General features: G+C 71.2%; 226 protein-coding genes and 1 tRNA gene (1 of these 227 running past the window's edge). 142 read left to right on the forward strand and 85 right to left on the reverse strand.

All coding sequences use genetic code 11. The features are described 5' to 3' along the window. The first annotated feature begins 61 nt into the window (after window positions 1-61). The 14 genes from ACGFMK_RS06190 (at window position 62) to aroA (ending at window position 12,134) form a co-directional block, all read left to right on the forward strand. Window positions 62-712: an L-threonylcarbamoyladenylate synthase gene (locus ACGFMK_RS06190; protein WP_392758895.1), complete on the forward strand. Its 651-nt coding sequence runs from the start codon at window positions 62-64 to the stop codon at window positions 710-712. Between the two features lie 74 nt (window positions 713-786). Beyond that, the gene (locus ACGFMK_RS06195) at window positions 787-1,944 is read left to right on the forward strand and encodes a glycosyltransferase family 4 protein (RefSeq protein ID WP_392758897.1); all 1,158 of its coding nucleotides are present in this window, start codon (window positions 787-789) and stop codon (window positions 1,942-1,944) included. 48 nt (window positions 1,945-1,992) lie between these two features. Next, window positions 1,993-2,442, forward strand: coding sequence for a hypothetical protein (locus ACGFMK_RS06200; RefSeq protein WP_392758899.1), 450 nt, complete (start codon window positions 1,993-1,995; stop codon window positions 2,440-2,442). A gap of 532 nt (window positions 2,443-2,974) precedes the next feature. Next, a complete protein-coding gene (gene atpB, locus ACGFMK_RS06205; RefSeq protein ID WP_392758900.1) occupies window positions 2,975-3,760 on the forward strand; it encodes a F0F1 ATP synthase subunit A in 786 nt (261 codons plus the stop codon). A 55-nt stretch (window positions 3,761-3,815) separates the two neighbouring features. Continuing rightward, window positions 3,816-4,076 carry an ATP F0F1 synthase subunit C gene (locus ACGFMK_RS06210; protein WP_323322819.1) on the forward strand — a complete coding sequence of 87 codons (261 nt, stop codon included), beginning with the start codon at window positions 3,816-3,818 and terminating at the stop codon, window positions 4,074-4,076. Between the two features lie 29 nt (window positions 4,077-4,105). After that, window positions 4,106-4,666 carry a F0F1 ATP synthase subunit B gene (locus ACGFMK_RS06215; protein WP_392758901.1) on the forward strand — a complete coding sequence of 187 codons (561 nt, stop codon included), beginning with the start codon at window positions 4,106-4,108 and terminating at the stop codon, window positions 4,664-4,666. A gap of 6 nt (window positions 4,667-4,672) precedes the next feature. Next, entirely contained in the window at window positions 4,673-5,497 is an 825-nt protein-coding gene (locus ACGFMK_RS06220; RefSeq protein WP_392758902.1) for a F0F1 ATP synthase subunit delta, read from the forward strand. 56 nt (window positions 5,498-5,553) lie between these two features. Then, window positions 5,554-7,194 (forward strand): F0F1 ATP synthase subunit alpha, encoded by a 1,641-nt coding sequence (gene atpA / locus ACGFMK_RS06225; protein ID WP_392758903.1) that lies wholly within the window; start codon window positions 5,554-5,556, stop codon window positions 7,192-7,194. Window positions 7,195-7,205: 11 nt separating this feature from the next. Beyond that, window positions 7,206-8,144: a F0F1 ATP synthase subunit gamma gene (locus ACGFMK_RS06230; RefSeq protein WP_392758905.1), complete on the forward strand. Its 939-nt coding sequence runs from the start codon at window positions 7,206-7,208 to the stop codon at window positions 8,142-8,144. Further along, window positions 8,144-9,571 (forward strand): F0F1 ATP synthase subunit beta, encoded by a 1,428-nt coding sequence (gene atpD / locus ACGFMK_RS06235; protein WP_323322809.1) that lies wholly within the window; start codon window positions 8,144-8,146, stop codon window positions 9,569-9,571. The genes ACGFMK_RS06230 and atpD overlap by 1 nt, the downstream gene beginning before the upstream one ends. Before the next feature lie 114 nt (window positions 9,572-9,685). Next, window positions 9,686-10,051, forward strand: a complete 366-nt coding sequence (locus ACGFMK_RS06240; RefSeq protein WP_003102658.1) for a F0F1 ATP synthase subunit epsilon — start codon at window positions 9,686-9,688, stop codon at window positions 10,049-10,051. A 25-nt stretch (window positions 10,052-10,076) separates the two neighbouring features. Continuing rightward, complete coding sequence (locus tag ACGFMK_RS06245; RefSeq protein WP_392758906.1) at window positions 10,077-10,511, forward strand: DUF2550 domain-containing protein; 435 nt, start codon at window positions 10,077-10,079, stop codon at window positions 10,509-10,511. 53 nt (window positions 10,512-10,564) lie between these two features. Continuing rightward, window positions 10,565-10,885, forward strand: coding sequence for a putative quinol monooxygenase (locus tag ACGFMK_RS06250; RefSeq protein WP_392758908.1), 321 nt, complete (start codon window positions 10,565-10,567; stop codon window positions 10,883-10,885). A gap of 10 nt (window positions 10,886-10,895) precedes the next feature. Then, on the forward strand, window positions 10,896-12,134 hold the full coding sequence (aroA, locus tag ACGFMK_RS06255; protein WP_392758910.1) for a 3-phosphoshikimate 1-carboxyvinyltransferase: 1,239 nt from the start codon (window positions 10,896-10,898) through the stop codon (window positions 12,132-12,134). Here the strand turns inward: aroA and ACGFMK_RS06260 are convergent. After that, window positions 12,131-12,706 (reverse strand): cob(I)yrinic acid a,c-diamide adenosyltransferase, encoded by a 576-nt coding sequence (locus ACGFMK_RS06260; RefSeq protein WP_392758912.1) that lies wholly within the window; start codon window positions 12,704-12,706, stop codon window positions 12,131-12,133. The genes aroA and ACGFMK_RS06260 overlap by 4 nt on opposite strands. 61 nt (window positions 12,707-12,767) lie before the next feature. On the opposite strand from ACGFMK_RS06260, the gene murA reads away from it, so the two are divergent. Beyond that, complete coding sequence (gene murA, locus ACGFMK_RS06265) at window positions 12,768-14,042, forward strand: UDP-N-acetylglucosamine 1-carboxyvinyltransferase (protein ID WP_392758914.1); 1,275 nt, start codon at window positions 12,768-12,770, stop codon at window positions 14,040-14,042. A 56-nt stretch (window positions 14,043-14,098) separates the two neighbouring features. Here the strand turns inward: murA and ACGFMK_RS06270 are convergent, their stop codons facing one another. Next, window positions 14,099-14,692, reverse strand: coding sequence for a TetR/AcrR family transcriptional regulator (locus ACGFMK_RS06270; RefSeq protein WP_392758916.1), 594 nt, complete (start codon window positions 14,690-14,692; stop codon window positions 14,099-14,101). Window positions 14,693-14,786: 94 nt separating this feature from the next. Here ACGFMK_RS06270 and ACGFMK_RS06275 point away from each other — a divergent pair, with 94 nt between their 5' ends. The 5 genes from ACGFMK_RS06275 to ACGFMK_RS06295 all read left to right on the forward strand — a co-directional run bounded on the left by ACGFMK_RS06275 (window position 14,787) and on the right by ACGFMK_RS06295 (window position 18,196). Then, window positions 14,787-15,224 carry a nuclear transport factor 2 family protein gene (locus ACGFMK_RS06275; RefSeq protein WP_392758918.1) on the forward strand — a complete coding sequence of 146 codons (438 nt, stop codon included), beginning with the start codon at window positions 14,787-14,789 and terminating at the stop codon, window positions 15,222-15,224. Further along, window positions 15,217-16,035 (forward strand): NAD-dependent epimerase/dehydratase family protein, encoded by an 819-nt coding sequence (locus tag ACGFMK_RS06280; RefSeq protein WP_392758920.1) that lies wholly within the window; start codon window positions 15,217-15,219, stop codon window positions 16,033-16,035. The genes ACGFMK_RS06275 and ACGFMK_RS06280 overlap by 8 nt, the downstream gene beginning before the upstream one ends. Next, on the forward strand, window positions 16,032-17,222 hold the full coding sequence (locus ACGFMK_RS06285) for an alpha/beta hydrolase family protein (RefSeq protein WP_392758922.1): 1,191 nt from the start codon (window positions 16,032-16,034) through the stop codon (window positions 17,220-17,222). Before ACGFMK_RS06280 ends, ACGFMK_RS06285 begins: the two co-directional genes overlap by 4 nt. A gap of 120 nt (window positions 17,223-17,342) precedes the next feature. Then, window positions 17,343-17,852, forward strand: a complete 510-nt coding sequence (locus ACGFMK_RS06290) for a DUF6232 family protein (RefSeq protein ID WP_392758924.1) — start codon at window positions 17,343-17,345, stop codon at window positions 17,850-17,852. Next, entirely contained in the window at window positions 17,849-18,196 is a 348-nt protein-coding gene (locus ACGFMK_RS06295) for a hypothetical protein (RefSeq protein WP_392758926.1), read from the forward strand. The genes ACGFMK_RS06290 and ACGFMK_RS06295 overlap by 4 nt, the downstream gene beginning before the upstream one ends. A gap of 35 nt (window positions 18,197-18,231) precedes the next feature. Here ACGFMK_RS06295 and ACGFMK_RS06300 read toward each other — a convergent pair whose 3' ends face one another. Both ACGFMK_RS06300 and ACGFMK_RS06305 read right to left on the reverse strand, forming a co-directional pair. Continuing rightward, on the reverse strand, window positions 18,232-18,855 hold the full coding sequence (locus ACGFMK_RS06300; protein WP_392758928.1) for a LysE family translocator: 624 nt from the start codon (window positions 18,853-18,855) through the stop codon (window positions 18,232-18,234). Beyond that, entirely contained in the window at window positions 18,855-19,484 is a 630-nt protein-coding gene (locus ACGFMK_RS06305; protein WP_392758930.1) for a LysE family translocator, read from the reverse strand. The genes ACGFMK_RS06300 and ACGFMK_RS06305 overlap by 1 nt, the downstream gene beginning before the upstream one ends. 150 nt (window positions 19,485-19,634) lie before the next feature. Here ACGFMK_RS06305 and ACGFMK_RS06310 point away from each other — a divergent pair, with 150 nt between their 5' ends. From ACGFMK_RS06310 to ACGFMK_RS06320, 3 genes are all read left to right on the forward strand, one after another. Then, window positions 19,635-20,165, forward strand: a complete 531-nt coding sequence (locus ACGFMK_RS06310) for a PH domain-containing protein (protein WP_392758932.1) — start codon at window positions 19,635-19,637, stop codon at window positions 20,163-20,165. Window positions 20,166-20,224: 59 nt separating this feature from the next. Continuing rightward, window positions 20,225-20,716 carry a hypothetical protein gene (locus ACGFMK_RS06315; protein ID WP_392758933.1) on the forward strand — a complete coding sequence of 164 codons (492 nt, stop codon included), beginning with the start codon at window positions 20,225-20,227 and terminating at the stop codon, window positions 20,714-20,716. Window positions 20,717-20,800: 84 nt separating this feature from the next. Further along, entirely contained in the window at window positions 20,801-22,816 is a 2,016-nt protein-coding gene (locus ACGFMK_RS06320; RefSeq protein WP_392758934.1) for a protein meaA, read from the forward strand. On the opposite strand, the gene ACGFMK_RS06325 is transcribed toward ACGFMK_RS06320, so the two are convergent. Continuing rightward, window positions 22,809-23,351, reverse strand: coding sequence for a cysteine hydrolase family protein (locus tag ACGFMK_RS06325; protein ID WP_392758936.1), 543 nt, complete (start codon window positions 23,349-23,351; stop codon window positions 22,809-22,811). The genes ACGFMK_RS06320 and ACGFMK_RS06325 overlap by 8 nt on opposite strands. Before the next feature lie 71 nt (window positions 23,352-23,422). Here ACGFMK_RS06325 and ACGFMK_RS06330 point away from each other — a divergent pair, with 71 nt between their 5' ends. The 4 genes from ACGFMK_RS06330 (at window position 23,423) to ACGFMK_RS06345 (ending at window position 26,190) form a co-directional block, all read left to right on the forward strand. Next, on the forward strand, window positions 23,423-24,385 hold the full coding sequence (locus tag ACGFMK_RS06330) for a GlxA family transcriptional regulator (protein ID WP_392758938.1): 963 nt from the start codon (window positions 23,423-23,425) through the stop codon (window positions 24,383-24,385). Next, window positions 24,382-25,155: an enoyl-CoA hydratase-related protein gene (locus ACGFMK_RS06335; protein WP_392758939.1), complete on the forward strand. Its 774-nt coding sequence runs from the start codon at window positions 24,382-24,384 to the stop codon at window positions 25,153-25,155. Before ACGFMK_RS06330 ends, ACGFMK_RS06335 begins: the two co-directional genes overlap by 4 nt. Before the next feature lie 64 nt (window positions 25,156-25,219). Beyond that, on the forward strand, window positions 25,220-25,720 hold the full coding sequence (locus ACGFMK_RS06340; protein WP_392758941.1) for a TetR/AcrR family transcriptional regulator: 501 nt from the start codon (window positions 25,220-25,222) through the stop codon (window positions 25,718-25,720). Beyond that, window positions 25,717-26,190 (forward strand): DUF2867 domain-containing protein, encoded by a 474-nt coding sequence (locus tag ACGFMK_RS06345; protein ID WP_392758943.1) that lies wholly within the window; start codon window positions 25,717-25,719, stop codon window positions 26,188-26,190. The genes ACGFMK_RS06340 and ACGFMK_RS06345 overlap by 4 nt, the downstream gene beginning before the upstream one ends. On the opposite strand, the gene ACGFMK_RS06350 is transcribed toward ACGFMK_RS06345, so the two are convergent. After that, window positions 26,162-26,707 (reverse strand): NUDIX domain-containing protein, encoded by a 546-nt coding sequence (locus ACGFMK_RS06350; RefSeq protein WP_392758945.1) that lies wholly within the window; start codon window positions 26,705-26,707, stop codon window positions 26,162-26,164. The two genes, ACGFMK_RS06345 and ACGFMK_RS06350, sit on opposite strands and share 29 nt — an antisense overlap. Before the next feature lie 36 nt (window positions 26,708-26,743). Here ACGFMK_RS06350 and nucS point away from each other — a divergent pair, with 36 nt between their 5' ends. Together nucS and ACGFMK_RS06360 are read left to right on the forward strand one after the other, a co-directional pair. Continuing rightward, window positions 26,744-27,403, forward strand: a complete 660-nt coding sequence (gene nucS, locus ACGFMK_RS06355) for an endonuclease NucS (RefSeq protein ID WP_392758946.1) — start codon at window positions 26,744-26,746, stop codon at window positions 27,401-27,403. Then, the gene (locus tag ACGFMK_RS06360) at window positions 27,404-27,613 is read left to right on the forward strand and encodes a DUF1653 domain-containing protein (protein WP_392758947.1); all 210 of its coding nucleotides are present in this window, start codon (window positions 27,404-27,406) and stop codon (window positions 27,611-27,613) included. Window positions 27,614-27,620: 7 nt separating this feature from the next. Here ACGFMK_RS06360 and ACGFMK_RS06365 read toward each other — a convergent pair whose 3' ends face one another. Next, window positions 27,621-27,857, reverse strand: a complete 237-nt coding sequence (locus ACGFMK_RS06365) for a ribosomal protein L7/L12 (protein WP_392758948.1) — start codon at window positions 27,855-27,857, stop codon at window positions 27,621-27,623. 579 nt (window positions 27,858-28,436) lie between these two features. On the opposite strand from ACGFMK_RS06365, the gene ACGFMK_RS06370 reads away from it, so the two are divergent. The 8 genes from ACGFMK_RS06370 to ACGFMK_RS06405 all read left to right on the forward strand — a co-directional run bounded on the left by ACGFMK_RS06370 (window position 28,437) and on the right by ACGFMK_RS06405 (window position 36,717). Then, window positions 28,437-29,213 carry a hypothetical protein gene (locus ACGFMK_RS06370; RefSeq protein WP_392758949.1) on the forward strand — a complete coding sequence of 259 codons (777 nt, stop codon included), beginning with the start codon at window positions 28,437-28,439 and terminating at the stop codon, window positions 29,211-29,213. 196 nt (window positions 29,214-29,409) lie between these two features. Continuing rightward, window positions 29,410-31,104: a sodium:solute symporter family protein gene (locus ACGFMK_RS06375; protein WP_392758950.1), complete on the forward strand. Its 1,695-nt coding sequence runs from the start codon at window positions 29,410-29,412 to the stop codon at window positions 31,102-31,104. Between the two features lie 10 nt (window positions 31,105-31,114). Next, window positions 31,115-31,408 carry a hypothetical protein gene (locus tag ACGFMK_RS06380; protein WP_392758951.1) on the forward strand — a complete coding sequence of 98 codons (294 nt, stop codon included), beginning with the start codon at window positions 31,115-31,117 and terminating at the stop codon, window positions 31,406-31,408. A gap of 47 nt (window positions 31,409-31,455) precedes the next feature. After that, window positions 31,456-32,460, forward strand: coding sequence for a DUF3558 domain-containing protein (locus ACGFMK_RS06385; RefSeq protein ID WP_392758952.1), 1,005 nt, complete (start codon window positions 31,456-31,458; stop codon window positions 32,458-32,460). A 67-nt stretch (window positions 32,461-32,527) separates the two neighbouring features. Further along, window positions 32,528-33,529 carry a dihydroxyacetone kinase subunit DhaK gene (gene dhaK, locus ACGFMK_RS06390; protein WP_392758953.1) on the forward strand — a complete coding sequence of 334 codons (1,002 nt, stop codon included), beginning with the start codon at window positions 32,528-32,530 and terminating at the stop codon, window positions 33,527-33,529. Then, the gene (gene dhaL, locus ACGFMK_RS06395; protein ID WP_323322745.1) at window positions 33,529-34,158 is read left to right on the forward strand and encodes a dihydroxyacetone kinase subunit DhaL; all 630 of its coding nucleotides are present in this window, start codon (window positions 33,529-33,531) and stop codon (window positions 34,156-34,158) included. Before dhaK ends, dhaL begins: the two co-directional genes overlap by 1 nt. Further along, complete coding sequence (gene dhaM, locus ACGFMK_RS06400; RefSeq protein ID WP_392758954.1) at window positions 34,155-34,829, forward strand: dihydroxyacetone kinase phosphoryl donor subunit DhaM; 675 nt, start codon at window positions 34,155-34,157, stop codon at window positions 34,827-34,829. Before dhaL ends, dhaM begins: the two co-directional genes overlap by 4 nt. A 118-nt stretch (window positions 34,830-34,947) precedes the next feature. Beyond that, on the forward strand, window positions 34,948-36,717 hold the full coding sequence (locus ACGFMK_RS06405; protein WP_392758955.1) for a 3-hydroxyacyl-CoA dehydrogenase family protein: 1,770 nt from the start codon (window positions 34,948-34,950) through the stop codon (window positions 36,715-36,717). A gap of 51 nt (window positions 36,718-36,768) precedes the next feature. Here the strand turns inward: ACGFMK_RS06405 and ACGFMK_RS06410 are convergent, their stop codons facing one another. Continuing rightward, window positions 36,769-37,197 (reverse strand): nucleoside deaminase, encoded by a 429-nt coding sequence (locus ACGFMK_RS06410; protein ID WP_392758956.1) that lies wholly within the window; start codon window positions 37,195-37,197, stop codon window positions 36,769-36,771. Beyond that, window positions 37,194-38,036 carry an LLM class flavin-dependent oxidoreductase gene (locus ACGFMK_RS06415; protein WP_392758957.1) on the reverse strand — a complete coding sequence of 281 codons (843 nt, stop codon included), beginning with the start codon at window positions 38,034-38,036 and terminating at the stop codon, window positions 37,194-37,196. The genes ACGFMK_RS06410 and ACGFMK_RS06415 overlap by 4 nt, the downstream gene beginning before the upstream one ends. A gap of 93 nt (window positions 38,037-38,129) precedes the next feature. On the opposite strand from ACGFMK_RS06415, the gene ACGFMK_RS06420 reads away from it, so the two are divergent. Further along, complete coding sequence (locus ACGFMK_RS06420; RefSeq protein ID WP_392758958.1) at window positions 38,130-38,594, forward strand: Lrp/AsnC family transcriptional regulator; 465 nt, start codon at window positions 38,130-38,132, stop codon at window positions 38,592-38,594. Continuing rightward, complete coding sequence (locus tag ACGFMK_RS06425; RefSeq protein WP_392758960.1) at window positions 38,578-39,102, forward strand: adenylate kinase; 525 nt, start codon at window positions 38,578-38,580, stop codon at window positions 39,100-39,102. The genes ACGFMK_RS06420 and ACGFMK_RS06425 overlap by 17 nt, the downstream gene beginning before the upstream one ends. A 2-nt stretch (window positions 39,103-39,104) precedes the next feature. Here ACGFMK_RS06425 and ACGFMK_RS06430 read toward each other — a convergent pair whose 3' ends face one another. Further along, window positions 39,105-39,581, reverse strand: coding sequence for an Lrp/AsnC family transcriptional regulator (locus ACGFMK_RS06430; RefSeq protein ID WP_392758962.1), 477 nt, complete (start codon window positions 39,579-39,581; stop codon window positions 39,105-39,107). A 58-nt stretch (window positions 39,582-39,639) separates the two neighbouring features. On the opposite strand from ACGFMK_RS06430, the gene ACGFMK_RS06435 reads away from it, so the two are divergent. Then, window positions 39,640-40,758: a trans-sulfuration enzyme family protein gene (locus ACGFMK_RS06435; protein WP_392758964.1), complete on the forward strand. Its 1,119-nt coding sequence runs from the start codon at window positions 39,640-39,642 to the stop codon at window positions 40,756-40,758. Here ACGFMK_RS06435 and ACGFMK_RS06440 read toward each other — a convergent pair. Beyond that, window positions 40,755-40,964 carry a zinc ribbon domain-containing protein gene (locus tag ACGFMK_RS06440; RefSeq protein ID WP_392758966.1) on the reverse strand — a complete coding sequence of 70 codons (210 nt, stop codon included), beginning with the start codon at window positions 40,962-40,964 and terminating at the stop codon, window positions 40,755-40,757. The two genes, ACGFMK_RS06435 and ACGFMK_RS06440, sit on opposite strands and share 4 nt — an antisense overlap. Before the next feature lie 45 nt (window positions 40,965-41,009). On the opposite strand from ACGFMK_RS06440, the gene ACGFMK_RS06445 reads away from it, so the two are divergent. Together ACGFMK_RS06445 and ACGFMK_RS06450 are read left to right on the forward strand one after the other, a co-directional pair. Then, window positions 41,010-42,134: an alkaline phosphatase family protein gene (locus ACGFMK_RS06445; RefSeq protein ID WP_392758968.1), complete on the forward strand. Its 1,125-nt coding sequence runs from the start codon at window positions 41,010-41,012 to the stop codon at window positions 42,132-42,134. Between the two features lie 308 nt (window positions 42,135-42,442). Beyond that, window positions 42,443-42,751 (forward strand): hypothetical protein, encoded by a 309-nt coding sequence (locus ACGFMK_RS06450; protein ID WP_392758970.1) that lies wholly within the window; start codon window positions 42,443-42,445, stop codon window positions 42,749-42,751. Window positions 42,752-42,782: 31 nt separating this feature from the next. Here ACGFMK_RS06450 and ACGFMK_RS06455 read toward each other — a convergent pair whose 3' ends face one another. Continuing rightward, window positions 42,783-43,322 (reverse strand): GNAT family N-acetyltransferase, encoded by a 540-nt coding sequence (locus ACGFMK_RS06455; RefSeq protein WP_392758972.1) that lies wholly within the window; start codon window positions 43,320-43,322, stop codon window positions 42,783-42,785. Here ACGFMK_RS06455 and ACGFMK_RS06460 point away from each other — a divergent pair. Further along, window positions 43,321-44,082, forward strand: coding sequence for an alpha/beta fold hydrolase (locus ACGFMK_RS06460; protein ID WP_392758974.1), 762 nt, complete (start codon window positions 43,321-43,323; stop codon window positions 44,080-44,082). The genes ACGFMK_RS06455 and ACGFMK_RS06460 overlap by 2 nt on opposite strands. On the opposite strand, the gene ACGFMK_RS06465 is transcribed toward ACGFMK_RS06460, so the two are convergent. After that, the gene (locus ACGFMK_RS06465) at window positions 44,070-44,897 is read right to left on the reverse strand and encodes a phosphotransferase (protein WP_392758976.1); all 828 of its coding nucleotides are present in this window, start codon (window positions 44,895-44,897) and stop codon (window positions 44,070-44,072) included. The genes ACGFMK_RS06460 and ACGFMK_RS06465 overlap by 13 nt on opposite strands. A 135-nt stretch (window positions 44,898-45,032) precedes the next feature. Between ACGFMK_RS06465 and ctaD the strand changes: the two genes are divergently transcribed. The 4 genes from ctaD (at window position 45,033) to ACGFMK_RS06485 (ending at window position 49,361) form a co-directional block, all read left to right on the forward strand. Next, complete coding sequence (ctaD, locus tag ACGFMK_RS06470) at window positions 45,033-46,814, forward strand: cytochrome c oxidase subunit I (protein WP_392758978.1); 1,782 nt, start codon at window positions 45,033-45,035, stop codon at window positions 46,812-46,814. A 120-nt stretch (window positions 46,815-46,934) separates the two neighbouring features. Further along, window positions 46,935-48,164 (forward strand): phosphoserine phosphatase SerB, encoded by a 1,230-nt coding sequence (serB, locus tag ACGFMK_RS06475; protein WP_392758980.1) that lies wholly within the window; start codon window positions 46,935-46,937, stop codon window positions 48,162-48,164. After that, complete coding sequence (locus ACGFMK_RS06480; protein WP_392758982.1) at window positions 48,161-48,940, forward strand: peptidyl-tRNA hydrolase; 780 nt, start codon at window positions 48,161-48,163, stop codon at window positions 48,938-48,940. The genes serB and ACGFMK_RS06480 overlap by 4 nt, the downstream gene beginning before the upstream one ends. 16 nt (window positions 48,941-48,956) lie before the next feature. Further along, complete coding sequence (locus tag ACGFMK_RS06485) at window positions 48,957-49,361, forward strand: OsmC family protein (RefSeq protein ID WP_392758985.1); 405 nt, start codon at window positions 48,957-48,959, stop codon at window positions 49,359-49,361. A gap of 4 nt (window positions 49,362-49,365) precedes the next feature. On the opposite strand, the gene ACGFMK_RS06490 is transcribed toward ACGFMK_RS06485, so the two are convergent. The 3 genes from ACGFMK_RS06490 to ACGFMK_RS06500 form a co-directional block, all read right to left on the reverse strand. Beyond that, a complete protein-coding gene (locus ACGFMK_RS06490) occupies window positions 49,366-49,707 on the reverse strand; it encodes a hypothetical protein (RefSeq protein ID WP_392758987.1) in 342 nt (113 codons plus the stop codon). 114 nt (window positions 49,708-49,821) lie between these two features. After that, on the reverse strand, window positions 49,822-51,873 hold the full coding sequence (locus ACGFMK_RS06495; protein WP_392758989.1) for an ATP-dependent DNA helicase: 2,052 nt from the start codon (window positions 51,871-51,873) through the stop codon (window positions 49,822-49,824). Window positions 51,874-51,998: 125 nt separating this feature from the next. Beyond that, on the reverse strand, window positions 51,999-52,586 hold the full coding sequence (locus ACGFMK_RS06500) for a biotin transporter BioY (protein WP_392758991.1): 588 nt from the start codon (window positions 52,584-52,586) through the stop codon (window positions 51,999-52,001). Between the two features lie 250 nt (window positions 52,587-52,836). On the opposite strand from ACGFMK_RS06500, the gene ACGFMK_RS06505 reads away from it, so the two are divergent. Then, a complete protein-coding gene (locus tag ACGFMK_RS06505) occupies window positions 52,837-53,457 on the forward strand; it encodes a choice-of-anchor P family protein (protein ID WP_392759358.1) in 621 nt (206 codons plus the stop codon). Here the strand turns inward: ACGFMK_RS06505 and ACGFMK_RS06510 are convergent, their stop codons facing one another. Genes ACGFMK_RS06510 through ACGFMK_RS06520 form a run of 3 tightly spaced genes read right to left on the reverse strand, consistent with a single transcriptional unit; the run spans window position 53,458 to window position 55,982 of the window. Then, a complete protein-coding gene (locus ACGFMK_RS06510; protein ID WP_392758993.1) occupies window positions 53,458-54,102 on the reverse strand; it encodes a bifunctional 4-hydroxy-2-oxoglutarate aldolase/2-dehydro-3-deoxy-phosphogluconate aldolase in 645 nt (214 codons plus the stop codon). After that, complete coding sequence (locus ACGFMK_RS06515) at window positions 54,099-54,668, reverse strand: isochorismatase family protein (protein WP_392758995.1); 570 nt, start codon at window positions 54,666-54,668, stop codon at window positions 54,099-54,101. Before ACGFMK_RS06515 ends, ACGFMK_RS06510 begins: the two co-directional genes overlap by 4 nt. A gap of 12 nt (window positions 54,669-54,680) precedes the next feature. Continuing rightward, entirely contained in the window at window positions 54,681-55,982 is a 1,302-nt protein-coding gene (locus ACGFMK_RS06520; protein ID WP_392758997.1) for a nicotinate phosphoribosyltransferase, read from the reverse strand. Window positions 55,983-56,056: 74 nt separating this feature from the next. Here ACGFMK_RS06520 and clpS point away from each other — a divergent pair, with 74 nt between their 5' ends. From clpS to ACGFMK_RS06535, 3 genes are read left to right on the forward strand one after another with little or no spacing between them, the layout of a single operon-like run. Then, the gene (clpS, locus tag ACGFMK_RS06525; RefSeq protein ID WP_103348337.1) at window positions 56,057-56,356 is read left to right on the forward strand and encodes an ATP-dependent Clp protease adapter ClpS; all 300 of its coding nucleotides are present in this window, start codon (window positions 56,057-56,059) and stop codon (window positions 56,354-56,356) included. Beyond that, complete coding sequence (locus tag ACGFMK_RS06530) at window positions 56,353-56,910, forward strand: DUF2017 domain-containing protein (protein WP_323322694.1); 558 nt, start codon at window positions 56,353-56,355, stop codon at window positions 56,908-56,910. Before clpS ends, ACGFMK_RS06530 begins: the two co-directional genes overlap by 4 nt. Then, complete coding sequence (locus tag ACGFMK_RS06535; protein WP_392759000.1) at window positions 56,907-57,890, forward strand: P1 family peptidase; 984 nt, start codon at window positions 56,907-56,909, stop codon at window positions 57,888-57,890. The genes ACGFMK_RS06530 and ACGFMK_RS06535 overlap by 4 nt, the downstream gene beginning before the upstream one ends. Here ACGFMK_RS06535 and ACGFMK_RS06540 read toward each other — a convergent pair. Continuing rightward, complete coding sequence (locus tag ACGFMK_RS06540; RefSeq protein ID WP_392759002.1) at window positions 57,887-58,261, reverse strand: hypothetical protein; 375 nt, start codon at window positions 58,259-58,261, stop codon at window positions 57,887-57,889. The two genes, ACGFMK_RS06535 and ACGFMK_RS06540, sit on opposite strands and share 4 nt — an antisense overlap. Before the next feature lie 77 nt (window positions 58,262-58,338). Between ACGFMK_RS06540 and ACGFMK_RS06545 the strand changes: the two genes are divergently transcribed. The 3 genes from ACGFMK_RS06545 to ACGFMK_RS06555 all read left to right on the forward strand — a co-directional run bounded on the left by ACGFMK_RS06545 (window position 58,339) and on the right by ACGFMK_RS06555 (window position 60,049). Next, window positions 58,339-58,746, forward strand: coding sequence for a Mov34/MPN/PAD-1 family protein (locus ACGFMK_RS06545; protein WP_392759004.1), 408 nt, complete (start codon window positions 58,339-58,341; stop codon window positions 58,744-58,746). A gap of 76 nt (window positions 58,747-58,822) precedes the next feature. Beyond that, window positions 58,823-59,095, forward strand: coding sequence for a MoaD/ThiS family protein (locus ACGFMK_RS06550; RefSeq protein WP_323322686.1), 273 nt, complete (start codon window positions 58,823-58,825; stop codon window positions 59,093-59,095). A 3-nt stretch (window positions 59,096-59,098) separates the two neighbouring features. After that, the gene (locus ACGFMK_RS06555) at window positions 59,099-60,049 is read left to right on the forward strand and encodes a PLP-dependent cysteine synthase family protein (protein WP_392759006.1); all 951 of its coding nucleotides are present in this window, start codon (window positions 59,099-59,101) and stop codon (window positions 60,047-60,049) included. 219 nt (window positions 60,050-60,268) lie between these two features. Here ACGFMK_RS06555 and ACGFMK_RS06560 read toward each other — a convergent pair whose 3' ends face one another. Continuing rightward, on the reverse strand, window positions 60,269-61,102 hold the full coding sequence (locus tag ACGFMK_RS06560; protein ID WP_392759008.1) for an MBL fold metallo-hydrolase: 834 nt from the start codon (window positions 61,100-61,102) through the stop codon (window positions 60,269-60,271). 9 nt (window positions 61,103-61,111) lie between these two features. Between ACGFMK_RS06560 and ACGFMK_RS06565 the strand changes: the two genes are divergently transcribed. Next, window positions 61,112-61,819, forward strand: a complete 708-nt coding sequence (locus ACGFMK_RS06565) for an aspartate/glutamate racemase family protein (protein ID WP_392759010.1) — start codon at window positions 61,112-61,114, stop codon at window positions 61,817-61,819. A 1-nt stretch (window position 61,820) separates the two neighbouring features. Here ACGFMK_RS06565 and ACGFMK_RS06570 read toward each other — a convergent pair whose 3' ends face one another. Then, the gene (locus ACGFMK_RS06570; RefSeq protein ID WP_392759012.1) at window positions 61,821-62,663 is read right to left on the reverse strand and encodes an arylamine N-acetyltransferase; all 843 of its coding nucleotides are present in this window, start codon (window positions 62,661-62,663) and stop codon (window positions 61,821-61,823) included. Between the two features lie 102 nt (window positions 62,664-62,765). Here ACGFMK_RS06570 and ACGFMK_RS06575 point away from each other — a divergent pair, with 102 nt between their 5' ends. Genes ACGFMK_RS06575 through rdgB form a run of 5 tightly spaced genes read left to right on the forward strand, consistent with a single transcriptional unit; the run spans window position 62,766 to window position 66,426 of the window. After that, window positions 62,766-63,419 carry a rhomboid family intramembrane serine protease gene (locus ACGFMK_RS06575; protein ID WP_392759361.1) on the forward strand — a complete coding sequence of 218 codons (654 nt, stop codon included), beginning with the start codon at window positions 62,766-62,768 and terminating at the stop codon, window positions 63,417-63,419. Further along, a complete protein-coding gene (gene murI, locus ACGFMK_RS06580; protein ID WP_392759014.1) occupies window positions 63,416-64,222 on the forward strand; it encodes a glutamate racemase in 807 nt (268 codons plus the stop codon). Before ACGFMK_RS06575 ends, murI begins: the two co-directional genes overlap by 4 nt. Before the next feature lie 29 nt (window positions 64,223-64,251). Next, window positions 64,252-65,019: an MBL fold metallo-hydrolase gene (locus ACGFMK_RS06585; RefSeq protein ID WP_392759016.1), complete on the forward strand. Its 768-nt coding sequence runs from the start codon at window positions 64,252-64,254 to the stop codon at window positions 65,017-65,019. Window positions 65,020-65,044: 25 nt separating this feature from the next. Further along, window positions 65,045-65,821, forward strand: a complete 777-nt coding sequence (rph, locus tag ACGFMK_RS06590; protein WP_392759018.1) for a ribonuclease PH — start codon at window positions 65,045-65,047, stop codon at window positions 65,819-65,821. After that, window positions 65,818-66,426 (forward strand): RdgB/HAM1 family non-canonical purine NTP pyrophosphatase, encoded by a 609-nt coding sequence (gene rdgB, locus ACGFMK_RS06595; protein ID WP_392759020.1) that lies wholly within the window; start codon window positions 65,818-65,820, stop codon window positions 66,424-66,426. Before rph ends, rdgB begins: the two co-directional genes overlap by 4 nt. A 534-nt stretch (window positions 66,427-66,960) precedes the next feature. Here rdgB and bcp read toward each other — a convergent pair. The 5 genes from bcp to ACGFMK_RS06620 all read right to left on the reverse strand — a co-directional run bounded on the left by bcp (window position 66,961) and on the right by ACGFMK_RS06620 (window position 71,042). Next, window positions 66,961-67,434 carry a thioredoxin-dependent thiol peroxidase gene (gene bcp, locus ACGFMK_RS06600; protein WP_392759022.1) on the reverse strand — a complete coding sequence of 158 codons (474 nt, stop codon included), beginning with the start codon at window positions 67,432-67,434 and terminating at the stop codon, window positions 66,961-66,963. 24 nt (window positions 67,435-67,458) lie between these two features. Continuing rightward, entirely contained in the window at window positions 67,459-67,998 is a 540-nt protein-coding gene (locus tag ACGFMK_RS06605) for a hypothetical protein (protein WP_392759024.1), read from the reverse strand. Between the two features lie 193 nt (window positions 67,999-68,191). After that, complete coding sequence (locus ACGFMK_RS06610) at window positions 68,192-68,374, reverse strand: hypothetical protein (protein WP_323322651.1); 183 nt, start codon at window positions 68,372-68,374, stop codon at window positions 68,192-68,194. Between the two features lie 328 nt (window positions 68,375-68,702). Then, the gene (locus ACGFMK_RS06615) at window positions 68,703-69,590 is read right to left on the reverse strand and encodes a hypothetical protein (RefSeq protein WP_392759026.1); all 888 of its coding nucleotides are present in this window, start codon (window positions 69,588-69,590) and stop codon (window positions 68,703-68,705) included. 564 nt (window positions 69,591-70,154) lie between these two features. Beyond that, complete coding sequence (locus tag ACGFMK_RS06620; RefSeq protein WP_392759028.1) at window positions 70,155-71,042, reverse strand: AraC family transcriptional regulator N-terminal domain-containing protein; 888 nt, start codon at window positions 71,040-71,042, stop codon at window positions 70,155-70,157. Window positions 71,043-71,159: 117 nt separating this feature from the next. Here ACGFMK_RS06620 and ACGFMK_RS06625 point away from each other — a divergent pair, with 117 nt between their 5' ends. Beyond that, on the forward strand, window positions 71,160-72,242 hold the full coding sequence (locus tag ACGFMK_RS06625) for an aldo/keto reductase (RefSeq protein ID WP_392759030.1): 1,083 nt from the start codon (window positions 71,160-71,162) through the stop codon (window positions 72,240-72,242). On the opposite strand, the gene ACGFMK_RS06630 is transcribed toward ACGFMK_RS06625, so the two are convergent. Beyond that, window positions 72,236-73,006 (reverse strand): NAD(P)-binding domain-containing protein, encoded by a 771-nt coding sequence (locus tag ACGFMK_RS06630; RefSeq protein WP_392759032.1) that lies wholly within the window; start codon window positions 73,004-73,006, stop codon window positions 72,236-72,238. The genes ACGFMK_RS06625 and ACGFMK_RS06630 overlap by 7 nt on opposite strands. 8 nt (window positions 73,007-73,014) lie before the next feature. After that, complete coding sequence (locus ACGFMK_RS06635; protein ID WP_392759034.1) at window positions 73,015-73,932, reverse strand: helix-turn-helix domain-containing protein; 918 nt, start codon at window positions 73,930-73,932, stop codon at window positions 73,015-73,017. A 70-nt stretch (window positions 73,933-74,002) separates the two neighbouring features. Here ACGFMK_RS06635 and ACGFMK_RS06640 point away from each other — a divergent pair, with 70 nt between their 5' ends. Then, the gene (locus ACGFMK_RS06640; protein WP_392759036.1) at window positions 74,003-74,947 is read left to right on the forward strand and encodes an NAD(P)H-binding protein; all 945 of its coding nucleotides are present in this window, start codon (window positions 74,003-74,005) and stop codon (window positions 74,945-74,947) included. Here the strand turns inward: ACGFMK_RS06640 and ACGFMK_RS06645 are convergent. The 3 genes from ACGFMK_RS06645 to ACGFMK_RS06655 form a co-directional block, all read right to left on the reverse strand. After that, window positions 74,934-75,710 carry a hypothetical protein gene (locus ACGFMK_RS06645; RefSeq protein ID WP_392759038.1) on the reverse strand — a complete coding sequence of 259 codons (777 nt, stop codon included), beginning with the start codon at window positions 75,708-75,710 and terminating at the stop codon, window positions 74,934-74,936. The genes ACGFMK_RS06640 and ACGFMK_RS06645 overlap by 14 nt on opposite strands. 54 nt (window positions 75,711-75,764) lie before the next feature. After that, a complete protein-coding gene (locus ACGFMK_RS06650) occupies window positions 75,765-76,022 on the reverse strand; it encodes a hypothetical protein (RefSeq protein ID WP_392759040.1) in 258 nt (85 codons plus the stop codon). Between the two features lie 181 nt (window positions 76,023-76,203). Further along, a tRNA-Leu gene (locus tag ACGFMK_RS06655) sits at window positions 76,204-76,277 on the reverse strand. A gap of 121 nt (window positions 76,278-76,398) precedes the next feature. On the opposite strand from ACGFMK_RS06655, the gene ACGFMK_RS06660 reads away from it, so the two are divergent. Beyond that, complete coding sequence (locus tag ACGFMK_RS06660; RefSeq protein WP_392759042.1) at window positions 76,399-76,620, forward strand: DUF3618 domain-containing protein; 222 nt, start codon at window positions 76,399-76,401, stop codon at window positions 76,618-76,620. A gap of 3 nt (window positions 76,621-76,623) precedes the next feature. On the opposite strand, the gene ACGFMK_RS06665 is transcribed toward ACGFMK_RS06660, so the two are convergent. Continuing rightward, window positions 76,624-77,064, reverse strand: a complete 441-nt coding sequence (locus tag ACGFMK_RS06665; RefSeq protein WP_392759363.1) for a hypothetical protein — start codon at window positions 77,062-77,064, stop codon at window positions 76,624-76,626. A 216-nt stretch (window positions 77,065-77,280) separates the two neighbouring features. Next, complete coding sequence (locus tag ACGFMK_RS06670; RefSeq protein ID WP_392759365.1) at window positions 77,281-77,838, reverse strand: TetR/AcrR family transcriptional regulator; 558 nt, start codon at window positions 77,836-77,838, stop codon at window positions 77,281-77,283. A 116-nt stretch (window positions 77,839-77,954) separates the two neighbouring features. Between ACGFMK_RS06670 and ACGFMK_RS06675 the strand changes: the two genes are divergently transcribed. Next, entirely contained in the window at window positions 77,955-79,412 is a 1,458-nt protein-coding gene (locus ACGFMK_RS06675; RefSeq protein ID WP_392759044.1) for a flavin-containing monooxygenase, read from the forward strand. A gap of 52 nt (window positions 79,413-79,464) precedes the next feature. On the opposite strand, the gene ACGFMK_RS06680 is transcribed toward ACGFMK_RS06675, so the two are convergent. The 5 genes from ACGFMK_RS06680 to ACGFMK_RS06700 form a co-directional block, all read right to left on the reverse strand. Then, complete coding sequence (locus tag ACGFMK_RS06680; protein ID WP_323322629.1) at window positions 79,465-79,935, reverse strand: helix-turn-helix domain-containing protein; 471 nt, start codon at window positions 79,933-79,935, stop codon at window positions 79,465-79,467. A gap of 202 nt (window positions 79,936-80,137) precedes the next feature. Further along, the gene (locus ACGFMK_RS06685; protein ID WP_392759047.1) at window positions 80,138-81,790 is read right to left on the reverse strand and encodes an LCP family protein; all 1,653 of its coding nucleotides are present in this window, start codon (window positions 81,788-81,790) and stop codon (window positions 80,138-80,140) included. A gap of 318 nt (window positions 81,791-82,108) precedes the next feature. After that, window positions 82,109-84,262: a phospholipase gene (locus tag ACGFMK_RS06690; protein WP_392759048.1), complete on the reverse strand. Its 2,154-nt coding sequence runs from the start codon at window positions 84,260-84,262 to the stop codon at window positions 82,109-82,111. A gap of 250 nt (window positions 84,263-84,512) precedes the next feature. Beyond that, entirely contained in the window at window positions 84,513-85,910 is a 1,398-nt protein-coding gene (locus ACGFMK_RS06695; protein WP_392759050.1) for a GGDEF domain-containing protein, read from the reverse strand. 365 nt (window positions 85,911-86,275) lie between these two features. Beyond that, a complete protein-coding gene (locus ACGFMK_RS06700; RefSeq protein ID WP_392759052.1) occupies window positions 86,276-87,484 on the reverse strand; it encodes an MFS transporter in 1,209 nt (402 codons plus the stop codon). A 385-nt stretch (window positions 87,485-87,869) separates the two neighbouring features. Here ACGFMK_RS06700 and ACGFMK_RS06705 point away from each other — a divergent pair, with 385 nt between their 5' ends. Then, window positions 87,870-88,769 (forward strand): SDR family NAD(P)-dependent oxidoreductase, encoded by a 900-nt coding sequence (locus ACGFMK_RS06705; RefSeq protein WP_392759054.1) that lies wholly within the window; start codon window positions 87,870-87,872, stop codon window positions 88,767-88,769. Between the two features lie 42 nt (window positions 88,770-88,811). Here the strand turns inward: ACGFMK_RS06705 and ACGFMK_RS06710 are convergent, their stop codons facing one another. Next, the gene (locus ACGFMK_RS06710; RefSeq protein WP_392759056.1) at window positions 88,812-90,668 is read right to left on the reverse strand and encodes an AMP-dependent synthetase/ligase; all 1,857 of its coding nucleotides are present in this window, start codon (window positions 90,666-90,668) and stop codon (window positions 88,812-88,814) included. A gap of 172 nt (window positions 90,669-90,840) precedes the next feature. Between ACGFMK_RS06710 and ACGFMK_RS06715 the strand changes: the two genes are divergently transcribed. The 6 genes from ACGFMK_RS06715 to ACGFMK_RS06740 all read left to right on the forward strand — a co-directional run bounded on the left by ACGFMK_RS06715 (window position 90,841) and on the right by ACGFMK_RS06740 (window position 96,203). Further along, window positions 90,841-91,002, forward strand: coding sequence for a hypothetical protein (locus tag ACGFMK_RS06715; RefSeq protein ID WP_392759058.1), 162 nt, complete (start codon window positions 90,841-90,843; stop codon window positions 91,000-91,002). 270 nt (window positions 91,003-91,272) lie between these two features. Then, complete coding sequence (locus ACGFMK_RS06720; protein WP_392759062.1) at window positions 91,273-91,590, forward strand: hypothetical protein; 318 nt, start codon at window positions 91,273-91,275, stop codon at window positions 91,588-91,590. Between the two features lie 651 nt (window positions 91,591-92,241). Beyond that, window positions 92,242-94,833: a nitrate- and nitrite sensing domain-containing protein gene (locus tag ACGFMK_RS06725; RefSeq protein WP_392759064.1), complete on the forward strand. Its 2,592-nt coding sequence runs from the start codon at window positions 92,242-92,244 to the stop codon at window positions 94,831-94,833. Further along, window positions 94,833-95,252 (forward strand): roadblock/LC7 domain-containing protein, encoded by a 420-nt coding sequence (locus ACGFMK_RS06730; RefSeq protein ID WP_284745731.1) that lies wholly within the window; start codon window positions 94,833-94,835, stop codon window positions 95,250-95,252. The genes ACGFMK_RS06725 and ACGFMK_RS06730 overlap by 1 nt, the downstream gene beginning before the upstream one ends. Continuing rightward, window positions 95,249-95,620, forward strand: coding sequence for a DUF742 domain-containing protein (locus tag ACGFMK_RS06735; protein WP_323322611.1), 372 nt, complete (start codon window positions 95,249-95,251; stop codon window positions 95,618-95,620). The genes ACGFMK_RS06730 and ACGFMK_RS06735 overlap by 4 nt, the downstream gene beginning before the upstream one ends. Then, the gene (locus tag ACGFMK_RS06740; protein ID WP_086674902.1) at window positions 95,601-96,203 is read left to right on the forward strand and encodes an ATP/GTP-binding protein; all 603 of its coding nucleotides are present in this window, start codon (window positions 95,601-95,603) and stop codon (window positions 96,201-96,203) included. Before ACGFMK_RS06735 ends, ACGFMK_RS06740 begins: the two co-directional genes overlap by 20 nt. Before the next feature lie 23 nt (window positions 96,204-96,226). Here ACGFMK_RS06740 and ACGFMK_RS06745 read toward each other — a convergent pair whose 3' ends face one another. Then, a complete protein-coding gene (locus tag ACGFMK_RS06745) occupies window positions 96,227-96,682 on the reverse strand; it encodes a DoxX family protein (RefSeq protein ID WP_392759067.1) in 456 nt (151 codons plus the stop codon). A 133-nt stretch (window positions 96,683-96,815) separates the two neighbouring features. Here ACGFMK_RS06745 and ACGFMK_RS06750 point away from each other — a divergent pair, with 133 nt between their 5' ends. Next, a complete protein-coding gene (locus ACGFMK_RS06750; protein ID WP_392759069.1) occupies window positions 96,816-97,283 on the forward strand; it encodes an NUDIX domain-containing protein in 468 nt (155 codons plus the stop codon). Here the strand turns inward: ACGFMK_RS06750 and ACGFMK_RS06755 are convergent. Continuing rightward, complete coding sequence (locus ACGFMK_RS06755) at window positions 97,273-97,920, reverse strand: HAD family hydrolase (protein WP_392759071.1); 648 nt, start codon at window positions 97,918-97,920, stop codon at window positions 97,273-97,275. The genes ACGFMK_RS06750 and ACGFMK_RS06755 overlap by 11 nt on opposite strands. A gap of 28 nt (window positions 97,921-97,948) precedes the next feature. Further along, window positions 97,949-98,470, reverse strand: a complete 522-nt coding sequence (locus ACGFMK_RS06760; protein WP_392759073.1) for an O-acetyl-ADP-ribose deacetylase — start codon at window positions 98,468-98,470, stop codon at window positions 97,949-97,951. Window positions 98,471-98,527: 57 nt separating this feature from the next. On the opposite strand from ACGFMK_RS06760, the gene ACGFMK_RS06765 reads away from it, so the two are divergent. Next, complete coding sequence (locus ACGFMK_RS06765) at window positions 98,528-98,953, forward strand: hypothetical protein (protein ID WP_392759075.1); 426 nt, start codon at window positions 98,528-98,530, stop codon at window positions 98,951-98,953. Here the strand turns inward: ACGFMK_RS06765 and ACGFMK_RS06770 are convergent. From ACGFMK_RS06770 to ACGFMK_RS06780, 3 genes are all read right to left on the reverse strand, one after another. Then, on the reverse strand, window positions 98,950-99,747 hold the full coding sequence (locus ACGFMK_RS06770) for an alpha/beta fold hydrolase (protein ID WP_392759077.1): 798 nt from the start codon (window positions 99,745-99,747) through the stop codon (window positions 98,950-98,952). The two genes, ACGFMK_RS06765 and ACGFMK_RS06770, sit on opposite strands and share 4 nt — an antisense overlap. A gap of 28 nt (window positions 99,748-99,775) precedes the next feature. After that, a complete protein-coding gene (locus tag ACGFMK_RS06775; RefSeq protein ID WP_392759079.1) occupies window positions 99,776-100,414 on the reverse strand; it encodes a DUF998 domain-containing protein in 639 nt (212 codons plus the stop codon). Window positions 100,415-100,512: 98 nt separating this feature from the next. Continuing rightward, window positions 100,513-101,634: a metallophosphoesterase gene (locus tag ACGFMK_RS06780; protein ID WP_392759081.1), complete on the reverse strand. Its 1,122-nt coding sequence runs from the start codon at window positions 101,632-101,634 to the stop codon at window positions 100,513-100,515. 73 nt (window positions 101,635-101,707) lie between these two features. On the opposite strand from ACGFMK_RS06780, the gene ACGFMK_RS06785 reads away from it, so the two are divergent. Both ACGFMK_RS06785 and ACGFMK_RS06790 read left to right on the forward strand, forming a co-directional pair. Further along, complete coding sequence (locus ACGFMK_RS06785; protein WP_392759083.1) at window positions 101,708-101,980, forward strand: DUF6412 domain-containing protein; 273 nt, start codon at window positions 101,708-101,710, stop codon at window positions 101,978-101,980. Window positions 101,981-102,043: 63 nt separating this feature from the next. Beyond that, complete coding sequence (locus ACGFMK_RS06790; protein WP_392759085.1) at window positions 102,044-102,700, forward strand: YidC/Oxa1 family membrane protein insertase; 657 nt, start codon at window positions 102,044-102,046, stop codon at window positions 102,698-102,700. Here the strand turns inward: ACGFMK_RS06790 and ACGFMK_RS06795 are convergent. Further along, entirely contained in the window at window positions 102,683-103,096 is a 414-nt protein-coding gene (locus ACGFMK_RS06795) for a DnaJ family domain-containing protein (RefSeq protein WP_392759087.1), read from the reverse strand. The two genes, ACGFMK_RS06790 and ACGFMK_RS06795, sit on opposite strands and share 18 nt — an antisense overlap. Window positions 103,097-103,206: 110 nt before the next feature. On the opposite strand from ACGFMK_RS06795, the gene ACGFMK_RS06800 reads away from it, so the two are divergent. Continuing rightward, entirely contained in the window at window positions 103,207-103,983 is a 777-nt protein-coding gene (locus tag ACGFMK_RS06800) for a TetR/AcrR family transcriptional regulator (protein WP_392759089.1), read from the forward strand. A gap of 16 nt (window positions 103,984-103,999) precedes the next feature. Here the strand turns inward: ACGFMK_RS06800 and ACGFMK_RS06805 are convergent, their stop codons facing one another. From ACGFMK_RS06805 to ACGFMK_RS06815, 3 genes are all read right to left on the reverse strand, one after another. Then, the gene (locus ACGFMK_RS06805; RefSeq protein WP_392759093.1) at window positions 104,000-104,266 is read right to left on the reverse strand and encodes a hypothetical protein; all 267 of its coding nucleotides are present in this window, start codon (window positions 104,264-104,266) and stop codon (window positions 104,000-104,002) included. Window positions 104,267-104,271: 5 nt separating this feature from the next. Next, window positions 104,272-105,438, reverse strand: coding sequence for a lytic transglycosylase domain-containing protein (locus tag ACGFMK_RS06810; protein ID WP_392759095.1), 1,167 nt, complete (start codon window positions 105,436-105,438; stop codon window positions 104,272-104,274). 205 nt (window positions 105,439-105,643) lie between these two features. Further along, a complete protein-coding gene (locus tag ACGFMK_RS06815) occupies window positions 105,644-106,546 on the reverse strand; it encodes a LysR family transcriptional regulator (protein WP_392759097.1) in 903 nt (300 codons plus the stop codon). Window positions 106,547-106,648: 102 nt separating this feature from the next. On the opposite strand from ACGFMK_RS06815, the gene ACGFMK_RS06820 reads away from it, so the two are divergent. After that, window positions 106,649-107,344, forward strand: coding sequence for an SDR family oxidoreductase (locus tag ACGFMK_RS06820; protein WP_392759099.1), 696 nt, complete (start codon window positions 106,649-106,651; stop codon window positions 107,342-107,344). Between the two features lie 90 nt (window positions 107,345-107,434). After that, a complete protein-coding gene (locus ACGFMK_RS06825; RefSeq protein WP_392759101.1) occupies window positions 107,435-107,992 on the forward strand; it encodes a hypothetical protein in 558 nt (185 codons plus the stop codon). On the opposite strand, the gene ACGFMK_RS06830 is transcribed toward ACGFMK_RS06825, so the two are convergent. Then, window positions 107,989-108,429 (reverse strand): GNAT family N-acetyltransferase, encoded by a 441-nt coding sequence (locus ACGFMK_RS06830; protein WP_392759103.1) that lies wholly within the window; start codon window positions 108,427-108,429, stop codon window positions 107,989-107,991. The genes ACGFMK_RS06825 and ACGFMK_RS06830 overlap by 4 nt on opposite strands. A gap of 132 nt (window positions 108,430-108,561) precedes the next feature. Between ACGFMK_RS06830 and ACGFMK_RS06835 the strand changes: the two genes are divergently transcribed. The 10 genes from ACGFMK_RS06835 to ACGFMK_RS06880 all read left to right on the forward strand — a co-directional run bounded on the left by ACGFMK_RS06835 (window position 108,562) and on the right by ACGFMK_RS06880 (window position 119,020). Next, entirely contained in the window at window positions 108,562-108,789 is a 228-nt protein-coding gene (locus tag ACGFMK_RS06835) for a hypothetical protein (protein WP_392759105.1), read from the forward strand. Between the two features lie 405 nt (window positions 108,790-109,194). Then, complete coding sequence (locus tag ACGFMK_RS06840) at window positions 109,195-110,076, forward strand: SIS domain-containing protein (protein ID WP_392759107.1); 882 nt, start codon at window positions 109,195-109,197, stop codon at window positions 110,074-110,076. A gap of 7 nt (window positions 110,077-110,083) precedes the next feature. Continuing rightward, window positions 110,084-110,989, forward strand: a complete 906-nt coding sequence (locus ACGFMK_RS06845; RefSeq protein ID WP_392759109.1) for a 1-phosphofructokinase family hexose kinase — start codon at window positions 110,084-110,086, stop codon at window positions 110,987-110,989. A 3-nt stretch (window positions 110,990-110,992) separates the two neighbouring features. Continuing rightward, window positions 110,993-111,847 carry a class II fructose-bisphosphate aldolase gene (locus tag ACGFMK_RS06850; protein ID WP_392759111.1) on the forward strand — a complete coding sequence of 285 codons (855 nt, stop codon included), beginning with the start codon at window positions 110,993-110,995 and terminating at the stop codon, window positions 111,845-111,847. A gap of 125 nt (window positions 111,848-111,972) precedes the next feature. Beyond that, window positions 111,973-113,349, forward strand: a complete 1,377-nt coding sequence (locus tag ACGFMK_RS06855; RefSeq protein WP_392759367.1) for an ABC transporter substrate-binding protein — start codon at window positions 111,973-111,975, stop codon at window positions 113,347-113,349. Next, the gene (locus ACGFMK_RS06860; protein ID WP_392759113.1) at window positions 113,349-114,302 is read left to right on the forward strand and encodes a carbohydrate ABC transporter permease; all 954 of its coding nucleotides are present in this window, start codon (window positions 113,349-113,351) and stop codon (window positions 114,300-114,302) included. The genes ACGFMK_RS06855 and ACGFMK_RS06860 overlap by 1 nt, the downstream gene beginning before the upstream one ends. Window positions 114,303-114,312: 10 nt before the next feature. Next, window positions 114,313-115,242, forward strand: coding sequence for a carbohydrate ABC transporter permease (locus ACGFMK_RS06865; protein ID WP_392759115.1), 930 nt, complete (start codon window positions 114,313-114,315; stop codon window positions 115,240-115,242). A gap of 6 nt (window positions 115,243-115,248) precedes the next feature. Next, complete coding sequence (locus ACGFMK_RS06870) at window positions 115,249-116,310, forward strand: ABC transporter ATP-binding protein (protein WP_392759117.1); 1,062 nt, start codon at window positions 115,249-115,251, stop codon at window positions 116,308-116,310. Then, window positions 116,307-118,127 (forward strand): DUF5107 domain-containing protein, encoded by a 1,821-nt coding sequence (locus tag ACGFMK_RS06875; RefSeq protein WP_392759119.1) that lies wholly within the window; start codon window positions 116,307-116,309, stop codon window positions 118,125-118,127. The genes ACGFMK_RS06870 and ACGFMK_RS06875 overlap by 4 nt, the downstream gene beginning before the upstream one ends. Window positions 118,128-118,234: 107 nt before the next feature. Then, on the forward strand, window positions 118,235-119,020 hold the full coding sequence (locus ACGFMK_RS06880; RefSeq protein WP_392759120.1) for a DeoR/GlpR family DNA-binding transcription regulator: 786 nt from the start codon (window positions 118,235-118,237) through the stop codon (window positions 119,018-119,020). Here ACGFMK_RS06880 and ACGFMK_RS06885 read toward each other — a convergent pair. The 5 genes from ACGFMK_RS06885 to ACGFMK_RS06905 all read right to left on the reverse strand — a co-directional run bounded on the left by ACGFMK_RS06885 (window position 119,017) and on the right by ACGFMK_RS06905 (window position 124,577). Further along, window positions 119,017-119,382 carry a hypothetical protein gene (locus ACGFMK_RS06885; RefSeq protein ID WP_392759385.1) on the reverse strand — a complete coding sequence of 122 codons (366 nt, stop codon included), beginning with the start codon at window positions 119,380-119,382 and terminating at the stop codon, window positions 119,017-119,019. The two genes, ACGFMK_RS06880 and ACGFMK_RS06885, sit on opposite strands and share 4 nt — an antisense overlap. Next, window positions 119,352-119,852: an SGNH/GDSL hydrolase family protein gene (locus ACGFMK_RS06890; RefSeq protein ID WP_392759122.1), complete on the reverse strand. Its 501-nt coding sequence runs from the start codon at window positions 119,850-119,852 to the stop codon at window positions 119,352-119,354. The genes ACGFMK_RS06885 and ACGFMK_RS06890 overlap by 31 nt, the downstream gene beginning before the upstream one ends. 72 nt (window positions 119,853-119,924) lie before the next feature. Continuing rightward, window positions 119,925-121,427, reverse strand: coding sequence for an alpha/beta hydrolase (locus ACGFMK_RS06895; protein ID WP_392759124.1), 1,503 nt, complete (start codon window positions 121,425-121,427; stop codon window positions 119,925-119,927). Continuing rightward, window positions 121,415-122,716, reverse strand: coding sequence for an MFS transporter (locus tag ACGFMK_RS06900; protein WP_392759369.1), 1,302 nt, complete (start codon window positions 122,714-122,716; stop codon window positions 121,415-121,417). The genes ACGFMK_RS06895 and ACGFMK_RS06900 overlap by 13 nt, the downstream gene beginning before the upstream one ends. A gap of 874 nt (window positions 122,717-123,590) precedes the next feature. Then, window positions 123,591-124,577 carry a LacI family DNA-binding transcriptional regulator gene (locus tag ACGFMK_RS06905; RefSeq protein WP_392759126.1) on the reverse strand — a complete coding sequence of 329 codons (987 nt, stop codon included), beginning with the start codon at window positions 124,575-124,577 and terminating at the stop codon, window positions 123,591-123,593. A gap of 95 nt (window positions 124,578-124,672) precedes the next feature. Here ACGFMK_RS06905 and ACGFMK_RS06910 point away from each other — a divergent pair, with 95 nt between their 5' ends. Next, the gene (locus ACGFMK_RS06910) at window positions 124,673-126,163 is read left to right on the forward strand and encodes an FGGY-family carbohydrate kinase (RefSeq protein WP_392759128.1); all 1,491 of its coding nucleotides are present in this window, start codon (window positions 124,673-124,675) and stop codon (window positions 126,161-126,163) included. 32 nt (window positions 126,164-126,195) lie between these two features. On the opposite strand, the gene ACGFMK_RS06915 is transcribed toward ACGFMK_RS06910, so the two are convergent. Together ACGFMK_RS06915 and ACGFMK_RS06920 are read right to left on the reverse strand one after the other, a co-directional pair. After that, window positions 126,196-126,525 carry a hypothetical protein gene (locus tag ACGFMK_RS06915; RefSeq protein WP_392759131.1) on the reverse strand — a complete coding sequence of 110 codons (330 nt, stop codon included), beginning with the start codon at window positions 126,523-126,525 and terminating at the stop codon, window positions 126,196-126,198. Continuing rightward, the gene (locus ACGFMK_RS06920; protein WP_392759133.1) at window positions 126,522-126,779 is read right to left on the reverse strand and encodes a hypothetical protein; all 258 of its coding nucleotides are present in this window, start codon (window positions 126,777-126,779) and stop codon (window positions 126,522-126,524) included. The genes ACGFMK_RS06915 and ACGFMK_RS06920 overlap by 4 nt, the downstream gene beginning before the upstream one ends. Window positions 126,780-127,032: 253 nt before the next feature. Here ACGFMK_RS06920 and ACGFMK_RS06925 point away from each other — a divergent pair, with 253 nt between their 5' ends. Then, window positions 127,033-130,167 (forward strand): TIM-barrel domain-containing protein, encoded by a 3,135-nt coding sequence (locus tag ACGFMK_RS06925; protein ID WP_392759135.1) that lies wholly within the window; start codon window positions 127,033-127,035, stop codon window positions 130,165-130,167. Window positions 130,168-131,154: 987 nt separating this feature from the next. Here ACGFMK_RS06925 and ACGFMK_RS06930 read toward each other — a convergent pair. After that, the gene (locus ACGFMK_RS06930; RefSeq protein WP_392759137.1) at window positions 131,155-131,622 is read right to left on the reverse strand and encodes a GNAT family N-acetyltransferase; all 468 of its coding nucleotides are present in this window, start codon (window positions 131,620-131,622) and stop codon (window positions 131,155-131,157) included. A gap of 70 nt (window positions 131,623-131,692) precedes the next feature. On the opposite strand from ACGFMK_RS06930, the gene ACGFMK_RS06935 reads away from it, so the two are divergent. Beyond that, on the forward strand, window positions 131,693-132,289 hold the full coding sequence (locus ACGFMK_RS06935) for a TetR/AcrR family transcriptional regulator (RefSeq protein WP_392759139.1): 597 nt from the start codon (window positions 131,693-131,695) through the stop codon (window positions 132,287-132,289). A gap of 341 nt (window positions 132,290-132,630) precedes the next feature. Here ACGFMK_RS06935 and ACGFMK_RS06940 read toward each other — a convergent pair whose 3' ends face one another. Then, window positions 132,631-133,596, reverse strand: coding sequence for a helix-turn-helix domain-containing protein (locus tag ACGFMK_RS06940; RefSeq protein WP_392759141.1), 966 nt, complete (start codon window positions 133,594-133,596; stop codon window positions 132,631-132,633). A 51-nt stretch (window positions 133,597-133,647) separates the two neighbouring features. Between ACGFMK_RS06940 and ACGFMK_RS06945 the strand changes: the two genes are divergently transcribed. Next, window positions 133,648-134,031: a cupin domain-containing protein gene (locus ACGFMK_RS06945; protein ID WP_392759143.1), complete on the forward strand. Its 384-nt coding sequence runs from the start codon at window positions 133,648-133,650 to the stop codon at window positions 134,029-134,031. Here ACGFMK_RS06945 and ACGFMK_RS06950 read toward each other — a convergent pair. Then, window positions 134,024-134,914, reverse strand: a complete 891-nt coding sequence (locus tag ACGFMK_RS06950) for a LysR family transcriptional regulator (RefSeq protein ID WP_392759145.1) — start codon at window positions 134,912-134,914, stop codon at window positions 134,024-134,026. The two genes, ACGFMK_RS06945 and ACGFMK_RS06950, sit on opposite strands and share 8 nt — an antisense overlap. 132 nt (window positions 134,915-135,046) lie before the next feature. Here ACGFMK_RS06950 and ACGFMK_RS06955 point away from each other — a divergent pair, with 132 nt between their 5' ends. The 3 genes from ACGFMK_RS06955 to ACGFMK_RS06965 are packed head-to-tail and all read left to right on the forward strand — an operon-like array spanning window position 135,047 to window position 138,392. Continuing rightward, the gene (locus ACGFMK_RS06955; RefSeq protein WP_392759371.1) at window positions 135,047-136,468 is read left to right on the forward strand and encodes an MFS transporter; all 1,422 of its coding nucleotides are present in this window, start codon (window positions 135,047-135,049) and stop codon (window positions 136,466-136,468) included. Window positions 136,469-136,481: 13 nt separating this feature from the next. Next, window positions 136,482-137,369, forward strand: coding sequence for an SDR family oxidoreductase (locus ACGFMK_RS06960; protein WP_392759147.1), 888 nt, complete (start codon window positions 136,482-136,484; stop codon window positions 137,367-137,369). Between the two features lie 27 nt (window positions 137,370-137,396). Further along, entirely contained in the window at window positions 137,397-138,392 is a 996-nt protein-coding gene (locus ACGFMK_RS06965) for a YncE family protein (RefSeq protein WP_392759149.1), read from the forward strand. On the opposite strand, the gene ACGFMK_RS06970 is transcribed toward ACGFMK_RS06965, so the two are convergent. Further along, window positions 138,389-139,138: an SDR family oxidoreductase gene (locus tag ACGFMK_RS06970; RefSeq protein WP_392759151.1), complete on the reverse strand. Its 750-nt coding sequence runs from the start codon at window positions 139,136-139,138 to the stop codon at window positions 138,389-138,391. The two genes, ACGFMK_RS06965 and ACGFMK_RS06970, sit on opposite strands and share 4 nt — an antisense overlap. Before the next feature lie 79 nt (window positions 139,139-139,217). Between ACGFMK_RS06970 and ACGFMK_RS06975 the strand changes: the two genes are divergently transcribed. From ACGFMK_RS06975 to ACGFMK_RS07000, 6 genes are all read left to right on the forward strand, one after another. Then, window positions 139,218-139,763, forward strand: coding sequence for a TetR/AcrR family transcriptional regulator (locus tag ACGFMK_RS06975; protein WP_392759153.1), 546 nt, complete (start codon window positions 139,218-139,220; stop codon window positions 139,761-139,763). A 32-nt stretch (window positions 139,764-139,795) separates the two neighbouring features. Further along, window positions 139,796-140,299: a winged helix-turn-helix transcriptional regulator gene (locus tag ACGFMK_RS06980; protein ID WP_392759154.1), complete on the forward strand. Its 504-nt coding sequence runs from the start codon at window positions 139,796-139,798 to the stop codon at window positions 140,297-140,299. Window positions 140,300-140,368: 69 nt separating this feature from the next. Next, entirely contained in the window at window positions 140,369-140,860 is a 492-nt protein-coding gene (locus ACGFMK_RS06985; protein WP_392759156.1) for an SRPBCC family protein, read from the forward strand. After that, entirely contained in the window at window positions 140,857-141,882 is a 1,026-nt protein-coding gene (locus ACGFMK_RS06990; protein ID WP_392759158.1) for an LLM class flavin-dependent oxidoreductase, read from the forward strand. The genes ACGFMK_RS06985 and ACGFMK_RS06990 overlap by 4 nt, the downstream gene beginning before the upstream one ends. A gap of 11 nt (window positions 141,883-141,893) precedes the next feature. Next, on the forward strand, window positions 141,894-144,203 hold the full coding sequence (locus ACGFMK_RS06995; RefSeq protein WP_392759160.1) for a molybdopterin-dependent oxidoreductase: 2,310 nt from the start codon (window positions 141,894-141,896) through the stop codon (window positions 144,201-144,203). 57 nt (window positions 144,204-144,260) lie between these two features. Next, window positions 144,261-144,797, forward strand: coding sequence for a dihydrofolate reductase family protein (locus ACGFMK_RS07000; protein ID WP_392759161.1), 537 nt, complete (start codon window positions 144,261-144,263; stop codon window positions 144,795-144,797). 138 nt (window positions 144,798-144,935) lie between these two features. Here ACGFMK_RS07000 and ACGFMK_RS07005 read toward each other — a convergent pair whose 3' ends face one another. Further along, the gene (locus ACGFMK_RS07005) at window positions 144,936-146,459 is read right to left on the reverse strand and encodes an AMP-binding protein (protein ID WP_392759162.1); all 1,524 of its coding nucleotides are present in this window, start codon (window positions 146,457-146,459) and stop codon (window positions 144,936-144,938) included. Between the two features lie 82 nt (window positions 146,460-146,541). On the opposite strand from ACGFMK_RS07005, the gene ACGFMK_RS07010 reads away from it, so the two are divergent. Beyond that, a complete protein-coding gene (locus tag ACGFMK_RS07010) occupies window positions 146,542-147,408 on the forward strand; it encodes a hypothetical protein (protein ID WP_392759164.1) in 867 nt (288 codons plus the stop codon). 178 nt (window positions 147,409-147,586) lie between these two features. After that, window positions 147,587-147,907, forward strand: coding sequence for a nitroreductase/quinone reductase family protein (locus tag ACGFMK_RS07015; RefSeq protein WP_392759166.1), 321 nt, complete (start codon window positions 147,587-147,589; stop codon window positions 147,905-147,907). A 41-nt stretch (window positions 147,908-147,948) separates the two neighbouring features. On the opposite strand, the gene ACGFMK_RS07020 is transcribed toward ACGFMK_RS07015, so the two are convergent. The 5 genes from ACGFMK_RS07020 to ACGFMK_RS07040 are packed head-to-tail and all read right to left on the reverse strand — an operon-like array spanning window position 147,949 to window position 152,615. Further along, window positions 147,949-148,797, reverse strand: coding sequence for a TIGR03620 family F420-dependent LLM class oxidoreductase (locus ACGFMK_RS07020; RefSeq protein WP_392759167.1), 849 nt, complete (start codon window positions 148,795-148,797; stop codon window positions 147,949-147,951). 25 nt (window positions 148,798-148,822) lie between these two features. Beyond that, entirely contained in the window at window positions 148,823-149,512 is a 690-nt protein-coding gene (locus ACGFMK_RS07025) for a TetR/AcrR family transcriptional regulator (protein ID WP_392759168.1), read from the reverse strand. A gap of 28 nt (window positions 149,513-149,540) precedes the next feature. After that, the gene (locus ACGFMK_RS07030; RefSeq protein WP_392759170.1) at window positions 149,541-150,485 is read right to left on the reverse strand and encodes a phosphotransferase enzyme family protein; all 945 of its coding nucleotides are present in this window, start codon (window positions 150,483-150,485) and stop codon (window positions 149,541-149,543) included. 11 nt (window positions 150,486-150,496) lie between these two features. Next, on the reverse strand, window positions 150,497-151,687 hold the full coding sequence (locus ACGFMK_RS07035; protein WP_392759172.1) for a pyridoxal phosphate-dependent aminotransferase: 1,191 nt from the start codon (window positions 151,685-151,687) through the stop codon (window positions 150,497-150,499). Between the two features lie 19 nt (window positions 151,688-151,706). Beyond that, window positions 151,707-152,615, reverse strand: a complete 909-nt coding sequence (locus tag ACGFMK_RS07040; RefSeq protein WP_392759173.1) for a hypothetical protein — start codon at window positions 152,613-152,615, stop codon at window positions 151,707-151,709. 201 nt (window positions 152,616-152,816) lie between these two features. Here ACGFMK_RS07040 and ACGFMK_RS07045 point away from each other — a divergent pair, with 201 nt between their 5' ends. Continuing rightward, the gene (locus ACGFMK_RS07045) at window positions 152,817-153,116 is read left to right on the forward strand and encodes a YciI family protein (protein WP_392759174.1); all 300 of its coding nucleotides are present in this window, start codon (window positions 152,817-152,819) and stop codon (window positions 153,114-153,116) included. A 931-nt stretch (window positions 153,117-154,047) separates the two neighbouring features. Here ACGFMK_RS07045 and ACGFMK_RS07050 read toward each other — a convergent pair. The 4 genes from ACGFMK_RS07050 to ACGFMK_RS07065 form a co-directional block, all read right to left on the reverse strand. Continuing rightward, a complete protein-coding gene (locus tag ACGFMK_RS07050; protein WP_392759175.1) occupies window positions 154,048-154,443 on the reverse strand; it encodes an NUDIX domain-containing protein in 396 nt (131 codons plus the stop codon). Window positions 154,444-154,458: 15 nt separating this feature from the next. After that, window positions 154,459-156,129, reverse strand: a complete 1,671-nt coding sequence (locus ACGFMK_RS07055; protein ID WP_392759176.1) for a hypothetical protein — start codon at window positions 156,127-156,129, stop codon at window positions 154,459-154,461. An 81-nt stretch (window positions 156,130-156,210) separates the two neighbouring features. Further along, window positions 156,211-156,573, reverse strand: coding sequence for a VOC family protein (locus ACGFMK_RS07060; RefSeq protein ID WP_392759177.1), 363 nt, complete (start codon window positions 156,571-156,573; stop codon window positions 156,211-156,213). Window positions 156,574-156,609: 36 nt separating this feature from the next. Further along, on the reverse strand, window positions 156,610-157,026 hold the full coding sequence (locus ACGFMK_RS07065) for a hypothetical protein (protein WP_392759179.1): 417 nt from the start codon (window positions 157,024-157,026) through the stop codon (window positions 156,610-156,612). Window positions 157,027-157,129: 103 nt separating this feature from the next. Between ACGFMK_RS07065 and ACGFMK_RS07070 the strand changes: the two genes are divergently transcribed. The 3 genes from ACGFMK_RS07070 to ACGFMK_RS07080 all read left to right on the forward strand — a co-directional run bounded on the left by ACGFMK_RS07070 (window position 157,130) and on the right by ACGFMK_RS07080 (window position 161,520). Further along, a complete protein-coding gene (locus ACGFMK_RS07070) occupies window positions 157,130-158,278 on the forward strand; it encodes a serine hydrolase domain-containing protein (RefSeq protein WP_392759180.1) in 1,149 nt (382 codons plus the stop codon). A 380-nt stretch (window positions 158,279-158,658) separates the two neighbouring features. Then, window positions 158,659-158,820 (forward strand): hypothetical protein, encoded by a 162-nt coding sequence (locus ACGFMK_RS07075; protein WP_392759182.1) that lies wholly within the window; start codon window positions 158,659-158,661, stop codon window positions 158,818-158,820. Window positions 158,821-158,910: 90 nt separating this feature from the next. Then, window positions 158,911-161,520 carry a CHAT domain-containing protein gene (locus ACGFMK_RS07080; protein WP_392759183.1) on the forward strand — a complete coding sequence of 870 codons (2,610 nt, stop codon included), beginning with the start codon at window positions 158,911-158,913 and terminating at the stop codon, window positions 161,518-161,520. Between the two features lie 278 nt (window positions 161,521-161,798). Here the strand turns inward: ACGFMK_RS07080 and ACGFMK_RS07085 are convergent, their stop codons facing one another. Next, window positions 161,799-162,719: an alpha/beta fold hydrolase gene (locus tag ACGFMK_RS07085; protein WP_392759185.1), complete on the reverse strand. Its 921-nt coding sequence runs from the start codon at window positions 162,717-162,719 to the stop codon at window positions 161,799-161,801. Window positions 162,720-163,209: 490 nt separating this feature from the next. Between ACGFMK_RS07085 and ACGFMK_RS07090 the strand changes: the two genes are divergently transcribed. From ACGFMK_RS07090 to ACGFMK_RS07155, 14 genes are all read left to right on the forward strand, one after another. Then, window positions 163,210-163,812, forward strand: coding sequence for a hypothetical protein (locus ACGFMK_RS07090; RefSeq protein WP_392759186.1), 603 nt, complete (start codon window positions 163,210-163,212; stop codon window positions 163,810-163,812). Between the two features lie 267 nt (window positions 163,813-164,079). Further along, window positions 164,080-165,402 carry an MSMEG_0569 family flavin-dependent oxidoreductase gene (locus tag ACGFMK_RS07095; RefSeq protein ID WP_392759188.1) on the forward strand — a complete coding sequence of 441 codons (1,323 nt, stop codon included), beginning with the start codon at window positions 164,080-164,082 and terminating at the stop codon, window positions 165,400-165,402. Further along, a complete protein-coding gene (locus tag ACGFMK_RS07100; RefSeq protein ID WP_392759190.1) occupies window positions 165,402-166,238 on the forward strand; it encodes an amidohydrolase family protein in 837 nt (278 codons plus the stop codon). Before ACGFMK_RS07095 ends, ACGFMK_RS07100 begins: the two co-directional genes overlap by 1 nt. A 4-nt stretch (window positions 166,239-166,242) precedes the next feature. Next, window positions 166,243-166,755: an MSMEG_0572/Sll0783 family nitrogen starvation response protein gene (locus ACGFMK_RS07105; RefSeq protein ID WP_003073383.1), complete on the forward strand. Its 513-nt coding sequence runs from the start codon at window positions 166,243-166,245 to the stop codon at window positions 166,753-166,755. Window positions 166,756-166,763: 8 nt separating this feature from the next. Further along, on the forward strand, window positions 166,764-167,834 hold the full coding sequence (locus ACGFMK_RS07110; RefSeq protein WP_392759192.1) for an MSMEG_0568 family radical SAM protein: 1,071 nt from the start codon (window positions 166,764-166,766) through the stop codon (window positions 167,832-167,834). Window position 167,835: 1 nt separating this feature from the next. Continuing rightward, complete coding sequence (locus tag ACGFMK_RS07115) at window positions 167,836-169,206, forward strand: MSMEG_0567/sll0787 family protein (protein ID WP_392759193.1); 1,371 nt, start codon at window positions 167,836-167,838, stop codon at window positions 169,204-169,206. Beyond that, window positions 169,203-170,033, forward strand: a complete 831-nt coding sequence (locus tag ACGFMK_RS07120; RefSeq protein WP_392759195.1) for a carbon-nitrogen hydrolase family protein — start codon at window positions 169,203-169,205, stop codon at window positions 170,031-170,033. Before ACGFMK_RS07115 ends, ACGFMK_RS07120 begins: the two co-directional genes overlap by 4 nt. Continuing rightward, the gene (locus ACGFMK_RS07125; protein ID WP_392759197.1) at window positions 170,034-170,864 is read left to right on the forward strand and encodes a carbon-nitrogen hydrolase family protein; all 831 of its coding nucleotides are present in this window, start codon (window positions 170,034-170,036) and stop codon (window positions 170,862-170,864) included. Then, window positions 170,864-172,141 carry an MSMEG_0565 family glycosyltransferase gene (locus ACGFMK_RS07130; RefSeq protein WP_392759199.1) on the forward strand — a complete coding sequence of 426 codons (1,278 nt, stop codon included), beginning with the start codon at window positions 170,864-170,866 and terminating at the stop codon, window positions 172,139-172,141. Before ACGFMK_RS07125 ends, ACGFMK_RS07130 begins: the two co-directional genes overlap by 1 nt. Before the next feature lie 401 nt (window positions 172,142-172,542). Next, a complete protein-coding gene (locus tag ACGFMK_RS07135) occupies window positions 172,543-173,742 on the forward strand; it encodes a PP2C family protein-serine/threonine phosphatase (protein WP_392759200.1) in 1,200 nt (399 codons plus the stop codon). After that, window positions 173,739-175,280 (forward strand): ATP-binding protein, encoded by a 1,542-nt coding sequence (locus ACGFMK_RS07140; protein ID WP_392759202.1) that lies wholly within the window; start codon window positions 173,739-173,741, stop codon window positions 175,278-175,280. Before ACGFMK_RS07135 ends, ACGFMK_RS07140 begins: the two co-directional genes overlap by 4 nt. Next, window positions 175,277-175,717, forward strand: coding sequence for a response regulator (locus tag ACGFMK_RS07145; RefSeq protein ID WP_392759204.1), 441 nt, complete (start codon window positions 175,277-175,279; stop codon window positions 175,715-175,717). Before ACGFMK_RS07140 ends, ACGFMK_RS07145 begins: the two co-directional genes overlap by 4 nt. 46 nt (window positions 175,718-175,763) lie before the next feature. After that, window positions 175,764-176,123, forward strand: a complete 360-nt coding sequence (locus tag ACGFMK_RS07150) for an STAS domain-containing protein (RefSeq protein ID WP_392759205.1) — start codon at window positions 175,764-175,766, stop codon at window positions 176,121-176,123. A gap of 32 nt (window positions 176,124-176,155) precedes the next feature. Next, window positions 176,156-176,581, forward strand: a complete 426-nt coding sequence (locus tag ACGFMK_RS07155) for an ATP-binding protein (RefSeq protein WP_392759207.1) — start codon at window positions 176,156-176,158, stop codon at window positions 176,579-176,581. A gap of 61 nt (window positions 176,582-176,642) precedes the next feature. Here the strand turns inward: ACGFMK_RS07155 and ACGFMK_RS07160 are convergent, their stop codons facing one another. From ACGFMK_RS07160 to ACGFMK_RS07175, 4 genes are all read right to left on the reverse strand, one after another. Beyond that, a complete protein-coding gene (locus tag ACGFMK_RS07160) occupies window positions 176,643-178,265 on the reverse strand; it encodes a phospholipase C (protein ID WP_392759209.1) in 1,623 nt (540 codons plus the stop codon). A gap of 37 nt (window positions 178,266-178,302) precedes the next feature. Next, window positions 178,303-179,460, reverse strand: a complete 1,158-nt coding sequence (locus ACGFMK_RS07165) for a Dyp-type peroxidase (protein WP_392759373.1) — start codon at window positions 179,458-179,460, stop codon at window positions 178,303-178,305. Window positions 179,461-179,863: 403 nt separating this feature from the next. After that, window positions 179,864-181,021, reverse strand: a complete 1,158-nt coding sequence (locus ACGFMK_RS07170) for an EfeM/EfeO family lipoprotein (protein ID WP_392759375.1) — start codon at window positions 181,019-181,021, stop codon at window positions 179,864-179,866. A gap of 607 nt (window positions 181,022-181,628) precedes the next feature. Further along, entirely contained in the window at window positions 181,629-182,426 is a 798-nt protein-coding gene (locus ACGFMK_RS07175; protein ID WP_392759210.1) for a hypothetical protein, read from the reverse strand. 183 nt (window positions 182,427-182,609) lie between these two features. Between ACGFMK_RS07175 and ACGFMK_RS07180 the strand changes: the two genes are divergently transcribed. Continuing rightward, entirely contained in the window at window positions 182,610-183,413 is an 804-nt protein-coding gene (locus ACGFMK_RS07180) for a hypothetical protein (protein WP_392759211.1), read from the forward strand. Then, a complete protein-coding gene (locus ACGFMK_RS07185; protein WP_392759213.1) occupies window positions 183,410-185,134 on the forward strand; it encodes a serine/threonine-protein kinase in 1,725 nt (574 codons plus the stop codon). The genes ACGFMK_RS07180 and ACGFMK_RS07185 overlap by 4 nt, the downstream gene beginning before the upstream one ends. Here the strand turns inward: ACGFMK_RS07185 and ACGFMK_RS07190 are convergent. Next, a complete protein-coding gene (locus ACGFMK_RS07190; protein ID WP_392759215.1) occupies window positions 185,112-185,534 on the reverse strand; it encodes a hypothetical protein in 423 nt (140 codons plus the stop codon). The two genes, ACGFMK_RS07185 and ACGFMK_RS07190, sit on opposite strands and share 23 nt — an antisense overlap. A gap of 285 nt (window positions 185,535-185,819) precedes the next feature. On the opposite strand from ACGFMK_RS07190, the gene ACGFMK_RS07195 reads away from it, so the two are divergent. The 9 genes from ACGFMK_RS07195 to ACGFMK_RS07235 all read left to right on the forward strand — a co-directional run bounded on the left by ACGFMK_RS07195 (window position 185,820) and on the right by ACGFMK_RS07235 (window position 196,900). Continuing rightward, on the forward strand, window positions 185,820-186,377 hold the full coding sequence (locus tag ACGFMK_RS07195) for an AAA family ATPase (protein WP_392759217.1): 558 nt from the start codon (window positions 185,820-185,822) through the stop codon (window positions 186,375-186,377). An 841-nt stretch (window positions 186,378-187,218) separates the two neighbouring features. Then, window positions 187,219-188,994 carry a chitinase gene (locus tag ACGFMK_RS07200; RefSeq protein WP_392759219.1) on the forward strand — a complete coding sequence of 592 codons (1,776 nt, stop codon included), beginning with the start codon at window positions 187,219-187,221 and terminating at the stop codon, window positions 188,992-188,994. Between the two features lie 48 nt (window positions 188,995-189,042). Beyond that, window positions 189,043-189,786 (forward strand): IclR family transcriptional regulator, encoded by a 744-nt coding sequence (locus ACGFMK_RS07205; protein WP_392759377.1) that lies wholly within the window; start codon window positions 189,043-189,045, stop codon window positions 189,784-189,786. 72 nt (window positions 189,787-189,858) lie between these two features. After that, complete coding sequence (locus tag ACGFMK_RS07210) at window positions 189,859-191,010, forward strand: 4-hydroxybenzoate 3-monooxygenase (RefSeq protein ID WP_392759221.1); 1,152 nt, start codon at window positions 189,859-189,861, stop codon at window positions 191,008-191,010. A gap of 92 nt (window positions 191,011-191,102) precedes the next feature. After that, window positions 191,103-192,725, forward strand: a complete 1,623-nt coding sequence (locus ACGFMK_RS07215; protein ID WP_392759223.1) for an FAD-dependent oxidoreductase — start codon at window positions 191,103-191,105, stop codon at window positions 192,723-192,725. A 47-nt stretch (window positions 192,726-192,772) separates the two neighbouring features. Continuing rightward, window positions 192,773-193,828, forward strand: a complete 1,056-nt coding sequence (locus tag ACGFMK_RS07220) for a LacI family DNA-binding transcriptional regulator (protein WP_392759224.1) — start codon at window positions 192,773-192,775, stop codon at window positions 193,826-193,828. Between the two features lie 66 nt (window positions 193,829-193,894). Continuing rightward, window positions 193,895-195,202, forward strand: a complete 1,308-nt coding sequence (locus tag ACGFMK_RS07225) for an ABC transporter substrate-binding protein (RefSeq protein ID WP_392759226.1) — start codon at window positions 193,895-193,897, stop codon at window positions 195,200-195,202. Further along, the gene (locus tag ACGFMK_RS07230; protein WP_392759228.1) at window positions 195,199-196,083 is read left to right on the forward strand and encodes a carbohydrate ABC transporter permease; all 885 of its coding nucleotides are present in this window, start codon (window positions 195,199-195,201) and stop codon (window positions 196,081-196,083) included. Before ACGFMK_RS07225 ends, ACGFMK_RS07230 begins: the two co-directional genes overlap by 4 nt. Beyond that, window positions 196,073-196,900 carry a carbohydrate ABC transporter permease gene (locus ACGFMK_RS07235; protein ID WP_392759229.1) on the forward strand — a complete coding sequence of 276 codons (828 nt, stop codon included), beginning with the start codon at window positions 196,073-196,075 and terminating at the stop codon, window positions 196,898-196,900. Before ACGFMK_RS07230 ends, ACGFMK_RS07235 begins: the two co-directional genes overlap by 11 nt. Here the strand turns inward: ACGFMK_RS07235 and ACGFMK_RS07240 are convergent. Continuing rightward, on the reverse strand, window positions 196,890-198,656 hold the full coding sequence (locus ACGFMK_RS07240; protein WP_392759230.1) for a sensor histidine kinase: 1,767 nt from the start codon (window positions 198,654-198,656) through the stop codon (window positions 196,890-196,892). The genes ACGFMK_RS07235 and ACGFMK_RS07240 overlap by 11 nt on opposite strands. After that, window positions 198,649-199,344: a response regulator transcription factor gene (locus ACGFMK_RS07245; RefSeq protein WP_392759232.1), complete on the reverse strand. Its 696-nt coding sequence runs from the start codon at window positions 199,342-199,344 to the stop codon at window positions 198,649-198,651. Before ACGFMK_RS07245 ends, ACGFMK_RS07240 begins: the two co-directional genes overlap by 8 nt. 173 nt (window positions 199,345-199,517) lie before the next feature. On the opposite strand from ACGFMK_RS07245, the gene ACGFMK_RS07250 reads away from it, so the two are divergent. Further along, the gene (locus ACGFMK_RS07250) at window positions 199,518-202,658 is read left to right on the forward strand and encodes a GH92 family glycosyl hydrolase (protein ID WP_392759234.1); all 3,141 of its coding nucleotides are present in this window, start codon (window positions 199,518-199,520) and stop codon (window positions 202,656-202,658) included. A gap of 90 nt (window positions 202,659-202,748) precedes the next feature. Here the strand turns inward: ACGFMK_RS07250 and ACGFMK_RS07255 are convergent, their stop codons facing one another. Beyond that, window positions 202,749-203,615, reverse strand: a complete 867-nt coding sequence (locus tag ACGFMK_RS07255) for an esterase/lipase family protein (protein ID WP_392759235.1) — start codon at window positions 203,613-203,615, stop codon at window positions 202,749-202,751. 116 nt (window positions 203,616-203,731) lie between these two features. Here ACGFMK_RS07255 and ACGFMK_RS07260 point away from each other — a divergent pair, with 116 nt between their 5' ends. From ACGFMK_RS07260 to ACGFMK_RS07270, 3 genes are all read left to right on the forward strand, one after another. Further along, window positions 203,732-204,844 carry a PucR family transcriptional regulator gene (locus ACGFMK_RS07260; protein WP_392759236.1) on the forward strand — a complete coding sequence of 371 codons (1,113 nt, stop codon included), beginning with the start codon at window positions 203,732-203,734 and terminating at the stop codon, window positions 204,842-204,844. 100 nt (window positions 204,845-204,944) lie between these two features. Then, on the forward strand, window positions 204,945-205,427 hold the full coding sequence (locus tag ACGFMK_RS07265; protein WP_392759238.1) for a hypothetical protein: 483 nt from the start codon (window positions 204,945-204,947) through the stop codon (window positions 205,425-205,427). A gap of 8 nt (window positions 205,428-205,435) precedes the next feature. Beyond that, the gene (locus ACGFMK_RS07270; protein ID WP_392759239.1) at window positions 205,436-205,870 is read left to right on the forward strand and encodes a hypothetical protein; all 435 of its coding nucleotides are present in this window, start codon (window positions 205,436-205,438) and stop codon (window positions 205,868-205,870) included. Here the strand turns inward: ACGFMK_RS07270 and ACGFMK_RS07275 are convergent, their stop codons facing one another. Both ACGFMK_RS07275 and ACGFMK_RS07280 read right to left on the reverse strand, forming a co-directional pair. Next, window positions 205,871-207,502, reverse strand: a complete 1,632-nt coding sequence (locus ACGFMK_RS07275) for a DUF885 domain-containing protein (RefSeq protein WP_392759241.1) — start codon at window positions 207,500-207,502, stop codon at window positions 205,871-205,873. Window positions 207,503-207,566: 64 nt separating this feature from the next. After that, on the reverse strand, window positions 207,567-210,164 hold the full coding sequence (locus ACGFMK_RS07280) for an exo 1,3/1,4-beta-D-glucan glucohydrolase (protein ID WP_392759242.1): 2,598 nt from the start codon (window positions 210,162-210,164) through the stop codon (window positions 207,567-207,569). 269 nt (window positions 210,165-210,433) lie between these two features. Here ACGFMK_RS07280 and ACGFMK_RS07285 point away from each other — a divergent pair, with 269 nt between their 5' ends. After that, a complete protein-coding gene (locus ACGFMK_RS07285; protein ID WP_392759244.1) occupies window positions 210,434-210,847 on the forward strand; it encodes a GNAT family N-acetyltransferase in 414 nt (137 codons plus the stop codon). A 135-nt stretch (window positions 210,848-210,982) separates the two neighbouring features. On the opposite strand, the gene ACGFMK_RS07290 is transcribed toward ACGFMK_RS07285, so the two are convergent. Beyond that, the gene (locus ACGFMK_RS07290) at window positions 210,983-211,516 is read right to left on the reverse strand and encodes an Lrp/AsnC family transcriptional regulator (RefSeq protein ID WP_392759246.1); all 534 of its coding nucleotides are present in this window, start codon (window positions 211,514-211,516) and stop codon (window positions 210,983-210,985) included. Between the two features lie 77 nt (window positions 211,517-211,593). Here ACGFMK_RS07290 and pdhA point away from each other — a divergent pair, with 77 nt between their 5' ends. From pdhA to ACGFMK_RS07315, 5 genes are read left to right on the forward strand one after another with little or no spacing between them, the layout of a single operon-like run. Then, window positions 211,594-212,670, forward strand: a complete 1,077-nt coding sequence (pdhA, locus tag ACGFMK_RS07295) for a pyruvate dehydrogenase (acetyl-transferring) E1 component subunit alpha (RefSeq protein ID WP_392759247.1) — start codon at window positions 211,594-211,596, stop codon at window positions 212,668-212,670. Further along, window positions 212,670-213,665, forward strand: coding sequence for an alpha-ketoacid dehydrogenase subunit beta (locus ACGFMK_RS07300; RefSeq protein WP_392759248.1), 996 nt, complete (start codon window positions 212,670-212,672; stop codon window positions 213,663-213,665). Before pdhA ends, ACGFMK_RS07300 begins: the two co-directional genes overlap by 1 nt. Next, on the forward strand, window positions 213,658-214,842 hold the full coding sequence (locus tag ACGFMK_RS07305; RefSeq protein WP_392759250.1) for a dihydrolipoamide acetyltransferase family protein: 1,185 nt from the start codon (window positions 213,658-213,660) through the stop codon (window positions 214,840-214,842). The genes ACGFMK_RS07300 and ACGFMK_RS07305 overlap by 8 nt, the downstream gene beginning before the upstream one ends. Window positions 214,843-214,897: 55 nt before the next feature. Next, window positions 214,898-215,467 carry a hypothetical protein gene (locus ACGFMK_RS07310; RefSeq protein WP_392759252.1) on the forward strand — a complete coding sequence of 190 codons (570 nt, stop codon included), beginning with the start codon at window positions 214,898-214,900 and terminating at the stop codon, window positions 215,465-215,467. Then, the gene (locus tag ACGFMK_RS07315; RefSeq protein ID WP_392759253.1) at window positions 215,464-216,462 is read left to right on the forward strand and encodes a hypothetical protein; all 999 of its coding nucleotides are present in this window, start codon (window positions 215,464-215,466) and stop codon (window positions 216,460-216,462) included. Before ACGFMK_RS07310 ends, ACGFMK_RS07315 begins: the two co-directional genes overlap by 4 nt. 1 nt (window position 216,463) lies before the next feature. Here ACGFMK_RS07315 and ACGFMK_RS07320 read toward each other — a convergent pair whose 3' ends face one another. Continuing rightward, window positions 216,464-220,351 carry the 3' portion of a tetratricopeptide repeat protein gene (locus tag ACGFMK_RS07320; protein WP_392759254.1) on the reverse strand. The gene runs 129 nt beyond the window's last position, so only the last 3,888 of its 4,017 coding nucleotides appear in the window; the start codon falls outside the window, past its right edge; its stop codon occupies window positions 216,464-216,466.

A 220,351-nucleotide genomic window follows, 5' to 3' on the forward strand; every position in this document is an offset into this window, starting at 1 on the left:
CTCGTGAGTGGTGAGGAGGGTTGCGGCCCTCCTCACCACTCACGAGGCTAGGCTTGCCGCCATGAGCGTGGTCTACGACTGCAGCAAGCGCGATTCCCGGGCCGACGGACTGTCCGCGGCGGCCGGCGCGGTCCGGTCGAGCAGGCTGGTCGTGCTGCCGACCGACACGGTCTACGGCATCGGCGCCGACGCGTTCGACGCGGGCGCCGTCCAGGCGCTGCTGCGCGCCAAGAACCGCGGCCCGGACATGCCGGTCGGCGTGCTCGTCGGCTCGTGGTCCACTGTGGACGGTCTGGTGCTCGGCGTGCCGCCGCAGGCGCGCGCGCTCATCGAGGCGTTCTGGCCCGGCGATCTGTCCATTGTGCTCCCGCACGCGCCGAGCCTGCAGTGGAACCTCGGCGACGCGCGCGGCACCGTGATGCTGCGGATGCCGCTGCACCCGGTGGCACTGGAGCTCCTGCGCGACGTCGGCCCGATGGCCGTCTCCAGCGCGAACGTCTCCGGCCGGCCGCCGGCGAGCACCGCGCAGCAGGCGCAGGAGCAGCTCGGCGACTCGGTCGCGGTGTACCTCGACGGCGGCTCCAGCGGCGAGGCCGTCGCGTCGAGCATCGTGGACCTCACCGGCACCGAACCGGTGGTGCTGCGGGAAGGCGCCGTGAGCAAGGACGCCATCGCGGAGGTGCTCGGTGTCCCCGCGGAAACGTTGGCGTGAAGCCGGATCCAGGCGCCGGGCGCGGCACGATAGCGTGTCGCGGGTGACCCCGACCCCGCGAGCGTGACGCACCCGTGCCGCCCACATCCGGTCTTCTCCCGATCCGGGAATACATCCTCGTCGCGCTGACCGCGACGGCCGTGACCTACCTGCTGACCGGCGTCGTGCGCCGGATCGCGATCCGCGTCGGCGCGATCGCGAATCCCCGGGCGCGCGACGTGCACGTCGCGCCCATCCCGCGGATGGGCGGGATCGGCATCCTCCTCGGCGTCGCCGGCGCGATGGGCCTGGCCCACCAGCTGCCCGCGCTCTCGCACGGGTTCGACGCCTCGTTCGACTCGGTCGGCGTGCTGCTCGCCGCCGCCGTCATCTCGCTGATCGGCGCGCTCGACGACCGGTTCGAGCTGGACGCCTGGACGAAGCTGGCCGGCCAGGTCATGTGCGCCGGGATCCTGGTCATCTTCGGCGTGCAGTGGGTGTCGTTCTGGGTGCCGTGGGGCGGCACCGGCGCCTCGTTCGGCTCGGTGCTGGTGCTCGACAAGAACCAGGGCGCGCTGCTCACCGTCGTGATGGTCGTGGTGATGGTCAACGCGATGAACTTCGTCGACGGCCTCGACGGGCTGGCCGGCGGCCTCGGCTTCATCGCGGCGGCGGCCACGTGCGCGTTCTCCCTGGGCCTGCTCGACAGCTCCGGCGGCGACGTCGGCACGTACCCGCCCGCGCTGATCGCGGCCACGCTCGCCGGGGCCTGTCTGGGGTTCCTCCCGTACAACTTCCAGCCCGCCAAGATCTTCATGGGCGACTCCGGGTCGATGATGATCGGCCTGGTGCTCGCGGGCGCGACGACGTCGGCGTCCGGGCGCGTGCCCTACCCCCAGTTCAGCGGCAAGGACGCGATCGCGCTGCTCTCGCCGCTGGTGGTCGTGGCGGCGGTGCTGTTCGTCCCGATGCTGGACCTGATCATGGCGGTCGTGCGCCGCACCCGCCGCGGCGAGAGCCCGTTCGCGGCGGACAAGATGCACCTGCACCACCGGCTGCTGGAGATCGGCCACTCCCAGCGCCGAGCCGTGCTGCTGATCTACTTGTGGGCCGGCATCCTGGCGTTCGGCGCGGTCTCGGTGACCCTGTTCGACGACGCGGCGGCGCTCTGGATCATCGGGGTGGGCCTGGTGTTCGCGGTGGCGGTCTCGATCATCCCGCGGCTGCGTTCGCGCAACCAGCCGGGAGCCTAGGTCGCCGGGGTCTCTACACTCGGGGACGAACCGAGCAGGGAGCCGACCGTGAGCGAGACCGAAACCTCGACCGAAGCGCAGGAGAACCCGCACGCCAAGGTGGTGCTGCAGGCGGCCCGCGCCATGACGAAGGCTTCGCTGCTGGTGACCCCGCCGGCGGTGCTGGTCTGCATCGTGCTCTTCAGCGTCCTCAACGGCATGCCCGGCTTCTGGGGCTCGCTCGTCGGCGGAGCGCTGGCGATGCTGGCCTCGCTGTCGACCCTGGGCATGATGCGCTTCAGCGCCGGCCAGGACCCGATGTTCGTCATGGTGATCGCGCTCGGCGGGTACGTCGTGAAGGTCGTCCTGCTGTTCGGCGCGCTGACACTGCTGAAGGGCGTCACGGCGCTGCACCCGATGTCGCTCGGCATCACCATGATCGTGGCCATCCTGCTGGCCGCCGCGGCCGAGTTCGCCGCCTTCCGCAAGACCAAGATCCCGACGATCATCCCGTCCTGACGGCTGTCCGATTTGCCGGTCAGGTCCGTTACTCAGGGTGAGCCCGGGTGCGGCCGCCCGAGTGTGACCGGGACCACAGTCGTGCGCTTTCGCGCGGCCTCCGGAACGGTCCCGGAGGGCTCGCCTGCGACGTTCCGGACGCGGTCCCGGCCGGTGCCGGACCTGGGTCCCGGGTCGACCCGGGACCTAAGTCCTGGGCTGATCGGTTGGTATGGAGTACGCCTGTACGGCACTGATTGACCTGCTGGTATGGTCCGCGTCAAGGGTGGCGGCCTCGGCCGCACGCTCCCTAAGACGAACCGCGATCAGCAGTGTGGCGACCGTGTAGTTCCGCCTCCTCCGCCGCTGGTCCGAAGTAGACCGTGGGCAGTGTTCACGCGAGACAACCCCGTGTGCAGAACGTGAAGCCGTGTTCATCGCACAGTGGGGCAGCCGCCTCCGGCGTCCCGATGCGTATCGGGTACGTTAAGTCCAGATCGTGACGATTCCCCCGGCGGAGTGAACGCCGGCCGGGAGAACCGGAAGGAGCCCAGTGGGCGCGCTGGTATTGGCCGAGGGTGCTGTGTTCGCACCGCCCGGCGCCGAAAGCTTCGAGTTGCCGGCGTTGTTCGGCGGAGTCACCAAGCCGATGGTGCTCGTCGTGCTCTCGGTGGTCATCATCGCGACGTACTTCCTGCTGGCGACCCGCAAGCTGCAGGTCGTGCCGGGCAAGGGGCAGTTCGTCGCCGAGTCCATCTACGACTTCAGCCGCAACAACATCGCGCGCGAGCAGATCGGCTCGAAGGACTTCAAGCGGTATGTGCCGCTCGTTTTCTCGTTGTTCACCTTCGTACTGGTGAACAACCTCTACGGGATCATCCCGTTCCTCCAGTTCCCGACCATGGCGCGGTTCGGTTTCCCGGTCGCCCTGGCGGTTCTCGTGGTCTACCCGGTTTACCACTACGCGGGCTTCAAGAAGCACGGCTTCGCCGGCTACTTCAAGAAGGAACTCGCGCCGCCGGGTGTCCCCAAGGCGGTCCTGCCGCTCTTCTCGCTGATCGAGTTCGCGGAGAAGTTCTTCCTGAACCCGCTCACGCTCGCCATCCGTGTTTTCGCCGCCATGTTCGCGGGTCACCTGATCCTGGCGGTGTTCACCCTCGGCGGCACCTTCCTGCTGACCGAGACGTCGAGCTGGGCGCTCAAGCCGGTTTCGCTCGTGGCCTGGATCTTCGCCATCGGGATGACCTTCCTCGAGGCCTTCATCCAGGTGCTGCAGGCCTACATCTTCGCCCTGCTTTCGGCGGGGTACATCGGCGCCGCGCTGGCGTCGGAGCACTGAGAACACAAGCCCCCGATTCGCGCGAGCGCGCGGACCGAAGTGAAGGGAAATGCACGTGAGCAACATCGTTCTGGCCCAGGCCGCCGCCGAGCAGGCCGTCAACATCAACCCCGGCCTCGCCGCCATCGGTTACGGCCTCGGCGCGATCGGCCCGGGCATCGGTGTGGGTCTGATCTTCGCCGCCGTCATCAACGGCACGGCGCGTCAGCCGGAGGCCCAGGGCAAGCTGCAGGGCATCGGCTTCTCGACCTTCGTGCTGACCGAGGTCCTGGCGCTGATCGGCATCGTCATTTACTTCATCGCCTCCGCCGCCTGAGTCAGCAGCTCATCGCTTAAGGAGACGCCGTGCTGAAGAGTGCTTTGCTCCTCGCCGCCGAGGAAAAGGCCCACAACCCGATCATCCCCGACATCTCGGAGCTGATCCTCGGCATCGTCGCCTTCCTGATCCTGCTGTTCATCCTCAAGAAGTACGTCGTCCCTCGCTTCGAGGCCGCGTACGAAGAGCGTGCGCAGAAGATCGAGGGTGGCATCGAGAAGGCCGAGAAGGCCCAGGCCGAAGCCGAAGCCGCGCTGGCGCAGTACAAGGCGCAGCTGGCCGAAGCCCGGTCCGAGGCCGCGAAGATCCGCGACGACGCCCGGCTCGAAGCCGAGCAGATCAAGGCGGAACTGCGGGCCGACGCCGAGGCCGAGTCCCAGCGGATCGTCGCCCAGGGGCAGGCCCAGCTGCAGGCCCAGAAGGCGCAGATCATCGCCGAGCTGCGGGCCGACATGGGCCGCAACGCCGTGGAGCTGGCCAGCCGCATCGTCGGTGAGTCGCTCGAAGACGAGGCGCGCCGTCGTGGCACCGTCGACCGGTTCCTCGCGGAGCTGGACACCGCCGGTGCCGCTGGTGGAGCGGGGAAGTAGACCGGAATGACGCTGCATGCTGCGAGCCGTGAAGCGCTCGGCCTCGCCGAGGAACGCCTCGGCGAGGTTCTGGCCGACGCGGGAGCCGACGCGGCCACGGTCGGCGACGAGCTGCTCTCGGTCGTCGACCTGCTGGACCGGGAGATCGGTCTGCGCCGGGCGGTGAGTGACGCCTCGGCGACGCCGGAGTCGCGCACCACGCTGGTGCGCCGGCTGTTCGACGGCAAGCTGTCCGAACCGGCCCTGAAGGTGCTCGACGCCGTGGCGGGCAGCCGCTGGTCCAGCCCTCGTCAGCTGGTCGACGGGCTCGAGTCGCTCGGGCACTCCGCGCTGCTCACCGCCGCCGAGAAGACCGGCAACATCGACGCCGTCGAGACCCAGCTGTTCCAGGTCTCGCGCGTCGTGGCCAACCACCCGGAGCTCGAGACCGCGCTGTCGGACCTCGCCGGTCCCGCCGACGCGAAGCGTTCGCTGGTGCGCGGGCTGTTCGCGGACAAGGTGGACGTGGTCACCGAGACCCTCGTCGAGCAGGTCGTCCGCCGGGCCAAGGGCCGCGGTGTCGGCGCCGGGCTCGACGCGCTGGTCAAGCTGGCCGCGGAACGCCGTCAGCGCTCGGTCGCCTACGTGACCAGCGCGAGCCCCCTGACCGACGAGCAGACCGCCCAGCTGGGCGCGAAGCTCGACACCATCTACGGGCGGTCGATCGCGCTGCACATCGAGGTCGATCCCAGTCTCGGCGGCGGACTCGTCGTCCGCGTCGGCGACGAGATCATCGACGGGAGCGCGGCGGGTCAGCTCGCTGCCCTGCGCAGGCGGCTGGCCCGGGCCTAGCCCAGGTCACACAAGACTTTGCATACTGGCAAGAACGAAGCGAGAGCGGGAAAGACATGGCCGAGCTGACGATCTCCTCGGATGAGATCCGTAGCGCGATCGAGAACTACGTCTCGAGTTACGCCCCGGACGTGAGCCGGGAAGAAGTTGGCGTCGTGATCGACGCGGGTGACGGTATCGCCCACGTCGAGGGCCTCCCCTCGGCCATGGCCAACGAGCTGCTCGAGTTCCCCGGCGGCGTCCTGGGCGTCGCACTGAACCTGGACGCGCGCTCCATCGGTGCCGCGATCCTCGGTGACTTCGAAAGCATCGAAGAGGGCCAGCAGGTCAAGCGCACCGGCCAGGTCCTGTCCGTGCCGGTCGGCGACGGCTACCTCGGCCGGGTCGTCAACCCGCTGGGCGCCCCGATCGACGGTCTCGGCGACATCGAGACCACCGACCGCCGCCCGCTGGAGGTCAAGGCCGCTTCGGTGGTCGAGCGCCAGCCGGTGTCGGAGCCGCTGCAGACCGGCATCACCGCCATCGACGCGATGACCCCGATCGGGCGCGGCCAGCGCCAGCTGATCATCGGTGACCGCAAGACGGGCAAGACCGCCGTCGCCGTGGACACGATCATCAACCAGAAGTCCAACTGGGACACCGGCGACGAGAAGAAGCAGGTCCGCTGCATCTACGTCGCGATCGGCCAGAAGGGCTCCACGATCGCCGCGGTCAAGAAGTCCCTCGAGGACGCGGGCGCGATGGAGTACACCACCATCGTCGCCGCCCCGGCTTCGGACTCGGCCGGCTTCAAGTGGATCGCGCCGTACACCGGCTCGGCCATCGGCCAGCACTGGATGTTCGAGGGCAAGCACGTCCTCATCGTCTTCGACGACCTGACCAAGCAGGCCGACGCCTACCGCGCGATCTCGCTGCTGCTGCGCCGCCCGCCGGGCCGCGAGGCCTTCCCCGGCGACGTCTTCTACTTGCACTCCCGTCTCCTCGAGCGGTGCGCGAAGCTCTCGGACGAGCTGGGCGCCGGCTCGCTGACCGGGCTGCCGATCATCGAGACGAAGGCCAACGACGTGTCGGCCTACATCCCGACGAACGTCATCTCGATCACCGACGGCCAGTGCTTCTTCCAGTCGGACCTGTTCAACGCCGGTCAGCGCCCGGCCATCGACGTGGGTATCTCGGTTTCCCGCGTGGGTGGTGCCGCGCAGGTCAAGGCGATGAAGTCGGTTTCCGGCTCGCTGCGCATCGACCTGTCCCAGTACCGCGAGCTGGAGGCGTTCGCCGCCTTCGCCTCGGACCTCGACGACGCCTCCAAGGCGCAGCTCGAGCGCGGTGCCCGGCTGTACGAGGTGCTCAAGCAGCCGCAGTACTCGCCGATCCCGGTCGAGGAGCAGGTCTGCACGGTGTGGCTGGGCACGAACGGTCACTACGACTCGGTCCCGACCGAGGACGTGCGCCGCTTCAACCACGAGTTCCTCGACTCGGCCCGCCGCAAGCACGACGACGTCCTCGGCGCGATCCGCGACTCGGGCAAGTTCGAGGACGCGACCGCCGACAAGCTGGTCGCCGCGGTGAACGAGTTCAAGAAGGAGTTCACCACCTCTGAGGGCAAGTCCCTGGTCGAGGCGGACGCCGACGCGATGGACTCCGACAAGGTCGGGCAGGAGACCGTCAAGGTCAACAAGCCCGCCCCGAAGAAGTGAGCTGATAGCTCATGGCCGCACAACTCCGGGAACTTCGGTCGCGCATCAAGGCGACCAAGTCGATCGGCAAGATCACCAAGGCGATGGAGCTCATCGCCACCGCGCGCATCACCAAGGCGCGGGCGAAGGTCGCCGCTTCCCGGCCGTACGCGGACGAGATCACCAAGGTGCTCTCGGCGCTGGCCGGTGCGGCGGCCAACCTCGACCACCCCATGCTGGTCGAGCGCCCGAACCCGAAGCGGGCCGCTGTCCTGGTCGTGACCAGTGACAAGGGCCAGTGCGGTGGTTACAACTCCAACGTGCTGCGCGCGACCGAGGAGCTCCTCGCCCTGCTCCGCAAGGAGGGCAAGGAAGCCCAGGTCTACGTGACCGGCAACAAGGGCCTGAACTACTACCGGTTCCGCAACCGCGAGGTCGTGGACGGCTGGACGGGCTTCTCCGACCAGCCGGGCTACACCGACGCGGTCGCGGCCGGCGAGGCCCTGGTGGCGTCGTTCATGGCCGGCGTCGACGACGAGCACGGCAACACCGACGGTGTCGAGGGTGTCGACGAGATCCACATCGTCTACACCGAGTTCGTGTCGATGCTGACCCAGCGGCCGACCGCCAAGCGCGTCGCGCCGCTCGAGGTCGAGTACTCCGAGGGCGAAGAGGAGAAGCCCGCCGGGCTGCTCCCCAGCTACGAGTTCGAGCCGAGTGCCGACAAGCTGCTGGACGCGCTCCTGCCGAAGTACATCAACACGCGGCTCTACGCGGCGTTGCTCGAGTCGGCGGCGTCCGAACTGGCCGCCCGCCGGACGGCCATGAAGGCCGCGTCGGACAACGCGAACGAACTGGTGGGGAACCTGACGCGGGAGATGAACCAGGCCCGCCAGGCGCAGATCACCCAGGAGATCTCCGAAATCGTCGGTGGCGCGAACGCGCTCACCGCAGCAGGAAGTGATGATTGATGACCAGTACTGAAGCCCCGCGCGCCAAGGGGCGCATCGTGTCGGTGACCGGTCCGGTCGTCGACGTCGAGTTCCCGCGCGGTTCCGTGCCCGACCAGTTCAACGCGCTCAAGGTCGAGATCGAGTTCGAGCAGCTCCGCAAGACCGTGACGCTCGAGGTCGCCTCCCACCTGGGTGACAACCTCGTCCGCACCATTTCGCTGCAGCCGCAGGACGGTCTCGTGCGCGGGGCCGAGGTCACCGACACCGGCGGCCCGATCACCGTTCCGGTGGGCGACAAGGTCAAGGGCCACGTCTACAACGCCCTCGGCGAGTGCCTCGACGAGCCCGGCTACGGCGACGACCTCGAGCGCTGGGGCATCCACCGCAACCCGCCGTCCTTCGACCAGCTCGAAGGCAAGACGGAGATGCTGGAGACCGGCCTCAAGGTCGTCGACCTGCTCACCCCGTACGTCCAGGGTGGCAAGATCGGCCTGTTCGGCGGTGCCGGCGTCGGCAAGACGGTGCTCATCAAGGAGATGATCACCCGTGTCGCCCGGAACTTCGGTGGTACGTCGGTGTTCGCCGGGGTCGGCGAGCGCACCCGTGAGGGCAACGACCTCTTCCTGGAGATGAGCGAAGACGGCGTCATCAACGACACCGCCCTCGTGTTCGGCCAGATGGACGAGCCGCCGGGCACGCGTATGCGCGTCGCCCTGTCCGCGCTGACCATGGCGGAGTACTTCCGCGATGTGCAGAACCAGGACGTGCTGCTGTTCATCGACAACATCTTCCGGTTCACCCAGGCCGGTTCCGAGGTGTCGACCCTGCTGGGCCGCATGCCTTCGGCCGTGGGTTACCAGCCGACGCTGGCCGACGAGATGGGCCAGCTGCAGGAGCGGATCACCTCGACCCGAGGCCGGTCGATCACCTCGATGCAGGCGATCTACGTCCCCGCGGACGACTACACCGACCCGGCCCCGGCCGCGACGTTCGCCCACCTGGACGCCACCACCGAGCTTTCGCGTGGTGTCTTCCAGAAGGGCATCTTCCCGGCGGTGGACCCGCTGGCGTCGACGTCGACGATCCTCGACCCGGCCATCGTCGGTGAGGACCACTACCGCGTGGCCTCCGAGGTCATCCGGATCCTGCAGAAGTACAAGGAACTGCAGGACATCATCGCGATCCTCGGGATGGACGAGCTCTCGGAAGAGGACAAGCTCACCGTCCAGCGCGCCCGCCGGATCGAGCGCTTCCTCTCGCAGAACATGCTGGTCGCGGAGGCGTTCACGCAGATCCCGGGCTCGACGGTGCCGCTGTCGGAGACCATCGAGTCGTTCGACCGCATCGCCAAGGGTGACTTCGACCACTACCCGGAGCAGGCGTTCCTGGGTATCGGTGGCCTCGAGGACCTCGAGAAGAAGTACAAGGAAATCACCAAGAAGTGACTTCCCTGAGGCGGCGGGGGCGGTGTCCACTGTGGACTCGAGCCCCCGCCGTTCTCATACCGGGATACGGACCTATTACACTCGGTGGTAACACCCCGAGCGAAGGAGTGCTACGTGGCTGAGATGTCCGTGGAGCTGGTGGCTGTCGAGCGCCGTCTCTGGTCGGGTACCGCCACTTTCGTGGTGGCCCAGACCACCGAAGGCGAAATCGGCATCATGGCCGGTCACGAGCCCGTGCTCGGGCAGCTCGTCGAGGGTGGCGTGGTCAAGGTGACGACCACCGACGGCGAGACGGTGTGCGCGGCCGTGCACGGTGGTTTCCTTTCGGTCACCGGCACCGGGGTGAGCATCCTCGCGGAGAGCGCCGAGCTCTCCGACGAGATCGACGTAGAAGCGGCGAAGGCGGCCCTGACCGGGGACGACGAGACCGAGCGGGCGAGGGCCTCGGCCCAGCTCCGCGCAGCAGGTCAGTCGGCCTGAGCGAGCGACGGGCAGGAGCCGGGCCGTGCAGATCACCGTGGTGGTAGTCGGGCTCCTGATCGTGCTCGTGGTGCTGGTCGGCTGGTACGGCCAGCGGTGGATCCGGATGCGCCGCGGCGGTGGCGTGAGCGTCGCGCTGCGGTGGCGTCCGGACAACGCGCGGGCCAGCTGGCACCTGGGGCTCGGCCGCTACGAGGGTGACGAGTTCGTCTGGTACCGCGTGTGGAGCCTGCGCAGCGGCCCGGACCGCGTCTTCCAGCGCGCGAGCATGCAGATCGCCGACCGCCGTGACCCCTCCGGCAGCGAGGCCTACGCCGTTCCCGAAGGCGCCATCGTGCTGCGCTGCGAGTCCGAGACCCAGGAAGCGATCGAGATCGCCATGGGCCCGGGCGCGCTCACCGGGTTCCTCTCCTGGCTGGAGTCGGCCCCGCCCGGGCGACGCCTGCCACGCGCCTCCTGAGCTGTCTCAAACCGAGACAGCCGGCCCGGCCGTTTTGGCCTACGGTTGAACGCATGATCTTCATCGTGGTCAAGTTCCCGGTCAAGCCGGAGCACGCGGAAGCCTGGCCGGACATCGTGGCGGACTACACCAAGAACACCCGGGCCGAAGCGGGCAACCGGTTCTTCGAGTGGTCCCGCAGTCTCGAGGACAAGAACACCTACGTGCTGGTCGAGGGCTTCGAAGGCCAGGACGCCGCCGTCGCGCACGTCGGCTCCGACCACTTCAAGTGGGCCACCGAAAACCTGGGCGCCTACATCTCGGACAACCCGCAGATCATCAACGTCCAGGACGCCTCCGACTGGGGTCCGATGGCCGAGATCGAGCCCCACTAAACTGGGGGCCGTGACTCTCGTCGAGATCCCCGGCTCCAAGTCCGTCACCGCTCGCGGCCTGTTCCTCGCGGCGGCCGCGCACGGCACCACCGTGCTCGGCCGGCCGCTGCATTCGGACGACACGGAGGGCTTCGCCGAGGGGCTCGTGAAGCTCGGCTACCAGGTGGACCGGCAGCCGGGCGCCTGGACGATCGAGGGCCGTCCTTCCGGGCCGGGTGTGGCGTCCGCCGACGTCTTCTGCCGCGACGGCGCCACCACGGCCCGCTTCCTGCCCGCGCTCGCCGCGGCCGGCACCGGCACGTTCCACTTCGACGCTTCCGACCAGATGCGCCGCCGCCCGCTGGGGCCGCTGACCGACGCGCTGCAGGAACTGGGCGTCGACCTGACCTTCGAGGGCGAGCCGGGGCACCACCCGCTGACCGTCCGCGCGAACGGCGTCAAGGGCGGCGACCTGACCCTGGACGCCGGCCTGTCGTCGCAGTTCCTGACGGCGTTGCTGCTGCTCGGGCCGCTGACCTCGGAGGGGCTGCGGATCACGGTGACCGACCTCGTGTCGGTGCCCTACGTCGAGATCACGCTGGAGATGATGCGGCGCTTCGGCGTGGACGTCCGCCGTGAGGGCAAGACGTTCGTCGTCCCGCCGCGGCCGTACCAGGCCTGCGACTACCCGGTGGAGCCCGACGCGTCGACGGCCAGCTACTTCCTGGCCGCGGCGGCCGTCACCGGCCGCACGGTGACCATCCCCGGCCTGGGTTCGTCGGCGCTGCAGGGGGACGTGCGGTTCGTCGACGTCCTCGAGCAGATGGGCGCCCACGTGCAGCTCGAAGAGGACTCGGTGACCGTCGCGGGCCCGTCGGAAGGCCTGCGCGGCGTCACGGTGAACATGCGCGACATCTCCGACACGGTCCCGACGCTGGCGGCGATCGCGCCGTTCGCGTCCGGGCCGGTGCGGATCGAGGACGTCTACAACACCCGCATCAAGGAGTGCGACCGCCTCGACGCGTGCGAGGAGAACCTGCGCGCTCTCGGGGTGGGCGTCGAGACCGGCCGCGACTGGATCGAGATCCAGCCGGGTGATCCGTCCGGCGCGCTGATCAAGTGCCGCCGCGACCACCGGATCGCGATGGCGTTCAGCATCACGGGCCTGCTGACCGACGGCATCACGCTGGACGACCCGGAGTGCGTGAAGAAGACGTTCCCCAGCTTCCACCAGGCCCTGCGGTCCCTGCGGGACCGCTGGGGGATCTAGGACGGCTGCCCGCCCGGCTGCCACAGCACGTCACCCTCGGGGTTGGCCAGCCGGGCCAGGATGAACAGCAGGTCCGAGAGCCGGTTCAGGTACTTCACCGCGATCGGGTTCGTCGTCTCCGGCTCGGCCTCGTACAGCTCCCACGCCGAACGCTCCGCGCGGCGTGCCACCGTGCGCGCCTGGTGCAGGAACGCCGCGCCCGGCGTGCCGCCCGGCAGGATGAACGACGTCAGCTTGGGCAGGCGGTCGTTGAAGTCGTCGCACCAGCCTTCGAGCCGCTCCACGTACTTCTCCGTGATGCGCAGCGGCGGGTACGGCGGGTCGTCCTGGATCGGCAGGCAGAGGTCGGCGCCGACGTCGAAGAGATCGTTCTGCAGCGCGCGCAGCACGCCGGTGATCTCGTCCGGCAGCGCGCCCAGCGCGACGGCCAGCCCGATGACCGAGTTCGCCTCGTCGGTGTCGGCGTAGGCCCCCAGGCGGGGGGACGTCTTGGACACGCGCGACCCGTCGCCGAGCGCGGTCGTGCCGTTGTCGCCGACCTTGGTGTACACGCGGTTGATGCGAACGACCATGAACTCACCATAGCGGCCCCCGCCCGGGCCGAATCCGGGCGAGAGGGCATGATTGGCGGCCATGAGCGAGCACTTCGACGTGCATGGCGGAGCCCGGCTGGTCGGCGAGGTCGACGTGGTCGGCGCGAAGAACAGCGTGCTGAAACTGATGGCCGCCGCCCTTCTCGCGGAGGGCACCACGACCATCACGAACTGCCCGCAGATCCTCGACGTCCCGCTGATGGGCGACGTGCTGCGGAGCGTCGGCTGCGAGGTCGTCATCGAGGGCGACACCGCCACCATCACGACGCCCGCCGAGCTTTCGCACCGCGCGGACTCGGCGGCGATGGGCAAGCTGCGCGCGTCCGTCTGCGTGCTGGGGCCGCTGGTCGGCCGGCTGAAGCAGGCCGTGGTGGCGCTGCCGGGCGGTGACGCGATCGGCTCGCGGCCGCTGGACATGCACCAGAACGGCCTCCGCAAGCTGGGCGCGACGAGCACCATCGAGCACGGCTGCGTCGTCGCGAAGGCCGACACGCTGGTCGGCGCGCAGATCTGGCTGGACTTCCCGAGCGTCGGCGCGACCGAGAACATCCTGATGGCCGCCGTCCTCGCCGAGGGCACCACGGTGATCGACAACTGCGCGCGCGAGCCCGAGATCGTCGACATCTGCACGATGCTCGTGGAGATGGGCGCCAAGATCGAAGGCGCCGGCACGTCGACGCTGACCGTGCACGGCGTGGAGCAGCTGCACCCGACCCAGCACAGCGTGATCGGCGACCGGATCGTGGGCGCGACGTGGGCCTTCGCGGCGTCGATGACCCGCGGCGACCTGACCGTGCGCGGGGTCAACCCGCACCACCTCGACCTGGTGCTGAACAAGCTCCAGCTGGCCGGCGCCGACGTCACCACGTTCGGCGACAAGGGTTTCCGCATCGTGCAGCCCGAGCGGCCGCAGGCGGTCGACTGGGTCACCCTGCCGTACCCGGGTTTCGCGACCGACCTGCAGCCGTTCGCGGTGGCGCTGTCGGCGGTCTCCGAGGGCACGTCGATGATCACGGAGAACGTCTACGAGGCGCGGTTCCGCTTCATCGAGGAGATGATCCGCCTCTCCGGCGACGCCCGCACGGACGGTCACCACGCGGTGGTCCGCGGCGTCGAGCGGCTGTCGAGCGCACCGGTCTGGGCGTCGGACATCCGGGCGGGCGCCGGGCTGGTGCTGGCCGGCCTGTGCGCGGACGGCGTCACCGAGGTCTGGGACGTCTTCCACATCGACCGCGGCTACCCGCACTTCGTCGAAAACCTGAACCGCCTGGGTGCGAACATCAAGCGCGTCAGCGGCGAGCCGGCCCGCACGTAGTCCGTGAATGGCACATCGAGGGACTCAGAGTCCCTCGATGTGCCATTCACGGCGTTTCAGACCTCGCGGGCGCCCAGTGCGCGCAGGACGTACTCCACCAGCCGGTCCAGGTAGTCCGGCTCCACCGGGGCCCGGCGGACCACCATGCGCCAGTAGATCGGCGCGCCCAGGACGTCCATCGCCATCTCGACGTCCAGGTCCGCCGGGAGCTCGCCCCGGTCCATCGCGCGCCGCAGCATCACCTCCGCGCGGTCGCGCCGGGGGCCGCCGATGCTCGTGCGCGCGCTTTCGGCCATCTCCGGGTTGCGCGCGCCCTCGGCGACGAGGTCCGGCAGGATCCGCGAGAACAGCGGGTGCGTGAGCCAGTCGATCATCGCCTGCAGCGTCACCCGCAGGTCGCCGCGCAGCGAACCGGTGTCCTCGAGCACCGCGCGTGACACGCTGAACTCCGCGACCACCGCGGTGATCATCTCGTGCTTCGACGCCCACCGCCGGTACAGCGCGCTCTTGCCGACGCCGGCTCGTTTCGCCACCGCTTCCATCGACAGCCGCCCGTAACCCTGTTCGGCGAGCTCGTGCAGCACCGCGTCCGTGATGGCCTGGGTGACTTCGGGCTGGAGGACCGCGGCGCCGGTCGGGGTGCGTGCCATGACGCGCAGTCTAGCGGGTGGACGAAACGGTACCGTCCCGTCTATATTGACGTCGGGACGGTACCGTCTCGTCCAAACGTTCAAGGAGGCATCCGTGCGACCGAGCGAACTCGTCGAGCACGCGCTCGACCTGCTGGTGAAGCACGACATGGCCGGGTTCGCCGGGCTGTGGGCCGAGGACGGCGTCCTCGAGTTCCCGTTCGCCGCGGCGGGCTACCCGCCGCGCGTCGAGGGCCGGAATGCCATCGCCGACTACCTGCGGGGCTACCCGGACCTGCTCGACATCCGGGCGATCACGGCGAAGACCGTGCACGAGACCGCCGACCCGGCCGTGGTGGTCGTGGAGATGACCGCGGCCGGTGTTGTCGTCGCGACGCGGAAGCCGTACGAGCTGTCCTACATCGCCGTGCTCACCATCGACGACGGCGAGATCCGGCACTACCGCGACTACTGGAGCCCGCTCGCCGCGGCCGAGCTGATGGGCGGCGTCGACGAGCTGACGTCGGCGTTCGCCGGGAGCGATCGTGGCTGACGTCCTGGTCCTCGGCGGCACCGGCACCACGGGGAGCCGGGTGGTCGCGGGCCTGCGCGAACGCGATGTCACGGCACGGGCCGCCACCCGCAAGGTGCACGAGCCCGGCCAGGTGCGCTTCGACTGGACCGACCGCGGCTCGCAGGTGGCCGCGCTGCGGGACGTCTCCGCGGTGTACCTGCTCGCCCCGATCGGCGAGGCCGAGCCCGCGCGCCTGGTCGAACCCTTCCTGGCCGACGCGCTCGACGCCGGCGTGCGCCGGGTGGTGCTGCTCAGCTCGTCGGCCGTCACCGAAGACTCACCCGGGCTCGGCGAGCTGCAGCGCCTGGCGCGCGCGGCGCCGGAGTGGGCCGTGCTGAAGCCGTCGTGGTTCATGCAGAACTTCACCGGCGAGCACCTGGTCGCCCAGGGCGTGCGGGACGGCGAAATCGTCACCGCCACCGGCGATGCCCGGGTGGCGTTCGTCGACGCCGGTGACATCGCGGCGGTCGCCGTCCGCGCGCTGACCGACGCCGAACCGCACAACACCGAACACGTGCTCACCGGCCCTTCGGCCTTGAGCTACGCCGAGGCGGCCGAGATCGTCGCCGCGCACACCGGACGTCCGGTGCGCCACCGCGCGGTGAGCACCGCCGAATTCGCCGCTTTGGTTGCGGCGTCGGGGATTCCCGCGGAGTTCGCCGCCGTCCTCGCCGCGCTCGACGAGGACGTCCGGCGCGGCACCGAAGACCGCGTCACCCCGGCCGTCGAAGAGGTCACCGGCCGGCCCGCCCGCTCGTTCCGCACCTTCGTGGAGGAGGAAATCCGATGAAGCAGCTCATGTTCACCGAGGACCCGCAGTTCTGGTTCGAAACCCTGCGCCTGTTCGGCCACGCGGCCTACGGCGGCTCGGACTTCGGCGAGGTGCTGGCGGCGGCGTCGACCGTGACGCCGGGGGACTACGACAGCTGGCACGACGCCTACCGCCGCCTGGCCGACCGGCTGTACGCCGAAGCGGCCGACGCGAGCCCGGTCACCGCGCGGGACCTGCTGCTGCGCGCGTCGACGTACTACTTCTCGGCGGACTTCTTCCTGCACGGCGACCCGGCGGACCCGCGGATCGCGGCGGCGTACGACCGCAGCGTCGAATGCTTCCGGCGCGCCGGTGTCGCCGAGCCGGTCGAAATCCCGTACGAGGGAACGGTGTTGCAGGGCTACTTCTACCGCGCGCCCGGCGCCGGGCCGAAGCCGGTCGTGGTGATGCACAGCGGTTTCGACGGCAGCGCCGAGGAACTCCACTTCTTCGGCGCGGCGTCCGGCGCCGAGCGCGGCTACCACGTGCTGACCTTCGACGGCCCCGGTCAGCCCGCCGCGATGCACCGCGAGAAGCTCGTGTTCCGGCCGGACTGGGAGCACGTCGTCACGCCGGTGGTGGACTTCGTGCTCGGGCTCGACGGTGTCGACCCGGGGCGGATCGCCCTGCTGGGCGTGAGCCTGGGCGGCGTGCTCGCCCCGCGCGCGGCGGCGTTCGAGCCGCGGCTGGCGGCGGTGATCGCGGTCGACGGCGTCTACGACGCGGGCTCCGCGGTGACGTCGACGCTGCCCTGGGACCGCGACGAGATCGTCCGCCGCGCCCGGGCGGAGCAGGACGAGGAGTTCGACGCGCTGCTCGCCGCCGGCCGGCAGGCGAACTCGACCCTGCGCTGGGCGTGCGACCACGGCCGCTACGTCCTGGGCGCGGCGACCGACCGCGAGTTCGTCGCGAAGTACCTCGAGTACACCCTCGAGGGCGGCATAGCGGAGAAGATCACGTGCCCGACCCTGATCTGCGAAGCGGCGGACGATCTGTTCTTCGGCGGCGAAACGGAAACCGAGCCACGCCGGCTGTACGCGCACGTGAACGCACCGAAGACGCTGCTGACGTTCACGGCGGAGGAAGGCGCGGACGCCCACTGCCACGTCGGCGCCCAGCGGCTCGCGGTCGGCCGCATCTTCGACTGGCTGGACCGCACGCTCTGACCCGCGGCCGCCGAACGGGTGACGGCCGAATGTCGTAGTAACAAAGAATCAGGGGTGCCGACTATGAGCGGGTATCGAGGCGGTCGCACCAGGCGATCCACGTGATCGGAAAGCACCGAAATGGCAGAGGAAACTGGCGACACCCGTGTCGTGATCAATCACCGAACCCTCCGGATCGGGCGGGAGAACTATGCGCTGAACAACATCGCGCGCGTGCAGGTGATCGGCGTCAAGCCGCCTCCGGACGCCGGCCAAGGAAACGCGAAGCTCGGCTGCATGTCGGCGTTCGGGGTCTTCGTCCTGTTCTCGATCCTGACCGCGAGCACGCAGAGCGGCGCCCTGGCAACGATCGGGTTCGTGGCGGCGATCGCCGTGGGAATTCTGGTTTTCATCAAGTCGAAGAAGGCGTACACGCCGCGCTACGCGCTCATGCTGGAAAGCACGGGAAACCCGAAAGCCGGCCTCATTTCCCCGGATCGGGAGAGCCTGGAGTGGGTTTCCGAGCGGATTGTCGACGCCATCGAGAACCCGCCGGAGACGGAGCAGTCCTACACGGTGAGCAATGTGTTCCTGGGTGATCAGTTCAACCAGTACGGCGACGGCAACATCGGCCGGATGGTGAACCCGTGACGGCGTGGGGCGGCGACCAGATCAACCAGTACGGCAACGGCAACATCGGCAAGATCGACCAGCGTTCGGGCGACGTGCGCAACCAGGTCAGCGTCGCCGAACGGGCTGCCGCCTCCGCCGAGCTGACCGCCTTCATCGCCCACCTGCACGAGGTGGGGCTGCTTTCGCCCGACGGTGATCCGGTGGACACTTCGGCCATCGAGGCGGAGATCGTGAAGAAGGAGTCCACGCTGCGGAAGGTGGTGAACGTGATCGGCCGGGGCGCGAAGGAGGCGTTGGCCAAGGCGGTGAACCACGTCGTCGTCCCGCTGCTGCTGAAACTGGTCGAGCAGCAGCTTCGCTGAGTCCGCCGCGGGGCTGACGCGGCTCTCGTGCCGCGTCAGCCTTCGAGGGCCAGGGCCGCGCCGAAGCCGAGCAGGGCCGTGCCCGTCACGCCGTCCATCGCGCGGCGCACCTTGCGTCGCTGCAGCCAGCCCCGCACCCGGTGCACGAACAACAGCAGCAGCACCTGCCACACCACACCCAGCGCCGCGACCGTGTACGCCAGCAGCAGCGAGTCCCCGAAACCCGACTCGGGGGTCAGGAACTGCGGCAGCACCGACAGGTACAGCACGATCACCTTCGGGTTGGTGATGTTGGACAGGAACCCCTCCCGGAAGCGCCGGCTCCGGGAGGCACGGGCGCGGCGGACGTCGTCCAGCGACTCGTAGTCGCCGCGCCAAGCGCCGCGCAGGGCCTGGATGCCCAGGTACACCAGGTAGGCCGCGCCGAGCCACTTCACCGTCTCGAACACCGGCTGGTAGCGGGTGATCACCGCGCCCAGGCCGAGCGCGGCCGCCGTGCCCTGCAGGAAGTTCGCGACGCTGATCCCGGCGCACGCCCAGCCGCCGCCGCGCGCGCCGCCGGTGAGGGCGTTCTTCAGCACCACCATCGTGTCCGGGCCCGGCATCATCGCCAGCAACGCCATCATCGCCGCGAACCCGGCGTAGGTGCTCCACGTCATCAGGACTCCAGGGCGAGGGCGGCGCCGAAGCCGACCAGTGCGGTGCCGGTGACACCGTCGAGCGTGCGGCGGACCCGCCGCCGCCCGAGCCACGCGCGCACGCGGTGCACGAACACCAGCAGCACCAGCAGCCACAGCCCGCCGATCACCGCGACGGTGTAGGCCAGCGCGAGCGCGTCCCAGGTCGTCGTGCGCACCGGGTCGAGGAACTGCGGTAGCACCGACAGGTACAGCACGAGCACCTTCGGGTTGGTGATGTTGGAAAGGAACCCTTCGCGGAACCTGCGGAAGCCTCCGCCGCGACGTCGTTGCTGCGTCTGCTCGACGACGTCGTAGTTCCCGCGGAACGCGCCGCGCAGCGCCTGGAAGCCGAGGAAGACGAGGTAGGCCGCGCCGACCCACTTGAGGGCGAGGAACACCGGCTGCGACTTCGCGATGAGCACGCCGAGCCCGAGCGCGGCGGCGCTGCCCTGCACGACGTTCCCGCTGACGATGCCGAGCGACGCGAGCAGCCCGCCGCGGAATCCCCCGGAAAGCGCGTTCTTCAGCATCACCATCGTGTCCGGTCCCGGCGCCAGCACGATCAGGACCACGATGACCAGGTAACTCCCGTACGAACTCCACGTCACGGCTGCCCACGCTAACCGACGGCCATCGGCCCGGTCTCGCGGATTTCCGTCACAGCGCCCGCCATGATCGTCCACGCACAGAGGGTGTACGCGCACGTACAGCGTGCTCGGCATTCGGCACCGGACACCTCGGCAGAGTAGTGTTCGGCCATGTCAGCAGGGGAAATCGATCTTCTACCCGGTGAGCGCGTGCTCTGGGCGGGAGAGCCGGTCCAGCGCCCGTTGTACGTCGCCGCCGACGGGGTGATCGCCCCCGCCGGACTCGTCGTCGCCGCGGCCGCGCTGTGGTTCCTCCTCACGCAGGAACCCGCGGGCGCGGGCATGCTCGCCGGAGTGGTGCTGCTCGTGGTCGGCCTGTACGGCGCGATCGGCCGTTCCGCCGTCCGCTACCTCGCGCTCGGCCGGACGACCTACGCCGTGACGGACAGCCGGATCATCGCGCGGTCGGGCCTGTTCCGGCAGAAGGAACTCGCCAGTGAGCTGGCCACCCTGTCGCCGCCGGTCCTCAAGCGCGGCGGCACGGGCACCGGCACGATCAGCTTCGGCGACACCGGATCGGTGACGCTGATCGGCGTCGGCGAGCCCAAGCGGGTTCGCGACCTGCTCACCAAGGCCATCGACGAGGCCAAGGCGCGCCAGGCCCCGCCGGAGGCGGACACTTCCGGCACTTCGGCCGCCTGAGGGCAACCGGTACGGCCTTCTCGAGCGTCAGCCCGGCAAAGAGCGCCGGGGAGGCCGCCGTGGAAGAGCCGATCATCGTGGTGCAGCCGGGTGAGCGGCTGCTGTGGTCGGGGCGGCCGCGACGGGTCGTCCCGGTCGGCTGGGAGTGGTGCCGCCTCGGTGCCGGCTCGTTCCTGGTGGCGGTGATCATCTCCTTCACCGGACTGTACGTGCTTCCCGTGCTCGTGTGGCTCGCGATCGTCTGCGGGCCGGTGGCCTTCCGGCTGCGGACGACGTATCGCGCGGTGTACGCGGTGACCGATCAGCGGGTCGTCGTGGCCGACCGCATCTCGGGTCACACCCGCAGGTGGATGGAGGTGACCACCCCGGTGGTCACCTCGCTCCGCGGCGACGGCGTCGGCACGCTCACCTTCCACCCGCTGTTCGAGACGGTGGACATTCTCGGCTTCGGCTTACCGAAGAAGAACCAACCGCGTCCGATCGCGCTGTTCGCCGTGCCGGACGTCAAGCGGGTCTACGGGCTGATCGTGCGGGCGCTGATCGCGGACTGACCACCCGGACGTGTCCGATTCCACTCCGCCACCCAAGTTACCGGCCGGTACACTCGATGGGTCGTCCAGTGCCGGAGGTGCACAGTGCCGTACCCATCCGACCACGAGCGGGATCGCCCCTGGGTGATGCGCACGTACGCGGGCCACTCCTCCGCCGCCGCGTCGAACGAGCTGTACCGGCGCAACCTGACGAAGGGCCAGACCGGCCTCTCGGTGGCGTTCGACCTCCCGACCCAGACCGGCTACGACCCCGACCACCAGCTCAGCCGCGGTGAGGTCGGCAAGGTCGGGGTGCCGATCTCGCACATCGGCGACATGCGGCGGCTCTTCGACGGCATCCCGCTCGCCGAGGCCAACACGTCGATGACGATCAACGCGCCGGCCATGTGGCTGCTCGCGCTGTACGTCTCCGTGGCGCGCGAGCAGGCCGAAACCGAAGGCCGGGACGTCGACGAGGTCCTCGCGAAGCTCACCGGCACCACGCAGAACGACATCATCAAGGAGTACCTGTCCCGCGGGACCTACATCTTCCCGCCGGGCCCGAGCCTGCGGCTGATCACCGACATGATCGCGTGGACCGTGCACCACGTGCCGAAGTGGAACCCGATCAACATCTGCAGCTACCACCTGCAGGAGGCCGGCGCGACGCCGACGCAGGAGGTCGCGTACGCGCTGTGCACCGCGATCGCCGTGCTCGACGCCGTCCGCGACTCCGGCCAGGTCGACGAAGCCGACATGGGCAAGGTCGTCGCGCGGATCTCGTTCTTCGTCAACGCCGGCGTCCGGTTCGTCGAGGAGATGTCCAAGATGCGCGCGTTCACCGCGCTCTGGGACGAGATCACGCGGGATCGTTACGGCGTAACGGATCCGAAGGCGCGCCGGCTGCGCTACGGCGTCCAGGTCAACTCGCTCGGGCTCACCGAGGCCCAGCCGGAGAACAACGTCCAGCGGATCGTGCTGGAGATGCTCGCGGTGTCGCTCTCCCGCGGCGCGCGGGCCCGCGCGATCCAGCTGCCGGCGTGGAACGAGGCCCTCGGCCTGCCCCGGCCATGGGACCAGCAGTGGGCGCTGCGGATGCAGCAGGTCCTCGCCTTCGAGACGGACCTGCTGGAGTACGAGGACATCTTCGACGGCTCGCACGTCATCCAGGCCAAGGTCGACGAGATCATGGCCGGCGCGCGCGAGGAGATCGCCCGCGTCCAGGACGTCGGCGGCGCGGTCGCCGCGGTCGAGAGCGGCTACATGAAGTCGCAGCTGGTCGGCTCGCTGGCCGAATACCGCCGCGGCATGGAGAACGGCGAACGGGTCCTGGTCGGGGTCAACAAGTTCGCGACGACCGAGCCGTCACCGCTGCAGGCCGAGGGCGCGAAGGCGATCGAGACGATCGACCCGGCCGTCGAGAAGGAAGCCGTTGCGGCGCTGGAGGATTGGCGCGGCCGGCGCGACAACGACGCTGTTGAGCGGTCTCTGGCCACGTTGAAGGAGACCGCGCAGACGTCCACGAACCTCTTCGAGGCCACTGTGGACTGTGCGCGGGCCGGGGTGACCACCGGCGAGTGGGCCGGTGCGCTGCGCGAGGTGTTCGGCGAATACCGGGCGCCCACCGGGGTTTCCGCGGCTGCCGCCGGCGGTGGCGACCCGGGGATCGAGCGGGTCCGGGAACGCGTCCGCGCCACCGAGGCGGAACTGGGCGAGCGGCTGCGGATCCTGGTCGGCAAGCCGGGCCTCGACGGGCACTCCAACGGCGCCGAGCAGGTCGCCGTCCGCGCCCGCGACGTCGGCTTCGAGGTCGTCTACCAGGGCATCCGGCTGACGCCCGAGCAGATCACCGCGGCCGCCGTTCAGGAAGGCGTGCACGTCGTCGGGCTGTCGGTGCTCTCCGGCTCGCACCTGGAGGTCGTGCCGCAGGTCGTCGACGGCCTGCGGGCCGCGGGCGCGGGTGACATCCCGGTGATCGTCGGCGGCATCATCCCGCCCGACGACGCCGCGTTGCTGACCGAACGCGGCATCGCGCGGGTGTTCACGCCCAAGGACTACGAGCTGACCGACATCATGGACGGCATCGTCTCGCTCATCCGGGAGCGCCACGGCCTCAGCTGAGGGCCGCCAGAACGTCCTTTGTGGACTTCACGGTGGCGAACTGGTTGGCCAGGTTCGCCGCCGTGACGCGGTACAGCTCGTCGGCGGTCACCTCCGGGAGGTCGAACGTGAACGTGGCGTCGAGCGCGAAAGTCACGTCGTAGCCGAGGTTCCCGCCCATCCGCGCGGTGGTCTCGCAGCAGAAGTTCGTCTGGATGCCGGCGAGCACGAAGCTCGTGATGCCGCGTTTGCGCAGCCACGCGTCGAGGTCGACGTCGCCGAGGAACGCCGAGTTGACCTGCTTGCCGAACACCAGGTCCGGGCGCGCGCCGTCGAGTTCGGGCTTGAAGTCGTTGCCCGGCTGCCCGGGCCGCAGCGGCGAGTCCGGCTTCACGGAGTCGTGGTGCACGAGCACCACCGGGAGCCGCCGCTCCTGCCACGCGTCGAGCAGTGCCTTCATGTTGGCTTCGGCGCCGGGGTTGTTGCGCGGGCCCCAGAAGCCCGCTTCGTCGAACCCGCGCTGGACGTCGATCAGGATGAGTGCCGTTTCGGTCATGACGTCGAGCCTCCTTGGTTCACGACGTCCAGGGGAGTGGCAGAAGACGCGCGATGCGGTACTTTTCTGCCATGCGCACGATCGGCGTCCTGCTCCTGCCCGGCACCCGGATGTTCGACCTCGCGGTGATCGGCGAGGTCTGGGGCCAGGACCGCACCGACAGCGGGATCGGCCCGTTCACCCTGCGGTTGTGCAGCCCGGGCCGGGTGCGCACGGCCGTCTCACCGTTCGGTGACGTCGCGGCGACGCACGGGCTGGCCGGGCTCGACGGTTGCGACCTCGTCCTGGCGCCGGGCCGCGACGACCCGTTGGCCTCGGTGCCGCCGTCCGCGATCGCGGCGCTGCGGCGGGCCCACCGGTCCGGGGCGACGGTCGCCGGCCTGTGCTCCGGCGCGTTCACGCTGGCCACCGCGGGCCTGCTGGACGGCCGCCCGGCGACGACCCACTGGCGTGACCTCGACGGCCTCGCGCGCGTCGCACCGCGCGCCGACCTGCGGCGCGACGTGCTCTACACCGACGACGGCGGCGTCCTGACCTCCGCGGGTGTGGTGGGCGGCCTCGACCTGTGTCTCTACCTGGTCCGCCGCGACCACGGCGCGGACGTCGCCGCCGCGCTCGCGCGCCGCCTGGTGATGCCGCCGGCGCGCGAAGGCGGGCAGCGCCAGTACGTCGACCATCCCTTGCCACCGTCGACCGCCCAGCCGGGTATGGCGTCCACAATGGACTGGGCGCTGGCCCGGATCGGCGACGACATCGGCGTCGAGGACCTCGTCGGGCACGCGCGCATGAGCGAACGGACGTTCCACCGGGAGTTCGCCGCGGCCACCGGCGTGACACCGGGACGCTGGCTGCGCGTCCAGCGCGTCCGGTACGCGCAGCGGCTGCTGGAGACGACCGAGCTGCCGGTCGAGCGGGTCGCGCAGCGCTCCGGGCTGGGCACGGCGGCGAATCTGCGGCGCCGGATGCGCGCGGAGGTCGGTGTCGGCCCCGACAGTTACCGGCGGACGTTCCGGCGGGTTACCGTCGGGGCATGACCGAGTACGAGCACATCCTGGTCAAGCGCGACGGCGACACCGTCACGATCACCATGAACCGCGCGGCACGGCGCAACTCGCTGTCCGCCGAGCACCTCGCCGAGCTGCTGGCCGCGTTTCGCGAGGCCGGGACGTCCGACGCGACCGGCATCGTCCTGGCGGGTGCCGGGCCGGTGTTCTCGGCCGGGCACGACTTCGGCGACGTCGCCGCGCGCGACCTGATGGACGTGCGCGAGCTGCTGACGTTGTGCACGGACCTGATGCGCACGATGCAGTCGGTTCCGCAGGTCGTCATCGCGCGGGTGCACGGCCTGGCCACCGCCGCGGGCTGCCAGCTGGTGGCGTCGTGCGACCTCGCGATCGCCGCCGAATCCGCGGGCTTCGCGCTCCCGGGCGGCAAGGGTGGCTGGTTCTGCCACACGCCGGCGGTCCCGGTGGCCCGCTCCGTCGGCCGCAAGCGCCTGATGGAGCTGGCCCTGACCGGCGACGTCATCGACGCCCCGACCGCGCTCGACTGGGGCCTGGTCAACCGGGTCGTGCCCGACGAGCAGCTGGACGACGCCGTCGCGGAGCTGCTCGCGCGGGCGACGCGCGGCAGCCGGGCGAGCAAGGCGATGGGCAAGGTGACGTTGTACGCCCAGCTGGATCGGCCCGAGGCCGACGCGTACGCGATCGCGCTGGAGGTCATGGCTTCGGCGTCCCAGCTGCCCGGCGCCCGCGAAGGCATGGCGGCGTTCCTCGAGAAGCGCAAGCCCTCCTGGCCCGACTGAGCCGCCCTGGCTCCGGCCGTGATCTTTCGTGCCCGACGGCCGTACCATACGGTATGGTATGGCCATGGCGAGCAAGCGGGACTGGCTGGACGCGGGGCTGGCGCTGCTGGCGGAGCAGGGCGCGCCGGCGGTGACGATCGAGCGGCTGACCGAGCGGCTCGGCCTGTCGAAGGGCAGCTTCTACCACCACTTCCGCGGCATCGGCGGCTACCGCACAGCGCTGCTGGAGCACTTCGAAGCCGAACGCACCACGCGGTTCATGGACGAGGCCGAGCGCGTGCAGGGTGACCGGCTGCGCACGCTGATGAAGCTCGTCCTCGCGCCTGGGCCGGGCCCCGAGCTGGAGATCGCCGTCCGGGCGTGGGCGCTGCAGGAAGCCGAGGCGCGCGCGGTCCAGGAGCGCGTCGACCGGACCCGCGCCGACTACCTGACCGAGGTCTGCGGCGACGCGGAGCTCGGCCAGGCGCTGTACCTGGTCGTCGTCGGCGCCGGGCAGGTCGTGCCGCCACTGTCGGGCGACCGGCTCAAGAGCGCGCTGGAACTCGTACTGGGGAGACGATCATGACCGACCTCGAGCCCTTCCTCGACGGCGCCGACTACGTCGAGTTCAAGGAGATCGAAAGCGAGAACAGCCTGCGCGAGTTCGTCGCGGGCGTCTTCGGGTGGAGTCCCGGATGGGTGAAGGTCCTCTACGGCGCCCGCTACCCGCTGGCGCGGGCACTGGGCCTGGAGACGGCGCGGGTGCCGCGTCGCCGCCGGTCCGCGGACGTCGGGTTCGAGCCCGGTGACGCGGTGGGGCTCTTCACCGTGCGGGCGGGCGACCCGGAGCGCTACCTGGTCGTCGGCGCGGAGGACCGTCACCTGAGCGGGTACCTGACGGTCGAGGTCGTTCCCGCGGCGCGCCGGCGGTTCCGGGTCGGCACGATCGTGCACTTCCACAACCGCGTCGGGCCGGCCTACTTCGCGCTGATCAGGCCGGTCCACCACCTGGTCGTCCGCGGGATGCTCAGGGCCGGAGCCGCTCGGCCAGCATGAGCTGGGCCCACGCGGCGATCGACTGCGCGTCGGTGATCCCGCCGGTGAGGATCAGCTTCTCGACTTCGTCACGCGAAAACCAGGCGCTGCGCATGTCCTGTTCCTCGAGCTCACGCTCCGGCTCGCCCTCGGTGAGTTCGGTGGCGAGGAACACCCAGCCGCGCTGGCTGCTCATGCCGGGCGCGACGTCGAGCTGGCCGAGCGTGACCATCGAGCCGGCGCGCAGCCCGGTCTCCTCGCGCAGCTCACGGGCCGCGAGCTCCTCGGGCGGCACCTCGGCCAGGTCCGGCGCGGTGCCCTGCGGGAACTCCCAGCGGCGCTCGCCGACGGGGTAGCGGAACTGCTCGACCAGCCGGAACCGGTCGCCGTCCTGGGCGACGACGAGCGCGTACGCCGGTTTGTCGATCACGCCGTAGATGCCGGCCGAGCCGTCGGGACGGCGGATTTCGTCCTCCCGCACGGTCATCCAGTTGTTCCGGTACACCTCGCGGGACGCGACACGCTGAATGGGGTCCACCCGACCAGTATCCCGGACCTGTCCTACCCTCCTCGGGTGCGTCTCGTGATCGCGCGGTGCCAGGTCGACTACGCCGGCCGGCTCACCGCCCACCTGCCGATGGCCACCCGGCTGCTGCTCGTCAAGTCCGACGGCTCGGTGTCGGTGCACTCCGACGACCGCGCGTACAAGCCGTTGAACTGGATGAGCCCGCCCTGCTGGCTGATCGAGGACGGCAAGATCTGGATCGTCGAAAACAAGCAGGGCGAGAAACTGGTGATCTCGATCGAGGAGATCTTCCACGACTACGCGCAGGCGCTGGGCGCGGAACCGGGCCTGCAGAAGGACGGCGTCGAGGCACACCTGCAGGAACTGCTGGCCGAGCACATCAAGACCCTCGGCGACGGCTACACCCTGGTCCGCCGCGAGTTTCCCACCCCGATCGGCCCGGTCGACATCATGGCCCGCGACGCCGACGGCAGGTCGGTGGCGGTGGAGATCAAGCGCCGCGGCGAAATCGACGGCGTCGAGCAGCTGACGCGCTATCTGGAACTGCTCAACCGCGACCCGCTGCTGGCTCCGGTGCAGGGGGTGTTCGCGGCCCAGATCATCAAGCCGCAGGCGCGAACCCTGGCGGAGGACCGCGGAATCCGCTGCCTGACCCTGGACTACGACGAACTGCGCGGCATCGAGTCCGACGAGTTCCGGCTGTTCTGAGTGGTCGAGCCGGGGCGCTACGTCCACTACAAGGGCAACGAGTACGAGGTGCTCGGTGTGGCATCGCACAGCGAGACCGAGGAACAGCTGGTGGTGTACCGGGTTCTCTACGGTTCGCGCGGGCTGTGGGTGCGCCCGGAGGCAATGTTCACGGAGACGGTCGAAACACCGAGCGGTCCGGTGCCGCGGTTTCGCCGCAAGACTTCCTGAGCCGCCTTCACCACAGTTCGACGGTCGCCCCGGCGCTCTCGAGTTCCCGGCGCGCCGCTTCGGCCCGTTCCGCCGGCACCTGCTGAAGCAGGATCGACGGTGTACCGGTGACCAACTCCTTGGCGTTCTTCCGCAAGGAGGCCGCGCGGATGATCGCGGTTTCCGGCCCTTCGATGATCAGCAGGACTTCGCCGTCGTACTCCTTCTTCCTCGCGGCCAGTGCGAGCACGCCGAGGAACAGCACGCGAGGGACGGTCACCCGGTCGTTGCGCCCGTACCGGGTTTCCACGCGGGCGGACAGGCCGTGGAGGGGGTGCCGCAGAACGTTGGATCCGGCGGTTTCGACGAGGACCGAAGCCGTCAGGCGCAAGCCCCGGTGGATCCCGACGACATCATGACGACGACGGCCAGTGGTGGTGACACAGGATTCCTCCGGGCGGTCCGGTGGCGGGAAGACGCACCTGAGTCGCCGCGCTCGTCGCCGCTGTTACGGTGATGCCGAATCGATGCCTTATTCGTGTATCTGATTCGGTTGCCATTACTCCGGTTCGGAAATTGTTGACCTGATAGCGCGCGTGAAGGTGACTGGTTAATTTCTCGCGGTTATCTTAATGCGCTGTTCGGGTGAGGTGCGGATCCATTGCCTCCCGCTCGTGGGATACTCGATTCGAGGGGTTCCGCCGGTGCGTCCGGCGTGGCCGGAGGGTGGTGCGCTCGGCCGTCTTTCTTTGTCGTGCCAACGTTTTCTTTCCGCCTTGAGCTTGGTGTGCGCATGTTCTCCGGTCGGCGTGCGCGCGTTTTCGCCTGCACGGAGGAGGAAGTCATGCGTTATCGCCCGCTCGGTTCCGATCCGCTCGACCCGCGGCTGGGCCGGTTCATTCCGGACGACTGGGAGCACGTCGAACGGTATCCGCTGTCCGCGCTCGCGGACGACGACCGGCCGACGCGGTCGCCCGTGGTCATCGGGGTCAACTGGTACTCCGCGTTCGACACGCCGGAGAAGGACGAGAAGTCCGGCGAGTTCTTCATCGCGAAGGCGGGCGCCGCCGCGCTCGGCCGGGTCCGCGGCGGGCACTGCGTGTGCCTCGAGCCGGGCGGCACCCCGGACACCGACGCCAACTACGCCTTCTACGACCAGGGCGCGGAAGGGGCCTGCGTCGGCTTCGGCTGGTCCCGGTGCATGTCGCTGTTCAACGGCAGCGAGTACACCGCCCGCTGGTTGTGGGACGCGGCCAAGAAGGGCGACGAGTGGCCCGAGACCAACCCCGGTGACGACAACGGCACCTCGGTCCGCGCGGCCGCCGAGGTGCTCAAGGACGCCGGGCACGTTCTCTGGGACGACTCGTACAAGAACGACGACTGGCAGGCGCGCGAGAAGTACGTTCCCGACAGCAAGCAGGGCATCGCGGCCTTCCGCTGGGCCAAGTCGGTCGACGACGTGCACGCCGTTCTCGGCAACCCGCGGGCCGACGAGCTCGGCGCGGTGCCGCTGCTCAACTCGTGGGGCCCGGGCTACCCGCACCGCACCTATCTGCCCGATGCCGTGCTCGCCCGGCTGATCGAAGAGGAGGGCGAGATCGCCGTCCCGACCGATCGATGAGCTGCAACTGAGTCGCTCCCGCGGCGTCGAGGGCGCGTTTCCGCTGGTCGGAGCCCGGGAAACGCGCCCTCTGTGCACAATGGACAGGTCAGCGTGCCGACCCTGAATCCATGCAGTACTGTCCGGATCCGACAGGACAGTGGTGATTCCTGTCGGTTGTTGTCCAGTTTGAAAAGACAGCCGGGAGGTGGGTCGGGTGCTTCTCGCCGATGCGAACCTGCGACTCGACGCCAACGCGATCGACTACATCGAGTTGGCGTTCTACTTCGTCCTGGTGCTCGGCATCGGGTACCTGGCACGACGGCAGGTGTCGAGCAGTCTCGACTTCTTCCTGTCGGGCCGTTCACTACCCGCCTGGGTGACCGGCCTGGCGTTCATCTCCGCGAACCTCGGCGCGGTCGAGGTCATGGGCATGTCCGCCAACGGCGCCCAGTACGGCCTGCCGACGGTGCACTACTTCTGGATCGGCGCGATCCCGGCGATGCTGTTCCTCGGCATCGTGATGATGCCGTTCTACTACGGCTCCAAGGTCCGCAGCGTTCCCGAGTTCATGCGCCGCCGCTTCGGCAAGCCGGCGCACCTGGTCAACGGCATCAGCTTCGCCGCCGCTCAGATCCTGATCGCGGGCGCGAACCTGTTCCTGCTGGCCAGCGTCGTGAACCTGCTGCTGGGCTGGCCGCTGTGGGTGTCGATCATCATCGCCGCCGTGATCGTGCTCTCCTACACCGCGCTCGGCGGGCTCTCCGCCGCGATCTACAACGAGGTCCTGCAGTTCTTCGTGATCGTCATCGCGCTGGTGCCGCTGACCATCATCGGCCTGGTCAAGGTCGGCGGCTGGCAGGGCCTGGTCGACAAGGTCACCAACAGCCCCGGCGGCACCGCTCAGCTGCACTCCTGGCCCGGTGACAACCTCACCGGCTTCGGCAACAACATCCTGTCGATCCTCGGCATCGTGTTCGGCCTGGGCTTCGTGCTCTCGTTCGGGTACTGGACGACGAACTTCGTCGAGGTCCAGCGCGCGATGGCGTCGAAGAGCATGTCCGCCGCGCGGCGCACGCCGATCATCGGCGCGTTCCCGAAGATGCTGGTCCCGTTCATCGTGATCATCCCCGGCATGATCGCCGCGGTCACCGTGTCCGAGTACGTCAAGGACAAGCAGGTCCTGCTCGACGGCGGCAAGGCGGAAAGCGGCGTCACCTTCAACAACGCGCTCCTGCTGCTGATGCGCGACCTGCTGCCCAACGGCATGCTCGGCATCGCGATCGCCGGCCTGCTGGCCTCGTTCATGGCCGGCATGGCCGCGAACCTCAGCTCGTTCAACACGGTCTTCACGTACGACATCTGGCAGACCTACATCAAGAAGGACAAGCCGGACGGCTATTACCTGCGCCTCGGGCGCATCGTGACGTCGGCCGGCACGATCCTCGCCATCGGCACCGCGTTCATCGCGTCGAACTCCGGCAACATCCTGAACTACCTGCAGGACCTGTTCTCGTTCTTCAACGCGCCGCTGTTCGCGACGTTCATCCTGGGCATGTTCTGGAAGCGGATGACCCCGCACGCCGGCTGGAGCGGCCTGGTGCTCGGCACCGCGTCCGCGGTCACCGTCTGGGGCCTGTCCCAGGCCGGGGTGATCGGCCTGAGCGGCCAGGGCACGAGCTTCGTCGCCGCCGGAACCGCGTTCGTCGTCGACATCGTGGTGAGCGTCGTCGTCTCGCTGTTGACCAAGCCGAAGCCGGACGAAGAGCTGGTCGGCCTGGTCTACTCGCTGACCCCGAAGTCGACGCGGCAGCACGACAACAGCGGCGAGAACTCGGGCTGGTACCGCAAGCCGGGCCTGCTCGCCGGCATCGTGCTCATCCTGACCATCGCCCTCAACGCCATCTTCTAGGAGGTCCGTCATGGCTACCGAGTCCGGCGCGCGGCCCAAGAAGGCGGGCGCTTTCGACATCCGGCTGATCATCGCCCTGCTGATCGGCGTCTACGGCGTCATCCTCACGGTGATGGGCGCCTTCTTCACCTCCGCCGCGGAGCGCGAGAAGGCGGCCGGCGTCAACATCAACCTGTGGGCCGGCATCGGCATGCTGGTGGTCGCCGCGTTGTTCCTCGTCTGGGCGCTGGTCCGGCCGCTGGTCGTGCCGGCGGACCCCGAGGCCGCCGAGACGACCGACACCACACCCGCGGCTGGGGAATAGCCGGGTTGTCCGGACAGCGGCACGATCGTGCCGCTACCGTGCATCGCGTGCTCCCTGACGTTCGGCGCCGCCGTCTCCCGAAGCTGTTCCTGCTGGTCACCGCCCTCACGCTGACCCTGACCGCGTGCGGGCCGGACCTCGGCAAGTCCAACTTCGCGCGGACGACGGTGCCCGCCGCGGCGGGCACCGGCCAGGTCTCCGACGGCCCGATCACCGACGCCGCGGTGGCTGCGAACGTGCTGCGCACGGTCAAGCCGTGCCAGTTCCTCACCAAGGACGCCCTCGGCGCGCTGGGCCTCGGCACGGTCGAGGAGGACCCGACGCCGTCGTCGATCGCCTACGACCGCTGCACCAACAAGGTCAAGGACCCCGGCGGCAAGGAGATCCGGCTCGACTTCGAGATCGGCAACACTCTCCTGCCACGGGCGGACAAGACGACCGGGCAGGTCGGCGGCCTGCCGCTGCGCGTCGACAAGACGGACGACGCCGACTGCACGGTCGCGGCGATGACGGCCCTGAACCCGGACACCGCCATCACGCTGACGGTCGCCTACCCGGGTGATCCCTGCCGTCCCGGGCAGACGGTGCTGGACGCCGTCGTGCAGAAGCTGCACAACTCGCCGGAGAAGTACTCCACGCCGCCGGGCACCCTGCTGACCGCCGACCCGTGCGCGATGGCGGACTCCTCAGTGGTCGCCTCGGCCGCCCCGTCGCCGAAGCCGGGGCCGACCGGCCTGCACAGCTGCGACTGGACGGGCAACGCCGCCAACCCGACGGTGTCGGTCGAGTTCCTGCCGGGCCTGCCCCCGCTCGTGGGCGACGGTTTCTCCAAGGTGGACCTCGGCGGCGGGATCACCGGCTTCCAGAAGAAGGGCACCGCGAGCTCGGCGGAGTGCGAGGTGGAATGGCAGCACCGGCCGTGGCAGGGCGACGACGTCGAACTGGCCCAGGTCCGCTACCGGAACTACAACACCCAACCGGACACGGACGACGCGTGCGGCAAGGCCGTCACCGTCGCGAAGAACGTCGTTACGAAGCTCCCGAAACCCTGACCTGGCGTCCGGCCGCGCGGAGATGTAGGAAGAGGGCACCCACCCGCCGATGTTGCCGGAGGTTGCCGTGAAGAAGATCATCAACGATCCGGCGAACGTGGTCGTGGAGTCGCTGCGGGGCCTCGCCGCCGCGCACGCCGACATCCTCCGCGTGCAGGAGGACCCGGACGTCGTGGTCCGGGCCGACGCCCCGGTCGCGGGCAAGGTCGCCGTGATCTCCGGCGGCGGGTCCGGGCACGAGCCGCTGCACGGCGGGTTCGTCGGCCTCGGCATGCTCGCCGCCGCCGTCCCGGGCGCGGTGTTCACCTCGCCCACCCCGGACGCCGTGCAGGCCGCCGTCACCGCGACGACCGGTGACGCCGGTGCCCTGCTGATCGTCAAGAACTACACCGGCGACGTGCTCAACTTCGAGACGGCCGCCGAACTGGCCGCCGCCGAGGGCCTCGAGGTGCGCAGCGTCGTGATCGACGACGACGTCGCGGTCAAGGACTCGACCTACACCGCGGGCCGCCGCGGGGTCGGCGGCACGGTGCTGCTGGAGAAGATCACCGGCGCGGCCGCCGAGCGCGGCGACTCCCTCGACGCCGTGACGGCGCTGGCGCAGAAGGTGATCGGCCAGGTGCGCTCGATCGGCGTCGGGCTGACCGCGCCGACCGTGCCGCACGCCGGCACCCCGAGCTTCGAGCTGGCCGACGACGAGATCGAGTTCGGCATCGGCATCCACGGCGAGCCCGGCCGCGAGCGGATCCCCCTCGAACCGGCCGACGCGCTGGTCGAGCGGATGGTCGAAGCGGTTGTCTCCGACCTGCCGTTCGCCTCCGGGGACAAGGTGCTGCTGTTCACCAACTCGATGGGCGGCACCCCGCTGGTCGAGCTGTACCTGGCACACGGCATCGCTGAGCGGCTGCTGGCCGAGCGTGGGATCGTGGTCGAACGCCGGCTGGTCGGCCCGTACATCACCAGCCTCGAGATGCAGGGGATGAGTCTGACGTTGCTCAAACTGGACGACGAGCTGACCGGGCTCTGGGACGCGCCGGTCAACACCGCGGCCCTGCGGTGGGGGGTCTGATGACCTGCAAGTCCGAGGGGGTCGCGGCGGCCGTGCGCGCCGCCGCGGCGGTCGTCGCCGAGCACCGGGCCGAGCTGGTCGAGCTCGACCGCGCGATCGGCGACGGCGACCACGGCGAGAACCTGAACCGCGGCTTCACGGCCGTCGTCGCGGCCCTCGACGCGGCCGAGCCGGACACCCCGGGAGGTGTCCTGAAGCTCGTCGCGACCACGTTGATCTCCAAGGTCGGCGGCGCGGCGGGCCCGTTGTACGGCACGGCTTTCCTGCGTGCCTCGGCCAAGCTGGGCACGACCGCCGAGCTCGACGTGCCGGCGCTGCTGGACGCGCTGCGCGCCGGGCTCGAAGGCGTCCAGGCCCGCGGGAAGGCCGTGGAAGGCGACGCGACCATGGTCGACGCCCTGATCCCGGCGCTCTCGGCCGCGGAGAAGGCAGCGGAAGACGGTGGGGACGTCGCCGCCGTGCTGACCGCGGCCGCCGACGCGGCCGACCGCGGCGCCGAGTCCACAGTGGAGCTGGTGCCGCGCAAGGGCCGGGCGTCCTACCTGGGCGAGCGGGCGGTGGGCCACATGGACCCGGGCGCGCGGTCGTCGGCGCTGCTGCTGCGGGCGTTCGCGGGAGCGGCCCGGTGAGCGTCGGCATCGTGCTCGTGTCGCACAGCGCGAAGATCGCGGAAGGCCTCGCCGAACTGGCCGCCCAGATGGCCCCGGACGTCACGATCGTGGCGGCCGGTGGCCTGCCCGGCGGTGAGATCGGCACGGACTACGACGAGGTCGTCGCGGCCACCCAGCGCGCCGACTCCGGTGCCGGGGTCGTGCTGCTCTACGACCTGGGCAGCGCCCAGATGACGGCCGAGCTGGCCGTCGAATCGCTGGCCGACCCGTCGGCCGCCGTCGTCGCCGACGGCCCGCTGGTCGAGGGCGCGATCGCCGCGGCCGTCGCGGCGCAGGCCGGGCAGGACCGCAAAGCCGTGGCCGAGGCCGCTGCGGGAGCGGGGTTGCCCGAGGACCTCGTCCCCACGCCACCGGCCACGGGTGGTGCCGAAGAGATCGAGCTGGAGCTGCACAACGAGGTCGGGCTGCACGCGCGGCCGGCCGCGGTGCTGGTGCGCACGCTCAGCGCGTTCGACGCCGAGGTGAAGGTCCGGCTGGGCGAGCAGGAGGCCGACGGGCACAGCGTGCTGGCGCTGATGTCGCTCGGTGCCCGCCAGGGCGACCGGATCCGGCTGCTGGCGAGCGGCCCGCAGGCGGCCGAGGCCCTGGCGAAGGCAAAAGAGCTGGTGGACGGCAATTTCGGCGAGTGAGCCCGCGTCGCCGACCGGGTGACGTGCGCGGTTCTGACTCGATTCCGTCTGGGCTTCAGATGGCGGCGCGTGGCAGTATCGGGGCAATTACCGGCGAGTAACATCACTGGAGGCCTCGATGGCGCGGGACATCTCGACAGTCGGAGTGGTCGGCCTCGGCACGATGGGGGCCGGTATCGCCGAAGTGCTCGCGCGCAGCGGGCTCGACGTCGTCACGGTCGAGCTCGACGAGACGGCGGTCGCCCGGGGCCGCGGGCACCTGGAGCACTCCACCGAACGCGCTCTTTCCGGCGGCAAGCTGGACGAAGCCGGCCGGGAGGCGCTGCTGGGCCGGATCCGGTACAGCACCTCGCTCTCCGATCTGTCCGATGTGGACCTCGTGGTCGAGGCGATCCCGGAGAGCCTGGCGGCCAAGGCCGACGTGTTCGCGGAACTGGACAAGATCACCCGGCCGGAGGTCGTGTTCGCGTCCAACACGTCGTCGCTGTCGATCACCGAGATCGGCGTGCACACCGCCCGCCCCGGCAAGGTCGTCGGCATGCACTTCTTCAACCCGGCGCCGGTGCAGAAGCTGGTCGAGATCGTGAAGACCGTGGTCACCGAGCCGGAGGTGGTCACCGACGCCGTCGCGTTCGCCGAGCGGCTGGGCAAGGTGCCGGTGGTGATCGGCGACCGGGCCGGGTTCATCGCCAACGCGCTGCTGTTCGGCTACCTCAACCACGCGGTGCGGATGTACGAGCAGCGCTACGCCACGCGTGAAGACCTCGACGCCGCCATGCGGTTCGGCTGCGGTTACCCGATGGGCCCGCTCGCGCTGCTCGACCTGATCGGGCTGGACACCGCGAACGAGATCCTCGACACGATGTACCACCAGTCCCGCAACCGGCTCCACGCCCCGGCGCCGCTGCTCAAGCAGATGATCACGGCGGGCCTGCTCGGCCGCAAGACCGGCCGCGGCTTCTACACCTACGACGCGCCGGACTCGCCGAACGTGGTTGCGGACACCGCGGTTACGTCCACTGTGGACGGAGTCTCGCCGAGGCCGGTCGCGAAGGTCGGTGTGGTCGGCACCGGGACGATGGCCACCGGTATCGCGGAGGTCTTCGCCAAGCGCGGCCTCGACGTCGTGCTGCGCGCCCGGAGCCTGGAGAAGGCGCAGGCGTCGGTGGCGAAGGTGAAGAAGTCGCTCGACAAGGCCGTGGTCAAGGGCAAACTGTCCGAAGAGGACGCGGCTCTCGCCTTGGCGCGGATCACGCCGGTCACCGATTTCGAGGCCCTCGCCGACGTCGACCTGGTCGTCGAAGCGGTGGCCGAGGAGCTTTCGGTGAAGCAGGCGGTGTTCGCGGCGCTGGACGAAGTCGTCCGCCCCGGCGCGGTCCTGGCCACGACGACGTCGTCCCTGCCGGTGATCGAGTGCGCGGCGGCGACCTCCCGGCCGTCCGACGTGGTCGGTCTCCACTTCTTCAACCCGGCCCCGGTGATGAAGCTGGTGGAGGTGGTGTCGACGATCGCGACGGCGCCGGACGTGGTCGCCACGGCGAGCGCGGTCTGCCAGGCGGTCGGCAAGCACGCGGTCCACTGTGGAGACCGAGCCGGCTTCATCGTCAACGCGCTGCTTTTCCCGTACCTCAACGACGCGGTGAAGATGCTGGAGGCCCACTACGCCGGAGCCGACGACATCGACACGGCGATGAAGGTCGGCTGCGGACTGCCGATGGGTCCCTTCGAGCTGCTGGACGTCGTCGGCCTCGACGTCTCCCTGGCCATCCAGCGGACGCTGTACAACGAGTTCCGCGAGGAGGGCTTCGCGCCGGCGCCGCTGCTGGAGCACCTGGTCACGGCCGGGCGGCTGGGGCGGAAGACCGGGAAGGGCTTCAAGGACTACTGAGCTCCGGCCCCGGTGGGACACCTCGCCGAGGAACGGGTTTCCCGTCGATCGTTACTGGTAGTAGCCCTCGACCGGGATGCGGGCCTCGTCGAACAGGGCGGGGCCCTCCAGTTTGTGCCCGCCCCAAGTGACCGGTGGGCGCAAGGTGAGGAACTGCTCGGTCGACAGCGCGTACACGACCCGGCCGAGCCCGGACCGCTCGATCGCGCCGGCGCACATGCCGCACGGCTGGGTGCTGGTGAACATCGTGGTCACCGCCGCGACTTCCGGGGCCAGGTTCTGTGCCGCCCAGCGGGCGAGCTTCAGCTCCGGGTGCGCCGTGATGTCGTTGTCGGTGAGCGAGGTGTTGCGATCCTCGACGAGGATCTGGCCGTCGGCGTCCGCCAGCAGCGAGCCGAACGGCGGGTTGCCGTGCACCTCTCGCGCTTCGCTTGCCAGCTCGATCGCCCGCCGCAGCAGGGTTTCTTCGGTGTCCTTCACAGCTTCTCCTTCCAGGACGCGGCAATCGCCGCGAGGTCTCGCCAAGCCGCCTCCGGGCGGAGGGTTTCGGCCGGGTCGCCGTCGAACGGGTCGAGCACGACGGTGTCCGCGCCCATCGCCCGCAGCTGCGTGAGGTCGTCGAGGACCTGGTCGAGCGTGCCCTCGCCGGCGCGCCGGTCCGGCCCGGTCACCGGCGTGTCCGTCAGCCGCAACAGGATCCGCGGCGCGAACGCCGGCACCGGTGCGTCGCCGGCCAGGTTCTTCAAGCGTCCCAGCCCTTCCCGCAGCCCGGACATGGTCAGCCGCAACGGGTGCCACGCGTCGCCGAGGGCGATGGCGCGGCGCAGCCCCGCGTCGCTGTGCCCGCCGAGCCAGATCGGGATCGGGCCCGCGCGGTAGTCGTCGTGCTCCGCCCAGGCCGCGCGGATCGCCCGCAGGTACTCGGTGGTGAGCTTCCCGCGCTTCTCGAACGGGACGTCCAGCGCGTCGAACTCCTGCTTCGCCCAGCCGATCCCGGCGCCGAGCACCAGCCGGCCGCCGCCGCTGAGCTGGTCGAGGTTCGCCGCCATCCGGGCGATCAGCAGCGGGTGGCGGTAGGGCACGACCAGCACCGTGGTGCCCAGGCGCACCCGGTGGGTGACGCCGGCCAGCCACGACAGCGTCGTGAACGGCTCGTAGAACGGCGCCGGGTACTGCGCCGCCACGTCCGGGGTGATCGCGACGTGGTCGGACACCATCAGCAGGTCGTAGCCGAGGCCCTCCACGGTCTGCGCCCACGCGCGCAGTGCGCCGGGATCCGTGCCGGGGCCGAAGTTGGGGACGTTCACGCCGATCTTCACCCGGCAAGGCTATCGAGGCGAAAGCGCTGATCGGAAGGGATCGATCACGGCGTTCGCCGCCTTCGGCCGTGGATCTCGCGGTATATTCGACGAATGACCGAGAGTCTCGATCCGACCGACTGGGCCATCCTGGTCGAGCTCCAGCGTGACGCCCGGCTGCCCCTCACCGAGCTGGGCCGCCGGGTGAACCTCAGCGCGTCCGCCACGACGGAACGCCTCCGCCGGCTCGAATCCACCGGCGTGATCACCGGCTACCGCGCGGACATCGACCTCGGCAAAGTCGGTTACGCGGTGCTCGCCGTCGTCCGGCTCAAGTACCCGGGCAGCCGCCACGAGCCGCTGCACAAGCTGCTGGCCGAGCGCTTCGAGATCCTCGAATGCGTGCGCACCACCGGGGACGACTGCTACACGCTCAAGGTCGCCGCGGCTTCGATGGCCCACCTCGAGCAGACGATGGACGAGCTGGCCCAGTTCGGCAGCACGACCACGAGCATCGTCTACAGCCAGACGCTGCCCTACCGGGGACCGCAGGAGCCCGCCCGTGACCTCGATTCCTGACCGCATCGTCGTTTACGGAGTCACCGGCTCGGGCAAGTCGACGCTCGCCGCGCGGATCGCCGAGCGCACCGGCCTGCCGTACCACTCGGTGGACGACCTGACCTGGCAGCCGGGCTGGGTCGCGGTGCCCGACGAGGAGCAGCGCCGCCGGATCGCCGAGGTATGCGCGGGGGAACGCTGGGTCCTCGACGCCGCGTACGGCAGGTGGAGGGACGTCGTGCTGCCCCGCACCCAGCTCATCGTGGGACTCGACTACCCGCGCTGGCTTTCGCTGGGCCGCCTGGTGCGCCGGACGGCCGTGCGCTCGGTGACCCGCGAGCGGATCTGCAACGGCAACGTCGAGTCGTTCCGCCAGATGTTCTCCAGGGACTCGATCATCCGCTGGCACTTCGTGTCGTTCGCGCGGAAGCGGGCGACCATCCGGGGCTGGGCCGCCGAACCGCCGTGCCCCGCAGTCCTCCGCATGACGTCCCCGCGCCAGGCACGCCGCTGGCTCGCGACGCTCTGACCTCACGCGCCCGGTGGCAGCAGCGGGCCGCCGCTCCAGTGCTGGAACACCAGGTTCGTGTGCACGCGGGCGACCTCGTCGCGGGCGGTCAGCTCGTCGAGCACCAGCCGCTGCAGCTCGCCGGCCGAGCTGGTGGCGACGTGCGCGAGGAAGTCGTCCGGCCCGGTCAGGTGGTAGACCGCGCGCACCTCCGGCAGGGACAGCAGGTGCTCGATGAACGGGTCCACCAGCGGCCGCCGGTGCGGGCGCACCTGGACGAACAGGAACGCCTCCAGCGGCCGCCCGAGCTTCGCCGCGTCGACCGACGCGTGCTGCCCGGTGATCACCCCGGTGTCCCGCAGCCGCGCCACCCGGTCCAGGCACGTCGACGGCGCGATGCCGACCGCGGCCGCGAGGTCCTTGTTGGTGATCCGGGCGTCGTTCTGCAGCCTGCGCAGAATGTCAAGATCAACCGGACTGAGTTCGACGTTCTCGGACATCGGCGAATGATATCCGAGACTGTTGCCTTGGATCCGGTGAAAGATCGAGCATGCTCGTATGACTTCCGCGCTGCGCACCCGAGCTGTCCACGCCGGCCGTGACGATCTCACGGACCTGGGCGTGCACGCCGCTCCGCTCGACCTGTCCACGACCTACCCGTCCCGTGACAGCGCCGGCGAAGCCGCCCGGATCGACGAGTTCGCCGCCGGTGGCGAGCTCGCCGGCCTGCCGATCTACGGCCGGGTGGGCAACCCGACCGTCGACCGGTTCGAGCGGGCGCTGGCCGAGCTCGAAGGCTTCGACCACGGCGTCGCGTTCGCCAGCGGCATGGCGGCGGTGTCCGCCTGCCTGCTTTCCGCGGTGGCGCAGGGGAAACGGCACGTCGTCGCCGTGCGCCCGCTGTACGGCTGCAGTGACCACTTGCTCGAGTCGGGCCTGCTCGGCACCGAGGTCACCTGGGCCGCGCCGGACGCCGTCGCCGCCGCGCTGCGGCCCGACACCGGCCTCGTGTTCGTCGAAACCCCGGCGAACCCCACCCTCGCCGAGGTCGACATCGCGGCGCTCGCCGCCGTCTGCGGCGACGTGCCGTTGTTGGTGGACAACACTTTCGCGACGCCGGTGCTGCAGCGACCCGGCCGCCACGGCGCCCGGATCGTGCTGCACAGCGCGACGAAGTTCCTCGGCGGCCACGGCGACGTGATGGGCGGGGTCGTCGCGTGCGACGCCGAGGAAGCCGCCCGGCTGCGGCAGATCCGCTTCGCCACCGGTGGGGTGCTGCACCCGCTGGCCGGATACCTGTTGCTGCGCGGGCTTTCCACGCTGCCGCTGCGTGTCAACGCGGCGTCGGCGACCGCCGCGACGCTCGCCGAGCGGCTCGCCGACCACCCGGCGGTGACGGCCGTCCACTACCCGCGCGTCGGCGGACCGCTGGTGGCGTTCGAGATCGACGGCGACCCGCACGCCGTGATCGGCGCCGTCCGGCTGATCACGCCGGCCGTCAGCCTGGGCAGCGTCGACACGCTGATCCAGCACCCGGGGTCGATCAGCCACCGGATCGTCGACGCCGGCGACCGTCACGACGCCGGGGTGTCCGACCAGCTCATCCGGCTTTCGGCCGGGCTGGAGGACGTCGAGGATCTCTGGCACGACCTCGACCAGGCGCTGAAGGCGGTCTAGCCGCAGCAGCCGCCGCCACAGCACCCGCCGCCACCGGCCGGGGCCGCAGGACCGCCCGCAGCCCCGGTGAGGGCGACCGTGGTGAGCAGCTTGACGGTGTCGTGGTGGCCCTCCGGGCAGGCGGCCGGCGCGCCGGATTCGCTCATCGGGCGCAGGAGCTCGAAGGTCTCGGTGCACTCACGGCAGCGGTAGGCGTAGGTCGGCATGCGGCGATTATCGCCGGGCCGGGCCCCGGATGGGAAGCTGGGCGCGTGCAGCCCCCTTCGCTCGCCGACGTCGCGCACCTCGGCCAGGTCGTCCCGTCCCTGCTCGCCACCCTCGGCGTCCCCGGCTGCGCGAACACCCTCGCGCTGCCGGAGGCGCGGAGCGCGGCCGTCCTGCTCGTCGACGGGCTCGGCTGGGAGCTCCTGGCCGAGCACGCCGCGGACGCCCCGGTGCTGACGGAGCTCGCCACCCGGACGTTGCGCGTGGGTTTCCCGTCGACCACCGCCGCCGGGGTGGCCGCGATCGGGACCGGCCTCGCGTCCGGTGAGCACGGCATGGTCGGCTACACCTTCGAGATGCCGGGCAACGGCGTCCTGAACGCGTTGCGCTGGCGCAGCCACGAGGACGGCAGCGACCTGCGCGGGGCCCTCCCACCGCGTGAGGTGCAGCCCCTGCCGACGACGTTCGAGCGTGCCGCCGAGGCCGGGATCGACGCCGCGGTGGTGTCTTCTGCGCAGTACGCCGACACGGCGCTGACGCGGGCGACCCAGAGCGGTGCGCGCTACGCCGGGGTGCACGCGCTCGGTGACCTCGCCGCCCGGACGTTGTCGGTGCTCGAAGGGCGGGCGTTCTGCTACGCCTACCACAACGAACTCGACCTGCTGGGGCACGTGTACGGCCCGGGTTCGGCCGCGTGGCGGATGCAGCTGCGGCAGGTCGACCGGCTCGTGGAGTCCCTTGTGGACGGTCTGCCGTCCGGTGCGCTGCTCGCCGTGGTGGCCGACCACGGGATGGTCACCGTCGAGGACAAGCTCGACCTCGAGGACGCGCCGGAGCTGCTGGCGGGCGTCCGGACCTTCGGGGGCGAGGTCCGGGCCCGGCACGTCTACACCGAACCGGGTGCCGCCGCCGACGTCCTCGCGGCTTGGCGCGCGGTGCTGGGCGAGCGGGCGTGGGTGCGCTCGCGGGAGGAGGCCGTCGCCGAGGGGTGGTTCGGCCACACGGTCAGCGACCGGGTGCTGCCGCGGATCGGTGACGTCGTGGCGGCGGCCCGGGACCGGTTCGGGATGGTGCGCGGGCTGGCCGAGGCCGTGGAGACGTCGCTGGTCGGGCAGCACGGTTCGCTGACCACCGCTGAGCAGCTGGTGCCGCTGGCGGTCGCCCGGGGGTGACCGATTGGGGGCCGCGCCGCTCCGCCTCCCGGTCGCCGGTCCGCAAGCGGCGCAGTATCCCGTCGTGGCCGGCACGCAGTGGCCGGTCGGCAGCACTCACCCGAAAGTTCCCGCCGCCTGAGCCTTCGGCGGGTATCGCGCGTGCCTGGGTGGGCATCACGTGACGGGAGGGGCATCACGGGTGATTGGAGGGGCATCACACGTGATTGGGAGGTCGGCTCGCGTGCCTGGAGGGTCGGCTTGGCTGGCCGGGGCGGAGTGGCTGGTCCGTTGGGGTGGGTGGTCCCGGGGGCGGTTAACGTTTGGGGGTGCCTCGACGTAACCGTCCTGGGCCCCGAGCGGGCGGTGGGCCTCCTCCCGAGCGGGAGCTCGGTGCTGCCACCGGGTGGGCGCGGGCCGAAGCCGCGGACGACGGTGAGTGGCTCGTGCGGACCGTGCCGGGGGCGCAGGCCACGAAGTTCTACCGCTGCCCCGGCTGCGACCACGAGATCCGGCCGGGCACGCCGCACCTCGTCGTCTGGCCCGCCGACGAGACCGGGTCCGTCGCCGACCGGCGGCACTGGCACCGGCCCTGCTGGGACGCCCGGGCGCGCCGGCGGCCGAACCGCCGCCGATGATTCGCTCTGGAGTTGTCAAACAACGCCCGGCTCAGCGCCGGTAGTGCCGCGTCAGCGCGCCCTCGTACACCTCCTCCGTGTACTCGGTGAAGCCGAGCCGCTCGGCCACCCGCAGCGACGGCTTGTTGTCCACGTTCACGCTCGCCAGCACCGGCACGGACGCCTGCTCGCGGGCGCACCACTCCAGCACCGCGCTCCCGGCCTCGACCGCGTAGCCCTTGCCCCACGCGGACGGCCGGAACCGGTAGCCGAGGTTGAGCACCTTCTCGCCGTGGAAGTCGCGCGTCCGCACGCCGCACACGCCGATGACCTCGGTGCCGCCCGGTTCGGTCACCGCGAGGTAGCCGAAGCCGTGCTCGGCCCAGTGCGCCAGCCAGGCCGTGAACATCTCCGACGCCCGCCGGACGTCGGGTGGGTCGGGGTGGAAGCGGTTGGTCCGCGGATCCGTGTGGATGTCGACCATCGCCTGCCGGTCCGCCTCGTGGAGCGGACGCAGCAGCAGCCGGCCGGTTTCGATGTCGGTGAACACGTCGGCGAAGCTAGCGCGGGGGTCCGACAAAATGACGCGCATGACCGAACTGCCGCTGGTCCTCCTCCACGCCTTTCCCCTGGACGCCCGCATGTGGAACGCGGTGCGCGAACCCCTCGCTTCACACCTTCGGGTGATAACGCCGGACCAGCGCGGACTCGGCCGCTCGCCGCTGCCGGAGTCCGCTCGGGAACCCAGTCTCGAGGACGCCGCGCGGGACGTGATCGCGCTGCTCGACCGGCTGGACCTGGACCGCGTGGTGCTCGGCGGCTGCTCGATGGGCGGCTACCTCGCGATGGCCGTGCTGCGGCTGGCGCCGGAACGGGTGGGCGGCCTCGTTTTCGTCGACACCAAGGCCACGGCCGACACGCCCGAGGCCGCGCAGAGCCGCCTGGACGTCGCCGTGCGCGTCGAGCGGGAGGGCACCGCGGGCTGGCTGGCCGAGGCGAACCTGCCGAACCTGCTGGCGGAGTCGACGTGGGAGCAGCGGCCGGACGTCGTCGAGACCGTCCGGGAGATCATCGAATCGCAGCCGCCCGCCGGGATCTCGTGGACCGCGCTGGCGCTGCGGACCCGGCCGGACTCCCTCGACCTGCTGCGGGACGCCGGGGTCCCGGCGCTGGTCGTCGTCGGGGAAGAGGACCGGATCACCCCGGTCGAGGCCGCGAGCGCGATGGTCGAGGCCATGCCCGGCGCCACGCTCGTGGTACTGCCCGGCGCCGGCCACCTGACCCCGCTGGAGGACCCCGCGGGGGTCGTCGAAGCCATCCTCTCCTGGTACCCGGAAACTCACGAGAAGTAGGCAGCGAGCGTTTCGCGTGCTTCGGGAAGGCGGTGCGGGAACCGCTTCGCGATGAGGAAGCGCCACGCGACGGCGAAGAGTTCTCGCAGCTGCGTGCACGCTTCGAGCGGGACGTCCGCCGAGCCGGGGTAGGCGGCGAGGTGCTCCGGGCCGCCCTGCCGGGCCAGGATCCCCAGGTCCCAGCCGAGCGGCCCGCACCAGGTGTCCTCGAAGTCGAGCCAGCACGGCCCGGCTTCCGTGGCGATCAGGTTGCCGGGGTGCGCGTCACCGTGCAGCGGCTGCACGGCGACGTCCGGCAGCGCGGCCTCGATCCGGGCGGCTTCGGCGCGCAGCCGGGGTGCCGCGCCGTCCATCGCGCCGCCGTGCCGGTCGAGCATCCGGCCGAGGTCGTCGAGGGGGCCGCGGCGGGGCAGTGCGCCCGGGTACTCCCGCAACGCCGCGTGCAGGTCGGCCAGCGAACCGGCGACGACGTCCGGTGCGTACCGGTGGTCCGGATCGTGCGGCGTGTGGTGCCAGAGCGTGACCGGCAGGCCGTCCGCGAAATGCGGTCCGGCCGGGGGATCCGTGGCGGGTGAGACGACGAGCACACCACGTTCGGTGAGGAACCGCGAGACGGCCACGTCGCGGGCCAGCCAGGCCGCCGGCTCCGGCCGGGCGAGCACCGTCGTCGCCGGCACGCGCGCGACCAGCGGACCCAGTCTCACCAGCACGTTCGACCGTTCGTGCAGGACCTCCGGCGAGTGCTCCGGCAGCCCCAGCCGGGTAGTCACGGCGAGGGCCGCCCGCACCGCCGCCAGGGTGTACTCGTCGGCCATGCGCCGATCTTGCCAGCCGGTGCGCGCGACTGTCGGTAGCGAGGGCTACGATCCCTCTAAGCCGCCGGACCGGGCCTCGCTCGACCCGGTGGCGCGACGATGACCACCACAAGGTTTCAAGTGTTGGAGGCAGGAGTGACGGCCGTAGCCCCCAAGCCGATCGCCACGCGCCCGTACCCCGCGCGCGAGTCGGTTAAGGGTTCGTACCTGCTGCGGTTGTTCCGCACGACGGACCACAAGCAGATCGGGATCATGTACCTGGTCACGTCGTTCGCCTTCTTCATGGCGGGCGGCGCGATGGCCATGCTCATCCGTACCGAGCTGGCGCGACCCGGGCAGCAGTTCCTTTCGCAGGAGCAGTACAACCAGCTCTTCACCATGCACGGCACGGTGATGCTGCTGCTGTACGCGACGCCCATCCTCTTCGGGTTCGCGAACTTCATCCTCCCGCTGCAGATCGGTTCGCCGGACGTCGCGTTCCCGCGGCTCAACGCGTTCTCCTACTGGCTGTACCTCTTCGGCGGCCTGATCGTGCTGTCGGGCTTCCTGACGCCGGGTGGCGCCGCCGACTTCGGCTGGTTCGCCTACACGCCGCTGTCGGACGCGATCCACTCGCCGGGCGTCGGCGCGGACCTGTGGATCTCCGGCCTGGTGGTCTCCGGTCTGGGCACCATCCTCGGCGCGGTCAACATGGTCACCACCGTGGTCTGCCTGCGCGCGCCGGGCATGACGATGTACCGGATGCCGATCTTCACCTGGAACATCCTGGTGACGTCGATCCTGATCCTGCTCGCCTTCCCGATCCTGACCGCGGCCCTGATGGGCCTGCTGGCGGACCGGCATCTGGGCGCGCACGTGTTCGACCCCGAAAACGGCGGGGTGATCCTCTGGCAGCACCTCTTCTGGTTCTTCGGCCATCCAGAGGTCTACATCGTGGCTCTACCGTTCTTCGGGATCGTGTCGGAGATCTTCCCGGTCTTCAGCCGCAAGCCCATGTTCGGCTACAAGAGCCTGGTCTGGGCGACGCTGGCCATCGCGGCCCTGTCGGTCGCGGTGTGGGCGCACCACATGTACGCCACCGGCGCGGTGCTGCTGCCGTTCTTCTCCTTCATGACGTTCCTGATCGCGGTCCCGACCGGCGTGAAGTTCTTCAACTGGATCGGCACGATGTGGAAGGGCCAGCTGTCCTTCGAGACGCCGATGATCTTCTCGATGGGCTTCATCGTCACGTTCCTCTTCGGCGGCCTGACCGGCATCCTGCTGGCCGCGCCGGCGATCGACTTCCACGTGTCGGACAGCTACTTCGTCGTCGCGCACTTCCACTACGTGCTCTACGGCACGATCGTGTTCGCCACCTTCGCCGGCATCTACTTCTGGTTCCCGAAGATCACCGGCCGGATGATGGACGAGAAGCTCGGCAAGTGGCACTTCTGGACCACGTTCATCGGCTTCCACGGCACGTTCCTCGTCCAGCACTGGCTGGGCGCGGAGGGCATGCCGCGGCGGTACGCGGACTACCTGACCAGTGACGGCTTCACGACGCTGAACACGATCTCCACGATCGGCGCGTACATCCTCGGTGCCTCGACGCTGCCGTTCATCTGGAACGTCTTCAAGAGCTACCGGTACGGCGAGATCGTCACGGTGGACGACCCGTGGGGATACGGCAACTCGCTCGAGTGGGCGACGTCCTGCCCGCCGCCGCGGCACAACTTCACCGAGCTGCCCCGGATCCGCTCCGAGCGGCCGGCCTTCGAGCTGCACTACCCGCACATGATCGAGCGCATCCACAAGGAAGGCGAGATCGGGTTCTTCGGCAAGCAGAAGATCAACAGCCACGGCTCGGCGCCGTCGCAGGTGCTCACCCAGAAGCTCATGCCGGGTGACCACAGCAACGACAACTCGGGCGAGCAGTAGAACACCCCGAACGAGTGAGAGCGCGTGCCCGGCTTTTGTGAAGCCGGGCACGCGCTCTACTTATGTCCAAGGCCGGACCGGCAGACTGATCGTGCAGCGTTGCCGAGCGAGGGATGACCAGTGACCCAAACCCCCGTCCTGATCACGACGACCGGCCCCGACAAGCCCGGCGTCTCGTCCGTGCTGTTCGCCGTGCTGACCAGGCACGACGTCGACGTGCTCGACGTCGAGCAGGTCGTCATCCGCGGGCAGCTCGTGCTCGGGGTGCTGGCCGGGGTCTACCGCGACCCGGAGGGGCTGCAGGAGTCCGTCGAGCAGGCGATGGCGTCCGTCGGCATGGACGTCGACGTCAAGATCGGGGCGGCGATCGGCGAGGACCCCTTCGCGCTCGGCCGCCGTGACTCCACGCACGTACTGGTGGTGCTGGGCCGCCCGGTGACCGCCCGGGGCTTTTCCGAGGTCGCGCGGCGGCTCGCGTCGCTCGGGGTCAACATCGACGGCATCCGCAGCGTCGCCGACTACCCGGTGACCGGCCTGGAGCTGTACGTCTCGGTCGACGAGGACACCCCCGCCGCCGACGCCGCGCTGCGGTCGGTGCTCGCCGACGCGGCGGTCGAGGTGGGCGTCGACATCGCGGTGGAGCGGGCCGGGATCACGCGGCGGGCGAAGCGGCTGGTCGTCTTCGACGTCGACTCGACCCTGATCCAGGGCGAGGTCATCGAGATGCTGGGCGCGCACGCCGGGGTCGAGCCGGAGATCCGCGAGATCACCGAAGCCGCGATGCGCGGCGAGCTGAACTTCACCGAGTCGCTGGAGCGGCGCGTCGCGCTGCTGGCCGGGCTGCCGGCGACGGCGATCGACGAGGTCGCCGCGTCGATCGAGCTGACGCCGGGCGCCCGCACGACGATCCGCACGCTCAAGCGGATGGGGTTCCGCACCGGGGTGGTCTCCGGCGGGTTCACGCAGGTCATCGGCAGTCTGGTGCAGAACCTGGGCCTCGACTTCGCGGCGGCGAACGAACTCGAGATCGTCGACGGCAAGCTCACCGGCAAGGTGGTCGGCGAGGTGGTCGACCGCGCGGGCAAGGCGAAGGTGCTTCGCCGCTTCGCCGGCGAGTACGACATCCCGCTGGAGCAGTGCGTCGCGGTCGGCGACGGGGCCAACGACATCGACATGCTGTCCGCGGCCGGGATGGGCGTGGCGTTCAACGCGAAGCCCGCGCTGCGCGAGGTGGCGGACACCGCGCTTTCGCACCCCTACCTCGACGCCGTGCTGTTCATGCTCGGCCTCACCCGCGGCGAGGTCGAAGCGGCCGACGCCGCCGACGGACTCGAGCTGATGCGTCCGTGAGCAGCGTTCTCGACCCCTTGGGTGCCCGCTACGCCTACTGGCTCGGCTTGCCGCCCGAGGACACTTCGGACACCTCCGACGAGCTGCCGGAGGAGGTGCGGGCGATGCCGGTCATCCTGCGCATCGAACGCGCCGAGCCGCCGGGGCGCACGCCGCTGCTGGAGGCCGCGGCGGCGGCCGCGCTCGCGGTCTGCCTGGACAAGCGGGCCGAGCCCGGGGGCGAGTGGGCCGAGCCGATGCACGCGTGGCTCGACAACCGGATCCGCAAGGTCGCGCGGCGGGCGCGGGGCGCGCACTGGGCGGCGGTGCAGGACCTGCCGGGCATCACCGTCGAGGTCGACGGCGCCGAGGCGCGGGCGTTGGTGCCGGGCCTGGTCACCGAGACGCCCAAAGAGGTGGCACGGCTCCAGATCTCGGGCAGCGAGCTGCCACCGGACGAGCCGGGCCCGATCCCGGACGGCGTCCCGCTGCTGCTGCTCAACCCGCAGGTCCCGATGACGGTCGGCAAGGGCGCCGCGCAGGTCGGTCACGCCACGATGATCCTCGCGGCCCTGCTGGACGACGAGCAGCTTGCCGGCTGGGCCGCGCAGGGCTACCGGACGGCGGTGCGCACGCCGAGCGTCGCGCGGTGGAAGGAACTGCACCCGGGTGACGACCCCGAAGGCGCGTGGCGGCGCGACCGCGTCATCGCCGTGCGGGACGCCGGGTTCACGGAAGTCGACCCGGGCACCATCACCGTTCTTGCCCAGTGGGAACCGGAACAAGTGTTGTCCTGACCAGGTTGGAGCCGACATGGGACTCGAAGTACAGCGTGACGGGCAGCATTCCTTCGTCGGGCGCAACGATCGTGGTGCCGAGGTCCGGCTGGGCCGGACCGGCGCCGAAGGGGCGTTCTCGCCCGCCGAGCTGCTGCAGATCGCGGCCGCGGGCTGCAGCGCGGTGACGGCCGAAGAGCTGATCACGCGGCGGGTGGGCGAGGACGCGAAGTTCCGCGTCAACGTCACGGCCGATCGGCGTGAAGGCGCTTCGGAGCTGGACGCCGTGCACGTCGCGTTCGATGTCGACGTGTCGACTTTGGCGGAGGATCAGCGGGAAGCGCTGGCCGGGGCCGTGGACCGCGCGATCGAGCGGCTCTGCACGGTGAGCCGGACGCTCAAGAAGGGAATCCCGGTGACGGAGGAGTTCCCGACGGCGTAAGCGGTCAGTTCTCGCTGGACTCCCAGACCACGTACGCCTGGTCGGCGTCGGTCGTCATGGCTTCGATGAACTTCTCGTTGTCGAAGCCCGGCAACGCCTGCAGGCGCTCGATCAGCGCGTCCGCCGCCGGGTCGCCGCTCGGCACCGCGGTGCCCTTGCCGTCGGAGCCCACCAGCATGAAGAAGACGTCTTCGTTCCACGGGCCGTCAGGGATCACTCTGACCATCACCGAGGACAAGGTGGACCACGTGACGGCCTCTTCGCTGCCATCCGCTAGGCGCCGCCGCACTCCGGTGTCGTCGACACTGACAGTCCGGGACTGTGCGCTGGACGAATCCTGGGTCAACCGGTGCTCCCTTGTTGCTGTGCCGCTCGTACTGATCCGACCGCAGCCACGGCCGAATGTGGTCGGATCAGTACTAGGGTTGCTTCACCGTACCGGTCGGTGTTGTGGACCGCGTCACGCGGGCGCGGCTGCGTCCAGCCGGCGCAGGGCGTCGCGGGCCACCTTCGGGTCCATCGTGGGCCAGAACGGCGGCAGCGACGCACGGAGGAATCCGCCGTAGCGGGCGTTCGCCAGCCGCGAATCCAGTACCGCGACGACCCCGCGGTCGGTCACCGACCGGTGCAGGCGGCCGGTGCCCTGCGCCAGCAGCAGCGCCGCGTGCGTGGCCGCCACGGTGAGGAACCCGTTGCCGCCGCGGGCTTCCACCGCGCGCTGGCGGGCCGAGGACACCGGGTCGTCCGGGCGGGGGAACGGGATCCGGTCGACGACCACGAGCTGCAGTGACGGACCGGGGACGTCCACGCCCTGCCAGAGGCTGAGCGTGCCGAACAGGCAGGTCCGGACGTCCTCGGAGAACTTCTGGACCAGCAGAGACGTCGCGTCTTCGCCCTGGCAGAGGATCGGGAAGTCGAGCCGCTCGCGCATCTCCTCGGCCGCCTGCTTGGCCGCCCGCATCGAGGAGAACAGGCCCAGCGTGCGCCCGCCCGCCGCCTCGATCAGCTCGGCCAGTTCGTCCATTGTGGACGAGGCGAGGCCGTCACGCCCTGGTGGCGGCAGGTGCTTGGCCAGGTAGAGGATCCCGTTGCGCTGGTGGTCGAACGGCGAGCCGACGTCGAGGCCGGTCCACTTCGGGCCGGTGTCGGCGTCCGACGGTGCTTCCTTGTCCGTCGCCGCGCCGGGCGCCTTTTCGACGCGAGCCGCGCCCGGCGGGAGGCCCCACTGGCGGGCCATCGTGTCGAACGTGCCGCCCAGGGTCAGGGTGGCCGAGGTCAGGATCGTGGTGTGCAGGTTGAACACGCGCTCGCGCAGCAGGCCGGCGACGCCCAGCGGCGCCACCTTCAGCGCCGGCGGACGCGGGTTGGACGAGAACTTGTCACCCGCCAGCCACACGACGTCGCGCTGGTGCGCCTGGTCCTCGTCGAACGCTTCCAGCAGCCGGACCGCGGTGTCGTGCACCTCGTCGAGCAGCGTGCGCGCCAGCTTGCGCGCGGTGGCCCCCTCGACGTCCTCCTTGCGGTCCGAACCGAGCGCGGAGATGCACGCGTGCGCGGCGTCGCGGACCGCCGGGATGGCGCCCTTCAACGCCTGCGGCAGCGTGTCCATCCGGCCGGCGGGCAGGTCGTCGACGATCAGGGCCAGCCCGTCACCCGCTTCCAGCAGGCGGTCGGCGACGTCGGCGTCGATCAGCTTGCCGCAGCGGCGGGCGGCGGACGCGCACATCGCGCTGGTCAGCTCGCCGGTGGCGACCGAGGTGACGCGGTCGACCAGGTCGTGGGCCTCGTCGATGATCACGACGTCGTGATCCGGCAGGACCTGGTAGCCCTGCAGCGCGTCGATGGCCAGCAGCGCGTGGTTGGTGATGATGACGTCGGCCCGGCCGGCCTCGGCGCGAGCCTTCTCGGCGAAGCAGTCCGTGCCGATCGGACAGCGGGACGCGCCGAGGCATTCCCGTGCCGTCACCGACACCTGGCGCCACGCCTGGTCCGTGACGCCCGGGACGAGCTCGTCGCGGTCGCCGGTTTCGGTGTCGGACGCCCACTCCCGCAGCCGCGTGACCTCCTTGCCGAGGCGCGACACCGCGAACGGGTCGAAGAGCTGGGCGTCCTCCGGCTCGTCGGGCGCGCCCGAATCCAGGCGGTGCAGGCACATGTAGTTGCGGCGGCCCTTGAGGATCGCGAAGGTCGGTTCGCGGCCGAGGGGCTTCTTCAACGCCTTCGCGAGCCGGGGGAGGTCGCGGTCGACGAGCTGCCGCTGCAGCGCGATCGTGGCTGTCGACACCACGACCGTGGCTTCCTTCTCGACGGCGTGCCGGATCGCGGGCACGAGGTAGGCCAGTGACTTGCCGGTGCCGGTGCCGGCCTGCACGGCCAGGTGCTCGCCGGTGCGGATGGCGCGGCCGACCGCGTCGGCCATCTCGACCTGACCGGGCCGCTCGGCTCCGCCGACCGACTCCACCGCGTGGGTCAGGAGTTCGAGGACGCCGGGGAAGTCAGTTCGAGCGGGCACAGCGACACATTAGCCGCCACGTCCGACAGGATCGGTGATCCGTCGCGAACGGGCCACTCGCGCCGTCGTGTAGACGGCGAAGGGCCCGCCATCGTGCCGGCGGGCCCTTCGCTATCAGGCAGGGGTCAGTCTTCGGAGCGGCGCGAGACCAGCTTCCACGTGAGCGGCAGCAGGCCGGCGGCCACGACGATCTTCAGCGCGTCGCCGATCAGGAACGGCGTGACACCCTTGGCGAACGCCGTCGACAGGTCGAACCCGGTCGAGGCCATCAGCCACGGCACGCCGAAGGCGTAGATGACGACGTTGCCGAGCACCATGGTGCCCGCGGTGCGCAGGGGCGTCCGGTCGCCGCCGCGCCCGGCGAGCGCGCCGACGAGGGCGCCCGCGAACACGAACCCGACGATGTAGCCGGCGCTCGCGCCGGACAGGCCCGCGGTGCCGTTCTGGAACCACGGCACGCCCACGGCGCCGACGAGCAGGTAGACCAGCATCGACGCGGCCCCGCGCGACATGCCGAGCGACGCGCCGACGAGCAGCGCGGCGAACGTCTGGCCGGTCATCGGCACCGGGCTGCCCGGCACCGGGATGACCAGCTGCGCGGCGGCGCCGGTGAGCACGGCACCGCCGGCGACCAGCGCGATGTCGCGGACGAGCGTGCCGGGCACGAGGTCGGCCAGCACGGGCCGCTTGGCGGCGAAGGACAGCGAAGACACAGAACCTCCCGAGTTGGGTCCGAGGCGTGGTCCGGTCGGCCACCCCGGTCCAGCCTCACACGCGATGATCGAGGTTAACGCTGGTTATCTCCCGGAGTACCGCTCGAGTTGCGTTCCTCACCGGCCACACGTCCGGGTGGACCCGCTCGGACGGCCGTGCGCGCCCGCCGATCGGCGAAGAGGCTGACTGCGAACCGTCACGGAACGAGGAGGCCGGTGCATGCGAAACGCCAGGAAGAGGACGATCCGGTTGCTGGCCGTGACGGCGCTGGCCGGCCCGCTCCTGGTCGCCGCGGCGCCGGTGACCTCCACCGGCTGGGCGGCCACCGGCTCGGTCGACGTGCTGCTCGACAACGAGCACGTCGTCACCGGCGACCTGGCCAAGTGCACCGCCGACGGCCCGGCGAGCGCCCGGACCGTCGGGGGCACGACGGGGGACGTCGCGACGTTCGGGATCGGGGAGTCCGGCTGCGGCCGCTCGGGTGACGTGGCCATCGCGCAGGCGTCCGGGCACCGCTTCGAGGCGTCGGTCCTCAAGCGCTACGGCGGCCCGGTGATCACCGTCCGGACGTTCTCGGCGAAGTGCGCGACGTCCGCCACCGGCAGCGGGGGCGAGGTGGCGATCGGCACCGTCACCGGCATCACCGTGCCCGCCCAGATCCCGCCGAACGACCGGATCGTCATCCCCGGCGGCCCGGCGGGCACCGCGCTGGCCACGGTGATCCTCAACGAGACGGTGACGCCGCAGCCGCCGGACGGCAGCCTGGTGACGCACGCGCTGCACATCGTGCTGTTCCCGCAGGGCGGGCCGGCCGGCGGCGACATCTACCTGGGCACGGCCGCCTGCGACCCCTTCGGCAAGAAGAAGTAGCTACGCGGTCTTGAAGCGGCTCGCGGCCGAGACGAACTCGCCCGCCCGGGTCGCCAGGTTCGGGAGGCTGCCGGCCGGCGTCAGGGCGTCGCCCAGCAACGGGGTCGCCGCCGCGACCGCGATCGCGCCCGAGCGCAGGTAGCTCTCGACGTCGGACAGGTGGACGCCGCCGGTCGGGACCAGCGGCACGTCCGGCAGCGGGGCGCGGACCGCGCGCAGGTAGGCGACCCCGCCGACCGCCGCGATCGGGAACACCTTCACCGCGGCCGCGCCGAGGCGCCAGGCCTGGTCGATCTCCGTCGGCGTCAGCGCGCCGCAGATCACCGGCACGCCGAGGGCGTCCGCGCGTTCCAGGACCGCCGGGTTGACCGTCGGCGTGACCAGGTAACGCGCGCCCGCGTCGACCGCGATGTCCACATCGGACGCCTCACGGACGCTGCCCGCCCCGACCAGCGCGTCTTCGCCCAGCGCCAGGCGCAGCGCGTTGATCGCCGCGGGGGCGCCCGGCGTCGTCAGGGTGGCTTCGAGCAGGCGGATCCCCGCCGCGTGCAGGACGACGCCCGCGTCGGCGAAGCGCGACGCCTCCGTTGAACGCAGGATCGCGACGAGCCGGTGTTCGGCCAGGGCGGCCTTCAGGTCCTTCATCCGACGTGCGCCGTCCCTGTGTGCGTGACTCCGGCCTCGTCGAAATCGCGAAGGGTGGCTTCGACCGAAGACTGGGCGATCCCGGCCGTGTGGTCGAGCAGCACGCGGACGCCGAACCCGGCCCGCGCCGCGTCCAGGGCCGTCGCGCGCACGCAGTAGTCGGTGGCGATGCCGACGACGTCGACGTCGGTCACGTCGTGCTCGCGCAGCCAGGCCTCCAGGGACTTCCCGTCCCCGGACGCGCCTTCGAAACCCGAGTAGGCCGCGCTGTACTCGCCCTTCGAGAACACGGCGCCGATCGGGACGACGTCGAGGGTGGGGTGGAAGGACGCGCCGGGCGTGCCCGCCACGCAGTGCGGCGGCCAGCTCGCGACGAAGTCGGGCGTCGCGCTGAAGTGGTCACCCGGGTCGACGTGGTAGTCGCGGGTGGCCACGACGTGCGAGTAGCCGCCGGTCGCGGACAGCGCGGAGATCGTCTCCGCGGCCGCGGCGCCGCCGGTGACCGCGAGCGAGCCGCCTTCGCAGAAGTCGTTCTGCACGTCCACCACGATCAGCGCGGTTGCCATGGTGACCTCCGGTCAGAGGAAGAGGGTCGGGATCGCCGGGTCGCCGTGCGAGAGCTTGAGGCCCTCCCACGGCAGGCTGACCAGGCCGCGGCGCAGCCGCTGCCGCGCGTCGTCGAGCGTAGGCAGATCCGGCTCGACCCGGCCAGCACGGATCAGCGGCAGCTGCAGCGGCCGGTCGTTCGGCTCCGGCTCCGGCGCGGCCCCCGACGTCGTCCAGACGACCTCTTCGACCGCCGTGCCGGTGCCGCGGTGGCGCCGCAGCGCGGACTTGCGCCCGCCACGGGACTCCTTGTGCGCGCTGCGCTTGGCGACCGGCTTGCCGTCCACCTCGACCAGCTTGTAGACCATGCCCGCGGTCGGCGCGCCGGACCCGGTGACCACCGAGGTGCCGACGCCGTACGCGTCCACCGGCTCGGCGCGCAGCGCGGCGATGGCGTGCTCGTCGAGGTCGCCGGAGACGACGATCCGGGTGTCCTTGGCGCCGAGGGCGTCCAGCTGCTCGCGGGCGCGGCGGGCGAGCGGGCCGACGTCGCCGGAGTCGATCCGGATCGCGCCGAGCTCGGGGCCCGCGACGCGGACGGCGGCCTCGATGCCGGCGGTGATGTCGTAGGTGTCGACCAGCAGCGTCGTGTCCGGGCCCATCTTGTCGACCTGGGAGCGGAAGGCCTCCTCCTCGCTGTCGTGCAGCAGCGTGAAGGCGTGCGCGACGGTGCCGCGGGTCGGGATGCCGTAGCGGCGGCCGGCCTCGAGGTTGGACGTCGTCGCGAAACCGGCCAGGTAGGCGGCGCGCGCGGCCGCGACGGCGGCCCACTCGTGCGTGCGGCGCCCGCCCATCTCGATGATCGGGCGGCCGTGCGCGGCGCCCGACATCCGGGCCGCGGCCGAGGCGATCGCGCTGTCGTGGTTGAGGATCGACAGGACCAGCGTCTCCAGCAGCACGCACTCGGCGAACGAGCCGCTGACGGTCAGGATCGGCGAGCCCGGGAAGTACAGCTCACCCTCGGCGTACCCGTCGATGTCGCCGGAGAACTCGTAGTCCGCGAGCCAGGCCAGCGTCGTGTCGTCGACCACCGCGGTGGCCTCGAGCTGCACCAGTTCGGCGTCGGTGAAGCGGAAGTCCGCGATCGCGTCGAGCACCCGGGCGGTGCCCGCGACGACGCCGTAGCGGCGGCCGTCCGGTAACCGGCGGGCGAACGCCTCGAACACACAAGGACGCTCGGCTGTCCCGTCGGCCAGCGCGCTGCCCAGCATGGTCAGCTCGTAGTGGTCGGTGAGCAGCGCGGTGCTGGCCGTGGCCGGCTCGGGTGAACCCATGCCGCCACCCTATTCACCCACATGGCCGGACCTGGCGCGGCGTACCCTCGCGCCCCCGTGACACCATGGGGTGCATGTCCACGCCTGTCGCATCCGAGCAGACGCAGGTCGAACCGGCCGGTGCCGAGGTCGCCGAGTCGGACACACCGTGGCGGACCGTGGTGTGGAACGACCCCGTCAACCTGATGTCGTACGTGACGTACGTCTTCCAGAAGCTGTTCGGGTACAGCCGGGACCACGCCACCAAGCTGATGCTGGACGTGCACCACAAGGGCAAGGCGATCGTGTCGTCGGGCAGCAAGGAAAAGGTGGAGGTGGACGTGGCGAAACTCCACGCGGCGGGCCTCTGGGCCACCATGGAGCAGCCCTCGTGAACGGTTGGCGACGCAAGGGCGCGGTCATCCACGCGGGCTTCGAGCAGCAGGAAGCGGCCGTGCTGCGCGGCCTGGTCAGCCAGCTCGAGGACATGCTCACCGCGCGCGCCGAGGAGGCGCCGCAGGACGAGCTCGCCGAGCTGACCGGCATCCGCACCGGCCCGACCGAGTCCCCGGACGACCCGGTGCTCTCGCGGCTGCTGCCCGACTTCCACCGGCTCGACCCGGACAACCCGACCCGCGAAGACCTCGATTCCGCGTCGGCGATGCGCTCGCTGCACGAGCCGGAGCTGCTGGACATCAAGGTCGGCGTGGCCAAGATCGTGCTCGACACGCTGCCCCGCGACGGCGGCAACGTCCGGTTGACCGAGGAGCAGGCCGACGCCTGGCTGGGTGCGCTCAACGACGTCCGGCTGGCGCTCGGCACCGCCCTCGACGTCACCGAGGACATGCCCGACGAGCTGCCCGAGGACGACCCGCGCGCGCCGCACCTCGGCGTCTACCACTGGCTGACCTGGGTGCAGGAGACGCTGATCCAGGCGCTGACCGGATGATCACCGACGTTCCCGGCGTCCTGGTCGGGCACCACGAGCGGCTCGGGGACGGCTGGGCGACCGGCACGACGGTGGTGCTCGTGCCGGATGGCGCGGTCGGCGCCCTCGACCAGCGCGGTGGCGCGCCCGGGACCCGCGAGACGAACCTGCTGGAGCCGGAGAACCTGGTCCAGCGCGTGAACGCGGTCTGCCTCTCCGGTGGCAGCGCGTACGGGCTGGCCGCGGCCGACGGCGTGATGCGGTGGCTCGGCGAGCGGAACCTCGGCTTCCCGGTGGGCGCGCAGCCGCACGAGGTCGTGCCGATCGTGCCCGCGGCGGTGCTGTTCGACCTGCCGCGCAGTGATTGGGGCAACCGGCCCGACGCGTCCTTCGGCTACGAGGCCTGCTCCGCCGCGTCCGCGGGTCCGGTCACCCAAGGCACGGTCGGGGCCGGCGCCGGTGCGGCCGTCGGGTCCCTGAAGGGCGGCATCGGCACGGCGAGCGAGGTCGTGGGCGAGTTCACGGTCGGGGCGCTGGCGGCGGTCAACGCGGCGGGCGAGGCCGTGGACCTCACGACGGGCCGGGCGTACGCGGCCGACCACGGCGACTTCGGCGTCACGTGGCCGTCGCGGCCCGCCGACCTGCCGTCCCGGCGGACGGACCTGAACACGACGATCGGCGTCGTCGCGGTCGACGCGGCGCTGTCCAAGGCGGAGGCGCGGCGGCTCGCGGTCGCGGCCCAGGACGGGCTGGCCCGCGCGGTCCGCCCGGCCCACACGATGTTCGACGGCGACACGGTGTTCGCGCTGGCCACGGGCGCGCGGGAGCTGCCCGAGGCGAGCGGCCCGTTCGGCGTCGCGGTGCGCGCGGGGGCACTGGACGCGCTGTGTTCGGCGGCGGCACGGGTGTTCGCCAGGGCGATGGTGCACGGCCTGCTGGCCGCGACCACGGCCGGCGGCGTCCCGGCCTACCGCGAGGTGTGGCCCGAGGCGTTCGGCTAGAGGTCCGGGAGCGGGTCTTCGGGCAGGCCGTCACGGCTGCCTTCGAGGTTGGCGGCCCGGACGGCGCTGACGTACTCCTCGTCGATCTCCAGGTGCAGGCCCGCGACGGTGAGGACCGGGCCGAGCGACGGGTGGACCTCGACCGGGCCGATCTCCGTGCGCCGGGGCAGCCGGTCGTAGACGGTCTTAGGCGTGTAGCGGCGGAAGCGGCCGCCGTAGAGCACCGTGATGCCGCGGTCGGTGACCACGACGAAGAACGCGGCCCGGGTGCGGACGCCGTTGACGTACAGGGAGATGCCGGGGATCAGGTACTGGATCCGCTCACCGTTCTCGAGGAACTCTCGACAGCGTTCACGGGCTTTCGAGGACATCGGCATTCCCCGATTGTCCTGGTGAGCGCAATATCTCAGAGTCTGGACAGCTTGTGTCCACCACCTAAGATGGCGGTGTGCTCCGGATCCGCCGTGAACTCGTCGACGAGATCGTCGCCCACGCCCGCCGTGACCACCCCGACGAGGCGTGCGGGGTGATCGCCGGGCCGGAAGGCTCGGATTCACCCGAGCGGTTCATCCCGATGCTCAACGCGGCGCGGTCGCCGACGTTCTACGAGTTCGACTCGGGTGACCTGCTGAAGCTCTACCGCGAGATGGACGCGAACGGCGAAGAGCCGGTGGTCATCTACCACTCGCACACCGCCACCGAGGCGTACCCGTCGCGGACCGACGCCTCGATCGCGGCCGAGCCCGGCGCGCACTACGTGCTCGTGTCGACCCGGGACCCCGAAGTGCACGAATTCCGGTCGTACCGGATCGTGGACGCCGAGATCACCGAGGAGCCGGTCGAGATCGTCGGCTGAGGCCGTCCAGACCAGCTCGGAACAAACCGCGCGCCGCAGGCGTCTGCGTGTAGGAACCCACCGGAGGTAAGAACCCATGGCCGTGACCGTCTCCATCCCGACGATCCTGCGCACCCACACCGGCGGCGAGAAGTCCGTCGAGGCGAAGGGCGCGACCGTGCTCGAGGTCATCGACGACGTCGAGGCCCGGCACGCCGGCCTCAAGGCGCGCCTGGTGAAGGAGGAGAAGCTGCACCGCTTCATCAACGTCTACGTCAACGACGAGGACGTGCGCTTCGCCGGCGGCCTCGAGGCCGAGGTCAAGGACGGCGACACGCTGACCATCCTCCCCGCCGTGGCCGGTGGCTGATCGATGGCTCGCTTCGAGTCCCTGCTCGACGCGCTCGGCGGCACGCCGCTGGTCGGGCTGCCCCGGCTCTCGCCGACGCACGACGTGCGCCTCTGGGCGAAGCTGGAGGACCGCAACCCGACCGGCTCGATCAAGGACCGCCCCGCGCTGGCCATGATCGAAGCCGCCGAGCGTGAGGGCAAGCTGCGGCGCGGCTCCACGATCCTGGAGCCGACGTCGGGCAACACCGGCATCTCGCTGGCCATGGCCGCCAAGCTCAAGGGCTACGGGCTGGTCTGCGTGATGCCGGAGAACACCTCGACCGAGCGCAAGCAGCTGCTGCAGGCCTACGGCGCGCGGATCGTGTTCTCCCCGGCCGCGGGCGGCTCGAACGAGGCCGTCCGGCGGGCGAAGGAGCTGGCGGAGGCGAACCCGGAATGGGTGATGCTCTACCAGTACGGCAACCCGGCCAACGCCGACGCGCACTACCGCGGCACCGGCCCCGAGCTGCTCAAGGACCTGCCGACGCTGACGCACTTCGTCGGCGGCCTGGGCACGACCGGCACGCTCGTCGGCTGCGGGCGCTACCTGCACGAGGCGAAGCCGGACGTCCAGATCATCGCGGCCGAACCGCGCTACGGCGAGCTGGTGTACGGCCTGCGCAACCTCGACGAGGGGTTCGTCCCGGAGCTGTACGACCCCAGCGTGCTCAACGGCCGGTTCTCGGTCGGCGCGTACGATGCACTGCGCCGGACGCGGGAGCTGCTGGAGCACGAAGGCATCTTCGCGGGCATTTCGACGGGCGCGGTACTGCACGCGGCACTGGCTGTCGCGGAGAAGGCCGTGGCCGCGGGTAAGCCTGCCGACGTGGCTTTTGTCGTTGCCGATGCGGGGTGGAAGTACCTGTCGACGGGGGCTTACGCGGGCTCGCTGGACGAGGCCGCCGAGCGGCTCGACGGGCAGCTCTGGGCCTGAGGTGAGGATCGGCTCAGGCCGCCGGCGTCGATGGACGGCTCCGGTCGGCCCGGGCTCACCAGTGGTGGCTGCGACCCGCCCATTTGGCGGCAGAGGTCTCGGCCGGGTCGACTCCCGGACCGCGGCGAATCGCGCCGAATCCAAGCCGGCTGATCCGCCGAAGGCGACCGGGAGCGAGCTGATCGCCGGACCAAGCCGCCGAGCGGCACTGGGCCTGACCTACTCGGTCTTCCAGAGCTCCGGCAGGGCCAGGTCGATCCGGTCCGCGGCGGCGAGCCGCTTGAAGGTGCCCATCGTCGTGTCCAGGTCGTCGAACAGCTTCGGGAGCAGCTTCAACGGCTTGGACAGCGGGCGCCAGAACGCGTCCCAGTGCACCGGGCGGACGGTCCGTGGCCCGAGCGCGCCGACCGTCTCGCGCCAGTACTCCTCGCGCCACTGTTCGGACTGCTTCCCGGCCGCTCCGACGCCCAGGTAGACGACGTCCGCCGAGTAGCCGGCCAGAGCGCCCGGGACGAAGTTCGCCGACGGGTGGACCAGGACGTTCCCGTCGGGGTGCGCGATGTGGAACGAGTAGCAGCGGCCGGTCTTGAACGCATTCGCCTTCGCCGGCACCCGGACCGGTTCGGTGATCTCGCCCGGCACCCGGTCGCCGTCGCTGTGGCGGGCGTCGACGCCGGTCACCGTGAACTCGCCGAACTCCACCGGCTCGCCCGGCACCAGCTCGTGGAACGGCTCGGCGGCGAGGTAGTAGCCCTCCTGGACCCGGCGCGTCGAGGGCGAGCCGCAGAGCGTGGCGCCGGTCAGCTGGGCGACGACCGGCGCGTCCAGGACGTGGTCCACGTGGGAGTGCGACACCAGGACCGCGTCCAGCTTCGTGACCTCGAGCTTCCGCAGGCACTCGTCGATCCGGCTTCGGGACGGCGATACCCGGGTGGCCAGCTTCAGCAGCGACGGCCGCGAGAAGAAGCCGTCGACGAGGATCGCCGACGTCCCGTCGCTGATCAGGACGTTGGACACGCCGGCGAACGTGGTGCGGATCTTCCTTTCGGGCATGCTGACAGCATGAAGGTCATCGGGCTGCTCGGCGGGATGAGCTGGGAATCGTCCAGTGAGTACTACCGGCTGATGAACGAACGGGTGAAAGCCGCGCTCGGGGGCTTCCACTCGGCCCACACGGTGCTGTATTCGGTGGACTTCGCCACGATCGAAGCGATGCAGGCCGAGGGCCGCTGGGACGACGCGGGCACGGAGCTGAACCGCGCCGCTCGCGCGCTGGAGGCGGCCGGTGCCGACTTCGTCGTGCTCTGCACCAACACCATGCACAAGGTCGCCGAGCAGCTGACCGACGGCCTGGGCATTCCGCTGCTGCACCTCGCCGACGCGACGGCGGCCGCCGTCACGGCCGCCGGGATCCGCCGGGTCGGGCTGCTCGGGACCGGGTTCACCATGAGCCAGCCGTTCTACCGCGAACGGCTCGCCGCACACGGCCTCGACGTGCTCGTGCCGGCCGCCGGCGACCGCGACCTGGTGCACCGGATCATCTACGACGAACTGGTGCTCGGCGTCGTCAAGCCGGAGTCGCGCGAGGCCTACCGGGGCGTGATCGCGCGGCTCGTCGAGGCCGGGGCCGAAGGCGTGATCTACGGGTGCACCGAGATCGAGCTGCTGGTGGGTCCCGAAGACAGCGCGGTGCCGACGTTCCCGACGACCCGGCTGCACGCCGAGGCCGCCGTCGACTTCGCCCTCGGCAAGGCCCCGCTGCCCGCTTGAGTCACCCGGCGACCTCCGGCCCGCCGCTCGTGTGCGCCTCGTGCTGGGTGACGACGTTGCGCCACAACCGGTCGCGCTCCTCGGCCGTGAACAACGCCGATGGGATCCCGAAAACGTCACCCGCCGCCGTCCACCAGGCTTCGGGCGACTCGATCAGTTCCTTGGCGCCGTGACGGCTCAAGGTGAGCGCTCGCAGGGTGTCGATGCCCGCCGCGTCCCGCCGCTGGATGACGCAGACCCGCACGAAGCCGGACTCCGGCGCCGTCGACAGCCACGCGTGCTTCTCGGTGAAGTCGGCCATCTCGGCCGGGCCCGGCGCGAAGTCGAAGCCGGTGAAGCTGCCCGACGGGTCGTGGTCGAACCGCCAGCCGCCCGGCACCACCTCCGACGGCCGCAGCCGGTAGGTGTGCGGGCCTTGGGTGTAGGTGCCTTCCCGTAGGGGCAGTGGCTCGTGGATGCCGTCACCCAGCCCGGCGTCCACCAGCCACGTCGCCGACGGGTCCTCCGGCAGGCCGGTGACGGTCAGCGCCAGGTGGTTCCGGTCGACGTTCGGCGCGTCGGACGCGCTGCCCTGCACCCCGCCCAGGTGCCGCGTGACGTCGTAGCCGAGCTCGCGCAGCAGCGCCGAAAAGGCGCCGTTGAGGTGGTAGCAGTAGCCGCCGCGGCCCCGCAGGATCCGCGCCAGCGACGCCGACGGCGCCAGCGGTGTCGGCCGGCCCAGCTGGACCTCGATCGCCTCGTACGGCACGCGCTCGACGTGCGCGGTGTGCAGCCGCCCCAGCGCGGCCAGGCTCGGCGGCTCCGCGTCGAGGCCGAGCCGCTCCAGATATCCGGTGACATCCATGGCTCGAACGCTAGCGGCGACCACCGACAAAAACCCCGGATCAGGGATTTCACCCGAGGCGGGGCCACCGGACCCGGACGTAGCCTCGAAGACGTGAGCACCCTGCCTGTGACCCCGGACCCGGCTTCCGACACCGCGACCGACGCCCGCAAGCGCGTGCTGCCGCCGAAACCGAAGGCGGCCGCGCTCGTCGCGTTGTCCTTCACCCTGCTGCTCTACCTGGTCGAGCTGGCCGACGTGATCCTGCCCGGCGACCTGACCCAGGGCGGCATCCACTCGCGCGAGCTGTCCGGCCTCGACGGTGTGCTGTTCGCCCCCGTGCTGCACGTCGGCTGGTCGCACCTGTTCGCCAACACGGTGCCGGTGCTGCTGTTCTCCTTCCTCGCGATGGCCGCCGGGATCGGCCGGTTCGCGCTGGTCACGGCCATCATCTGGCTCGTGTCCGGGCTCGGCGTGTGGCTGATCGGGCCGGCGAACGCGGTCACCGTCGGCGCGTCCGGGCTGGCCTTCGGCTGGCTCGCCTACCTGCTGGTCCGCGGCATCTTCAACCGCGCGGCCGGGCAGATCCTGGTCGCCGTGGTGCTGCTGGGCATCTGGAGCGGGATGCTGCTGGGCCTGCTGCCGGGCAACACCGGCGTCTCCTGGCAGGGGCACGTCTTCGGCGCGCTGGCCGGGGTCCTGGCGGCCTGGCTGACCAGCCGCACGGGGAAGTCGCGCAAAACCGCTCCCGCGGTCACGGGTAACCTCGAGGTGTGACCCTGCCGCTCGCTGATGCCCCGATCGGTGTGTTCGATTCCGGCGTCGGCGGGCTGACGGTCGCGCGGGCGATCCTCGAGCAGCTGCCCGCCGAGCAGCTCCGCTACGTCGGCGACACGGCGCACAACCCGTACGGCCCGCTCCCGATCGCCACCGCCCGCAGCTACGCGCTCGCGGCGCTCGACGAGATCGTCGAGAGCGGGGTGAAGGCTTTGGTGATCGCCTGCAACACGGCGTCCGCGGCCTGCCTGCGCGACGCGCGCGAGCGCTACGACGTCCCGGTGATCGAGGTCGTCCTGCCGGCCGCGCGCCGCGCCGTCGTCGCGACGCACACCGGGCGCGTCGGCGTGATCGGCACCGAGGGCACCGTCCGGTCGCGGGCCTACGAGGACGCCTTCGCCGCGGCGCCGGGCATCACGCTCACCAGCGTCGCCTGCCCGCGGTTCGTGGACTTCGTCGAGCGCGGCATCACGTCGGGGCGGCAGGTGCTCGGGCTCGCGCAGGGGTACCTGCAGCCGCTGCTGGACGCCGAGGTCGACACGGTCGTGCTCGGCTGCACGCACTACCCGCTGCTGCAGGGGGTGCTGCAGATCGTCATGGGCCAGGAGGTCACCCTGGTGAGCAGCGCCGACGAGACCGCGAAGGACGTCGTCCGCGTGCTGACCGAGCGGGACCTGCTGACGACCAGGGAAACCCCGCCGCGGCACGAGTTCCTGGCCACCGGCTCGGCCGAGCCGTTCACCCGGCTCGCCCAGCGCTTCATGGGCTTCGCCCCGGGTGTCCTCGCTCCCACCACCGCGTGATCACACCTTCCGGCGCTTAGGGTGGCGAAGTGCGACTGACCATCCTCGGGTGCTCCGGCAGCATCCCCGGGCCGAACGCCGCCGCGTCCGGTTACCTGGTCGAGGCCGAGGGCTTCCTGCTCGGCCTCGAACTGGGCAACGGCACGCTGGCGCAACTGCAGGCCGTGGCCGATCCGTTCGACCTCGGCGCGCTCGTGCTCACCCACCTGCATCCCGATCACTGCGCCGACGTCAGCGCACTCACCGTCCTGCGCCGCTACCACCCGGCGCCGCCGTACCCGGCCCGCCCGCGGCTGCTGCCGCTGTACGGGCCCGCCGACGCGCCGGTCCGGCTCGCGAACGCGTACGCGCCCAACGAGACCGAGCGGGCCGGCACGGACCTGTCCGACGTCTACGCCTTCCACCCGCTGCGACCCGAGCCGTTCCGGATCGGGCCGTTCGAGGTGGTCGCGGTCGAGGTGGACCACCCGACCCCGGCGTTCGGCCTGCGCGTCTCCTACGGCGGACGGATCCTCGCCTTCACCGGAGACACCGGCCCGTGCCGGGCGCTGAACGAGCTCGCCGACGGCGTCGACCTGCTGCTCGCCGAAGCGTCCTGGACGGACTCGGCGGAGCGCCCGGCGGGGGTGCACCTGTCCGGCAAGCAGGCGGGTGAGCTGGCGCGCGACGCCGGTGTCGGGCGGCTGCTGCTGACGCACATCGCGCCGTGGACCGATCCGGGAGCGGTGCTGGCCGAGGCCGCGGCCGAGTTCCCGGCGGCCGAGGTCGTCAAGCAGGGTGCCGTCTACGACGTCTGACCGGTGCGGTCCTAGAGTGCTCTTCGTGGCTCGAAAAGATGGCAGGAACGACGACCAGCTCCGCGACATCAAGATCACCCGGGGATTCCAGCAGTGGCCGGCGGGGTCCGTGCTGATCGAATTCGGCAACACGCGGGTCCTGTGCGCCGCGAGTGTCACCGAAGGGGTGCCGCGCTGGCGGGCCGGCTCCGGCCTCGGCTGGGTCACGGCCGAGTACGCGATGCTGCCGTCCGCGACGAACACGCGGAGTGACCGCGAATCGGTCAAGGGCCGCATCGGCGGCCGTACCCACGAGATCTCCCGGCTGATCGGCCGCTCGCTGCGCGCCTGCATCGACCTGGCCGCGCTGGGCGAGAACACGATCGTCATCGACTGCGACGTCATCCAGGCCGACGGCGGCACCCGCACGGCCGCGGTGACCGGCGGTTACGTCGCGCTCGCGGACGCCATCACCTGGCTGTCCGCGGCGAACCGGCTCAACGACCCGCAGCCGCTGTCGTCCTCGGTGGCCGCGGTGAGCGTCGGCGTCGTCGACGGCCGGGTGCGCCTCGACCTGCCGTACGAGGAGGACTCGCGCGCCGAGGTCGACATGAACGTGGTGGCCACCGACGCGGGCACGCTGATCGAGGTCCAGGGCACCGGCGAGGGCGCCACCTTCGCGCGGTCCACTTTGGACAAGATGCTGGACCTGGCCCAGGCCGGCTGCGAGGAGCTGACCCGCCTGCAGAACGAGGCGCTGGCGCTGCCGTACCCGGGTGAGCTGCCGGAACCGCGTCCGGACAAGAAGAAGGGCTCGAAGTGACGAAGCTGCTTCTGGCCACCCGCAACGCGAAGAAGCTCGGCGAGCTTCGGCGGATCCTGCTCGCCGAGGGCATCTCCGGCATCGAGGTCCTCGGGCTGGCGGACGTCCCCTCGTTCCCCGAGGCGCCGGAGACCGCGCCGGACTTCGAGGGCAACGCGGTGGCGAAGGCCCGCGACGCGGTGGCGGCGTGCGGCCTGCCGGCCATCGCCGACGACTCGGGCATCGCGGTGGACGCGCTGAACGGCATGCCGGGCGTGCTGTCGGCCCGCTGGTCGGGCGCCCACGGCGACGACGACGCCAACCTGAACCTGGTGCTGGGGCAGCTTCGTGATGTGCCGGACGAGCGTCGCGGCGCCCAGTTCGTCTGCGCGGCGGCCCTCGTGCTGACCTCCGGTGAGGAAACCGTTGTGCGCGGCGAGTGGCGCGGAACGCTGGAGCGTTCACGTCGGGGCACCAACGGTTTCGGTTACGACCCGATCTTCCGCCCGGACGGGGAGACCCGGACGTCGGCGGAGATGGAGCCGTCCGAAAAGGACGCCGTCTCGCACCGGGGACGGGCGCTGCGGGCGCTGCTGCCGGCGCTGCGGGAGCTGGCGGAGGGCTAGCCGCCGGTCGTTTGTGGACGGTCGTCTTCGCCCGGCGGGCGGACGGTCTTCGGTTGCCACGCCTTGCGGAAGGCGCTGACGGTGAGCCGGGCGTTCACCGGAACAGCTGGCGCACCGAGGTGAGGTGCCGCCTTCGGGGCGGCCGAGTGCGAGGGACCGCGGGCTGAAGCCAGGCCCGAAGACCTCCAGGACCGTGCCCAGGGTTTCGAGGTGGCGGACCAGGTCGCTGGCGAGGACTTCGTCGTACGCGCTTCGTGAGTGAGAAACAGTGTCAGAGCACCGTTTCTCACTCACGACCGGCCCGCCGGTACAGCGGCCTCGTGACCTTTTCGGTGAACTGCGGCACGCCCCACTGGCCGCATGACACCGGCACTTCATCGCTGCGCGGGCCCTCCTTCGGCGCGCCCAAGCAGTGCCCGCAGCGGCGACGAGTGTCGCGGTGCAGCTTTCGTGCGTGCCGGCGGCTGGGGGCGCGAGCGTCGCCGCGGCCGGCACGGCCGCGGCGAGCACCCGGAGCGAGCGGTCAGGCGGTGATCAGGCGGCCAGGCCGAGGTCCCGGATCAGCTTCGCCACGTGGCCGGTCGCGCGGACGTTGTAGAAGGCGTGGGCGATCTTGCCCTCCGGGTCGACGACGAACGTCGAGCGGATCACGCCCATGTACTTCTTGCCGTAGTTCACCTTCTCGCCGTACGCGCCCCACTCGGTGATGACGGTCTTCTCCTGGTCACCCAGCAGCGGGAAGGTCAGCTCTTCCTTCTCGACGAACTTCGCGAGCTTCGCCTGCTTGTCCGGCGAGATGCCGACCACCTGGTAGCCGGCGTCGTTCAGCTCGGCGAGGTTGTCGCGGAAGTCGCAGGCCTGCTTGGTGCAGCCCGGCGTGCTCGCCGCCGGGTAGAAGTAGACGACCACGGACTTGCCGCGGAAGTCGCGCAGGGAGACCTCCTTGCCCTCGCTGTCGGGCAGGGTGAAGTCCGGGGCGTCGTCACCCGGGGAGAGGCGATCGGTCATGCGTCGAGCCTAACGGGCGCCGGCTCAGGCGGTTCCGCAATACGTGACCACGGCTTCTTCGGTCGTGCTCGGCCGGATCCGCAGCCGGAGCTGCGTCTGGTCCTGCGGCATCGCGAAGGCGAAGGTGACGTGCACCGAGCGGCCCGGCAGCACGTCCTTGCCGGCGTCGGCGATGCCGGTGAAGCCCTGCGTCGTGTCGACGACCTGCTTGACGGCCGTGCCCTGCTCGGTGGCCGTGACCGTGAGGCCGGAGAGCTTGTACGTCGCGGAGCCGGCGTTCGTCAGCTGGACGTCGAAGGCCGCGCCGCGCGGGCTCTGCGGGTACGCCGACTGGCTGGGCTTGAACGACTGGGGCGAGCCGACCGAGATGGTGAGGCCGCTGGCGAACCGGTGGTCGGCGCCGAACTTCAGGTCGTTGCCCGCCTGCGCGGCCGCGGCGCCGGCGGGGGAGCCGCCCGCGCCGAGCGCGGCGGTGCCTTCCTGCGCCGAAGGGACCCCGCACGCCACCGCCAGGCCCAGCAGTCCTGAGGTGAACATGATCTTGCACGTGCGCGCGAGCGCCATCGCGGGTACTCCAGTCGGCGGTTCGGGGGATGCCGTTCGGCAGCGGGGTGTGCCGGGCGAACCCGCTCCACTCTGGCCGTGATCGCTCGGGGTTACGAGGCGCCACGGGGGGTTGTCGCGCACCTGGTGCCGCCCCGTGGCCAATCCGTGACCGGAACGGCACGGGTGGTGACAATCACCACCTACATGCCACTTAAACGGCGAGCGCGAACAGCAGGATGAAGATCGCCACCCCGGCCACCCAAGCGGCCATGAGCCAGCCGAAATCGCGGACCGGGTCGACCGCGCGGCTCTCCTCGCCGGGCACGTAGACGCCGCGTTCCTCGAACCAGTCCGCCCACCGGGCGAACCAGCCGAACGGGTTCCGCGACGCCATGGTTCACCTCCGGGTACGGGCTTCCCCGTCACCCTACGGGTTCGGCGCCGGAGACCGGAAGGCGCGTGATGATCAGGAATTTCGTCCCGGGACGGGCCCGGCCGCCCGCTCATTCGAGCGCGTTCGACGCCTTCGATCGGACGTCGTGGACGGCGGCCGACCGGGACCGTGCCACGCCGAGTGGTCCGGTCCTCGGGCGGCGCGCTTTCGCCGGACCCGATCGGTGGGACAGAGGCGGTCGCGCTGGGTGATCCCCTCACCGCCCGCAATCCGATGCCCCACGGTCGAGTGAACCTCGGCGTCACTCGTGTAGAGCTTTTCGGCGTTCTCAGACGACGTCGTTGCGCTGCAGCACCGACACGGCACGCACCGTGGCGTACCCGCGCCATTCGAGCTCGGCCGCGGGCGAGTAGCTCGCGAAGTCGACCCGCCAGCCGCCGTCGTCCTGCTGCTCCCCGGCGAGCCGCCTTAGCTCGGCGTCGATCACGTCCTGGGAGAACAACGCCCGCGCCGGCCGGTCCGGCAGGGGCGCGAAGTCGAGGGCGCGCAGGGTCTCGCCCTCGGAACCGCCGGCCACCGCGGCCAGGCCGTCGGCCGGGACGAACGCGCCGAGGTGGTCCAGCAGCTCGCCCGCCTCGGGGTGGAGGTCGTGGGCGGCGTCGGCGAACTGCACCGCGAACGAGAGCGCGATCGCGTGCGGCGCCTCGGAAAGGGCCCGGATGGCGTCGAAGCAGTACCGCGTCGCCCCGGCCAGCCAGGGGTGTTCGCGCACGGCCCGGTCGTGACGCGCGACGCGCAGGGCGACGGCGGCCGCGAAGGCCGTGCTCTGCAGCGTGGCTTCCGCCGGATCGGCCTGGACCCAGAACGGCGCGCAGCCGGCCGGGTCGGCCACCGGCAGCGCGAACGGCAGCCCGCCGTTGGGACGGGACGCCTGCGCCAGCCAGTCACAGAGCACGGCCGCGTGCGGCGAGGTGTCGGGCGCGATGTCCTCGAAGACCTCGAACGCGTGCAGAGCGCCACCGGGCTGGCTTTCCGGCGCCCGCAGGTCCGGCTCCAGGCCCCAGCCGTACCCACCGTCGGGATTGCGGTAGCCGTCAACGGCGGCGAGCACGGCTTGCGCGTCGGTCTTGCCCTCCAGCAGCTCGAAACGGCGTCGGTCGAGGAGCCGGGCGTGCGTGGCCATGAAGGACGCCGCCGCGGAAAGGTTCGCAGTCACCCGGCCAGGGTCGCACCCGCTGAGGCGGCGGTCTTGAACGGATCGGCGCGTCGGGGCGGCGTCGGGCGGGCTGGGCCGCCGTCGCCGCGTTCGGGTCCGGCGGTGCAGTGGCGGCACCGGCGAGGGGGCGGTTGGACTGAAGACGCGGTGCTGCTCAAGGCGACTGCGGCGGCCTTCGCGGGTTACCTCGCCGCGTCCGGATCCGGCGGCGCTTCAGCCGGCGGTCAGCGGCGGGCACCCGGTCGGCGTGAAGGCGGAGGCGCCGGTCAGGCCAGCTGCTGAGGCTTCGTCCGCACTGGCCGACCTCGCCGCGTTCGGGTCCGGCGGGCGGGTGGCCGCGCCTGAGCGGGCGACGTCGCCGCGTCCGGATCCGGCGGTGCGTCGGCTGGCAGCGGCCGCGGGGTGAGTGGTCGGCGTGAGGCCGGATGAGCCGCTCGGGCAGCTGCGGCGGCTTCGCTGTTGGCGGCTCGCGCCTGAGCGGGCGGCCTTGTCGCGTCCCGATCCGGTGGCGCGTCGGTCCGCGGCACCGGCGAGTGGGCCCTCGGCGTGAAGGCGTCGCGCCGGTCAGGGCAGCTGCGGCGCCGGGGCGGCGGCCTCGCGCAGCCGGGCCGCGTCCTGGCCGGGCGGGGCGCCGAACAGCCGGCGGTACTCGCGGTTGAACTGCGACGGGCTGTCGTAGCCGACCAGGTGCCCGACACCCGCGACGTCGCCCGCGTCGGCGACCAGCAGGGACCGCGCCTCCTGCAGCCGGATGCGCTTCTGGAACTGCAGCGGGCTCATCGACGTCACCGCGCGGAAGTGCCGGTGGAACGCCGACGGGCTCATTCCGGTCAGGCGCGCCAGCTCGTCGATGCGCATCGGCTCGGCGTAGTTCTCGCGGACCCAGCGGATCGCGCGGCTGACGTGGGACAGGCTGCTGTCGGCCAGCCCGATCTGGCGCAGCAGGCCGCCGTGCGGGCCGGTGAGCAGGCGCCAGAGGATCTCCCGCTCGATCAGCGGGGCCAGCACCGGCACATCCGCGGGGTGGTCGAGCAGGCGCAGCAGCCGGGCGGTGGCATCGAGCAGGTCGACGCCGGCGTCGCCGGTCGCGATGGGGGACGTGTCGCGCGGCCGCGGCCGGGGCGGCGTCTCCAGCAGCAGGGGCGCGATGGCCGCGGGCCGCAGCTCCAGGCCCATGCCCAAGGCGGGCGTCTGCGGTGACGCGTCGACGAAGTGGCCGGTCACCGGCAGGTCCGTGGTGACGAGCAGGTACTGCCCGGTGCGGTATTCGTGCACCTGCTCGCCGAGCAACAGGCGCTTGCCGCCCTGCGCCATGACGACCAGCAGCGGCTCGGTCAGCGAGTGGTGCGGCTCGGCGGAGTCCACTTTGGACAGGAGCAGGCCCGGCACGCGCGTCCGCAGGTCCGGGCGGGCGTGCGCGGCGACGAGGTCGCGGATCTCGGCGAGGAGCATGACTCGACACAATCAACTCCGGCAGGAATGTGCAAGAGGCCGCGTGGATCGATCTACCACTGAGCTGGTGAATCGCGTTTCCTGGTAGTAGCCGATCCGACACGCAAGGAGCGTTTCATGTCACTCGACCACTACGTCACCCTCGGCCGGTCCGGGCTGCGCGTCAGCCCGTTCGCCCTCGGCGCGATGACCTTCGGCGAGGACCCGGGCGGTGCCGGCTGCAGTGTCGAGGAGTCCGAGAAGATCCTCGCCTCCTACCTCGACCGGGGCGGGAACTTCGTCGACACGGCCAACTTCTACACCAACGGCCACTCGGAGAAGATCCTCGGCGACTTCTTCGCCGCCCAGCCCGGCCGGCGGCAGCACGTCGTGCTCGCCTCGAAGTTCTTCGGCAACATGTTCCCCGGCGACCCGAACGGCGGCGGCGCGGGCCGGGCGTCGATCATCGCCCAGCTGGAGCAGACGCTGCGGCGCCTGCGGACCGACTACCTCGACCTCTACTGGCTGCACAACTGGGACCGCGGCACGCCGATCGAGGAGACCATGCGGACCCTCGACGACCTGGTGCGCGCGGGCAAGATCCGGTACGTCGGGTTCTCCAACACCCCGGCGTGGGTCACCGCGCAGGCCCAGACGACCGCGCAGCTGCGCGGCTGGACGCCGCTGATCGCGCTGCAGGTCGAGTACTCGCTGCTGGCCCGCACGGTCGAGGGTGAGCTCGGCCCGCTGGCGCTCGACCAGGGGATCGCGCTGACCCCGTGGAGCCCGCTGAAGAACGGCTTCCTGTCCGGCAAGTACCGCCGCGGCGCCGACGTCGCCGACTCGGCCCGCACGGCGTACGTCGGCGGCCCGGGCGACGCGGAGTTCGCGGTCATCGACGTCGTCGCGGCGATCGCCGACGAGCTCGGCACGACCTCCGCGGCGGTGTCCCTGGCCTGGCTGCGCGCCCGCCCGGGCACGGTGGTCCCGATCGTCGGCGCGCGGCGCCTGGAACACCTGACCGGCAACCTCGCGGCGCTGGAGATCACCCTCGCGGCCGACCAGCTCGCGCGGCTGGACGAGGTGTCGGCGCCGACGCTGGACTACCCGGCCCCGATGCACGGCGCCCAGCGCGCGATGCTCCAGTTCGCGGGCACCACGGTCGACGGCGAGCCGTCGGCGGTCTACCCGCCCCTGCTGCAGAGCGACGTCCGCTACTGACCGCTCACTCGGGCCAGGACGGCGTCGAGGCTCTTCCGGACGCTGTCGCGCAGGCCGTCGCCACGCAGGTCGGCCAGGAACTGCTCGTTGATGCCGCCCGGGGTCATGTGTTTCCCGGCCAGGTCCTCGAGCGTGCCGGAGTGCTGGAGCAGCGTCCGGCCCAGCTCACCGAAGACGTGCGCCACGTAGGCGTCGGCCTCTTCGGACGCGACGCCGTGCTCGGTCATCCAGTGCGCGATGGTGGCCAGCTGGTCGAGGTGCGCGGCGAAGGTGGCGGTCGCCGTGGAGAACGTGGCCAAGGCCGGCTCGTCCCGCGGGACGACGACGTCGCCGACGCTCTCGAACAACGTCCGGGCGACGGGGTCGTCGGGGTAGACGGCGGTGCGGCCGGCGCCCCGGCTCACGGTCGGCAGCGGGATGGACCGGACCTGCCGGGCGGCCGGCGCGGTCCACTCCCGCAGTTGCTCCAGCGACACCCCGGCCAGCACGCTGACCACCACGTGCGCCGGCCGGAAGACGAGGCCGGTCAGCACCTCCCGCGCGACCTGCGGGCGTACCGCGACGACGATCGTGGTGGTGCGGTCGAGCACTTCCTGGTTGGTGCCGCACACCCGCACGTTCGGGAACCGGGCGGCCAGGGCGTGCGCGACGTCGTGGTTGCGCGGCGACAGGAAGACGTCCGGCGGGTCGGCGACGCCGGTGCCGAGGCCTTCCACGATCGCGGCGGTGATCTCGCCGGTGCCCACGAACCCGTACGACTGCATGGCGAACCCTAACCGCGGAACGTGCGGCGGTAGGCGTCCGGGGCCACGCCGACCGTCCGGTGGAAGTGGCGGCGCAACGTCGTCGCCGTGCCCATGCCGACCGCCTCCGCGATGGCGTCCACGCTGCTCGCCGACGTCTCCAGCAGCTCCTGGGCGCGGCGGATGCGCTGGGTCAGCAGCCACTGCAGCGGGGTGGTGCCGGTGACCGCGTGGAAGTGGCGGGTCAGGGTGCGGGCGCTCATGTTGGCCTGCCGCGCCAGGTCGTCGACCGACAGCGGCCGGTCCAGCCGCTCGGCCGCCCACGGGAACAGCTCGGTCAGCGGGTGGTCGGCCCGGTCGGGCACCGGGGCGGGGACGAACTGGGCCTGCCCGCCGTCGCGGTGCGGGGGCACGACCAGGAGCCGGGCGATCGAGTTGGCGACGGCCGAGCCGTGGTCGGTGCGGACCAGGTGCAGGCACAGGTCCATCGCCGCGGCCTTGCCCGCCGACGTCAGGACGCTGCCGTTGTCGACGTAGAGCACGTCCGGGTCGACCTGGATGCCGGGATAACGCGCGGCGAGCGCGCCGGTGTGGGCCCAGTGGGTCGTCGCGCGCAGCCCGTCGAGCAGGCCGGCGGCGGCCAGCACGAACGCGCCGGTGCACAGCGACGCCACCCGCGCGCCGCGCTGGTGAGCTTCGCGCACAGCGTCGAGCAGGTCGGCCGGCGGGTCCACGTCGACGTCGGCCCAGCCCGGGACGAGCACGGTGTCGGAGCGCGCCAGCCGGTCGAACCCGTGCTCCGGCGCCAGCCGGAACCGGCCGACCAGGACCGGGGCCGAGCCGCAGACGGCGAAGTCGTACCGGGGGTTCTCGCCGAAGACCTCCGACGCGATGGCCAGCTCGAACGACAGCATCCCGTCGGTCGCGGCGAGCGCCACTGTCTTCATGTCCGGAATTGTACGCATGATGGCGTTCCGGACACTGGTCGCGCGACGCCGCCGTCGTGAGGATGGCTGAATGACATCGGTACTGGTTTACGGCGCCTACGGGCACACCGGGCGTTTCGTGGTGGCCGAGCTGCGCGAACGCGGGTTCGAGCCGATCCTCTCCGGCCGTGACGCGGCGCGCCTGCCCGGCGGCCGGGTGGCGACGGTCGACGACCCGGCGTCGCTCGACCGCGCGCTGGCGGGCGTGGCCGCGGTGATCAACACGGCGGGGCCCTTCGCCGAGACGGCCGCGCCGCTGATCGAGGCGGCGCAGCGGGCGGGCGCGCCCTATGTGGACGTCGCGGCCGAACTCGAGGCCAACCTCGACACGTTCGCGCGCGCCGCGGACGGCGTCGTCGTCCCGGCGATGGCGTTCTTCGGCGGGCTCGGCGACCTGCTGGCCACCGCGGCCATGGGCGACTGGACGAGCGCGGACGAGATCCACGTCGCGTACGGCCTGAGCGGCTGGCACCCGACGGCGGGAACGCTCGCCGCGGGCCGCGTCTCCCACTCGCGGCGTGGCGGCCAGCGCATCCGGTTCGCCGGCGGCCGCCTGGAGTACCACGACGACGCGCTGCCGAAGCTGACTTGGCCGTTCCCCGAGCCGCTGGGCCCGCAGCCGGTGCTGGGCGAGTTCACGATGGCCGACGTCGTCACGATCCCGAGCCACCTGGCCGTCCCGTCGGTGACGACGTACCTGACTTCGGTGGCGGCCGCGGGCCTGTCGGCGGCGCAGGAGCGCGAGGGAGCGCCGGAGACGTTCGTGGTCGACGTCGTGGTGCGGTCCGGCGGCGAAGAACGCCGGATCACGGCGCGCGGCCAGGACATCTACGCGGTCACGGCGCCGCTCGCGGTGGAGGCGGTGGAGCGGATCCTGACGGGCCGCACGAAGACGAAGGGCGTCGCGTCGGCGGGGGAGCTGTTCGACGCCCCGGACTTCCTGAAGGCGCTGGCGCCCCACGTCACGATCGACTGAGCTCGAGGATCGCGCTCGCCACTTCCGAACGGAGCAGCGTCGACCAGATGATCTCGCCGGGCGCCGGCTGCATCTCCGCGAGCGGAGACGGCTCGGGTTGCCAGTCGTCCGGCGCGACGCCGGGAACGCAGTCGAGGAGCAAGGCGAAGATCGCCGGATCGGGGACGCCTTCGGCGATGATCGCCAGGTAGGCCTCGTGATCCTCGCCGACACGCACCAGAGCCTTGACGCGATGGTGTCGGAACTCGGCCACGGCGAGGTTTCCGGTCGTGAGCGACAGGGAGACGAGGTCGATCACCATTCGCTTCATCTCGCGGCGCCAGGCCACTGCCTGTTCGGCCGTGACGCGCTTCCAGTCCCAGTCGCCGGGGAGGAGACGTGCGGTCGAAACCGTCTTGCCGTCGGTGCACTCGCGCTTGATCGACTCGTAGAAGTCCCGCTGCGGACTGTCGGCTCGGCGGTGTCCGGCCGCGCCGATCCACCACCTGCCGACATCGCGTGGCAGGCCCTCCGGCAGGCCGTCGTCGTACAGCCGGGTGACGACGGCACGCTGGTCGCCGGTCTTGACCTTGAACCACACCCGGTCGCGCAAGGCGAGGATTCGGCTGGCCCCGCCGGCGTCCCGCAGTTCCGGGACGGCCTGCGCGGCTGCGACGACCGGGTTGCCGATCTCTTCGAGTGGGTGGCCGAGGTCCGGCAGCGAAAGGCCGAGATCGGCCAGGCATCTCTTCGTCGGGCGGACGCCGATCGGGACCTGGGTCATGATCGAAATATCAGAGAACCTCGTGACGGCGAGTGCCGACGGTCATACGCTGAGCTACTTCGGCAGGCCGCCGAGGTCGTCGATCTCGGCGGCGCTGAATCCGGTCATCAAAGAGACAGCGGCAGCGTCGGAGCCGTTGAGCTGGCCGAGTGCGGCCTTGACGCCCGCGTTGATCTCGTCGCGGTGAGCGTCGACGTACTCGCGGACAGCGGCATCGACGATGTCCTTCTTCGAGCGCGACAGGAAATGAGCCGCGTGGGACACGAGTTCGTCGGTCGCGGCGTCTACCTTGATCGGCGCGGTGGCGGCCATGACCGGACTCCCCTCGATGTGATGCGAGCGCTCTCGTGGTACCAGGGTACCAGTGGGTACCTCGATGGGTGGCGTGCGTGTTTCCCGGCCCAGCACGCGATGCGTAGTGCTCGGCAGGTCAATTCGAAGGTGAAGGCGCTGGCGCCCCACGTCACGATCGACTGGGCGCGGGGGAATCGAGTGGGCCCGGAGAGACTCGAACTCTCACTGGCACGGACCTAAACCGTGTGCCTCTGCCAATTGGGCTACGGGCCCTGCGCATCCGGAAGCGTAGCGTGCTGCGGCGTCCGCCACGCCGGGCCGTGGCCGGTGCGGGGTCTCGGCAGGGGGCCAGCTAACGTTGGCGCCGGCAGTCCCTTGCGGCGGAGGAGGACACGTGGCCCGCGACCCCGAGACGATCGAGCGTGAGATCGAGCAGGCTCGAACCGCCCTGGCGGCGACGCTCGACCAGCTGACCGTCAAGGCCGACCCGAAGAAGCTCGCGGACGCGGCCAAGAACGGCGTGCGCGCCAAGCTGGACAACCCCAAGGTCAAGTACCCGCTGATCGGTGCGGGCGTCCTCGTGCTCGTCCTGCTGGTGCGCAAGCTCCTCAAGTAGCGCTCAGGCGCGAGCCGGCTTGGCCGGGGCCTTGCTCTCGACCTCGGGGGCGGGCTCGGCCACCGGCTTGGCCTCTTCGACGGCCTTCGGCAGCTGCTTGCCCGTCTGCAGCGCGGGCTTCTTCTCCGCCGGCTTCTCGACCGCCTTCTCCGCGGTCTGCTGCTTCGGCACGCTGCCGGGCGGCGGGACCTCCAGCGGCGGGAGCTTCGGGAGCGTCAACCGGGCGGTCATGTAGGTGCTGGTGAAGTCCAGCGCACTGCCGTTGATCAGGTGGACCACCGTGTTCCGGCCCTCCCCGCCGAGCTCCTCGACCAGCTGGTCGGCCCGGTCCCGCGCGGCGATGATGCCCGGCGCGCGGGCGGTCAGCTCCTTGCCGTGGCCGCTGACCGTGATCGCCCAGTCGGCGTCCTCTTGGACGTACGTCGCCGTGATCGCTTCCACCATCTGCCTCACGCCCCTCTCCCTCTCCAGCAAAACCCTCACGCGTACGTGACCCGGTCACCCCGCCGTCATGACGTGGTTTCCGCCACCCTGTGCACGGCGCGCAAGTCCAGCATTCCTTTGTACCGTGTCATCGATACCGTAGAGCAACTCTGTGTCACAAGACACGGAGCGCGATGTGCGCTGAGTAACGACCAAATGGCCTAATGCACGAGCAGATTACCGTGCACGACCCCGAAGTCCAGCCCAGAGGACGTCCATCGCGTACTCGGTGGCCATTTCGGGGGTCACTTCATCGTGGCGTTCGCACCAGATCGCGAGGCGTTCGCACGCTCCGACCACGAATTCCGCGGCCGCCTCGGCCTGCAGGTCGTCATCTCCGGTGAAATATCCGCTCATCAGTGCGGCGATGAGGTCGGTCTGCTGCCGGCGGGTTTCCTCGACCTCGTCGGCGGCCGGCGTGCCGATCAGGGCCATCTCGTGCCGCAGCAGCGACCACGCTTCGCGACGCTCCCGGATGAACACGAAGAACGCCAGCAGGCCGCGCCGCAGGGCGTCCTCGGCGCTGGTCGCGCCGACCGTCGCCTGCTCGGTGACCTCGCGCAGGATCGCCCGCGACTCCCGGATGCACGCCAGGAGCAGGCCTTCCTTCGAGTTGAAGTACTCGTAGAGCATCGGCTTCGAGACGCCCACCAGCTCGGCGATTTCGTCCATCGACGCCGCCGCGTAGCCGCGCGCCGAAAACACCTGCTCGGCGACCTCGATCATCTGCCGCATCCGCTCGGCCCGGGGCATGCGCTTGCGTTTCGCGGTGGTCACGGGCAACACTCTACCGGTAGTAACCTACTCTGAGTAAGCTGGACGACGGGTAACAGGCAATCGGGAGGCTCGCCATGGGTAACCGCACGGAGACCGGGGTCGTCATCGTCGGGACCGGGTTCTCCGGTCTCGGCATGGCGATCCAGCTGCGCAAGGAGGGGCGCGACGACTTCGTCATCCTCGAGAAGGCCCACGACGTCGGCGGCACGTGGCGGGACAACAGCTACCCGGGGTGCGCCTGCGACATCCCGTCGCACATGTACTCGTTCTCCTTCGAGCAGAACCCCGGCTGGTCGCGGGCCTACTCGCCGCAGCCGGAGATCTGGCGCTACATGCGCGAGGTGGCCGACAAGCACGACCTGCGCCGGTTCGTCCGCTTCGGCCAGGAGATGACCGGGGCCCGCTGGGACGCCGACGAGAACCGCTGGCACGTCGCCACGAGGGGCGGCGACGAGTTCGTGGCGGGCGCGCTGGTCGCCGGCGTCGGGGCGCTGCACCTGCCGCAGATCCCGGAGCTGCCGGGCATCGAGACGTTCGACGGCCCGGCGTTCCACTCCGCCCGCTGGCGTCACGACGTCGACCTCGCGGGCAAGCGCGTCGCGGTGATCGGCACCGGCGCCAGCGCCGTCCAGTTCGTGCCGAAGATCGCGCCGGAGGTCGAGCGGCTGACGCTGTTCCAGCGCACGCCGCCGTGGATCATGCCGAAGGGCGACCACGAGATGTCCGGCCGCGCGCGGGCGCTGTTCAAGGCGTTCCCGCCCGCCCAGCGCGCCTACCGCAACTTGCTCTACTGGATGCTCGAGGCGCGCGCGATCGGCTTCAACGGCCAGTCGTGGGTGATGAAGATCGGCCAGCGCCTGGCCCAGCGCAACATCGACGGCGCGATCAAGGATCCGGCGCTGCGCCGCAAGGTCACCCCGGACTACACCATGGGCTGCAAGCGCGTGCTCATCTCCAACGACTACTACCCGGCGCTGGCGCGGGACAACGTCGACGTCGTGACCGACGGTGTCCGGGAGGTCCGCGAGCACAGCGTCGTCGACGCCGCCGGGGTCGAGCACGAGGTCGACGCGATCGTCTACGGCACCGGGTTCCACGTCACCGACGCCTTCGACGACCTGGAGATCGTCGGCCGCGACGGGCGCAACCTCGGCAAGGAGTGGGCGACCGAGGGGATGCGGACGCACCTCGGGATCACCGTCGCCGGGTTCCCCAACCTGTTCTTCCTGCTCGGCCCCAACACCGGCCTCGGCCACAACTCGGTGGTGTTCATGATCGAGGCGCAGATCTCCTACGTCGCCGAGGCGCTGCGGCTGGCGGCCGGCCGCGCGCTCGAGCCGAAGCCCGAGGTGCAGGAGCGGTTCAACAGGCAGATCCAGCGCAAGCTCGCGAAGGGCATCTGGACCCGCGGCGGCTGCAAGAGCTGGTACCTCGACGCGAAGGGCGTCAACCGGACGATCTGGCCCGGGTTCACCTGGCGCTACTGGCTGGACACGCGGAAGGTGCGGCGCGAGGACTACCTGGTGGGCTGAGACGGAAATCGGTCCCTCACCGGCGGCCAAGAGCCGGTGAGGGACCCGGGGATCAGCGGGAGACGTACCGGCGGAGGCGGGCGATCAGGTCCACGGTCGGCAGCTCGCACAGCTCCGCCATCCGCTCGAGGGCCGGCAGGTCGAGGGCGACCTCGCCGGGGCCGTGGTCACCGGCGGTGCGCAGGCGGTCTTCGGCCCAGCGGCGCAGGGGGAGCAGTTCGGGCGGGGCGTCGGCGACGACCTTGCGCAGGTCGACGCGGACCCGGCCGGGCTCGTCGACGAAGACCCGGCGGTGCACCTTGGCCAGCAGGTCCTGGGGCAGCTCGTCCATCGCGACGCACAGCTCGACCAGCCGCACCACGGAACACTGTCTGGTGCCCAGTTCGTAGGTGGCCAGCGTCTGCAGCGAGATCTCGCTCTGCAGGTGCTGGTTGAGCTCCTTGCGCGTCCAGCCTCGGCTGCGCCTGAGCTTGCGGAGCTCGTCCCCGAGTATCCGCTGGTAGTCCTCGGCGTCGATCAGCACATCAATGTCCCCTGCCGTGTTCCTCCCGCGGCACCCTCACGGAGGTGACAGTTTCCGTGCAGGTGCACCCTCACGTGTATGTAAGTGCGCAGGTGCCTGCGCATTACGCGGTTTCCGGCATGTCTTTGATACCGATTGCGCGAGTTAGGCCGATCGGGTTAACAGCAGATGACAAGATCGTGCAACTTGCAGGCGCCGTTGCTCAGTTGACGCAGGGAACGCCCTCGGCGGTGATCGGCTTTTCCGCGTCGGCGGGCGGCGGCGCGGGCGCCTGGGACGTCGCGCCCCCGGCGCTCGAGCCCGCGTTCGAGTCGGTGCTCGGAGGCTGGTAGTTGGCGCCGAGGAACACCGTCACGTGCCCGGCCTGGACGCTCTTGTCCTCTTGGATCGTCGGCGAGCCGCCGAGCGCGTCCGCGACCTTCTGGCCGGTGTCCTTGCCGCCCTTCGGCACCCAGATCACGGTGGTCTTGCGCGAGGTCGCGTTCGCCGTGTCACCCGAGGTGAAGCCCTTGGCCGAGAGGGTCTTGGCGACGGTCGCGGCCAGGCCGGTCTTGCCGGAGGCGTTGCGGACGTCGACCGTGGTCGCCTTGTTCGCGCTGTCGGCCTGGTCGGCGGGCGGCGCCGGCTGGCCCGGCTGCGGCCCGGCGAGGCCCTGGACGAAGTCCTTGACCTCGGTGGGGTCGACCTGGATGGCCGAGCCGTCTTCGGGGGTCTTGTAGTCGACGTTCTTCACCGGGATGGTGCGGAACTCGAGCTGGCCGCCGGTCAGGCCCTTCATCTGCTGGGCGAACCCGAAGATGTCCCAGTTCTGGTTGAGCACGACCGACTTCTTGATCGCGTCGATCAGGTCGGTGAGCTTGCCCGGGTTGGTCAGCGTGCCCGCCGAGAGCACCTTGCGGGCCATGCCGGCCATGAACACCTGCTGCCGGACGACCCGGTCGAGGTCGCCGTTGGGCAGGCCGTGGCGCTGGCGGACGAACTCGAGCGCCTCGACGCCGGAGATCGTGTGCTGGCCCTTGGTGAAGTTCGCGCCGGAGTACTGGTCCTTGACGGTGTTGTTCAGGCAGACGTCGACGCCGCCGATGGCCTTCGTGATGTCGCTGAAGCCGAGCAGGTTGACCGCGGCGTAGTTGTCGATGGTCGACCCGGTGAGCTTCTCGACGGTCTGGATCAGCTCCTTGGCACCGGCCTGGTTGGCCTGGACGTCGAGCTGCTTGGGGTCGGTCACGCCCTGCTTCTGCAGGTCCTTGCGGGCCGAGAGCATCGCGCGGGCGTACGCCGAGTTGATCTTGTGCTTGCCGTAGCCGCCGGGGATGTCGACGTAGGTGTCGCGCGGCAGCGAGATCGCGACGGCCTTGCTGCCGTCGTTCGGGATGTGCACGAAGATGAGCGAGTCGGTGTTGAGCTCGCCGTCGGACTCGCCGGCCCGCAGTTCGTCGAGCACCTCGCGCGAGAGGGGATTGCCCTGGGCGTCGGTGCGGCTGTCCAGGCCGACCAGCAGGATGTCGCGGGCGCCGTCGGCCGGCTTGTCGCCGCCACCGCCGTCGCTGATCACGTTCGCGTAGTTCAGCCCGTTGACCAGGCCCTGCATCGCGGCCCACGCGTAGCCGGTCAGGCCCATCACCAGCAGCGAGACCACGGTCAGCGCGATCTTCGCGCCCCGGAAGGAGTTGCGGCGCGCCCGCGCCGGCGGCCGGCGCTGCGGCTCGACGCGGCGCGCGTCGACCGGCTCACGGCGGGGTGCGGGGCGGCGAGGCGGCGGAGTGCCGCGCCGGGCGCCGGCCCGGCCGGGCTCGTCCTGCCAGGGCCGAGCGGGGCGGCGGCCGCCTTGCCCGTTCCGAGGCGGGTGATCCACGCGGGCGACTCCTCACTGCTCGATCGACTGGGCTAACCGGTGGAGCTACAGGATGGGACGCATGGTGCTTCCCCTGGTTGCCGTAGCGTTACACATCCCCCTGTGGATGTGGCGTGCACCACCCATTTTCCCGCACGTCCGCCGGTTTCGCGTGGTCAGGACGCCGCGGTCGCCGGAGACCGCGGGAACCGGCTTCGCCTCAGGCGCCCGACTGTCCCACGAACGAGTGAACGCCGGGCGCCGCGAGACCGAGCTTTCCCCAGGAAAGATGCGTCCGTGGGCCCCCGAACCGCATCCTTCCCAGGGAAAGCTCGGCCCTCAGGGGGCCGCGTTGGCGGCACTGCGGGCGGGCAGGAGGGTGCCGGCCGCCGCGAGCAGGGCGAACACCGCCGTTGCCGCGTGGAGCGTCACGCCCAGCAGGCCCGGGGTTCCGCCGTCGGCCGCGAAGAGCAGGGATGGTGCGCACGCCAGGGCCGTGGCCAGCCAGGTGCCCGTCGCCGCGCTCGCGCCGATGCGGATCGTGTGCAGCAGGAACACCCCCAGCAGCAGGTGCACCAGGCTCTGGATCGGGTCGAGCCGCAGGCCGAGGATGTCCGCGTCCGCCGCGACGCCGCCGAAGCGCGTCAGGGCGAAGCCGAACACCCCGAGCGTCGCGTAGCCGATGCCGAGCGCGGCCGCGGCCCTGGTCAGCACCGCCGTCCGGCGGCCGGGGTGCTCCGCCGCCCGCGGGCGGCCGGCACCGTGGGCGTGCCGCTCGAACCACCAGAACACCAGCGCGCCCGGGACCGCGAGCAGGCCGACCGCGACCAGCGTGCGGGGCCGGACCAGCCAGGTCAGGCCGTCGGCGATCCGGCCGGGCAGGTAGACGACGGCGACCAGCAGCAACATCGCCGCCAGGAACGTCAGGTAGAGGCTCATCGGCGCGCGCAGGACGAACCGGCACACCCGGACGACGCCGGGCCGCGAGCCGAGCCGGACCAGCGGGCCCGCCAGCAGCCCGAGCAGGCCGAGCTGGACCAGGCCGAGCAGCAGCACGCCCCACGGCGGCGCGGAGAACGCCGCCGGGGCACCCGGGCTGCCGAGCAGCAGCGGCGGCCCGCCCCGGAAGACACTGACCACCGCGAGGCCCGCGACACCGGCGAAGGCCGCGGAGCCGAGAAGACGTCGAGACGGCCGTACGCCGTCAGCGTGCGCGAAGGCGAGCTGCTGGGCGAGGAGCGCGAGCGCGAACGTCGCCGCGTAGCGGGGCAGCGGCGAGCCTGCCCAGCCGGCCGCCAGTTCGCCGCCGGCGACCAGCGCGAGCAGGCCGGCCGCGGCCGCCACCGGCGCCCGGCGGTGCAGTGCCAGCAGCGGCGGCGCGCAGACGATCGTCAGCAGGTAGACGCCGAGCAGCCAGAGCGGGTGCAGCGCGATCCGCATCACCGTGGCGGTGGTGCCCGCCGGGATGCCGAGCAGTTCGAGCGCGAGCGGCGTCAGCAGCGCGACGACGGCGAAGATCAGCGCCGGGCGCAGCAGCGGGCTGGCGCGTTCGGCCAGGTAGTGGCGGTAGCCGCCGCCCGACTCCTGCTCGGTGCGCCAGCCGGCCGCGTTGGCGTGCCCGCCGGCGAAGAAGATCAACGGCGTGAGCTGGGCGAGCCAGGTCAGCGGCCACAGCGCCGGTTCGGGCGCGCCCGCCCAGTCCGCGAGCGCCGTCACGGACTCGCCGAGCAGCAGCAGGACGACCCCGCCGGCGCCGAGCAGCGCCCAGCGGCTCACCGACGCGGGCACCGGCGCGGGGCGCGGCAGCGGCATCGCGCGGCGGGCGTACAGCCAGCCGCGCAGCCGGAAGACCAGCAGGCAGGCGATCACCAGCACCCCGGCGACCATCGGGCCGATCGGGTCGCCGACCGGCGGGCCCCACCGCTGGTGCCACGAGTTGACGACCAGCCCGGCCGAGTAGAAGGACGCGACGACCCGGCAGGTGCCGGCCGAGTCCATCGGGTTGAGGTCGCAGGCGTGGTGCATGTCGTAGGAGAGCCGGTCGTCCAGCGCCTCGCGGACCTCCGGGCCGAGCGGGTGGCCCTTGCGGTCGGCGTAGCGCAGCAGGTCGTACCCGAGGTCGTGGGCCTTGCACGGCACCGCGTAGTCCCACTTGGTGTTGTCGTCACCCCACGGCGTCGAGCAGCCGCCGTCGACGTGCACCGCGCGGACCGTGCCGTCGCGGGCCGGCATCGAGCCGGGCGTGACGCCGCTGAGCGCGGTGAAGTCCTTGGGGAGCAACGCCAGCGCGTCCGGGTGCGGGCCGGGGTGGACCAGGGCCTCGATCGCGTTCTGCGCGGCCAGGACGTCCCCGGTGGGCGGGCCCTGGTCGGGCGGCGACGGCGGGCGCGAAGAGATCAGCCCGAACGCGAACACCACCAGCAGGACCAGCAGCAGCCAGCCGGACGTCGACCAGGGTCGGCGGACACGCGGCGGCTCGGTCGGGGCTGGCATGCGTCAAGGGTGCCAGCCCCGCCGGCGGGCCGACACGGGGCTAACCCCCGGGCGCGCGGAGGGGTTGCCCGGTCTCGCTTTCCGCGGCCGGACTGTGGTGCGGAGACTCGGCGGCCAGGAATGCGTGACGGGTACCCGGTTCCCGTGGAGAACCGTGCGCTCGCTGCGCCGGCTCGCTCTCGTTGCGACCTCTCCAAGGGGGAGTCGCTCATCCGGGGCGAAGCTCACGGCTCGCGGGCGGACCGAACCCTCAGGGCGCGGGCCACTCGTCCGGGGTGTCCGGGGCGAAGCTGACCTGGTCACGGCCGTTCTCCTTCGCCAGGTAGACCGCCGCGTCGGCGGCCTGCAGGAGGCGCTCCAGGGTGTCGCCGTGCCTCGGGTAGCGCGCTACCCCGATCGAGGTCGTGCGGTCCGCGATCGTGGCCGGGTCGCCGCGCTTGTCCGTGGTGACGATGTGTGACTTCGCGATCGCGATGCGGATGCGCTCGGCCGCGTCGCGGGTGGCCTCTTCGTCGATGTCGGGGAGCAGAATGAGGAATTCCTCACCGCCGAAACGGCCGACCGAGTCACTCGGTCTGGTCACCTCGTCAAGGGTTTGCGCAACAGTGCGCAGCACGTCGTCACCCGCCGGGTGTCCATAGGTGTCGTTAATCCACTTGAAGTGGTCGAGATCGACCATCAGGAGCGCCAGCTGATCACCCGATCGAGCAGTCCGTTCCAGTGCTCGCTCCGCCGTCTCCGACCAGCCGCGCATGTTGAGAATGCCGGTTTTCGGATCCGTCCGGACGTCGTTCTGCAGCTGATCGAGTTCGGCGAGGCGATTGAACACGACTGTGACCACGGCCATCACCGCCACCATCGGCGGCACCACGGCGAGCAGGATCGCGGTCACCGCGCCGAGGCCGATGGTGATCGCTTCGAGCATGTTGTCGGCCGGGCTGCCGAGGACGTTGCGAACCGTGGGCTCGGACGACATGCCGAGCGCGAGCGCCCCGCCGACGTAGACGATCTGGATCGCCTCGTAGATCGCGCCGGTGAGGACGATCGCGCCGAACTCGTGCAGGAAATCGGTCCAGCCGGTGCCCAGCAAATGCGGTCCGAGGGCCGTGTAGGTGAGGTGCGCGAGGACGCCGGCGAGGCCGTGCGTGATCGACGAGAAAATGAAGTTGTGCGCCGGGCGGCGGGCGATGAACCAGTGCTGCAGCCGAATGACGAAGATGACCAGGAGAATCAACGGCGCGGGCAGGATCAGCGCGGCCGAAAACGTCCACACCGCGGTGAGGTCGATGAGGACCGTCTTTTTGCGGTTCCGTCGCCTTTCTTCCTGGCGCTGGGTCAGCTGGATGTGAATGGTGGCGCCGGCGGCGAGAATTCCGAAATTGATCCAATCGCGCGGCACCAGGGCCGGTGAACGGGTGAGCGAAACGGCGAGCACGGCGAGGGCGATCGCCTCGCAGGCGAGGATGAAGGCGACGACCCGCGGCCGGCGGCGCCAGAGCGCCCAGTTGCGCGGCGAGTACGGGTGGTCGCGCCAGGCCGTCCCGGGTGGACCGCCGGCCGTGGCCGTCCGGTCCGGTTGCCGGCGCGAGGACACGCGCCGCCGTGTGCCGCGGCGGCCCGTCACGGCGTCGTCTGGTCCGGGATGCAATTGGTCACCTCCTTTCCAGCCTACTTGGGGTGTTGAGTAATCTCATCGGTACCTGCCAGAGTGGTTCACGCATTCCGCTGCCGGGTATCATCCCACTGCAACGGAACTGCCGCGCCCTCGGCGGAACTGCCGGGAACGTGGACCAAAGGCATCTTCAGGCTCCCCACACGGAGGTGGCACCGTTGAGCAACCGCGATCTCTGATGCGCCGTCGAATTGTCGTCCCTTGATTACTGCGAGAGGTGGCTCCCGTGCGCAACCGCGACCTGTGACGAGTGCGAATCCCATTCACGATCTTGACTTCACGGAGAGGTGGCTTCCGATGGCGAACCGTGACCTCTGAACGCCGGCCCTTGAACCCTCGCGTCACGACGGCCGGGGTTCCGTCCCGCCGACCCGGCGCCAGGCGAGCGCGACCGGGACGGCCAGCAGCAGGCCCACCGCACCGGCGAGCGCGATCGTCGCGTTCGCGGAGCCGGCCCACTGCGCGACCAGCCCGCCGATCCCCACGCCCACGCCCTGGGCGACCCGCAGCCCGGTCCGGTACAGCCCGCCGGCGCTGCCGCGGATGTCGTTGGGGACCCACGTGATGAACGTGGCCGACACCGTGATGACGTACGCACCCGTCGCGCCGGCCAGCGCGAGCAGGACCAGCGCGACCACCAGGCCCGGCCGCAGCGCGAAGGCCGCCAGCGCGGCCAGCGGCAGCGCGGCCAGCACCCCCAGCAGCTTCCGGCGGTGTTCCGTCGAGACGTACCGCGACAGCAGGAACGTGCCGACCACGAACCCCAGCGGGTCGGCGGCCAGCAGCCAGCCGACGGCCTGGTCGCCCGCCCCCAGCTGCGCCGCCAGCGGCGCCGCGAGGCCCTCCGGGATCACCGCCAGGCCGACCAGCCAGGACAGGTAGAGCAGCACCCGCAGCCGTTCGTCGCCGAAAACCTGCCGGACGGCGCCGAACCACGGGGTGCCCCCGTCCCCGGCCGCCGCGCGCCGGAGCACCAGCAGGCGCACAGCGACCGCGGCCACCAGGAACGTCACCGCGTCGATCGCCAGGGCCCACGACGTGCCGATCGTCGTCACCAGCAGGCCGCCGACGGCGAGGCCGCCCAGCATGGCCGTGTTGTTGGTGATCCCGCGCAGGTCCTGGCTCTGCAGGTAGACGTCGTCGTCGGTGAAGATCTCGCGGCCCAGCGCGTTCTGCGCGGCGTTGCCCGGCGCGTTCGCCAGCCGGGCGAGGACGAACAGCACGAAGAGCCAGGCCATCGGCATGCCGGGGATGGCCATCAGCCCGATCAGCACGGCCTGCGCGAGCGACCCGGCGGCCAGCACCGCCCGCCGCGGGAAGCGGTCGGCGAGCTGGGACAGGCCCAGGCCGCCGGCGAGCGCGGGCAGGAACGTCAGTGAGTAGACGACGGCCGAGAGCAGGGGCGAACCGGTCCGGTCGAACACGAGGATGGCCAGCGCGACGATGGTGAGCTGGTCGCCCAGCATCGACTGCGTTTCCGCGAACCACAGCGCGCGGAACTCCCGGTTGGCCAGGACGGCCCGGAGGCGGGGTGTCGCACGCGTCGTCACCTCGTCACCACCGTCCCCCGATCGAGTGAATATGGACCGCCCCGCATTGTGCCTCGCCAGTGACGACCCGGTCCGGGGGCGTCACATTCACGGCCCCGGCAGCACTAACAGTATGCCGCCGACTACGCGCCGATGTACCTGGAACGACGTACCACTGCACCCTTGAGCCGATCGGGTTACGCCGCCTGACCGGCGACGGACGGTGGCTTTGACCGGTGCGCGGGTATCTCCGGACTGATCGAACCCGACTCGTTCGGCGCAGAGCGGCGGCCGCTCGTCGGCTCCGCCGATGCCCCGTTGGGCCGAACGGGCCAAGACTGGACTCAGGACCGGCCGGGGTGGACGGGCCGCCGCGCCGACGGCGCCGCAGATCGGGGAGATGACGATGGACGACTTGATGCAGGGCAAGGCGGTCGTGGTGACCGGTGCCGGGCGGGGACTGGGTGAGGCGTTCGCGGTGCACGTCGCCCGCACGGGCGGGTCGGTGGTCGTCAACGACGTCGACGTCGAGCTCGCCGAGCGGACGGCCCGGACCATCCGGGAGCACGGCGGCCGGGCGGTGGCCAGCGGCCACAGCGTGGCCGAGGCGGGCGAGGCGCAGGAGATCGTCGACCTGTGCGTCAAGGAGTTCGGCGGGATCGACGGCCTGGTCAACAACGCCGGCCTGAACTACGAGGCGCTGCCCTGGGAGGACGACGCCGACCAGGCCCGCGAGCTGGTCCAGGTGAACGTCCTCGGCGTCGTCAACACCGGCCTGGCCGCGATCAAGGCGATGGTCGACGCGGGCACCGGCGGCTCGATCGTCAACATCTCCTCCGGCGCCTCGCTCGGCCAGCGCAAGCTCGGCGTGTACGCGGCGAGCAAGGGCGCGGTCGCGTCCCTGACCTACTCGTGGGCGCTGGACCTCGAGGACGTCGGCATCCGCGTCAACGCCGTCTGCCCGCTCGCGCACACCCGGATGGTGTGGAAGTCCGAACGCTCCCTGCGCGCCTGCCCGCCGGACCGCACGCCGTCGCGGATCGCGCCGGTGGTGCTGTTCCTGCTCGGCGAGGGTTCGCACGGGATCACCGGCCAGATGATCCGCTGCAACGGCCCGCAGCTGCACGTCATGGGCCAGCCGTTCCTCAAGCAGCCGATCCTCGAGCGCCCGGTGTGGGACACCGAGACGGTGCAGAAGGCGTTCGACGAGGTCTTCAGCGCGCACCTGGAGAACTACGGCCTGGAGAAGCGCGTCCCGCCGCGCCTGCGCAAGTGGACGGACACCACCTCGCCGCGCACCGCCTGACCCGCGGGCGTCACTTTCCCGGGGAAGTGACGCCCGCGAGGGTCAGGAGCCGGCGGTGGGGGCTGGGTCCCGGACGGCGGCGTAGAGCGCTTCGATGTCGGTCGAGTAGCGGTCGTTGATGATCCGGCGCTTGAGCTTCAGCGTCGGGGTCAGCTCGCCGGATTCGGGCGTCCACGCCTTCGGGAGCACGTGGTAGCGCTTGATCTGCTCGATCCGCGCCAGCCTGCTGTTGGCCGACTCGACCGCGCGCTCCAGCTCCGCGCGCACCGCCGGGTGCTCGGCCAGTTCCTCGGGTTTCGCGTCGACGCCGTTCGCGGCGGCCCAGCCCGGGGCGATCTCGTCGTCGAGGACGATCAGCGCCGTGACGTACGGCCGGTCGTCGCCGATCGCGACCGCCTGGCCGATCAGCGGGTGCTCCTTGAGCAGCCCTTCGATCCGGGTCGGGGCGATGTTCTTGCCGCTCGAGGTGATGATCAGTTCCTTCTTGCGGTCGGTGATCGTCACGAAGCCGTCTTCGTCGATCGTGCCGATGTCGCCGGTGGCGTACCAGCCCTCGGCGTCGGTGGCGTCGGCGATCGTGCCGTCCTCCTGCAGGTACCCGAGGAAGACGATCGGGCCGCGGACCAGCAGCTCGCCGTCTTCGGCCACGCGCACCTCGACGTCGGCGAGCGGCTTGCCGACCGTGCCCGCGCGGAACGCCGCGCCGGAGTTCGACGTCGCCGCGCCGGTCGTCTCCGACAGGCCCCAGACCTCGGCGATCTCGATGCCGAGGCCGGCCAGGAAGTAGATGATCTCCACCGGCAGCGCGGCCGCGCCGCTGGAGGCGACGAGCACCTTGTCCAGCCCGAGCAGCGCGCGGACGGGGGCGAGGGCGGCCGCGTCGGTCTGGGCGATCTGCTCGGCCAGCTCCGGCGGTACCGGCTGTCCGGCACTGCGCAGCTTGTAGCCCTTCTGCAGCAGCTCGTTCGCCGCGAGCAGCGCCGTGCGGCGGTCCTCCGGCACCCCGCCGAGCATGTTCTTCAGCCCGGCGACCATCTTCTCCCAGACGCGCGGGACGCCGAAGAAGCTCTGCGGGTGCACCTTGCCGAGCGCGCCGACCACGCCGGACGGGTCGGCGAGCGTGTGCACGTGCCCGGCCCAGACGATCGGCAGGTAGACCGACAGCTCCCGCTCGGCGATGTGCGCGAGCGGCAGGTACGCGATGTTCGTCGCGTGCATCGGCGGATGGTGCAGCTCCGTCACCGCGTACGCCTGGTGGATCGCGTTGCGGTGCGACAGCACGACGCCCTTCGGGTCACCGGTGGTGCCCGAGGTGTAGATCATCGACAACGGATCGTCCGGCTGGATGCCCTGCCACGACTTTTCGAAGGCCTCGGGGTCGGCGGCAAGCGCTTCCCGGCCGCGCGCCCGGAGGTCGTCCAGCGAGACGAACCGGTCGTCGCCGTCCGGGATCGCGCCGGCGTCCATCACGACGATGTGGCGCAGCGCCGGGAGGTCGTCGAGCACCGTCCGCCAGCGGGCCAGCTCGGTCTCCCCGCCGAGGATCACGACCGGCGCCGCGCTGTGCCGGGCGACGAACCGGATCTGGTCCGGGCTGAGCGTGGCGTAGGCGGTGCACGGGATCGCGGACAGGTGCGTCGCGGCGAGGTCGGCGACGATGTGGTCCGGGCAGCCGGGCGCCATGATCAGCATCCGGTCGCCCCGGGCGAGGCCGAGCCCGGCCAGGCCGCGGGACACCTCGGCGATGGCGGTGCGGAACTCCAGCCAGCTGAGCGTCGGCTGCCCCTCGATGTCGAGCGAGGTGATCGCCGGCAGGTCGGGGTACTCGACCGCGTTGCGGTGCAGCAGGCGCGGGATCGTCTGACCTTCGGTCTGCTCGGCGACGGACGGGGTGGTCAACACTGGCCTCCTGGTGGTCCGGATGGCCACACTTTAGGGGCTCCGCAGGCTGGTGGATAGAGAATCGCGGCCAGGTCAAATGTCTCCTTCATCCGGTTTCGGCCGGTCAGCTCCTCACGACCGTCCACAGTGCACCCGGGCGGCTTCGGACGGACTTCGCTTGAACGGGGTGATGACCCGACAGGCTCGCGAACTGCTCGACCGGATCCAGTCCGAGCTCGCGTCCCGCGACGACGACAACCGGCTGGTGCCGCTGATCACCGCCGGCCGGGCGCCGCGGCGGGTGTTCGCCGCGCTCGCCGCGGAGGAGATGCGGATCACGCTCAGTGGCTGAGGCTTGTTCTGGTCAGCCCGCCGCGCCCCGCGTGCAAGCCGCCGGTCCGCGCGGATGCCATGTGGCGGGCGACGGCTGAACAAGCCTCACTGGCGGAGCTTCCACGCGCCGGCCGCGCGGGGCCGACGAGCCGAACGCGCGCACGTTCTTCGGCGGTCTGGCGCCGGGGGAGCAGCAGGCGAACCTGATGCTCGACGCGCTGATCGCGGCGGCTGGTCCAGACCACGGGAAGAGCGCCCGCGCGCGGGCTGCCAGGCCTACCCGGCCTACGTGACGTGGCTGGCGCTGAACGGCGAGTCGTCGGCGGCCGTCGCCGGGATCTTCGCCAACTTCTCCGCCTTCGGCCGGTACTGCGCGGACGTCGCGGCCGGCATGCGGGCGCACTACGGCTTCGACGACGCGGCCTGCGTGTTCTTCGGCTTCTTCGCCGCGGACGTCCCGGAGATCGAAGCGCAGGCCCCCGCCGCGATCCAGGCCGGCATCGACGCGCACCGGCTCGACGTCCACGAGGCGCCGCTCTGCGCCCGGCTGTTCCAGAGCTACGAGCGGCAGTTCTGGAACACCCTCGCCGACGAGTTTCCGGGCTGAGAAATCCCTTGGCGGGCAAGGGTTTCCGGCGCCGACGACACCGTTCCCCGGCAGGGGAGGCGCCGGCGGCCGGTAATCGAATTCTTCGACGGCGTGCTATTCCGTTCGGACCAGCGTGCCCCGGAACCGGTTCCGGGGCTAGCGGAAGGCCGCTGCGTGCCCACTTCGCGGAATGGTGGGAATTCCGCCCCGCTCTCCGGTGAATCCGTGGTGCCGGTCGTGAATCGTGCGCATTTCCGCTATCCGGGAGCTCACCGGCCCGGACGAAGGAGAGGCGGGGCCCGGCCGTGTCGTGCCCGTGATGTTTCTCACCGAACGATTCGCCGCCGCCGTACGTAGCGACCCCCAGGTCGGCGGCCGGTTCGACCGGCACCGGTACCAGCGTGCACCCGTGGCGTGAAAGGGAAGCCGCCCTGGGGCGAACCTCACGACTTTCGGTGGTGGACTTTCCAAGCACGGGCAACGAGTGTGGATGGGTCACCGTTTTCAAGATCACGTTATCGCCACGGACTTGACGTGCCCTGAAGGGCTGCCTAACGTCGTCGCGGGCGAAGCAGACCACGGTGATGTTGATCCGGCTGGTCGGAATCCGGGTGTTGACCGCCTCGGGCGACCCGAAACCATGTACTGCCGGAAGGAAAACGGACCCAGGTGAAGCAGATTTCTCTTCGACGCAACCGGGGATCCTCGATTCGGAAGCGCGTCCTCACGATCGCGCTCATCCCCAGTGTCGCGCTGTTGCTCGTCGGCGTGGCACTCGCAGGTTACCTGATCTACGACGCCGTCACGGGCCGTGACTACGTCAACCGGATCCGGGGTTCGGAAGCCCCGTCGATCCCGTTCTTCGGCGCGCTGCAGCAGGAGCGCCTGGCGACCCTGAGTCTCCTCGCGGGGCAGGGCAACCAGCGCGCGGTGCTCGCGGCCGTCCGCCCGAAGACGGACCAGAACGCCGCGAAGACGATCGAGTACCTCAAGGACAACTTCGCGGGCTACGACGACACCCCGCCGAGCGTCCAGAAGAACATCGCCACGTTCTTCGCTCTCTACCAGCAGCTGCCGCAGACCCGCCAGGCGGTCGACAGCGGCCAGATCCAGATCAGCCAGGCCTTCACCTTCTACAACAAGATCATCGACCAGTTCACCGACGGCCTGGCCGGGCTGGCGCAGAACGCGCGAGGCGCGCAGAACGCGTTCGACCGGCTGACCGCCATCCCGATGTTCACCGCCGCGGAGGCGATGCAGCGCAGTGACGCGCTCGCCGCCGCGGGGCTGGCCGCGGGCGGGCTGACGAACGACGACTTCCGCACCTACGTCGGCCAGGTCGGTGCCTACCACGCGCAGCTCGACGCGTCGGCGCCGAAGATGATCCCCGACGTCAAGGCCAAGTACGACCAGCTGCTGGCGAGCCAGCCGTGGCAGATCGTGAACCAGGTCGAGACCGCGTTCCTGCGCGGTGACCTGACCAAGCTGCCGGTGCCGCAGGACCAGTGGCGCACCGCGGCGCGCCAGGTCGGTGACGCCCTGTCGGGCATCTTCGTCCTGCAGAGCTCGAACGCCAGCCAGGCCGCGATCAACGACGCCGACTCGACGTTCACCGAGTCGCTGATCGCCGGTGTGCTCGCGGTGCTGTTCGCGGTCTTCGTCGTCTTCGTCGCCGTCCGGCTGTCGAACCGGCTCATCGGCCGGCTGCACCGGCTGCGGGAGGACACCCTCGACGCGGCCGAGGTCCGGCTGCCCGAACTGGTCGCCAGGGTCCGGGCGGGTGAGCCCGTCGACCTCGAAGAGGGCGGGCACTTCCTCGACCACGGCACGGACGAGATCGGCCAGGTCGCCGACGCGTTCAACAAGGCGCAGCAGACGGCCATCGCGGCCGCCATCGACGAGGCCAAGACCCGTGAGGGCACCAAGACGGTGTTCCTCAACATCGCGCACCGCAGCCAGGTCATCGTGCACCGCCAGCTGAAGGTGCTCGACCAGGCCGAGCGCAAGCAGGAGGACCCGGAGCAGCTGGACACGCTGTTCCAGCTGGACCACCTCTCCACCCGCGCTCGCCGCAACGCCGAGAACCTGATCATCCTCGGCGGCGGGCAGCCGGGCCGGCAGTGGCGCAACCCGGTCGGGCTCGCCGAGCTGGTCCGCGGCGCGTCCGCCGAGACCGAGGACTTCGCCAGGGTGAAGACGGCGGCGCTGCCGCAGATCGCCATCCGCGGCCCGGTGGTCGGCGACCTCGTGCACCTGCTGGCCGAGCTGATCGACAACGCGACGTCGTTCTCGCCGCCGCAGTCGCGGGTCGAGGTCCGCGGCAACGTGGTCGGCAAGGGCGTCGTGATCGAGGTCGAGGACCAGGGCCTCGGGCTCGAGCCGGACCAGACCGAAGAGATCAACACGCTGCTGGCCGACCCGCCGGACTTCGGCATCATGGCGCTGTCCGACGAGCCGCGCCTGGGCCTGTTCGTGGTCGGGCGGCTGGCCGCCCGCCACGGCATCCAGGTGCACCTGCGCGAGTCGGCCTACGGCGGCACCCGGGCCATCGTCCTGGTCCGCACCGACCTGCTCGCCCCGCTCACCGAGCTCGAGCCGGAGCAGCCGATCACCCCGCCGAAGCCGGAGCTGGTGCCGAACCCGGCCGACGCGGAGGCGCCGAACGACGAGGTCCGGCAGCTCCGGCGGCAGCCGCGCCGCCCGGCTCGCCACCGCACCGAGCCGTCGGCCGCGCCGCCGATGCCCACCCAGCCGGCCCCGGTGCTCACGCCCGCCCCGGCCCAGCCGCCGTCCGCGCCGACGCCGGCCGGGACCCTCTCCGAGCCGGTCAGCCAGCCGACGCAGGTCCAGCCGGTGAGCCAGCCGGCCAGCCAGCCGACCCAGGCCCAGCCGGCCGCCGCGGCCCGCCCGCCCGCGCCGCCCGTCCGCGGCTCGCGCCCGGCCCGCCCGGCCGCGCAGCAGCCGGTGTGGCCGCCGCAGGAGCCCCGGCAGGAGCCCCGGCCCGCGGTGTCGGAATCCCGGCCGCAGCAGCCGCGGCGTCCGGAGGCACCCGGCCGCCCGCCGTTGCCGCAACGGCGACGCCAGCAGAGCCTGGTTCCCCAGTTGCGGGAGGATAGGCCCGCACAGCAGGAGCGCGAAGAGGTTCGGCTGGACTCCCCGGAGGCGGCCCGCAGCCGGTTGTCCGCCTTCCAGCAGGGCACCCGCCGGGGCCGTGACGAGGAACCAGCCGAGAACGACGACACGTACGGAGAGCGCGAGTAATGGCCAACTCAGGCGTCAGTGAGCTCGACTGGCTGCTGGACGACCTCGTCAAGCGGGTCGCCGGGGCGGACCGCGCGGTGGTCCTGTCCTCGGACGGCCTGCTCATCGGGCGGTCCGGGAACCTCTCCGAGGAGGACGCCGAGCACCTTTCGGCGGTGGCTTCGGCGTTCCAGAGCCTGGCGCGCGGCACCGGACGGCACTTCGGCGGCGGCAACGTCCGCCAGACGATGGTCGAGATGGACCACGCGTTCCTGTTCGTGACGGCGGCCGGACGGGGTGCCTGCCTGGCCCTGCTCGCCCGCGAGGACGCGGACATGGGCCTCGTGGCCTACGAAATGAACCTGATGGTGAAGCGGGTCGGCCAAGTGCTCACCTCCGCGCCGCGGACCGGTGCCGGCGTACTCCCGACGTCGCCGTGAGTGCCAAGCACGAAGCCTGGTTCGACGACGAGGCCGGCCCACTGGTCCGGTCCTACGCCGTCACGGGTGGGCGCACGCGGTCGGACACGCTGGGGCTCGACCTCATCACGCTGGTCGTCGCGCTGCGCACGGCGCACGAAGCGGGCATGCTCGAACCGGAGTACGCGCGGATCATCGCCCTGTGCCAGCGGCCGGTCTCGGTGGCCGAGGTCGCCGCGCGGGTGGACCTGCCGTTGCCCGTGGTGAAGGTGATGTTGAGCGATCTCATCGAGCAGAACCTGGTGCTGTTCCGTACCGCGGCGCCGGTCAACGAAACTCCCAACAAACACGTACTCCAGGCGGTTCTTGATGGCATCCGGAAACTCTGATCCCCGGCGGAACCTGACCGCGACCGCGGTCAAGGTACTGATCGCCGGCGGATTCGGAGTCGGCAAGACCACGATGGTCGGTTCGGTGAGCGAAGTGCCGCCGTTGCGCACCGAGGAAGTCATCACCACCGCGTCCGAGGGTGTCGACGACCTATCGGGCATCGAGCAGAAGACCACCACCACGGTCGCGCTCGACTTCGGCCGCATCACGATCAACCCCGACCTGATCCTGTACCTGTTCGGCACGCCAGGGCAGGACCGGTTCTGGTTCATGTGGGACGAGCTGGCGGAGGGCGCGCTCGGCGCCGTCGTGCTGGCCGACACCCGCCGGCTGGACAGCTGCTTCGCGGCGGTCGACTTCTTCGAGCGGCGCAACCTGCCGTTCGTCGTCGGCGTGAACTGCTTCGACGGCGCGTACCGCTACGGCACCGAGGAGGTCCGCCAGGCGCTCGACGTCGGTATGGACGTCCCGCTGCTGCTGTGCGACGCGCGGGAGCGGGAGTCGACGAAGCAGGTGCTGACCAGCCTGATGGAACACGTGATGGCGCGGTCCGACCTGGCGGCCGCCCAGGGCGGCTACTAGATCGGACCGCGCTCGCGGTTCCTCTAGCGGCGTCGCTTGACGAGCGTGTCGAGCGCGAAGGAGCCCGGGCCGACGACGGCGAAGAGCAGGAAGACCCAGGAGTAGACCGCGGCGGGCTCGCCCATGTTCTGCAGCGGCAGCAGGCCCATCGGCGCGTGCACGGTGAAGTAGGCGTACGCCATCACGCCGGACAGCAGCAGCGCCGCGGGCCGGCTGGCGAGCCCGGCCAGCAGCAGGACGGCGCCGGCCAGCTCGAGCGCGCTGCCCCACCAGCCGGGGAACGAACCGAACGGGACGCCGCCGCCCTGGCCGTCGATCCCGCCGAAGAACCCGAATCCCTGAAGGCCGTGGAAGCCGAACAGGAACGAGATCACGATCCGGCTGGCGGAGATGACCGCGCTGGTCAGCGGGCTGAACCGGGTACGCGGGGTCTCGGTCCGGGACGGCGTGGTCTCGGTGACGGTGGCGATCGTGTTCATGGCCGGGCCTTCCTCTTGTGGCGTTCTTCCCTGTTGCTGAAGCGTCGAGTGGGCTCCTCCCGGATCGACAACCCCTCGGGAAAAATCTCGACCGGGTTCTTCCCCGCCTCCGGCGGCCCGGCAGACTGGGTGGATGGCGGGCAAACGCAGTGCCGGGCTCCTGCTCTTCCGCGGGCGCGGCGAAGACGTCGAAGTGCTGCTCGGGCACATGGGCGGGCCGTTCTGGGCCAAGAAGGACGCGGCCGCGTGGTCGCTGCCGAAGGGGGAGCTCGACCCGGACGAGCCGCCGGAGAAGGCGGCGCGGCGCGAGTTCGAAGAGGAGCTGGGCCTGCCCGCGCCCGAGGGTGACTACGCCGAGCTGGGCGAGGTGAAGCAGTCGGGCGGCAAGGTCGTCACGGCCTGGGCGGTCGAGGCCGACCTCGATCCGGCGGCCGTCGTGCCCGGGACGTTCAGCATGGAGTGGCCCCCGCGGTCCGGGAAGCAGCAGGAGTTCCCCGAGCTGGACCGGGTGGAGTGGTTCGGGCTGGACGCCGCCCGCGAGAAGCTGCTCAAGGGCCAGCTGCCGTTCCTCGACCGGCTGATGGCGTTGCTCAACGGCTGAGCAGCGCCTCGAGCGGCTTGGCCGTGAAGGACGGCAGCACGACGTCCGCGGCGCCGAAGTCGAGGCTTTCGGTGATCGCGTTGGGCACCGCGACGCAGGTCAGCCCGGCGGCCTTGGCCGAGGTCACGCCGTGCGGGGTGTCCTCGAAGGCGATGGTCTCGCCGGCGTTCGTGCCGAGGGCGTCGAGCGCGGCGAGGTAGAGGTCGGGCCGGGGCTTGGCGGCGTGCCGGTCACCGGTGCAGACGGCGTCGAAGTAGCCCGCGATGCCGAGCCGTTCGAGGTGCGGGTTCACCCAGCGCCCGGACGAGCTGGACGCGACGGCCAGCTTCAGGCCGTGCTCCCGCGCGGCCTCGAGGTAGCCGAGGACGCCGTCGCGCGGCCCGAGCGTTTCGAGGAGCTCGAAGACCCGGGCCTTGGTGACCGGGCGCAGGGCCTCGGTGTCGATGCCGGGAACGTGCTCGGCGAGCAGGGCGAACATCGCGGGCGTGGTGTGCTGGGTGCCGATGACGGCGTACCAGGCTTCCAGCGGCAGCTCGAGCCCGTGGTCGCGGAAGGTCTCCTGCCAGGAGCGGAGGACGGCGGACTCGGTGTCGGCGAGCGTGCCGTCGAAGTCGAAGACCAGGGCGCGGGTGGGCACGTCTGCACCCTGCCCGCTCGGTGATCGCTCAGGCAAGGGACTTGTGACGCGCGCGAAAGGCCCGCATGGCTTCGTCGCCGCGGAGCGCGAAGACGATCTCCTCGACGTCGGTCTCTGCTTTGCTCACGGTGGCGAGTGCGATGCCGGCCGCCGACTCCAGCGGCCAGCGGTAGATCCCGGTGGAGATGGCCGGGAACGCGACGGTCCTGGCTCCGAGTTCGTCGGCGACCTTCAGCGCGTTCCGGTGGCAGTCGGCGAGAAGCGCGGACCGGTCTTCGGAGTTGGACCACACGGGCCCGACGGTGTGCACGACCCACTTCGCGGGCAGCTTCCCGGCGGTGGTGGCGACGGCCTGCCCGGTCGGCAGCCCGCGCCCGTAGTGCCCGGCCCGCAGCTTCCGGCACTCGGCGAGGATCTCGGGCCCGCCCTTCCGGTGGATCGCGCCGTCGACCCCACCCCCGCCGAGCAGGGAGGAGTTGGCGGCGTTGACCACGACGTCGACGTCGAGGGTGGTGATGTCGGCCTCGACGATCCGGATGGACGGGCTCATGGTGACCGTGTTCCCGGGGTCGTCCACCGGTAATCGCGGCGGTGGCAGACTTCCGGCGTGCTGCTGACGTGGATCGCCGAGCTGGGTGCCGAGGAGTTCTTGGTCGAGCCGTCGGATCCGCAGGCGGAGGCGAGGCACAACACGTGGTCGCTGAGCGCCGGACCGGTGGCGGTGACCCCCGGGGAGGTGGTCGCCGCCTTCGACGCGGTCGCCGGGGTCCTCGCCGGCCGCTTGACCGGCGTGACCCTGTACGCCTGGCACGACGAGCAGGTCGGCGCGCTCCGGGTGTCGGTCTCCTCGCTCGCCCCGGACGCGCTGCTGTTCGGCGCGGCATACCGGCCGACCGGCGACCTGGCCCCGATCGCCGAGGCGTTCCTCTCCGATCCGCATCCCGGCTTCGTTCCCTGGGAAGAGCTGGAGACCGGGGAGGCCGAAGAGGTCGAACCGCCGCCGTTCGCCGTCTGGGCGCGGGTGCTTCCTTAGCTGCGGAAGAAGGTCGTCAGCACCGGGGCCAGGGCCGCTGCCTTCACGATGTGCGTCTGGCCCGGCAGGGTCTCGTACCTCGCCGACGGCAGGGCCTTCGCCAGCGACGCCACCCCGTTGCGCATCCATTCCGGGCTCTTGCCGCCGTCCACGGCCAGCGTCGGGATCTTCACCTCCGGCCACGCCGCCGGCGGCAGCGGGTTGCCCGACTGGTGGTCGCCGACCACCGCCGTGTCGTACGGGATCGTGTGGGCCACCCGCTTGAGCTTCGACCAGAACGGCATGATCCGCATCAGCGCGACCGTCACGCCACCCAGGCCGACGCCTTCGGTCATGAACATCTTGACCGCCTTGCCGCGCTCGCCCGCCGCCACGGCCGCGTCGAGCCGGGTCGCGTAGTCGGCCTTCACCGGCTTGCGGGTGCGGTCGAGGATGAACGGCGGTTCGTACAACGCCAGCTTCGTCACCGGCAGCCCGCGGTCCACCGCCTCCAGCGCCAGCGCCGCACCCGACGAAATGCCGAACAGCAGCGCCGAGCCGCCCGCCTCCTTGACCAGCGCGTCGAGGTCCTCGACCTCGCGCTCGACGGTGTACGGCGCGGTGTCCGTGCTCTCGCCGCGGCCACGCCGGTCGTAGGTGTACACCGTGAAGTGCGCGGCCAGCTCCTTCGCCAGGTCGTCGTTGGGCGACGAGCCGCGGTAGCACATCGCGCCGTCCACCAGGACGAGCGCGGGGCCGGTGCCGGCCCGGGTGTAGGCGATCGTGGTGCCGTCGGCGGAAACCGTCGTGCTCATGGGAACTTCTCCTTGTCCGGTGGGGGTTTCAGCGCCGCGTCAGGTGGGCCGAGGTGGTCGCGAGCCAGGTCCAGGCGACGATCACGGCCGCCCAGAAGCCGAGCGTCACGGCCGGGCTCGTCGAACCGGACGCTACGCCCGCGAAGCCGATCAGGAAAAGCAAGCCACTGATCCGCGAGTACCAGGCCCGCCCGGGGCTGAGGTGGGAGCCGATCGCGAAGCACGCCGCGACCAGGCAGATGAACCCGATGCCACCGCTGACGAAGTGCAGCGTGCCGTGCCAGCTCACCGACGCCGGCGGCCCGGCGGGCGTGCCGAGCGGGAAGCCGTCCTGCGGGTCGGCCCGGAAGACGCCGGCGCAGATCAGGCCGACGCCGTAGACCGCGAGCAGTCCCGGCCCCCACCGGCCGGGCAGCGCCCGCCGGATCCCGGCGGCGGCCGCCAGCGTCAGCAGGCCGCTGACCACGAAGTTCGTGATCTGGATGAAGCCGAGCGAGCCGTCCGACAGCAGGCTCGCCGGGTGCCGCGTGAGGTCGAAGCCGGCCCGCGTCAGGCCCTGGACCAAGCCGGTCAGGACGTAGACGGGTCCGGCGAGGACACCGCAGGTGAGCAGGGCGCGGGTGCCGGACGCGGTGGCGGTGCGGGTGGGGCCGAGTGTCGTGGTCATGGCGCACAGACTGACATCCGAGTGTAAAAACTGTCAAGACAAAAAAATCTGTCGGTGACACCGGAGAGAGGCCGCCCCGGTGTTCGAGGCGGCCCGACTCAGGCGCGGCGCAGGGTGAGCAGCGTGATCTCGCTGGGCGCGAAGACCCGGAACGGCGGACCCCAGAACCCGGTGCCGCGGCTGTTGTACACCTGCGTCGCGCCGAACCGCTTGAGGCCGGACAGCATCGGCTGGTCGATCCGCACCAGGAAGTGGAACGGCCAGATCTGCCCGCCGTGCGTGTGCCCGGAGATCTGCAGGTCGATGCCCGCTTCCCGGGCCTGCACGACCTGCTTCGGCTGGTGCGCGAGCAGCACCACCGGCACCTCGGACGGCGCGCCGTCGAGCGCCGCGGGCAGGTCGGGGCCGTGGCCGGGCAGGCCGGACGACGCGCCCGTCGGGTCGTCGATGCCGGCGAACACGATCCGGTCGCCGCCGCGCTCCAGCAGCGTCGAGCGGTTGTGCAGCGGGTCCCAGCCGAGCCCCGCCATGTGGTCGAGCCACCCCTGCGCTTCGCCGAAGTACTCGTGGTTGCCGGTGATGTAGAACCGCCCGAGCTTGGCCTGGACGCCGCCGAGCGGGTCGACCTGCTTGCGGCGCCGCGCCACCGAGCCGTCCGCGAGGTCACCGGCGTGGCAGACGACGTCCGCGTCCAGCGCGTTCACCGCCGCGACGACCTTCTCCGACCACTTCGTCCGGTCGATCGGCCCGAAGTGGGTGTCGGTCAGCACCGCGACGCGCAGGCCGTCGAGCGCCGGGCCGAGCCGCGGGATGACGACGTCGGTCGCCTTCACCGGCGGCACGCGCATCGCGACGCGGTTGCCGTACACCAGCAACGAGACGGCCACGAGCGCCGCCGCGCCCGCGACGATCCGCGACCGCGCCGGGTCGTCGACGCCCAGGAGCGCGACGCGCAGCACCAGGCTCAGCACCGACCACGTGAACAGCACCCAGCAGACGGCGAGCAGCGTGTCGCCGAGGCGGGCGGCGCCGTCACGCTGGCGCTTGCCGTGGCCGAAGACCATCGCGACGGGCATCGTCACCAGGCCCAGCGCGAACAGGGCGGTACCCGCGACGAAGCCCGCGGTACCCCACTCCGGCGCGAGAACGAGCGTCCACCACGGGACGGTGAACAGCAGAAGCAGCGCCAGAATCGGCACCGCGAGGAAAGGGCCTCTCATCGAACCAGGTTACAGCCCATCGGGCTGTTAGCGCTTCGGCTACGCTGGAAGCGGAAGGAAGGGGACGGCCGCCGTGACCACGTTGCTCGAGCTGGCGTTCCCCGTGCTGATCAGCCCCACCGCGCTGGTCGCCTTCGCCTCCCTCGCCGCCGCGAGCCTCCTGGTCGTCCTGCTGGTCGGCAGCACGCAGCGCAGCGAACTCGCGCTCTGGTCGGTGCCGGCCCGCAGCCGCGTCGCCGCCCTGCGCCGCCGCGCCCGCCGGGCCGAGTCCATCCGGCTCCGCGATCCGGGAGCGCCTGGGCGCCGCAGGCCACGAGCACCCGGTTTCCGCAGCCTGGCTGCGTAGAGACCTCTTTCACGCAGCCATTCCGCGTACCCCCTTCCTTCTCACTCATGCGGAGTGCTGCCCATGTTCGGTTTTCTCGACGTGCCCGTCGCCGGCGCGTACCACCTGATCCACTGGCTGACCCCGCTCCCGGCGGTGCTCGCCATCGTGCTGTTCACCCTCTCCGTGCGGCTGCTGCTGCACCCGTTCGCCCGGGCGGCGGTGCGCGGCGAGCGCGCCCGGGCCGCCTTGATGCCCGAAATCAAGGCGCTGCAGACCAAGCACGGCCGCGACCGGGAGCGCCTGGCCGCGGAGATGACGAAGCTGCAGCAGGAGACCGGCACGTCGATGTTCGTCGGCTGCCTGCCGATGCTGGCGCAGCTGCCGTTCTTCACGGTCATGTACCGGCTCTTCACCACGGCGACGATCGGCGGCGAGCCCAACTCGCTGCTCGGCGCGACGTTGTTCGGCACGCCCCTGGGCGCGCACGGCCTGGCCGGCAGCCCGCTCGTCTTCGTGATCGCGGCCGGGCTCGCCGTCGTCGCGTGGTTCTCGGTGCGCCGGCAGGACCGGCAGCGCGAGGCCGGCGCGGCCGACGTGCCGGGCGGGAAACTGCTGCGGCTGCTGCCCTACGGCACGGTGCTCGCGACGCTCGTCGTGCCGCAGGCCGCCGGGATCTACCTGCTCACGACGACCGCGTGGAGCGCGGCCGAACGGGCGTTGTTACGGCGTGGCGCGTGAGCGGCGCCAGTCCTCGAGCGTCTCTTCGACGTCGACCAGCGCGACGGTGAGCGGCGGGCCGGAGAGATGGTTGCGGTAGGCCTGGCGGATCCGCTCGTTGAGGTCCTCGACGAGCTCCCGCACCCGCCGTTCGGTCCGCTCACCGGCGAGTTTGCCGGGCAGGTCCTGCACTTCGCGCTTGAGCGCCAGCGCGGGCGGCAGCAACGCCGCGGTGTCGTGGCCCTCGGCCCGGACCCGGCGCAGGACCCAGTCGGTCGCGGCGTCGTTGCCGGTGGGCGGCGGCAGCGGCTTGCCGGTGCCGGGCAGGTCGTCGAACTCGCCCCGGTCCTTCGCCTCGCTGATCTGGCGGTCGACCCACCAGCGGAAGGAGACCTTGGGCGGCTTGCGTCCGGTCATGGGGTCCAGGGTAGGCGGACGCGCGTGGCGGATTCACGGGACCAACGTCCTGAATGGCCAGGTGAGCGCGGTCGGGCGGGTAGGATTCGCGGGAGGAGCGAGGGGAGCGCATGACCGCCGAACGCAGTGGTGCCGAGAACATCGACCGCACGCTCGGACTGCTCTGGCGTGCCCGGGGCGGGGCCGCCGAACCGACGAGGGGCCGGCGTCCGACGCTGTCGGTCGAGCGGATCGTCGCGGCGGCGATCGCGGTCGCGGACGCCGACGGGCTGGCGGCCGCGTCGATGCACCGCGTGGCGAAGGAGCTCGGCGCCGGCACGATGACGCTCTACACGTACGTGCCCGGCAAGGCCGAGCTGGTGGACCTGATGGTCGACGACGTGCTCGTCGAGCGGCGGCTGCCGGGGCCGGGCGAGCCGCGCCCGGCCGACTGGCGCGAGCAGGTGGCGCTGTACGCGTCGCGGACCGGCGAGGCCTACCGGAACCACCCGTGGCTGTGCGAGGTCTCGCGGGTGCGGCCGCCGCTGGGTCCCGGCCAGCTGGCGGGCCAGGAGTACCTGCTGTCCATTGTGGACGCTCTGGGACTGCCGCCGCGCCAGGCCGTCGCCGCGGCCAACGGGATCGGCACGTACATCGACGCGAACGCGGCGCTGGGCGCGGAGAACACCCGCCTGGAACGCAGCACGGGCCAGTCGACCGAAGCGTGGTGGCACCAGCGGTCGTCGTTCTGGGAGAACTACTTCGCGGTCGACGCCCACCCGTCGATCAACCGCATCTGGCTGGGCGGCGGCTTCGACCGGACCGCGGAGGCCCAAGGCGAAGCGGCGTACGAGTTCGGGCTGCACCGCATGCTCGACGGCATCGAGGCCCTGGTCGACGGCCAGTAGGCACTTGGGACAGGGGTCAGCGGCGGGTGGCGCGCAGCCACCTCGAGCGGCGGCGTTCCTGGGCCGGCACCGTCGGCTCGGCCGGGGTGGTGTCGCCGCGGAGGATGTCGCGGCAGGTCGGGTCGAAGCGGCCCGGGGCCTCGATCATCGGGGCCGCCAGCACCACGTGGCCGCAGATCGCGCGGAAGCGGCCGTCGTGGCGGCCCGTCGCGAACTCGTCCTCGGTGACGGCATGGGTGTAGCCGTCGGTGTCGCAGCGGATGTGCACCAGGAACGGCTCCATCGGGCTCAGCCCGTCGGGCTGGTCGTGGTGGTGGTGCCGGTGGGCGTCTCCACCGAGCCGGCCGGGGTGGTCGGCGTCGTCGACGGCGGCGGGGTGGTCGTGGTGGTCGTCTCCGGCGGCGTGGTGGGCGTCGTCGGCGTGGTCGGGGTGGTCGGGGTGGTGGACGACGACGGGGAGGTCGACGTCGTCGGCGTGCCGGACGTCGGTGACGTCGAGGTGGTCGGGCTCGTCGAGGTGCCCGGCTCCGAGGGGAGCTGCTCCGGCGGGCCGGTGACCGCCGGCGGGGCCGGGGCGCCGACCGGGCTGCCGGCCGCGGCGCTGTCCGGGGCGTTCGGCGTGCCGATCGGGATGTCGCTGTCGGGCAGCTGCGCCACCCCGCCGCGGTAGGCCGTGGCCCACGCCAGCACCGTGTCCACATAGGACTGCGAGTTGTTGTAGCGGCGGACCGCGATGCGCTGGCCGGCGTCCGTCGAGAGGTCGAGCCCGCCCGAGCAGAGGTACCGCGCGCTGGCCAGGGTCTCGTCGTAGATGTTGTTCGGGTTCGAGACGCCGTCCCCGTTGCCGTCGGAGGCGTAACCGCGCCAGGTCCCCGGGATGAACTGCGTCGGGCCGACCGCGCGGTCCCAGACCGGGTCGCCGTCGTACTTGCCGCCGTCGGTGTCCGGGATCGCGGCGAACGCGCCCGCGCCGTTGAGCACCGGGCCGAGGATCGGCTCCAGCGTGTCACCGGCCGCGTTGACGTACCCGCCGCGGGCGTGGTTCGACTCGATCCGGCCGATGCTCGCGATCAGGGCCCAGTCGATGTGGCAGCCCGGCTGCTCCTTGTTCAGGATCTCGGCGGCGTTCTTGTACGCCTTGAGCATGCTCGCCGGGATGCCGAGCGGCCCGGAGATGCCCGCGGACCCGGCGTGCCCGCCGGGCACGACCAGCGGCATCGGCACCGGCGGCTGCGGCAGGCTGCCGTCCACGGCGATCGGCGGCATGACGACGTTCGGCGGCTGCAGCGGCGCGGCCTGGTCGGGCAGCGCGTCGCCGGACTTGGCGACCACGACCGGCGCGGGCAGGCCGCCGGCGGTCAGCGTGGGCAGCACGACGAGCGCGCCGCCGGCGAGCGCCGCGGCGGTCCGACGAACGGAACGCGCGCTCTTGCGACGTGGCCGGTGCTTCGGCATGGTCGTCCCCGCTTCCCTCGATCTTCGCTGATCGCCTCACCCGATCGGCCCCACCGCCGGTACTGGCCGGTAGGAGCAAGCTATCCGATGTAAGCAAACTTTGGCGAATGGCACAGCGAAATCCGGGTCTCCGGGAGAAGTTCGTCCTGTTGGCACAAAACTATCGTCGGAAATCTGTCACATTCACCAGGACTTAACGGGTCGCTCAGGAGAGTTTGTCCAGTAGCGGGGCCGGGACAGCGATCCCGCGGTGCCGCACGTCCGAACAAAACCGCCGGACGAGCGAATCCGACGGCGTTGCGGTGAACGTGACGACCTCGCGGTGCAGTGCGGGCTTCAGCCGCCGCAGCGCACCGGCGAACGTCCGGGTCAGCGCGGTCGTCGGGACCAGGGCCACGCCCAGGCCGGCCGCGGCCAGCTGCGCCGCCGTCGCCGCCTGCTTCGTCCGCATCACCGCGTCCAGCACCGTGCCGTGCTCCGCCGCCACCTCGTTGAGCCAGCCGCCGAGGCCGTTGTCCGGGTGGTAGTGGACCACCGGCAGGCCGGCCAGGTCCGCGATCGGCACCGACGCGCGGCCGGCGAGCGGGTGGTCGGCGGCCAGCGCCAGCACGACCTCCTCGCGCCCCACCACCTCGGTGTGCCCGGTCCACCGGCTCGGCCGCGGCCCGGCCGCGACGTCCGCTTCGCCCGTTTCCACGGCGGTGACCAGCGCGTCCGCGCTCGTCGTCTCGACGAGCGTGATCAGCACGCCCGGCCGCTGCCGGTGCCAGGCCCGCAGGACCGGCGCCAGCAGCCCGGCCGTCATGGTCTCCGCGCAGGCAATCCGGAGGGTGCCCTCACCCCCGCCCGCCACCGCGCGGCCGGTGCGGACCACCCGCTCGGCCGCGGCCAGCGCCGCCCGCGCGTCGGCCAGCACCGCCCGGCCCGCCGCGGTCGGCCGGACCCCGCGCGGCAGCCGTTCGAGCACCGGCGTGCCCAGTTCGCGTTCGAGCGCGCCGATCTGGTGGGACAGCGCGGGCTGCGAAAGGTGCAGCCGCGCGGCCGCTTCGGTGATCGAACCCGCGTCCAGCACCGCGACGAGGCACTCGAGGGCGCGCAGTGTAGGCATTCGCCGATTCTATCGCAGTCATCGAAAACCTTCGGATCACGACGGGATGGTTCCGGCGCCGCCAGACGCTGAACCCGGTGTGCGAGACGAAAGGAGCACGTGATGTCTTGGGAGAAAAAGCGACTGGTGATCGTCGGCGGCGGTTCGGGTATCGCGCGCCGGATAGCGGCGGACGCGGCCGAGCTGGGTGCGGAGGTGGTGTTCGCCGGGCGGAATCCGGCGGTGTTCACCGAACCCGGAATTCGCACCGCAATCGCGGATCTCGGTGACGAATCGTCCCTGAAAGCGCTTGCCGACGAGGTGGGTGAACTCGACTACCTGATCACCCTCGCGGCGGCCCCGGCGAACGGGCCGTTCACGACGCTGGCGCGTGACGCGGTCACCCGGGCCTTCGACGCCAAGGTGATCGGCCCGATGATGCTGGCCAAGCACTTCGCGCCGCGATTCCGTGAAGGCGGCGCCATCGTGCTGTTCTCCGGTGTCGCCGCGTGGCGCCCGATGCCGGAGCGGGCCGTGATGGCGACGACCAACGGTGCGGTCGCGTTCCTGGCGGAAGCGCTTGCGGTGGACCTCGCGCCGGTGCGCGTCAACGCGGTGTCGCCGGGCATCGTCGACTCGGGTGCGTGGGACAGGCTGGGCGCGGCCAAGGACGAATTCTTCCGCCGCACCGCGGAAACGAACCCGGCGCGCCGGGTCGGCACCACCGCGGACGTCTCCGCGGCCACCCTGTCGCTGCTGGCGAATCCGTTCGTCACGGGCACGACCCTGCACGTCGACGGCGGCGCCCGGTTGTCCTGAACCTGATCCTTTACACGGCCCGCCACTGTTCCTATGATCGCCCCGACCGGACGGCCGCCGCCGTTCGGTCGGCCCAGGGTGGAGGGTTGCATGGCACGTCGGGCTCCGCGCCGCGAACAGGTCAGCGTCGCCGAGTTGCTCGTCCGGTCCGCCGTCCGGGAGGACACGCCGGCGCGGCACCGGCAGCAGTCCACGGCGGCGCGCACGCTCGCCCGCGTCCGGGTGTTCTCGGTGGTCGCCGGAGCGCTCGCGCTGACCGGCGGGGTCGCCGCGGCGGTGACGCAGCCGTACGAACACGCCGCCGGGGCCGTGTGGCCGCCCGTCGGGCTCGACCCCGTGCCGGTCGCGCTGACGCCGACACCGGCGGACGCCGTCGTTTCCCCGAAAGCTCCGGAATCCGCGGTGCCGCCCCCTCGTTCGGGAGGAATTACTCCGGCTGTCGCCAAGCATGAAGCGAATTTCGGAAAAGCGCCCGGCAAAAAAGCCGCGCCGGTGAAGAAGGTGACGCCGGTGCGTCACGCGATCCCGGACGTCCCGTCCTGGTCACGCGGCCACACCGCGAAACCGGACCGGCACGCGGTCCGGGCCGCCGGCCATCGCGACAGCGGGCACGGCCGCCACCAGTGCGGTGGCCGGCACCGTCGTTAGGACCCCAGCGGTATCTGGTACTGCATGAACCCCTTGTCGAGCGCGACCTGGTCGTAGAGCCGGCGCGCGGTCGTGTTCGACGTCTGCGTGTGCCAGTAGACGCGGGCGCAGCCCCGGTCCCGCGCCCAGCCGGCGACGGCTTCGATCAGCGCCCGGCCGGCCCCGTGACCGCGGGCTTCGGGCGCGGTGAAGAGGTCCTGCAGGTAACAGACGTCGGCCGACGTCGTGCTGACGTGCGCGAAGAAGTGGACGATGCCGACGAGGCCGCCGTCGAGCCGCGCGCCCAGCGCGTGCATCCGCTCGCCGCTCGAGAACTCGCGCCACGCGCGGTCCACGAGATCCGGCGCGAGTGTCCTGCCGTAGAACGTGTTGTAGCCCGCGAAGAGGTTTTCCCAGGCCACGCGGTCGGTTTCGGTCAAAGCCCCAGTGATGATCATGCGTCAGGCTAACGCGCGGCCTGACCCGTTCGATGAATTCACTGGACACAACTGGTGAGTAAGGTGACGAACCCGAATTTGATTCATAGAATCAGCGCCATCCCGCCAGGCAGCTACTCCCGGAGGTTCCCGATGGCGCGCACGGCACCCCGTGCCAGTGGCAAGGCCGTCACGGTCAGCGAGCTGTACCTGCGGCCGGACGTCCACGGCAGACGCCGGCCCGAAGACCTCGAAGTGCTCGAACTCGCCTACCGCATGCGCCGCCGCATCGGCCCCGACGCGGTCGTCGCCCCGGCGCCGTCACCGCGTTCCCGTGCGCTGGCTGTGGTGACCGGGCTGCTGCGCCGCAAGCCCCGGTAAGCCGCCGGACGTTCGTCCCATCGCAGGCCACCCTCGCCGAGGGTGGCCTTTTTGCGGCCCGGCGCCGCGTGTCGGCGGATAGCCCGGGGCTGCGGGGGTCCGGGTCTCGTCTGCGCACGCCGCCACGTGCCCCAGGTGTCGGCGGGTCGGCTGGGTGGCGCCTGGTCTTGCCGCGCTCCCGCGCGCTGGCCGTGGTGACCGGGCTGCTGCGCCGCAAGCCCGGGTAAGCCGCCGGACGCTCGTCCCATCGCAGGCCACCCTCGCCGAGGGTGGCCTTTTTGCTGCCCTCTCGCGCACTTCTCTGCGCGGATGCTGTCCGAAGTTGCACGATACGACGATTGACGACGCACAAAACTGCACCTAACGTGACAGCTGTTGCGCACAACTGGCACGAACGGGGAGTTCATGAGCGGGACCTTCATGGCGGCGGAGATCGCGAGCCAGCCCGGCTGCTGGCGGGACGCGGGCGCGCTGGCCTCGGCGAACGCCGGGCTGCTGCCGGCGCCGGGGGCGCGGGTGGCGATCGTCGGCTGTGGGACGTCGTGGTTCGTCGGCCAGGCGTACGCGGTGCTGCGCGAAACCGCCGGGCTCGGGGAGACCGACGCGTTCGCCGCGTCCGAGTTCCCGGTCGGGCGGGCCTACGACCACGTGCTCGCGCTCAGCCGTTCGGGCACCACGACCGAGGTGCACAGCCTGCTTGCGCAGCTGCGCGGCCGCACCCCGACCACGGCCATCACCGGCGTGCCCGCCGAGATCGCCGGGGCCGCGGACACCGTTGTCGACCTGTCCGCGGTGGACGAGCGCTCGGTCGTGCAGACCCGCTTCGCCACCACCGCGCTCGCGATGCTGCGCGCGCACCTCGGCGAGGACCTGACCGGCGTCATCGCGCAGGCCGAGCGGGTGCTGGCCGAGCCGCTGCCGGAGTCGCTGGCCGGCGCCGGGCAGTTCAGCTTCCTCGGCACCGGCTGGTCGGTGGGCATCGCGAACGAGGCGGCGCTCAAGTTCCGCGAGGCGTGCCTGCTGTGGACGGAGTCGTACCCGGCCTGGGACTACCGGCACGGCCCGATCAGCATCGCCGAGCCGGGCCGGGTGACCTGGATGTTCGGCAGTGCGCCGGACGGGCTCGCCGAGGACGTCCGCCGCGCGGGCGGCACGTTCGTCGAGAGCGGCCTCGACCCGCTCGCCGACCTGGTGCGGGCCCAGCTCGTCGCGGGGGCGATCGCCCGGCGCAAGGGCCTCGACCCGGACAACCCGCGCAGCCTCACCCGCTCCGTCGTGCTGACGTGAGCCCGCCGTGATCGTCACGGTGACGCCGAACACCGCGCTCGACGTCACGTACACGGTGGACAGCCTGGTCCCGGACGGCGTGCACCGGGCGCGCGACGTCCGGCGGCGCGCGGGCGGCAAGGGCGTGAACGTCGCCCGCGTGCTGCACGCGCTCGGCGCGGACGTCGGCGCGATCGCCACGGCGGGTGGTGCGACCGGCGCCGCGGTCGCGGCGGAGCTGGGCGTGGCGGGACTGGCCGCGGAGCTGGTGACGATCGCCGGGGAGACCCGCCGGACCACGACCGTGCTGTCCGCCGTGGACGGTTCGGTCACCTTGATCAACGAGCCGGGCCCGGTCCTCAGCGGTCCGGAGTGGACGGCGCTGGCCGAGCGGGTGCGCCGGCGCGAGCCGGACGTCCTGGTCTGCTCCGGCAGCCTGCCGCCGGGTGCGCCGGAGGACGGGTACGCCCAGCTGATCGCCGGGACGACGGCGGTGCTGGACACGTCGGGACCGGCGCTGCTGGCCGGGTTGGCCGGGCGGCCGGCCGTGGTCAAGCCGAACGCCGAAGAACTGCGCGAGGTCACGGGCCTCGACGACCCGGTGGCCGCGGCCGGTGAGCTGCGGCGGGCCGGGGCGCGCGCGGTCGTCGTCTCCCTCGGTTCCGAGGGCCTGCTGGCGGTCACCGACGCGGGCGTCTGGCTGGCGACGCCGTCCACTGTGCTCAGTGGCAACAGCACCGGCGCGGGGGACGCGGTGGTCGCGGCCCTCGCGCTCGGGCTCAGCCGCCGCGAGCCGTGGCCGGACATCCTGCGCCGGGCCGTCGCGCTGTCCGGCGCGGCCGTGCTCGGGCCGCTCGCCGGGGACGTCGACCTCGCGCACTACCACCGGGAACTGGGGCTGGTCGCCGTGCGCGCCCGGCCGGAACAGGAGTGAACGATGCCTCTGGTGAGCACCGGGGAGATCGTCGGCGCCGCCGCGGCGGCGCGACGCGGCTGCGGGGCGTTCAACGCCATCCAGCTGGAACACATCACCGCGATCGTCGACGGCGCGGCCGCGGCGCGGGCGCCGGTGATCGTGCAGCTCAGCCAGAACGCCGTGCGCTACCACGGCGCGCTGGCGCCGATCGGCGGTGCCGCGCTCGCCGCGGCCCGCGAGGCCGGGCCGGACGTCGCCGTGCACCTCGACCACGCCGAGTCCGCCGATCTCGTGCGGGAGGCCGTCGGGCTCGGGTTCGGCTCGGTCATGTTCGACGCGTCCAAACTGGACTACGCCGACAACGTGCGCGCCACCCGGGAGATCACGGCGTTCTGCCACGACCACGGGGTCTGGGTCGAGGCCGAGCTGGGTGAGGTCGGCGGCAAGGACGGCGTCCACGCGCCGGGGGCGCGCACGGACCCGGACGAGGCGGCGGAGTTCGCCGCGGCCACCGGGGTCGACGCGCTCGCAGTCGCCGTCGGCAGCTCACACGCGATGCTGACCCGGGACGCCGCCTTGGACTTCGAGCTGATCGGGCGGCTCCGCGACCGCGTGCCCGTGCCGCTGGTGCTGCACGGTTCTTCCGGGGTGCCCGACGACGGGCTGGCCGCGGCGGTCCGGGCCGGGATGACGAAGATCAACATCGCCACCCAGCTCAACAAGGTGTTCACCGCGGCCGCCGCCGGCGACTGGCGCGCGCACCCGGACCGCGTCGACCCGCGCAAGTACCTGGGGGCCGGGCGGGACGCCGTCGCCGTCGAAGTGCGGCGGTTGCTCGGTGTGCTCATGCTGGTCACGGAGGGCGGACCCCAGTGACGGTTGAGCAGATTTTGTTCCTTTGAGTGTTGACAGATGCGTGAAAACTAACAAAACTGCGCAGCAACGCGCAGAAGTTGCGTGAAACTCGAGCTCTGGTGGTGGCGATGCGGCGAAGCAAGGTCATGGCGTGTGCGGTGGGGGCCTCTCTCCTGCTGGCCGGCTGCGGCGGGGGTTCGGACACGGACAGCGGCACCGGTGAGAACGCGCTGCCCGGCGTCGACCAGTACCTCAACGCGCCTTGCCCGGAGGCGGCGGTCAAACCCGCCACGGACAAGGAGTTCACCTACTGGGCGATGTGGACGGCCGACGAGCCCCAGGGCAAGGTCCTGCAGAAGGCCTTCAAGTGCTTCCAGGAGAAGACCGGCGTCAAGGTGAACGTGCAGTGGCTGGGGCGCAAGGCCTACACGCAGAACCTGGTGCCCGCGCTGAACACCGACGCGGTGCCGGACCTGTTCGACCAGGACGTCAGCAAGGTCGGCGCGGCGATCATGACGCCGGGCGGCACGCAGAGCGTCGACGACGTCTTCGCGATGAAGGTCGGCGAGGGTGACAAGACCGTCAAGGACGTGCTTTCGCCCAGCTCGTACGACTTCCCGCAGAACAAGGACCACGAGGGCCACAACTTCATGGTCCCCTACACCGTCCAGTCGAGCGCCTGGTGGTTCAACAAGGACGCCGCCGGTGACGTCCAGCAGCCGAAGACGATGGACGACCTGACCGCGCTGTTCGACAAGGCGAAGGCCGACGGCAAGGCCGCGATCAGCCAGGACGGCGACATCCCGTTCTACAACATGTACTTCTTCACCCAGCTCGCCGAGCGCTACGTCGGCTCGGGCGGGCTGAACAAGGCGGCGTCCGACAAGACCGGGCAGCTCTGGAAGACCGACCCCGGTTTCCTCAAGGCCGCCACCGAAACCGCGAAGCTGCCGAAGTACTTCATCGACGGCTGGGACGCGGCGAAGTTCCCGCAGGTGCAGCAGCGCTGGGCGGACGGCGACTCGCGCTACCTCTACGTCGGCACCTGGGCGCCGAGCGAGACGCGCGAGTACCTGGACAAGCAGGGCGCCGGGACGAAGATCAACTACGGCTCGTTCCAGTTCCCGATGCCGGCCGGCGCCACGCACGACACCGTCGAGCAGATGTCGATCGGCTTCGCCGTCACCAAGAAGGCCAGGCACGCCGAGGCGGCCAAGGCATTCATCGCCTACTTCCTCAACAAGGACATCCTCTCGGGCATCCCGGCGGTCGCCGACAACCTGGTGCCGCGTGCCGACCTCGCCGTGCCGGACGACCTCAAGCAGGTCAAGGCCGCGATGGACGACACGAAGAAGGAACACGTCCTGCAGTACGACGGAATCGACGGCATCGCCGGCGGCAAGTGGCAGACCGACGTCTTCGACCCGGCCGACACCTCGCTGCTCAAGGGGGAGCTGAACCCGCAGCAGTTCGTCGACCAGCTCGCGACCAAGGGCGCCGACTTCTGGAAGAACCAGAGCTGATGGCCACGGTCACGACGACGGCGGCGCGGGCCCGGGGGATCCGCGCCGCCGGCGGTGCGCACCTGCGCCGCAAGAAGCGGCTGTTCTGGCCGTTCGCGGCGCCGGCTTTGGTGCTGTACCTGGCTTTCCTGGTGCTGCCGACGCTCGCGACCGTCGTCCTGAGCTTCACCAGCTGGGCCGGCGCGGGGGACACGCCGAAGCCCAACGGCGTCACCAACTACACGCAGATGTGGGCGAGCGACTCGTTCCAGTACGCCTTCCGCAACACGCTGGTGTACGTCTTCCTCGGCGGCATCGGCACGTTCGCGCTGGCGTTCCTGTTCACCATGGTGCTGCGGGACATGCGCGGCGGCAAGGTCGTCCGGGCCATCCTGTTCTTCCCGAACATCGTCGCGCCGGTCGCGCTCGGCATGTTCCTCGGGTTCGTGTTCAAGTACCAGCCCGGCAAGCAGGGCCTGGCGAACTACGTGCTGGAGCACGTCGGCGCGGACGCGGCGAAGTTCCTGGCGCCGGCCAACGTCACCGGAGTCGTGACGGCGTCGCTGATCTGGGCCAGCTCGGGTTTCTACATCACCATCCTGATGGCGGCGGTCGACCGGATCCCGCCGTACCTCTACGAGGACGCCGAGCTGGGCGGCGCGTCGCCGTGGCAGAAGTTCCGCAACATCACGCTGCCGATGACGTGGGACGTCGTCGGCGTCGCCGGTGTCCTGTGGACGATCAACGCGCTGAAGATCTTCGAGCTGGTGTTCGTGCTGGCCGGGCCGGGCACCTACGCGCCGCCGAACCAGGCGTGGACACTCGGGATCTACGTGTTCGACCGGACCTTCGGCTCGAACGGCACCCCCGACTTCGGTGCCGCCTGCGCCTGCGCGGTGGCGATGATCGCGCTGGTGTCGATTCTCGTTGTCCTGCTGCGCCGGTTGATGCGCCGTGACGCGATCCAGTTCTGAGGGAGACCCGATGACCGTCACCGACGCCGCCGCGCCGGCGCGCCCGGCCGCGAAGCCGCCGCGCAAGGTGCCGCGCAAACCACGCCCGGCGCCCGGCTCGCGGAAGCTGAGCCCGTTGCGGCTGCTGGGTTCCGTGATCGTCTGGGCGTTCACCGCGGGCAACGTGCTGGTGCTGTACTGGCTGCTCACGGCGTCGTTCAAGACGCCGGTGGAGATCTTCACCAAGCCGTTCGCCCTGCCGTACCAGTGGTTCCACGTCGGCAAGCCGTTCCGGAACTTCATCTACGCCTGGAACAACGCGGGTTTCGGTGACGCCGTGCTGACGACGGTCGTCCTGGTCGGGCTGGCGACGGTCGCGACGGTCGCCGTGTCCGCGCCCTGCGCGTACGCGCTGACCCGGCTCGGCGTGCGCGGGTCCGGGCCGATGACGAACGTCGTCGCGATCGGCATGGGCGTGCCGTTCCAGACGGTGATCATCCCGCTGTTCGTGACCATGAGCAAAGCCCACCTGGACAACGAGTACGGCCTGTTCCTGCTCTACGTCGCCTTGTCGATCCCGTTCACGGTGTTCCTGCTGACCGGGTTCTTCCGCTCGCTGCCGGACGAGCTGGAGGAAGCGGCCTCTTTGGACGGTGCCTCGCCGACGCGGACGTTCTTCTCGGTCATGCTGCCGCTCGCGCGCGGCGGCCTGATCACGGCGTTGACGTTGAACGCCATCGGCCTGTGGAACGAGACGCTGCTCGCGATCGTGTTCCTCAAGGACCAGGCCCACTTCACGCTCTCGCGGGCGCTGTTCACCTTCTATGGCGCCGCGAGCTACCAGTCGGAGTACGGCGGCCTGATCGCCGGCGTGGCGATCGTCGTGCTCCCGATGCTCGTGCTCTACCTCGTGCTCGCCCGCCGGATCATCACCGGCCTGACGCTCGGCGCCGGAAAGTAGGACCTGATGGCCACCGTGAGTTTCCAGGACACGACCCGGTTCTACGCCGGGGTCGAGCGGCCCGCCGTCGACGGGCTCGACCTCGAGGTCGCCGACGGCGAGTTCCTCGTGCTGGTCGGACCGTCCGGCTGCGGCAAGTCGACCACGCTGCGGATGCTCGCCGGGCTGGAGGGGGTCGACGACGGCTCCATCCACATCGGCGACCGGGACGTCACCGAGCTGCCGCCGAAGGACCGGGACATCGCGATGGTGTTCCAGAACTACGCGCTCTACCCGCACATGTCGGTCGGCGAGAACATCGGCTTCCACCTGAAGCTGGCCAAGATGCCGAAGGCCGAACGCGAACGCCGGGTGCAGGAAGCCGCGAAGGTGCTCGATCTGACGGAGTACCTCGACCGCAAGCCCGCGAAGCTGTCCGGCGGGCAGCGCCAGCGCGTCGCGATGGGCCGGGCGATCGTGCGCGAGCCGAGTGTGTTCCTGATGGACGAGCCACTGTCCAACCTGGACGCCAAGCTGCGGGTGCAGACGCGCACGCAGATCGCGTCGCTGCAACGGCGGCTCGGCATCACCACGCTGTACGTCACGCACGACCAGGTCGAGGCGATGACGATGGGCGACCGGGTGGCGGTGCTCAAGGACGGCATCCTGCAGCAGGTCGACACGCCGATCGGGCTGTTCGCGCGGCCGGTGAACGTGTTCGTCGCCGGGTTCATCGGTTCGCCGGCGATGAACCTGCTGGAGACCACGGTGGACAGTGACGGTGCGGTCGTCGGCGGGACGCGGCTGCCCCTGACCCCGGCGCAGCGGTCGGCGCTGACCGGGCCCGGCATCGTCGTCGGCGTCCGGCCCGAGGGCTGGACGATCGGGGACGGCGGGTTCGACGCGATCGTCGAGGTCGTCGAGGAGCTGGGCAGCGACCAGTACCTGTACTGCCGCGACGGCGACCGGGTGCTGACCGTCCGCACGCCGGGCATGTCGCCGTGGCTGCGCGGCCAGGCGATCGCGCTGGCGCCGCAGGTCGGCTCGGTGCACCTGTTCGACGCGGCCACCGGTGACCGGCTGCCATGACCCGCCTGTACCGCACCGGGCTGGTCCTGCCCGCGGCCGAGCTGGGACCCGAGAACCCGTTGCCACCCTTGGTCAAGCCGGAGGCTGTCGCCTCCGTGTCCAATGTGGACGAGCTGCCGCCGGACCTGGCGGCCGGGCTGGCGTACGGGCGGCTGGACACGGTGCTGCCGTGCCGTCTTCAAGACGGGTACTCGCGCTCACGTGTGCCGCGGGAAATACCCGCTCTGGTACTGGAGAACGACCGGGTGCGGGCGACCATCCTGCCGACGCTGGGCGGACGCCTGTACTCGCTGGTCCACAACGGACGTGAGCTGCTCTACCGCAACCCGGTGTTCCAGCCCGCGAACCTCGCCCTGCGGGACGCCTGGTTCGCCGGCGGTGTCGAGTGGAACCTGGGCAGCACCGGGCACACGACGCTGACGTGCGCGCCGATGTTCGCCGCGTCCGTCGAAGGGCCGGATGGGACGCCGGTGCTGCGGCTGTGGGAGTGGGAACGCACCCGCGACCTGCCGTACCAGCTCGACTTCTGGTTGCCGGAGGACTCCGACTTCCTGCTGGTGGGCGTCCGGATCCGGAATCCGCACCCGCACGACGTCCCGGTGTACTGGTGGTCGAACATCGCGGTGCCGCAGACGGCGGACACGCGCGTGCTCGCGCCCGCGACGCAGGCCTGGCACTACGGTTATTCCGGGCGGCTGGACCTGGTCGACGTCCCGGGTGCGCTGACCTACCCGGCGCGGGCCGAGTCCGCCGCGGACTACTTCTTCGAGTGCTCGAAGCCGTGGATCGCCGCGGTCGACGGCGACGGGCGCGGCCTGCTGCAGACGTCGACCGAGCGGCTGCGCGGCCGGAAGCTGTTCCTGTGGGGCGAATCCGCGGGCGGCCGTCGCTGGCAGGAGTGGCTGGCGCCGGGGGCCGACGGCTACCTGGAGATCCAGGCCGGGCTGGCCCGCACGCAGCTGGAGCACCTGCGGCTCCCGGCGGGCGAGTCGTGGGACTGGCTGGAGGCGTACGGCCCGATCTCGGCCGACCCCGCGGTGGTCCACGGTGACGACTGGCCGGCCGCGACCGGCGCCGTCGTCGCGCCGGCGTTGGCCGGATACCACGGCGAGTGGCGGAAGATCCTTGACGTCGAGCCGGAGTCGCTGCTGGCTACGGGGTCCGGCTGGGGGGCGCTGGAGGCCCGCCGGATGCCGACGTGCCTGCCGGGCACGCCGTTTCCCGAGGAGTCGCTCGGGCCGGAGCAGGAGCCGTGGCTGTCCTTGCTGGACGGCACCCCGCCGGACGGGGACCCGGCCGCCGTGCCGCCGTCGACGCTGGTCAACCGCTACTGGACCGACCTGCTGGAGCACACGCCGGACAACTGGCTGACCTGGTACCACCGGGGTGTGGCGCGCTGGGCGGCCGGACGTCACGACGCGGCCCGCGAGGCGTGGACGTCTTCGGTGGCGGCGGCCGAGAACGCCTGGGCGTTGCGGTGTCTCGCGGTGGTGGCGGACGACCCGGTGGAGGCGGCGCAGCTGTACGAGCGGGCGGTGAAACTGGCTCCTGACGTGGAATCGCTGCAGGTGGAGGCGGTTACGGCGCAGCTCGCGGCCGGACGCACGCCGGAGTTGCCAACTGAACCGACGGGACGGCTGGCACTGCTGGCCGCGCAGGCCCGGCTCGCGGCGGGTGACGCCGAAGGGGCACGTGCGATCTTCGACGCCGGATTCGAGGTGGCGAACATCCGCGAGGGCGAGACGTCGTTGTCCGACACCTGGGCGGCGCTGTCGGCCGACCCGCTGCCGGGGCGTTATGACTTCCGGATGAAGTGAGTCGAGCGGCGTGCCGCGCACGAGCACCGGTGATTGTGCAGCATAATGCTCGAAACGGTGGTCAACAGCGCACCTCTTTGTGCACAGGAACCTAGGGAGGACCGCCGATGGCCCGGCACGAACGGCTGAGCACCCTGCTGGACATGCTGGGACAGCGGGAAAAGATCGACGTCGAGGACGTGGCCGAGGAGCTGAACGTCTCTGCGGCCACGATCCGCCGCGACCTCGACCACTTGGCGGAGCAGCAGCTGCTCACGCGCACGCGAGGTGGCGCGGTCGCGAACGACCTCGCCTACGACCTGCCGCTGCGCTACAAGACCGCCCGGCACGTCCCGGAGAAACAGCGGATCAGCGCCGCCGCGGCCGCGTTCGCCGCGAAGGGCATGGTGGTCGGCCTCAACGGCGGCACGACGACGGCCGGCGTCGCGCGGGCCCTGACGATGCGCTCCGACCTGTCCGGCCGCGGGGACGCGCCGGGCATCACGGTGGTGACGAACGCGCTGAACATCGCGCACGAGCTGGCGGTCCGCCCGAACGTCAAGATCGTGGTGACGGGCGGGGTGGCCCGGCCGCAGTCGTTCGAGCTCAGCGGGCCGCTGGCCACGCGGGTGCTCAGCGAGCTGACGATCGACCTGCTGTTCCTGGGCGTCGACGCGTTCGACCCGGAGGCGGGCGCGTTCGCCCACCACGAGGGCGAGGCGAGCATCAACCGCCTGATGGTGGAGCGCGCCGAGCGCGTGGTGGCGGTGGCGGACGGTTCGAAGCTGGGCCGCCGGGCGTTCGCGCGTATTTGCGAGACGACGCAGGTGCACGCGCTGGTGACGGACACCGACGCCGATCCGGAGATCGTGCGCGCGTTCGAGGCGGCCGGCGTCGAGGTGCAGGCCGTCTAGCGCGCCAAGGCGAGAGCCGCCGTCAGGACCCGGTGTCCGGCCGCCGTCGGGTGGACGTCACATCCGCCGGCCGGCAGCTTGATCAGCAGGCCCGCCGCGCACGGGTCGCCGCCTGTGCGGAGGGAAGCCAGGCGGAACGCCGTGAAGCCGTCGGCGATCTTTCCGTGGTAGCGGCGGGTCACCTGAGTCAGCGCCGCGTTGATCGCCTGCACCTGCTTGACCTGCGCGGGGTCGCGGTAGTCCAGCGAGTAGTACGACACGAGCACCACGTCGCCGCGGTAGTGGGCGCGGACCGCACCGAGGATCGCCGCGACGTTGCGGCTCACCTGGTTCAGCGCCGCCTGGAGTCCGTGCCGGTGCACCGGTCCGGGGTCGTCGCCTGGCAGACGAACATGTCGTTGGCGCCGATGTTCAGCGTCACCAGCTTGGTGTCCTGGTGCGTGCGCAGGTACCGCGTGGCGTAGTCGAGTTGCGTGCCCGCGTACGTGACGTGCAGCGGGAACGTCGTCCGGTAGCCGACCGGGGAGCCGACGGAGTTCTCGCAGCCGTTGCTCTGCGCGCCGGCCTTCAGGAAACTCCCGGTCGTTTCGCCGGGGCACGACGCGTTCGCGAGCCGCAGGCCGCGCAGGGACGCGTAGTTCTCCGCGTAGCCGCGGAAGTTCGCCGCGTTCAGGTAGTCCGAAACCGGTGTCACCGCGCCCGGCCGGTAGCCGAACGCCACGGAGTCACCGAGGGCGAGATAACTCCGGCCGCCCGCGTCCGCGGGCGCCGTGGCCAGCCCGGTCAGCGTGACCGCTATCGCCGTACTCGCGAGGAAAGTCCTGAACCGCATGACGGTCTCCTTTCCCCGCGACGCTGCGAGGCCGGAACCGATTGTGCCGGTTCCGGCCCCGCAGCGGAAGCGTCAGAAGCCGATCGCCGTCGGCGGCTTCGGCCCGGCGATCCGGGCCTGGGGCGCGTCCGGCTCCACCGCGGCGCAGTGCGTGCCCCGGGCGGGGAGCTTGCCGGTGATCAGGTAGTCGTCGGTCGCCTTGGTGACGCAGTCGCTCTTCTTGAAGTAGGCGCCGTGACCCCAGCCGTCGTAGGTGAGCAGCGTGTTGCCGCTCTGCCGGGCCACGGTCTGCGACCACGCGTACGGCGTCGCCGGGTCGAACTTGCTGCTCAGCACCAGCAGCGGCGGCGCGCCGTGCACCTGCAGCGGGTGCTGCGGGTTGCTCGCCTTCTCCGGCCAGCCGATGCAGCCGGTCACCGCCTGCCAGCCCAGCGAGTTGACCTTCACGTCCGGGGCGAACGCCGCCACCGCGCGGCGGTAGGTTTCGAGCTCGGCGTAGTTGTGCACCGGCAGGCGCCAGTCGTCGCAGAACACGCTCTGGAACACGGTGTTGACCGGCGTTTCGTCCCGCAGCTTCGCCGACGCGGCCGACGGCGTGCCGTCCGACAGCAGCTTCAGCTCCGTCGCGAGCCGGTTCCAGTCCGGGCCGTAGAAGGAGCCCTGGAAGAACCCCGCGAGCGTCAGCGGCGTGATCACCTCGCCGCTCTGCGGTTCCTTCAGCTCCCCGCGCGCGGCCTTGTCCTGCAGGGCTCGCGTCACCTTCGAGACGTCCTGGCCGTGCAACGCGCAGGACGGCGTCCGGCCGCACCACGCGGCGAACTCGCCGAACTCCGCCTGCACGGACTTGGTTTCGCTGAGCAGGAAGTCCCACGCGCCCTGCTGCGAGTGGTCCATGTTGCTGTCCAGCACGAGCGCGCGGACCTTGTCCGGGAACAGCTCGGCGTACTGCTGGCCCATCAGCGTGCCGTACGAAACGCCGTAGTAGGTCAGCTTCTTCTCACCGAGCGCGGCGCGGATCGCGTCCATGTCCCGCGCGACCGTCTTGGTGTCGGCGAAGCTCGCCAGCGGCCCGGTGAGCCGGGAGCAGCTCTCGCCGACCTTCCGGTTGTACTGCGCGAGCTGCTCGAACTCGGCCTGGTTCGCCGGCACCACCGGGTGGTCGGCGATGACCTCGTCGAGGCCGCACTTGATCTGCGTGCTGCCGCCGACGCCGCGCGGGTCGAAGCCCACGGTGTCGAACCGCTTCGTGACGTCGGCCGAGAGCGACCAGCCGGCCTTGACCTCGCCCGTGCCCGAGCCGCCGGGGCCGCCCGGGTCCATCAGGACCGCCCCGATGCGGGCCTGCGGATCGGTGGCCTTCCGCCGGGCGAGCGCGACGTTCGTGGTGCCCCTGTCCGGGTGGCCGTAGTCGATCGGCACGGTGACCGTGCCGCAGTCGACACCGGGCGCGTCGGCGCACGGCTGCCAGTCGATCGTTCCCGCTGTCGCGGCGGAAGCCGGCGCCGCGGCCAGCAGACTTCCGGTAACCGCTGTGACCGCAGCAGCGGTCAGCAGTCGCTTTCCTACCCCCAGCATAACCAGCCTTCCGTTACCGACAGTGGTTGATCGGCTCCAGGAAAGCACCAATCGGCTGTTCGCGCCAGGTTCGCAGGTGGGTCACGTCGCGGCGTCCACTGTGGACGATCGTTCCGCGTGCCGGAGCCAGGCCGTGGCGAAGGTGCCGAGCACGCAGAGCGCGCCCAGGACACCGAGCCGAAGCCGGTCGCCGGATTGATCGTGAGGCCACGGGACAAGACGATCACGCACAGCGCGCCGCCCACGCGCAGCACGAGGTTCACCAGCGCCGTCGGGTGGCCCAGCTCCCTCACGCCGACCGACGCGTACGCCGCCGTCGGCGCCGGCCTGATCGACGGCCCGGCCCGGCGCCGCGGATCAGCAGCAACGCCTGGATCGGCCACATCGGCGTCTCCGGGCCGAGCCAGGGCATCGGCACCGTGCTCACCGGTAAGCGAGACCGTGCCGCCGCCGTAGCGGTCGGTCAGCCGCCCGGGCGCCAGCACGAAGACGGTGGTGGCCAAGCCCATCGGCGCGAGCAGCACGCCGGCCTCGGCCGGGCCGGCGCCGAGGCGGACCTGGAACCACAGGGGTAGCAGCAGGACCGCGCCGAACATCCCGGCGCCCGCGAGCAGCACCGACGCCAGCGCGGCGCCCATGACCGGCCGCGAAGCCAGCCTCAGCCGCAGCACCGGGTGCGGCGCGCGCAGCGACCACCACGTGACCCCCGCGAGCGCGACGGCGCCGGTCACCGCCGGCACGACGTTCAGCGGGCCGGCGGACCCGGGCGCGCCGAGTTCGGTGAGCGCGTAGACGACCAGCGGCAGGCCGAGCGACACCAGGATCAGCCCGGGCCAGTCCATCGGCGGCGGCTGCCGCCGGTCGCCGAGCGGCACGAACCGCAGCGCCAGCCCGAACGCGACCAGCCCGATGGGCAGGTTCAGCCAGAACAGCACCGGCCACGAGAAGTGCGCGAGCAGGAAGCCACCGACGCTCGGCCCGACGACCGGCGCGAGCCCGACCACCAGACCCAGCGTGCCCATGGTCCGCCCGAGCCGTTCCGGCCCGACGGCCAGCCCGATCACGGTCTGCCCGGCCGTGACCATGACACCGGCGGCCATGCCCTGCACCGCACGCACCCCGATCAGCGTGGCCGCGTCGGGAGCGAGCGCGCACGCCGCCGACGTCAGCAGGAACGCGGCGAGGGCGCCGAGCCACAGCCGTCCCGCGCCGAACCTCCGGACGAGCCACGGGGTCAGCGGGAGGGCGGCGGAGAGGCCGAGCAGGTAGGCGGTGGCGACCCACTGGATCTCGACGAGCCCGACCCCCCAGGCTCAGCCGCAGCGACTCCAGCCCCACGGCGACGATCGAGCCGTCCATGGTGCCGAGGAAACCACCGAGCGCCATGACACCGGAGGCGACCCAGACGGCCCGGGGGATCGGCGGCAGCGCGGTCCGCTCGTGGAGATCACTCATGGGGATCGACGGTAAAAGCTCAAGAAAGGTCGAAGTCAACCTCGGCGCTCGGCGGGTGCTCGGCCTCGCTCGACGCACCCAATGTGGCGTTGGGTGCGGTGGATGCACCCAATGCCACATTGGGTGCGTTGTGAACGGGCTTGAAGTGGCCGGGGAGTGGGGGGTGGGCGTCGGCGGGCGGTGGGGAGGAGCCTGCCGGGAGTCAATGTGGCGTTGGGTGCGTCGGGCGCACCGAATGCCACTTTGGGTGCGTTGTGGTGGGTTTGAAGCAGTCGAGGGAGTTGTGACGGGCGCCGGCGGGGGAAGGGATCTGCCGGGAGTCAATGCGGCGTTGGGTGCGTTGGATGCACTCAATGCCACTTTGGGTGCGTTGTGGTGGGTTTGAAGCAGTCGAGGGAGTTGCGGCGGGCGCCGGCGGGGGAAGGGATCTGCCGGGAGTCAATGCGGCGTTGGGTGCGTTGGATGCACCCAATGCCACGTTGGGTGCGTTGTGGGTGGGCTCGAAGTGGCCGAGGGGCGCCGGCGGGCGGTGGGGGAGGAAGCTGCCGGGAGTGAATGTGACGGTTGGTGCGTTGGGTGCACCGAATGCCACATTGGGTGCGTGTGGGTGGGCCCGAAGCGGCCGAGGGGACCGGGCCGGGGCATCGGCGGGCGCTGGGAAGGAACCCAGGTTCGGCGAGTGGGACACAACCTGGGCCGTCTCGGGGGTCAGCGGGTCGAGCTGCCTCGGACGATGAGCTGCGCCGCCAGCGTCGTCGTGGTTGTCGGGTGGGTGCGGCCGGTGCCGATGCGGTCCAGCAGGAGCCGCGCCGCGAGCTGGCCCATCGCGTGCGCCGGCTGGGCCACCACCGTCAGGGCCGGCGAAATCAGCGTCGCCCACGGGGCGTCGTCGAACGAGACGATGCCGACGTCGTGCCCGGAACTCCGGCCCAGCTCGGCCATCGCCTGCAGCGCGCCGACCGACATCGTGCTGCTGGACACCAGGAACGCGTCCGCCGCTGTCAGAAGCTGTTTTGCCGCTTCGTATCCGCCGGTTTCGCGGAATTCGCAGCGGCGCACCAGCTCCGCGGAGTATTCCCGGCCCGCCTCGCGCAGGGCGTCACGGTAGCCGTCGAGGCGGTCGTCCGCGGTCGTGATGCCGGGCGGGCCCGCGATGCAGGCGATCCGTTGGTAACCGCCGTCGATCAGGTGCCGCACGGCGTCGCGAGCTGCGACGCGGGAGTCGACGAGCACGGCGTCGCAGTCCGCCGAGCCGAGGCGCCGGTCGACCGTCACGATCGGCGTGCCCTGGGCGAGCAGGGGGCCGACGTCGCTTTCGCCAGTGGTCGGCGACATGATCACACCCGCCCGCCGTTCCCGCGCCGCGACCTCGACGTACCGGCGCTCCTTCGCGGTGTTCTCGTCGGAGTTGCACAGCATCACCGAGAACCCGGCGGCCTGCGCGGTGTCCTCGACGCCGCGCGCGATCGCCGTGAAGAACGGGTTTTCGACGTCGGAGATGATCAGCGCCAGCACGGCCGTCTCGCGGCGGCGCAGGCTGCGCGCCAGCCCGTTCGGCGTGTACCCGAGCTCCGCCACGGCCCTGGCCACCCGCTCGGCCAGCGCCGGGTCCACAGTGGACTTGCCGTTGAGCGCACGGGAAACGGTCGCGGTGGAGACGCCGGCCAGGGCCGCCACGTCGGAGATCGTCGCCACGCGCGTCCTCGTTCAGCTGGGTTTGACAGTGCTCCTGGCACACCATAGCTTGGTGGTAATCGATTTCCGGCACAAGTGGTCCTGCGGAGGGGCGGATGACGGGGCTGCTGCTGGGGGTGGACATCGGCACGGCCGGCTCGAAAGGCGTGCTGGTGGACGCCGACGGCGTGGTGCTGGCCCGGTCCGTCCGTGAGCACGGCGTCTCGACCCCGCGGCCCGGCTGGGTGGAGCACGACGCCGAAACGGTCTGGTGGGCCGACTTCGCCGCCATCGTCGCGGACCTGCTGCGCGCCGCCGACGGCCGCGCTCTCGCCGGAATCGGGGTCAGCGGCATCGGCCCGTGCCTGCTGCCCGCCGACGAGCACGGCGACCCGCTGCGCCCGGCGATCCTCTACGGCGTCGACACCCGGGCGGGCGCCGAAATCGCTTCGCTGAAAGAAGAATTCGGCGCCGACGAGATCCTGGCGCGCTGCGGTTCGCCGCTGACCAGCCAGGCCGTCGGCCCGAAGGTGCGCTGGCTGGCCCGGCACGAGCCGGACGTCTACGCGCGCACGAAGAAACTCCTGATGGCGAGCTCGTTCCTGGTGCACCGGCTCACCGGCCGGTACGTCCTGGACCACCACTCGGCCAGCCAGTGCACGCCGCTGTACGACCTCGCGGCCGGCGAGTGGGCGAAGGACTGGGCCGAGCGCGTCGCGCCCGGGCTCGCGCTGCCGGATCTCCTGTGGCCGACCGAGATCGCGGGTGAGGTCACCGAGGCCGCGGCGTCGCGGACCGGGCTGCCTCGTGGCCTGCCGGTCACCGCCGGGACGGTCGACGCCTGGGCGGAGGCCGCCAGCGCCGGCGTCCGCGAGCCGGGTGACGTGATGGTCATGTACGGCAGCACGATGTTCCTCGTCCAGGTGCTCACCGAACCGCGCCCGCACCCCGGCCTGTGGGGCACCCGCGGCGTCGTCCCGGGCAGTTTCACGCTGGCCGCGGGCATGGCGACGTCCGGCGCGGTCACCGAGTGGCTGCGCCGGTTGGTGGGCGGCGGCTACGCGGAACTGGTCGCCGAGGCCGCGGAGGTCCCGGCGGGCAGCCGCGGGCTCCTGCTGCTGCCGTACTTCGCGGGAGAGCGGACGCCGCTGTTCGACCCGGACGCGCGGGGGGTGCTCGCCGGGCTGACGACGACGCACGGCCGCGCCGAGATCTACCGCGCGGCGCTCGAGGGCATCGCGTACGGGGTGCGGCACAACCTGGAGGCGATGGCCGCCGCGGGTGGCGCGGCCGGGCGGCTGGTCGCGGTCGGCGGTGGCACCCAGGGCGGGCTGTGGACGCGCATCGTCTCCGACGTCACCGGCCTGCCGCAGCAGCTCCCGGCCGAGACGATCGGTGCTTGCCTCGGGGACGCGCTCCTGGCGGCGGAGGCCACGGGCGGCGGGATCGATTCGGCCCGTGCCAACCCGGTCGTGACAACGGTGACACCGGACCCGGCGAATGTCACTCGGTACCAAGAGTTCTACGAGCACTACCGGTCGTTGTACGAGGCGACGGCGAAGACGGCGCACTTCCTGGCCGCTCAGCAGCGTGAGGCGGCCGGGTAGCCCGACGTGTCAACGTTGTCGGCCGACAGTCGTCACTCAGGTGGTGGTAACCGGCGTACGGCGGCGCCGTGCCAACGTTGTCGGTCGACACGGCTGCGGTAGTCCTCCAGCGCGGCCACCGACTCGGTGACCTGCTCGAAGGACGGCAGCGCGCGCACGTTCGCGACCAGCGTCATGTCCTTGCGCGGAATCTCGACGAAACACACGTCGACTCCGGAGCGTGACGCCCGCGCGGCCACCTCGGCCTGCCACGTCGGCAGATCGCCGTCGTCGCCGAGCCATTCGTGCAGGTACACGCACCACTTGCCGCGCAACAGCTCCTCGGCGATCGCGTCCTGTGCCACCAAGTACGGTTCTGTCACTCGGTCGGACACTGCTTGTCCTGGTTGAACCACGGCATGACATCCCTCCTGCACCCGGCGGCGACCCGACCGCCGGTAAGCGCTCTCTCGCCGGTCACCTCCCCGATCCCGTCGAGCAGCACGAGCCCCGATGGCCGATCCCCAGCCTTCGATGGGTTGTCAACGTACAGCGGAAAGTGTTTCACAGCAAGCACTTCACGACTTGCTGACAACTTGCGTGCACCGGCGTCGTGCGGATGCACGTGCTGCTGCACATCGAAGAAGGTGTATCGGAACCTGAAGTGTGGCAACGGGAAACGACGCGCGTAATCGTCCTGAGTGGACGGAGATATGCGATCTGCAAATTGCAGATAGGGTGAGCTCTAAGACGCCGTTCAAGTACTCTTTGTGACCACACCGACGGAAGTCGGGAGTGCGGCTCTCGGAACCGGTTCAGCGGGTGACTTTGCGCAAATCGTGCGCTATACAGAGGCCAACATGCGTGTTGATGCGCGAAAGGTGTCAGTAATGAACAGAGTTGCGCAGTCGCTCTGGTGTCTGGCGACAGTCGCCGTCCTCGGGCTCTCGCCCGCCACGGCGTACGCCGACCCGTCCGCGGCGCCCTCCGGGCGGCTCGGCGACCTGACCGGGATCTCCGTCGACGGCGCCACGGTGACGCTGGCGTCGGGGAGCGCGGCGGTGCGCGTGAGCTTCCCGGCCGACGGCGCCGTCCGGGTCTGGCTCGCCCCCGACGGGTCGTTCACCGACCCGGCCGGCAGCAGGATCGTCCTTCCGAAGAACACACCGCCGGCCACGCCGAAGCGCGTCGACAAGGGCGCCTACTGGGCCATCTCCACCCCGAAAGCGACATTGCGGGCGTACAAGTACCCGCTGAAGTTCGCCCTCTACGACGGCGCGGACCGCAAGCAGCTCTGGGCGGAGTCCGCGCCGCTGTCGTGGACCGGCTCGACGACCACGCAGAGCCTGACCCGGACCGGGTCGGAGCAGTTCGTCGGCGGCGGTGAGCAGAACGGCCGCTACAGCCACCGCGACCAGACGATCAAGATCTTCGCCGACGACAACTGGAACGACGGCGGCGCGCCCAACTCGCAGCCGTTCTACGCCTCGACCGCCGGGTACGGCGTCCTGCGGAACACCTTCGCGCCGGGCAGCTACTCGTTCACCGACCCGGTCGAGACCACGCACGACGAGCGCCGGTTCGACGCCACCTACGTCGTCGGGAGCACCCTCAAGGACGTCATCGGCGGGTACACCGACCTGGTGGGCAAGCCGTTCATGCCGCCGATCTACGGCCTGGAAACCGGCGATTCGGACTGCTACCTGCACAACGCCAACCGCGGCGAGCGGCACACGCTCGACGCCGTGAAGGTGGCGGACGGCTACGCCGCGAACAACATGCCGAACGGCTGGATGCTGGTCAACGACGGCTACGGCTGTGGTTACGAGAACCTGCAGCAGACCGGTGAGGGCCTGCGCAAGGACAACATGCAGCTCGGGCTCTGGACCGAGAACGGCGTCCCCAACCAGGCCGAAGAGGTCAAGGCCGGGGTGCGGGTGCGCAAGCTGGACGTCGCCTGGGTCGGCCCGGGCTACCAGTTCGCGCTCGACGCCTGCGACACCGCCTACAAGGGCATCGAGGACAACAGTGACGCGCGCGGGTTCGTCTGGCAGCCGGTGAGCTGGGCCGGCGCCCAGCGCTGCGGCGTGCTGTGGAGCGGCGACCAGTCCGGCTCCTACGACTACATCAAGTGGCAGATCCCGACGTACGCGGGCGCGACGACGTCCGGCATCGCGTACAACACCGGCGACATCGACGGCATCTTCGGCGGCAGCCCGCAGACCTACGTCCGCGACCTGCAGTGGAAGGCGTTCCTGCCGACGGCGATGACGATGGACGGCTGGGCGTCGGCGGACAAGCAGCCGTGGCAGCAGGGCGAACCGTACACCTCCATCAACCGCAAGTACCTCATGCTCAAGGAGCGCCTGCTGCCCTACACCTACAGCTACTCGGCGCAGGCGCACCAGACCGGCGTCGGCCAGGTGCGGCCGCTCGCGCTCGAGTACCCGAACGATCCGAACGTCTGGACGGACAAAGCGAAGTACGAGTTCCTCTCCGGCACGGACTTCCTCGTCGCGCCCGTGTACGAGAAGTCGAACGTGCGCAACGGCATCTACCTGCCCAAGGGCACCTGGGTGGACTACTGGAGCGGCAAGACCTACACCGGCCCGGCCACCATCGACGGCTACGACGCGCCGCTCGACACGCTCCCGCTGTTCGTCCGGGCCGGCGCGGTGGTGCCGATGTGGGCCGACGGCACGAAGTCGTGGCAGACGCGGGACAAGGGTGACCTCGACCTGGACGTCTACCCGCAGGCCAAGGGCAGCTTCACGCTCACCGAAGACGACGGCGTCACCCGTGGCTACCAGCGCGGGGAGCAGGCGAAGCAGACGTTCACCGTGGACGCGCCCCCGTCCGGGCCGGGCACGGTGACCGTCGGGATCGGCGCGAGCGCCGGGACGTACCCGGGCAAGCCGGCCGCGCGGAACTACCAGCTGTCCGTCCACACGGGAACGAAGCCGGCGCTCGTCCAGGCGGGCACCGGGGTCCTGCGCCAGTACGGCAGCAAGGCCGAGCTGGACAAGGCGGCGTCGGGCTGGTGGTACGACCCGGCCGCGCACGGTGTCGTGCGGGTGAAGACCGGACAGGTCGGGGCCGGTGACCGTCAGGACGTCCGCCTTTTCGGGGCGAGTGCGGTCGGCGGGTTCTTCCCCGAGGACGACAACGGCACGACGACGCTGACCGTGCCGTCGCTGGCCGCGCCGGGCCAGGCCACCGCGGCGACGGTGAGCTTCACCAACGGCACGCCGCTGCCGGTCCGGGACGTCGCGTTGTCGGTGCGGGGCAACGGGTTCCGGGCGGACGTCCCGGCGTTGCCGAAGCTCGTCCGGCCGGGGCAGACGGTGCAGGTGCCGGTGACGCTGACCCCCGACGCCGGGCTGAAGCCGGCGGACTACCAGGTCACCGCGTCCACGTCCTACCGCGCTCGGCTGGACACGCACCAGGCCGTGGACTCGTCGACCGTGACGGTGCCGTACGCGTCGCTGGCGGCGGCCGCGTCGAACGTCGGTGTCACCGACGCGGGCCACCTGACGGCCGGCGATCTCGACGGCGGGGGCAGCAGCTTCCGGGCCGAGGGCCTCGCCGAGGCCGGTCTCAAGCCGGGAGCGGCGTTCTCGGCTCTCGGTGCGTCGCTGACCTGGCCCGACGCTCTCGGCGAAAAGCCGGACAACGTCGTCGCGGCCGGTCAGACGGTGGCGGTGAAGGGAACCGGCTCGAAGCTGGTGCTGGCCGGCACGGGCACCGGGACCGCGAAGGGCACGGTCGTCGTCCAGTACGCCGACGGCAGCACCAGCCAGGCCGATCTCGGGTTCCCGAACTGGTGCTGCGCCGACCCCGCCCAGTACGGCGCGACGACCGTCGCGACCGTCCTGGGCAAGAACACCCACACCGGCGCGGCCTACCCGACCACGCCGTACCGGGTGTTCGCGAACTCCGTCCCGCTGACCGCGGGCAAGGAGGTCGTGGCGGTGACGCTGCCGTCGAACCCGGCGGTGCACGTGTTCGCCGCGAGCGTCGCCTGAAGCAGGTTCGGCGAACCGCCGAAGTAGGCGCCGTCCGTGACGAACAGCGTCTCGTCACGGACGGCGACCGCGGTCGGGTTGGCCAGACCGTCCTCAGTGGACAGAATGGTCCTGACGCCGTCGCGGCCGATCGTCACGACCCGGTTCTCCTGGTTGATGGCCGCGACGACGGTGTCGCCGTGGAAGGCGAAGTCGTCGACCGGGCCGAGACCCGACGTCACGACCCGGCCGGGGCCGCCGTGCAGGGGGAAGCGGACCAGCGTGCCGCGGTCCAGGTTGGACACCCAGAGCGCGCCGTCGTGGACCTTGACGCCGTTGGCGCCGAAGCCGCTCACCGGGGCGAGCAGCTCGCCGGTGGCCCAGGCGGTGACGTGGCCTCGTGAGACCCGCCAGACCGTGGCGCCGAACGAGTCGGCCACGTAGATGTCGCCGGTCGCCGGGTCGCGCGCGACGCCGTTCTGGAAGCCGGACGGCGGCAGTTTCGCCACCTGCACCGGCGGCGCCCCGGCCCTGACCCGGTAGAGGCCGGTGGCCGCGGTGCCGGTCGAGACGGCGACGTACAGGTCGCCACCGGGGGCGCGGACGATGCCGCCGAGGAACAGTCTCTTGTGGACGACCGGCACGTCGCCGTCGTCGGGTACCGGGATCCGTCCGACGGTGGTGACCTGGCCGTCGCGAGCGACCCGGCCGATCTCGCCGGTGTAGGCGAAGGTCAGGTCCGCGGCGCCGTCGGGTTCGAGGGTGATGTTCTCGGGTTGCTGGTCGAGGGGCACGATCCTGGGTGCCGCATCGGCGGTGTGCGCTGGCAGGGTGAAGAGGGCGGCCGCGGCCAGCGCGACGCCGATATGCTTGATGCGCAAGGGAAACTCCGTCTGGTTCGGGAGCGGCGGCCCGACCCTGGGCTCGCCGTGCCCTCGACGGTAAACCCGGTGCGTGCTCGCGGGCCAATAGCTCAGCCTCGCGGTGCCATCGGAAATCCGATTGCGGTCAGAGATCCCGGGCGAAGCAGCGCGAAATCGGCTCGCCGCGGTAAGGCCCGTAGGCCTCGATCGGTTCGTAGCCTTCGCGCTGGTAGAACCGCATCGCGTCCGGCTGGCCGGTGCCGGTTTCCAGCAGCAGCCGCGGAATCCCGAGTTCCCGCGCGTGGTCTTCGAGCGCGCGCAGCAGGGCGGTCGCGACGCCGGTGCCGCGAGCGGACGGGTCGACGTACATCCGCTTGATCTCGGCGGAGTCCGGTCCGAGCGGCCGGAGCCCACCGCAGCCGACGGCGGTACCGTCGCCGTCGCGCGCGACGAGGAACACGGCCATGGTCTCGGCGGTCGGGAGCGCGCCGGGCTCGTGGTCGTCGGTGCCGTAGCGAGCGTCAAGTTCGACGCGCTGGGCTTCGCGTAGCCGGACCGCGTCGGGATCGTCCCAGCTCACGGCGGTGATCGTGCTGATGCCGAGGTTGGCCATGGGGTGCACCTCCGTTTCGTAACAAGCGTTACCGTAGCACCTGTTACGCTACCGGGAAAGGAGGTTCCGGGTGCCGAGGCAGCGTGACGTGGGGGCGCAGCGGGAGCTGCTGTCGAACGCGGTGTGGCAGGTGCTCGCCGAAGCGGGGCTGCCGGGCCTGACGCTGCGCGCGGTCGCCGAGCGCGCGGGCTGCACGACGGGCCTGGTGCTGCACGCGTTCCCGACGAAGAAGGCCCTGCTGCTGCACGCACGCGACCTGCTGTACGAGCGCACGGCGATCCGCGCGGACGCGGCCGAGGCCGCCGCGGCGTCGCCGGCCGGTGCCCTGACGGCGGTGCTCGGCTGCGCGGCGGACCTCACCCAGGGCCACCAGGAGGAGTCCCGCGTCTGGGTGGGTTTCCTGGCCGCGGCCCTGGCCGACGACGACCTCGCGGAACGCCACCGGGCGGCGAACCACTCGTTCCTGGCCCGGGTCCGGCGCTTGATCGCGGCCTGCCGTCCGGAGTGGACGGACGAACGGCTGGACCTGACGACAAAAAGCCTGGTGGCGCTGGTGGAGGGCCTCAACGTCCTGGCCGCGGCCGACCCACGGGCCTATCCGGCGCGGCTGCAAGAGGACGCGCTGGCCAAGGCGCTCCAAGACGTGGTGAGTGGTAATTCGGGTTAGGGCGCACCAATACTTGGTCACCCACTGGCCCGGGGTCCGCGGCTTGGTTGCGGCGAGGTCGGCACCTGCGGACCGCAACGGCCAACACAACGACCGCAACGGCCAACACGCAGGCAAAACCGGGTGTGTTGGCCACTGCGGTCAGCGTGATGGCCACTGCGCGGCGGGTCGGCTTTCTCCCGCACGGGCTGCGACCAGCACGAGGCGTAGGTCGGCAAATGCAGCTCCGCCAGAAACCCTCGTTACAACTCATGAGGGCCCGGTGGGAGCGGCGGCGGTAGTGCACGAACTTGGGCTTGCGCGGCGGCGCCCCAGTCAGGTGGGTTTCGATCCTGAACCTGCTATGCCGCCGGGCCGAAGCGGCGGCGGTAGGCGCTCGGGCTCAGGCCGGTGTGCCGCCTCAGCTGCAGCCGCAGGTTCGCCGCCGTGCCGAAGCCGCTTGCCTCCGCCACGCGGTCCAGCCGCAGCTCGCCGCGCTCGATCAGGCGGCAGGCCAGCGTCACCCGCTCCGTGGTCAGCCACGCCAGCGGCGTTGTCCCCAGCTCCGCGCGGAACCGGCGGTGCAGCGTCGCCGGGCTGGTCGCCGCGCGCACCGCCAGGTCGGCCACCGTCAGGGGGCGGTCCAAACGGGCCAGGGCCCAGGCCAGCACCGGCGCCAGCGAGGTGTCCGGCACCTCCGGCACCGGCCGGGTGATGAACTGCCGCTGCCCGCCGTCGCGGTGGCCGGTGAAGACCAGGCGGCGGCTGACCGCGTTGACGACCTCCGCGCCGTGGTCGCGGTGGATCAGGTGGAGGCCGAGGTCGAGCGAGGCCGCGCTGCCCGCCGCCGTGAGGACGTCGCCCTCGTCGACGAACAGGACGTCCGGCTCCCAGCGCACCGCCGGGAAGCGCTCGGCGAACTCCGCGGCCCACTGCCAGTGCGTGGTCGCGCGCCGGCCGTCCAGGACGCCCGCCTCGGCGAGGGCGAACGCGCCGGTGCAGAAACTGACCAGCCGGGCGCCGCGGTCCGCGGCCCGGCGGATCGCCGCGATGATCGCCGGGTCGGTCGGCACGCCGGTGTCCGGGCGGGCCGGGGCGATGAGCGTGTCCGCCGTGTCGGCGGCCTCGAGCCCGGCGACCCCGGTGAGCGTGAACAAGCCCAGGTTCATCCGCACGTCCGGGGTCGCGGCGCAGAGCGTGAAGTCGTACCAGGGCCGGTCCAGCTCGGGCCGCCGCAGCCCGAACAGCTCGGTCGCCACGCCCATCTCGAACGGGTTCGACTCGGCCGTCACGATCGCCACGACCCGGTGAGAGAATTCTTGCGGCATGTGCGATTCCTAGCACTCGTCCGCGCGGAACACCAAGCGCAGGATCGGCGCATGAACCCGATCGACCTGACCGAAGTCCTGGCGAGCTTCGACGCCGCCTGGAGCCCGCGGATCGTCACCCGCGTCAACGACTACGACATCCGCCTCGCGCGGTTCGCCGGCGAGCACGTCTGGCACGTCCACGAGGACACCGACGAGTTCTTCCTCGTGCTCGACGGCGAGATCGAGATCGGCCTGCGCGACCCGGCGGAACGCGTGGTGACGCTCAAGAGCGGCCAGGTCTTCGTCGTCCCGAAGGGCACGTTCCACAAGCCGTCCTCGCAGGCCGGCGCGAGCGTGCTCCTGGTCGAACCGGCGGGCACGCTCTCGGTCGGCGACGAGCACGACGAGGTCCCGGACCACGTCGACGTCACGACGGGACACCTGATCAGCTGAGCGCCGTCTGAAGCGTCTCCCGCAGCCAGCGCTGCGCCGGGTCGGCGTCGAGGCGCGCGTGCCAGCGCAGGACCACCTCGACCGACGGCAGCGGCGCGGGGATCGGGAACCAGCGCAGGCCGAGGGCCTCGCCGTACTGCTCGGCGAGCCGCTGCGGGACGAGCCCGACGTACTCGCTCGACGACACCAGCAGCGCGGCGACCGCGGACGTGGGCACGACGGCGGCGACGTGCCGGTGCAGGCCTTCGGCTTCGAGGACTTCGTCGAGCGGCCCGCGGGCGAGACCCCGGCGCGACGCCGAGACGTGCGGGTGCCGGCACAGCTGCGCGAGCGTCGGCCGCCGTCCCAGCGAGCTGCCGGCGCGGACGATGCCCACCACCCGTTCGCGGTAGAGCCCGGCGGTCCGGATGTCCGGCGCCGGGGCGTCGCCCGCGCCGATGTCCAGGTCGATCGAGCCGTCGCGGAGGGCTTCGGAACTTTCGGTGCCTTCCGCGACGAACCGCAGGACGACACCCGGCGCGACCGCGGCCGTGGCCGCCACCGCCGCGGTCGCCAGGGTCGCCGCGACGCCGTCGTTGATCCGGATCGTGAAAGTGCGTTCCAGCTCGGCGACACGCAGTTCGCGGCCGGCGCCGGCCAGCGCGGCCGCCTCGTCGAGCAGGGAACGCACCCGCGGCGCGGTCCGCAGCGCGAACGGCGTCGGCGCCATCCCACGGCCCGCGCGCACCAGGATCGGGTCGTCCATCGCCCGCCGCAGCCGGCCCAGCGCCCGGCTCGTCGCCGGGATCGAGAGGTGCAGCCGCTCGGCCGCGGCCGTCACGCTGTTCTCCTGCAGCAGCGCGTCGAACACGCGCAGCAGGTTCAGGTCCAGTAGGTCGGCCACAGTTGCATGGTACGCAAAGAGTTATTGTCAATCTTGCGTGGCACGACTGGTCCCGGGCTCCCTACCGTCAGTCATATGACAACCACCTCGACCCGCGGCCCCGCCGTCACGCACCGCGGCCTCCTCACCGTCATGTGCGCCTGCGTGGTGCTCGTCGTCGGGATGGTCGCCGCGATCAACCTCGCCGTCCCGATGCTCGCCGCGAGCGCGCTGCACCCGTCCGCGCCGGCGCTGGTCTGGATCGTCGACACCTACGTGATCTTCTTCGCCTGCCTGGTGATCCCCGGCGGCGGCGCGGGCGATCGCTTCGGCCGCAAGGGTGTCCTGCTGGCCGGCCTGGCGCTGTTCGCGGCGGGCGCGCTCGTGTCGGCGGTCGCGCCGGACGTCGTCGTCCTGCTCGCCGGCCGGGCGCTCACCGGGGTCGGCGCCGCCGCCGTGCTGCCCAACACGCTCGCCGTGCTGCTGCACGCCGTCCCGGGCGAACGCCGGGGCGCGACCATCGCGACCTGGGCGTCGATGACCGGCATCGGCGGGGTGATCGGCAACGTCGGCGGCGGTGCCGTCCTGACCGGCGGGTCGTGGCGGTGGCTGTTCGTCGCCGCCGTGCCGATTGCGCTGGGCCTCGCCGCGCTCGTGGCACGCGTCGCGCCGGTGTCGTCACGTCACGACCGCCGGCTCGACCCGCTCGCCGCGGCGCTGCTCGTCGGCGCGTCGGTCGCCCTGCTCCTCGGGATCGTCCAAGGCCCGGAAGCGGGCTGGGGCAGCCCGCTCGTGATCGGCGGGTTCGCCTGCGCCGCGGTGCTTTTCACCGCCTGGGTGCTCGTCGAACTGCGCTCCGAGCACCCGCTGCTCGATCCGCGGCTGTTCCGCATCGCGGGCTTGCGCAGTGCCTGCCTCGGCATGACGGCGATCTTCTTCGGGATGTTCGCGCTGTTCTACGTCAACGCGTCGTTCCTGCAGTACGCCAAGGGGTTCAGCGTCCTGGGGACCGGGCTCGGGATCCTTCCGCTGACCGTCCCGATCATCGTCGGCGGCCGGCACGTCGGCCTCCTGACCCGGCGCGTCGGCCTCGACGCCACGATCGCCCTCGCGTTCGCCTTCGTCGGCGGCGGGCTGCTCGGCCTGTCGACGACCGACGCGCAGACGCCGTACGCCGGGTACGCGGCGTGGCTCGTGGTGACCGGCGTCGGCGTGACGCTCTCGCTGCCGACGCTGTCCGGTGTCATCGCGGGTTCGCTGCCCCCGGCCCAGGCCGGGGTCGGCACCGGGCTGCAGTCCACCACCCGCGAGTTCGGCAGCGCGCTGGGGGTCGCCGTCATCGGCACGGTGTTCACCGGCCGGTTCGCCGACGCGCTGCCGTCGGACGTCCCCGCGCACACCGTGGCCCAAGCCCTGGCCATCGCCCCCGGCCGCGCGCACGACGTCGTCACGGCGTTCGTTTCGGCCACCAGTCTCGGATTGCGGGTGATCGGCGTGACCGTGCTCGTCCTCGGCGGTCTTGTCGTCCTGGAGTCCCTGTTCGCCCGCGGCCGCAAGCCGCGGACCACCAAGTAGAAGGAGCAACACCATGCACGTGTTCGTCACCGGAGCCACCGGGTGGATCGGCTCGGCCGTCGTCGACCAGCTGCTCGACGCCGGGCACGAGGTCACCGGGCTCGCCCGCTCGGACGCCGCCGCCGAAATCCTCGAGAAGAAGGGCGCCGGAGTGCGGCGTGGCGACCTCGACGACCTCGACGGCATCCGAGCCGGGGCCGACAGCGCCGACGCCGTCGTCCACCTCGCCAACAAGCACGACTTCGCGCACCCGGAGGTGAGCAACCGGGCCGAGCGGGACGCGGTGCGGGCCATCGGCGAAACCCTCGCGGGCTCACGACGGCCGTTCGCCGTCGCGGCCGGGCTCGCGTTCCTCGCCCCCGGCCGGGTGGCCACCGAGCAGGACCGGTCCCCGTTCCACGGCCTCGACTCCCTGCGCGGCGGCAGCGAAAACCTCGCGCTGGAGTTCGCGGACCGCGGTGTCGGCACGGTCGTCGTGCGGTTCGCGCCGACCGTGCACGGCGAGGGGGACCACGGCTTCCTGCCCGGTCTGGTCGCGACCGCCCGCGCCAAGGGTCTCGCGGGGTACGTCGGCGACGGCGCCAACCGCTGGGCCGCGATCCACCGCGACGACGCCGGCGCCGTCGTGCGGCTCGCGCTGGAGAAGCAGCTTCCGGCGGGCACCGTCCTGCACGCCACCGCCGAAACCGGCATCCCGATGCGCGAAATCGCCGAAGCCATCGGCCGCGGGCTGGATGTGCCCGCCGCTTCCGTGCCGGAAGATCAGGCCGGTGCGCACTTCGGCTGGCTGAGCAAGTTCGCCGGGGCCGACATGGCCGCGGCGAGCGACACCACCCGTTCGCTGCTCGGCTGGACACCCAGTGGCCCGACCCTCGCCGAAGACCTCGGCAGCTATCTCTGAAAGCAGCTACCTCTGAAGGGAGAACCCGTGACCGACTACCCGCGTCCCGGCGACCGGCTGGCGGTGGTCGACCAGAGCGGCTCCACCGTCACCCTGCTCGACGCCGTCGACCACCGCGTCCAGACGGTGCTGCCGGTGCCCGCCGAACCGCACGAGCTGTGCTTCGACCCCGCGCACCGGCTGCTGTACTGCACCAGCGCGTACCACCACGGCCACTACGACGAGAACGACGGCCGCAACCACCAGGTCACCGTGATCGACCCGGGCGCCGGGGAGATCGTCGAAGTGCTCGACATCGCGCCGGAGCACGGTCCGCACGGGATGGCCCTCGACGCCGGACGCGGCCTGCTCTACGTCAGCGTCGAAGCCGGCCCGGCGGGCCCGGGTGGTGTCGTCGTCCTGGACACCGCCACCCGGAAGGTGCTCCGCCGCGTCGACACCGAAGCGCCCGGACCGCACTGGTTCGTCACGGACCCCGACGGCGTCCACGGTTACGCGGCCAACAAGGAGGCGCCGTTCGTCTCCGTGGTCGACCTGGTGACCGGTGAGCTGGTCGCCAAGGTCGCCGTGCCCGGGAGCGAGGGGATCGCGGCCGCTCCGGACGGCTCGGTCGTGGCCGTCGCCGCGCCGAAGGCCGACGGCCGGTCGGCCGCGCAGCCCGGGGTACGGCTGATCGACACCCGGACCGCCGAGGTCGTCCGGACCCTGCCGACCGGGTTTCCCGTGGTCCCGGTGCACTGGACGGCGACCGGCCTGCTGCTGGTGGGGGAACTGCTCGACGGCGCCGGCCGCCTCTCGGTGTGGGCGGGGACGTCGCCGGTCTCGGTGGAGCTGGTGGGGCAGGCGGACGTCGGCGCCTTCCCCCTCACGATCCGGTCGTCGCCGGACGGCACCCGGGTGTACGTCGCGGCGGTGTTCGGCTCGACGGTGACCGTGCTCGACGTCGGGAACCCGGCGCGGCCGGCGGTTCTCGACACCCTCGAGATCCCCCACGCCCACGGCCTGGCCTACATCCCGGCCTAGAACGTGGTGGTCAGCCCGCCGTCCACGGCGATCGTCTGGCCGGTGACGTAGGACGCCGATTCGCCGGCGAGGAAGACGACCGCGCCCGCGATCTCCTCCGGCCGGCCCCAGCGGCCGAGGGCCGTCCGCCGTCCCAGCCAGGCGGTCCACTCGGGATCCTCGGTCATCGCCGCGTTGACGTCCGTGGCGAACGTGCCGGGCGCGACGGCGTTCACCGTGACGCCGTCGCGCCCGAGGGTCGCGGCCAGCGACCGGGTCAGGCCCTCCAGCCCGGCCTTGGCGGTGCTGTAGGCGACGTCGTTGGCGCGGCCGACCTGGCCGAGCACCGAGGAGATGTTGACGATCCGCCCGGGACGGCCGCTCCGGACGAGGTCCGCGGCGACCAGGCGGCTCAGCGTGTAGGCGGACACGAGATCGGTGTCGAGCAGCCGCAGGAAGTCGCCGCTCGTCGTGACGGCGAAATCCCGCCGGTCGCGGTGGCCGACGTTGTTGACCAGGACGTCGACCACCGGGTCCAGCGCTTCGAGCGTCGCTTCGGCGGCGGCGCGGTCGGTGACGTCGAAGGGCAGCGCGGTCGCGGAAAGCCCGTCCGCGCGCAGGGCTTCCGTGACCGTGTCCAGGGTGGCGGGGTCGCGGCCGTTGACGTACACGTGCGCCCCGGCGCGAGCGAGGCCGCGGGCGATCTCGAGGCCCAGCCCGCGGGCCGAGCCGGTGACGAGCGCGGTGCGGCCGGTCAGTTCGGGCATCGGCCCACCTCCGGGTAGAGTCCACTGAAACGACTGTTTCAGTCTCGCCGTCCGGGGCGGCAGGCGCAAGGGAGTGACCGTGATCGACGAACCCGGGTCACCCCGGCGGGCCGAGCTGCTGGACGCGGCCTACGCGTACGTGGTCGAACACGGCCTGGCCACGCTCTCGCTGCGGCCACTCGCCAAGGCCACCGCGACCAGCCCGCGCGTGCTGCTCTACCTGTTCGGCTCGAAGGACGGCCTGGTCGCGGAGATCCTCGCCCGCGCCCGCCGGACCCAGCTCGACCTGGTGGCCGGGCTGGTCGCCGACGGGCGGCCGCGGTCGCTCGACGAGGTCGTCCTGCAGCTGTGGGACTGGGCGTGCGTGCCGGAGCGACGTGGCGCGTTGAAGCTGTTCTTCACCGCGTACGGGCTTTCGCTGGAGGGCGAGCCGGGGCCGTGGGCCGGGTTCGCCGAGCAGTCGCTGGCGGAATGGCTCCCGGTCCTGGCCGGCGTCCAGCGCGGCGTCCCGTCCGCGGAGGCGGCGGTCCGGGCCACGCGGGCGCTGGCCCTGCTGCGCGGACTGCTGCTCCAGCTGGTCGCCGGCGGCGATCCCGACGTCCTACGCGCCGCCCTGACCTGCTGAGTCCTTCGTCGAAACGGCGTATCCTCGGCCCCATGAAACGGACCTCGTTCGCGCAGTGGCCGTGCTCGATCGCGCGCACCATGGATCTGCTGGGCGACTGGTGGACCCCGCTGGTGCTGCGTGACGCCTTTTACGGCGTCCGCCGCTTCGACGAGTTCCAGCAGGCGCTGGGCATCGCGCGCAACACCCTCGCCGACCGGCTCAAGCGGCTGGTCGACGAAGGGCTGCTGGAGAAGGTGGCCTACCAGACCGAGCCGGTGCGCTACGACTACGTGCTCACCGAAAAGGGCCGCGACTTCTACCCGGTGCTGCTCGCGATGACCCGCTGGGGCGACCGGTGGCTCGCGGGCGAGGCCGGGCCGCCGATCACCGTGCACCACCTGGCCTGCGGGCACGACACGCACGCCGAAATCGTCTGCGCCGAATGCGCGCAGCCGATGACGCCGGACGACACCCGGATGCGCCGCGGTCCCGGTTTCCCGCCGCGGCTGGCGCAGCGCCCGGACGTCGAAGAGCGGTTCGCGCGGCAGGAGTGAGATTGACAGGGTAGGTCTATCTACGCAACTATCGTGGTCAGAGGCTCACCGAGGGGAGAGGCGACCACGATGGAGTGGACAGGCGCGCGGTACGCGGACAAGCCGACGGCGGAGGTCTCGACCTGGATCGACGCCGCGCCGGAGGTCGTCTGGCCGGTCGTCTCCGACATCGGGCTGATGCCCTCCCTGAGCGCCGAACTCCAGTCCGTCGAATGGTGCGAGGTCGGTCGTACCTTCGTGGGCAAGAGCAAGCACGACGCGTTCGGCGAGTGGGAGACGACCTCGTACGTCGTCGAGTGCGAGGAACCGCGGGTGTTCGCCTGGGCGGTGCAGGATCCCGCCGAGCCGAGCTCGGTCTGGAGGTTCACCCTCGAACCCGACAGCGGCGGCACCCGCCTCTCGCAGTGGATGCAGATGGGTCCGGGCCGGTCCGGCCTGTCGTTCGCCATCGACCGGATGCCCGACAAGGAACAGAAGATCGTCTTCGTCCGGCTGCGGGAGTTCGAAGCCGCGATGACCGGCAACCTCGCCGCGATCAAGGACCGGATCGAAGGCTCGTGAAGACCGCGACGACCGTCGAGTTCTCGAAGGACACGCGCACGACGCTGGACTTCGTGCTGGAGGCGGAAAAACTCGGCCTCGACGTCTGCTGGGTCGCCGAGGCGTGGGGCTCGGACGCGCCGTCCGCGCTCGGTTACCTCGCCGCCCGCACCGAGCGGATCCGGCTCGGCTCCGGCATCATCCAGCTCGGCACGCGCACGCCGGTCGCGATCGCGCAGGCCGCGCTGACGCTCGCCGACCTGTCCGGCGGCCGGTTCGCCCTCGGCCTCGGCGCGTCCGGGCCGCAGGTGATCGAGGGCCTGCACGGCGTGCCGTTCGCCAAGCCGCTGACCCGGATGCGCGAGACCGTCGAGATCATCCGCCGGGCGTTCGCGGGGGAGAAGATCTCCTTCTCCGGCCAGGCTTTCGAGATCCCGCTGCCCGGCGAAGCGCGTCCGATGCGGCTGTCGGCCGAGCCGAACCCGGACATCCCGATCTACCTGGCCACGCTCTCGCCGAAGCTCCTCGAGCTCACCGGTGAGGTCGCGGACGGCTGGCTCGGCACCAGCTTCGTCCCCGAAGGCGCCGACGCGTACTTCTCCCATCTCGACGCCGGGCTCGCGAAGTCGGGCCGCACGCGGGCGGACATCGACGTCTGCCAGGGCGCCGAAGTCGCCTTCGCCGCCGACGAGGACGAGCTGCGCACGATGGTCGGCGGCCGCAAGAAGGAACTGGCCTTCAGCCTCGGCGGGATGGGCTCGGCCACCACGAACTTCTACAACAACGCCTACAGCCGCCAGGGCTGGGCGGACGTCGCCGCCGAGGTCCGCGAACGCTGGCAGGCGGGCGACCGCGACGGCGCCACCGCGCTCGTCACCGACGAGATGGTGCTCGGCACCACGCTGATCGGCACCGAAGAGATGGTCCGCGAACGCTTGCGCGTCTGGCGCGACACCGGAATCGACACCGTCCGGCTGTACCCGGCCGGCGAAACGCTCGAAGCGCGGCTCACCACCTTGGGGCGCGCGCTGGACCTGCTCTGAAGGGGAACGCCATGGCCGACTGGCACCGCACCGCGTGCAGCCTCTGCTACCTCAACTGCGGGCTGGAGGTGCAGCTCGACGGCCGGAAGATCACCCGCGTCCGCGGCGACAAGGAGCACCCGCGCTCGGCCGGGTACCTCTGCCAGAAAGCCCAGCGCCTGACCTGGTACGGCGACCACGAAGACCGCCTGACCACCCCGCTGCGCCGGCGTCCCGACGGCACGCACGAGCCGATCGACTGGGAGACCGCGCTCACCGAGATCGCCGCGAAGCTGCACGAGGTCCGTGCCGCCGACACCGCGGCCGGACGTCCCGGCTCCTTCGCCTACGTCGGCGGAGGCGGCCAGGGCAACCACTCCGGCGGTGCGTACGGCGCGTCGCTGCTGAAGTGGATGAACTCGACCCGGCACTTCAACGCGCTCTCGCAGGAGAAGACCGGCGACTTCTGGGTCAACGGGCAAATGTTCGGCTCGACGTCCGTGCACACCGCCGAGGACGTCGAACACTGCGACCTGCTGGTCGTGCTCGGCTGCAACCCCTGGCAGGCCCACGGGTTCAGCAACGCGCGGCACGCGCTCAACACGATCAAGAACGACCCCTCGCGCAAGATGCTCGTCATCGATCCCCGGCGCACCGAAACGGCGGAGATCGCCGACCTGCACCTGCCGCTGCGCCCGGGCACCGACGCCTACCTGCTGGGCGCGATCCTGGCCCTGCTGCTGGAGCGGGGTGGTGCCGACGCGGAGTTCCTCGCCGCGCGCACCGAAGGCTTCGGCGAAGTCGCCGCCGTGCTGGCGAAAGTGCCGGTGGACGAGTGGATCGCGCACGCCGAAGTGTCCCGTGTGGACGTCGAGCGGGCGGTGGACCTGATGCTCGAAGCACGGGCCATGGTGGTGCGGGTCGAGCTGGGCATCCAGCAGGGGCGGCACTCGACGTTGAACAGCTACCTCGAGAAACTGCTGTACCTGCTCACCGGCCACTTCGGCCGCCAGGGCACGAACAACCTGCACTCGTGGCTGCTGCCGCTGTGGGGTTCGACGACCGGGCAGCGGTCCGAAGTCACCGGGTTCGAGTACATCGGCGGCCTGCTCCCGGCGAACACCCTGGCCGAGGAGATCCTCACCGAGCACCCGAACCGTGTCCGCGCGTTGTGGGTCGAGTCGTCCAACCCCGCCAACACCTTCGCGGGCACGAAGGACGTCGAACGCGCGATCCGCGCCGCCGAGCTGTCCGTCGTCGTGGACATCGCCTACACCGAGACGGCCGCGCTGGCGGACTACGTCCTGCCCGCCGCGTCCCAGCACGAGAAGTGGGAGTTCACGCTCTTCACCTTCGAGTGGCCGACGAACTACTTCCAGCTCCGGCGGCCGCTGCTCGACCCGCTGCCGGGCACGCTCGTCGAGGCCGAGATCTACACCCGGCTGTTCGACGCGCTCGGCGTGCTGCCCGCGTCCGACGTCCTCGCTTCGCTGGCCGCCGGACCGCGTGAGGACCTGCAAGCCGGGCTCGGGGCACTGGTCCAGGCGATGCCGGAGCGCGCCGCCATCCTGCCGGTGCTGCTCTACCGCACGCTGGGCGCGTCGCTACCCGACGGCGCGGCGTCGATCGCGCCGCTGTGGGCGGGTTGCCAGCGGGCCGCGAAGTCGATGACCGTGCCGGTGCAGCGCGCGCTGGGCAGCTCCGCCACCGGGCCGGCGCTCGGCGAGGAGCTCTTCGACCGGATCCTGGCCGGCCCGACCGCGTTCTCCGCCCACCAGCAGGACGAAGTGTGGAGCCTGATGCGCCGCGAGCGCGTCCGGCTGGCCGTGCCGGAACTGCTCGACTGGTTCGCCGCGCTCGACCCGGACGCCGAACGCCCGGATCCGGCGTTCCCGTTCTCCCTGCTCAACGGGCAGCGCCGGGCGCACAACGCGAACCAGATCCTGCGGGACCCGCGCTGGCGCCGCACCGACCCGGACGGCGCCTTGCGCGCGCGTCCGGAGGAACTCGCTTCGATCGGCGCGGCAGCCGGCGACTGGGTGGCGGTGGTGACCGCGGCCGGCCGGGTGGTCGTCCGCGCCGAGGAAGATCCCGGACTGCGGCCGGGCCAGCTCGCGCTGCCGCACGGTTACGGCATGGCCCACCCCGACGGCCACGGCGGCCGCGTGGTCAGCGGCCCGCGGATCAACCTGCTCACCGACGCGCTCGACCGCGACCCGATCGCGGGCACCCCGCACCACAAGGACGTCCCGGCGCGGCTCGAACCGGCGACGGACGAGGAGCGCGCGCGGGCGGAGGCGGACAGCACGCGGGTGCGCGAAACCGTCGTTAGTGGACGGTAGCCGGCTGCACCGCGGCCGCCTTTCGGTCATAGTGGGATGCCGACCGAAGGGAAGTCCATGCGCAAGATCGTGTCGAACCTTCTCATTTCGCTGGACGGCGTGGTCGAGGCGCCCGACAAGTGGTCACTGCGGTACTGGAACGACGAAATCGGCCGTGCGATCGGCAGCGGGATGGCCGCGGCCGACGCGATGCTGCTCGGCCGCGTCACCTACGAAGGCTTCGCGGAGTCCTGGCCCGGTAAGGACGACGAAGGCGCAGAATTCATGAACAGCGTCCGCAAGTACGTGCTGTCGTCGACGTTGTCCGACGTGAGCTGGAACAACTCGGTCCTGCTGACCGGCGACCCGGTCGAAGCCGTCCGGGAGCTGAAGGCCGGGCCCGGCGGCGACATCATGACCAGCGGCAGCACCGTCGCCGTGCGCTGGCTGCTGGCCGAAGGCCTGGTCGACGAGCTCAACCTGCTGCTGTACCCGGTCGTCGTGGGCCGCGGGAAGCGGCTGTTCCCCGGGGAGGGGCCGGGTTTCCCGTTGGTGCTCAAGAAGTCGGCCACCTTCGGCAACGGGGTCGTCCAGCTGACCTACCTCCCGGCATGAATACTGGGCGTTCGGGGCGGGCGTGTCGTCCGTTCCGGTGCGCGTGTTCGCCTCCTGGGTACGCGTGTCGTCCGTTCGCGTACCTGCCTCGGCGCGGAAGCCGCTCGGGTGCGTCCGAGCCCGCGTCGAAGAAGAACCTCAATTCACCCCTCGCCCCTGGTCCTTCCAGAACGGCTCCCGCAGCTTGAACTTCTGGATCTTTCCCGTCGCCGTCCGGGGCAGCTCGTCGAGGAACTCCACGCGCTTCGGGCACTTGTACCCCGCCAAGTACGAACGGCAGTGCTTGATCAGCTCCTCGGACGTGACGGTCTCGGAGGTGACCACCAAAGCCGTGACCAGCTCGCCCCACTTCTCGTCCGGGATGCCGATCACCGCCGCCTCGCGGACCGCCGGGTGCGAGCTGAGCGCGTCCTCCACCTCGATCGACGACACGTTCTCGCCGCCCGAGATGATCACGTCCTTCTTGCGGTCGGCGATCGTCAGGTAACCGTCCTCGAACGTGCCGCCGTCGCCGGTGTGGAACCAGTTGCCCTCCTGCACCCGCGCGGTCTCGTCGGGGTTCTCCCAGTAGCCGTCGAGGTTGTGGTTCGACTGCGCGAGCACCTCGCCGTCGGTGTCGACGGAGATCCGGACACCCAGCGCGGGCGTGCCGGCACGGCCCAGCAGCTTCGCCTGCTCGTGCGGGTCGAGGCCGGCCCACTCGCTGCGCATCCGGTTGACCGTGAGCAGCGGCGCCGTCTCGGTGAGCCCGTAGATCTGGATGAACTCCCAGCCCAGCTCGGCCCGCACCCGCTCGATCGTGCGGGTCGGCGGCGGCGCGCCGGCCACGACGATCCGGACGCGGTCGCGGCCGGGGATCTCACCCTCCCAGGCGGCGGCGCCGTCCAGGGCCGCCGAGACCACCGCGGGCGCTGCGCAGAGGATCGTGACGCCGTGCTCCTCGATGCGCCGCAGGATCTCGGTGCCGTCGACCTTCCGCAGCACGATGTGCCGCCCGCCGAGCCCGGTCACCGCGTACGGCATGCCCCAGCCGTTGCAGTGGAACATCGGCAGCGTGTGCAGCAGGACGTCGTTGTCGCTCAACGTCGTGTGCAGCCCGAAGACGGCCGCGTTGAGCCAGATGTTGCGCTGGGTCAGCTGCACGCCCTTGGGCCGCGCCGTCGTGCCCGACGTGTAGTTGATCGTCGCGGTGGCCGATTCGTCACCCGCCCACGGCCGCGGGTCGCCGTCGCCGCCCCAGAGCGTCTCGTCGTCGCGGCCCAGCACGAAGACGTGCTTCGCGGTGACGGTGTCGAGCAGGTGCTCCAGCTCGGGGTCGACGATCAGCACCTCCGCGCCGGAGTGCTCCACGATGTACTTCACCTCGGCCGGCGCGAGGCGGAAGTTCACCGGCACCAGCACCCGGCCCCAGCCGGAGACGCCGAAGAACGACACGAGCAGGCGGGCGGCGTTGTGCGACACCATCGCGACACGCCCGCCGACCGGCACGCCCAGCGCGTCGAGGTGGGCCGCCTGCGCGCGGGCCCGACGCGCCACCTCCCGGTAGGTGAGCGAACCCCAGCTCGGCGCGGGCTGGTTCGGCTCGTCGACCACCGCGACGCGGTCCGGGTACACCGCCTCCGCGCGGTCGAGGAAGTCCCGGACACCCAGATCGAAGAACACGCGCCTTCCCTTCGTCGCCCCTGCCCCGATGATGACTGTTCGCAGGTGCTCGCACCAGTCCGATGTGGTTGGCTGGCCGGTGATGGACTTCGACACGGTGGCCGGTGAGCTCTACGGGGGTGACCTCGCGGAGTTCGTCAGCGCGCGCAACGCGGCGGCGAAGGCGGCGAAGGCCGACGGGGACCCCGACCTCGCGGCGAAGATCAAGGAGCTGCGGAAGCCGACCACGGCCGCCGCGATCGTCAACCGGCTGGCCCGGGACGACCCCGACGAGCTGCGTGAGCTGGCCGAACTCGGCGACGAGCTGCGGGACGCCCACACCCGCCTGGCCGGCGACGACCTGCGTGCGCTGACCCGGAGCCGCGGCGAGCTGGTGCGGCGGATCGTGCGCGGCCTGGCCAAGATGAGCGACACGGTCGCGCGGGAGGTCGAGGCGACGCTCGAAGCCGTCGCGGCCGACCCGGACACGGCCGCCCTCGCGCTGGCCGGGCGCCTGACGTCGGTGGCCCACCAGGACGCCGACCAGTGGTTCACCCTCGCCGCGAGCGCACCGGCTGCGTCGACCGGCAAGCGCCCGGCGAAGCTGGTGGAAAAGGCCGAACCGGCGCGGCCGAAGCGGTCGTCCCGGACCGGGAAGACCGAAGAGGACCGTCGGCGCGAAGAGGAGGAACGCGCCGAGCGGGAGCGCGTCCGCGCGGAACGCGAGCGCCTGCGCAAGGAGGCCGCCGAGCTGGCCAAGGAGCGGGCGGTCGTCGAGCGTGATCTGGTCCGCACCGAACGCGCGGCCGAGCAGGCCACGGCCCGCGTCGAAGACCTCCGCACCCGCTTGGCGGAGGCCGAAGAACGCGCCGAGCGCGCGACGGCGGAGTTCGAAGCGGCGAAGGAAGCCTACGAGCAGGCCGACGAGGCCGCGAACGAAGCGCAGAAAGCCGCCGACGCCGCGCGCTGATTCCGTGCTACCGTGGGAATGCGCCCCGGATGGGCCTACGCACGGAGGTAGTGGCTACTCAGCCCCCTTGAGATCGACACGTCGGTGTCTCTCCTCTTTTCCCTGCCGTGGGACAAGTGTGCCTCCGTCGTGCCCTCTCACGCCTCCGATCACTCCACATCGGAAGGACCACGCGAGTTTGATCCAGCTCACCACGACCGGTGCCCGCACCGGCCGGAAACACCGCGTCACCTTGGGAGCCCTGCACATCGACGGACAGCTGGTGGTCGTCGCCTCGGCGATGGGCCTGCCCAAGCACCCCGCCTGGTACCACAACATCCGCAAAAACCCTTGGGTGACCGTGGAAGCCGGCACCGAGACGTTCGAGGCGATGGCGGCCATCGCCCCCGACCGCGACGCCTTGTTCGCCAAGGTCGTCGAGCAGCAGCCGGGCTTCGCGGACTACCAGGCCCGGACGACCCGGGTGCTGCCGGTGATCGTGCTGCACCGGCTGAGCTGAGCGAGCGCCCGTCGTCGTAACGCGGTTCTGCCGGCGGCTGATCAGAGCAGCACGTCGGCGAGGATCCGGTGGTGCTCGGCCTCCGCCTCCGGCGTGGGGCCGAGCACCTGAACGGCGACATGGTCGGCCCCGGCGTCCACATGGGACCGCAGGCGCTTCGCGATGCTCTCGGACGTGCCGTGCAGGACGAGGTCGTCGATCAGGCGGTCACTGCCGTCATCGGCGACGTCCGCCTCGGTGTATCCGTGGCGCCGTAGGTTGTTCACGTAGTTGCGCAGCCCGAGGTACGGCTCGCGCACGAACGGGCGGCCGATCGCGCGCGCCGCCACCGGGTCCTCGCCGACGACCACTTTCTGTTCCGGTGTCAGCAGTTTGCCGGGGCCCAGCACCGACCGCGCGTGCCGCGTGTGCGCGACCGGCACGAGGTAGGGGACCGCGCCGGCGGTGCGTTCGGCGGCGAGCTTCAGCACACGATCGCCGAGCGCGGCCAGGATCCGGGCGTCGACGGGGACACCGGCCGCGTCCAGCCGGTCGAGGTAGCCGACGATCTTGTCGTACGGGCTCTGGTACGCCGCGACCGACTCCGGGTGGCCGACGCCGATGCCCAGGAGCAAGCGCTTTCCGTACCGGCCGGCCAGCCGGTGGTACGACTCGGCCAGGGTTTCCGGCTCGTCGGCCCACATGTTCACGATGGCCGTCGCCACGGTGATCCGCTCGGTCGAGGCCAGCACGTCCTCGACGAACGCCAGGTCGCCGACCGACGCGCTGCCGGTGCCGAACCAGACCGTGCCGTACCCGAGCTCGTCGGCCGCGACGGCGTGCGCCTTGCGGGTCGCGTCGTCGCGGTGCGGGGCCAGGAACACGCCGAACTCGTTCACTACATTCGCCATAGGCGTGAATGTAGCAAATGTAGCGTCAGCTGGCGAGGCGGTGGAGCCACTCGCGCAGCAGCTGCCGCTCGGTGGTCGTCAGTGCGTCGACGTCGTCCTCGAGCGCGGTCGACAAAGCGACCGCGAGGGCGCCCGTCGACGACCCCGCGGCCGGGCCGTCGGTGAGCAGCCCGGCCAGCACGGAGTCCCGGACCTGCGCGGACATCGCCAGGTCACGGGCACCTTCGGGCTGGGCGATCAGGCTGAGGGTGACCCCGCTGTTCGCCGCCGCGAACTGCCGCGCGGCCTCCGTCGCCTCGACCCGCAGCCGCCCGGCGCGGGCGAGCGGCGTGAACAGCTCCAGCAGCATCGCCTCGGCGCTGCTGGTGAGGTTGCACGGCACACCGGGCTCGATCTGGCCGTAGAGCAGCACGTAGAACGCGGGGTTCTCCAGGCCGTACGCGACGTGCCGGTCCCAGCCCTCGCGGATCCGCGCCACCGGGTCGCCGCCGGTCTCCGGCGCCTGGACGTACTGGGTGAAGCCGTAGTTCACGACGGCGTCGAGCAGGCCCTGCTTGCTGCCGAAGTGGTGGTAGAGCGTCGGGGCCTGGACGCCGGCGCGCTCGCAGATCGCCCGCGTCGACACCGCCCCGCCGTCCGCTTCGTGCAGGAGCTGCCCGGCGGCCAGCAGGAGGCGGTCGCGGGTGGAGGTGGCGTTGCTCGATCGTCCGGCCATGTAGCAATTGTAGCGGCGAGTTGTAACGTCAGGGGTGACCGTCGAGCTCGCGCAGCCGCAGCTGAACCCGGCGAAGGCCGACGAAGGCGTTCAGCACGGCCGGGTCGGTCGCGAACGTCGCCGGGCGCACCGACCGGTACCCGTCCAGCAGCGCCTCCCGCAGCTCCGCGTGCTGCGGGAGGTGGGCAAACGCGTCGACGGTCACCGCCAGGTCGTAGGCGTAGTGGCCGAACCCGCAGTCGTCGAAGTCGACCACCCGCACCCGGCCGCGGTGGAACAGGTAGTTCTCCTGGTGCAGGCCGCCGTGGACGAGCCCGAACACGTCGGCGCCGAACCCGAGCGCGGACCGCACGGCCCGGACCCGCCCCAGCGCGGCGCGGGCGCCCTCGTCGCCCCCGGCCAGTGCGACCGCCCGATCGACGACGGTGTCCGAGAAGCCGTCCACCTGCGCCCGGCCGAACGCCGTGAGGTCGTCGGCCCGGCCGCGGTCGAGGCCGTTCATCCGGGCGCCGTGCCGGTGCAGCCGCGCGGTGAACTCGCCCAGCCGGTACAGCTGCGGCGCGCTCAGCCGCTCGTCGAGGAACCGGCCCTCGAGCCAGCGGTACAGCGCGCAGGTGCGCGGTTCGGGCACCGCCGGGTCGGCGACGACGGTGGCCGCGTGCCGCTCCCGCGTCGGGACCGGCCGCGGCACCGCCAGGTCCGTCTCGCGGCACAGCGCGGCGAGCCAGGCCATCTCGGCCCGCACCTGCGCGACGCTCGGGCCGTCCGGCCGTTCGATCCGCAGCACGTACCGGTGGCCGTCCGCACCGTCGACCCGGAACGCCGTGTTGCGCCCGCGGGGCAGCGGCGTCAGCCTCGCCACCGGGACGTCGTACTCGGTCAGTGCCGCTTCGGCCAGCCTCCGCAGCCGCCGGGTGCGCCCCGCGCGGTCGAGCTCGGCGAACGGCCGGGTGTTCGCCTGGAAGTCGGCCATCGACCACGTGGTCAGCTGATCGACCGTTCGGGTTCGCGGGCGTGCGAGACGAGCTCGATGGTCGGCGTGTGGCGCCCGCCGCCGAGCCGCTCCACCCCGCGCAGTCCCTCGACCAGCCGCTCGACCTCGGTGTCCGGCCGCACTCCGAAGCGCATGAACTGGCTGGTCATGCCGATCTTGTTGCCGCACTGGCGCACCAGCAGGTGGTGCTCGGCGAGCAGGTAGTCGCAGAGCTCGGCGCCGTCGACCGAGCCGGGCAGCTTCACGAGCAGGAAGTTCGCCTGCGACGGGTACACCGTCAGCTCCTGGAACTGCCCGAGCTGCGAGTTCATCATGAACCGGTCGAGCGCCAGCCGCTTGAGGCTCTCCTCGTACTCCGCGCGGCGCTCGGCGAGCATGAAGATCACCGTCTCGGCCAGGGCGTTCAGGTTCCACTTCGGCAGCGCGGCCGACAGCCGGCGGGTCAGCGCCGGGTTCGACACCTGGTAGCCGAACCGGATCCCGTGCAGCCCGAAGTTCTTCCCGAGGCTCTTCAGCACGATGACGTTCGGCCGCACGACGGCTTCGGCGGCCACCGACGGCGCCATCTCGACCTCGACGAAGTCGATGAACGACTCGTCGATCACCACGAGGTCGAGGTCTTCGAGGGCGTCCATGAACCGGATGACCTCGCGCCGCGGCAGGTACCCGCCGTCGGGGTTGTTCGGGTTGCACAGCACCGCGACGCGCGAGCCGCGGCGCTTGATGAACTCGATGTACTCGTCGACGCGCAGCTCGAAGTGGTTCGCTTCCTTGAGCAGGAACATGTCGACGCGCTTGCCGGTCTCCAGCGGCTGGTCGGTCCAGCGGCCGAACGTCGGGATCGGCACCGCGACGCTGGAGTCCACCAGCAGCTGGTCGATCCAGGTGATCAGCTCGGTGGAGCCGTTGGCCAGGGAGATCGTCGACGGGTTCAGCCGGAGCACGTGTGCCAGCTGCGCGGTGATCGCGCCGGCGTCGCTCGGGTAGAACTTGAGGATCGTGCGGAGGTTGCGCTCCAGCTCCCCGAACATCTCGTCGGTCGGGAAGTACGGGTTGCACGGGATGCAGAAGTCCGCGAGATCGTCGCCGTGCCGGCCCATGGCCCGCATGACGGAGAAGAACGACGGGCTGTGTGCCTGGCTCTGCTGGAAAAGGCCGCTCGTGGTCATGCCGTGCCGCACGTGGTCTCCGTCCGCCGTTTTACCGGCCCCTTGCCTTCCCATCGGAGATACGTACGAATCGGATTCCCGGTTCAATGCCACTCAGCGCGTAGAGGCCGGTGCCGGCCAGCGCGGCCGCCGACACGGCGGACAGCGCGAGCACCGGCAGCGGCGCGCCGAACGGCGACACGCCGGTGAACGACTCGACGCCGATCACGGCGGTGAGCACCGCGTCGGCTGTGACCGCGAGCTTGACGACGCGCATCCGGTGGGCCTCGGGCCAGCGGGTGAAGGTGAGCAGCCACGCCAGCCCGGGCAGCACGAGGATCGCGTGCATCGCGACCGCGTGCAGCGGCTTGAGCGAGCCGGCGGTGGTGTAGGCCAGCTGCGGGTCGCCGCCGCGGGCCGCCACGACCCCGCGGGCGATCATCACCGCGCCGGTGGCCAGCGCGACCACCAGCACGACCAGGCCGGCCCGGATGGCGAGACGCAGGCTCGGCGCGTCCGGACCGGGCGCCACGAGCGCGGCGGCGGTGAAGCCGATGACGGTCAGGATGAGCACCCCGCCACCGGCGGCGAGCGTCATCGACACGACGTTGTCGAACGGCGTCTCGAAGTTGAAGTGCGACGGCACGCCGCGCCAGGCCTGCATGCTGACCAGCGCGACCTCGACGACGCTGGCGACGCTGAACGCGCCCAGCAGCACTGAGCGCCACCGCGGCCGGACGGTGAGGAACGACGTCGCCCAGGCGACCGAGGCCAGCGTCAGCCCGAACGAGAGGCCGAAGGTGACGGCCTTGCGCATCGACAACGGCCCCAGCCACGAGCCGCCGGTGCCGAGGAGCACGATCGCGTGCCCGAGGCCGCTCACGAAGAGGACCGCGCCGACGACGTAGGCGGCGCGTTCGGCGGGCCGGCCGTCGTGCCAGATCCGGGTCAGTGCGTTCATGCACCGAGTCTCGCGTGCCGGACGGCCCCGCCGCGTCGGCCCGGCGTCGACTCCCCGTCGTACGCCGAGCTACGTACGGTGGATTCCGAAAGCCGTCGTAAAGAATTGTGGCGATTCTTGACCGGAATATTGCCGAATGCGGTGCGCGGCGCCACTCGGCAGGCGGATGCGGGGCGGGCCGGGGAGTTCTACTATTGAATCATGTACATCGCCTTGCTGACCTACACGGCACCCGAAACAGAAGTCGACTACGCGCTCCCGGACCATTCGGACTGGGTGCGCACCCAATTCACGAGAGGGCTTTTCCTCGTTTCCGGAAAGGGAAGAGGTGCGGCCGACCAGGTGATCCTCACCCGCCCGATCCTGCGCGGCAAACTCGACGCGGTCCTCGCCAGCGACCCGTTCGTGGTCCAGCGCCTCGCCCGCTACGACGTCATCGAATTCACCGCCACCCGCACCGCCCAGGAACTGGCGGCGATCAACGAGGCCCTGGCCTCCTGAGAGAAGCACGCCCCGGCCAGGTGGCCCGCAACGCAGCCCGCCACCTACCGGCGAAAAACGACGCCCTCATGGGCTTGTTCGCCGTTCGACTTTGCTGCTGCCCGGACTGGCTTTCTCCTTGACTCGCTGCCACCCGGCTCGCCCGCTGCGCCGCGGTTTTGCGCGCCGCCTCACCCGCTGTCCGGTCCTGCTCGCCATGCCGCGATTTGCCTGCCATGGCGCCACCTGCCTCCATCTGCCGTCCGATCTTGCTGGCTATGTCGCGGTTTGCCTGCCGTGGCGCGACCCGGCTCGTTCGCTGTGTCGCCTAGTCTGTCGTCCGGTCGTGCTCGCTATGCCGCGGTTTGCCTGTCATGGCGCCTCTCCTGGCGCCCGGTCTTACCTGTAGCGCCGGATTTTGCCGCCTGCGCCGCCTCGAACGCCGCCCAGCCTTCTTGTCACTGTGCCACCTCGCCTGCCGCATCGGGCTTGCGCTCAGCCCCCGTCCCGGTCCTTTCCGTTGCGCCGCGTTTGGCCGCCTCGCCGCCTCGCTTGCCATGTGCCGCCTCGCGCACCGCGCTCCTTCCTGCCGCGCAGCCTCGCCCACCGCCGAGCCTCGCCTGTAGTCCGGGTCCTGTCAGCCACGCCGGATTTTGCTCGCCGCCGACCCTGGCTGGCGCCCAGCTGCCCGCCGTACCGCGATTTGCCCGCCGCTCAACCTTGGTCCCGCTCGGCCACGCCCGCCGCACCTCTGTTTCTGTCGGTGCCTTCCGGTAGCATGGAAACCGGGGGCAGCGCCCATCAAATTCCCGAAATTCCCCTTGCGCCACAACAGAAACCGCACGCGGAACCCCACCGTCAACATCACCCGATTCAGCGATGATCTTCGCACGTGTGTTCGGGTAACGTCAGTGCTGTGACCAGATCGATCCGCCTGCCGGGCAGAGGCAGGCTACGAAGACAGCAGCCGGCGAAAGTGCTTCGGCAGCTCCAAAGCGCGTGCCTCCGCCGGGGTCAGCCACGCGAAGTCGTCGTGCTCTTCCGGATTGAGTACCACGTCGCCCGTGCCCGTTTCCTCGGCCGTGTAGACGATCGCGTGGATGTGCAGCGGCCTTCCCGTGATGTCCGGCCAGGAATCGCGGCTGCGCTCGCCTTTGATCCGGACCGTCAGCCCGGTTTCCTCCGCCGCTTCGCGCACCGCTGTGGCCTCGAATGGTTCACCCGGTTCGGCCGTCCCGCCCGGCAGTTCCCAGCGCCCGCCGAGGAAGACGCCGGGCGCGCGGCGCAGGAACAGCACCTCGTCACCGCGGGCGATCCAGCAGTAGGCGAGGTGCTTGTGCTCGGTCATGCGCGCGATTCTCGCTCAGTTGGTCTTCGACGTCGGCAGGTGGGCACCCAGGTACCCGACGTAGACCGTCCCCGTGCCGTCGGTGTCGTCGAGGAAGTGCAGCCGCGGGGCCGGCGACTTGAAGCGCTCCAGCGCGATGTGGGCGCCGAAGTAGTCGCGGCCCGCCGGATTGGTCCGCGGGTCGACGCGGAAGGTGCGGGCCTGGCGCAGCCGTTCGTTCGTGGTGACGGTGTCCGACTCGGCCAGCGCGATGATGTTGGCGCTGATCAGCGAACCCGGCTGGCCGGTGCGCGCGAACGCGAGCACGTCCGACAGCTCGGGCCCGGGATCCTGCCCCGCGTCGAGCAGCGAGCGGCGAGCCCCCGCGTAGGCGTCGAGCGTGCGGAGCGCGTCCCACGCCTTGCGGCGCCAGGCAGCGGCCTTCGGGTGGTGGTCGAGGATCGCCGTCGGCGCGGGTTCGGCCGTGATCGCGAGGTGCTTGAGCGTCGCGGTGGCCGCGCCGATCAGGTCCGCGAAGCTCGGGAAGTCGGTGGGCGGGCACTCGGCGTCGGCGACCTCGGCACCCGCGTCGTGGTAGCGGGTCAGCGTGCCGGCCAGCAACCCGTTGGCGCGCCTGAGTTCGTCGCGTTCGGCCTCCATTTCATCGAAGGCGCGCGCGTAATCATCCACCTCCTCCTGCAACCGCGCCAGCTGCTCCTGCAGGCAGGCGACGTCGATCGCCGACAGCTCCTCGAGCCGGCGCCGGAGCGCCTTCACCTCGCACGTCGCGCGATCCCGCTCTTCCGCGCCCGCCTTGGCCTTCTTGCGCAGAATGGTGATCACGCCGCGTGCCTCCGCCAGTTCGCGCTCGACGCGATCCAGCTTTTCGGTCAGCCCGGCATCGGGTTCCTCGTCCGGCGGCGCGAACGGATCCGCCGCGTACCAGGCCCGCACACTCGGCACCTCCGCCCACTCGTCGGGCAGCGGCGTCCGGCTCCGCGTCTGGATGAACCGCGTGATCGCACCCTCGAGAGCCTGGTGCGAGAGCGGGCTGGCCGGGTCGACGAAGTCCGGCAGTTCGTCGCACGGCGGCACGAACAGCCGCGCGCCCAGCGGCACCGCGCAACCGAGGGGGAGGTGGCTGTTGAGGGTACGGCGGAAACGGTCGTCGACGTCGAACACGTTCACCAGCCCCGGCCAGCCCTCGACCGGCTCCGTCGGCGGCTCGGTGAGCACCAGCACCGCCGACGTCCGCCACGGCGCCGCAAGCGCCTCGGCGAGCAGATCCGCGACACGGTCGCACTCCTCGCGGGACCAGCCGCGCATCGACAGCACCGGCCCCTCGATCGGGATCTCGTCGCTGCCGCTGGCGCCCAGCTCCTCCAAGCCGATCCGTCGCGCCGGTGCTTCGTGGCAGCTGCGCCACGGCCGCGTGCACGCCGCCGCCAGCAACCACGCCACGCGGTCTTCGCCGGCGCGGTAGCACAGCGAAAGCAATACCTGAACGGAGTAGCGGCCTTCGTGGCCCGGCCACGCGAACTTGAGGTCGCACCGGCGCGATCCGCCGTCGTCGGACGAGCCGAGATCGGTGACGGTGTAGTCGTCGTGCTGCCGCTGGCGGGTGATCAGCCTGCTGCGCAAGGCGTCCAGGGGGCGCTTTCCCTCGACGGGTACCAGTCCGTGGTGCCAGATCCGGTGCACCCCCACAGGACTCACTCCGTTCGCCAGGAACCGGTACCTCAAGCGAACATAGCGGATCCTGTGACCGGGCGAACGCGGGGCGTCACGTCATTCGCGCGTCCAGAGACAGAACGGATGCCCGGCCGGATCGAGGTACACGCGGACCTTCTCCTGGGGCTGGAACGCGGCCAGCCCGGCGCCTGCGTCGATGGCGGCCGCGCCGGCCGCATCGAGGTCGTCGACCTCGATGTCCAGGTGCATCTGCATCTGCTGGACTCCGTTCGCGTGCGGCCACTCCGGCGGCACGTGGTCGGGCTCCAGCTGGAACGAGAGGCCGGGGCCGCCGTCGTCGGGGTGGAGCGTCACCCGCTCCGGCTCGTCGGTCTTGATCGACCAGCCGAGCAGGGTCGCGTAGAACACGGCGAGCGCACGGGGATCCCGTGCGCCGAGCACGGTCGAAGTCAGCTTCATGAGCGGTGGCTACCCGCCGGCGGCGGTGATCTACCCTCAGCGTCCGGTCTGGGTGTCGAAATAGGCGTACGGCGGGCCGGCGTCGCCGAACGACGACGTCGCGAACACCGCGGCGCCGGACAACGCGAGCAAGATCGTGAGCACGCCGAGGGTCGCGCCGATCCGGCCCGGTCCCGGGGTGGTGCGCGCGCCGGCGTACACGCCGAAGACCAGTGCCAGCACGCTGATCGGCAGCAGCGCGAACCACAGCGCGCCGAGCACCAGTACGAACGCGTGCACGACCCATGAGTACGCCCACGCGGCCACGACCTGCGGCCGGACGATCAGCCAGGCCGCCCAGGTCGCCACCGCCAGCGTCAGGCCGGACGCGCCGATCGCGACCGCCGAGATCCCGAGGCCGCGGCTTCGTGGCTTGGTTTCCGTGGACTCGGTGTCGTAGTCAGGTTCCCCCATGGCCGGAGTATCACCTCCGCACGGCTCCGTGTTACCCGGAATACCCCGGCGCCGCACCGGCTTGCACCTTGGCGCAGGCGTAATGATCACTGAGGGAGCCGCCATGTCGTCCGAGCACATCCAGGGAACCGTCGCCGACGGGTACGAGTCCGTCCGGGAGGAGTTCGCCTCCGTCGCGACCGGCGAGGGCGGGGACTACGCCGCCCAGCTCGTCGCCCACGTCGACGGCGAGCGCGTCGTCGACCTGTGGACCGGGCCGGAAATCACCGCCGACTCGCTGACCGGGGTGTTCTCCTCCACCAAGGGCGCCGCGCACCTGGTGGTCGCGCTGCTGGTGCAGGACGGCGTGCTGGACCTCGACGAGCGGGTCAGTCACTACTGGCCGGAGTTCGGTGCCGCGGGCAAGGCCGGGATCACGCTGCGGGACCTCCTGGCGCACCGCGCCGGCGTCGTCGGCGCCGACGACGGGTTCACGGCCGAAGAACTCGCCGACGACCGGGTCATCGCCGAGCGTCTCGCGCCACAGAAGCCCTACTGGCGCCCGGGAACGGCGTTCGGCTACCACGCTCTGGTGATCGGCGCGCTGACCGGCGAGGTCGTCCGGCGCGTCACGGGCCGCAGCATCCAGGAGCACTACGAGGAGCGCGTCCGCGAGCCGTACGCGCTGGACTTCTACCTGGGCTTGCCCGAGGAGCTGGAGCCGCGGTTCCTGACGACGTTGCCGATGCTGCCGACGCCCGAGCAGCTGGCCGAGCTGGCGGCGAACGCGACGGGGCCAGACAGCATCACGGCGATCGCGTTCAACCGCAACCACCCGAAGGCGCCGGAGCTCTGGGACCTGCCGAACATCAAGACGATCCGCCGGCTGAGCCCGGCCTCGGTCGGCGGCGTCGCCTCCGCACGCGGCCTGGCGGGCATGTACGCGGCGGCGATCAGCGGCCCGGAACCCCTCCTGGCCAAGGAAACCGCGGCGGACTTCGCCCAGATCCACTCGATCGGCGACGACCTTTCGACCCGAGGGGGCAACGCGTTCGGGCTGGGTTTCTCGGCCGTGGGGTACGACTACCCGGTGCTGGGCCAGGGAGCGTTCGGCCACAGCGGCGCGGCCGGTTCCCAGGCGTTCGCGGACCCGCGCAGCGGCCTCGCGTACGGCTACAACCGCCGCCGGTTCGCCTTCCCCGGCGGCGCGGCCCCGGAGAACACCCGCCTCGTCCGGGCGGTCCACACGGCGGTGGTGACCCATCGCGGCTGACCCTGCAACGGCACACAAGAGCGAAGTGGCCACGCGGCAGAGGCCGGGATGGGAGCTTTCCCTTCCCGGCCTCAGTGCCTTGGGTGACGATCCGTATCCGGACGTACACGTGGCCCCGCATGGTCCCGAGCGCCGTAACCCACTCGGCGGCGATGCACGTCCTGATGAACGCCGTTACAGGGTTCACTCTTTAGGACGTTTCGGCCGGCGCATCTGGCCTGTTCACGCCGGTCGATCTGACTTTCTGTAGTAAAAACTCTCCCGATCAATGCTTTGTTGTGCAACTATTGGGCCGTTCGCGGGGAGAGGGCCCCGCGATGGGGACTCACCGTCACCGGTCAGCGTCCCCATGCAGATCCCCAGGGGAGAGGAGATCGACCATGTCGACGCCCACGGACACCAAGCCCGAAGAGACTCCGGAACCGACCGAGGAGCCGACCACGCCGTTGGTCCAGTGGACCGACGAGGACGGCAAGGTCCACGACGGCCACCCGGCCCACACGGAGTGCAGCGGCAACTGCTATCAGGTCATCAAGGGCTGAGCTCGCTCGGCTTCGTCGCCCGCCTGCTGATCTTCGACCAGTAGGCGGGCTTCTTTCTGCCATCGGCTGTGCTGTCATAGGAGAGTGCCTGTGACAAACCTGGACCCGTCCGAACTCATCGCCAGGGTCCGCGATCTCCAGCGAGCGGCGACCGACGCCTCGTGCGTGGCCCGCTTCCACGAGGGCGTCCGGCTGCTTCGACGGGGGATGGCGCTGCTCGACTCGATCCACCCGGTGGAGGCCGGCTACCGCACCGAGTGGCTCGTCGCACGCATCAGACTCGCTTCCACGCTGGCCGCGATGTCGTCGGAGATCACCGGGGACGTCGCCGCCGGTCTGGCCGGGCTGGACGACGTCCGGCTCCTGATCAACGCCATCGAGGACCCCGTGCTGCAGGCGGAACTCAACGGCGCGCTCAACCACAACTACGGGCTGCGGCTGATGACGGTCGGGCGCAACGAGGACAGCATCGAGCACTTCAGCCAGTCGCTGGCCGACAAGGAGTTCCGGCTGGCGAACGGTCCCGACCCGCACGCCTGGATGGGCGCGTTCGTGCAGACGCTGTCGACGCGGGGCTGGGCGCACACCCGGCTCGGCAACGTCGTCGAAGCCCAGGGGGACCTGACCCGGTCGATCGAGATCGCCGAGCGGCACGAGCTGCACGCCGAGGCCGCGGACGTCCGCCGGATCCTCGGCACCCTGGCGCTGCGGACCGGCGACGTCCCGGAGGCCCTGCGCCTCTACGACGAAGGCGAACGCACGTACCGGGACCTGGAGATGGACGTTCCGCCGCCGCTGCGGCTCGAGCGCGCCCAGGCGCTGATGGCCGCCGGGCTGGCCGACGAGGCGAGTGATCACCTCGACGAGGCCATGGCGGCGATGCTGAAGGACAACAGCGTCGGCCGGGAGCTGGCGCAGGCCGAGCTCCAGCGCGCCTCGGCCGCGCTCATGAACGACGAGGTCGACCTGGCCCGGCAGATGGCCGCGTCGGCGCGCCGGCGCATGCTGCGCGCGGGCTGCCGGACCTGCGTCGCCAACGCGACGATCATCGGGCTGCGGGCCGACACCCGCGAGGCGCTGAGCACCGGCGTCGTCGCCGCCGGTCTGTCGGCGCGGGCGATCCGGATCGCCGAGAAGATGCCGCTGCCCCGGCTCGCCGAGCAGGCCGCGACCGCGCGGATGCTGGCCGTCCGGCTCGACATCCGGCGCGGGAACCTCAAGCGCGCCGCCGAAACCCTCGCTCTCGTGCCGCGGCCCGGGCAGCTCACCCCGGTCGACTACCGGATGCTGCGCCGGCTCTGCCGGGCCGAACTGGCCGTCGCACAGGGGAACCGGGCCAAGGCGCTCACCGAGATCCGGTCCGGGCTGACCGAGCTCGACGCCGTCCGCGACCGGATGGGCGGCCTGGACCTCGTGTCCGGGACCGCGCTACACGGCCAGGAGCTCGCCGACCTCGCCGTCAAGCTCGTGCTCGAACGCAGCGACGCCCGGCGGCTGTTCGTCTGGCTGGAACGGACGCGAGCGCAGACCTACCGCTACGAGCCGCTGTCCGCCGGGACCGCCCCCGAGCTGGCCGCGCGGGTGGCCGAGGTCCGCGGTCTCGGGCAGGCCATCCAGGAGGCCCAGCACGACGGGCACCCGAGCGCGAGCCTGCGCGCCAAGTACAACGAACGGCTCCGGGAGGCGCAGCGCCTCGGGTGGCACACCGGGCGCTGGGGCCGGCCGCGGCCGGTCGCCGGACTGAACGAGGTCGTCGCGCGGCTGTGCGAGCGGGCCATGGTCAGCTTCGCCGCTTCCGGTGACGAGCTGGTCGCCGTGGTCATCGCCGGCGGTGAGTGCCGGCTGGTGCGGCTCGGCTCGGCCGGGGACGCCGCCGAGTCGGCGCGGGTGCTGAACGTCGACCTCGACGCGCTGGCGCCCGACAACCTGCCCGAACGGCTGGCCGAGGTCGTCATGGCTTCGGCACGCAAGCAGGCCGACCGGCTCGACGCGCAGCTGATCCAGCCCCTCGAAGAGCTGTTAGATGATCGTGACCTGGTCATCGTCCCCACCGGGCCGTTGTACGCGGTGCCGTGGGGCGTGCTGCCGGGCCTGCGGGGCCGGCCGACGGTCGTCGCGCCGTCGGCGACCGCGTGGCTCGCCGCCGAGCTGACTAAGTCGACTCGGGCGCGCAAGATCGTGCTCGTCCGCGGCCCGGGGCTGGCCGGCGCCCGCGGTGAGCTCGAGAAGCTGACCACGCACTACCGCACCGCGACGACGATGACGGGCGCGAAGGCCACGGTGAAGTCGGTGCTGCGCGCGATGGACGGCGCGAAGCTGGCCCACTTCGCCGCCCACGGCGCGCACGAGCCGGAGAACGCCCTGTTCTCCCGCCTCGAGCTGGCCGACGGCTCGATGTTCGGGCACGAGATGGCCGGGCTGCGGCAGCCACCGCGGCAGGTCGTGTTCGCCGCGTGCGAGCTCGCGCTGAACCGGATCCGCCCGGGCGACGAGGCGCTCGGATTCGCCAGCGCGCTGCTGGCGAGCGGCTCCCGGACGGTGATCGCCCCGCTGTCCCGGGTCGGCGACCTCGCCTCGGCCGCCGCGATGGACGACTACTACCGGGCCCTCGCGGTCCGCGACAGCCCGGCGCTGGCCCTGGCCGACGCGATCGCGGTCGACCCGTTCCGCCGCCCCTTCGTCTGCCTGGGCGCCGGCTAACCGGTGTCCGGTGGAAGGCCGACACGCGTGGTGGGAAGGTCGACACGCCGGTTGAGGGGCCGACACGCGTGCTGGAGAGGTCGACGCGCGTGTTTGAAGGGTCGACTCGCGTGGTGGGGCTGTCGACACGCGGCCGACTCCCGTGAAGGGGAAGCCGACTCGCGTGACGGAAGGGGCGACGCGTGTGGTGGGGAAGCCGACCCGTGTGATTGAAGGGCCGACACGGCGAGCGTGGGGAACTCGTTTCGACTCGGCCATCACCTGCGCTGGCGCTCTGATCACGTGTCGGTGGGGTCGGCGGCTTCCAGGCGGGCCACCATGTCGTCCAGGGTGAGGCGGGCGGGCTTCGTCTCCGTGACGAACTCGTTCAGCAGCAGGCAGAACCGGTCCGGGTCGGCCACGTGGGGGAAGTGCTTCGTGTTCTCCAGGACCGTCAAGCGGCTGTCCGGCAGGACCTCGGCCGTCCGGTGGCCGTGGGCGACCGGGATGAGCGGGTCGCGCTCACCCCAGATCAGCAGCATCGGCACGTCCGCCGCCAGGTAGAGCTTCTCGACGGCGCTGGCCCGTTGACCGCGCAGGTCCAGCAGGCCGCGGGCGATGGACAGGAACGCGCGCCGCCGCGCCGGGTCGGCGAGCGAGCCGAAATGGCGGGCCAGCTCCCGGGTTTCGGTCTTCGGCGACACGCCCAGGAGCCGTGCGACGCGGGTCGCGGCCCGGGCGGCGGCCACCGTCGCCGGGTTGATCGTCAGGGCCAGGGTGAGCTGGGCGCCGGGCAGCGTCGCGGCCCGCAGCACCGGGCTCACCTCGCGGCCGAGCCCGCCGCTGTCCACCAGCACCAGCCGGTCGCACATCTCCGGGAACTGGTAGGCGAACTGCAGCGCGATGCCCCCGCCGAGCGAGTGCCCGACGACGGTCGCGTGCCGGACGCCGGACACCGCCAGCACGTCCCGCACGACGCTGGCCATCGAGCCGAGCCCGTAGTCCGCGCGCGGCGCGTCGGACTCGCCGTGCCCGGGCAGGTCGAGGGCCAGCACCCGGCGGTTCAGCGTGGCGCACCGCTCGAGGACCGGCCGCCACGTCTCGGCGCTGCCCGCGATCCCGTGCAGCAGCACGATCGCCTCGTCGGTCTCGGCCGCCGGCTGCTCGTGCAGCAGAATCCGGCGGCCGTGCAGGGTGATGTGGCGGGTCTGGAGGGTCATCGGCGGCCTTTCTCGCGAACCCGGAACCAGGTCACGAATCCTGGCCCACGTGACAAGAACCGGCCGGGAAAGGTGTTCCCCGGTACTGGTTTTCCCGGGGTACCCGTTGTTCGTGTCGACATACCTCCGGTACCCCGGTATCCCTCGAAGGCATGTCGTGCCGCGCGAGTTTCCACTTCGTCCACCAGGAGCCCCGCCCGCGCCGCCACGCGCGCCGTCCGTGGCGGCGGATGCTGGGCAGGCGGCTCCCGGTCCGGGTGGACCGGTCCGGGCACCCCGGATCGGCGCTGGGGACGGGGGACCGTCCGCTCTAGGCTGCCGGGCATGACCGGGGTGCTCACCGTGCGGGTCATGCGCGCCGCCTATTGGGTGGCGACGCTCACACTGACGACCGTCACCGGCTTCTCTCGGCACACGGTGAGCTCCGGCCTGTAGTCGCCCAGTAGGGTGACCCCCGTACACGGCCGGGCCGACAGGTGGAGGTCTTCCGATGGCACGCACGGGCGGTGAGGGCGAACTCCCCTCGGTCGCCGAACTGGTGAACCTTTCGCAGACGAAGCCGCTGATGATCCGCGGTGAACTCGACGCGAGACTCGCCGAGGAGCTTGCCGCGGAACCCGAACCCGATCCCAGGCCGGACCCGCTCGCGATCCTCGACGCCGAGCTGGCCGCCGCCGACGAGCCCGATGACAAGCGCCCGCTCGACGCACCTCCCGCCGACCCGCCGCGGCGCACGCAGCCGTTCGTCGTCGGCGCGGTCGCGGCCGTCGCGCTCGGGCTGGCCGCCGTGGTGCTCTTCCAGCCGCACGAGGTCGGGGGCACGGCCGTGCCGCCGCCGGGTGCGGCCGCGCCGCCCCCGCCGGTGACCTCGAGTGAGGCCGTCGCGACGTTCAGCGCCTCGGCGGCGCCGCCCCCGCTGACCGCCGGGCTGCAGGACACCCCCGTCAAGACGACGAGCCGCCCCGTCGCGGGGCGCAAGCCCGCGAACCCCGTGACGACGTCGTCGACCCCGGCGCCCGAGGACCAGTGGCGCGCCATGGTGAGCTCGGCGATCAGCTCCTGGCAGCACGGCCACGGCAGGCCCGGCCGCTGACCGGCGGCTCGGCCGAAGTGATCACACCACGGTGGCCGGGGTTCGCCTCCGCCCGGTGACTGTCGGGTCCCGGTCACCCTCGGTCCACGACCGGGACCACGCGTTGCCCGTCCTCAGCGGCGGTGTGACCGCGAAGAACAGTGGCCTCCGTTGTTCTGAATGGTGTTAAGCGCACGCCGGGAGAAGCGTTACCCAACGCGGGTCTGGTAACACGCCGATGTTCCGGATGAAACCGTCCGGAAATGGTTCGCCGGTGCACTGATCGGCATGAACTTCGAGCTCGACGGCCTGCATCGGCCGGTGATCGTGGTCGGCGGTGGCCAGGCGGGACTGTCGATGTCCCATTGCCTGACCTCCGCCGGGGTCGGGCACCTCGTGCTCGAGCGCGAGCGCGCGGGGCACGAGTGGCGGACCCGCCGCTGGGACAGTTTCTGCCTGGTCACGCCGAATTGGCAGTGCCGGCTCCCCGGTTTCCCCTATCCGGGTGATGACCCGGACGGGTTCATGGTCCGGGACGAGATCGTCACCTACCTCGAGTCGTACGTGAAGGCGTTCGACGTCCCGCTGTGCGAGGGCGTCGAAGCGAAGCGGCTGCGGCAGCTGCCCGGTGGTGGGTTCCGGCTGACGACGTCGGCCGGCGAGCTGACCGCCGACCACGTCGTGCTGGCCACCGGCCCCTACCAGGTGCCGCTGAAGCCGCGGCTGGCCGAGCGGCTGCCGGACCACGTCGTCCAGCTGCACTCGGCCGAGTACCGCAACCCGGACCAGCTGCCGGACGGCGACGTCCTGGTCGTCGGCACCGGGCAGTCCGGCTGCCAGATCGCCGAGGACCTGCACCTGGCCGGGCGGCGGGTGCACCTGGCCGTCGGGTCGGCGCCGCGGGTGGCCCGGCGCTACCGCGGCCGGGACGTCGTCGCCTGGCTCGACGAAATGGGTTACTACGCCAGGGGAATCGACGAGTTCGCCGACGCGGACGCCGTGCGGTTCCGGGCCAACCACTACGTCACCGGGCGCGACGGCGGCCACGACATCGACCTGCGCGCGTTCGCCGCCCAGGGCATGCAGCTCTACGGCCGGCTCAAGAACGTCCGAAGTGGACAGTTGGCGTTCGCCGACGACCTGCGCCGCAACCTCGACGCGGCGGACGCCGTGTCCGAGGGCATCAAGGACTCCATCGACGCCTACATCGCGAAACGCGGGGTGGCCGCGCCGAAGGAGGAGCGCTACAAGCCGGTGTGGGAGCCACAGGACGGTCAACGCGCCCTCGACGCGGAAGCGCTTTCCGCCGTCGTCTGGAGCACCGGCTTCGGCCGCGACCACCGCTGGATCGACGTCCCGGTGTTCGACGGCAAGGGCTACCCGACGCACCACCGCGGCGTCACGAGCTGCCCCGGCCTGTACTTCCTCGGCCTGCCCTGGCAGCACACCTGGGGCTCCGGGCGGTTCTGCGGCGTGGCCGCGGACGCCGAGTACCTGGCCCGGCGGATCACCGACGTCGGCCGCGGCGGCGACGTCCGCTGGCTGTCGGGCACGCCGGTCAGCACCTATCCGGCCGACGACGACTGGGTCGCGCCGCGGACGGTGGCCTGATGCGCTGGACGAACGACGCCCACCGCCACCTCGGCGTGCTCCCGGCCTACCCGTTCTACGGCGGCCCGCCGGTCGCACCCGCGATCGGCAGCCGCGCGACGATCGGCGAGCTCCTGTCCGATTTGGACCGTGAGGGCACCGAACGTGCTTTGGTGATCCCGAACTACGGCATCCCCGATCCGGCGGTCGCGTTCTCCTTCAACGAACTCTGCGTCGAGGCGGCGGGCAAGGACGACCGGATCAGCGCCGCCCTGTGGGTGTCGCCGCGGGCCGAAGACGCCGGCCGGACCGACAGTGCGCTGAAGCTGGCCGGCGAACCAGGCGTGCGGGCGCTCAAGCTCAGCTTCCTGCTGGGCGGCAAGGCCTCCGACCCCGCGTGCCAGCCGCAGCTCGACAAGATCTTCGCCACGGCGAGGGAACACGACCTCGTGGTGCACGTCCACACCTCGCCGGGCGCGGCGTCGGACATCGACGAGGTCGGCAAGCTCGTCGACGCCTACGCCGGCGACGTCAAGCTGCACCTCGTGCACTTCGGCGGCGGGATGAGCGGGCACATCAAGCTCGTCGGCGGCCGCTTCTTCGACTGGATCGCCGCCGGGAAGCAGGTCTACACGGACCTGTCCTGGGCGATCGGCTTCACGCCCCGCTGGCTCGTCGAGGAGATCTCACGCCGGGGCCTCGGCCACGACCGCGTGCTGTTCGCCTCCGACGAGCCGTGGGGCGATCACGCGGGCGAACTCGCCAAGCTGGCCGCCGCGGCCGGCGACGGCGAGCTCGCCGACCTGGTTTTCCGCGGCACGTTCGATGTGCTGTACGGACCGAAGAAAGGGAAATAGACCGATGGCAGAGCTGACCGAGACCGAGAAGACCAGCCTCGACGAGATCCCGCACCCGTCGCTGCCGCAGGGGTCCAACCTGTACGGCGGGACCAAGGTCTTCCCGGACTACCAGGCCGAACCCGGCCAGAGCTACTTCACGCTCGTGCACGGCATCGCGCACGAGTCGTCGGTGAGCTTCGTCGCGATCCTGCAGGCGACCCGCGCGCTGCGGAAGGGCTTCGAAGCCGCGATCTACTTCTACGGCCCGGGTTCGCTGAACTGCCTGGCCACGCGCGGCTTTCCGACCACCGGCAACGCCGCGTTCCCGGGTGAGCTGAATATCAACGACCAGCTCAAGACGTTCATCAGCGAGGGCGGCAAGGCCTACTGCTGCCGCTTCGGCCTGTCGCTGCACGGCGCGCGCGAGGAGGACCTCATCGAGGGGGTCATCCCGACGCACCCGCTGGACGTCCAGGACGCGCTGATCCACTACGCGCGCAAGGGCGCGATCATCAACTCCACCTACATGTTCTAGGAGCCGGTGTGCGCGTTGGCATCGAAGAGGATTTGGAAACCCGCGCCGACATCGCCGTCCGCGGGGTGCGCGCAGACGCACCCGTACAGCGCAGCAAGGGCGCCGGGCCGAGCGACGACGGCCACCTGGTGGTCGACGGTGCCAACGCCACGCTGCCGCTGAACCCCGAGAGCCCGTACGTCGTCCGCGACGGCCGGATCTTCCGCGAGACGATCGACCTCGGCCTGAGTGTCGCCCCGGTCGGCCGGCCGCGGTTCTACGATCTGTCCACAGCAGACGGTGTGCCGTACCGGAAGATCGCGCTGCTGCACGGCAAGGACGTCCTCGCGACGACGGTCGTGCAGACGTGCATCCGGTACACCGAGGACCAGCGCTGCCGGTTCTGCACCATCGAGGAGTCGCTGCGGGCGGGGTCCACGGTGGCCGCGAAGACCCCGCAGCAGCTCGCGGAGGTCGCCGAGGCGGCGGTGCGGCTCGACGGTGTCCGGCAGATGGTGATGACCACCGGCACGACGTCCGGTCCCGACCGCGGCGCCCGGCACCTCGTGCGCTGCGTCCGCGCGGTGCTCGACGCCGTGCCGGGCCTGCCGATCCAGGTGCAGATCGAGCCGCCGGGCGACCTCGGCGTCCTCCAGGACCTGCGCGACGCCGGGGCGACGTCGATCGGCATCCACGTCGAGTCCCTGGACGACGACGTCCGGCGGCGCTGGATGCCGGGCAAGTCGACCGTGCCGCTGGCGGAGTACGAAGCCGCGTGGGCGGAAGCGGTCCGCGTCTTCGGCCGCAACCGCGTCTCGACGTACTTGCTGATCGGACTCGGCGAGGATCCGGACTCCCTGGTGGAGGGTGCCGGACGGCTGATCGACCTGGGCGTCTACCCGTTCGCCGTGCCGATGCGGCCGATGGCCGGCACGCTGGCCCGACGGGACGGCGCGACCGCGCCTTCGCCCGCGCTGGTCGCCGACGTCACCGGTCGGATCGCCGCGCTGCTGCGGGCGGCCGGGATGACCGGCGCCGACCAGGGCGCGGGCTGCGCCGCGTGCGGTGCCTGCGGCCTGCTCAGCGCGGCGGGTGGCTGAGATGGACCACGACATCCTCGCGTTGCTGGGTGACGTCCGCAGTGTCGCGGCGCGCCCGGCGTTCGGCATCGGCGAAGCCGACCACAGTGGACTGACCGCGTACCGCACGTTGCGTCACGAAGCTTTCGTGGCGCGGCAGGGACTTTTCGCCGGGCACGACCTCGACGACCACGACGCCGACCCGCGCACCGTCGTCCTGGTCGCTCGCGACAACCAGAACACCGTGCTCGGCGGCGTCCGCCTCGGCCCGGCGACCGACGGACCCGACATCGGGTGGTGGAAGGGCGGCCGCCTGGTCGTCGCCCCCGGCTCACCGGCCGGGATCGGCTCCGCGCTGGTCCGCGCGGCCTGCGCGCGGGCCGAGGCCGAAGGCGCGCTGCGGTTCGAGGCGACGGTGCAGACGCGCACCGAGCGGCTGTTCACCCGGCTCGGCTGGCAGCGGGTGCGGCCGGTGACCGTCGCCGGCCACGACCACGTGCTGATGCGCTGGCCGATCGGCCGGATCGCCGCGCTGGCGCGCTCGACCAAGGCCGCGCTCGGCCCGCTGCTGCAAGGAATGACCGGGGTACCGGGCTTCGTCGGCGACGACGGCGTCCCGCTGCCCGGCACCGACGTCGTCGCGGCCTGCGACGCGATCATCCCGTCCATGGTCGAGCGCGACCCGGAGTGGGCGGGCTGGTGCTCGGTCCTGGTCAACCTCAACGACCTCGCCGCGATGGGAGCGACCCCGACCGGCCTGCTCGACGCGCTCGGTGCGCGGGACGCGTCGTTCGCCGCGCGAGTCCTCAGTGGACTGAGGAAGGCCAGCGAGGCGTACGGCGTCCCGGTGCTCGGCGGGCACACCCAGTTCGGCGTCCCGGCCTCGCTGTCGGTGACGGCGTTGGGGCGCACCGAAGACCCGGTGCCCGGTGGCGGTGGCAAGCCGGGTGAGCGCGTCTGGCTCACCGCCGACCTCGGCGGCAGCTGGCGGCCGGGCTACACCGGACGCCAGTGGGATTCGACGAGCTTCCGCCGCACGCCCGAGCTGCGTGACCTGATCGGCTCGGTCGCGAAGGCGCGGCCGAAAGCGGCCAAGGACGTCTCGATGGCCGGGATCGCGGGCACCCTCGGCATGCTCGCCGAGGCGTCCGGCTGCGGCGCGGTCCTGGACGTCGAAAAGGTGCCACGGCCGCGCGGAGCGTCCACAGGGGACTGGCTGACCTGCTTCCCCGGCTTCGCGATGCTCACCACCGGCACACCCGCGCCCGCCGGACCGGCGGTCACCGCGGACTGCGGCGAGCTGGTCGCGGGCCGTGGCGTCACGCTGCGCTGGCCCGACGGCGAATCGACGCCCGCCATCGACGGCGGCGTCACCGGATTGGGGAACTCATGACGACGCTCAGGATGGCCGCGGTCGCCGCGCCGTTCGACCGCGACCTCGAAGGCGACTTCGCGCGCATCGAGAAGCTGATCGGCGAGGCGAAAGCCGAAGGCGTGCGGCTGCTGGCCTTGCCGGAAGCGGCCCTCGGCGGTTACCTCGCCAACCTCGACGGCGGCGCCGAAGGCCCGCCCGCACTGGCCGTCGACGGCCCGGAGGTCCAGCGGCTGGCCGCGCTGGCCGGAGACCTCGTCGTCACGGCGGGGTACTGCGAAATCGCCGGCGGCCGCCGCTACAACTCCGCGGTCTGCGTGACCGGCCACGGCGTCCTCGGCCACCACCGCAAGGTCCACCAGCCGCTGGCCGAAAACGCCAGTTACGGCGCCGGCCGCGGGTTCGCCGCCTTCGACACGCCGGTCGGGCGCCTCGGCATGATGATCTGCTACGACAAGGCTTTCCCCGAATCCGCCCGGGCGCTGGCCCTCGACGGCGCCGAGATCGTCGTCTGCATGAGCGCGTGGCCCGGCAGCCGCACCAACGCGGCGGCGGACCTGGCACAGGACCGCTGGAAACGCCGGTTCGACCTCTTCGACCGGGCCCGCGCGCTGGAGAACCAGATCGTCTGGGTCTCGGCCAACCAGTCCGGCACCTTCGGCGACCTGCGGTTCGTCGCCGGCGCCAAGATCGTCGACCCCGGCGGCGAGATCGTCGCCGACACCGGCGTCGCGGAGGGGATGGCGATCGCCGAGTTCGACGTCCAGGCCGCGCTGGCGACGGCGCGGCGGTCGATGGGACACCTGGCGGACAGACGGCCCGACGCCTACCCGGTTAGTGTCCCGTGAATGGGGCAGATCCGGATCGCCGCCGTCGCCGCGCACTTCGGCCGCGACCTCGACTTCGACCTGCAGCGCATCGCGACGCTGATCGACCACGCGCGCTCGTCCGGCGCGGCGTTGCTGGTGCTGCCGGACGCCGCCCTCGGCGGTTACCTCGCCGACCTGCGCCATCCGGACCCGGAGGCGCTCCCGCCGGCCCTCGACCCCGACGGCCCGGAGCTGAAGACCGTCCGGTCGCTGGCCGGGGAGATGGTCGTCTGCGTCGGGTACTGCGAGGCGGACGGGCCGCGCCGCTACAACTCGGCGGTGTGCGTCACCGGTGACGGCGTGCTCGGCCGGCACCGCAAGGTCCACCAGCCGCCGGGGGAGAGCATCGCGTACGAGCCGGGCGCCGAGTTCGCCGCTTTCGACACGCCGGTCGGGCGGCTGGGCATGCTGATCGACTACGACAAGACGTTCCCCGAGTCGGCCCGCTCGCTCGCAGTGGACGGCGCGGACATCGTCGCCTGCCTCAGCGCGTGGCCGACCAGCATCACCAACCGCGCGCCGCGGATGGCGCAGGACCGCCAGTCGCGGCTGTTCGACCTCTACGACCAAGCGCGGGCGGCGGAGAACCAGGTGGTGCTCGTGTCGTCCAACCAGACCGGCGCGATGGGCGGCATGCGGTTCCTCGGGCAGGCCAAGGTCGTCGGGCCGGGCGGCGAGATCCTGGCGCGGACCTGGTCCAAGGCCGGTATCGCGGTCGCCGAACTGGACGTCGAGCAGGAGCTCGCGAACGCCCGCCGGGTGCTGCACCACCTGGGGGAACGGAAACCCGAGGTCTACCGGGAGGCCTGATGCGCATCGCCCTGCTGAGCTACTCGACCAAACCCCGCGGCGGGGTCGTGCACACGCTCGCGCTCGCCGAAGCCCTCGCGGCCCTCGGCGAGGACGTCACGGTGTGGACGCTCGGCCGCGGGGGCGACGCCGGCTTCTTCCGGCCGGTGGACCCGGCTGTGCGGCTGGCGATCGTGCCCTTCCCGGACGACCCCGGCGAGAGCGTCGGCGAGCGGATCCTGCGCTCGATCGCGGTGCTGCGCGCGGCGTTCACCCCGGACGCCTACGACATCGTCCACGCGCAGGACTGCATCAGCGCGAACGCCGTCGACCACTGCGTCCGGACGATCCACCACCTCGACACCTTCACCACGCCCGAACTCGCGGCCTGCCACGAACGCGCGATCGTCCGGCCGTACGCGCACCTCTGCGTCTCGGAGTCCGTCGCGGCGGAGGTCCGCGACGGCTGGGGCATCGAGGCGACGGTCATCCCGAACGGCGTCGACCACGACCGTTTCGCCAACGCTCGCCGGGATACCGGCCGAGGACGTTATGTGCTGGCGGTGGGCGGGATCGAGCCGCGCAAGGGCTCGCTGGACCTGCTCGAGGCGTACGCGCTGCTGGCCGAACCGGACGTCCGCCTGGTCATCGCCGGCGGCGAGACGCTCTTCGACTACCGCGACTACCGCACCCGCTGGGAGAAACGCGCCGCCGAGCTGGGCGTCGAGCCGGACGTCCTGGGCCCGGTCGCGCACGACGAGCTGCCGTCGCTGATGGCGTCCGCGGCGGTGTTCGCCTTCCCCTCCACCAAGGAGGGCTTCGGGCTGGCCGCGATGGAGGCGCTGGCCGCCGGGGTGCCGGTGGTGACCCGCGACCTGCCGGTGCTGCGCGAGGTCTTCGGCGGCGTGGCCCGGTTCGCGGCCGACCCGCCCGGATTCGCGCGTGAGCTGCGCGCCGCGATGGCCGGCGTCGACCCGGCGCCCGGGCGGGCGCTGGCGCGGCGGTACACCTGGCCGGCGGCCGCCGAGGCGCACCGGCGGTTCTACCGCGCACTGTGCTCAGCGGCGCCGGGCGAAGTACGGGACGGCGTCCGTGCGGAACATCAGCGTGAAACCCGCCAGCGACAGGCCCAGCGCGAGCAGGAACGCCAGGCCCCGCACCAGTTCGCCGGGACCGTGGGTGGACGAGGCGACGACGGCGAACAGCTGCAGCACCAGGTCGAAGATGCCCACGGCGCCGGCGATCGCGAGCACGACGCGCGCCCAGCCCACGCCGCTGTGGACGCCGTACACCAGTGACGCCCACAAGCCGGCCGCGATCACGAAGGCGAGCACCGCAACCGGGGCCGGCAGGGTCGCCGCCAGCAGGGCGTCGCGGTCGCCGGCCCCGCTCGTCCCCAGCGCCGGCGTGGCGTGCCCGCCGAGCAGCCGGCCGAGGAGCGAGCCGAGGAACCAGCACGCCGTCGCACCCCACCACGCGAAGGCCGCGCGCCGGACCGGAACGGGCGGCTCGGACATAAAGGGAGCGTAGGCGCGGAAACCCGGGTAACGGGACTGCGGCGAGCCGAACCGTTATGCACCGGGTGGGACATCGGAGTGCTATAAATCGCTACCCCTGCCGGGGCCGTGCGGTCGTAGGCGGCCGCGACCGGTGCCGCTAGGGTGATCGTCTGCAAGGTGCCGCTGAACGGGAGAAACCGGTGACCGCCGACTCATCGTGGGATCCCAGCACCCGCTTGCGCGTGCTGCTGATCGAGGACGACGACGGCGACGCGCTGCTGGTCGACGAAATGCTCGCCGACACCTCCGTGCCGGTCGCCCTCGAACGCGTCGAGACCCTCACCGCCGCCCTCGCGGCTCCGCTGACCGCCGACTGCGTGCTGCTCGACCTCCAGCTGCCCGACACGATGGGGCTCGGCGGGCTCACCCGGCTCGCCCAGCACGCGCCCGGCGTCGCGGTCGTCGTGCTGACCGGCCAGCACGACCAGGCCACCGGCGTCGCCGCGGTCGCCGCCGGCGCGCAGGACTACCTCGTCAAGGACCAGGTCGACGGGCCGCTGCTGGTGAAGGCCCTGCGCTTCGCCCGCGAGCGCAAGCGCGCCGAGCAGGTCGAGCAGGTCGAGCAGCAGTTCCTCCAGCAGCAGCTGCTCGCCCGCGAGAACGCGCGGCTCGAGCGCGGCCTGCTGCCCAGCCCGCTGCTGCACGACCCGCACCTCGAACTGGCCTCCCGCTACCGGCCCGGCCGCAACGGATCCCTGCTCGGCGGCGACTTCTACGACGCCATCGAGCTGGCCGACGGCAGCCTCCACATGATGATCGGCGACGTCTGCGGCCACGGCCCGGACGAGGCCGCGCTCGGTGTCGCGCTGCGGATCGCGTGGCGCTCGCTGGTGATGGCCGGCCTGCCGATGGCCGACGTGCTGAGCATGGTCGAGCGGGTCCTGGTGCACGAACGGATCGAGCCGCTGTTCGCCACCGTCTGCATGGTCGTCGTCGCGCCGGACCGAAGATCCCTGCGCCTGTCGCTGGCGGGGCACCTGCCGCCACTGCTGCTCACCCCCGGCGACGGGCACCTGCTCTCCGGGAGGTGCCTCGGCGTCCCGCTCGGCGTCGTCGAAGGCACGAAGTGGGAGGCCCTCGACGTGCCGCTGGAACCGGGCTGGTCCCTGCTGCTCTACACCGACGGCGTGTTCGAGGGCCGCGTCGGCGCCGGCTCCGAACGCCTCGGCCACGAGCGGATGGCCGACCTCGTGCTCGCCATCCGCCACCAGGACGGTCTCGGTGGCCGCGCCCTCCTCGACGAACTGATCGCCCGCGCCGAACGCCTCAACTCCGGCCCGCTGGACGACGACGTCGCCCTCGCTCTGCTCAATCACATCCCTGGGGAGACCGGCCGATGACCGGCACTGTGCGTGGCTGGCCGATCCGCCGCTGGCTGACCCTGCTCGCCGTGGCGGAGGCGGTGCTGCTGCTCGCGGCCCTGGCCGGCGGCGCGATCGCGATGAACAACCTCACCGACGCCCGCAACCGCCTGCTCGACGTCATCGGCGCCCAGCGGCTCGCCGCCATCCAGCTGTCGACGGCGCTGCTGAACCAGGAGACCGGCGTCCGCGGTTACCAGCTGGGCCGGCAGCCGGACTTCCTCGCGCCGTACCACGACGGCGTCCGCTCGCAGGCCGACGCCGTCAACCAGCTGCGGCAGCTCGGCGCGACCCCCGGCACGCAGATCGGCGACGACCTCGACCGCGTGCTGGCGGCCGCGTCGGCCTGGCAGGTGACGATCGCGCCGACCATCACCCCGGGCGCGCCGGCCGTTACCCCGGCGCAGGCCGACCGCAGCCGGAACCAGTTCGACGCCGTGCGCGCCGCCCTCGACGCCCAGGCCGGCCACCTCGCGACGCTGCGCACCGAGGGGCGGGCCGAGCTCGACGGCGCGGCGAGTTTCCTGACCGCGATGCTCGTCGCCGTCGCGGTGCTCATCGTGCTGCTGTTCGTGCTGCTGTTCCTCGGCCTGCGGCGCGTCATCACGCGGCCCATCCTGCGGCTGGCCGGCGAGGTCCGGCAGGTCGCCGACCAGGACATCCACCGCCCGGTCCGGGGTGACGGGCCGAGTGAGCTGGTCCAGCTCGGCAGCGACGTCGAAGCCATGCGCCAGCGGATCCTCGACGAGGTCGCCGAGCTGGAGCGGGCGCACACGCTCCTGGACCGGCGGACGCACGAGCTCGAGCGGTCCAACGCCGACCTGGAGCAGTTCGCGTACGTCGCTTCGCACGACCTGCAGGAACCGCTGCGCAAGGTGGCCAGCTTCTGCCAGCTGCTGCAGAAGCGCTACCAGGGCCTGCTCGACGAGCGCGGCGAGCAGTACATCGAGTACGCCGTCGACGGCGCCAAGCGGATGCAGGTGCTGATCAACGACCTCCTGGCGTTCTCCCGCGTCGGCCGGAACCCGGGGGAGCACGTGGTGGTCCCCGCGGGCGAGCTGGTCGACGGCGCGCTCGCGAACCTCGAGGTCGCGCTCTCGCTCAGCGGCGGCCGGGTCGTCCACGACGACCTGCCGAAGGTCCGGGCCGAGCCGGCGCTGCTGACGGCCGTGTTCCAGAACCTCGTCGGCAACGCGCTGAAGTTCCACGGCGAAGCGCCGGCGGAGGTGCGGGTCACCGCGGAGCGCGACGGCGACGACTGGGTGTTCTCGGTGCGGGACAACGGGATCGGCATCGAAGCGGAGTACGCCGAACGGATCTTCGCGCTGTTCCAGCGGCTGCACAGCCGCAGCGCGTACCCGGGCACGGGGATCGGGCTGGCCATGTGCCGCCGGATCGTCGAGTACCACGGTGGCCGGATCTGGCTCGACACCGACGGCGCGGAGCAGGGCGCCACTTTCCGGTTCACCCTGCCCGCTCGGCTCGAGCGCGGCGACGAAGAAGGGGGCGACGCGTGAGCGAGGCGCTGGCACCGATCGACATCCTGCTCGTCGAGGACGACCCCGGCGACGTGCTGATGACGCAGGAAGCGTTCGAGCACCACAAGATCCGCAACACGCTGCACATCGCGAGCGACGGCGTCGAGGCGCTGCGGTTCCTGCGCCGCGAGGGGCCCTTCGCCGACGCGCCGCGGCCGGGGCTGGTCCTGCTCGACCTCAACCTGCCCCGCAAGGACGGCCGTGAGGTCCTCGGCGAGATCAAGCAGGACCCGGCGCTGCGGACCATCCCGGTGGTCGTGCTGACGACGTCGGAGGCGGAGGAGGACATCCTGCGCAGCTACGACCTGCACTGCAACGCCTACGTCACCAAGCCGGTCGACTTCGAGAAGTTCGTCGAGGTCGTCCGGCAGATCGACGACTTCTGGGTCACCGTGGTGCAGCTCCCGCACCGGTGACGTCCGGCGTGGCGCGGTGGCGGTGATTGGGGCACGATAAGGGGCCGTGAGCCCAACTTCGCGGGACCTCCCCGAGACCGAGCTGGCGGCCACGCTCGACTGGCGGGGTGAATGCGCCGTGCTGTCCGTGGCGGGCGAGATCGACCTGCTCAGCGCCCCGGAGTTCGAGGAGGTCGTCGGCAGCGTGCTCGCCGGCGCACCCGAAGTGCTGGTGGTCGACCTGCGCGAGGTGACGTTCTTCTGCTCGGCCGGCCTGCAGGTGCTCGCGGCCGCGCACCGCAAGCTGGCGGAGCGCGCACTGCGGGTGGTGAGTGATTCGCCGGTGACGTCGGGCCCGCTGACGACCACCGGGCTCGACACGTGGATCGGCGTCCACCCGACCGTCGACGAAGCGCTCCGGAAGTGACGGCCCCGGGGCAGGGAAGAAAGGCGAACCCGATGCACGAATCCGCCGGGTCGGCGGCCCCGTTCCGCCGTCACGGCGTCGCGGCCGCGCCCGCGGCCCTCCGGCGCCTGCGGCACGACCTGACGGCGTGGGTCCTGGCGGCGGGCGTCGAGCCGGACCGGGCCCAGGACATCGTGCTGGCGAGCTACGAAGCACTGGCGAACGTGGCCGACCACGCCTACCACGGCTCGGGTTCGGGCTCGGTGGACCTCGACGCGGCGATCCACGAGGACCGCGTCGAGGTGGTGATCACCGACCACGGCCAGTGGCGCACCCCGGTCCCCGACCCCCGCCCGGTTTCCCTGCGGGGCCGTGGATTGATGTTGCTGCGGGCGAGCGCGGACCGGGCGGACATCTCGTCCGGCGAGGAGGGCACGGTGGTCACGCTGGCCTGGGACCTGGACCCGTTGCGACGCTGAGGCCGCGCACGAGACAGGCCCGCAGCCAACCGGCTGCGGGCCCGTCCGGCTTCGAAAAGGGTTACCGGTGCGCCACGGCCCCGGTCTTCGGGTCGAGCGCCAGCTTCGACGCCTCGGGCCACCAGAAGTTGAACATCCCCGACAGCGAGTTCGCCCGTGAGTCGAACGAGCTGTCGCCGATCCGGCCCGCGAACCAGTTGTCCTCGATGAACTTCAGCACCGAGGTCTGGTCCGTCGGCGTGTGGTCGACGTGGTTCACCTTGCTGTACGGCGAGATCACCAGCAGCGGCAGCCGCGGGCCGTACCCGCAGCGGTCGGCGTAGCTGCCCACCTTCGTCGGCTTCGCCGTGCAGACCGCCTGGTCCTGCGCGGCGTCGTGCGAGCCGTTGATCACCGGGGACGCCTGGTGGTCGTACCAGCCGTCCGAGTCGTCGTAGGCCAGGACGATGGCCGTCGAGCGCCAGTCCGGGGACTGCTGGATCTTGTTGACCTCGCTGACCACGAACTGCTGCTCGTCCAGCGGGTCCGAGTACCCCGCGTGGCCGTCCTGGTACTCCGGCGCCTTCAGGAAGCTCACCGCGGGCATCGAGCCGGCCTGCAGCGAGTCGTTGAAGTCCGAGACGTCGTACTGGTGGTTCGCGCGGTCGGTCTGGCCGATCGCCTGCACCGAGGACGGCGGCAGGTGCTTCGGGTTCGCCGTCGACTGGTAGTACTGGAACGGCTCGTGGTGCGGGCTGTAGTCGACCGCGGCCGCGCCGCCCACGTTCGTGTGCTTGGCGCCGCAGACCGCGAAACCGCCGGCCGACCCCGTCGGGCGGAAGCCGCCCTGGAACCAGCCCCACGTCACGTGGCGCTGGTTGAGCAGGTCACCGACGTTGCGGCCGCTCAACGAGGCCAGGTTGTCCGTGCTCGTGTGGTTCTTGTCCGAGCAGTCGTCCCACGCCGGGTCCGGGTCGTTGATGACCGTGCCGACGCCCTTCGCGTCCGGCGAAACCACGGCGTAGGCGTCGGTCGTCGGCTCGTGCGTCACCGACGTGACCGCCTGCGCGCCGTGCGTCTGGCCCGAGATGAGGTTCAGCGCGCCGGGCGTCGACGGCCCGAACGTCGTGTTGTACGAGTTGTCGTTCAGCGCGTAGTGCTGCGCGTAGTTCCACATGCCCGTGACGGTGTTGCCGTCGTAGTAGTCCATCACCAGGCCGGGCTCACCGAACAGCACCGGCTGGCCGGTGCACTTGTCCGTCTCGGTCTTCTCGACGAACTTGTCCATCTTGCCGCCGTTGAAGGCGGCCTGCTCCGCACCGTAGTTGTGGTTCTGGTCGCAGGTCATCGCCTGCTCGTGCGTGAGCCGCTTCGGGTCGTACGCGTTGGGGTTGTTCGTCAGCAGCTTGTGGTCCAGGCCGTTGATCTTCGGGGTGTTGCGCGCGGCCTGGAACGGGGTGCCGTCCGTGTTCGCCGCGTTCGGGTAGGTGCCGAAGTAGTGGTCGAACGAGATGTTCTCGCCGAAGATGACCACGACGTGCTTGATCGGCGTCGCGGTCGGGATCCACTGCGCCGGGAACGGGTGCAGCGGCTGGGCTTCCGCGGTGCTCGCCGCGGATCCGGTGACGACGGCCAGCGCGGCCACCGAGGCGAGTGCCCCGGCGCCGATCAGCCCGCGCCGCCGGCGGCGGGATCTGGTGTCCACTGAGGATTCCTCCTGGATTTTCGGGGTGGGAGTTGCGTCAGGTGAGCAGGGAGTGCCCGTAGTGGTCCTGCGGGCCGGTGACGCCTGGCAGCGCGAAGAAGTAGCCGCCGCCGAACGGGGAGATGTAGTCGGTCAGGGGTTCGTCGGCCAGCCGGGTCTGGACCGCCTCGAACTGGCGTTCCAGGTCCTGCTGGTAGCAGACGAACACCAGGCCCATGTCGAGGTTTCCGTTGCTGTCGACGCCGCGGTCGTAGTTCACCGCGCGCCGCAGGATCCGGCTGTTGCCGGTCTCGGGGGTGCGCGGGTTGGCTTTGCGGATGTGGCTGGTCAGCGGGATGACCGTGCCGATCGGGTCGTCGGCGTAGCGCGGGACGTCCTTCTCGTCGGTGCCGTCGAGCGGGGCGCCGGTGTCGCGGCGGCGGCCGAACATGTTCTCCTGCTCGGTCAGGGAAACCCGGTCCCAGAACTCCACCAGCATCCGGATCAGCCGGATCACCTGGTAGCTGCCGCCCGCCGTCCACGCGGGCTCACCGCCACCCGAGGTCCACAAGAGACTGTCCAGTTCGGACCCTTCCGGGTTCGCGGTGCCGTCCTTGAAGCCCATCAGGTTCCGCGGGGTGCCGGACGGGCGCGGCGGCGAGCTGAACCCGTTCATCCGCCAGCGCAGCTGCATGCCGCCGCGGGTGGCGCGGGTGATGTCGCGCAGGGCGTGCAGCACCGTGTCGTTCGCGTTCGCCGACAGGGTGAGGCTCAGGTCGCCGTGGCACTGGGCCGGGTCCAGCGCGTCGTTCGGGAACGTCCGCATCGGCTTCAGCTTGGCGGGTTTGAGCTTCGCCAGGCCGAACCGGTCGTCGAACAGGGACGCGCCGGCGCCGAGGATCACGCCGAGGTCGCCACCCGGCACGACCGGGCCGAGCACCCCCGAGTCGGCGGGCGGCCCGGTGATCCCGAGGGCCGCGGGCGCGCCGCCGCCGGTGAGGAACCGCGCCCGGTCGGTGATGGTGCGGAAGAGCTCGGTCAGCTCGGCCTTCGACTCCGCGACGACGTCGAAGGAGGCGACGATCGTCTGGGTCGGCGGCTGCCGCAGGATCGCGGCTTGGTTCGCGCCGTGGAAGGGCACCGGCGACGTGCTGCCGGTGACCCCGGCGGACGCCCCGAGCCCGGCCCCGGCGGCGACGGTCAGCCCGGCACCCATCGCGGCCCGGCGCAGGAAGGAGCGGCGAGGCAGGCCGGCGGCCGGGTGCGGCACGGGACAGCGAGGCTGGTCGCTCACGAGACCCCCCTCGTAACGCCCCGATGTGGCGTCGGGTGCATCCGACGCACCCAATGTGGCGTTCGGTGCGTCCAACGCACCCAACGCCACATTGGGGCGCTCGGGGCCGGGGCGAGCCGGGGCCTCGGCTCGGCGGTGGTGACGATCGGGGCCGGCAGGTCGGTTCCCGCGCGGTCTGTGAGGTGGGGCGCCGAAATCCGGCGAGGCTGGTCGGTCACGAGACCCTCCCCGGTGCGGCGGCGGTGGGTGCGAGGGTGGTGGCTCACGGCGCTCTTTCCCGGTGTGGCGGTGATCGGGGCCGGCACGGGGCAGGGAGGCTGGTCGGTCACGAGACCCTCCTCGGCTCGGCGATCGCCGCGATCGGGGCCAGCAGCTCGGTCAGCTCGCTCACGTCCGCGTTGAGCTTCTGCCGCTGCTTCGGGTCCAGCTGCGCCAGCGGGGTCCACGAGCCGTCCGGGCGGTGGGCGGCGTCCAGCGCCGTCTGCGTGCGGGTCAGCCAGGTGTCCAGCTTCGGCAGCTGCTGGTAGCGCGGGGTGAGCAGCGGGCGCAGGACGTCCAGCACGGCCCGGGTGCCGTCGAGGTTCGCGCGCGCCGTGGCGAGGTTGGTGCCGCTGCCGTAGTCCGTGCGGCCGGTGAGTTCGAACTGCAGCGTGTTCTCCATGATCTCGTGCGCGCGCAGGGCGAGGTCGTTGCCGTCGACCTGGCTGTCGGCGAAGGCCGTCTGCAGCGCGTGGGCGTCGGTGTCCAGCCGGTCGGCGACGCCGGCGAGCGCGCCGAGGTCCTCGCCGTGCCAGAGGCCGGACTCGAGCCGGTGGAACCCGGTGAAGCCCTGGTCGGCGGGGCCGCCGGGGAGGCCGTCGGCGGTGCCGTTGAGCGCGCCGTCGGAGTCGCCGAACGCGTCGTACGCGGCACCGAGCCGCTCGTAGGTCAGGTGCGCGGTCAGCCAGGCCGATTCGCTCGCGGCGCGGTCGCCGCCGTGGACGGCGTTCTTCAGCGCACCGGTGTTCGCGACCAGCTCACCGAGGCCGGTGGTGACGTGCTCCTGGTAGGCCTTGAGCGGGCCGAGCAGGTCGTTGTGCGTCACCGGCGCGACACCCGGCCCGGTGCGCTCGGCACCGCCGCTGACCTGCGCGACCGGCCCGACGATCGCGCTCGAGTCCTCGGGCAGGCAGCGGAACGCGTAACCGCCGTTGCCGAGGTTGACCTGCAGCGGCCGGGTGGTCGCCGGGCCGAGCCCCTCGACCTCGCCGTAGATCACGCCGGTGGCGGGGTCGATGAGGTCGACCTCGGCGGTCACCGAGCCGGTGTTGTGCAGGAGGAACGTCTGCGGGCCGGGTTTCGGGGCCGACCAGCCGGTGCCGCACGACGAGCGCGAGATCGCGATCTCGGGGTCCTGCGCCTCGGCGTCGCGTGGCCAGAACGCCACGACGGCGCCCGCCACGACGGCGAGGGCGACCACCGCCACGATCCAGCGAGTACGCACTGACCCCGGCACGCACGCTCTCCCGTCACTCGATCGGACCATTCCCGGCACGGATTACGCGAGCCTAACGCCCGGAAAACCGCATCCGATGGGGCCGTGAGGAGGGAATTCACCCGGACTTCAGCCGGTCGCCCACGAAAGGGGGAGGATCCGGACGTTTCCCTGTGGGAGAAGTGTCGCGTTCGGACGGTTCGCCCGATAAGTCGTGGTCACGGAAGGGGAGCGCCGGTCTTCAGGCTCGACAGCAGCGCGGGCCGGCCCTCGCTGCACATCGACCGGGTGGTGCTGTCGTCGTCGAAGCCGTCGTGCAGCCCCGTCAGCTTGACCTTTTCCCGTGCGGTTTCGCCTATTCCTGCGTGAAGGTGGGCCAGGTGTAGGAAAGCCGGTGGGATCGCTCGTTTTCGCGCCGGTACTGCCGGGTGCACGACGGTTCGGTAAGCGCTTGCCACAGCTTTCGGGAGCGGTGCTGATATAGGGCGTATACGCGAATTCGTTCATCGGTGCGGAATCCAGTGCTTGTTCGAGACCGGCCTGTGCGCGGGCCCGGCACAGCTCCCGCCGGGTCTAGCGTCGAGCACGTCGAGCAGCTGACGGCGGCTGGGATCGGTTATGGGAAGCGGACCACCGCGATGCCGGCCAGCACGAAGAACACCAGGATCACGAGGGTGCTCGTCTGCCCGCCGGAGGAGTGGGTCACGACCTGGTCGACCGTGCCGGTCAGGCGCACGCCGCAGTCGGCGACCACCGTGTGCGGCCCGGCCTCGATCCGCGTGAACTGGACCGGCGCGGTGAAGGCGCCGGTGCTGTCGGTGTAGGCGGAGCCGACCTCGGTGCCGTCGGCCATCAGCGTCACCGTCCGGCCCGGCCGGCAGCCCTTCCCGGACGCCGAGAGTTCCTCGCCGGGCTGGACGCTCGGCCGGTCGAGCACCAGCTCACCCGGCTTCGGCGCGGTGCTCGTCGTCGTGGGCGGCGTGCCGGATGTGGTGGGGGTGGTCGACGTCGGCGGGGTGGTCGTGGTGGTCGGCGGGGTCGTCGTGGTGGTGGCGGGCGTGGTCGTGGGACCGCCGGGCTTGGACGGCTTGGTGGTGACGGGCGGCGTCGTGACCGGCGGCGTGGTGGTCGGCGGCGGCGGGGTCGTGGTGGGCGAGCCGATCACGGTGAACCGGCTCGTTCCGGTGAGTGGCTGCTTGGTCCGGGCGTTGGTGCACGTGCCGGTGACCGGGTAGGTGCCGGGCTGGGCACCGGCGGGCACGCTCGCCGCGACCGTGCCCGCGGTCAGCTGAGGGGAGGCGCCCGCCGACCACATCGGCGTGCCGTTCCAGGAAAAGGTGATCGGGCCGCCGCACGGCGAGAAGTTCCAGGAAATAGTAAAAGGGCTGCCGGCCTTGCCGCTCGACGGTTTCAAACCAACCGTTGCCGTGTACGGTGATTGTGCGCTGGCGTTCCACGCGAACGGGAGCAGGAGCAATGCTCCGGCCACGGCGCCGAAAAACAACCGAACCACGTAACGCATCGGAACGTCCCTCCCCGGGTGTGTGGTCGCTGTAGCATTCCGCACGAGTCGGATTAAGCAAGTAGGGGATGCCCAATGGGACGTGTCATCGCGGCGGGGGTTGCGTTGGGTTTGTGCGTGGTGCTGCTCGGTGCGCCACCCGCCTCGGCGGAGTCTGGTTCGCTCAGGCTGGACGTGTCGATCGACGACCGGCCGATCGCGGACGCCACCGTCCCGATCGACCCGGCCACCCAGGTCAAGCTCGAGGTCGTGGCCACCAACACCGGCAACGCGCCGGTGAAGGTCCGCAGCGTGCGCCTCTCCGGCGTCGCCCTCGCGCTCACCTTCTTCGCCTACGACACGACCGCGCCCTTCGAGGTGCCGGCGCGGGGCCGGGTGAGCCGGACGTTCGTGCTCGACCTCGGTGACCTGTCCGGGCAGGCGACCGGGCTGCTGCCGTCGTCGGTCGAGCTGCTCGACGCCCAGCGCGCGACGCTCGGGGAAGCCACCACGGTCGCCGACGTCCGCGGCTCGTTCTGGTCGGTTTACGGCGTCTTCGGCCTGGCGATGCTGGTGCTCACGATCCTGGCCTGGCTGGCCGCGCTGCTCGCGCTGGCGCGCCACCGCCTGGCGGCCAACCGCTGGCGCCGCGGCCTGCGGTTCCTGCCCGCCGGGTTCGGTACCGGCCTGGTCGCGGTGATCACGCTGTCCGTGCTGCGGCTGGTGCCGCCGGAACCGGCGATCGAGATCCCGGTGGTGCTCGGCGCCGCGGCGATCGCGTTCCTGCTCGGCTACCTGACGCCGAACCCGGTGAAGCCGGCCCCCGAACCCGGCTACGAAGGCACCGGTGAGGCCACCGTCCGGCTGCGCGTCCCGGCGACCCGGGACATCACCCGATGAGCGCACCGGCGGACCTCGTCGCCGCGCTCCCGCAGTACGACATCGGCGCCGAGATCGGCGAGGGCGGCATGGGTGTCGTGTTCGCCGGGACGCACCGGACGCTGGGCCGCAGCGTCGCGATCAAGCAGCTGCCCTGGGACGTGCTCAACCACGCCGCGAGCAGCGAGCTGTTCGACCGCGAGGCCCGGGTGCTGGCCAGCCTCGACCACCCGCACATCGTGCCGGTGTACGACTACGTCCGCACCGGCCGCGAGCACCTGCTGGTGATGGAACGGCTCGACGGCGGCACCGTGCACAGCCGGTTCCACGGCGGCGGCGTCAGCGGCGAGCAGGCGTGCGCGATCGGCCTGGCGATGCTCGCCGGGCTGCACGCGGCGCACCGGGCCGGCGTGCTGCACCTCGACGTCAAGCCGCGGAACCTGCTCTTCACCACCCACGGCGTGATGAAGGTGGCCGACTTCGGCATCGCGCGCGTCATCAGCGAAGGCGCCACGCTCGTCACGCACGGCGGCGAGATCCTCGGCACCCCGGCCTACATCGCGCCGGAGCAGGCGATGGGCAACGCGCTGAGCCCGGCGGCCGACGTCTACGCGGCCGGCACGGTGCTCTACGAGCTGCTGTCCCGGCAGCTGCCGTTCGACAACACCCGCGGCGCGATCAGCATGATGCGCCAGCACATGTTCACCGACCCGCGGCCGATCGCCGGGGTGCCGATGCCGATCGCGGGCGTGATCATGCGCAGCCTCGCGCGTGAGCTCGATGCGCGTTACCGGGAGGCCGAATCCTTCGCCGCCGACCTGGCGGGCGCGGCCACCGCCGTCTACGGCCCGGGCTGGCTCGAACGCGCGGGCGTGCCGGTGCTGCACCTGACACCCCGGGTGATCGCCGGGCTCAACTCGCCGACCGCCCCGGCCCCGCCGGCCGACGCCCGGACGCGGCCGGTCCAGCGGCCTGCGGCACCTTCGCCGGACCCGACGCTGTCCGCGACGCGGGTCCCGCCGCAACCCGAGCCCGAGCCGCGCCCGGCGTCCACCCTGTGGTTCCGGCTCGCGGCGGCCGCCGCTGCGGTCGTGCTGGTGGTGCTCGCGTTGCTCAACCCGGAACGGCTGCCGCACCAGGCGTCCGCCACGCTGAACCTCGGCGGGGCGCCCGTGTCGGCGCCGGTCGAGGTGGACCTGAGCAAACCGCTGACGGTGACCGGGCCCGGCAACCCCGGCCGGGTCGCGCTGGACCTGTCCGCGGCCGGGATCCCGCTCAGCTCCGCCGAAACGACGTCCAAGGCGGCCGGCAACGGGTTCACCGCCCAGCTCGAACTGCCGGGCCTGGCGCGGTGGATCGTCGGCGGCGCGGTCACCGCGACCATCCGGACCGGGACCGTCACCCAGACGTTCACGCTGCTCACGTCGCAGCACCCGCTGGCCAGCGCGATGGGCGCGGGCAGCCTCATCCTGGCGCTGTTCGCGCTCGCCTACCTGGAGTCGGTGCTGCGCAACATCCGCAACGGCCACCGCGGGCGGGGTTCGCTGGTCGCCGGGCCGGTGCTTGGGATCCTGTTCGGCGCGGCGCTGTGGCTGTGCGTCTCCGTGCTGCGCGTGCACGAGCCGTCGCCGGGCTTCGGCGCCGGGTGCGCGGTGGCGGGGGCGGTCGCGGCCGGGTTCGTCGTGGTGGCGGCCCGGCGGCGGCACGCGTCCACAGTGGTCAGTCGATCATCCGCACGGTGACGTGCGGGCTGTAGGACTTGCGCCGGCTCCACCCGAGTTCGGCGCACAGGCTCAGCTGGATCGAGCGGTCGGCGGGCGCCCAGTAGCCGGTGCGGACGAAGTAGCCCTCCATCGTGTTGAGCGCGCCGAGGCTCTTGCGCGCCGAGCACATTTCCCAGCCCCACTGGCGCCCGGACTTCTCGACGCCGTTGCGGCGCACGGACAGCCGCGGGTTGCCGACCGCGCGGATGTCGGCGTCCCCGTGGGAGACGTAGACGACGCCGTCGATCTTGTAGAACCGGTTGTTGTCCAAGAGGGTCACCTGACCGGAGAGGGTGACCTCGACCCGGCCGCCGTCGTCGCCGGTGAGTGTCCAATCGAGACAGTATTCCTGGAGTGGGAGTTCCAGCGACTGGGTCATGATGCCTTCCCCTGTTCTGGCCGTGGCGTCCCTTCCAGAAGATAAGGATTTTCCGGACGCCGGGAAGAGGCGCGGACGATCTTCACCCGAAGCGGTTCCGGGTTCTCGGATGCCCTGTCACGCATGGGTTTTCAGGCGAGTGGGTGAAGGTGGACACGGCACGTGAGAACCGGTCCCACCTCGGAGTGGTGTTGCCCCACCGGGTGCGGACGGTCACCTTCGGTGTCACTTTCTGTGAGCTGAAAGTAAAGGAACCATTACCTTCGGCGGGGCGTTGTCAGGGGCATGAACGAGCCCACTGTCATCGAGCTCGGACCGCGTGACCTGCTCGTCGTCGCCGGGCTGCCCGGCGCGGGCAAGACCACGATGCTCCGCCACGCGGCGGCGGGCCTCCCGGTGCTCGACTCCGACCAGGTCCGGGCGAGGCTGGCGACGGTCCTGCCGGAGGCGGTGCCGTACCGCTGGTACCGCCCGCTGGTGCACGCGGGCCACCGGCTGCGGATCGTCGGGCGGGCCATCTCGGCCGACGGCCCGCTGGTGGTCCACGAGCCGTCAACCCGGGCGTCGACCCGCGCCCTGCTGGCCTTGGTCGGCAGGCTGACGGGCCGTTCAATGCGGCTGTTGTTCCTCGACGCCACGGCCGAGCAGGCCCTGGCGGGCCAGCGCAGCCGCGGCCGGATGGTGCGGCCGCGGTCGTTCGAGCGGCACGTCCGGCGCACGGGGAAGTGGCGGGAGGAACTGCTCGCCGAGCAGGTGCCGCCGGGGTGGCGGAGCGTCCGGGTGATCGACCGCGCCGGGGCGCGCCGCACGAGGCTGGTGGCGCGGTTGCTGGTCGGCTGCTGAGGGGTGCTGCGCGGGGGTCCGGGCGGTCTCGGCTCCGAGGGTGCTGGGGTGCGGCCCCGGGTGATGTGAGATTCGGGCCGGGTGTGGTCCTGGGTGGTGCGGGTGCGGGTGGTTGATCGGGTGGATGTTGGGCTGTGGCCTCGGGTGGTGTGGGTCTGGGTGGTCTGGGGGTCCGCGGGTGCTGGGGTGCGGCCGCGGGTGATGCGAGGTTCGGGCCGGGTGTGGTCCTGGGTGGCGCGGGTGCGGGTGGTCGATCGGGCGGATGTCGGGCGGTGTGGCCCTGGGTGGTCTCGGCTCCGCGGGTGCTGGGGTGCGGCCCCGGGTGATGTGAGATTCGGACTGGATGTGGTCCCGGGTGGCGCGGGGTCGATGTGTCGACCGGGCGGATGCTGGGCTGTGGCCCGGGTGGCGCGGGTGCGGGTGGTCAGGCAGATGCCGGGCTCTGGCTCCGAGCGCAGGGTTGATGTGGTCGACCGGGCAGATACCGGGCTGTGGGCCGGGTGGTGTGGGTCCGGGTGGTCGACCGGGCGGTGGGCTCCGAGTGGTGCAGGGGTGATGTGGCCGGCCGGGTGGGGCGCGGGTGCGGACTCGGGAGCGTGGGGCGTCGACCGGGTGGGTGCCCGCCGCCCGGGAATTCGCACGGTTGCCGGACGGGCTGCCGCCCCGGGTGGCGCGGTGTCTGGGTGGTCGCCAAGGCCGGCGCCGGAGTGCTGCCCCGGGCCGCGCTGCGTCCAGGCTCGCTGGAGCACGCCCGCGCCCTGCCGTTGGTCTGGACATTTTACCTATTGGTCTAGACAATACAGGTCTCCGCGGTGCGACCGCGTCCCCACTGGAGGACCCGATGAGGCGTTCCAGATTCTCCGTTGCACTCGCCGCCTTCGCGCTGGCGCTCTCCGGCCTGGTGGCCGGCGGAAGCACCGCCGACGCGGCCAACCTGCTCACCAATCCCGGTTTCGAGGCCGGTTCGCTTTCCGGCTGGACGTGCTCCGGTGGCACGGCCGTGACGACCCCCGTGCACTCCGGCGGGTACGCGCTCGCCGCCACCCCGGCCGGCTCCGACTACGCGCAGTGCGCGCAGGCCGTGTCCGTCCTGCCGAACACGACCTACACCGTGTCCGCGTGGGTCCGCGGCAACCCCGTCTACCTGGGTATCACCGGCGGCGCGTCGACCTGGTCGGGCAACGCCGGCGCCTACAACCAGCTTTCGCTGTCCTTCACCACCACCGCGAGCCAGACGTCGGCCCAGCTCTACCTGCACGGCTGGTACGGCGCCGGCACCTACTACGCCGACGACGTCGTGCTCGACGGGCCCGGTGGCAGCACCCCCGGCACGCCCGGTGCGCCCGGGACCCCGGCACTCGGCGCCGTCACGAACTCCTCGATCGCCCTGAGCTGGGGTGCGAGCGCCGGCACCGTGACCGGCTACCGGGTCTACGAGGGCAGCACGCTGCGCACGACCGTCACCGGCACGAGCACCACCCTCACCGGCCTCGCCGCCTGCTCGACGCACAGCTACACCGTCGCCGCCTACAACACCGCCGGCGAATCACCGCGCAGCGCCGCGGCCACCGGCAGCACCACCGGCTGCGTCGACACCGGCCTGCCGAAGCACTCCCTGATCGGTTACCTGCACTCGAGTTTCGCGAACGGCTCCGGGTACGTGCGGATGGCCGACGTCCCCGCGGCCTGGGACATCATCGACCTCTCCTTCGGTGAGCCGACGTCGGTGACGTCCGGCGACATCCGCTTCAACCGCTGCTCGGTCGCCGAGTGCCCGAACGTCGAGAGCGACGCCGACTTCATCGCCGCGATCCGCGCGAAGCAGGCGCAGGGCAAGAAGGTGCTGATCTCCATCGGCGGCCAGAACGGCCAGGTCCAGCTGACCACGACCGCCGCGCGCGACGCCTTCGTCAGCTCCGTCTCGGCGATCATCGACAAGTGGGGGCTCAACGGCCTCGACGTCGACTTCGAGGGCCACTCGCTGTCGCTCAACCCCGGCGACACCGACTTCCGCAACCCGACCACACCGGTGATCGTCAACCTGATCTCCGCGCTGAAGACGCTGAAGGCCAAGTACGGCGCGGGTTTCGTGCTGACGATGGCGCCGGAGACGTTCTTCGTGCAGGTCGGCTACCAGTTCTACGGTGGCTCGGGCGGCGGCGACGCGCGGACCGGCGCCTACCTGCCGGTGATCGACGCGCTGCGCGACTCGCTGACCGTGCTGCACGTCCAGGACTACAACTCCGGCCCGGTCATGGGGCTGGACAACCAGTACCACACCATGGGCGCGGCGGACTTCCCGATCGCGATGGGCGACATGCTCAAGGCCGGTTTCGGCGTCGCGAACACCGGCCAGTTCTTCCCGGGCCTGCGGCCGGACCAGATCGCGGTCGGGCTGCCGGCGGCGGTCAGCGCCGGCAACGGCTACCTCGCGCCGTCCGTCGTCCAGACGGCGGTGACCTGCCTGGCCAAGGGCACCGGCTGCGGCTCGTACACGCTGCGCGGCGGCGCGTCGCCGGCGCTGCGCGGGCTGATGACGTGGTCGATCAACTGGGACAAGTACTACAACTGGGAGTTCCAGAACAACCACGAGCCGTTCCTGAACGCCCTGCCGTGACGCCTCGCGGTGTGCCCCGCCTCCGGGTGGGGCACACTGCCTGAGGTGGTGAAACTGACCCATGGCGAGTCCGTGCTGTCGCGCGTCGTCCGCATCTTCGAGACGTTCGGGCCGGACACCCCGGCCCTGCGGGTGTCCGACGTCGCGCGGCGCGCGGACCTGCACGTCGCGACGGCGTCGCGGCTGATCGACGAGCTGGTCGGGCACGGCTGGCTGCGGCGTGATCCCGACCGGAAGGTCCGGGTGGGTGTCCGATTGTGGGAGCTGGCGTCCCGCGCGTCGCCGACGCTCGGGCTGCGGGAGGCGGCACTGCCGTTCATGGAGGACCTGCACGCCGTCGTCGGGCACCACACGCAGCTCGCGGTGCTGGAGGACCGCGAGGTGCTGTTCGTCGAACGGCTTTCGGCGCCCGGCGCGATCGTCAACGTGACGCGGGTGGCCGGGCGGCTGCCGCTGCACGCGTCGTCGTCCGGGCTGGTGCTGCTGGCGCACGCGCCCTTCGAACTGCAGGAACAGGTGCTGGCTTCGCCCCTCGAAGCCTTCCGCCGCACCAAGCTCACCGAACCGGCCCGGCTGCGGCGGTTCCTCGCCGACGTCCGCCGCGACGGCTACGCGTACTGCGCGGGTTTCATCGACGAGGAGACGACCGGCATCGCGGTGCCGCTGCGGGGTCCGGACGGCGACGTCGTCGCGGCCCTGTCGGTGATCGTGCCCAACGACCGCGGCGCGCGGATGCAGCTCCCGGCCCTGCTGGCCGCGGCTCGCGGGATCTCGCGGACAATCTCTCATTGAATGAGAATCCCCTGGTGCAGGGCGCACGGTCGGCGTCATCCTCGGGGTTCGGTCACCGAAAGGATGTTCCGCGTGCGCACCCAGGTCGTCATCGTCGGCGCCGGCCCGGCCGGGCTGCTGCTGTCCCACCTGCTCGGCCTCGAGGGCATCGACTCGGTGCTGCTCGAACGGCAGACCCCGGAGTACGTCCAGGCCCGCATCCGCGCGGGCATCCTCGAAGCGGGCACGGTCGAGCTGCTCCGCGACACCGGCCTCGGCGACCGGCTCGACGCGGAGGGCATGGAACACCGCGGGATCCACCTGCAGTGGCCGGGAAACCGGCACCACCTGGACTTCGTCGACCTCACCGGCCGGTCGGTGACGGTCTACGGCCAGACCGAGGTGACCAAGGACCTGATGGCGGCGCGGGAGAAGGCCGGGCGGGCGGCGTTCTACTCCGCTTCCGACGTCGAGCTGCACGACGTCACGGAGTCGCCGTTCGTGACCTTTGTGGACGGTGACGGCCGCGCGCAGCGGATCGACGCCGACGTCGTCGTCGGCTGCGACGGGTTCCACGGGCCGAGCCGCTCTTTCGTGCCGCGGCAGCAGGTGTGGGAGCGGGCTTATCCGTTCGCGTGGCTGGGGGTGCTGGCCGACGTCGCGCCGTCGACGGACGAGCTGATCTACGCCTGGCACCCGGACGGGTTCGCCATGCACAGCATGCGTTCGCCGCACGTCAGCCGGTTCTACCTCCAAGTGGCGCCGGACGAGGACATCGCGCAGTGGAGCGACGACCGGATCTGGACGGCGCTCGCCGAGCGCCTCGGCGTCCCGGGCTGGACGCTGCACACCGGCCCGATCACGGAGAAGAGCGTGCTGCCGATGCGCAGCTTCGTGACGACCCCGATGCGGCACGGAAACCTCTACCTGGCCGGGGATGCGGCCCACATCGTCCCGCCGACGGGCGCCAAGGGGCTGAACCTCGCGGTGGCCGACGTCGCGCTGCTTTCGACGGCGCTCACGGCGGCCTTCCGGGGGGATGACCGCCTTGTCGACGCCTACTCGGAGACGGCGTTGCGGCGGGTCTGGCGCTGCACGCACTTCTCGTGGTGGATGACGTCGATGCTCCACCGCCACGGCGACGACTTCGACGCGCAGCTCCAGCTCTCCCAGCTCCAGCGCACGGTGACGTCGGAAGCCGCGGCGACCGAGCTGGCCAACAACTACGCGGGCCTCCCGCTGTAGACCACGCATCCTTGACGCACGGCCCCGGCTCCCGCACTATGCCCTGAGTAATTCGTATTACTCCGGCAGGGTGGCGAGATCGGGAAGGGTTCATGAGGGAACTGGACACGGAGATTCTGGTGGTCGGCGGCGGCCTCGGCGGGGTCGCCGCGGCTCTCGCCGCCGCCAAGGCCGGGCGTCGCGTGGTGCTCACCGAGGCGACCGACTGGCTCGGCGGGCAGCTGACCGCCCAAGCCGTGCCGCCCGACGAGAACCCCTGGATCGAACGGTTCGGGTCCACCCGCACCTACCGTGAGCTGCGGGAAGGCATCCGCGGTTACTACCGCCGCCACTACCCGCTGCGGGCCGAAGCCGCGCGGCAGGCCGAGCTGAACCCCGGGGCCGGGAAGGTCAGCAAGCTCTGCCACGAACCGCGCGTCGCGCTCGCCGTCGTCGAGAGCCTGCTCGCGCCGCACGTCAGCGCCGGGCGGATCCGCGTCCTGCTCGAACACCGGCCGGTCGACGCCGTGACCAGCGGCGACCGGGTCGACGCCGTGACCCTCGAGGACCACCGAGGCGAGCGGGTGACCGTCAAAGCCCAGTACGTCCTCGACGCCACCGAGGACAGCGACCTGCTGCCGCTCACCGGCACCGAGCACGTCACCGGGGCCGAAGCCCGGAGCGAGCACGGCGAACCGCACGCCCCGGCGGAAGCCGATCCCGCCAACCTGCAGGGGATCACCTACTGCTTCGCCGTTTCGCACCACGAGGGCGAGCACCACGTCATCGACCGCCCCGGGATGTACGGCTTCTGGCGCGACTACCAGCCGGGCTTCTGGCCCGGCCCGCTGCTCGGCTTCGTCGCCCCGGACCCGCGGACGCTCGAGCCGGTCAAGCGCACCTTCGTACCGAACCCGGCCGACGACCCCCTGTCCGTCAGTGCCGACCAGAGCGCGGACGCGGGGGACAAGGAACTCTGGGCCTTCCGCCGCATCCTCGCCCGCGGCCTGCACACCGACGGCGCCTTCGACTCCGACGTCACCCTGGTCAACTGGCCGCTCAACGACTACTGGCTCAAGCCCGCGTTGACCATCCCCGGCCATGCCACCGAGGCGGAAGTAGCCGAAGCCCACCACGAAGCCAAGCAGCTCAGCCTGTCCGTCCTGTACTGGCTGCAGACCGAAGCGCCCCGCGCGGACGGCGGCACCGGCTTCCCCGGCCTCAAGCTGCGGCCCGACGTCACCGGCACCCGCGACGGCCTCGCGAAGTCGGCGTACGTCCGGGAAGCGCGGCGCATCAAGGCCGTCACCACCGTTACCGAGCACGACGTCTCGGCGGAGATCCTCGGCGTCGACGGCCGGGTGCGGCGCGCGGACGCCGTCGGGGTCGGGAGCTACCGCATCGACCTGCACCCCTCGACCGGCGGGGACAACTACATCGACGTCGCGAGCGTGCCGTACGAAATCCCGCTCGGCGCGCTGCTGCCCGTCCGGGTGACCAACCTGCTGCCCGCGGGCAAGAACATCGGCACCACGCACATCACCAACGGCTGCTTCCGGCTGCACCCGGTCGAGTGGAACATCGGGGAGGTCGCGGGGTTGCTCGCCGCGTTCGCCGTGCGCGAGGGTGTCGAGCCGCGGGCCGTGCAGGCCGACGGCCGGCTCTTCGAGGAGTTCGCGCGCGAGCTGGACGCCGCCGGCGTGGAGCGCCGGTGGCCGGAAGTGCGGGGGTACTGAAATGCCACCTGTAAGGTCCGCGGGAGTCGCGCTGGAGGGAGTCATCGATGACGGCGGGTTCGGGCCGGGTCACGCAGGCACAGGTGGCACGCCTGGCCGGCGTCTCGCAGGCCGTCGTCTCGATGGTCCTGAACGGCTCCGACAGCCTGCGCATCACCCCCGAGACCCGCGAACGCGTGCAGCAGGTGCTCCGCGAGACCGGGTACACCGTGGACATCATGGGCCGGCGCCTGCGCGGCAAGTCCAACCAGATCCTCGGCGTGTTCACCTACGAGTCGGTGTTCCCGTCCGGCGTGGCCGACTTCTACCGGCCGTTCCTGCTCGGCATCGAGGAGGAGGCCGAGGCCCAGGGCTTCGACCTGCTGCTGTTCACCAGCGGTGGCCGCCGCGACGGGCGCCGCCGCATCTACGACCAGGGCACGAACCGGCTGCGCATCGCCGACGGCTCGATCCTGCTCGGCCGGCACAACGACCCGCAGGAGCTCGCGCAGCTCGTCGAGGAGCAGTTCCCGTTCGTGTTCGTCGGCCGCCGCGAGTCGCCGACCGGGCCGATCAGCTACGTCGGCGCCGACTACGTCGCGGCCACCCGTGAGGTCCACGAGTGGCTGTGGCGGCTCGGGCACCGCAAGATCGGCCTGCTGAGCGTCACCGAAGAGAACGAGCCGACGCTCGACCGGCGCTCCGGCTACGAAGCCGCGGCGCGCAAGCACCGCCGTCCGCCGCTGGTGTTCCTCGCCGACGACCCGGCCCTCGCGCTGCGGCAGGCGCTCGACGAGGGGGTCACCGCGCTGCTCGTCGAAAGCTCGGCGATGGCCGACGGCATCCTGGCGTACGCGGACGACCTCGGCGTGCGCGTGCCCGACGACCTCTCGCTCGTCGTGCTGGGTGACGCCGACCCGACGCAGCAGCCGTCGGCGCACGCGGTGCCGAGCACGCCCACCGACTGGTCGATGTTCCGCATCCCGCGCCACGAAATGGGTGTGCACGCGGTGCGCGTCCTGGTCGAGCTGCTGGCGGATCCGAAGCCCCGGCAACTGCTGTTGCCGTGCACGTTCCACGAGGGCGCCACCGCGGCGGCACCCTCCACAGTGCACACTCGCTGACCACTGTTGACAGCTGCCGAACGAGACGTCTACCTTCGCTGCTAATTCGAATAACCAGGAGGCACTGTGGCCTACCAACGAGTGGCCCGCCGTCGAGCCCGGCTGTTCATCGCCGCGGCGTTGTCCGCCGTCGCGGTGGCTTCGGCCGCCTGCTCGGGCGGCGCCGGCGACGACACGAACATCGCACTGCGCATGACGGTCTGGACGACGGACAAGAACCAGCTCGCCCTCTTCGACGCCATCGCCACCGAGTACCGCAAGTCACACCCCGAGGTCGCGTCGGTGAAGTTCGACGTCGTCCCGGGTGACACGAGCGCGTACTCGGCCGCGCTGACCACCCAGCTGTCCGGCGGCAACCCGCCCGACCTCGCCTGGATCCTCGAGCGCGACGCCCCGGACTTCGTCCAGTCCGGCGCCCTCACCGACCTCAAGCCCACGCTGTCCGCGACCGCGGGGTACAACGTCGGCGAACTGGTCCCGTCCGCCACGAAACTGTGGACCAAGGACGACAGTCTCTTCGCCTACCCGTTCTCGACGTCGCCGTTCGGCATGTTCTACAACAAGAACCTGCTCACCCAGGCGGGAATCACCGAAACCCCGGACCAGCTGCTCGCGAATGGACGGTGGACCTGGGACGCCGCGAAGCAGATCGCCACCCAGGTCGCCGCGCGCGACACCGGCAAGGCCGGGCTGGTGGTCCGTGAGTTCGAGTACAAGCAGTGGGTGCTGCTCGCGTCGGTGTGGCGCGGCTTCGGCGCCGACGCCTGGGGGCCGGACGGCAAGACCTGCGGGTTCGCGACGCCGGAGATGACGTCCGCGATGACCTTCCTGCACCAGGCGATCTTCACCGACAAGGCGCTGCCCGGCCCGGGCACGACCGCGGACTTCTTCGCCGGCGAGTCGGGCCTGACCATCGCCCAGATCAGCCGCGCCGGGCTGCTCAAGGCCAAGCCCTTCGACTGGGGCATCGTCCCGCTGCCGGCCGGACCGAAGGCGAACGCTCAGGTCATCGGCCAGGCCGGGATCGGCGTTCCGGTCAAGGGCAAGCACGCCAAGGCCGCCGCGGACTTCCTGGCGTTCTTCACCGACCCGGCCAACTCGGCGAAGCTCGGCCAGTACTTCCCGCCGGCCCGCGACAGCCTGATCAACGCGGCCACCCTGGCGAAGGCGAACCCGTTGTTCAGCCAGGAACAGCTGCAGAACGTCGTGGTCAACGGGATCAAGACCGGTTCCGTGCTGCCGTCGCACACCGGCAGCGCGCGGATCGCCTCCCTCGTCCAGTCCGCTTTGGACCCGATGTGGAAGCCGGACGCGAACGTGCCCGCCGCGCTCGCCGGGGTGTGCCAAGCCATCGACCCGGTGCTGAGCCGGTGACGCTGACGGCCAAACGGCGAGACGAGCTGGCGGGGTGGCTCTTCATCGCCCCGCAGGCCCTCGGCTTCCTCGCTTTCGTCGTGGCGCCGCTGGCGGCGGTGGTCTGGTACAGCTTCCAGGACGTCAACCTGCTGGCCGGGACGTCGTCGTTCGCCGGGGCGGACAACTACGCGCAGCTGCTCGACGACCCGGTCGCGCCGAAGGTCGCCCGCGCGACGGCGATCTTCTGCGTCGGCCTGGTCGTGCTGAACCTCGTGCTGGCGCTCTCGCTCGCGTTGCTGCTCAACCTGAAGCTGCGCGGCACCACGGTGTTCCGGACGGTCTTCTTCTCGCCGGTGGTCATCACGCTCGTCGCGTGGACGATCGTGTGGAACTTCCTGCTGCAGGACAACGGCGGGATCAACGCGCTGCTGCAGACGATCGGGATCGACGGGCCGAACTGGCTGCGGGGCAACGGCACCGCGATGCTGTCGGTGATCGTGGTGCAGGTGCTGAAGAACGTCGGGCTCAACATGGTGCTGTTCCTCGCGGCGCTACAAGGGATCCCGGCGTCCATCATGGAGGCGTCGCACTTGGACGGTGCCGGTCCGTGGCGGCGGTTCCGTTCGGTGATCCTGCCGATGATCAGCCCGACCACCCTGCTCACCGCGATCATCACCGTCGCCGGCGCGCTGCAGGTGTTCGCGCAGATCCAGGTGCTGACCCTCGGCGGGCCGGCGGACAGCACCAACGTCCTGGTCTTCTACTTCTACCAGCAGGCCTTCGCCAACCACGACCTCGGCTACGGCGCGGCGCTCGCCGTGGTGCTGTTCGTGGTGATCCTGGTGCTGACGCTGCTGCAGTGGCGGATGCGGAGGCGGTGGGTGTTCCATGAGTCGTAGGGCCAAGATCGCCTGCTACGCCGTGATGGTCGTGCTGGCGGTGCCGTTCGTGTTCCCCACCTGGTGGATGATCACGGCGTCGCTGCTGCCGGCCAACGAAGTCCTGGCGTACCCGCCGAAGCTGTTCCCGAGCCAGCCGCAGTGGGAGAACTACAAGACCGCGTTCACCGACTTCCCGTTGGCGCAGCAGTACTTCAACAGCCTCTACATTGCGGTGCTCGTCACCCTGGGCACGATGTTCTTCTCGTCACTCGCCGGGTACGCGTTCGCCCGCATCCGGTTCCGCGGCGAGAAGTTCTTCGGGCTGATCCTGATCGGGCTGATGGTGCCGAGCGAGGTCACGATCATCCCGCTGTTCCGGGTGGTCGACGACCTCGGCCTGACGAACACGCACTGGCCGCTGATCGTCGTGCCGATCTTCGGCGCGCCCAGCGTGCTCGCGACGTTCGTGATGCGGCAGTTCTTCATCACGATCCCGGGCGAGCTGGAGGAGGCGGGCCGGCTCGACGGCCTGTCCCGCTTCGGGCTCTACCGGCGCGTCGCCCTGCCGATCGCCAAACCCGCGCTGGCCGCGGTGGCGATCTTCACCTTCCTCAACACGTGGAACTTCTTCCTGGAACCGCTGGTCTACCTGACCGACAAGGACAAGTTCACGCTGCCGGTGGCGCTGACGCAGTACGTCGACGTCTACGGCGGCCACCTCTGGAACGTCCAGCTCGCCGCCGCGACCACCACGGTCGTGCCGGTGCTGCTGGTCTTCATCGTCGCGCAACGCCAGTTCGTCGAAGGGCTCGCCCAAAGCGGCCTCAAGGGTTAGCTTTCGGCAGCCGGACGGTGAACGTCGACCCCATGTCCACTTCGGACTCGACGTCGATGGTGCCGCCGTGGGCCTGCACGAGGTGGCGCACGATGGCCAGGCCGAGCCCGCTGCCGCCGGTCTGGCGGCTACGGGACTTCTCCGCTCGCCAGAACCGGTCGAACACGTGCGGCAGGTGCTCGGGCGCGATCCCGGTGCCGGTGTCCGCGACCGCGAGCACCACCTCGTCCACAGTGGACGAGACGTGGATCGTGACGCGGCCGCCGGCCGGGGTGTGCCGGATCGCGTTGCCCACCAGGTTGCCCATCACCTGGCGGAGGCGGACCGGGTCGGCCGTCAGCCGGGCCTCTCCGGCCGCCTCGACGCTCAGCGTGACGCCGGCCGCGGCGGCCCGGTCGGCGTGCGCCGCCGTGACCTGGCCGGCCAGCTCGGCCGCGTCGACGGTCTCCGGGAACAGCCGCAGGTGCCCGGCGTCGGCCGCGGCCAGGTCCTGCAGGTCCTCGACGATGTGCTGCAGCAGCACGGTTTCCTCGAGCAGGGACGCCGACAGGGCCCGGTCGAACGGCAGGTGCCCGTCTTCGGCGGCCTCCAGCCGGCCGCGGATGACGTTGAGCGGGTTGCGCAGCTCGTGCGCGATGTCGCTGACCATCGCCTTGCGCTGCTCCTCGATGCGTTCGCGGCGCGCGGTGAGGTCGTTGAACGCGGTGGCGAGGTACCCGACCTCGTCGCGGGACTTCACCGGCGCCGGCCGGTCCTGCTCGGCCGCTTCGGTCAGCGCGCGCAGCGGGCGGGACAGCCGGGTCGAGACCAGCACGGTGATCGCCACGGCCAGCGCCAGCACCCCGCCGGTCACCGCCAGGATCCGCGTCAGGTTCTCCCGCGAGAGGGTGAACGTCGGCACCGGTGAGTCGCCGGGCCCGAGCGTGAACAGCAGCGCGGCCGGTGCGACGTACGGGGCGAGCTGCTCACGCCGCGACGTGTCGATACAGGCGCCGGCCGGGCCCTGGTCGGGGGCGCCGAGCGCCTCGAAGTCGAGGGTGAGCTTCACCTCGCCCGAACCCCGGCGCTGGAGGCAGGTGTTCACGGCGTCGTTGAGGCTGGTGAGCGCGGCCTGCTCGGTCGGCGTGGGGTCCGCGAGCTCGTAGAACCCGCACTTGGCCGCGAAGTAGCGGGCGGTGATCGGGTCGGGCGCGCTGATCTGGGGCCGGCCGCTCGGCGAGTCCTGCACCTCGCTGCGCAGGCCCATGTCGTCGAGGCACTGGACCGCCTTCTTGGCCAGGGAGGCGAGGTCCTCGTGTTCGCGGGGCGACAGCCGGAACGGCCCGACCGCGCGCGGGTCGATGCCGCTGGTCCCGGCGCCCGGCATCAGCACCGGGTCCACGTGCAGCGGGTCCACCGACGCGCTCGCCTTCACCGGCAGCGTGACCGGCGAGCCACCGGAGTCGGCGAGCACCCGCCGGTCGACCGTCGTCACGACGATCCGGCGCCCGGTCTCGCCGGCCAGCGCCCGCAGCTTCGGCCCGGCCTGGTCCCAGGTGTGGTTCACCGCGGCGAAGCCGAGCAGCTCGGTGTAGATGGTCGCGTCGTCCGACAGGGCCTGGCCCTGCTCCTGCTGGATCGCCCGGGTGGTGGTCTGCACGGCGAGCCACGCCGTCGCGGCGATCGAGCCGAGCGCGATGAGCAGGGAGACGGCGGAGAGCCGCAGGACCAGGCTCCGCCGTCTCGGGAAGGGCCGCCTGGGGAACGGCCTACGCACTGTTCTCGGCGACGAGCTTGTAGCCGACGCCGAAGACGGTCAGCAGGTACTGCGGCTTCGCCGGGTCCGGCTCGAGCTTCTTGCGCAGGTTGAGCACGTGGACGTCGATGATCCGGGTGCTGACGAACCGGTCGTCGCCGCGGGTCAGCTCCAGCAACTGCCGCCGGGTGAACACCCGGCCCGGCTGCTTGATCAGCGTCTCCAGCAGCAGGAACTCGCCGGGCGTGGTCTCCACCGGGCGGCCGTCGACCGACACCTCGTGCCGCAGCGGGTCGAGCCGCAGCCCGCCTGAGCGCAACGTCGAGTCGGGTGGTTCGCGCCGGCCCGCGGTCCGGCGCAGCAGCGTGCGGACGCGCGCCATCAGCTCGCGCGGGCTGTAGGGCTTGGTCAGGTAGTCGTCCGCGCCGAGGTCCAGGCCGAGCAGCAGGTCGTCCTCGGTGGCCCGGGCGGTCAGCATCAGGACCGCGACGTCGGACTCGCCGCGCAGGATCCGGCAGACGTCGAGGCCGTCGACCTTGGGCATCATGACGTCGAGGACCAGCAGGTCGGGGCGGTGGCGGCGGGCTTCGTCCAGGGCGGCCCGGCCGTCGGGGGCCAGCACCACGGTGTGGCCTTCGCTCTCGAGGTAGAGCCGGAGGACCTCGGCCTGCTTCTCGTCGTCCTCGGCGACCAGTACACGTGCGCACACGGCGTAGACAGTAGGCGTCCTGACACGGCAACCACCCGATCCTGACCGGATCTTCACACCTCGGGGGAACGGGTCAAGTCTTTGTCAAAGTGTTGACCCCGGGGTCGCTCGCAGGCAAAGGTCGGATGTCCAGGCAGTGCAGCCGCGGGAGGGCACCGGTGCGATACAGATTCATGGCAGCGATCGTCGCGACGGCGGTGATCGGGGTTCCCGCTGTCGCTTCGGCGGCGCCGACAACGATGTCACCGGGAACTCCGCTGGTCAGCGACCCGGCGGCGTACGTCGACCCGCTGATCGGGACCGGCAGCGGCGGCAGTTCGGTGGGGGAGATCAACAACTTCCCCGGCCCGGCGGCGCCGTTCGGGATGATGCAGTTCTCGCCGGACACCCAGGGCGCGTACGCCGGCTACCAGTACCACAGTGACCAGATCCGAGGTTTCAGCCTCGACCACGCCTCGGTCGGCTGCAACGCGTTCGGTGACGTGCCGATCCTGCCGATCACCGGCGACGTCGGCAGCGCGCCGTGGGACCGCACCGCGCACTTCACCCACGACGACGAGAAGGCCGAGCCGGGCTACTACGCCGTGACGCTCGCGGACTCGAAGGTCCGGGCCGAGCTGACCGCGACCACCCGCACCGGGCTCGCCGCGTTCACCTTCCCGGCCGGTTCCACCCCGCAGGTGCTGGTCAAGGGCGGCGCCAGCCTCGCCGGGAACTCGCACGCCGACCTGAAGATCACCGGCAACCGCGAGGTCAGCGGCTCGGCCACCACCGGCAACTTCTGCGGCAAGCCGAACAAGTACACGGTCTACTACGACGTCACCTTCGACCAGCCGTTCACCGCCCACGGCACCTGGGACGGCTCTTCGGTGAAGCCGGGCACCGACAGCGTCGACTCGCCGAAAGCCGGTGCCTACCTGACCTTCGGTTCGCAGAGCGTCGTGCACGCCAAGGTCTCGATGTCCTACGTGGGCGTCGACGGCGCGAAGGCCAACGCGGCCGCGGAAGTTCCGGGGTTCGACTTCACCGCCGTCCGCAAGTCCACAAGGGACAAGTGGACGCAGGCGCTGGGCAAGATCCGGGTCGCGGGGCGCGATGCGGCCGAGCTCAAGACGTTCTACACCTTCCTGTACCACTCGCTGATGCACCCGAACACGTTCGACGACGCCGACGGGCGCTACATCGGCTTCGACGACCAGATCCGCACGCTGCCGAAGGGGCGGCACCAGTACGCGAACTTCTCCGACTGGGACACCTACCGCTCGCTCGCGCCGCTGCAGGCCATGCTGTTCCCGAAGGAAGCCAGCGACATGGCGCAGTCGCTGACGAACGACGCCGTGCAGGGCGGCTGGTGGCCGCGCTGGCCGATGGCGAACGACTACACCGGTCAGATGACCGGCGACAGCTCGGTCGCGCTGATCTCCAATCTCTACGCGTTCGGCGCGCGTGACTTCGATGTCAAGACGGCGCTGAAGTACTTGGTCAAAGGCGCGACATCGGTGGACAACACGCCCGGCGCGTACCAGGAACGTCGCGGCGTCGAGGACTACGTCGCCCGCGGGTACCTGCCGAACAACGACGCTTCGCGCGGTGACCACGCCCGCGTCGGCGCGTCGATCACCCTGGAATGGGCGATCGACGACTTCGCCATCGCGCAGCTCGCGCAGGGCATCGGCGACCGCGACGTGGCGCGTGAGTTCACCCGGCGCGGCCAGAACTGGCAGAACATCTTCAACCCGCTCACCGGGTACATCCAGCCGCGCGGGCAGGACGGCCGCTTCCCGGACGGCCCGGCGTACGTGCCGCCGCCGCCCGGCAAGTTCGGCCAGGACGGCTTCGACGAGGGCAACGCCGCGCAGTACACCTGGCTGGTGCCGCAGAACCCGGCTGGCCTGGTGACGGCGATGGGCGGCCCGGCCGCCGTCGCCCAGCGGTTGGACACGTTCTTCCAGAAGCTCAACGTCGGCCCGAACGAGCCGAACATGTGGGCCGGCAACGAGCCCGACTTCGGCGTCCCGTGGCTGTACAACCACGTCGGGCAGCCGTGGAAGACCCAGCAGGTCGTCCGTGAGATCGCGACGACGCTGTTCAGCGCGACCCCGGACGGCGAGCCGGGCAACGACGACCTCGGCGCGCAGTCGTCGTGGTACGTCTGGGCCGCGCTCGGCATCTACCCGGCGACGCCGGGCACGCCGGACCTGGTCGTGCACAGCCCGCTGTTCGAGCGCGCGGTGCTGTCCCTCCCGAACGGACGGACGATCGACATCCGCGCGCCGAAGGCTTCGGCGACCACACCGTACGTCCACGACCTGTCGCTGAACGGCCGGGACTGGGACCGCACGTACCTGCCCGCGAACACCGCGCGGGACGGCGCCCGGCTGGACTTCTCGCTGCAGTCCACTCCGGACAAGCGCTGGGCGGCGAACTCGGCCCTACCGTCCTACCAGGACAACGAGAAGCCCTTCCTGGCGTCGGTGACCAACCAGGTCGTCGTCGAGCCGGGCACGTCCGGCGAGGTCACGGTGAGCGGGCAGCGGCTCGGCGGGCACGACCGCGGCCTGGACGTCACGACCAAGGCGCCCGCCGGTCTCACGGTCACCGGGCCGCGGCAGCTCCGGCTCGACGACCGGACCGGCAGCGGCACGGCGAAGCTGACGGTTTCGGTGGCGGCCGGGACGCCCGAGGGCTATTACCAGGTGCCGGTGACCGTCCGGGGCGGCTCGACGTCCGTGCCCGGCTCGGTCATCGTGCTGGTCGCGCCGAAGGGCGGGCTCGCGGCGGCGTACAGAGGTGTCGGTATCTCGGACGACGGTGACGTCGGTTCGGCGGACATCGACGGCGCCGGGAACAGCCTCTCCCGGCAGGCCCTGGCCGCGGCGGGCCTGGTCGGCGGGAAGCCCGCCCAGGCGGCCGGCACGACGTTCACCTGGCCGGCCGCGCCTTCGGGCCGTCCGGACAACGTCGTCCCGGCCGGGCAGACGATCCGGCTGAGCCCGGCGACGCGGCTGTCGTTCATCGGCACGGCGTCGAACGGCGACCACCAGGCCAAGGCCACGGTCACCTTCACCGACGGCACCACCGGCCAGGCCGACCTGTCCTTCGGCGACTGGGTCTTCCCGGGCGGCGGCACCGACCCGGTGTTCGGCAACACGCTGGTGGCCCGCGCCGACCACCGCAACCAGCCGGGCGGCCCGGGCGGCGGCGCGTCGGTCTACGCGACGGCGCCGTTCGACGCACCGGCCGGAAAGCAGATCGCCTCGGTCACGCTCCCGACGGACACGAACCTGCACGTGTTCGCCATCGGCCTCGGCTGAGCAGGCCGGTCAGAAGTCCGTGAATGTCGCATTGAGGGACTCTAAGTCCCTCAATGCGACATTCACGGACTTGAGCCGAGGCCGGCCGGGTCAGCCGGGGGAGCCCACGGCGCAGATCCGGATCGGCGCGGCGTGCGCCGGGTCCAGGGCGTTGCGGACCAGGTGCCAGACGTTGAGGTCGTAGGCCTCGCCGATGTGCCCGACCGGGTCGAACGGGCACGAGTCCTGGACGTAGCTGTTGTGCACGCCCGGCTCGCGGATGAACGACGTTTCGGTCGGGGTGACCAGCTCGTCGTAGCGCGAGGTGATGATCGTGTAGTCGATGCCGGGCTGGGCGACCGGGCCGGTGTTGAGCGCGACGATCGCCGCGCCGCCGTCCAGCTCGTCGGCGAAGATCGGCAGGCCGATCGTCTTGACGACGTTGTTCCACGTGCTCTTGCCGAGCAGCGTGTAGGCCAGCGTCAGGAGCCCGGACGCGTTGGCGCCGTGCGTCGGCGGCGCGATCGCGACGACCTTGCCGATCTCACCCTGGATGCCCTGCATCTTGGCCAGGTAGATCGACTGCAGGCCGCCTTCGGAGTGGCCGACGACGTCGACCTTCGCCGCGCCGGTGTCCGCGCGGACCTTCTCGACGTAGTTCTTGATCTCCAGTGACGACTCCGCGACCGGCTTGAGCCCGCCCACGAACGGGAACTGCGGGTAGGCGCCGTAGGTCAGCGAGAACGTGCAGTAGCCGCGCGCGGCCAGGTCGGCCTGCAGGAAGTTGAGGTCCTCGTAGTAGGTGGCGAAGGTGCCGTGGAGCAGCACGACCGGGTTCGGGTGCGCGGCGCTCGGGCGGCAGCCGAAGTCGTTGTTGCCACCGGCCGTGGTCGCGGCCTGGGCCGGCGCCGCCACGCCCAGGGCGAGCAGGCCCGCGATCCCGAGCCCGGCCAGCCATCGTTTTGTTCCCCGCGCCATTGCGAAGTCCCTTCCGTCTGGTTGCTTTGCACAGCATGAGGCACAAGATCAAGGCTGTCTGCTGGCAGGACGCGCAGAAAGTTGCCGTGGCCGTTTGTGCATGGTGACAATGTGGCATGGATCCGGTCGCCGAGCTGTTCCCTCGATCGGGTGAGATCGCCAGCGCGATGATCACCCGGTGTGCGGCCGAGATCCCCGAATACCGGCTGCTGCCCGCGAGCGTGCTGGAGGGTGACCTGGTCGCCAACGCGACCGCGGTGTTCGAGCTGTTCCTCACCATCGTCGCCGAAGGCCGGCGCCCGACCGAGGACGAGCTCGCGCTGCCGATCGCCTGGGGCGCCGAGCGCGCGCGGGACGGCCTGCCGCTCGAAGCCGTCCTCAAGATCTACCCGCTCGCCGCGAGCGTCGCCTGGGAGCAGCTCCCCGGCGACCGGGCGCTGCTCGGCGCCCGGATGCTCGACTTCCTCGGCGAGGTCATGCCGCGGGTGGCCGAGGCGTACCTGCGCGAGCGCGAAGACCTCGACTGGGAGCGGCGCGAAGACCGGCAGAACCTGGCGTCGAGCCTGCTCGCCGGCCGCCCGGTGCGCCACCGCGAGCTGCCTCCGGGATTCGACGTCGTCGTGTTCCACCTGCCCGCTCTGCCGCCGGAGGCGGGCAGCCGGGCGGCGACGGACCTCTTCCGCTCGGTCCGGTCCGATGTGGACAGTCAGGTCCTGGTGACCTTCAAGGGGGACGGCGGGGTGCTGCTGGTTCCGGACGGTGTCGCGGTCGACGCCGTGGCCGCGCGGGTCGACGAGATCTGCGGCCGGCGCTGCACCGCCGCCGCGGCCCGGGCGGAGACCCACGCGGACATCCCGGCGGCGCACGCCGAAGCCGTGGAAGTCCTGGAACTGGCGGAAAACCTGCACCGCCCGGCGCGGCTCTACCGGCTGGCCGACCTCGCCATCGAGTACCAGCTGGCCCGCCCGGGCCCGGCGCGTGACGCGCTCGCGCGAGTGCTCGCACCGCTCGAAGACCACCCGCACCTGATCGACGCCCTGCGCGCGTTCGTCGTTTCGGGGTACAACCGCGGCGAAGCGGCGAGCGCGTTGAGCATTCACCGCAACACGCTCACCTACCGCCTGGGCCGGATTCAGCTGATCACCGGTTACGACGCGACGCAGGCTGCCGACGCCCGGCACCTGACCGCGGCGATGACGGCCTACGACATCACGAGGCAGAACGTCTGAATCCCACGGGGTAACGCTTGGGTCGCGTTTCCGGGAAAGCGTTGCACTACGCGGCGGGCGGCCGATTCCTGGGTGGCGAACAAGGAAGAAGTTGATTCCCATGAAAGCTACCGGAATTCTCGTCGCCGCGCTGCTCCTGGTGGGTGTGACGGCGTGCGGCGTGCCCGTGGCGGGCTCGCCGGTACCGGTCACGGTCACCCCGCAGGCGGCGACGACCAGCGTGATCGCCGTGCCCGCGCCGCAAACCGTCTACGTGCAGCAGCCGCCGGTGTACGTCGCGCCGGTGGACACTTCGGCGGCCCAGACGGTGATCGCCTACTACGACGCGCTCAACCGCCGTGATTTCGCCACGGCGTGGTCACTCGGCGGCAGCCGGATCGCCGGCGGTGGTGGATACACCAAGTACGTCAACGGTTTCGCGACGACGTCGTGGGACACGCTGACCGTCACCGACGTTCGCGGGAACACCGTGTACGTCGTGCTTTCCGCCGTTCAGACCGACGGCAGCACCCGCGTGTTTTCCGGTTCCTACACCGTTTCCGGCGGAGTGCTCGCCGGCAGTCACATGACCCGGACGAAATGAGTCAAGGCATGCGTATTCTCCGCGCGACCGCGGCGATTTCCGCGGTGCTCGCCCTGGCCGCGTGCGGCCTGCCCGTGCGCACGGTCGCCGCCCAGGCCCCGGCCGCGAGCACGGCGACCGTCACGGCCCCGAGCACGCCGACCGTCACCGTGCCGGCGCCCCCGCCGGTCGTCGTGCCGGCGCCGCAGACCGTCTACGTCCAGCCGAAGAACCCGGGCGTCGCGGCGACGAGCCAGTGGTACGCCCAGCCGAGCTGGTACAACGCCCAGCCGTGGATCTCCATCACCAACTCGGGCGGCCAGACGCCGTGCCAGTGGCTCTACGCCCGCGGGTACACCTACGCGCAGGCCTACGCCGCCTGGGCACAGAACGGCTACCCGGCCGGCTGGTCGGCCACCGGCGACGGCTACCCCTGCCAGAAGTCCTACGGCATGCAGCACTGATCAAAAGGACGCGACCCAGGCGCGGACGACGTCGCCCAGCACGGTGAGCGGCACCGGCCCGCCGCCGAGGACGACGCCGTGGAAGTCCTTGATGTCGAAGGAATCCCCGAGCTCGGCCTCGGCGAACCGGCGCAGCCGGACGATCTCCAGCCGTCCGGTCATGTAGGCCAGCGCCTGGCCGGGGCATTCGATGTACCGGTCCGTTTCGGACTGGACCTCGACCTCGCTGAGCACCGTGCGGGTGCGGAGGAATCCGGCGCACTGCTCGCGGGTCCAGCGCAGCGCGTGCAGGCCGGTGTCGACCACCAGCCGCGCGGCGCGGGTCGAGTCCGCCGCGAGCATGCCGAGGCGCATCAGGTCGTCGGAGTACAGGCCCATCTCGTCGGCGAGCCGTTCGGAATAGAGCCCCCAGCCTTCGCGGTACGCCGTCACGGGCGCCAGGGTCCGCAGCTGGGGCAGACCGGTCAGCTCCTGGGCCAGCGAGACCTCGAAGTGGTGGCCGGGCACGGCTTCGTGGAACGCCACCGACTCGGCGAGGAACCGGACGCGGGTGCGCACCTCGTGGGTGTTGGTGAAGTAGGTGCCCGGCCGTGAACCGTCGCGCGCGGGCGGCAGGTAGTAGGCCGGGGCGGCGACGGGCGCCTCCGCCTCCGGGGCGGCCCGCACGACGCACTCCGCCTTGGGCAGGCGCGGGAACCAGTCCGGCGCCACCGCGGTCGCGCGGGCGACGGCCTCGCGCGCGTTCTCGAGCATCTCGTCGGCGTCGCGCCAGCGGAGGGTCTCGTCGGTCCGCAACCGGTGGCGCACCTCGGCCGGCTCGGTCAGCCCGAACGCGCGGCCGCCGATCTCGGCGTACTCGGCGTCGAGGCCCGCGAGCACGTCCAAGCCCAGCTGGTGCAGCTCTTCGGGGGTGTGCTCGGTCGTCGTGTGCATGCGCACCAGGGACGCGTACGCCGCTTCGCCGTTCTCGAGCCGGCAGAGGCCGGGCCGGTCGTCCGGCCGCCCGTGCCCGGCGATCTCGGCGGCGAGGAAGTCGCGGTAGCGGACCACCGCCGGCCGGATCTCCTCCGCCACCAGCCGATCGCGTCGCCCGCCGCGGTCCCCGGTCAGCGGCTGGGGAAACGGCGTTTCCTGCGCGAGGAAGCGATCCAGGTACGCGATCGCCTTGCCCGCCATCCGCTCGACCGGCTTCCGGCCCGCCCGGAGGCCGTCGTGCTGGCGCCCGGCCAGCGTCGCGTAGAACCCGGGGAGCGCCGCCAGCCGCGTCAGGAAGTTCTCCTCGGCCTGGTCGCCGGAGAGCGTGAGCTGCGGCAGGAACGACAGCTGCTTGATCCCGGCCGCCTCCATCGGAGCGGCCAGGGTGAACTCCACGAGCCGGGCGTCGAGCCGCGCGAGCACGGCCTCCGCCTGCTGGACGACGACGCCGAGCGTCACGCGGTCCGGGTCGTCCGACGCCTGGGCCCGAGCGAGGACGTCCGCGGCCCGCGCCCGCAGCCGCCCCTGGGCCGCTTCGCCGGGATCGGGCAGTTCGGCGTCGTGCCCCGGGATGCCGGTGAAGGTGGCTTCCAGGGGCGCGAAGGTGCCCAGGACGTCCAGCAGTTCGTCGGCGAGCGCGGCGGCGTCGGTGGTCATCACTTCATCCTGGCCGAAAACGAACCGGGCCGGGAGCGGATTCCGCTCCCGGCCCGGCCGGTGCTCAGGTCAAGCTCGAACAGGGTCTCGCGTCAGGATCCTTGGCCCCGTTGGGGACCCACCTGACGTTCGCGAACGACGCCTGGAACGCGGCGTCGGTGTAGACCAGGAACGGCGTGTTGATGTGCTCGAAGTCCAGCCCGTTGTTGAAGCAGGACAACGGGATCTTCACCGTGGTCTTCGCGCCGCCCGCCAGGTCGGTGAACAGCTTCGTCGCGTTCACCTCCGAGAAGCAGGGGTAGACGCAGTGCATGCTGATCACCGTCCGGTTGACCGGCGCCTGCTGCACGACCGTGTCGAACTCCAGCGCCCCGTCCGCGTTCAGGTAGCTGCGCAGGTCGTTCGTGCCCGCCGTGTTCTGCATGTAGAGCTGGGCCGCTCCCGTGCCCGTCCAGGTCGCCTTCAGGCCGTCGCCCTGCACGTTGACGTCCGTCGGGACGGTGTTGATCTCGGGGTGCTCGGCCGTACCGTCCGGGCCGATCACGGTGCCGCCCCAGTTCGAAGCCGAGCCGATCTGGCTGGTGTACGGCGCGACGTCGGTCCGGTCGTAGATCGACAGGTCCTCGGTCGCCGTCCCGCCGCCACCGGTGGACCCGCAGGTCGCCGGGCCGGGGGTCTCGTCCAGCTGGCCGATGGTGACGCGCTGGCCGGTCTTCAGGCCGTAACCCAGCTTGAACAGCGGGTCGTAGTCCGGGGACCACGGGTTGAGCGGCGTCTGGCACGCGCTCTTCGGCCACGAGTAGGACAGCGTGCCCTGGTAGCCGTTGCCGTCCTTGCCCTTGACGAGCATGTCGGCGACGCCGCCACCCTCGGTGCCGGGCAGCCAGGCCGCGACGAACGCGTCCGAGCGGTTGATCTCGTGGTTCATGTACAGCGGGCGGCCGCCGACGTAGACGGTGACGACCGGGGTGCCCTTGCCGCTGACCTTGTCCAGCACGGCCGCGTCCTCGGGGTAGAGCTTCGAGGCCTCCAGCGTCTTGCGGGTCAGGTCGCCGACACCCTCGGCGTACGGCGTCTCACCGATCACGGCGATGACGGCGTCGTAGCCCTTCGGGTCCACCGTGCCGGTGGCGTCGAAGGTGACGTTGGCGTCGCCGAGGTCCTGCTTGATGCCGGACAGGATCGAGGTGGCGTTCGGGAAGTCGGCGTTGGTGTTGCCGGTGCCCTGCCAGCTCAGCGTCCAGCCGCCGGTCTGGTTCGAGATGTTGTCGGCGCTCTTGCCGACCACCAGCACCTTCGACTTCGGCTTGAGCGGCAGCACGTTGCCGTTGTTCTTCAGCAGCGTCTGCGACTCGCGGGCCGCGTCGCGGGCCAGCCAGTTGTCCTTCAGCGCCTCGTCGGAGTTGGCGTAGGAACGGTCGGACGGCTTCTGCGACTCGAAGAGGCCGTCACGCACCTTGACGCGCAGGATGCGGGTGACCGCGTCGTCGATCCGCGACATCGGGATCTGGCCGCTCTGGACCTGGGCGATTGTGTTGGTGATGAACGCCTTCCAGTCGGCGGGCACCATGACGACGTCGATGCCGGCGTTGATCGCCTGCGGGCATGAGGAGTTCGTGCAGCCGGGGACCTGGCCGATGGCGTTCCAGTCGGACACGACCAGGCCGTCGAAGCCGATCTTGCCCTTGAGGATCTCGTTCATGGCCTTGCTGCTGCCGGTCAGCTTGCCCTCGTTGATGCCGAGGTCCGGGTTGGTCCAGCTGTTGAACGAGACCATCACGGTCTGGGAGCCGGCGGCGAGCGCGCCGTAGTAGCCCTGGCCGTGGAGGTTGATCATGTCGGCCTCGGACGAGGGGTTGACGCCCTGGTCCTGGCCCTTGATCGTGCCGCCGTCACCGATGAAGTGCTTGGCGGTGGCGATCACGCCGTTGTAGCCGATGCGGCTGGTGGCGCCGTCCTGGAGGCCGTTGATGTCCTCGTAGCCGTAGGAGCGCGTGATCCGCGGGTCCTCGGAGTAGCCCTCGTAGGTGCGTCCCCAGCGGTCGTCCTGGACGACGGCCAGCGTCGGCGAGAACGCCCAGTCCTGGCCGGTCGAGCGGACCTGGCGGGCGGTGGCGCCGGCGACGTCGCGGACCAGGCACGGGTCGTGCGCCGCGCCGAGGCCGATGTTGTGCGGGAAGACGGTGGCGCCGTAGACGTTGTTGTTGCCGTGCACGGCGTCGATGCCCCAGATGACGGGGATCTTCGTGCGGCTGGTCTTGGAGGCGTTCCAGTAGGAGTCGGCGAGGTTCAGCCAGTCCTGCTGGGTGGCGTGCTTGTTGCCGCCGGGCCACGCGCCGCCGCCGTTGAGGACGGTGCCGATGGAGTACTGGCGGACCTCGTCCGGGGTGATCGAGGTGATCTCGGGCTGCGTCATCTGCCCGACCTTCTCCTCGAGGGTCATCCCCGCGAGGATCTGGGCGACGCGCGCCTCGTCACCGGCCTTGCCCTTGAGCTGGCTGTCGACCTTCGGCCAGTCCGCCAGGGTCGGCAGGCTGTTCTCGATCTTGGCGCAGCCGTTCTTGTCGAGGGCGGGCTTCCCGATGACGGGCTGGGCCGCCTGGGGGGCCTGGGCCTGCAGCGGTGCGGCCTGCGCGACCCCGCCGAGCAGGCTCAGGCTCATCAGCGTGACGAGCGAACTTCGGCGCGCACGTGACCACGCGCGTGATCTTCTGGCCATGGTCTGGTCCATTCTCGAGGGCGGCGGACCGGCCGATCCTCACCGGGCGAAGGGGACGGCGTCAATAGTTTCCAGGCCGTGTGCTCTTCGTTAATTCTCGCCATAAAATAAGAGTCGTCCGGTTGGCGGCACCGCATTACCGCGCTGGTCGGACCGGGTCAAGGGTGCGCGCGGGCAGCCGTTCTGCCCGCCGGGCCTGTCACGATGGCCGGATGGACATCCGCCGCGTCACGACGTCCGCTCCGGCCCTGGCCGCCGGCCACCTCTTCGACGACCCGCCGGTGCCCGCGGCGTTGTCGCGGTTCCTGGCGTCGGAGGGCCACCACCTGCTGATCGCCTACGTCGACGACGTCCCGGCGGGCATGGTCACGGGCGTCGAGATGACCCACCCGGACAAGGGCACGGAGATGTTCCTGTACGAGCTGGGCGTCTCTTCGTCGTTCCAAGGCCGTGGCCTCGGCTCGGCTTTGGTGGCGGCCTTGGCGTCACTGGCCCGTTCGCGCGGGTGTTACGACATGTGGGTGGTCACCGAGGAGGACAACGCCGCGGCCCAGGCGACCTACCGCCGCGCCGGCGGAGCTTCGACGGGCCGCCAGGTGGTCCTGGAATGGACCTTCACCGAGTGATGCCCCGCGGATCACACGCGCCGGCTGTGTGTGTGGGCCTCGGATCGTGTGCTCGAACCCGGATCTCGCGTGGCTGGAGGCGGAACTCGGGTGATTGGGCGCGTGTTTCGCGTGATGGGAGGGTCGACACGGGGGTCAGGCCAGGACCGAGCCGGGGAGTTCCTCGAAGATCAGCCACGTCCGGGTCGAGCGGACCCCCTCCAGGGCCTGGAGACGCTCCAGGACCACGTCGCGCAGTGTGGTGTTGTCCGGGGTCCGGACCAGCAGGAGGATGTCGAAGTCGCCGCCGACCAGGGTTACGTGGTCGACGTACGGGATTTCGTGCAGGTCCGTGGCCATCGTGCGCCAGGACGTCTGCTCGACCGTCACCATGATGTACGCCGACGTGCCCAGGCCCGCGCGGCGCGGGTCGATGCGGGCGCCGAAGCCCGTGATCACACCCTCGGCCATCAGGCGCTCCAGCCGCGCATACGCGTTCGTGCGCGAGATGTGCAGCCGCTCCGCCAGCGCCCGGATCGCGAGGCGGCCGTCCGCGGACAGCTCCGCCAGCATCGCGCGGTCGACGTCGTCGAGGGGTGCGACCGTCCGTCCCAGGGGACCGCCCTGCGCCGGAGCAGAAAAAGACGTTTGGTCATCAGATGCCCCCGATGAGGACTGTTTGTCGCTCATTTCCGGCAACCCTTGAACACAACACCGCCGAGAACCACCATTTGAGCATCATATGTCTGCGAGAGGTGGTGTGCGTCATGGCGACGGAAACCCTGCTGCCGTCCGCGTCGCCGGTGCGGTTCGTCGCCGAGGACGGGACGCGCGCCGACCGGCACGGCCGGTACGCCGAGCCGGCGGCCGACCGGCTCAAGGAGGCCTACCGGCTGATGGTCCTGGGCCGCCGGTTCGACGTCCAGGCGACCGCGCTCACCAAGCAGGGCCGCCTCGCCGTCTACCCCTCCAGCGCCGGCCAGGAGGCCTGCCAGGTCGCCGCCGCGCTCACCCTGGCCAAGCAGGACTGGCTCTTCCCGACCTACCGCGACTCCGTCGCCCTCATCGCGCGCGGCCTGAAGCCCGGCGAAGTCCTGACGCTGCTTCGCGGCGACGCGCACTGCGGCTACAACCCCGCCGAGACGCGCGTAGCGCCTCAGTGCACTCCGCTCGCGACGCAGACCCTGCACGCCGCCGGTCTCGCGCACGCGATGCAGCGACGTGGTGAGGACGGCGTCGCGCTCGCGCTCATCGGCGACGGCGCCACCAGCGAAGGCGACTTCCACGAGGCGCTCAACTTCGCCGCCGTCTTCAAGGCGCCCGTGGTGTTCTTCGTGCAGAACAACCGGTACGCGATCTCCGTGCCGTTCGAGAAGCAGAGCGCCGCGGCCGCCCTGGCGTACAAGGGGATCGGCTACGGCATGCGCTCGGAGCAGGTCGACGGCAACGACGCCGTCGCGGTCCTGAGCGTCCTCGACGACGCGGTGAACCACGCGCGGGAGAAGAACGGCCCGGTTCTCGTCGAGGCCCACACCTACCGCATCGACGCCCACACCAACGCCGACGACGCCACCCGCTACCGCGAAGCCGGCGAAGTCGCGAAGTGGCGCGAAGCAGATCCGGTGACCCGGCTCGAGACCTACCTCAAGGCCCAGAAGACCCTCAGCGACCACGAAATCGAGCAGTTCCGCGGCGACGCCGAGGACTTCGCCCAGACCGTCCGCGACGCGCTCAACGCCGAACCGGAACTGGATCCGCTGTCGCTGTTCGACCACGTCTACGCCGAGCCGACCCGCCACCTGGAAGCGCAGCGGGCCGCCCTCAAAGCCGAGCTGGAGGCCTGATGACGACCACGATGGCACAGGCGCTCAACGCCGCCCTGCGGGACGCGCTCAAGGACGACGACAACGTGGTCGTGTTCGGCGAGGACGTCGGCGCGCTCGGCGGCGTCTTCCGGGTCACCGACGGCATCACCGCCGACTTCGGCGAGGACCGCTGCTTCGACACCCCGCTCGCCGAGTCCGGCATCGTCGGGTTCGCCGTCGGGATGGCGATGGGCGGCTTCCGCCCGGTCGTCGAGATGCAGTTCGACGCCTTCGCCTACCCGGCGTTCGAGCAGATCACCTCGCACGTCGCGAAGCTGCGCAACCGCACCCGCGGCGCGCTCTCGCTGCCGATGGTCATCCGGATCCCCTACGCCGGCGGGATCGGCGGGGTCGAGCACCACTGCGACTCCAGCGAGGCCTACTACACGCACACGCCGGGCCTGCGCGTCGTCACGCCGGGCACGGCGCAGGACGCCTACGACCTGCTCCGCGACGCCATCGACTCACCGGACCCGGTCGTCTTCCTCGAGCCGAAGTGCCGCTACTGGTCGAGCGAAGAGGTGAGCTTCACCCGCAGCGGCCCCGGCATGGACAAGGCCGTGGTCAGCCGGAGCGGCAAGGACGTCACGCTCATCGCGTACGGCCCGATGGTCGCCACCGCCTTGGAGACCGCCGAAGCCGCGAAGGAGGAGGGCTGGGACGTCGAGGTCGTCGACCTGCGTTCGCTGAGCCCGTTCGACGACGAGACCGTGACGGCTTCGGTGCGCCGCACCGGCCGCGCGGTGGTCGTCCACGAGGCCGCCGGCTTCGGCGGCTACGGCGCGGAGGTCGTCGCTCGCGTCACGGAGCAGTGCTTCCACCAGCTGCACGCGCCGGTGCTGCGCGTGACCGGCCTGGACATCCCGTTCCCCGCGCCGAAGCTGGAGCGCCACCAGCTGCCGGACGTCGACCGGATCCTCGACACCATCGCCCGCCTGCAGTGGGCCGACACCCCGGTGGTGGCCGGTGCCTGACTTCCTGCTGCCGGACCTCGGCGAGGGCCTGACCGAGGCCGCGATCCTCAACTGGCACGTCAAGGTGGGCGACACCGTCGGCATCGACCAGATCGTCGTCGAGGTCGAGACGGCGAAGGCCGCGGTCGAGGTGCCCGTGCCGTTCGCCGGCGTGGTGTCCGCGCTGCACGGCGAGCCCGGCCAGCTGCTGCCGGTCGGTGCGCCGCTGCTGAGCGTCGGCGGGTTCGCCGAACCGGGCGTCACCGTGTCGACCACGTCGTCCGGTAGCGGCAACGTCTTGATCGGCTACGGCACCGCCCCGACGACGCGCCGCAAGCGCGTCCGGCGGGTCGAGGCGCCCGTCGTGAAGGGCGCGGCACCCGGCGTGATCTCGCCGTTCGTCCGGAAGATGGCCGCCGACAACGGGATCGACCTCGCGAAGGTCACCGCCACCGGCCCGGACGGCATCATCCGGCGCGCCGACGTCGAAGCGGCCCTGAAGAAGCCGGTCTCGAAAAGCAAGCGCATTCCGCTCACCGGCGTCCGCAAGGTCGTCGCCGACAAGCTCACGGCGTCGCGGCGCGAGATTCCCGAGGCCACGGTCTGGGTGGACGTCGACGCGACCGAGCTGGTCGCCGCGCGGGCGGCCCTGAACGCCAGGACGGACCGTCCCGTCAGCCTGCTCGGGCTGATCGCGCGGTTCGCCGTGGCGGGGCTGAAGAAGTACCCGGAGCTGAATTCGCGGGTCGAAGGCGACGAGATCGTGCTGCTGGACGGCATCCATCTCGGCTTCGCCGCGCAGACCGACCGCGGGCTCATGGTGCCGGTCGTGCGCGACGCCGGTGACCTGTCCACGCGGGACCTGTCGGCGGCGATCGGCGACCGGGCCCGCACCGCGCGTGACGGCAAGCTCGCCCCGGCCGACCTGACCGGCGGCACGTTCACCGTGAACAACTACGGCGTCTTCGGCGTCGACGGCTCGGCCGCGATCATCAACCACCCCGAGGCCGCGATCCTCGGCATCGGCCGGATCATCGACCGGCCGTGGGTGGTCGGCGGCGAGCTGGCCGTGCGGAAGGTCTGCGAGCTGACGCTGGCGTTCGACCACCGCGTCTGCGACGGCGGCACCGCGGGCGGGTTCCTGCGGTTCGTCGCGGACTGCGTCGAGTCACCGGTGACCGCCCTCGGTGACCTGTAACGACTCACCGGCGGCCTTGGCCGGAAGTGACGGGAATGGCACTTAAAGTGTTCGCGTGACGACTCCAGCCCAGCACGACCGCGACCAGGCGGCGGCGCGCGTGGACCGGCTCAAGCAGGACCTGGCGGGCCGGCTCGCCACGGCGCCGGAGCCCGGTGCCGAGGACCCCGGGCCGATGGACCGGCTCGTGGCGGCGGCCACCCGGCTGCTGGACGCCGAGACGGACCTCGACGAGGCCGTGCACCGGCTGGTGTCGGCGGAGCTCGGCGCCCGCCACGCGGCGACGCAGCGCGCGGTCGTGTTCTTCGCCGCCGGGCCGGTGCTCGCCGGGCTCGTCTCGGGCGCGCTCGTGCTGTTCGGCGTGCTGTCGCCGGGGTGGTTGCCGCTGCTGGTCCCGATGTTCGCGGCCGGGATGTGGGTCGGCTTCGCGCCGGTGCGGAAGGTGCCGGCGGTGCTGCGCGAGCGGACGCGGGCGGCGTGGGCGGGCACGCTGGCGGCGGTGTTCCTGGTGGGGGCGTTGCTGCCCTGGCCGTCGGCCACGGCGACGGTGGTGTGCACGGTGCTGGCCGTGCTCGGCACGGCGGCGGCGATCGCCTGGCTGGTGCGCGAAAGCCGGATCCCGTGACACGCGGCTACGCCACCTACGGCGACGACCCCGACTTCGAGGCGGAGTACGCGGACTACCCCGAGCCCGCCGACGACACCCGCCGGGACCTCGACGAGCTGTTCGCGGCGGTCGACGGGCTGCGCACCGCCGTCCAGGACGCCGACAACCGCGACGCCGGCCTGCGCCAGGAGGTCACGGCCCTCGCCGACCGCCTCGGCCCCGGCGCGTCGCAAGAGCACCGCGTCGACCAGCTCAGCCGTCAGCTCGAACGGCTGCAGCAGCAGGTCCAGGCCCTGGAACGCGCGGTACGCGTGTCGGACGGGGTGCCCCGTGCCGACCTCGACGACGTCGGCGCGGAGACGCGGGCCCTGGCGTCGCAGGCCGCGCGCTGGGACGACCTGCACAAGGAGCTGGTGACGAAGGAGCAGCGCGCCCGGCACGAGCAGGAGATCGCCCGGCTGGACTCGGTGCGCGCGGCGCAGGCCCAGTGCGACGCGGACCTGCTGGAGGTCATCCGCCGCCTCGCGACGACGGACCACGGTTCCCGCGCCCGCGGCGACGCCGAGTCGTCGCTGCGGGCGCTGAGCACCCGGCGCCGCACCCTGCTGGACGACGAGATCCCGGCGGCGTCCGACGCCGCGGACCAGGCCCGGCTGGCGTTGCGCGAGGCGGACGCGGTGGACGCCCGGGTGCTGCCCCAGTTGGAGCGGGCGGAGCGAGCGTGGCACGACCTGCAGGTCCGCCTGCGGACCCGGATCACGGACGCGATCGGCTCGAACGCCCTGCTGCCGACGTGGTTCAGCCACGCTCTGGGGGTGGCCCCACCGTCGGGAACATCAGGCGACGCCTGGATCCGCACGGCGGCTTCGGTGCTGGCGTACCGGGTGACGTTCGGGATCAAGGACCAGGCGCTGCCGCTCGGGCCCCCGGCGACGGAGGGGGCGGACACGACGGAACGGCGCTGGACCTGGCGGGCCCGGCTGGAGTCCGATTTGGACGATCTGTCGCTGTAGCTCATGCGAGCACGGATGATCGCAGGCTCTCGTCGTCGCCCAGCTGCCGATACCGCGCGCGGGCCCGTTCGAGGCACTGGGTGGCGATCGCAGTGTTGCCGTCGCGGTGGTGCACGGTGGCCAGCGTGCGTTCCGCGTCCGCGAGACGGGCGGTGTCGCCCAGTTCTCTGGCCCGGTCCCGGCTCTCGTGCAGGAGCGCGATCGCGTCGGCGAACCGGCTGAGGCCGGCGGTGGCGACGCCCAGCCGGCGGAGCTGATCGGCGATCCCGGGCGGGTCGCCGAGCTCCTCACGGGTGCGCAGGCTCTGCTCGTGGAGGTCGATCGCGCCGGCGAGGTCGCCCGTGCCGCGCCGGTGCTCGGCGAGCTTCGCCAGTGATTCGGCGAAGCCGGCGAAGTCGAAGAGCCGTCGGTTGAGCTCGCGTTGTTCGGCGAAGGCACGCTCCGCGCGCTCGAAGTCGCCCAGTTCGTGTGCGACGTCGGCGCATTCTCCGAAGTTGGAGGCCGCGCACCAGGGGTCTTCGAGTTCCTGCGATCTGGCGAAACTCTCGTCGAGCAGCTCCACGGCTTTCGTGCGGTCGAGCCCGGCGTGTGCACGGGCGAGTTCGGCGAACGCGAGCGCGGTCTCGCGCCGGTCACCGCCGGCGAGTTCGAGCTCCAGCCGGGTCTTCCCGGCGGCGACGGCTTGCCGGAGGCCGCCGGCTCGAAGGTGCGTCTTGCCCAGCGCGGCGAGGATGGCGCTCTGCAGGGGATCGCCGTTGCGGGCGCAGAGCGTGGCGGCTGCTGTGAAGGCCCACCGTGCCTGGTCGTGCCGGCCTCGTTCGTGGTCGATCTTGCCGAGCAGCCGCAGGAACCGGACCCGGTCGATGTCACTGTCGACTGAGCCGGCGACGACCAGCCCGTGTCGTGCGTCTACTGCGGCTTCGGCGAAGCGGCGCAGGTCGATGAGGGTGGACACCACCTGGCCGCGGAGCGACCCGGCGTTGGTGAAGTCCCCGATGGCGGTCGCGTGGTCGAGACATGCCCGGAGTAGGTCAAGAGCTTCGGTGGAGCGACCTTCGTCGACCTTCGCCTCGGCGGCGACGCGTCGCACGTAGAGTTCCAGCCTTCTGTCCCCGACTTCCTCCAGGCTGGCCAGGGAGTGCTCGAAGCATCTTCCGGCTTCCTCGAAGCGGTACTGGTTCGCATAGCTCCTTGCCAGCGTGATCAGTCCTTCCACCGCCGGGTTCGGGAACGCGGTCGAAGAGCCGAGGAGAAACTCGAAAAACGGACGCACTCTCGCGAAATCTCGGCGAGCCACGTGCTCTCCGGCGATCATGGCGGCTACCTGCGTGACGCCGTACCGGGTTCCCGCCTGTTCGCGCAGCTGAAGCGCGCGTTCCAAACAGGTCAGGGTGTCTTCGAAGCGCCCCGATGCTCGATGGGCATCGGCGATGTGGACCAGACACCAGCCGCGGCGGTAAGAATCTGTACCCATCTCCGATCGGATGGTCAACGACCGCTCGAAAGCGAGAATGGCGTCCTGATAGTTGCCGATTTCGGCGTGTGTGTCACCGAGTGTGTCCAAGGCGTTGCAGGTGGCTCCGGGGTTGCCCTGCTGGGTACACAGCTCCAAAAGGCTTTGCGAGCAAATCACGGCATCGGCGTAGCGTCCTGAATCCCGGTACAGTGAAACTAGCCGTGAGAGTGCAGTCTCGCGCAGATTACCGTGGTTCACCGTCAGCTTCTCGTATTCTTCGAGGTAGTCAGCCGCCTTGGCGAATTGGCCTTGTTCAGCATGTGCGAGCCCGAGCGACTCAAGGGCCCAGCCTTCGACCTCGACGCGGAGACCGCGTGCCGCTTCTCGTTGTTCGCGCAGAAGTGCAACGGCCTGTTCGTGGTTTCCGGTGAATGAGTAGAACACTCCGCGGGAGACCAGTGCCTGGATCGTGAGTTTGGGGTCGCCGAGAGCGCGGGCGACCGCCGTACGTCGAGTGAGGTATTTTTCGCAGGCCGCGTAGTCGCCCTCTGCCCGTGCAGCTCGAATCAGTTCGCGCAGGACGGACAGTTCTTCGTGAGGCGCTCCCGCATCCGCCAGTGTCCGGAGGGCGGCTCGGTGTGCTTCGTGCGCCAGCGCGGCTGCGCCGTACTGGCCGAGGATGCTGCCGAGTAGGCTGGTTGTTCTGGCCACACTGGTCGGATCCTCGAACACGTTGTAGATGGCCAGTGCCTGGTCGAGGCAATCTAGCGCGTCTGTAACGTGGCTGCGGTTGCGATCGGCTTGGGCGCGACGGACGAGTGCGTCCGCCTCGAACCACGAGTCGCCGAGGTACCGCCAGATCTCCAGGGCCTGTCGCAGACTGTCGGCCGTTTCGTCGAAAAGAAGCTGATAGTCCTGGATCTCGGAGAGAAGCAGGAGACCGCACGCTTCGGCACGGCGATCTCCGAGCTGCCGGGTCACGGCCAGCGCGGCCAGCGCCGTCTCCTGCGCGAGCTGCATCCTGCCGCTCTCCCGGTGAGCGTCGGCGAGGTGTCTCAGCGCGGCTGCCTGGTCGCTGGGATCAAGCTGCGCCACGAGGCTTTGGAGGTCTCCGGCGCTGTGCTCGTCACCGGCATAGGACACCGCCTTGGCCAGGTGCAGCTGGATGCGGACCAGTGGATCGCCGAGCGCGGCCGTAAGTGTCCGTTCCCAGTCGTCGAAGTTGCGGCGTTGCCGGAAAAACGGCGACATGAGGCAAGCCAGCTCGGGTTCGTCCCCCTCGACGATCGCGGCGACCAGGTTGCCCTCTTCCAGCTCCAGCCAGCACATCGCGTCGCTGGAGTTGCGGAAGTGCCGCTCGGCGGCCAGGCCGGGGTCGAGCCACGAGGTGGCCGCCGCGACGCGGTCGCGGAACCACACCAGGGTTCGCCGGGCCGCCGCGAAATCCTTCTCGCCCGCATGGCGCTTGGCGTACAGGCGCAGGAGGTCGTGGAGTCGGTACCGGCCCGGCACGTACTGGTCCGCCAGGTTCGCGCGGGTGAGCTCGTCGATCAGCTTCCTGGCTTCGGGCGCCGAAACGTCGGCCAGCACCTGCACGGCCTCGAAGCCGACGTCCGGGCCGGGCTGCGTGCCGAGACGGCGGAACAGCGAAGCCGCTCCGGGGGTGAGTGATCGGTACGACCAGGAGAACACCGATTCCAGGTTCGCGTGGGGATCGCCCGCGTCCAGCGCCGCGAGCCGGTCGTCTTCGACGCGGAGCTCGGCGGCCAGGGTCCGGAGCGACAGGCCCGGGTCCGCCGCCGCGCGTGCGGCCGTGATCGCCAATGCCAGCGGGAAACCCGCGCACGACCGGAGCAGCGAAGCGATCGCCTCCGGCTCGGCCGCGACCCGCTCGGGGCCTAGCCGGCGCGCCAGGAGCGAGCGCGCCTCGGCGGGGGTCAGCACGTCGAGGTTGATCAGGCGCGCGCCGTTCAGGGCGACCAGCCCGGTGAGCCGGTTGCGGCTCGTCACGAGCACGGCGCACGTCGGGCTGCCCGGCAGCAGCGGCCGGACCTGGGCGACGTCCCGCGCGTTGTCCAGCAGGACGAGCATCCGCCGGTCGGCCAGGATGCTCCGGTACAGCGCCGACTGGGCCTCCTGGTCCGCGGGGACGGCCTCCGTCGGGACCCGGAGCGCCGCGAGGAACCCCCGAAGTGCCTCGGCTGGTGCCGCGGGTTCCGCCGTGGGTTCGAAACCACGCAGGTTGACGTACAGCTGCCCGTCCGGAAAGCGGTCCGCCGCCTGGTGGGACCAGCGCACCGCGAGCGTCGTCTTTCCGATGCCGGCGGCGCCGTCGATCGCGGAGATCACCACCGCTTCCGCACGGCTGTCGCCGGTCAGCAGCCGGTCCAGCTCGCCGAGCTGTGCGGAACGCCCGGCGAACCCGTCGGTGAG

Origin of the sequence: Amycolatopsis sp. NPDC049252, from assembly GCF_043197175.1 — a bacterium.
Classification (GTDB): Bacteria; Actinomycetota; Actinomycetes; order Mycobacteriales; family Pseudonocardiaceae; genus Amycolatopsis.

What these genes read in the sequence shown, in the direction of transcription:
- ACGFMK_RS07000 (WP_392759161.1), top strand. Translation starts at nt 144,261, where the DNA reads ATGCGCAAGATCGTGTCGAACCTTCTCATTTCGCTGGACGGCGTGGTC.
- ACGFMK_RS06835 (WP_392759105.1), top strand. Translation starts at nt 108,562, where the DNA reads ATGGCGCGCACGGCACCCCGTGCCAGTGGCAAGGCCGTCACGGTCAGC.
- ACGFMK_RS06540 (WP_392759002.1), bottom strand. Translation starts at nt 58,261, where the DNA reads ATGTCCTCGAAAGCCCGTGAACGCTGTCGAGAGTTCCTCGAGAACGGT.
- ACGFMK_RS06895 (WP_392759124.1), bottom strand. Translation starts at nt 121,427, where the DNA reads ATGCTGGGGGTAGGAAAGCGACTGCTGACCGCTGCTGCGGTCACAGCG.
- ACGFMK_RS06345 (WP_392758943.1), top strand. Translation starts at nt 25,717, where the DNA reads ATGACCGACCTCGAGCCCTTCCTCGACGGCGCCGACTACGTCGAGTTC.
- ACGFMK_RS07115 (WP_392759193.1), top strand. Translation starts at nt 167,836, where the DNA reads ATGGACCACGACATCCTCGCGTTGCTGGGTGACGTCCGCAGTGTCGCG.
- ACGFMK_RS07090 (WP_392759186.1), top strand. Translation starts at nt 163,210, where the DNA reads ATGGCACGCACGGGCGGTGAGGGCGAACTCCCCTCGGTCGCCGAACTG.
- ACGFMK_RS06620 (WP_392759028.1), bottom strand. Translation starts at nt 71,042, where the DNA reads ATGCTCCTCGCCGAGATCCGCGACCTCGTCGCCGCGCACGCCCGCCCG.
- ACGFMK_RS06750 (WP_392759069.1), top strand. Translation starts at nt 96,816, where the DNA reads ATGGCGGGCAAACGCAGTGCCGGGCTCCTGCTCTTCCGCGGGCGCGGC.
- ACGFMK_RS06940 (WP_392759141.1), bottom strand. Translation starts at nt 133,596, where the DNA reads ATGCCGCAAGAATTCTCTCACCGGGTCGTGGCGATCGTGACGGCCGAG.
- ACGFMK_RS06995 (WP_392759160.1), top strand. Translation starts at nt 141,894, where the DNA reads ATGGCCGACTGGCACCGCACCGCGTGCAGCCTCTGCTACCTCAACTGC.
- ACGFMK_RS07095 (WP_392759188.1), top strand. Translation starts at nt 164,080, where the DNA reads ATGAACTTCGAGCTCGACGGCCTGCATCGGCCGGTGATCGTGGTCGGC.
- ACGFMK_RS06690 (WP_392759048.1), bottom strand. Translation starts at nt 84,262, where the DNA reads ATGCCAGCCCCGACCGAGCCGCCGCGTGTCCGCCGACCCTGGTCGACG.
- ACGFMK_RS07275 (WP_392759241.1), bottom strand. Translation starts at nt 207,502, where the DNA reads ATGACCACCGACGCCGCCGCGCTCGCCGACGAACTGCTGGACGTCCTG.
- ACGFMK_RS07020 (WP_392759167.1), bottom strand. Translation starts at nt 148,797, where the DNA reads ATGGCGAATGTAGTGAACGAGTTCGGCGTGTTCCTGGCCCCGCACCGC.
- ACGFMK_RS06760 (WP_392759073.1), bottom strand. Translation starts at nt 98,470, where the DNA reads ATGAGCCCGTCCATCCGGATCGTCGAGGCCGACATCACCACCCTCGAC.
- ACGFMK_RS06960 (WP_392759147.1), top strand. Translation starts at nt 136,482, where the DNA reads ATGCACGTGTTCGTCACCGGAGCCACCGGGTGGATCGGCTCGGCCGTC.
- dhaL (WP_323322745.1), top strand. Translation starts at nt 33,529, where the DNA reads ATGACCTGCAAGTCCGAGGGGGTCGCGGCGGCCGTGCGCGCCGCCGCG.
- ACGFMK_RS06440 (WP_392758966.1), bottom strand. Translation starts at nt 40,964, where the DNA reads ATGCCGACCTACGCCTACCGCTGCCGTGAGTGCACCGAGACCTTCGAG.
- ACGFMK_RS07060 (WP_392759177.1), bottom strand. Translation starts at nt 156,573, where the DNA reads ATGAAGCTGACTTCGACCGTGCTCGGCGCACGGGATCCCCGTGCGCTC.
- ACGFMK_RS06260 (WP_392758912.1), bottom strand. Translation starts at nt 12,706, where the DNA reads ATGGTCGTTCGCATCAACCGCGTGTACACCAAGGTCGGCGACAACGGC.
- ACGFMK_RS07200 (WP_392759219.1), top strand. Translation starts at nt 187,219, where the DNA reads ATGAGGCGTTCCAGATTCTCCGTTGCACTCGCCGCCTTCGCGCTGGCG.
- ACGFMK_RS06980 (WP_392759154.1), top strand. Translation starts at nt 139,796, where the DNA reads ATGAAACGGACCTCGTTCGCGCAGTGGCCGTGCTCGATCGCGCGCACC.
- ACGFMK_RS07155 (WP_392759207.1), top strand. Translation starts at nt 176,156, where the DNA reads ATGCACGAATCCGCCGGGTCGGCGGCCCCGTTCCGCCGTCACGGCGTC.
- ACGFMK_RS06770 (WP_392759077.1), bottom strand. Translation starts at nt 99,747, where the DNA reads ATGAGCACGACGGTTTCCGCCGACGGCACCACGATCGCCTACACCCGG.
- ACGFMK_RS06665 (WP_392759363.1), bottom strand. Translation starts at nt 77,064, where the DNA reads ATGGTGGAAGCGATCACGGCGACGTACGTCCAAGAGGACGCCGACTGG.
- ACGFMK_RS07180 (WP_392759211.1), top strand. Translation starts at nt 182,610, where the DNA reads ATGGGACGTGTCATCGCGGCGGGGGTTGCGTTGGGTTTGTGCGTGGTG.
- ACGFMK_RS06625 (WP_392759030.1), top strand. Translation starts at nt 71,160, where the DNA reads ATGTCACTCGACCACTACGTCACCCTCGGCCGGTCCGGGCTGCGCGTC.
- ACGFMK_RS06565 (WP_392759010.1), top strand. Translation starts at nt 61,112, where the DNA reads ATGAAGGTCATCGGGCTGCTCGGCGGGATGAGCTGGGAATCGTCCAGT.
- ACGFMK_RS07050 (WP_392759175.1), bottom strand. Translation starts at nt 154,443, where the DNA reads ATGACCGAGCACAAGCACCTCGCCTACTGCTGGATCGCCCGCGGTGAC.
- ACGFMK_RS07270 (WP_392759239.1), top strand. Translation starts at nt 205,436, where the DNA reads ATGCGTATTCTCCGCGCGACCGCGGCGATTTCCGCGGTGCTCGCCCTG.
- ACGFMK_RS06560 (WP_392759008.1), bottom strand. Translation starts at nt 61,102, where the DNA reads ATGCCCGAAAGGAAGATCCGCACCACGTTCGCCGGCGTGTCCAACGTC.
- ACGFMK_RS07065 (WP_392759179.1), bottom strand. Translation starts at nt 157,026, where the DNA reads ATGGGGGAACCTGACTACGACACCGAGTCCACGGAAACCAAGCCACGA.
- ACGFMK_RS07260 (WP_392759236.1), top strand. Translation starts at nt 203,732, where the DNA reads ATGGATCCGGTCGCCGAGCTGTTCCCTCGATCGGGTGAGATCGCCAGC.
- ACGFMK_RS06890 (WP_392759122.1), bottom strand. Translation starts at nt 119,852, where the DNA reads ATGCGGTTCAGGACTTTCCTCGCGAGTACGGCGATAGCGGTCACGCTG.
- ACGFMK_RS06325 (WP_392758936.1), bottom strand. Translation starts at nt 23,351, where the DNA reads ATGACCGAAACGGCACTCATCCTGATCGACGTCCAGCGCGGGTTCGAC.
- ACGFMK_RS06780 (WP_392759081.1), bottom strand. Translation starts at nt 101,634, where the DNA reads ATGAGAGGCCCTTTCCTCGCGGTGCCGATTCTGGCGCTGCTTCTGCTG.
- ACGFMK_RS07220 (WP_392759224.1), top strand. Translation starts at nt 192,773, where the DNA reads ATGACGGCGGGTTCGGGCCGGGTCACGCAGGCACAGGTGGCACGCCTG.
- ACGFMK_RS06715 (WP_392759058.1), top strand. Translation starts at nt 90,841, where the DNA reads ATGACCCGACAGGCTCGCGAACTGCTCGACCGGATCCAGTCCGAGCTC.
- pdhA (WP_392759247.1), top strand. Translation starts at nt 211,594, where the DNA reads ATGGCGACGGAAACCCTGCTGCCGTCCGCGTCGCCGGTGCGGTTCGTC.
- ACGFMK_RS06800 (WP_392759089.1), top strand. Translation starts at nt 103,207, where the DNA reads ATGACCGCCGAACGCAGTGGTGCCGAGAACATCGACCGCACGCTCGGA.
- ACGFMK_RS06420 (WP_392758958.1), top strand. Translation starts at nt 38,130, where the DNA reads ATGACCGAGAGTCTCGATCCGACCGACTGGGCCATCCTGGTCGAGCTC.
- ACGFMK_RS06910 (WP_392759128.1), top strand. Translation starts at nt 124,673, where the DNA reads ATGACGGGGCTGCTGCTGGGGGTGGACATCGGCACGGCCGGCTCGAAA.
- ACGFMK_RS06640 (WP_392759036.1), top strand. Translation starts at nt 74,003, where the DNA reads ATGACATCGGTACTGGTTTACGGCGCCTACGGGCACACCGGGCGTTTC.
- ACGFMK_RS06805 (WP_392759093.1), bottom strand. Translation starts at nt 104,266, where the DNA reads ATGGAGCCGTTCCTGGTGCACATCCGCTGCGACACCGACGGCTACACC.
- ACGFMK_RS06985 (WP_392759156.1), top strand. Translation starts at nt 140,369, where the DNA reads ATGGAGTGGACAGGCGCGCGGTACGCGGACAAGCCGACGGCGGAGGTC.
- ACGFMK_RS06815 (WP_392759097.1), bottom strand. Translation starts at nt 106,546, where the DNA reads ATGCCTACACTGCGCGCCCTCGAGTGCCTCGTCGCGGTGCTGGACGCG.
- ACGFMK_RS06220 (WP_392758902.1), top strand. Translation starts at nt 4,673, where the DNA reads ATGACGCTGCATGCTGCGAGCCGTGAAGCGCTCGGCCTCGCCGAGGAA.
- ACGFMK_RS06930 (WP_392759137.1), bottom strand. Translation starts at nt 131,622, where the DNA reads ATGGCCAACCTCGGCATCAGCACGATCACCGCCGTGAGCTGGGACGAT.
- ACGFMK_RS06825 (WP_392759101.1), top strand. Translation starts at nt 107,435, where the DNA reads ATGGCACGTCGGGCTCCGCGCCGCGAACAGGTCAGCGTCGCCGAGTTG.
- atpD (WP_323322809.1), top strand. Translation starts at nt 8,144, where the DNA reads ATGACCAGTACTGAAGCCCCGCGCGCCAAGGGGCGCATCGTGTCGGTG.
- ACGFMK_RS07195 (WP_392759217.1), top strand. Translation starts at nt 185,820, where the DNA reads ATGAACGAGCCCACTGTCATCGAGCTCGGACCGCGTGACCTGCTCGTC.
- ACGFMK_RS06605 (WP_392759024.1), bottom strand. Translation starts at nt 67,998, where the DNA reads ATGGCGCTCGCGCGCACGTGCAAGATCATGTTCACCTCAGGACTGCTG.
- ACGFMK_RS06555 (WP_392759006.1), top strand. Translation starts at nt 59,099, where the DNA reads ATGGCTCGCTTCGAGTCCCTGCTCGACGCGCTCGGCGGCACGCCGCTG.
- ACGFMK_RS06830 (WP_392759103.1), bottom strand. Translation starts at nt 108,429, where the DNA reads ATGATCATCACTGGGGCTTTGACCGAAACCGACCGCGTGGCCTGGGAA.
- ACGFMK_RS06190 (WP_392758895.1), top strand. Translation starts at nt 62, where the DNA reads ATGAGCGTGGTCTACGACTGCAGCAAGCGCGATTCCCGGGCCGACGGA.
- ACGFMK_RS06485 (WP_392758985.1), top strand. Translation starts at nt 48,957, where the DNA reads ATGGGACTCGAAGTACAGCGTGACGGGCAGCATTCCTTCGTCGGGCGC.
- ACGFMK_RS06340 (WP_392758941.1), top strand. Translation starts at nt 25,220, where the DNA reads ATGGCGAGCAAGCGGGACTGGCTGGACGCGGGGCTGGCGCTGCTGGCG.
- ACGFMK_RS07070 (WP_392759180.1), top strand. Translation starts at nt 157,130, where the DNA reads ATGTCGTCCGAGCACATCCAGGGAACCGTCGCCGACGGGTACGAGTCC.
- ACGFMK_RS06610 (WP_323322651.1), bottom strand. Translation starts at nt 68,374, where the DNA reads ATGGCGTCGCGGAACCCGTTCGGCTGGTTCGCCCGGTGGGCGGACTGG.
- ACGFMK_RS06945 (WP_392759143.1), top strand. Translation starts at nt 133,648, where the DNA reads ATGAACCCGATCGACCTGACCGAAGTCCTGGCGAGCTTCGACGCCGCC.
- ACGFMK_RS07235 (WP_392759229.1), top strand. Translation starts at nt 196,073, where the DNA reads ATGAGTCGTAGGGCCAAGATCGCCTGCTACGCCGTGATGGTCGTGCTG.
- ACGFMK_RS06705 (WP_392759054.1), top strand. Translation starts at nt 87,870, where the DNA reads ATGGACGACTTGATGCAGGGCAAGGCGGTCGTGGTGACCGGTGCCGGG.
- ACGFMK_RS06865 (WP_392759115.1), top strand. Translation starts at nt 114,313, where the DNA reads ATGACCGTCACCGACGCCGCCGCGCCGGCGCGCCCGGCCGCGAAGCCG.
- ACGFMK_RS06535 (WP_392759000.1), top strand. Translation starts at nt 56,907, where the DNA reads ATGATCACCGACGTTCCCGGCGTCCTGGTCGGGCACCACGAGCGGCTC.
- ACGFMK_RS07010 (WP_392759164.1), top strand. Translation starts at nt 146,542, where the DNA reads ATGGACTTCGACACGGTGGCCGGTGAGCTCTACGGGGGTGACCTCGCG.
- ACGFMK_RS07025 (WP_392759168.1), bottom strand. Translation starts at nt 149,512, where the DNA reads ATGGCCGGACGATCGAGCAACGCCACCTCCACCCGCGACCGCCTCCTG.
- ACGFMK_RS06550 (WP_323322686.1), top strand. Translation starts at nt 58,823, where the DNA reads ATGGCCGTGACCGTCTCCATCCCGACGATCCTGCGCACCCACACCGGC.
- ACGFMK_RS07215 (WP_392759223.1), top strand. Translation starts at nt 191,103, where the DNA reads ATGAGGGAACTGGACACGGAGATTCTGGTGGTCGGCGGCGGCCTCGGC.
- ACGFMK_RS07300 (WP_392759248.1), top strand. Translation starts at nt 212,670, where the DNA reads ATGACGACCACGATGGCACAGGCGCTCAACGCCGCCCTGCGGGACGCG.
- ACGFMK_RS06330 (WP_392758938.1), top strand. Translation starts at nt 23,423, where the DNA reads ATGCGCACGATCGGCGTCCTGCTCCTGCCCGGCACCCGGATGTTCGAC.
- ACGFMK_RS06810 (WP_392759095.1), bottom strand. Translation starts at nt 105,438, where the DNA reads ATGCCGAAGCACCGGCCACGTCGCAAGAGCGCGCGTTCCGTTCGTCGG.
- clpS (WP_103348337.1), top strand. Translation starts at nt 56,057, where the DNA reads ATGTCCACGCCTGTCGCATCCGAGCAGACGCAGGTCGAACCGGCCGGT.
- ACGFMK_RS07130 (WP_392759199.1), top strand. Translation starts at nt 170,864, where the DNA reads ATGCGCATCGCCCTGCTGAGCTACTCGACCAAACCCCGCGGCGGGGTC.
- ACGFMK_RS07045 (WP_392759174.1), top strand. Translation starts at nt 152,817, where the DNA reads ATGTACATCGCCTTGCTGACCTACACGGCACCCGAAACAGAAGTCGAC.
- ACGFMK_RS06455 (WP_392758972.1), bottom strand. Translation starts at nt 43,322, where the DNA reads ATGCGCGTCATTTTGTCGGACCCCCGCGCTAGCTTCGCCGACGTGTTC.
- ACGFMK_RS06875 (WP_392759119.1), top strand. Translation starts at nt 116,307, where the DNA reads ATGACCCGCCTGTACCGCACCGGGCTGGTCCTGCCCGCGGCCGAGCTG.
- ACGFMK_RS06405 (WP_392758955.1), top strand. Translation starts at nt 34,948, where the DNA reads ATGGCGCGGGACATCTCGACAGTCGGAGTGGTCGGCCTCGGCACGATG.
- ACGFMK_RS06430 (WP_392758962.1), bottom strand. Translation starts at nt 39,581, where the DNA reads ATGTCCGAGAACGTCGAACTCAGTCCGGTTGATCTTGACATTCTGCGC.
- ACGFMK_RS06790 (WP_392759085.1), top strand. Translation starts at nt 102,044, where the DNA reads ATGTTCGGTTTTCTCGACGTGCCCGTCGCCGGCGCGTACCACCTGATC.
- ACGFMK_RS07265 (WP_392759238.1), top strand. Translation starts at nt 204,945, where the DNA reads ATGAAAGCTACCGGAATTCTCGTCGCCGCGCTGCTCCTGGTGGGTGTG.
- ACGFMK_RS07290 (WP_392759246.1), bottom strand. Translation starts at nt 211,516, where the DNA reads ATGAGCGACAAACAGTCCTCATCGGGGGCATCTGATGACCAAACGTCT.
- ACGFMK_RS07100 (WP_392759190.1), top strand. Translation starts at nt 165,402, where the DNA reads ATGCGCTGGACGAACGACGCCCACCGCCACCTCGGCGTGCTCCCGGCC.
- ACGFMK_RS06570 (WP_392759012.1), bottom strand. Translation starts at nt 62,663, where the DNA reads ATGGATGTCACCGGATATCTGGAGCGGCTCGGCCTCGACGCGGAGCCG.
- ACGFMK_RS06675 (WP_392759044.1), top strand. Translation starts at nt 77,955, where the DNA reads ATGGGTAACCGCACGGAGACCGGGGTCGTCATCGTCGGGACCGGGTTC.
- ACGFMK_RS07105 (WP_003073383.1), top strand. Translation starts at nt 166,243, where the DNA reads ATGGCAGAGCTGACCGAGACCGAGAAGACCAGCCTCGACGAGATCCCG.
- ACGFMK_RS06520 (WP_392758997.1), bottom strand. Translation starts at nt 55,982, where the DNA reads ATGGGTTCACCCGAGCCGGCCACGGCCAGCACCGCGCTGCTCACCGAC.
- ACGFMK_RS06290 (WP_392758924.1), top strand. Translation starts at nt 17,343, where the DNA reads ATGGCAGAGGAAACTGGCGACACCCGTGTCGTGATCAATCACCGAACC.
- ACGFMK_RS07140 (WP_392759202.1), top strand. Translation starts at nt 173,739, where the DNA reads ATGACCGGCACTGTGCGTGGCTGGCCGATCCGCCGCTGGCTGACCCTG.
- bcp (WP_392759022.1), bottom strand. Translation starts at nt 67,434, where the DNA reads ATGACCGATCGCCTCTCCCCGGGTGACGACGCCCCGGACTTCACCCTG.
- ACGFMK_RS07085 (WP_392759185.1), bottom strand. Translation starts at nt 162,719, where the DNA reads ATGACCCTCCAGACCCGCCACATCACCCTGCACGGCCGCCGGATTCTG.
- ACGFMK_RS06645 (WP_392759038.1), bottom strand. Translation starts at nt 75,710, where the DNA reads ATGACCCAGGTCCCGATCGGCGTCCGCCCGACGAAGAGATGCCTGGCC.
- ACGFMK_RS06310 (WP_392758932.1), top strand. Translation starts at nt 19,635, where the DNA reads ATGTCAGCAGGGGAAATCGATCTTCTACCCGGTGAGCGCGTGCTCTGG.
- ACGFMK_RS06510 (WP_392758993.1), bottom strand. Translation starts at nt 54,102, where the DNA reads ATGAAGGACCTGAAGGCCGCCCTGGCCGAACACCGGCTCGTCGCGATC.
- ACGFMK_RS06730 (WP_284745731.1), top strand. Translation starts at nt 94,833, where the DNA reads ATGGCCAACTCAGGCGTCAGTGAGCTCGACTGGCTGCTGGACGACCTC.
- ACGFMK_RS06795 (WP_392759087.1), bottom strand. Translation starts at nt 103,096, where the DNA reads ATGACCGGACGCAAGCCGCCCAAGGTCTCCTTCCGCTGGTGGGTCGAC.
- ACGFMK_RS06745 (WP_392759067.1), bottom strand. Translation starts at nt 96,682, where the DNA reads ATGAACACGATCGCCACCGTCACCGAGACCACGCCGTCCCGGACCGAG.
- ACGFMK_RS07030 (WP_392759170.1), bottom strand. Translation starts at nt 150,485, where the DNA reads ATGGCCGACTTCCAGGCGAACACCCGGCCGTTCGCCGAGCTCGACCGC.
- ACGFMK_RS06860 (WP_392759113.1), top strand. Translation starts at nt 113,349, where the DNA reads ATGGCCACGGTCACGACGACGGCGGCGCGGGCCCGGGGGATCCGCGCC.
- ACGFMK_RS06515 (WP_392758995.1), bottom strand. Translation starts at nt 54,668, where the DNA reads ATGGCAACCGCGCTGATCGTGGTGGACGTGCAGAACGACTTCTGCGAA.
- ACGFMK_RS06880 (WP_392759120.1), top strand. Translation starts at nt 118,235, where the DNA reads ATGGCCCGGCACGAACGGCTGAGCACCCTGCTGGACATGCTGGGACAG.
- ACGFMK_RS07190 (WP_392759215.1), bottom strand. Translation starts at nt 185,534, where the DNA reads ATGACCCAGTCGCTGGAACTCCCACTCCAGGAATACTGTCTCGATTGG.
- ACGFMK_RS06380 (WP_392758951.1), top strand. Translation starts at nt 31,115, where the DNA reads ATGGCTACCGAGTCCGGCGCGCGGCCCAAGAAGGCGGGCGCTTTCGAC.
- ACGFMK_RS07250 (WP_392759234.1), top strand. Translation starts at nt 199,518, where the DNA reads ATGGCAGCGATCGTCGCGACGGCGGTGATCGGGGTTCCCGCTGTCGCT.
- ACGFMK_RS06435 (WP_392758964.1), top strand. Translation starts at nt 39,640, where the DNA reads ATGACTTCCGCGCTGCGCACCCGAGCTGTCCACGCCGGCCGTGACGAT.
- atpA (WP_392758903.1), top strand. Translation starts at nt 5,554, where the DNA reads ATGGCCGAGCTGACGATCTCCTCGGATGAGATCCGTAGCGCGATCGAG.
- ACGFMK_RS06820 (WP_392759099.1), top strand. Translation starts at nt 106,649, where the DNA reads ATGTCTTGGGAGAAAAAGCGACTGGTGATCGTCGGCGGCGGTTCGGGT.
- ACGFMK_RS06630 (WP_392759032.1), bottom strand. Translation starts at nt 73,006, where the DNA reads ATGCAGTCGTACGGGTTCGTGGGCACCGGCGAGATCACCGCCGCGATC.
- ACGFMK_RS06970 (WP_392759151.1), bottom strand. Translation starts at nt 139,138, where the DNA reads ATGCCCGAACTGACCGGCCGCACCGCGCTCGTCACCGGCTCGGCCCGC.
- ACGFMK_RS06335 (WP_392758939.1), top strand. Translation starts at nt 24,382, where the DNA reads ATGACCGAGTACGAGCACATCCTGGTCAAGCGCGACGGCGACACCGTC.
- ACGFMK_RS06460 (WP_392758974.1), top strand. Translation starts at nt 43,321, where the DNA reads ATGACCGAACTGCCGCTGGTCCTCCTCCACGCCTTTCCCCTGGACGCC.
- ACGFMK_RS06670 (WP_392759365.1), bottom strand. Translation starts at nt 77,838, where the DNA reads ATGCGGCAGATGATCGAGGTCGCCGAGCAGGTGTTTTCGGCGCGCGGC.
- ACGFMK_RS07285 (WP_392759244.1), top strand. Translation starts at nt 210,434, where the DNA reads ATGGACATCCGCCGCGTCACGACGTCCGCTCCGGCCCTGGCCGCCGGC.
- ACGFMK_RS06925 (WP_392759135.1), top strand. Translation starts at nt 127,033, where the DNA reads ATGAACAGAGTTGCGCAGTCGCTCTGGTGTCTGGCGACAGTCGCCGTC.
- ACGFMK_RS07165 (WP_392759373.1), bottom strand. Translation starts at nt 179,460, where the DNA reads ATGGGTGCCGGGCTGACCGTCGCCGCCGGGGCCGGGCTCGGGGCGTCC.
- ACGFMK_RS07120 (WP_392759195.1), top strand. Translation starts at nt 169,203, where the DNA reads ATGACGACGCTCAGGATGGCCGCGGTCGCCGCGCCGTTCGACCGCGAC.
- ACGFMK_RS07185 (WP_392759213.1), top strand. Translation starts at nt 183,410, where the DNA reads ATGAGCGCACCGGCGGACCTCGTCGCCGCGCTCCCGCAGTACGACATC.
- ACGFMK_RS07075 (WP_392759182.1), top strand. Translation starts at nt 158,659, where the DNA reads ATGTCGACGCCCACGGACACCAAGCCCGAAGAGACTCCGGAACCGACC.
- ACGFMK_RS06870 (WP_392759117.1), top strand. Translation starts at nt 115,249, where the DNA reads ATGGCCACCGTGAGTTTCCAGGACACGACCCGGTTCTACGCCGGGGTC.
- ACGFMK_RS07280 (WP_392759242.1), bottom strand. Translation starts at nt 210,164, where the DNA reads ATGAGCCTGAGCCTGCTCGGCGGGGTCGCGCAGGCCGCACCGCTGCAG.
- ACGFMK_RS06850 (WP_392759111.1), top strand. Translation starts at nt 110,993, where the DNA reads ATGCCTCTGGTGAGCACCGGGGAGATCGTCGGCGCCGCCGCGGCGGCG.
- ACGFMK_RS07040 (WP_392759173.1), bottom strand. Translation starts at nt 152,615, where the DNA reads ATGAACGCACTGACCCGGATCTGGCACGACGGCCGGCCCGCCGAACGC.
- ACGFMK_RS06955 (WP_392759371.1), top strand. Translation starts at nt 135,047, where the DNA reads ATGTGCGCCTGCGTGGTGCTCGTCGTCGGGATGGTCGCCGCGATCAAC.
- ACGFMK_RS06230 (WP_392758905.1), top strand. Translation starts at nt 7,206, where the DNA reads ATGGCCGCACAACTCCGGGAACTTCGGTCGCGCATCAAGGCGACCAAG.
- ACGFMK_RS06300 (WP_392758928.1), bottom strand. Translation starts at nt 18,855, where the DNA reads ATGACGTGGAGCACCTACGCCGGGTTCGCGGCGATGATGGCGTTGCTG.
- ACGFMK_RS06285 (WP_392758922.1), top strand. Translation starts at nt 16,032, where the DNA reads ATGAAGCAGCTCATGTTCACCGAGGACCCGCAGTTCTGGTTCGAAACC.
- ACGFMK_RS06370 (WP_392758949.1), top strand. Translation starts at nt 28,437, where the DNA reads ATGCGTTATCGCCCGCTCGGTTCCGATCCGCTCGACCCGCGGCTGGGC.
- ACGFMK_RS06855 (WP_392759367.1), top strand. Translation starts at nt 111,973, where the DNA reads ATGGCGTGTGCGGTGGGGGCCTCTCTCCTGCTGGCCGGCTGCGGCGGG.
- ACGFMK_RS06775 (WP_392759079.1), bottom strand. Translation starts at nt 100,414, where the DNA reads ATGACCACGACACTCGGCCCCACCCGCACCGCCACCGCGTCCGGCACC.
- ACGFMK_RS06840 (WP_392759107.1), top strand. Translation starts at nt 109,195, where the DNA reads ATGAGCGGGACCTTCATGGCGGCGGAGATCGCGAGCCAGCCCGGCTGC.
- ACGFMK_RS06270 (WP_392758916.1), bottom strand. Translation starts at nt 14,692, where the DNA reads ATGGCACGCACCCCGACCGGCGCCGCGGTCCTCCAGCCCGAAGTCACC.
- ACGFMK_RS06250 (WP_392758908.1), top strand. Translation starts at nt 10,565, where the DNA reads ATGATCTTCATCGTGGTCAAGTTCCCGGTCAAGCCGGAGCACGCGGAA.
- murA (WP_392758914.1), top strand. Translation starts at nt 12,768, where the DNA reads ATGAGCGAGCACTTCGACGTGCATGGCGGAGCCCGGCTGGTCGGCGAG.
- ACGFMK_RS06465 (WP_392758976.1), bottom strand. Translation starts at nt 44,897, where the DNA reads ATGGCCGACGAGTACACCCTGGCGGCGGTGCGGGCGGCCCTCGCCGTG.
- ACGFMK_RS06650 (WP_392759040.1), bottom strand. Translation starts at nt 76,022, where the DNA reads ATGGCCGCCACCGCGCCGATCAAGGTAGACGCCGCGACCGACGAACTC.
- ACGFMK_RS06740 (WP_086674902.1), top strand. Translation starts at nt 95,601, where the DNA reads ATGGCATCCGGAAACTCTGATCCCCGGCGGAACCTGACCGCGACCGCG.
- ACGFMK_RS06635 (WP_392759034.1), bottom strand. Translation starts at nt 73,932, where the DNA reads ATGAAGACAGTGGCGCTCGCCGCGACCGACGGGATGCTGTCGTTCGAG.
- ACGFMK_RS07255 (WP_392759235.1), bottom strand. Translation starts at nt 203,615, where the DNA reads ATGGCGCGGGGAACAAAACGATGGCTGGCCGGGCTCGGGATCGCGGGC.
- ACGFMK_RS07125 (WP_392759197.1), top strand. Translation starts at nt 170,034, where the DNA reads ATGGGGCAGATCCGGATCGCCGCCGTCGCCGCGCACTTCGGCCGCGAC.